The sequence below is a fragment of the Streptomyces polygonati genome, from assembly GCF_042650325.1.
Lineage (GTDB): Bacteria > Actinomycetota > Actinomycetes > Streptomycetales > Streptomycetaceae > Actinacidiphila > Actinacidiphila polygonati.
Map to the genome: position 1 here is coordinate 1 of NZ_JBHSBB010000030.1, position 230,686 is coordinate 230,686.

The 230,686-nt window shown below is 71.4% G+C and carries 171 protein-coding genes, 8 tRNA genes, 1 other RNA gene and 3 pseudogenes (1 of these 183 cut by a window edge); 88 read left to right on the top strand and 95 right to left on the bottom strand.

Annotated features, from left to right (window positions below; all coding sequences use genetic code 11):
* Positions 1 to 308: 308 nt before the first annotated feature.
* Entirely contained in the window at positions 309 to 2,144 is a 1,836-nt protein-coding gene (locus ACFO3J_RS30730) for an outer membrane protein assembly factor BamB family protein (protein ID WP_386436429.1), read from the top strand.
* 61 nt (positions 2,145 to 2,205) lie between these two features.
* Here the strand turns inward: ACFO3J_RS30730 and ACFO3J_RS30735 are convergent, their stop codons facing one another.
* From ACFO3J_RS30735 to ACFO3J_RS30770, 8 genes are all read right to left on the bottom strand, one after another.
* Positions 2,206 to 3,294 (bottom strand): hypothetical protein, encoded by a 1,089-nt coding sequence (locus ACFO3J_RS30735; RefSeq protein WP_386436432.1) that lies wholly within the window; start codon positions 3,292 to 3,294, stop codon positions 2,206 to 2,208.
* Between the two features lie 82 nt (positions 3,295 to 3,376).
* On the bottom strand, positions 3,377 to 5,452 hold the full coding sequence (fxlM, locus tag ACFO3J_RS30740) for a methyltransferase, FxLD system (protein ID WP_386436435.1): 2,076 nt from the start codon (positions 5,450 to 5,452) through the stop codon (positions 3,377 to 3,379).
* A gap of 40 nt (positions 5,453 to 5,492) precedes the next feature.
* On the bottom strand, positions 5,493 to 6,767 hold the full coding sequence (locus ACFO3J_RS30745) for a lanthionine synthetase C family protein (protein WP_386436438.1): 1,275 nt from the start codon (positions 6,765 to 6,767) through the stop codon (positions 5,493 to 5,495).
* A complete protein-coding gene (locus tag ACFO3J_RS30750; protein ID WP_386436895.1) occupies positions 6,764 to 9,709 on the bottom strand; it encodes a lantibiotic dehydratase in 2,946 nt (981 codons plus the stop codon). The genes ACFO3J_RS30745 and ACFO3J_RS30750 overlap by 4 nt, the downstream gene beginning before the upstream one ends.
* Positions 9,710 to 9,920: 211 nt before the next feature.
* Positions 9,921 to 10,100 (bottom strand): FxLD family lanthipeptide, encoded by a 180-nt coding sequence (locus ACFO3J_RS30755; protein WP_386436441.1) that lies wholly within the window; start codon positions 10,098 to 10,100, stop codon positions 9,921 to 9,923.
* A 46-nt stretch (positions 10,101 to 10,146) separates the two neighbouring features.
* Positions 10,147 to 10,701 carry a DUF6907 domain-containing protein gene (locus tag ACFO3J_RS30760; RefSeq protein ID WP_386436444.1) on the bottom strand — a complete coding sequence of 185 codons (555 nt, stop codon included), beginning with the start codon at positions 10,699 to 10,701 and terminating at the stop codon, positions 10,147 to 10,149.
* A 29-nt stretch (positions 10,702 to 10,730) separates the two neighbouring features.
* Positions 10,731 to 11,000, bottom strand: coding sequence for a hypothetical protein (locus ACFO3J_RS30765; protein WP_386436447.1), 270 nt, complete (start codon positions 10,998 to 11,000; stop codon positions 10,731 to 10,733).
* Positions 11,001 to 11,153: 153 nt separating this feature from the next.
* Positions 11,154 to 11,639 carry an ATP-binding protein gene (locus ACFO3J_RS30770; protein ID WP_386436449.1) on the bottom strand — a complete coding sequence of 162 codons (486 nt, stop codon included), beginning with the start codon at positions 11,637 to 11,639 and terminating at the stop codon, positions 11,154 to 11,156.
* A gap of 431 nt (positions 11,640 to 12,070) precedes the next feature.
* Here ACFO3J_RS30770 and ACFO3J_RS30775 point away from each other — a divergent pair, with 431 nt between their 5' ends.
* Both ACFO3J_RS30775 and ACFO3J_RS30780 read left to right on the top strand, forming a co-directional pair.
* Positions 12,071 to 13,504: a helix-turn-helix domain-containing protein gene (locus ACFO3J_RS30775; protein ID WP_386436451.1), complete on the top strand. Its 1,434-nt coding sequence runs from the start codon at positions 12,071 to 12,073 to the stop codon at positions 13,502 to 13,504.
* A gap of 11 nt (positions 13,505 to 13,515) precedes the next feature.
* Complete coding sequence (locus tag ACFO3J_RS30780; RefSeq protein WP_386436453.1) at positions 13,516 to 14,007, top strand: hypothetical protein; 492 nt, start codon at positions 13,516 to 13,518, stop codon at positions 14,005 to 14,007.
* Positions 14,008 to 14,136: 129 nt separating this feature from the next.
* Here ACFO3J_RS30780 and ACFO3J_RS30785 read toward each other — a convergent pair whose 3' ends face one another.
* The 4 genes and pseudogenes from ACFO3J_RS30785 to ACFO3J_RS30800 all read right to left on the bottom strand — a co-directional run bounded on the left by ACFO3J_RS30785 (position 14,137) and on the right by ACFO3J_RS30800 (position 19,220).
* Complete coding sequence (locus tag ACFO3J_RS30785) at positions 14,137 to 15,867, bottom strand: relaxase/mobilization nuclease domain-containing protein (RefSeq protein WP_386436456.1); 1,731 nt, start codon at positions 15,865 to 15,867, stop codon at positions 14,137 to 14,139.
* A gap of 3 nt (positions 15,868 to 15,870) precedes the next feature.
* A complete protein-coding gene (locus ACFO3J_RS30790; protein WP_386436459.1) occupies positions 15,871 to 16,398 on the bottom strand; it encodes a MobC family plasmid mobilization relaxosome protein in 528 nt (175 codons plus the stop codon).
* Positions 16,399 to 16,754: 356 nt separating this feature from the next.
* A complete protein-coding gene (locus ACFO3J_RS30795) occupies positions 16,755 to 17,447 on the bottom strand; it encodes a DUF2637 domain-containing protein (RefSeq protein WP_386436461.1) in 693 nt (230 codons plus the stop codon).
* A gap of 253 nt (positions 17,448 to 17,700) precedes the next feature.
* A pseudogene (locus ACFO3J_RS30800) lies at positions 17,701 to 19,220 on the bottom strand (DnaB-like helicase N-terminal domain-containing protein).
* A gap of 286 nt (positions 19,221 to 19,506) precedes the next feature.
* Between ACFO3J_RS30800 and ACFO3J_RS30805 the strand changes: the two are divergent.
* The 3 genes from ACFO3J_RS30805 (at position 19,507) to ACFO3J_RS30815 (ending at position 21,719) form a co-directional block, all read left to right on the top strand.
* Positions 19,507 to 20,046, top strand: coding sequence for a helix-turn-helix domain-containing protein (locus tag ACFO3J_RS30805; protein WP_386436464.1), 540 nt, complete (start codon positions 19,507 to 19,509; stop codon positions 20,044 to 20,046).
* 150 nt (positions 20,047 to 20,196) lie between these two features.
* A complete protein-coding gene (locus ACFO3J_RS30810; protein ID WP_386436467.1) occupies positions 20,197 to 20,499 on the top strand; it encodes a helix-turn-helix domain-containing protein in 303 nt (100 codons plus the stop codon).
* An 11-nt stretch (positions 20,500 to 20,510) separates the two neighbouring features.
* Positions 20,511 to 21,719: a tyrosine-type recombinase/integrase gene (locus ACFO3J_RS30815; protein WP_386436470.1), complete on the top strand. Its 1,209-nt coding sequence runs from the start codon at positions 20,511 to 20,513 to the stop codon at positions 21,717 to 21,719.
* 101 nt (positions 21,720 to 21,820) lie between these two features.
* Here ACFO3J_RS30815 and ACFO3J_RS30820 read toward each other — a convergent pair whose 3' ends face one another.
* Both ACFO3J_RS30820 and ACFO3J_RS30825 read right to left on the bottom strand, forming a co-directional pair.
* Complete coding sequence (locus ACFO3J_RS30820) at positions 21,821 to 25,807, bottom strand: P-loop NTPase fold protein (protein WP_386436473.1); 3,987 nt, start codon at positions 25,805 to 25,807, stop codon at positions 21,821 to 21,823.
* A gap of 463 nt (positions 25,808 to 26,270) precedes the next feature.
* A tRNA-Ser gene (locus ACFO3J_RS30825) sits at positions 26,271 to 26,355 on the bottom strand.
* Positions 26,356 to 26,428: 73 nt separating this feature from the next.
* Here ACFO3J_RS30825 and ffs point away from each other — a divergent pair.
* The 9 genes from ffs (at position 26,429) to ACFO3J_RS30870 (ending at position 36,393) form a co-directional block, all read left to right on the top strand.
* An RNA gene (gene ffs / locus ACFO3J_RS30830) (signal recognition particle sRNA small type) lies at positions 26,429 to 26,525 on the top strand.
* Positions 26,526 to 26,587: 62 nt separating this feature from the next.
* The gene (locus ACFO3J_RS30835) at positions 26,588 to 29,161 is read left to right on the top strand and encodes a DNA polymerase III subunit gamma and tau (RefSeq protein WP_386436475.1); all 2,574 of its coding nucleotides are present in this window, start codon (positions 26,588 to 26,590) and stop codon (positions 29,159 to 29,161) included.
* A gap of 312 nt (positions 29,162 to 29,473) precedes the next feature.
* Entirely contained in the window at positions 29,474 to 29,806 is a 333-nt protein-coding gene (locus ACFO3J_RS30840) for a YbaB/EbfC family nucleoid-associated protein (RefSeq protein WP_386436478.1), read from the top strand.
* 93 nt (positions 29,807 to 29,899) lie between these two features.
* Positions 29,900 to 30,499, top strand: a complete 600-nt coding sequence (gene recR, locus ACFO3J_RS30845; protein WP_386436481.1) for a recombination mediator RecR — start codon at positions 29,900 to 29,902, stop codon at positions 30,497 to 30,499.
* Positions 30,500 to 30,641: 142 nt separating this feature from the next.
* Positions 30,642 to 31,322: a DUF5063 domain-containing protein gene (locus ACFO3J_RS30850; protein ID WP_386436897.1), complete on the top strand. Its 681-nt coding sequence runs from the start codon at positions 30,642 to 30,644 to the stop codon at positions 31,320 to 31,322.
* A 127-nt stretch (positions 31,323 to 31,449) separates the two neighbouring features.
* Positions 31,450 to 32,805, top strand: a complete 1,356-nt coding sequence (locus tag ACFO3J_RS30855) for an aspartate kinase (protein ID WP_386436484.1) — start codon at positions 31,450 to 31,452, stop codon at positions 32,803 to 32,805.
* 478 nt (positions 32,806 to 33,283) lie between these two features.
* On the top strand, positions 33,284 to 33,937 hold the full coding sequence (locus tag ACFO3J_RS30860) for a SigE family RNA polymerase sigma factor (RefSeq protein WP_386436487.1): 654 nt from the start codon (positions 33,284 to 33,286) through the stop codon (positions 33,935 to 33,937).
* Positions 33,934 to 35,370, top strand: a complete 1,437-nt coding sequence (locus ACFO3J_RS30865; protein ID WP_386436490.1) for a hypothetical protein — start codon at positions 33,934 to 33,936, stop codon at positions 35,368 to 35,370. Before ACFO3J_RS30860 ends, ACFO3J_RS30865 begins: the two co-directional genes overlap by 4 nt.
* A 144-nt stretch (positions 35,371 to 35,514) precedes the next feature.
* Positions 35,515 to 36,393, top strand: a complete 879-nt coding sequence (locus tag ACFO3J_RS30870; RefSeq protein ID WP_386436898.1) for an SURF1 family protein — start codon at positions 35,515 to 35,517, stop codon at positions 36,391 to 36,393.
* 174 nt (positions 36,394 to 36,567) lie between these two features.
* Here the strand turns inward: ACFO3J_RS30870 and ACFO3J_RS30875 are convergent, their stop codons facing one another.
* The 4 genes from ACFO3J_RS30875 to ACFO3J_RS30890 form a co-directional block, all read right to left on the bottom strand.
* Positions 36,568 to 38,409: a S9 family peptidase gene (locus tag ACFO3J_RS30875; protein WP_386436492.1), complete on the bottom strand. Its 1,842-nt coding sequence runs from the start codon at positions 38,407 to 38,409 to the stop codon at positions 36,568 to 36,570.
* 165 nt (positions 38,410 to 38,574) lie between these two features.
* Positions 38,575 to 39,033 (bottom strand): universal stress protein, encoded by a 459-nt coding sequence (locus tag ACFO3J_RS30880; RefSeq protein ID WP_386436900.1) that lies wholly within the window; start codon positions 39,031 to 39,033, stop codon positions 38,575 to 38,577.
* A gap of 483 nt (positions 39,034 to 39,516) precedes the next feature.
* On the bottom strand, positions 39,517 to 40,212 hold the full coding sequence (locus tag ACFO3J_RS30885; protein WP_449343662.1) for a TetR/AcrR family transcriptional regulator: 696 nt from the start codon (positions 40,210 to 40,212) through the stop codon (positions 39,517 to 39,519).
* A 68-nt stretch (positions 40,213 to 40,280) separates the two neighbouring features.
* Entirely contained in the window at positions 40,281 to 40,835 is a 555-nt protein-coding gene (locus ACFO3J_RS30890; RefSeq protein WP_386436495.1) for a GNAT family N-acetyltransferase, read from the bottom strand.
* A 41-nt stretch (positions 40,836 to 40,876) separates the two neighbouring features.
* On the opposite strand from ACFO3J_RS30890, the gene ACFO3J_RS30895 reads away from it, so the two are divergent.
* The gene (locus ACFO3J_RS30895) at positions 40,877 to 41,878 is read left to right on the top strand and encodes an NAD(P)-dependent oxidoreductase (RefSeq protein WP_386436498.1); all 1,002 of its coding nucleotides are present in this window, start codon (positions 40,877 to 40,879) and stop codon (positions 41,876 to 41,878) included.
* A gap of 70 nt (positions 41,879 to 41,948) precedes the next feature.
* Positions 41,949 to 42,536, top strand: a complete 588-nt coding sequence (locus ACFO3J_RS30900; RefSeq protein WP_386436500.1) for a GNAT family N-acetyltransferase — start codon at positions 41,949 to 41,951, stop codon at positions 42,534 to 42,536.
* An 18-nt stretch (positions 42,537 to 42,554) separates the two neighbouring features.
* Here the strand turns inward: ACFO3J_RS30900 and ACFO3J_RS30905 are convergent, their stop codons facing one another.
* Positions 42,555 to 43,220, bottom strand: coding sequence for a histone deacetylase (locus ACFO3J_RS30905; RefSeq protein ID WP_386436503.1), 666 nt, complete (start codon positions 43,218 to 43,220; stop codon positions 42,555 to 42,557).
* 243 nt (positions 43,221 to 43,463) lie between these two features.
* Here ACFO3J_RS30905 and ACFO3J_RS30910 point away from each other — a divergent pair, with 243 nt between their 5' ends.
* Together ACFO3J_RS30910 and ACFO3J_RS30915 are read left to right on the top strand one after the other, a co-directional pair.
* On the top strand, positions 43,464 to 44,024 hold the full coding sequence (locus tag ACFO3J_RS30910) for a DinB family protein (RefSeq protein WP_386436506.1): 561 nt from the start codon (positions 43,464 to 43,466) through the stop codon (positions 44,022 to 44,024).
* Positions 44,025 to 44,245: 221 nt separating this feature from the next.
* Positions 44,246 to 45,472, top strand: a complete 1,227-nt coding sequence (locus ACFO3J_RS30915; protein ID WP_386436509.1) for a damage-control phosphatase ARMT1 family protein — start codon at positions 44,246 to 44,248, stop codon at positions 45,470 to 45,472.
* Between the two features lie 36 nt (positions 45,473 to 45,508).
* Here the strand turns inward: ACFO3J_RS30915 and ACFO3J_RS30920 are convergent, their stop codons facing one another.
* Both ACFO3J_RS30920 and ACFO3J_RS30925 read right to left on the bottom strand, forming a co-directional pair.
* Positions 45,509 to 47,947, bottom strand: a complete 2,439-nt coding sequence (locus ACFO3J_RS30920; protein WP_386436512.1) for a SpoIIE family protein phosphatase — start codon at positions 47,945 to 47,947, stop codon at positions 45,509 to 45,511.
* Positions 47,948 to 48,176: 229 nt separating this feature from the next.
* Entirely contained in the window at positions 48,177 to 48,500 is a 324-nt protein-coding gene (locus tag ACFO3J_RS30925) for a hypothetical protein (protein WP_386436515.1), read from the bottom strand.
* Between the two features lie 224 nt (positions 48,501 to 48,724).
* On the opposite strand from ACFO3J_RS30925, the gene ACFO3J_RS30930 reads away from it, so the two are divergent.
* The gene (locus ACFO3J_RS30930; RefSeq protein ID WP_386436518.1) at positions 48,725 to 48,865 is read left to right on the top strand and encodes a hypothetical protein; all 141 of its coding nucleotides are present in this window, start codon (positions 48,725 to 48,727) and stop codon (positions 48,863 to 48,865) included.
* Positions 48,866 to 48,932: 67 nt separating this feature from the next.
* Here ACFO3J_RS30930 and ACFO3J_RS30935 read toward each other — a convergent pair whose 3' ends face one another.
* The 4 genes from ACFO3J_RS30935 to ACFO3J_RS30950 form a co-directional block, all read right to left on the bottom strand.
* The gene (locus ACFO3J_RS30935; protein WP_386436521.1) at positions 48,933 to 50,135 is read right to left on the bottom strand and encodes an oxygenase MpaB family protein; all 1,203 of its coding nucleotides are present in this window, start codon (positions 50,133 to 50,135) and stop codon (positions 48,933 to 48,935) included.
* Entirely contained in the window at positions 50,132 to 51,187 is a 1,056-nt protein-coding gene (locus ACFO3J_RS30940) for a polyprenyl synthetase family protein (protein ID WP_386436524.1), read from the bottom strand. The genes ACFO3J_RS30935 and ACFO3J_RS30940 overlap by 4 nt, the downstream gene beginning before the upstream one ends.
* Positions 51,180 to 51,467 carry a polyprenyl synthetase gene (locus ACFO3J_RS30945; RefSeq protein ID WP_386436527.1) on the bottom strand — a complete coding sequence of 96 codons (288 nt, stop codon included), beginning with the start codon at positions 51,465 to 51,467 and terminating at the stop codon, positions 51,180 to 51,182. The genes ACFO3J_RS30940 and ACFO3J_RS30945 overlap by 8 nt, the downstream gene beginning before the upstream one ends.
* Before the next feature lie 190 nt (positions 51,468 to 51,657).
* On the bottom strand, positions 51,658 to 56,301 hold the full coding sequence (locus tag ACFO3J_RS30950; RefSeq protein WP_386436530.1) for a hypothetical protein: 4,644 nt from the start codon (positions 56,299 to 56,301) through the stop codon (positions 51,658 to 51,660).
* A 241-nt stretch (positions 56,302 to 56,542) separates the two neighbouring features.
* Between ACFO3J_RS30950 and ACFO3J_RS30955 the strand changes: the two genes are divergently transcribed.
* On the top strand, positions 56,543 to 57,610 hold the full coding sequence (locus tag ACFO3J_RS30955) for a hypothetical protein (RefSeq protein WP_386436533.1): 1,068 nt from the start codon (positions 56,543 to 56,545) through the stop codon (positions 57,608 to 57,610).
* Between the two features lie 589 nt (positions 57,611 to 58,199).
* Here ACFO3J_RS30955 and ACFO3J_RS30960 read toward each other — a convergent pair.
* Complete coding sequence (locus tag ACFO3J_RS30960) at positions 58,200 to 59,531, bottom strand: MFS transporter (RefSeq protein ID WP_386436536.1); 1,332 nt, start codon at positions 59,529 to 59,531, stop codon at positions 58,200 to 58,202.
* On the bottom strand, positions 59,525 to 61,348 hold the full coding sequence (locus tag ACFO3J_RS30965) for a condensation domain-containing protein (RefSeq protein ID WP_386436539.1): 1,824 nt from the start codon (positions 61,346 to 61,348) through the stop codon (positions 59,525 to 59,527). The genes ACFO3J_RS30960 and ACFO3J_RS30965 overlap by 7 nt, the downstream gene beginning before the upstream one ends.
* 280 nt (positions 61,349 to 61,628) lie before the next feature.
* Between ACFO3J_RS30965 and ACFO3J_RS30970 the strand changes: the two genes are divergently transcribed.
* Positions 61,629 to 63,596, top strand: coding sequence for an amino acid adenylation domain-containing protein (locus ACFO3J_RS30970; protein ID WP_386436541.1), 1,968 nt, complete (start codon positions 61,629 to 61,631; stop codon positions 63,594 to 63,596).
* 7 nt (positions 63,597 to 63,603) lie between these two features.
* On the opposite strand, the gene ACFO3J_RS30975 is transcribed toward ACFO3J_RS30970, so the two are convergent.
* On the bottom strand, positions 63,604 to 64,749 hold the full coding sequence (locus tag ACFO3J_RS30975; RefSeq protein WP_386436544.1) for an acyl-CoA dehydrogenase family protein: 1,146 nt from the start codon (positions 64,747 to 64,749) through the stop codon (positions 63,604 to 63,606).
* Positions 64,750 to 64,939: 190 nt separating this feature from the next.
* On the opposite strand from ACFO3J_RS30975, the gene ACFO3J_RS30980 reads away from it, so the two are divergent.
* Positions 64,940 to 67,939, top strand: a complete 3,000-nt coding sequence (locus ACFO3J_RS30980) for an SNF2-related protein (RefSeq protein WP_386436547.1) — start codon at positions 64,940 to 64,942, stop codon at positions 67,937 to 67,939.
* A gap of 146 nt (positions 67,940 to 68,085) precedes the next feature.
* Positions 68,086 to 70,020, top strand: coding sequence for a molecular chaperone HtpG (gene htpG / locus ACFO3J_RS30985; RefSeq protein ID WP_386436550.1), 1,935 nt, complete (start codon positions 68,086 to 68,088; stop codon positions 70,018 to 70,020).
* Positions 70,021 to 70,124: 104 nt separating this feature from the next.
* Here htpG and ACFO3J_RS30990 read toward each other — a convergent pair whose 3' ends face one another.
* The 6 genes from ACFO3J_RS30990 to ACFO3J_RS31015 all read right to left on the bottom strand — a co-directional run bounded on the left by ACFO3J_RS30990 (position 70,125) and on the right by ACFO3J_RS31015 (position 74,958).
* Positions 70,125 to 70,880 (bottom strand): class I SAM-dependent methyltransferase, encoded by a 756-nt coding sequence (locus tag ACFO3J_RS30990; protein ID WP_386436552.1) that lies wholly within the window; start codon positions 70,878 to 70,880, stop codon positions 70,125 to 70,127.
* Positions 70,881 to 70,981: 101 nt separating this feature from the next.
* On the bottom strand, positions 70,982 to 72,382 hold the full coding sequence (locus ACFO3J_RS30995) for a hypothetical protein (RefSeq protein WP_386436555.1): 1,401 nt from the start codon (positions 72,380 to 72,382) through the stop codon (positions 70,982 to 70,984).
* The gene (locus ACFO3J_RS31000) at positions 72,382 to 73,176 is read right to left on the bottom strand and encodes a hypothetical protein (protein ID WP_386436557.1); all 795 of its coding nucleotides are present in this window, start codon (positions 73,174 to 73,176) and stop codon (positions 72,382 to 72,384) included. The genes ACFO3J_RS30995 and ACFO3J_RS31000 overlap by 1 nt, the downstream gene beginning before the upstream one ends.
* 73 nt (positions 73,177 to 73,249) lie before the next feature.
* Positions 73,250 to 73,879, bottom strand: a complete 630-nt coding sequence (locus ACFO3J_RS31005) for a hypothetical protein (protein ID WP_386436559.1) — start codon at positions 73,877 to 73,879, stop codon at positions 73,250 to 73,252.
* Between the two features lie 211 nt (positions 73,880 to 74,090).
* On the bottom strand, positions 74,091 to 74,390 hold the full coding sequence (locus ACFO3J_RS31010) for a hypothetical protein (RefSeq protein WP_386436562.1): 300 nt from the start codon (positions 74,388 to 74,390) through the stop codon (positions 74,091 to 74,093).
* Positions 74,391 to 74,439: 49 nt separating this feature from the next.
* A complete protein-coding gene (locus tag ACFO3J_RS31015) occupies positions 74,440 to 74,958 on the bottom strand; it encodes a nucleoside-diphosphate kinase (RefSeq protein ID WP_386436565.1) in 519 nt (172 codons plus the stop codon).
* 423 nt (positions 74,959 to 75,381) lie between these two features.
* Between ACFO3J_RS31015 and ACFO3J_RS31020 the strand changes: the two genes are divergently transcribed.
* The 3 genes from ACFO3J_RS31020 (at position 75,382) to ACFO3J_RS31030 (ending at position 77,424) form a co-directional block, all read left to right on the top strand.
* Positions 75,382 to 76,086 (top strand): NUDIX hydrolase, encoded by a 705-nt coding sequence (locus ACFO3J_RS31020; protein WP_386436568.1) that lies wholly within the window; start codon positions 75,382 to 75,384, stop codon positions 76,084 to 76,086.
* A complete protein-coding gene (locus tag ACFO3J_RS31025) occupies positions 76,083 to 76,496 on the top strand; it encodes an NUDIX hydrolase (protein ID WP_386436571.1) in 414 nt (137 codons plus the stop codon). The genes ACFO3J_RS31020 and ACFO3J_RS31025 overlap by 4 nt, the downstream gene beginning before the upstream one ends.
* A 127-nt stretch (positions 76,497 to 76,623) precedes the next feature.
* A complete protein-coding gene (locus ACFO3J_RS31030) occupies positions 76,624 to 77,424 on the top strand; it encodes a hypothetical protein (RefSeq protein ID WP_386436574.1) in 801 nt (266 codons plus the stop codon).
* Positions 77,425 to 78,040: 616 nt separating this feature from the next.
* Here the strand turns inward: ACFO3J_RS31030 and ACFO3J_RS31035 are convergent.
* The 6 genes from ACFO3J_RS31035 to ACFO3J_RS31060 form a co-directional block, all read right to left on the bottom strand.
* Positions 78,041 to 78,853 (bottom strand): ATP-grasp domain-containing protein, encoded by an 813-nt coding sequence (locus tag ACFO3J_RS31035; protein WP_386436905.1) that lies wholly within the window; start codon positions 78,851 to 78,853, stop codon positions 78,041 to 78,043.
* Between the two features lie 276 nt (positions 78,854 to 79,129).
* Positions 79,130 to 79,612 carry a hypothetical protein gene (locus ACFO3J_RS31040; RefSeq protein WP_386436577.1) on the bottom strand — a complete coding sequence of 161 codons (483 nt, stop codon included), beginning with the start codon at positions 79,610 to 79,612 and terminating at the stop codon, positions 79,130 to 79,132.
* Between the two features lie 36 nt (positions 79,613 to 79,648).
* Positions 79,649 to 79,867 carry a hypothetical protein gene (locus tag ACFO3J_RS31045; RefSeq protein ID WP_386436913.1) on the bottom strand — a complete coding sequence of 73 codons (219 nt, stop codon included), beginning with the start codon at positions 79,865 to 79,867 and terminating at the stop codon, positions 79,649 to 79,651.
* A 112-nt stretch (positions 79,868 to 79,979) separates the two neighbouring features.
* Entirely contained in the window at positions 79,980 to 81,182 is a 1,203-nt protein-coding gene (locus ACFO3J_RS31050; protein WP_386436580.1) for a hypothetical protein, read from the bottom strand.
* Complete coding sequence (locus ACFO3J_RS31055) at positions 81,179 to 82,054, bottom strand: patatin-like phospholipase family protein (protein ID WP_386436583.1); 876 nt, start codon at positions 82,052 to 82,054, stop codon at positions 81,179 to 81,181. The genes ACFO3J_RS31050 and ACFO3J_RS31055 overlap by 4 nt, the downstream gene beginning before the upstream one ends.
* A 157-nt stretch (positions 82,055 to 82,211) precedes the next feature.
* Positions 82,212 to 83,300 carry a lytic polysaccharide monooxygenase gene (locus ACFO3J_RS31060; protein ID WP_386436907.1) on the bottom strand — a complete coding sequence of 363 codons (1,089 nt, stop codon included), beginning with the start codon at positions 83,298 to 83,300 and terminating at the stop codon, positions 82,212 to 82,214.
* 820 nt (positions 83,301 to 84,120) lie between these two features.
* Here ACFO3J_RS31060 and ACFO3J_RS31065 point away from each other — a divergent pair.
* Both ACFO3J_RS31065 and ACFO3J_RS31070 read left to right on the top strand, forming a co-directional pair.
* Complete coding sequence (locus tag ACFO3J_RS31065) at positions 84,121 to 86,100, top strand: ABC transporter ATP-binding protein (protein ID WP_386436585.1); 1,980 nt, start codon at positions 84,121 to 84,123, stop codon at positions 86,098 to 86,100.
* 36 nt (positions 86,101 to 86,136) lie between these two features.
* Entirely contained in the window at positions 86,137 to 87,075 is a 939-nt protein-coding gene (locus ACFO3J_RS31070; protein ID WP_386436588.1) for an aminoglycoside phosphotransferase family protein, read from the top strand.
* 194 nt (positions 87,076 to 87,269) lie between these two features.
* Here ACFO3J_RS31070 and ACFO3J_RS31075 read toward each other — a convergent pair whose 3' ends face one another.
* Complete coding sequence (locus tag ACFO3J_RS31075; protein WP_386436591.1) at positions 87,270 to 88,154, bottom strand: D-alanyl-D-alanine carboxypeptidase family protein; 885 nt, start codon at positions 88,152 to 88,154, stop codon at positions 87,270 to 87,272.
* Positions 88,155 to 88,629: 475 nt separating this feature from the next.
* Entirely contained in the window at positions 88,630 to 89,193 is a 564-nt protein-coding gene (locus ACFO3J_RS31080) for an SMI1/KNR4 family protein (RefSeq protein WP_386436594.1), read from the bottom strand.
* 254 nt (positions 89,194 to 89,447) lie between these two features.
* On the opposite strand from ACFO3J_RS31080, the gene ACFO3J_RS31085 reads away from it, so the two are divergent.
* Both ACFO3J_RS31085 and ACFO3J_RS31090 read left to right on the top strand, forming a co-directional pair.
* A complete protein-coding gene (locus ACFO3J_RS31085; protein WP_386436597.1) occupies positions 89,448 to 90,137 on the top strand; it encodes a DUF4232 domain-containing protein in 690 nt (229 codons plus the stop codon).
* A 199-nt stretch (positions 90,138 to 90,336) separates the two neighbouring features.
* Positions 90,337 to 90,780 (top strand): TetR/AcrR family transcriptional regulator, encoded by a 444-nt coding sequence (locus ACFO3J_RS31090; RefSeq protein ID WP_386436600.1) that lies wholly within the window; start codon positions 90,337 to 90,339, stop codon positions 90,778 to 90,780.
* A gap of 579 nt (positions 90,781 to 91,359) precedes the next feature.
* On the opposite strand, the gene ACFO3J_RS31095 is transcribed toward ACFO3J_RS31090, so the two are convergent.
* The 5 genes and pseudogenes from ACFO3J_RS31095 to ACFO3J_RS31115 form a co-directional block, all read right to left on the bottom strand.
* Entirely contained in the window at positions 91,360 to 92,601 is a 1,242-nt protein-coding gene (locus ACFO3J_RS31095; RefSeq protein ID WP_386436603.1) for an acetamidase/formamidase family protein, read from the bottom strand.
* A 362-nt stretch (positions 92,602 to 92,963) separates the two neighbouring features.
* Positions 92,964 to 93,444: pseudogene (locus tag ACFO3J_RS31100) on the bottom strand (Appr-1-p processing protein).
* Between the two features lie 237 nt (positions 93,445 to 93,681).
* The gene (locus ACFO3J_RS31105) at positions 93,682 to 95,433 is read right to left on the bottom strand and encodes a hypothetical protein (RefSeq protein WP_386436606.1); all 1,752 of its coding nucleotides are present in this window, start codon (positions 95,431 to 95,433) and stop codon (positions 93,682 to 93,684) included.
* Positions 95,434 to 96,049: 616 nt separating this feature from the next.
* Positions 96,050 to 96,641: pseudogene (locus tag ACFO3J_RS31110) on the bottom strand (hypothetical protein); the annotation flags it as partial.
* Between the two features lie 106 nt (positions 96,642 to 96,747).
* Positions 96,748 to 97,404, bottom strand: a complete 657-nt coding sequence (locus ACFO3J_RS31115) for a hypothetical protein (protein ID WP_386436609.1) — start codon at positions 97,402 to 97,404, stop codon at positions 96,748 to 96,750.
* A 415-nt stretch (positions 97,405 to 97,819) separates the two neighbouring features.
* Here ACFO3J_RS31115 and ACFO3J_RS31120 point away from each other — a divergent pair, with 415 nt between their 5' ends.
* Both ACFO3J_RS31120 and ACFO3J_RS31125 read left to right on the top strand, forming a co-directional pair.
* Entirely contained in the window at positions 97,820 to 98,935 is a 1,116-nt protein-coding gene (locus ACFO3J_RS31120) for a hypothetical protein (RefSeq protein ID WP_386436612.1), read from the top strand.
* A 32-nt stretch (positions 98,936 to 98,967) separates the two neighbouring features.
* Positions 98,968 to 99,192, top strand: coding sequence for a hypothetical protein (locus ACFO3J_RS31125; protein WP_386436614.1), 225 nt, complete (start codon positions 98,968 to 98,970; stop codon positions 99,190 to 99,192).
* Positions 99,193 to 99,398: 206 nt separating this feature from the next.
* On the opposite strand, the gene ACFO3J_RS31130 is transcribed toward ACFO3J_RS31125, so the two are convergent.
* The 3 genes from ACFO3J_RS31130 to ACFO3J_RS31140 all read right to left on the bottom strand — a co-directional run bounded on the left by ACFO3J_RS31130 (position 99,399) and on the right by ACFO3J_RS31140 (position 100,977).
* Positions 99,399 to 99,617, bottom strand: a complete 219-nt coding sequence (locus tag ACFO3J_RS31130) for a hypothetical protein (protein ID WP_386436617.1) — start codon at positions 99,615 to 99,617, stop codon at positions 99,399 to 99,401.
* 290 nt (positions 99,618 to 99,907) lie between these two features.
* A tRNA-Pro gene (locus ACFO3J_RS31135) sits at positions 99,908 to 99,981 on the bottom strand.
* Positions 99,982 to 100,053: 72 nt separating this feature from the next.
* On the bottom strand, positions 100,054 to 100,977 hold the full coding sequence (locus ACFO3J_RS31140) for a metallophosphoesterase (protein ID WP_386436619.1): 924 nt from the start codon (positions 100,975 to 100,977) through the stop codon (positions 100,054 to 100,056).
* 175 nt (positions 100,978 to 101,152) lie between these two features.
* On the opposite strand from ACFO3J_RS31140, the gene ACFO3J_RS31145 reads away from it, so the two are divergent.
* Positions 101,153 to 101,614 carry a GatB/YqeY domain-containing protein gene (locus tag ACFO3J_RS31145; protein WP_386436622.1) on the top strand — a complete coding sequence of 154 codons (462 nt, stop codon included), beginning with the start codon at positions 101,153 to 101,155 and terminating at the stop codon, positions 101,612 to 101,614.
* A 230-nt stretch (positions 101,615 to 101,844) separates the two neighbouring features.
* On the opposite strand, the gene ACFO3J_RS31150 is transcribed toward ACFO3J_RS31145, so the two are convergent.
* Entirely contained in the window at positions 101,845 to 104,223 is a 2,379-nt protein-coding gene (locus ACFO3J_RS31150) for a transglycosylase domain-containing protein (RefSeq protein WP_386436625.1), read from the bottom strand.
* 385 nt (positions 104,224 to 104,608) lie between these two features.
* Here ACFO3J_RS31150 and ACFO3J_RS31155 point away from each other — a divergent pair, with 385 nt between their 5' ends.
* Positions 104,609 to 104,941: a WhiB family transcriptional regulator gene (locus ACFO3J_RS31155; protein WP_386436628.1), complete on the top strand. Its 333-nt coding sequence runs from the start codon at positions 104,609 to 104,611 to the stop codon at positions 104,939 to 104,941.
* Positions 104,942 to 105,005: 64 nt separating this feature from the next.
* Here ACFO3J_RS31155 and ACFO3J_RS31160 read toward each other — a convergent pair whose 3' ends face one another.
* Both ACFO3J_RS31160 and ACFO3J_RS31165 read right to left on the bottom strand, forming a co-directional pair.
* On the bottom strand, positions 105,006 to 106,391 hold the full coding sequence (locus ACFO3J_RS31160; protein ID WP_386436630.1) for an ArsA family ATPase: 1,386 nt from the start codon (positions 106,389 to 106,391) through the stop codon (positions 105,006 to 105,008).
* Positions 106,388 to 107,626 (bottom strand): ArsA-related P-loop ATPase, encoded by a 1,239-nt coding sequence (locus ACFO3J_RS31165; protein ID WP_386436633.1) that lies wholly within the window; start codon positions 107,624 to 107,626, stop codon positions 106,388 to 106,390. Before ACFO3J_RS31165 ends, ACFO3J_RS31160 begins: the two co-directional genes overlap by 4 nt.
* Before the next feature lie 156 nt (positions 107,627 to 107,782).
* Here ACFO3J_RS31165 and ACFO3J_RS31170 point away from each other — a divergent pair, with 156 nt between their 5' ends.
* From ACFO3J_RS31170 to ACFO3J_RS31190, 5 genes are all read left to right on the top strand, one after another.
* Positions 107,783 to 107,947: a DUF4177 domain-containing protein gene (locus ACFO3J_RS31170; protein ID WP_386436636.1), complete on the top strand. Its 165-nt coding sequence runs from the start codon at positions 107,783 to 107,785 to the stop codon at positions 107,945 to 107,947.
* A complete protein-coding gene (locus ACFO3J_RS31175; RefSeq protein WP_386436639.1) occupies positions 107,944 to 108,411 on the top strand; it encodes a RidA family protein in 468 nt (155 codons plus the stop codon). Before ACFO3J_RS31170 ends, ACFO3J_RS31175 begins: the two co-directional genes overlap by 4 nt.
* A gap of 175 nt (positions 108,412 to 108,586) precedes the next feature.
* Positions 108,587 to 109,513 (top strand): NUDIX hydrolase, encoded by a 927-nt coding sequence (locus tag ACFO3J_RS31180; protein ID WP_386436642.1) that lies wholly within the window; start codon positions 108,587 to 108,589, stop codon positions 109,511 to 109,513.
* Entirely contained in the window at positions 109,510 to 110,355 is an 846-nt protein-coding gene (locus ACFO3J_RS31185) for an MBL fold metallo-hydrolase (protein WP_386436645.1), read from the top strand. The genes ACFO3J_RS31180 and ACFO3J_RS31185 overlap by 4 nt, the downstream gene beginning before the upstream one ends.
* Positions 110,352 to 111,605 carry a cytochrome P450 gene (locus ACFO3J_RS31190; RefSeq protein ID WP_386436647.1) on the top strand — a complete coding sequence of 418 codons (1,254 nt, stop codon included), beginning with the start codon at positions 110,352 to 110,354 and terminating at the stop codon, positions 111,603 to 111,605. The genes ACFO3J_RS31185 and ACFO3J_RS31190 overlap by 4 nt, the downstream gene beginning before the upstream one ends.
* A gap of 89 nt (positions 111,606 to 111,694) precedes the next feature.
* On the opposite strand, the gene ACFO3J_RS31195 is transcribed toward ACFO3J_RS31190, so the two are convergent.
* Positions 111,695 to 112,489 carry a diacylglycerol kinase gene (locus ACFO3J_RS31195; RefSeq protein WP_386436650.1) on the bottom strand — a complete coding sequence of 265 codons (795 nt, stop codon included), beginning with the start codon at positions 112,487 to 112,489 and terminating at the stop codon, positions 111,695 to 111,697.
* Positions 112,490 to 112,683: 194 nt separating this feature from the next.
* Between ACFO3J_RS31195 and ACFO3J_RS31200 the strand changes: the two genes are divergently transcribed.
* Positions 112,684 to 113,967 carry an adenylosuccinate synthase gene (locus ACFO3J_RS31200; protein WP_386436652.1) on the top strand — a complete coding sequence of 428 codons (1,284 nt, stop codon included), beginning with the start codon at positions 112,684 to 112,686 and terminating at the stop codon, positions 113,965 to 113,967.
* Between the two features lie 110 nt (positions 113,968 to 114,077).
* On the opposite strand, the gene ACFO3J_RS31205 is transcribed toward ACFO3J_RS31200, so the two are convergent.
* The gene (locus ACFO3J_RS31205) at positions 114,078 to 115,673 is read right to left on the bottom strand and encodes a serine/threonine-protein kinase (RefSeq protein ID WP_386436655.1); all 1,596 of its coding nucleotides are present in this window, start codon (positions 115,671 to 115,673) and stop codon (positions 114,078 to 114,080) included.
* Between the two features lie 226 nt (positions 115,674 to 115,899).
* Here ACFO3J_RS31205 and ACFO3J_RS31210 point away from each other — a divergent pair, with 226 nt between their 5' ends.
* From ACFO3J_RS31210 to ACFO3J_RS31250, 9 genes are all read left to right on the top strand, one after another.
* The gene (locus ACFO3J_RS31210) at positions 115,900 to 116,586 is read left to right on the top strand and encodes a GntR family transcriptional regulator (protein ID WP_386436658.1); all 687 of its coding nucleotides are present in this window, start codon (positions 115,900 to 115,902) and stop codon (positions 116,584 to 116,586) included.
* A gap of 53 nt (positions 116,587 to 116,639) precedes the next feature.
* Positions 116,640 to 117,296: a hypothetical protein gene (locus ACFO3J_RS31215; RefSeq protein ID WP_386436661.1), complete on the top strand. Its 657-nt coding sequence runs from the start codon at positions 116,640 to 116,642 to the stop codon at positions 117,294 to 117,296.
* Between the two features lie 182 nt (positions 117,297 to 117,478).
* Positions 117,479 to 118,498 carry a phosphate ABC transporter permease subunit PstC gene (pstC, locus tag ACFO3J_RS31220; RefSeq protein WP_386436664.1) on the top strand — a complete coding sequence of 340 codons (1,020 nt, stop codon included), beginning with the start codon at positions 117,479 to 117,481 and terminating at the stop codon, positions 118,496 to 118,498.
* A 1-nt stretch (position 118,499) separates the two neighbouring features.
* Positions 118,500 to 119,717, top strand: a complete 1,218-nt coding sequence (gene pstA / locus ACFO3J_RS31225) for a phosphate ABC transporter permease PstA (RefSeq protein ID WP_386436667.1) — start codon at positions 118,500 to 118,502, stop codon at positions 119,715 to 119,717.
* Complete coding sequence (locus ACFO3J_RS31230) at positions 119,717 to 121,495, top strand: phosphate ABC transporter substrate-binding protein PstS (RefSeq protein WP_386436670.1); 1,779 nt, start codon at positions 119,717 to 119,719, stop codon at positions 121,493 to 121,495. Before pstA ends, ACFO3J_RS31230 begins: the two co-directional genes overlap by 1 nt.
* Complete coding sequence (locus ACFO3J_RS31235; RefSeq protein ID WP_386436673.1) at positions 121,492 to 124,182, top strand: hypothetical protein; 2,691 nt, start codon at positions 121,492 to 121,494, stop codon at positions 124,180 to 124,182. The genes ACFO3J_RS31230 and ACFO3J_RS31235 overlap by 4 nt, the downstream gene beginning before the upstream one ends.
* A 129-nt stretch (positions 124,183 to 124,311) precedes the next feature.
* Positions 124,312 to 126,303: an Ig-like domain repeat protein gene (locus tag ACFO3J_RS31240; RefSeq protein ID WP_386436675.1), complete on the top strand. Its 1,992-nt coding sequence runs from the start codon at positions 124,312 to 124,314 to the stop codon at positions 126,301 to 126,303.
* 91 nt (positions 126,304 to 126,394) lie between these two features.
* On the top strand, positions 126,395 to 127,309 hold the full coding sequence (locus tag ACFO3J_RS31245) for a sortase (RefSeq protein ID WP_386436678.1): 915 nt from the start codon (positions 126,395 to 126,397) through the stop codon (positions 127,307 to 127,309).
* Between the two features lie 90 nt (positions 127,310 to 127,399).
* Positions 127,400 to 128,275 (top strand): phosphate ABC transporter ATP-binding protein, encoded by an 876-nt coding sequence (locus tag ACFO3J_RS31250; RefSeq protein ID WP_386436681.1) that lies wholly within the window; start codon positions 127,400 to 127,402, stop codon positions 128,273 to 128,275.
* A gap of 30 nt (positions 128,276 to 128,305) precedes the next feature.
* Here ACFO3J_RS31250 and ACFO3J_RS31255 read toward each other — a convergent pair whose 3' ends face one another.
* On the bottom strand, positions 128,306 to 129,052 hold the full coding sequence (locus ACFO3J_RS31255) for an SLATT domain-containing protein (protein WP_386436684.1): 747 nt from the start codon (positions 129,050 to 129,052) through the stop codon (positions 128,306 to 128,308).
* A 300-nt stretch (positions 129,053 to 129,352) separates the two neighbouring features.
* Between ACFO3J_RS31255 and purD the strand changes: the two genes are divergently transcribed.
* From purD to ACFO3J_RS31275, 4 genes are all read left to right on the top strand, one after another.
* On the top strand, positions 129,353 to 130,618 hold the full coding sequence (gene purD / locus ACFO3J_RS31260; RefSeq protein ID WP_386436687.1) for a phosphoribosylamine--glycine ligase: 1,266 nt from the start codon (positions 129,353 to 129,355) through the stop codon (positions 130,616 to 130,618).
* Positions 130,619 to 131,480: 862 nt separating this feature from the next.
* The gene (locus ACFO3J_RS31265; protein WP_386436690.1) at positions 131,481 to 133,097 is read left to right on the top strand and encodes a hypothetical protein; all 1,617 of its coding nucleotides are present in this window, start codon (positions 131,481 to 131,483) and stop codon (positions 133,095 to 133,097) included.
* A gap of 220 nt (positions 133,098 to 133,317) precedes the next feature.
* A complete protein-coding gene (locus tag ACFO3J_RS31270) occupies positions 133,318 to 134,808 on the top strand; it encodes a N,N-dimethylformamidase beta subunit family domain-containing protein (protein ID WP_386436692.1) in 1,491 nt (496 codons plus the stop codon).
* A gap of 161 nt (positions 134,809 to 134,969) precedes the next feature.
* Positions 134,970 to 135,872 (top strand): phosphoribosylaminoimidazolesuccinocarboxamide synthase, encoded by a 903-nt coding sequence (locus ACFO3J_RS31275; RefSeq protein ID WP_386436695.1) that lies wholly within the window; start codon positions 134,970 to 134,972, stop codon positions 135,870 to 135,872.
* A gap of 90 nt (positions 135,873 to 135,962) precedes the next feature.
* Here the strand turns inward: ACFO3J_RS31275 and ACFO3J_RS31280 are convergent.
* The 4 genes from ACFO3J_RS31280 to ACFO3J_RS31295 form a co-directional block, all read right to left on the bottom strand.
* A tRNA-Gly gene (locus ACFO3J_RS31280) sits at positions 135,963 to 136,038 on the bottom strand.
* Positions 136,039 to 136,185: 147 nt separating this feature from the next.
* Positions 136,186 to 136,261 (bottom strand) — tRNA-Gly (locus tag ACFO3J_RS31285).
* 60 nt (positions 136,262 to 136,321) lie between these two features.
* Positions 136,322 to 136,393, bottom strand: a tRNA-Gly gene (locus ACFO3J_RS31290).
* A 186-nt stretch (positions 136,394 to 136,579) separates the two neighbouring features.
* Complete coding sequence (locus ACFO3J_RS31295) at positions 136,580 to 136,897, bottom strand: histone-like nucleoid-structuring protein Lsr2 (RefSeq protein WP_386436698.1); 318 nt, start codon at positions 136,895 to 136,897, stop codon at positions 136,580 to 136,582.
* 395 nt (positions 136,898 to 137,292) lie between these two features.
* Between ACFO3J_RS31295 and purS the strand changes: the two genes are divergently transcribed.
* The 7 genes from purS to purM all read left to right on the top strand — a co-directional run bounded on the left by purS (position 137,293) and on the right by purM (position 144,778).
* Positions 137,293 to 137,538: a phosphoribosylformylglycinamidine synthase subunit PurS gene (purS, locus tag ACFO3J_RS31300; protein WP_386436701.1), complete on the top strand. Its 246-nt coding sequence runs from the start codon at positions 137,293 to 137,295 to the stop codon at positions 137,536 to 137,538.
* Positions 137,535 to 138,239, top strand: coding sequence for a phosphoribosylformylglycinamidine synthase subunit PurQ (purQ, locus tag ACFO3J_RS31305; protein ID WP_386436704.1), 705 nt, complete (start codon positions 137,535 to 137,537; stop codon positions 138,237 to 138,239). The genes purS and purQ overlap by 4 nt, the downstream gene beginning before the upstream one ends.
* Positions 138,236 to 140,485 carry a phosphoribosylformylglycinamidine synthase subunit PurL gene (gene purL, locus ACFO3J_RS31310; RefSeq protein ID WP_386436707.1) on the top strand — a complete coding sequence of 750 codons (2,250 nt, stop codon included), beginning with the start codon at positions 138,236 to 138,238 and terminating at the stop codon, positions 140,483 to 140,485. The genes purQ and purL overlap by 4 nt, the downstream gene beginning before the upstream one ends.
* 249 nt (positions 140,486 to 140,734) lie before the next feature.
* Entirely contained in the window at positions 140,735 to 140,938 is a 204-nt protein-coding gene (locus ACFO3J_RS31315) for a DUF4177 domain-containing protein (RefSeq protein ID WP_386436710.1), read from the top strand.
* A gap of 148 nt (positions 140,939 to 141,086) precedes the next feature.
* Positions 141,087 to 141,890 carry a maleylpyruvate isomerase family mycothiol-dependent enzyme gene (locus ACFO3J_RS31320; RefSeq protein WP_386436713.1) on the top strand — a complete coding sequence of 268 codons (804 nt, stop codon included), beginning with the start codon at positions 141,087 to 141,089 and terminating at the stop codon, positions 141,888 to 141,890.
* Between the two features lie 241 nt (positions 141,891 to 142,131).
* The gene (gene purF, locus ACFO3J_RS31325; RefSeq protein ID WP_386436716.1) at positions 142,132 to 143,652 is read left to right on the top strand and encodes an amidophosphoribosyltransferase; all 1,521 of its coding nucleotides are present in this window, start codon (positions 142,132 to 142,134) and stop codon (positions 143,650 to 143,652) included.
* A 58-nt stretch (positions 143,653 to 143,710) separates the two neighbouring features.
* The gene (gene purM / locus ACFO3J_RS31330) at positions 143,711 to 144,778 is read left to right on the top strand and encodes a phosphoribosylformylglycinamidine cyclo-ligase (RefSeq protein ID WP_386436718.1); all 1,068 of its coding nucleotides are present in this window, start codon (positions 143,711 to 143,713) and stop codon (positions 144,776 to 144,778) included.
* Positions 144,779 to 144,855: 77 nt separating this feature from the next.
* Here the strand turns inward: purM and ACFO3J_RS31335 are convergent, their stop codons facing one another.
* Positions 144,856 to 145,119: a DUF3073 domain-containing protein gene (locus ACFO3J_RS31335; protein ID WP_386436721.1), complete on the bottom strand. Its 264-nt coding sequence runs from the start codon at positions 145,117 to 145,119 to the stop codon at positions 144,856 to 144,858.
* A gap of 278 nt (positions 145,120 to 145,397) precedes the next feature.
* Positions 145,398 to 146,549: a Leu/Phe/Val dehydrogenase gene (locus tag ACFO3J_RS31340; RefSeq protein WP_386436724.1), complete on the bottom strand. Its 1,152-nt coding sequence runs from the start codon at positions 146,547 to 146,549 to the stop codon at positions 145,398 to 145,400.
* Between the two features lie 210 nt (positions 146,550 to 146,759).
* On the opposite strand from ACFO3J_RS31340, the gene ACFO3J_RS31345 reads away from it, so the two are divergent.
* On the top strand, positions 146,760 to 147,605 hold the full coding sequence (locus ACFO3J_RS31345) for a hypothetical protein (protein WP_386436727.1): 846 nt from the start codon (positions 146,760 to 146,762) through the stop codon (positions 147,603 to 147,605).
* 523 nt (positions 147,606 to 148,128) lie between these two features.
* Positions 148,129 to 148,335 carry a developmental transcriptional regulator BldC gene (bldC, locus tag ACFO3J_RS31350; RefSeq protein ID WP_033321412.1) on the top strand — a complete coding sequence of 69 codons (207 nt, stop codon included), beginning with the start codon at positions 148,129 to 148,131 and terminating at the stop codon, positions 148,333 to 148,335.
* 741 nt (positions 148,336 to 149,076) lie between these two features.
* On the opposite strand, the gene ACFO3J_RS31355 is transcribed toward bldC, so the two are convergent.
* The 14 genes from ACFO3J_RS31355 to eccD all read right to left on the bottom strand — a co-directional run bounded on the left by ACFO3J_RS31355 (position 149,077) and on the right by eccD (position 175,422).
* Positions 149,077 to 149,151: transfer RNA gene (locus ACFO3J_RS31355), tRNA-Asp, on the bottom strand.
* A gap of 56 nt (positions 149,152 to 149,207) precedes the next feature.
* Positions 149,208 to 153,200 carry an ATP-dependent RNA helicase HrpA gene (hrpA, locus tag ACFO3J_RS31360; protein WP_386436730.1) on the bottom strand — a complete coding sequence of 1,331 codons (3,993 nt, stop codon included), beginning with the start codon at positions 153,198 to 153,200 and terminating at the stop codon, positions 149,208 to 149,210.
* A 196-nt stretch (positions 153,201 to 153,396) separates the two neighbouring features.
* Positions 153,397 to 153,470: transfer RNA gene (locus ACFO3J_RS31365), tRNA-Phe, on the bottom strand.
* 4 nt (positions 153,471 to 153,474) lie between these two features.
* Positions 153,475 to 153,549, bottom strand: a tRNA-Asp gene (locus tag ACFO3J_RS31370).
* Between the two features lie 173 nt (positions 153,550 to 153,722).
* Entirely contained in the window at positions 153,723 to 157,079 is a 3,357-nt protein-coding gene (locus ACFO3J_RS31375) for a right-handed parallel beta-helix repeat-containing protein (RefSeq protein ID WP_386436733.1), read from the bottom strand.
* A 70-nt stretch (positions 157,080 to 157,149) separates the two neighbouring features.
* Positions 157,150 to 166,473 (bottom strand): hypothetical protein, encoded by a 9,324-nt coding sequence (locus ACFO3J_RS31380; RefSeq protein WP_386436735.1) that lies wholly within the window; start codon positions 166,471 to 166,473, stop codon positions 157,150 to 157,152.
* A 3-nt stretch (positions 166,474 to 166,476) separates the two neighbouring features.
* On the bottom strand, positions 166,477 to 166,818 hold the full coding sequence (locus ACFO3J_RS31385) for a hypothetical protein (protein ID WP_386436737.1): 342 nt from the start codon (positions 166,816 to 166,818) through the stop codon (positions 166,477 to 166,479).
* The gene (locus tag ACFO3J_RS31390) at positions 166,811 to 167,251 is read right to left on the bottom strand and encodes a YbaB/EbfC family nucleoid-associated protein (protein ID WP_386436739.1); all 441 of its coding nucleotides are present in this window, start codon (positions 167,249 to 167,251) and stop codon (positions 166,811 to 166,813) included. Before ACFO3J_RS31390 ends, ACFO3J_RS31385 begins: the two co-directional genes overlap by 8 nt.
* Before the next feature lie 73 nt (positions 167,252 to 167,324).
* Positions 167,325 to 170,798, bottom strand: a complete 3,474-nt coding sequence (locus ACFO3J_RS31395; protein WP_386436741.1) for an AAWKG family protein — start codon at positions 170,796 to 170,798, stop codon at positions 167,325 to 167,327.
* Positions 170,799 to 170,865: 67 nt separating this feature from the next.
* The gene (locus tag ACFO3J_RS31400; RefSeq protein WP_386436744.1) at positions 170,866 to 171,294 is read right to left on the bottom strand and encodes a type VII secretion system-associated protein; all 429 of its coding nucleotides are present in this window, start codon (positions 171,292 to 171,294) and stop codon (positions 170,866 to 170,868) included.
* Positions 171,295 to 171,409: 115 nt separating this feature from the next.
* Positions 171,410 to 171,721, bottom strand: coding sequence for a WXG100 family type VII secretion target (locus ACFO3J_RS31405; protein ID WP_386436747.1), 312 nt, complete (start codon positions 171,719 to 171,721; stop codon positions 171,410 to 171,412).
* Between the two features lie 52 nt (positions 171,722 to 171,773).
* Positions 171,774 to 172,142 carry a hypothetical protein gene (locus ACFO3J_RS31410; protein ID WP_386436749.1) on the bottom strand — a complete coding sequence of 123 codons (369 nt, stop codon included), beginning with the start codon at positions 172,140 to 172,142 and terminating at the stop codon, positions 171,774 to 171,776.
* A 268-nt stretch (positions 172,143 to 172,410) separates the two neighbouring features.
* Positions 172,411 to 173,988 carry a type VII secretion protein EccB gene (gene eccB / locus ACFO3J_RS31415; protein WP_386436752.1) on the bottom strand — a complete coding sequence of 526 codons (1,578 nt, stop codon included), beginning with the start codon at positions 173,986 to 173,988 and terminating at the stop codon, positions 172,411 to 172,413.
* Positions 173,989 to 174,000: 12 nt separating this feature from the next.
* Positions 174,001 to 175,422 (bottom strand): type VII secretion integral membrane protein EccD, encoded by a 1,422-nt coding sequence (eccD, locus tag ACFO3J_RS31420; protein ID WP_386436755.1) that lies wholly within the window; start codon positions 175,420 to 175,422, stop codon positions 174,001 to 174,003.
* A 296-nt stretch (positions 175,423 to 175,718) separates the two neighbouring features.
* Between eccD and eccCa the strand changes: the two genes are divergently transcribed.
* Positions 175,719 to 179,825 carry a type VII secretion protein EccCa gene (gene eccCa, locus ACFO3J_RS31425; RefSeq protein ID WP_386436910.1) on the top strand — a complete coding sequence of 1,369 codons (4,107 nt, stop codon included), beginning with the start codon at positions 175,719 to 175,721 and terminating at the stop codon, positions 179,823 to 179,825.
* 30 nt (positions 179,826 to 179,855) lie between these two features.
* Here eccCa and ACFO3J_RS31430 read toward each other — a convergent pair whose 3' ends face one another.
* Positions 179,856 to 181,106, bottom strand: coding sequence for a S8 family serine peptidase (locus ACFO3J_RS31430; RefSeq protein ID WP_386436758.1), 1,251 nt, complete (start codon positions 181,104 to 181,106; stop codon positions 179,856 to 179,858).
* A gap of 575 nt (positions 181,107 to 181,681) precedes the next feature.
* Between ACFO3J_RS31430 and ACFO3J_RS31435 the strand changes: the two genes are divergently transcribed.
* The 3 genes from ACFO3J_RS31435 to ACFO3J_RS31445 all read left to right on the top strand — a co-directional run bounded on the left by ACFO3J_RS31435 (position 181,682) and on the right by ACFO3J_RS31445 (position 188,258).
* On the top strand, positions 181,682 to 185,128 hold the full coding sequence (locus ACFO3J_RS31435; RefSeq protein WP_386436761.1) for a hypothetical protein: 3,447 nt from the start codon (positions 181,682 to 181,684) through the stop codon (positions 185,126 to 185,128).
* 71 nt (positions 185,129 to 185,199) lie between these two features.
* On the top strand, positions 185,200 to 187,308 hold the full coding sequence (locus ACFO3J_RS31440) for a hypothetical protein (RefSeq protein WP_386436763.1): 2,109 nt from the start codon (positions 185,200 to 185,202) through the stop codon (positions 187,306 to 187,308).
* 107 nt (positions 187,309 to 187,415) lie between these two features.
* On the top strand, positions 187,416 to 188,258 hold the full coding sequence (locus tag ACFO3J_RS31445; protein WP_386436765.1) for a PhzF family phenazine biosynthesis protein: 843 nt from the start codon (positions 187,416 to 187,418) through the stop codon (positions 188,256 to 188,258).
* Positions 188,259 to 188,261: 3 nt separating this feature from the next.
* On the opposite strand, the gene ACFO3J_RS31450 is transcribed toward ACFO3J_RS31445, so the two are convergent.
* Positions 188,262 to 188,873 (bottom strand): DUF6879 family protein, encoded by a 612-nt coding sequence (locus ACFO3J_RS31450; protein ID WP_386436767.1) that lies wholly within the window; start codon positions 188,871 to 188,873, stop codon positions 188,262 to 188,264.
* Positions 188,866 to 189,135 carry a hypothetical protein gene (locus ACFO3J_RS31455; protein ID WP_386436770.1) on the bottom strand — a complete coding sequence of 90 codons (270 nt, stop codon included), beginning with the start codon at positions 189,133 to 189,135 and terminating at the stop codon, positions 188,866 to 188,868. The genes ACFO3J_RS31450 and ACFO3J_RS31455 overlap by 8 nt, the downstream gene beginning before the upstream one ends.
* 227 nt (positions 189,136 to 189,362) lie before the next feature.
* Here ACFO3J_RS31455 and ACFO3J_RS31460 point away from each other — a divergent pair, with 227 nt between their 5' ends.
* From ACFO3J_RS31460 to ACFO3J_RS31470, 3 genes are all read left to right on the top strand, one after another.
* Positions 189,363 to 189,776 carry a hypothetical protein gene (locus ACFO3J_RS31460; protein WP_386436773.1) on the top strand — a complete coding sequence of 138 codons (414 nt, stop codon included), beginning with the start codon at positions 189,363 to 189,365 and terminating at the stop codon, positions 189,774 to 189,776.
* A complete protein-coding gene (locus ACFO3J_RS31465) occupies positions 189,773 to 191,923 on the top strand; it encodes a tetratricopeptide repeat protein (RefSeq protein WP_386436775.1) in 2,151 nt (716 codons plus the stop codon). The genes ACFO3J_RS31460 and ACFO3J_RS31465 overlap by 4 nt, the downstream gene beginning before the upstream one ends.
* A gap of 1,279 nt (positions 191,924 to 193,202) precedes the next feature.
* Positions 193,203 to 194,201 (top strand): L,D-transpeptidase, encoded by a 999-nt coding sequence (locus tag ACFO3J_RS31470; protein WP_386436778.1) that lies wholly within the window; start codon positions 193,203 to 193,205, stop codon positions 194,199 to 194,201.
* 109 nt (positions 194,202 to 194,310) lie between these two features.
* Here the strand turns inward: ACFO3J_RS31470 and ACFO3J_RS31475 are convergent, their stop codons facing one another.
* A complete protein-coding gene (locus tag ACFO3J_RS31475) occupies positions 194,311 to 195,357 on the bottom strand; it encodes an aldo/keto reductase (RefSeq protein ID WP_386436780.1) in 1,047 nt (348 codons plus the stop codon).
* A 206-nt stretch (positions 195,358 to 195,563) separates the two neighbouring features.
* Positions 195,564 to 198,572, bottom strand: coding sequence for a glycoside hydrolase family 3 C-terminal domain-containing protein (locus ACFO3J_RS31480; RefSeq protein WP_386436783.1), 3,009 nt, complete (start codon positions 198,570 to 198,572; stop codon positions 195,564 to 195,566).
* Here ACFO3J_RS31480 and ACFO3J_RS31485 point away from each other — a divergent pair.
* Positions 198,565 to 198,750, top strand: a complete 186-nt coding sequence (locus ACFO3J_RS31485; protein WP_386436786.1) for a hypothetical protein — start codon at positions 198,565 to 198,567, stop codon at positions 198,748 to 198,750. The genes ACFO3J_RS31480 and ACFO3J_RS31485 overlap by 8 nt on opposite strands.
* A gap of 281 nt (positions 198,751 to 199,031) precedes the next feature.
* Here ACFO3J_RS31485 and ACFO3J_RS31490 read toward each other — a convergent pair whose 3' ends face one another.
* Positions 199,032 to 200,327 carry a GH12 family glycosyl hydrolase domain-containing protein gene (locus ACFO3J_RS31490; protein WP_386436789.1) on the bottom strand — a complete coding sequence of 432 codons (1,296 nt, stop codon included), beginning with the start codon at positions 200,325 to 200,327 and terminating at the stop codon, positions 199,032 to 199,034.
* A 948-nt stretch (positions 200,328 to 201,275) separates the two neighbouring features.
* On the opposite strand from ACFO3J_RS31490, the gene ACFO3J_RS31495 reads away from it, so the two are divergent.
* The 3 genes from ACFO3J_RS31495 (at position 201,276) to ACFO3J_RS31505 (ending at position 205,119) form a co-directional block, all read left to right on the top strand.
* Positions 201,276 to 202,739 (top strand): wax ester/triacylglycerol synthase domain-containing protein, encoded by a 1,464-nt coding sequence (locus ACFO3J_RS31495; protein ID WP_386436792.1) that lies wholly within the window; start codon positions 201,276 to 201,278, stop codon positions 202,737 to 202,739.
* Positions 202,740 to 202,820: 81 nt separating this feature from the next.
* Complete coding sequence (locus ACFO3J_RS31500; RefSeq protein WP_386436795.1) at positions 202,821 to 204,125, top strand: SDR family oxidoreductase; 1,305 nt, start codon at positions 202,821 to 202,823, stop codon at positions 204,123 to 204,125.
* 97 nt (positions 204,126 to 204,222) lie between these two features.
* A complete protein-coding gene (locus ACFO3J_RS31505) occupies positions 204,223 to 205,119 on the top strand; it encodes an AurF N-oxygenase family protein (RefSeq protein ID WP_386436798.1) in 897 nt (298 codons plus the stop codon).
* Between the two features lie 65 nt (positions 205,120 to 205,184).
* Here ACFO3J_RS31505 and ACFO3J_RS31510 read toward each other — a convergent pair whose 3' ends face one another.
* Entirely contained in the window at positions 205,185 to 205,637 is a 453-nt protein-coding gene (locus ACFO3J_RS31510) for a VOC family protein (RefSeq protein WP_386436801.1), read from the bottom strand.
* A gap of 245 nt (positions 205,638 to 205,882) precedes the next feature.
* Positions 205,883 to 206,635 (bottom strand): alpha/beta fold hydrolase, encoded by a 753-nt coding sequence (locus ACFO3J_RS31515; RefSeq protein ID WP_386436804.1) that lies wholly within the window; start codon positions 206,633 to 206,635, stop codon positions 205,883 to 205,885.
* 271 nt (positions 206,636 to 206,906) lie between these two features.
* Between ACFO3J_RS31515 and ACFO3J_RS31520 the strand changes: the two genes are divergently transcribed.
* Positions 206,907 to 207,974 carry a sodium:calcium antiporter gene (locus ACFO3J_RS31520; RefSeq protein WP_449343663.1) on the top strand — a complete coding sequence of 356 codons (1,068 nt, stop codon included), beginning with the start codon at positions 206,907 to 206,909 and terminating at the stop codon, positions 207,972 to 207,974.
* 140 nt (positions 207,975 to 208,114) lie between these two features.
* On the opposite strand, the gene ACFO3J_RS31525 is transcribed toward ACFO3J_RS31520, so the two are convergent.
* Complete coding sequence (locus ACFO3J_RS31525; protein WP_386436810.1) at positions 208,115 to 208,948, bottom strand: ferritin-like domain-containing protein; 834 nt, start codon at positions 208,946 to 208,948, stop codon at positions 208,115 to 208,117.
* Positions 208,945 to 209,766: a ferritin-like domain-containing protein gene (locus ACFO3J_RS31530; RefSeq protein ID WP_386436812.1), complete on the bottom strand. Its 822-nt coding sequence runs from the start codon at positions 209,764 to 209,766 to the stop codon at positions 208,945 to 208,947. The genes ACFO3J_RS31525 and ACFO3J_RS31530 overlap by 4 nt, the downstream gene beginning before the upstream one ends.
* Before the next feature lie 215 nt (positions 209,767 to 209,981).
* Between ACFO3J_RS31530 and ACFO3J_RS31535 the strand changes: the two genes are divergently transcribed.
* Both ACFO3J_RS31535 and ACFO3J_RS31540 read left to right on the top strand, forming a co-directional pair.
* Positions 209,982 to 210,563, top strand: a complete 582-nt coding sequence (locus tag ACFO3J_RS31535; RefSeq protein WP_386436815.1) for a TetR family transcriptional regulator — start codon at positions 209,982 to 209,984, stop codon at positions 210,561 to 210,563.
* A 140-nt stretch (positions 210,564 to 210,703) separates the two neighbouring features.
* Positions 210,704 to 212,137, top strand: coding sequence for an aldehyde dehydrogenase (locus ACFO3J_RS31540; RefSeq protein WP_386436818.1), 1,434 nt, complete (start codon positions 210,704 to 210,706; stop codon positions 212,135 to 212,137).
* A gap of 57 nt (positions 212,138 to 212,194) precedes the next feature.
* On the opposite strand, the gene ACFO3J_RS31545 is transcribed toward ACFO3J_RS31540, so the two are convergent.
* Together ACFO3J_RS31545 and ACFO3J_RS31550 are read right to left on the bottom strand one after the other, a co-directional pair.
* On the bottom strand, positions 212,195 to 212,581 hold the full coding sequence (locus ACFO3J_RS31545; protein ID WP_386436820.1) for a PIN-like domain-containing protein: 387 nt from the start codon (positions 212,579 to 212,581) through the stop codon (positions 212,195 to 212,197).
* Positions 212,571 to 213,224 (bottom strand): DUF433 domain-containing protein, encoded by a 654-nt coding sequence (locus ACFO3J_RS31550; protein ID WP_386436823.1) that lies wholly within the window; start codon positions 213,222 to 213,224, stop codon positions 212,571 to 212,573. Before ACFO3J_RS31550 ends, ACFO3J_RS31545 begins: the two co-directional genes overlap by 11 nt.
* 262 nt (positions 213,225 to 213,486) lie before the next feature.
* On the opposite strand from ACFO3J_RS31550, the gene ACFO3J_RS31555 reads away from it, so the two are divergent.
* The 5 genes from ACFO3J_RS31555 to ACFO3J_RS31575 are packed head-to-tail and all read left to right on the top strand — an operon-like array spanning position 213,487 to position 217,885.
* Positions 213,487 to 214,491, top strand: a complete 1,005-nt coding sequence (locus ACFO3J_RS31555) for a metal ABC transporter solute-binding protein, Zn/Mn family (protein WP_386436826.1) — start codon at positions 213,487 to 213,489, stop codon at positions 214,489 to 214,491.
* Positions 214,492 to 214,493: 2 nt separating this feature from the next.
* Positions 214,494 to 215,546 (top strand): metal ABC transporter ATP-binding protein, encoded by a 1,053-nt coding sequence (locus ACFO3J_RS31560; protein WP_386436829.1) that lies wholly within the window; start codon positions 214,494 to 214,496, stop codon positions 215,544 to 215,546.
* Positions 215,533 to 216,471 carry a metal ABC transporter permease gene (locus ACFO3J_RS31565; RefSeq protein WP_386436832.1) on the top strand — a complete coding sequence of 313 codons (939 nt, stop codon included), beginning with the start codon at positions 215,533 to 215,535 and terminating at the stop codon, positions 216,469 to 216,471. Before ACFO3J_RS31560 ends, ACFO3J_RS31565 begins: the two co-directional genes overlap by 14 nt.
* Entirely contained in the window at positions 216,468 to 217,334 is an 867-nt protein-coding gene (locus tag ACFO3J_RS31570; protein ID WP_386436835.1) for a metal ABC transporter permease, read from the top strand. Before ACFO3J_RS31565 ends, ACFO3J_RS31570 begins: the two co-directional genes overlap by 4 nt.
* A gap of 29 nt (positions 217,335 to 217,363) precedes the next feature.
* Positions 217,364 to 217,885 carry a Fur family transcriptional regulator gene (locus ACFO3J_RS31575; protein WP_386436838.1) on the top strand — a complete coding sequence of 174 codons (522 nt, stop codon included), beginning with the start codon at positions 217,364 to 217,366 and terminating at the stop codon, positions 217,883 to 217,885.
* Here ACFO3J_RS31575 and ACFO3J_RS31580 read toward each other — a convergent pair.
* The 3 genes from ACFO3J_RS31580 to ACFO3J_RS31590 all read right to left on the bottom strand — a co-directional run bounded on the left by ACFO3J_RS31580 (position 217,867) and on the right by ACFO3J_RS31590 (position 221,427).
* Positions 217,867 to 219,117 (bottom strand): hypothetical protein, encoded by a 1,251-nt coding sequence (locus ACFO3J_RS31580; protein ID WP_386436840.1) that lies wholly within the window; start codon positions 219,115 to 219,117, stop codon positions 217,867 to 217,869. The two genes, ACFO3J_RS31575 and ACFO3J_RS31580, sit on opposite strands and share 19 nt — an antisense overlap.
* A 216-nt stretch (positions 219,118 to 219,333) precedes the next feature.
* A complete protein-coding gene (locus ACFO3J_RS31585; RefSeq protein WP_386436842.1) occupies positions 219,334 to 220,308 on the bottom strand; it encodes a magnesium transporter CorA family protein in 975 nt (324 codons plus the stop codon).
* A gap of 213 nt (positions 220,309 to 220,521) precedes the next feature.
* On the bottom strand, positions 220,522 to 221,427 hold the full coding sequence (locus ACFO3J_RS31590; protein WP_386436845.1) for an SDR family oxidoreductase: 906 nt from the start codon (positions 221,425 to 221,427) through the stop codon (positions 220,522 to 220,524).
* Positions 221,428 to 221,556: 129 nt separating this feature from the next.
* Here ACFO3J_RS31590 and ACFO3J_RS31595 point away from each other — a divergent pair, with 129 nt between their 5' ends.
* Together ACFO3J_RS31595 and ACFO3J_RS31600 are read left to right on the top strand one after the other, a co-directional pair.
* Complete coding sequence (locus tag ACFO3J_RS31595) at positions 221,557 to 222,123, top strand: TetR family transcriptional regulator (protein WP_386436847.1); 567 nt, start codon at positions 221,557 to 221,559, stop codon at positions 222,121 to 222,123.
* Positions 222,124 to 222,345: 222 nt separating this feature from the next.
* Complete coding sequence (locus tag ACFO3J_RS31600) at positions 222,346 to 222,525, top strand: hypothetical protein (protein WP_386436850.1); 180 nt, start codon at positions 222,346 to 222,348, stop codon at positions 222,523 to 222,525.
* 12 nt (positions 222,526 to 222,537) lie between these two features.
* Here ACFO3J_RS31600 and ACFO3J_RS31605 read toward each other — a convergent pair whose 3' ends face one another.
* Both ACFO3J_RS31605 and ACFO3J_RS31610 read right to left on the bottom strand, forming a co-directional pair.
* Positions 222,538 to 224,016, bottom strand: coding sequence for a dihydrolipoyl dehydrogenase family protein (locus ACFO3J_RS31605; RefSeq protein WP_386436853.1), 1,479 nt, complete (start codon positions 224,014 to 224,016; stop codon positions 222,538 to 222,540).
* A gap of 188 nt (positions 224,017 to 224,204) precedes the next feature.
* Positions 224,205 to 224,771: an NUDIX domain-containing protein gene (locus ACFO3J_RS31610; protein ID WP_386436856.1), complete on the bottom strand. Its 567-nt coding sequence runs from the start codon at positions 224,769 to 224,771 to the stop codon at positions 224,205 to 224,207.
* Positions 224,772 to 225,107: 336 nt separating this feature from the next.
* On the opposite strand from ACFO3J_RS31610, the gene ACFO3J_RS31615 reads away from it, so the two are divergent.
* On the top strand, positions 225,108 to 225,812 hold the full coding sequence (locus ACFO3J_RS31615; protein WP_386436859.1) for a hypothetical protein: 705 nt from the start codon (positions 225,108 to 225,110) through the stop codon (positions 225,810 to 225,812).
* A gap of 43 nt (positions 225,813 to 225,855) precedes the next feature.
* On the opposite strand, the gene ACFO3J_RS31620 is transcribed toward ACFO3J_RS31615, so the two are convergent.
* Positions 225,856 to 226,431 carry a hypothetical protein gene (locus ACFO3J_RS31620; protein ID WP_386436862.1) on the bottom strand — a complete coding sequence of 192 codons (576 nt, stop codon included), beginning with the start codon at positions 226,429 to 226,431 and terminating at the stop codon, positions 225,856 to 225,858.
* A 145-nt stretch (positions 226,432 to 226,576) separates the two neighbouring features.
* Positions 226,577 to 227,293, bottom strand: a complete 717-nt coding sequence (locus ACFO3J_RS31625; RefSeq protein WP_386436864.1) for a DUF3761 domain-containing protein — start codon at positions 227,291 to 227,293, stop codon at positions 226,577 to 226,579.
* A gap of 306 nt (positions 227,294 to 227,599) precedes the next feature.
* Here ACFO3J_RS31625 and ACFO3J_RS31630 point away from each other — a divergent pair, with 306 nt between their 5' ends.
* The 3 genes from ACFO3J_RS31630 to ACFO3J_RS31640 form a co-directional block, all read left to right on the top strand.
* Positions 227,600 to 228,436 (top strand): alpha/beta hydrolase, encoded by an 837-nt coding sequence (locus tag ACFO3J_RS31630; protein ID WP_386436866.1) that lies wholly within the window; start codon positions 227,600 to 227,602, stop codon positions 228,434 to 228,436.
* Positions 228,437 to 228,510: 74 nt separating this feature from the next.
* Positions 228,511 to 229,239, top strand: coding sequence for an alpha/beta fold hydrolase (locus tag ACFO3J_RS31635; protein ID WP_386436868.1), 729 nt, complete (start codon positions 228,511 to 228,513; stop codon positions 229,237 to 229,239).
* A gap of 198 nt (positions 229,240 to 229,437) precedes the next feature.
* Positions 229,438 to 230,686: the 5' portion of an acyl-CoA dehydrogenase family protein gene (locus ACFO3J_RS31640; protein WP_386436870.1), read on the top strand. Its footprint extends 569 nt past the window's final position; the window shows 1,249 of its 1,818 coding nt (coding positions 1–1,249); its start codon is at positions 229,438 to 229,440; its stop codon lies beyond the right edge, outside the window.

Sequence of the window (230,686 nt, forward strand, 5' to 3'; positions counted from 1 at the left end):
ATCAACTGACGCAGTGGGGGTCACTTTTCACCCGTCGGAAGTGGGTCACGATTCACGCGTCGCCGACACGCTGCCGTTTCCCGGCCGATGGACGGAGCCAGCGGACCCACCGCGGACGGGAAGGGAAAGCACTGATGGGCAAGGCTCCTGGAGCCCACCCGTATGCCACAGGCGGGGGCGGTACCCGGCTTGAGCACCAGCAGGGTGCAGTGTTGCTCTCCCATCTGCTGACGAGGGCACCGGTTCCCGGTCTCGGTGACGGCGTGAGTCCGGAGTCGGTGCGTTTCCAGGCGTGGTCGGACAGCAGCGTGGATGACCTGCTGGTACGAGGTGTGGGAGTGCACGGCACTCCTCATGTGCTGGCCATCGGGGTCCGGCGGCGGCCCAAGCTCACCCCGGCGGACGAGTCCTCCGTTCGGCTCATCGGCGCGTATCTCGACGTTGTCCATGAGCGGTGGCCGCTCCTGAGAAGCGGGCGTTGGGCACTCGGGTTGGCGGTCGCGCCCGGATGCGTACCCGCGCATGAACTGGGGGCGTTGGCGACGATCGCGGCTTCGTCCGGAACCGAGGGCGTCTTCCGAGCCAATGCCGCGAGCGATGCTGACAGCAAGGCTCGTCGTCGGCTTGTGCAGTTGGACGCGATCGTCGAGGCGGCAGTCGCGGGCGGAAAATGGACCGCGGATGTGTTGGTACGGGAGCTGACCTGGCGCCTGTTGTATCGACTCAGCCTTCTGACGATCCGTCTTGAGGGAGCTGACCTCAGCGACAGGACGAGCGCGGTCGAACGACTTTTGCCCAGCACGCCGAACCGGTCGAACCACGAGGCTGATGCACTGTTCTCGCGCCTGGCGGAACTGGCCGGCACCTACGCCTCACGGGGAGCCGAGGTCACGCGTTCGATGATCCGCGCCGACCTGTACGGACACGCCGCCTTTGCCGGCGAGCCTTCTGCGCTCCCGGAACCGAACGGATCCCGGGCCGCCACTCCCGTGGCGAAGCGGACGTCACGTGGCACCAAAGGGAGATTAGTCCGTGACAGTGCTGACCTCTGGCCGCCCCTCAAGGTCGGCGAGGGCGCGACCCAGCCGCAGTTCTCCGAAGGGGTCCTTGTCGTGCGCGACCGCAGTCTCTTGCGCGCCGTCGACGCGGCTATCGGGGAGGAACTGTGGAAGCACCCACGCACGTCGGGCCTTCCGGTGGTCGGAGCGGGGACGGTCTACGAGGTCGCTGCCATGCGGCAGTTGCGTCCCCGGGATCTTCGGTCGGGACAGCGTCGGGGACCGTTGCCGTTTCGGGTCCGAGAGGGTGCGGTCGTTCACGATCGCGGAACCCTGTACTTCGCGGGTGAAGCCGGCGGACTGATGGCGATCGACTGCCGGTCCAGGGAACGGCTCTGGTCGTGGCGCGATAGCACCGGAACAATTGGGTCCCCGCCTGTCGTTCGCGGCGAGAACGTGTACGTGCTGGTGACAGGCAGCTCCGCCTCCTCCCAGCCAGGGGCGTCCCACCTTGTGGCACTGGACGCGACCGTCGGCAAGGAACGCTGGCGATCGGTCGATCTGCCTTCGATCCGGCACTGGACGGTTGGACAGACATCCGCCTACATGGTGTTGAGCGCTGGCAACTCCTGCGACAGGACAGTTGCCCTCAACCTCGACGACGGCACCGCTCGGTGGGAACACGCCACGGCGCAGGCAGCGGTGGCACCGCAGGAGGCGGGCCCCGTGGTGTTCCTCGTGGACAGGGAAGGCCGGCTCTTCGCCGTGGACGCGACGAAGGGGACCACCCGGTGGGGTATCGAGGTCGGCGCGAGAATAAGCGCTGCTCCTCTGGCGACGAGCCGGACCGTCGTTGTTCCCACCCGGGATCCTCATCGGCTCACCTCCTACGACTACCGCGCCGAAGAAGTCCTTTGGACCCACCGCGGCCCGGGCGCATTCGACAAGCAGCCCTTCGCTGTCGGCGAAACCGTGTTCGCCGCACACCGCGCCGGTCAACTCCTCGCATTCGACGAGAGCACCGGTAAGAGGCGCACCGTCGCAGATGTGCTCTGGTCCCATGATCCCGCGCCGCCACCCCCCGTGGTCGACGGAGTCCTCTACGTGGCGAGTGGGGGTTTTCTCCGAGCGCTACCGCTTGTATGAATCGACGCACGTTGGTCGGTGATCTTGAGGTCGATACGGCTCCTCACCGCACGAGTCTTGGTTACCCGGCGGTGAGTACCCGTCCGGCGGTGTCCAGGGCGCCGGAGAGCGACGCCTGGAACTCATCAGGGATGACGCCGACTCCCAATGTGCAGGATCGGATCAGGTCACGACAATTCTTGGCCTGCGTGGCCGTAGCGAGCGCGACGGCCGCAGGATGCATCACGAGTTCGAGAGCCGCGTATCCGTCGTGGGCGTCTGTAGTTCGGCGGATGATGCTCTCGATGAGGTTGCGCGCTTCGGGATGCTGTGATGTGCCCATTGCGTCCAGGACGGTGAGGCCGAGGCGAACGTCGAAGACGGTCAGGCCCGGTTTAGCTTCGTGGCTCAGGTAGAGGTTGAGCAGGGCTGCGACTTGGCTGTCGGCTGCTTGGCCGGCGTCACGGCAGCAGATCACCGTCAGGCAGGCGGTGACGGCCTGCTCCCACGGTTCGCCCCTTGCCGTGTTGCTGAGCAGTTCGGCGGCGTGGTGGGTGTCGCCTTCGGTGAGGGCGGCGACGACGGCGACTTGGCGGCCGTCGAGCATGCGGGTGCCGATGCCGTGGTGCTGCTGGATGTGGGCGAGGGCTTCGGGCCAGCGGCCGGTGGTAGTGAGGGTGCGGGTGCCGTCGGCGAGGAGGACGCGCCAGAGCCAGGCTCGGACTTCGCGGCGGTCTTCGTCGGTGGGGGTGAGGTCGGCTGGGACGGTGATGCCCTCGAAGGTGGCGGGGCTGCCGGTACCGACGGCTTCGTAGAGGTCGAGGAGACGTTGACGGGCATCGTCGGGGTGGCCGGCGCGGATCTGCAGGCGGGCGAGGTTGATCAGGGGTTCCAGGCCGCGGATGGCGCTCATGGCGGGCAACGGCCCTGCGTTCAGGTATGCCTTGGCGTGGCGGTGGCACGTCTGCCGGGCGAGGTCGGGAAGGCCGATGTCGGAGGCGAGGAGGGCGGCCTGGTTGAAGACGGTGGAGGCCAAGCCCTGGTCGTTCTGTTCCGCGGCCCGGCTGGCCAGGTTCACCAGGGCCTGTACGCGGTCGGGCAGCGGCAGACAAGCGGGGCGGAAGCGGGCGACGAGTGGGAAGCGTTTTGCTATCGGGCCGTGCGCGTCCATGAGTCTGCCTGTCGGTGACGGTGTGGGTGGGGACCGGGGAGCCCGTCGGCTGCGCCTGCGGGCTCCCCAACGTGATCTGGCCTTACCGCCAGTCGGCGACGATGCGGTTCAGCGGGGTGTCGATGGCGAAGAGGCCGGGCCGCTGCTCGATCGCGGGTGCGTCGAGGCGCTGGATCTCGAAGGTGGCTTCACGACCGCGGTAGTCGAGGTCCCAGGTACGGATCGCGTCGGCGACTCGTGCGGCCAGTTCGTCGCTGCCGGGGCCGTGGCCGATGACGCCGAATTCCCAGAGCTTGCCGCCGTCGGGGGTCGTCTGCTCCGATACGCGGCGGGCGAGGTACGTGATGGCGCCCTTGTCGATCGCCGCGGTGGAGGAGGGGTACGGGTCCTCCGTGAGCAACATGCCCTTGGCGCCGGCCGGGAACAGCATACGGATCAGGCCGGAGGGCAGGGAGCAGGCGACGAACAGCTCCATCCACTCCGGATTTTCCATGGCCCGGACCGTCACGCCGGTCCACTCCTCGGTGCGCGGCTGGTCCAGCACGCCAGCGAGGGCGTCGGCGTCGATCGGCTGGCTGGCGGGGGCCTGGAGTCGTACGGTGCCATCGATGCTGAGGGGAATGACGCGGCGGTCGTCGTCGGCGATACCCCTTCGGAGCGGCATGAAGGTGTTCATCTTGCTGCTGACGCTGGTCCAGCGGCCGTCGTGCTGCTCGTACGCGATGGAGCGGGAGACGCTGCCCTTGAGGCGCTGGGGGACGACGAGTCGGCCGCCGGGGGCGAGTTGGTCGAGCCAGGCGTGGGGGAGGCCGTGGGCGCCGACGGTGGCGATGATCCGGTCGTAGGGGCCGCCCTCGGCGTGGCCGAGGGCCCCGTCGCGAGTCAGCACTTCGACGTTGGTGAAGGCAGCGGCGGCGAGGTGCGCGCGGGCGCCTTCCACGAGGTCTTCGTCGACGTCGATGGTGGTGACGTATCCGGCGTCGCCGACGAGATGAGCGAGCAGTGCGGCGTTGTATCCGGTGCCGGCGCCGAGTTCGAGGATCCGGTCGCCGGGTTGGGCGTCCAACTGGTCCAGCATGGCGACGACGCTGGGTTGGGAGGCGCAGGAGATCACGGTGCCATCGGTGTCCTGCTTGATGGCGACCGTCGCGTTGGCGTACGCGTCTTCGAGCGGCGCATCGGGCACGAACAGGTGGCGGGGGACGGTCCGCAGCGCTGCTTCGACCGCGGGCATCCGGGCGTATCCGTACTCGCGGATCTGGTCGACGAGGGCGTTGCGGAGCTTTGCGGCCTCGGCTTCGTTGGGGGCGATGGTGTCGGTGGTCACCGCCCCGAAGCTAGTGGTTTCAGGCGTGTCCTCGGCGGAGGACTCGGGGTTGTCACTCGATCCCATGACTGCCTCTCGTGCGATGGCGAATAGGGCGCTTTGGTCATCCGGGAGGAGACCGGCGCGGTTGGCGTGGAAGATCACGTGGTGGGCGATGACGGCTCGCAGGCCGCGGGTGAGCCCACCGTCGGTGGCGAGGCAAGCCAGCGTCGTCCCGGCCCGCTCGAAGGCGGCCACCCAGGCGGTGTGACCGTCGAGCGGGCGGTCCGGGCGGCACAGGCTGCCCGCGTCGACGGTCATCAAGGTGCGCATCGCCGGTATCAGGGTGGCGGCCCGTTCCGGGGTGAGGTCGGTGGCCGGTCGGAGTTCGGCGGCCTTCGCCCACACGTCGCCCTGTTCGAACCAGTCCAGGTTGACGGCGCGCATCATGGCGCTGATCAGGAGGACGGCGGTCTCTCGGCGACCTACGTGTCCGGGGCCGGGCTGGTAGGTGAGCAGGTGCCGGCTGTCCTGGTGGAACAGGTCGTGGGCGGCGTCCATTGCCAGGGTTCCGCCGAAGGCGGTGGATTCCGGCTCGTAGATGCCGGGCAGCCAGGACTTCACTGTGCCGTCGTCGACGAGTTCGCTCAGGACCGACTGGACCAGCGGCGACGGACGTGCGGCGCGATACCGCAGCGGCCAGGGCTGCTTGTTCATGAACCACCAGCCGGCGAGCTGCCCAGCCTCCTCGGCCGCGAGCAGGGCAGGCCCGAGGCGTTCGGTAATGGCGCGCTTGCCGCTGTCGCGGTCGGAGAAGAGGACGTTGTGCTGGTGCCAGCGGTCCGGGTCCATGGGCAGGGTCCTTCGATCGGCGGGGATGCCCCTATAGAGGTCAGGCGAGGAGCAGGCAGGAGTCCCAGGTGGATAGGGGCGACGAGACGGTGGCGGGGGCAATGAGTGTCAAGGCCACACCCGCGGCGCCGTCGAGGAACCCGGGCCCGGCTTTCTCGTCCTGCACCAGTGCCTTGGCCACGGTGGCGGGAGCGGTGCCCGGTGGGCACACCGCGGCCAGGAGGCCCGGGATCGCGGCGCGGAGCTGCCCGGCGGTCGAAGGGTGGGCGTCGGCGGCGGTGCGTGCCGCGACGTGGGCGAGCCCGGCGAAGCCATGGCACAGGCCATTGTCCGTGGTGGCTTTGAGCTGCGCGGAGTCGGTGAGGGCGGCCACGAGCGCGGTTTCCGCCGCGACTTGCTGGCGGGTGTCTCCGAGGACGATGGCTGCGAGCTGCTGGGCGCGGGCGAGGCTGGCGGTGCCGTAGCACCACGAGGGGCGGCGAGGTGCGGAAGGGGCGGAACACCCTTCGCGGAGTTCAGCGCGGGTGATCCAGTACGGCCAGGCAACGCCGGGGCTGGTCCCTTGCTGCCAGCGGTCCAGCCACGCCAGGATCGTTCGGATGGCTTCGCGGTGGCCGCCGACGGTGTTGCAGTGCCGGGCGGCGAGGGCCAGCAACGCGAGCACTCCGCCGATGCCGTGCGCCATCCCGCTGTTGGCGTGCCCGCCGGGGAACCGTTCGTCCGGGCGGCCGGAGGGACCGGAGGATGTCCACCAGCCGGGCAGGGTCTCGCCGTTGTGGCTGACCGGTTCGGTGAGGCGGACGCAGTAGTGGAGGAGCCTGTTCAGGGTGGGGCTGAGCGGGTCGCGGTGAAGCAGGTAGGCGCCGTAGCCGGCGAGTCCTCGGATCACGTCGAACTCTCCCAGTTCGGGCAGGGCGCCGGCGTCGACGCGGCGTTGTGCGGCGTCGAGGCGCCGATGGACGTCGCGGTCGATCTGCGCGTTGAGGTGGAGGAGGGCACGCTGGTAGGGGCCGGGCTGGTGCTCGGCTGCGCAGGCCACGGCGTGGGCGAGGGCCGGGGCACCATAGAAGGGGTGGCTGTCGGGTCCGCTGGTGAACGGCTCCCGGGAGGCGGCGGCGAGCCAGGCGTGGGCGCGCTGCCACGGTCCCAGGCCGGCTGCGGCTCGTTCGATGTGCAGCAGCGCGATCCCCAGGGGCCCGTACGCGAGCTGCTGCCGGTCGGTGGTTGTGGTGCGCGGACTAACCGGAACGGTGTCGGGGTCGGCTAGGAGGTCGGCGACCGCGTCGGCGATCTTCAGCGCGTGGGGATCGGTCACCGTGACCTCCGGGCCAGCCATGCCAAGGCGGCGGCGCGGGTGAGGTAGAGGCAGACTTCTTCCTCCGGGAAGTCGACGGCGACATGCCGCACGAAGTGGACGTGCAGCAGCGAGGACAGGACATCGTCCAGGCGTATGCCTTGGGTATCCGAGCCGGGGAGGTGAGGTCGGTAGGCCGCGAGGGCCGCGTCCCGCTCGGCCCACGCTTCCACGATGGCCTGCCCACCGGGCACGTCGCGCAGCGCCGCCCAGTCGTTGGACGGATCGGCCAGCCGTATGGCCTCGGTGAACTCCGGACGCGGAACCGGAGCGGGCGACTTGGAGGGGATGTGCTTGGTCAGCCAGCGCATGGCGGCCTCGGCGCTGCCGAGGAACGCGGTGGCAATGGCGATGGTGTGCGCGGCCACCAGGGCGCGCTGCGGTGGACGTTGGCGCTGCTTTAGTTGGGCGAGGACGGCCCGAGAGTCGGCACGAAACACTTCCTCGGCGGCGTCCCAGGCCGGGCCTGAGCCCCAGCGGCCCATCTCGCGGTAGGAGGTGGGGAAGCGTAGGTCCGACAGCAGTCCGCCGGAGCGCAGTTCGTCGGCCCAGGTGCCGACGGTACGGGCGGACTCGGCGAAGGCGTCCGGATCGGGTAGGGCGATGCGCAGCCGTAGGTGGTGGGCGGGGTCGCGGAAGCGGATGAACCACCAGGGCTGGCCGCCGAGCCGGTTGAGCAGATCGGGGATGTGCTGGGCGAGGAGGGTGTCCTGTCGGCGAAGGTCGCCATAGAGCGTTGCCAGCAGCAGCGAAGAGAGCCCCGGTGTCTGGATCTGCGCCGGGGAGAAGGACCGGGCCGCAGTGGGGATCGGAAGAGCGGGCCATACCGGGGTCCGGGTCGCCTTGAGCGGTACGACGACTTCGTGCGCGCGGCCGTCGCACCAGCCGTACGCGTCGGCGTCCGGTGCTTCTACGAGGACCGCGGACGGGGCGCGGTTCAGGTGTTGGCGCAGCAGGGTCCGGTGTGCGGCGTGGTGGAGGTCGAGGAGGAGGCGTTGATCGCCTTCGGCCAGGTGGACCCGGTGCGGCAGCCGCCGTCGGGTTCGCCAGTGCTCAAGGGCGGTGTCCCACTGGGCTTGTGCGCGGTCGCGGCCGGGCAGCTCGGCGGCCTCCAGCCGCCACCGAGCCGGGGCGAGCACCGTACGGCCGTAACGCAGCCGCGGCAGGAACGGCATCGCCTTCGCGACGCCCCAGTCGAACAAAGTGACCTGCGAGCACTGCGCGCGGGCCAGCTCGGTGAGGAAGCGGACCAGCGGTGGTGTGTGCTCCTTGAGGTTCAGCGCGTGCATGCCCACGGCCTCGATCCGCTGCCCGCGTGCGGGCGCGGCCAGGTACATGCGGCGGCCGTCGCACGCAACTGCCAGGTCGGCCGGAGTGAGCACGTCGCTGGTCGGTGCGCGGTGCTCCTGGACGCTGATGACGGTGGGCAGTACCTGCGGAGCGCGGGTGACGTGTGCGCTGGCGGGGTGCAGCGGCGGGAAAGACAACTGGGCCGCGACGGTGCCGGCATCAGCGGCCGGGAGGTCGGCCAGCCCCGCTGCCAGCTGCTTGCGGTCCTCGGGAGCCAGCACGCTCAGGAAGCGGCCTACGGTGACGCCGGCGCCGCGGGACACGCTCGCCACTTCCAGCCGGAACCGACCGCGTTGCAGCTCCTCGGCGCTGGCAGCGTGTACCCGGATGCCGACCTCCAGGTGCGGCGGCACCCGGGGATGTGCGGGCCCCAGGTCCATCGCGGCGATCAGCTCGTCGGTGAGAACCACTTCGTCGCGGCCGTCGAGGACGGCGGCCTGCGCCTGCCGAACCAGGAGGTCGTCGCGTACCGAGAGACGGGAGCGCTGGCCGTCGGCGGGGGCTCCCGGGTATCCGTCGGGAAAGCCGGTGCCACTGTCAGCGACGACGTCGGTGAGCGGCACCATCGTGCCGATGCCGTACTTCTCGTAGAACCGCCGCTGGTACGCCTTCCAGGCCGCGGTCCCGTAGGGCATGACACTGACCCGGGTCAGGACTTCGGTGGCGCGCTCGACCTCGCGGGCGACCTGCTCCGGCAGCGTGATCTTGCCGTCCAGGCGTAAGTCGAGGGCGACGGGGTGGCGGCGAAGGCCGGTGACAACCGTCCGCATCCGTGAGGCGGCGCTGGCCCGGCTGCCGGCTGAGTCGCAGCTCCGCAGGTCGGCTCGTACGGCGCGCAATTCGCGGAGAGTGTCGGCGACCGGAGCGACCGTATCGGCTTGCACAGCGTCGAGTTGTTCCACCAGGTACTCAAGAGCGTCTGTCTCGGTGCTCGGTGCGTTCAGGCTGGTGATCAACACGTGGTTGCGGACCAGCTCCCGCACGAGCCGCTGCGCCCTTCCCGGACCTGCCCCGGGGAAGCCCGCGGCCAGCTTGTCGGCGAGGGGGCCCACGCAGACGGGTTCGCGGGCCGCGTTCAGGATCATCCGCAGTGGTTCGGTCAGGGCCATGGATGCCTCGACCGCACGGCGCCGGTCGGTGTGAGTGTCGGAGTTGTACGGCACGACCAGCTGTCCGCCGCGTACCTGTGCGGTGTTGTTGAGGACCACCGGAAGGCGCTCCAGCAGCTCGTGGCAGGACTCCAGCCGTTCCACAACGGCCGTCAGCCACTCCGCGCTCGCCCGCGCGATGACCGTATGGGCCGAACCCCAGGTGGTGCCTGCCCCTGGTCCGAAGGTGGCCGGAGCGACGCCGGCGAACAGACCGAATGGAGTCGCCCGCTGCTCGGCACGCAGTACATAGCGTGCCACCGAGGCGGCGGCGCGCCGGACATCTCGGTCGGCAGGGGCTTCGCAGGAGCACAGGGCCCGCACCTGGGAGGCGAGGGCCGGGCTGGCGTGCTCCACTGCCTCGGCAAAGTCATCGTCGGACCAGACCTGCCGCAACCACGCCAGTCGGAGGGCCACACCGCGAGGGGAAGGGTCATCGAGGTCAGGGACCGGTGGGACGGGGAGTTCCGGCCGGGCGACCGCACGGACGAGCGCAGTCCTACCGGCACGGAACGTGGTGCTCGAAGCCATCACAACCTCCTGGTCAAGCGGGGTGGCCGGTGCCTTCGCACGTCGGGTCACAAAGGCACCGGCCAGGGGGTCCGAGCGCCTACGGTCAGGCCACGTTCGTGGTGCAGGCGCCGCAGGTCTCGCCGCAGCCGTCATCCGTCAGACTGATCAGGCCGGCGATGTCGCCGACCTCGACCAGGGTGACGTCGAGGTCGAAGCCGTCCGATGCGGTCGAGCCCGTGACCACCGGGCTTCCGTTGTTGTTGTGCGTAATGGTGGGACTCATGTCAGCTGCCTCTCAGGGATGTGAACGGGGGACGGTGTTTCTGCCCTCATTGGAGGACGTGGTTGGCGCGCTCGATCTGGTGGGCGGTCCAGTCGCTGCGGGCTTGTTCGAGGATCGGGGCGAGGTCCGTCTCCAGGTGGTGGGCCTGCGCGCGGAGTTGGGTGGCGAGCTTGGTGAGGCCCTCGGGGGTGAGGTTGTTCAGCCAGAAGTCGTCCACCACCCGGACGTTGGCGTACGGGGTCCTCTCCGCCGGGTCGTCGCTGTACGGGTAGCAGGCGATGTGGCCGTCAAGAACACTCTCTTCGCATTCACCGGGCTGGCCGTCGCCGTCGGCGTGGGCGGGGTGGTGGATGCGCATCCGCTGGCCGTCGAAGGGGCGCCAGTGCGCGAGGTCGATCAGCTTGATGGAGAGCTTTTCTAACGGGACGTCGGTGGCGCTGGGGTCCTCGTCGGCCCAGGGTGGCAGGTAGCCGGTGAGGGTGAAGCCGCCCGTGGTGCTGATGGACCAGGTCTGGCCGGGTGAAGTGGTCGCGTTGGAGGCCGATTGCTGGACGGATCGTGCAGCGGTGGCCGGCTTCGGAGCCACTGAGGTGGTCGCCAAGATTCAATCTCCCTTGCTGGGGCGGGAAGTCAGGAGACTTCGACGGGTATGGCGGTGAGCTGGTGGGTGTGGGCGCCCGGGTGGAAGGCGAATTCGCAGCAGGCGTCGTGTGATGCGGGATCGATGAATGAGCAGTCCGGTCGGACGTCCAGTGCTGCGGCGGGGGTGCCGTCTGCCCAGCGGGTCCAAATGGCGCCGGTGGCCAAGCCGTCGAGGTCCAGCACGAGGGCGAAGTGCTCCCCGTCGCTATGGACTTGGAGGTGGCACCGCAAGTCCCGCTCCACGTCAGCCTCGTCCACTGATCCGTACGGTGTCGCGATCCGCAGAGCCTCCTGGACGAGATTTTCTGGGAGTCGGGCGGTCCGGCCGCAGAGCGGGAACAGTGGCTTCTCGTGCTTCATTGCCGGTTGCTTTCTGCGTGGATACGAGGGGTGGACGAGCCTGCACCGTCATCACTGCGGCTCCGCGACGCGCAACGTGCACCAGGTGGTCGTGCCGTCGGGGCTCACGCCCCAGTCGTCGGCGATCGCGGCGACGAGGAAGAGGCCGCGGCCGGTTTCGCTCGCGTCGTCGACGACGCTCAGACGAGGGCGGCGGCCGGAGCCGTCGTTCACCGCGATAAGCACCCCCTGGAGGGTGATCACCAAGCGGAACGCGATCTCGCCATCCTCGCCGTATCGCAGCGCGTTGGTGACGAGTTCGCTGACCAGCAGTTGGACGTCGTCCATGAGCGGGGCCAGGCCCCAGGCGCGCAGCTTTGCGGCGCTGATGCGGCGAAGCCGTCCCACCCACCGGCCGTCGACGTCCCGTTCGAGAGCGCTGCCTGTCGCGTTGCCGACGGAGACCCGTACCGCGAACTCGTCGCAGATGGGCTCGGGCGGCGCCGGGACGGCAGCCGTAGGCGTGGCCTCCGTCTCGGCGTGGGCAGTCCGGGTCATGAAGCCCGCCCCTCTCCTCGGGTGCGGACGAGCCTCGGCGTCGGCGCCACAGCGCGACAAAGGGCGATGACGCCTGCACCTGCACTATCCAGGCCGATGGTGCCCAGACCGGCGCGCCCTGCGTCCGAGTTCGCGGTTCGCGGCAGCTCGACGCCGCGGGCACTGAGCGTGGCTCGTAGGGCCGTTTGTGTGAATCTCACTGCTCGTTCACCCCGCCGGCGGGGCCCTGGTGGCGCAGCCCGCAGGGCGGAGGCCCCGCACAACGTGGCAGGTTGGGCATGAGGTTTCCCCACTCGGTTTCGGTAATCGGTGTCTGTGAGTAGCGTTGCGCTCACACCGTTTCGCCACCATGACCGTTGGGGGTTACCGAGGCGGTAACACCACTGTCCCGGCCCGGGAGCCGGGTCGCCGCACACCTCCGGAGGCGGCTCGTGAACGCCACACCGATGTCGACGGATGTCCTGAGCAGGACCGATATGCGTCAGGCGCTGGCCGAACACGACTTCGCCGAGGCGTTCAAGCTTCTGAAGAAGCACGGTGGCCTGTCCCAGAACCGCATCGCATTGGCGTGCGGGCTAACCCCCGGCAAGGTGTCGACCATCATGAACGGGCAGACGCGCGTCGTCTCGTACGACGTGCTGTGCCGCATCGCCGATGGCCTGCACATCCCCGGCAAGCTCATCGGTCTCGCCACCCGTCCCTGGGAAATGGAGGAGGCCGCATCGGGCCGCCCTGACACTCCCGAGGTGACAGCCCGCATGGACAGTCCATGGCAGAACGGCGCCACGGTCGAACTGGCGGACCAACTCACCCGCGTCGACCTCACCATGGACCGACGCGCGCTCACCCGAGCGATCGCGGCCACGGTGATGACCGGTCCGCTTCTGCTCGACTCGCTGGAAGGCTGGATGCTGCCTGGTGAGACAGGCTCCCGCCGAAACCGCCCCGGCCGACTGGGGATGCGCGACGTCGAACAGCTTGAGGAGACGGCGAAGGCGTTCCGCACCTGGAACCACAAGTACGGCGGTGGACTCCGGCGCCGGGCGGTTCTCGGCCAGTTGCAGGAGGTGACCGCTCTCCTCCACGAACACCAAGCACCACTAGTCGAGCAGCGGCTGTACGCGGTACTCGCGCAGCTTGCCGGTACTGCCGCGGGCATGGCGTGGGATGCGGGGCTGCAACGGCGAGCACAGGACTACTACCGGCTCAGCCTGCGAGCGGCCCACGCCGCAGGCGACCGCCTCTGGGGCGCCAACACCTTGGCCGGCATGGCTCGCCAGTTGCTCTATGCGGCTCGCCCGACAGACGCCCTTGAACTCGTCCGCTTCGCACAGGAGGGTGTCCGTGATGAAGCCGGACCGCGGCTCCGCGCGATGCTCTACACGCGAGAGGCGTGGGCCTTGGCCGCGATGGGCAGGACTGCGGCGTTCAACCGGGCAACAGAACAAGCCCGCCAGGCACTTGCCGATGCCGGTCTCGATGAGCCGTACTGGATCGGCTACTTCGACGAAGCGGAACTGGCAGGCGTAACCGGCGGTCGCTTCCTGGAACTCGCCCGGCGCGATCCTCGGCTCCACGCCGGGCACGCCGAGGAACAGATCCGCACCGCACTCGCTAGTCGGGGACCGGAGGCCGGCAGGTCACACGCGTTGGATCGCCTCGGTCTGGCCGAGGTTTACTTCCTCTCCGGCGACCTCGCCGCAGCCGTCGCCGAGACCCACGCAGCCTGCGATGTCGCCGAGCGCGTCCACTCCGGACGTGTACGAGAAGGCATGGCCGAGCTGTACGCCTACACGGTGGGGCACGGTACTTCGACACCTGTGCGAGAAGCGCGCGCTAGGCTCCGCGAGCAACTCGCCGACTGACAAGGAGCGCTGTGACCATCCTCGCCGTAACCGGCCACATGGACCTCACCGACACTTCCGTGCCCCTGGTCAGAGCAGCCCTTGACGACTTGATGCGTGAGGTGGCGGACGGCGCGCTGGTCGGCGTCTCCTGCATCGCGGCTGGCTCGGACTCCTTGTTCGCCGAGGCCGTCCTTGACGCTGGCGGAAGCCTCGTTGCTGTGATCCCTTCCCGCGATTACCGCGAGACGAAAGTCAAGGCTACGCACGCTGCGCAATTCGACCGGCTTCTGGCTGCAGCTACCGAGGTGGTGGTGATGGACCACGCGACCGCCGGCCGGGAAGCGTACGAAGCCGCCAACAGCGAATTGCTGCGCCGGGCCGACCGGCTCGTCGCCGTCTGGAATGGCATGCCGCCTGGCACCAAAGGCGGCGGCACTGCCGACGTGGTCGAGGAGGCCCGCGCCCTCGGCCTCCCTGTCGAGGTCGTCTGGCCGGCAGGCGCCGAGCGGCGTACCGGGTGATTCCGTCCCAGAATTTCAGGACCTCAAGGCGCCTGCCCTGCCCAGAGCCGTGCGCGGAGAAGCATCGAGTGACCGCCGGTTCAATCCCACGCCGGGCCCTATGAATTCTGCTTTAGGCGAGTTGTTTCGTCAGCGCCTGCGGTGTCGCTGGGGTTCGGTTGCGGGGCTGGCTGCCTCTGCGGCCTGTGGGCCGTAGCTGTGGGGGAGGCTTCCTGCGCCGTGGGAGCGGAGGCGGGCGGCTTCGGCCCGGGGGTTGGGTGCGGGGTTTCGGCTGGTGTGTTGGATGCGGGCGAGGAGGACGCGGGCGGGCATGCGGGCGGTGTGGAGTTCGCGTTGGGCGGCGGCTTCTTTGAGGAGCTGGACGGGCTGGTGGCCGGCGGTTTCGGCGTCGGCGAGGACGGTGGCCAGGGCGGGCCAGTTCGGGTCGGCGAGGATGCGGGCGGCGTGGTCGGGGACGGCGGTCCGTACGTCGTGGGCGAGAGTAGCTTGGGCGTCGGGCTGGGGCTGGCGCTGGGCGAGTGCGGCGAGTTGGGGTGCGGCGGCCTGGGTGTAGGCGGCTTCGAGGTGCTGGACGGCTTGGCGTGCGGCGGCGGCTTGTTGGGCGTGGCCTCGGGTCTGGTGCCAGCGGTCGGCGAGGATCGCAGACCAGATGAGGGCGGCGATCAGGACGGCGAGGGGGCTGCCGTCGTTGCCGGTGCCGGCGTGCACGAGGTCGCGGGCTGCGGTGCGCAGGCCGGTGGCGGTGCTGTGTTCGGCGCGGATCCGGGAGCGCTGGGCGTGGGCGAATGCCCGTGATGCCGCCTGGAGTTCAGCGCGGAGTTCCGCGGGGGCGGTTTGGGCGGTGGCTTCGATGAGTTCGCCGAGCGCGGCGATCTGGGCCTGGCCCGAACCGTCTTGGCCGCCGCCCGTTTCGGTGTTGGTGAGGTGGCCGGGGAGGGTGTCGAGGGCTTGGGTTGCCTGCTGCCAGGGGGTGGTTGGGCGGTTGCGGCGGGCGGTGGGGTGTTCCTCGGGTGTGCTGGTGCCGAGGCGGGCTTGCAGTTTGGGCAGGGTGAGGTCGGGGGCGATCTTTCCGCCGGGGTGGTAGATCTGCTCGCCGTCTTTGTTGAGGTCGCCGGGGCGGCCGGCGGCGTATCCGGTGAGGTCGCCGGAGGGTGCGCGCCGGGGTTTGATCTGGACGCCGTCGGCTTCGAGGTAGGCGAGGAGTTCTTCGACGGTGGTGGAGTGGGGGATGGCGGCGCGGATGCGGTCCTGGAGCCAGGCGCGGCTGGTCTGTTCCCAGCCGAGGCGGGCCGCTTTGTGCATCTCGGCCTGGCTGGGTGCGCGGGTGCCGGTGCGGTCGCCCTTGTTGAGGCGGCGCAGGCCGTAGTCCTTCTCGATCTGGCGGCATTCGTTGCCGACGCGGATGCCGCTGTCGTGGAGTTTGGGGCGGCGGCCGTCTTCGCGGACGGTGGTGGCGAGGATGTGGATGTGGTCGTCGGCGTGGCGCACGGCGATCCAGCGGCATGCCAGGTCGTCGCCTTCGGGGGCGATGCCGGCCGCGGTGACGATGCGCTGGGCGATCTGGGCCCATTCGGTGTCGGAGAGGTAGCGGTCTTCGGGGGCGGTGCGGACGGGGCAGTGCCAGACGTGGTCGGTGACCCGCTTGCCGAACTCGCTGTTGCGCAGGGCGACGGGTTCGTCGAGGTGGTGGCCGAGTTGGGTCAGGGTGGCGTTCTCGTCGCGGCCTGGGTCGGGCATGCCGAGCATGGCGAAGCCGGCCACGATGTGGGGGTCCAGATGTTCGTCGTGGGTGCCGGGTCCGTAGAGGTAGCCGAGCAGTCCGCGGGTGTTGGCGCCTGCGGGTTTCATGGCGGCGATCACGGTTCAGCCTTCCGTCGGGTCGGTGGGCTGGCGTAGGGCTTCGGCGATCGTCGTGAGCAGGTGGTGCAGTTCGTCGAGGCGTTCGCGGATGTCGGGTGGGGTGTAGTCGCTGTTGAGGGCGCGGGCGATCTGGTTGATGTTGACGCCGATGCGGTTGAGGGCGCGAAGGACCTGGGCGCGGAACATGTGCGTGCGGCGCCGGTCCTCGCTGAGCGGAAGGTTCGCCGTGAACCGGCCCGCGACGAAGGCGAGGACGATGTCGGCGGCGAAGCCGGATTCGCCCTTGTACCCATGCTCGGCAGCGGCCTCCTGGAGGCTGGTGTGCTCGTCGGGGGTGAAGCGCAGCGGGCCGACGCGGACGGTGCGCTTATCGCCGGTGAAACGGCGGATCATGGGCTGGGCGCTCTGCACGGCGGGATCGGCGGACACGCTGTCGAGGACGGCTCGCTGGGCGCTGTGGAGCGTGTCCGGGTCGGGGCCGACCCCGCCTTCCCGGTCCGGCGCGCCCTCGCGCCGGACCGTCTCCGCCACCCCCGGGGCGGAGATCCCCCGAGACCGGCCGCGAGTCGGACTCGGGGTACTACTGGCTCCGCCAGGAGCCGTCTTTCCGAACGCGCGCTGCCAACGGCTCCTCAGCGTATGCGACTTCGTCGTGGGTCCGGGCTCGTCGTACGCGGCCTCGGCGGGGTGTTCGATGTGTGTCACGGATGCTGCTCCGGGGGCTTCGGTATGGGTGGGCGTATTGCTGGCCGATCAGTCGGCGGGTGGTGGCTGCATTTCACGCTCGTCGCCAGGTCTGAGCGCTGGCGGGCAAAGGGCGAGGGTCGCAGGGTCGGGGTGGTCGGTACGGTTCCGACCACCCCGGTCTGCTCCGGTGCCCGGAACGGTCATTCGTCGTCCTGGCCGGTGCCGAGTTCCGACCGCAGGATGCGCATGGTCTGGGTCAGCCGTTGGCCGCCGACCCTGAGGCCCTTGTCGCGGATGGCCTGCTGGACGACCGCGCGGGATGCGCGTCCTTGTTCGGCGACCGCAATGCGCCCGATCTCGACGAGTTCCTCGACCGTGGCGTCGGCCGGGCGGCCCTTGCGGGCTGGGGGTGCCGGATTTTCGGACGGCGGTTCCGTCGGCTGTGCGGATATCGACGCAACGGTGGCGCCGGGCTCGGTGACGAGCCGGTGGATCTGTCGCATCAGCACGCCGAAGGCCAGGAGTGCGGCGGTCGGGGGAACCGCGGCGACGATGTAGTCGAGGAGGGGGACGGCGGCGGCATGGCCTGTTCCGCTCACCCCGGCGAGGTTGAGCGCTATGGATCCGACCGATCCGGCGGCGGTCAGGCCGATGGCCCACCAGTCGGCCTCGTTGCGCAGCCCCGCGCGGAGCATCAGCAGTTCGCCCGCGACGATGAAGGCGTCCAGCGTTGCAGGCCAGGTCCATTGGCGGAGCGGTGAGTTCCGAAGTCCGTGTTGTCCGGCGACCTCGGCGAGGTGTGCGTACGAGAGCCAGAATCCGCCGGCGGTGAGGACGACGATGACGGCTCCGGCGGCGGCGAGCGCGTATCGCTCGGCGGTGTGCTTGTTCATGCGGGGGTTCTCCAGGGGTGATGGCGGGTGCGATCACGGCCGTCATGTCGGGGGCGTACACGCGAACCCCCTTCTAAAGGGGGGGTCCGCGCGTGTACGCCTCGCTGCGTGGGCGGCGTGTACGATCGCGTGATCGTTTGACCTGCGGTTTCGTGTCGCGCGTGGACGCCTGGGCACGGTTCGTGTGGCGTGGTGCGGACAGGGCCGCGTGTACGCCCCCGTGTACGGTCCGGGCGCGGCGACGAGGGTGCGGTCAGCCGACGGCGATGTGCAGGTTGGAGACCTGGTAACGGGCCTGCTGGCCGCCTCCGGTGCCGCCTGCCGCTCCTTCGGTCTTCCTGGCCAGTCCGGCCTTGGCGAGGCGGTCCAGATGGCGCCTGGCCTTCTCCACGGCCGCGCGGTCCGGGTTGGCCTGGCTGCTCAGGATCGCGGCGAGGTCGCGGGTGGTGAGCCCGTCCGGATGGGCGCGCAGGATGGCGACCGGGTCGAAGGTGGGCTCGATCGTCGTGGTGCCGTTCGCGTGGTCGTGGATGACCTGGAGGGGGCCGATCTCGCCGGTCGGGGTCTTGAGGTGGTGGACCGTGACGGCGGGGTCGCCAGCCTCTCCGGCGATGAACAGGACGCTGCCCGCGCCGGAGGTGATCCACGTGGAGCCGTAGACCCGGTCGAGCGTGGGGCGCTGACCGCGCGGGGCGTCGGCGAGGGCCTTGCGTTGGTGGTGGAGTTCCATGATCTCGACGCCGTTGCGCAGCGCGCGCATGCGGGCGTTGTGGAAGGCGACGGCGAGGGCGTCGTCCACGAGGGTGCTGACCGCGTCCTTGAGGCTGTCGATCACGATGGTGTCGGCCTGGTGGGCGGCGGCGAGGTCGGCCAGCAGGTCGGGTTCCTTGTCGAGAGTGGCGGGCAGCGGTCCCTGCCAGACGGCGAGCCGGTCGCGCAGGACCGCTTCGTGCTGCGGCTCGATGTGGCGGGCCATGGCGTGAGCGATCTGCTTGGGATGGTCCATAGCCAGGTACAGCACCCGCTCGCTCGGGCTGACGGGCATGTCCAGGACGGTGTCCTGGAGGCCGAGGCGAGCGAGGATCACCTGGTGGGCGAGTGTGGTCTTGCCGACGCCGGGCGGGCCGACGATCATCAGGCTCTCGCCGGAGGACCAGGCGGTCTGCTCGCGGGTGCCCCACAGGGGGTCGGTGTCGGCGCCGGTCTCGGTGACGAAGCGCCACCCGTCCACGAGGTAGCGGGACAGCCGGCCGTTGCCGGATGCCAGGGCTCGTTCGCGTTCGGCCCGCAGCTCCGCCTCGGCGCGCTGCGTATCTCGTCGGGGTCGGCGCCCGGTTCGCCGGCCAGTTGCACGGTGCGGATGCAGTTCTCCCGCAGGCGGCGCAGGTCGGCCTTGCGGCGGACGATCCCGGCGTAGTGCGCGGCGTTGGCGACGGTCGGCGGCGCGCTGGCCAGTACATGGAGGTAGGTCGATCCGCCGACCCGGTTGAGGTCGCCACGGCTGGGGAGGAAGTCGCCCAGCACGATCGGATCGGTCGGGGCGTCCTCGGCGCGCAGGGCGAGGATCGCCCGCCAGATGGTCTCGTGCGCCGGGCGGTAGAAGTCCTCGGGGACGAGGACGGCGCGCACCTCGTCCACGGCCTGGTGCCGGAACATGCCCGCGCCGAGGACGGCCTGCTCGGCGACGAGGTCATTCGGGGGTTCGTTCACGGCCGGGGCGGCTGCCGACGGCCGTGATGGCGTATCCGGCTCCGAGGCCGTACGCTGATACACGGAAACTCCTCACCTGGCGGGCAGCGGGACGGCAATCCCAGCCCAGCCGGTCTTGATCGTTCGTGGGTACGGGCGGTTGTTGAGGTTTCTGCTTCAGCTCCCGGCGTTCGTAGCGCCGGGGGCTTCTTCGTTCTCTCCTGCGTGTTCGTCGGTGTCCGGGGGCCCTACGAGTGTACCAGGCGCATTGCAGGATGACTAGCTTGCATTCTGCTCCCGAATGAGCTTTACTACTTGAGGCCCCGCCCGTGCCGTCGCCCGACGGCCCGAGACGAAGGAGGTGGACGCGATGGCCGAGGAAGGAGCGGCCCGATCTGCCGGGCCCGAACGCCCCCTCGCGGAGGATTACGTCGCGCAGCGCATCAAAACCGAACGCGAGGTGCGGGGCTGGAGCACGGTCACCCTGGCCGAGCGCATGACCGCGGCCGGCCACCCGATCAACCAGTCCGCGATCTGGCGCATCGAGAGCGGCAAGCCCCGCCGCCGGGTCAACCTCGACGAGGCGCTCGGCTTCTGCAAGGTCTTCGACATCACCCTCGACGACCTCACCGCCGCGCCCGACCACATCGCCAACCCGAAGGTCCGCAGACTCGTCGGCGAGTACGTCGAGCAGTGGAAGCAGTGGCGAGCCCTGGGCAAGGCCATGGACGCCATCCAGGCCGAACTCCGCGAGTACACCGAGGCCCACCCCGATCAGGACGACCTCGTGAAGGCCCTTCTCACCCACGAGCTGGCCGTCGCATCCAACGGTGAGTTCCGCCACCACCTCGGTGCCCGCCCCAAGATGCAGAGCTGGCTCCGCACCCCGGACCAGGGCACCGCGTCGTAGTCCAGACCCCCGCCTCCGCCGGTGCTACGAACACCGGCGGAACAGCTATGTCCTCCCGCACCAACAGCACAACCGCCCGTACCCACGAATGAACAAGACCGGCGAGACCGGGGTTGCCGCCCCGACGCCTCGCCAGGAGAGGTTTCTGCCTTGCACTCCAACGACCTTCCGGTCGCCCAGATCGCCCGCCTCCTTGGCGTTGCGGAAGAAGACCTCCGGGCGCTCATCGCCGCCCGGGGCGGATCGGACGGCGATCCCACCCTCGTCGCCCTCACCGTCGCTGAAGCCGCCCGCCGCATCGGCATCAGCCGCACCAAGCTGTACGAGTACGTCTCCTCCGGCCAGATCCCCTCTGTGAAGATCGGCAGCCTCCGCCGCATACCCGCCGAGGCGCTGGCTGCTTTCGTCGCCCGGCAGGGCGGCGACGCCTCCGGCTTCACCACCGCGGCGTGAGGGAAACGAACATGGCCAACTCCCGCCAGCCTAACGGCGCCTCGTCCATCTACCTCGGTAACGACGGTCGGTGGCACGGCCGCGTGACCGTCGGCATCAAGGACGACGGCACCCCCGACCGCCGCCACGTCTCCCGCAAGACCCGGGCCGAGGTCACCAAGCTCGTCCGTGAGCTGGAGAAGCACCGCGACGCCGGCACCGTCGGCAAACCAGGCCAGGCGTGGACCGTCAAGGCGTGGCTCACTCACTGGATCGAGAACATCGCGCCGATCAGCGTCTCCGAGAACACGATCGCCGGCTACGAGGTCGCCGTCCGCGTCCATCTCATACCCGGGCTGGGCGCCCACCGGCTCATCAAACTGGAGCCGGAGCACCTGGAGCGCTTCTACAAGAAGATGCAGGACGGCGGCAGCAAGCCCGCCACCGCTCACCAGGCCCACCGCACCCTCCGGGTCGCCCTGGGCGAGGCTGTCCGTCGGGGGCACCTCACGGTGAACGTTGCCAAGATCGCCAAGGCGCCGCGCCTCGAAGAGGAGGAGATCGAGCCGTACTCGGTGGAGGAGGTGCAGCGCATTCTGCTGGCGGCGGGTAAGCGGCGCAACGCAGCCCGCTGGGTCATCGCCCTTGCCCTGGGCCTCCGGCAGGGCGAAGTGCTCGGCCTCCAATGGTCGGACGTCGACCTCGACGGGGGTGTGATCCGCGTCCGCCGAGGACGCCTGCGGCCGAAGTACGCCCACGGCTGCGGCGGGGAGTGCGGCCGGAAGCCGGGCTACTGCCGCCAGCGCACCCAGATCCGCCGCGAGACCAAGGACACCAAGTCCCGTGCGGGCAAACGTGCGATCGGCCTCCCCGACAAACTGACCAAACTGCTGCGCCAGCACCGGGATGTCCAGGCGCGCGAGCGAGCGACGGCGCGGCAACTCTGGACGGAGAAGGGCTACGTCTTCACCTCACCCACCGGCGAACCCTTGATCCCCAACACCGACTACCACCACTGGAAGGAACTGCTCCAGGAAGCCGGCGTCCGCGACGCCCGCCACACCGCCTCCACGGTTCTCCTGCTCTTGGGTGTGCCCGAGCGCATCGTGATGGCGATCATGGGCTGGTCCTCGGCGTCCATGGCGAAGCGCTACCAGCACGTGACGGACCCGCTGCTCCAGGACACAGCGCAGAAAATCCAAGGCGCGATCTGGGGCTCAAGCGGCGAGCTCTCCGGATAGGCGTCTTTGGCACCAAATTAACCGGGCGGCCCAGGTGAGTGGGCCGCCCGGTTAGAGGCCAGACGACACCGGCGCCAGCCCGATGCACTCATCTGCCGTACCTACGACAGCCCAGATGCTCGTCTGAATATGGTTCGATGCCGGCGTTGTTCTGAGCTGGATCCGGTGGGACACATACGCTTCGAGAGTTCCTGTTTGGTCTTCTTAGGCAGCGGCGCGATAGAGGAGCCGAGCACCTCCACCGTTTCGCTGTCGGAAACCAGCAAGACTGGGGCTAGTTTATCGACCAAGTCGATGGGCGCACTGTCGGGATCACGTCCGGCCAGCGCAGAGAGGATGACAGCGCCGCGGCGCGCAGCCTGCCGATCGGTGGCTGCTGCTTCGAGGCATATCTCCCACAATGCCGACTGGTCAGAGCTTGCTCTGATGGCCGCTGTGATCTGCTCTTCCTCCCAGCCGTCGCCGGCGATCGTGTTTTCGAGGTAATCGGTGATGGCCTCGGAGCTGAGGGGATTTCCCTCGATCAGCTTAAGTAGAGCATCAAGGTCATCGCCAGCGCGAAGCAGTGCCGAGGTCAGCACTCCAGCGTCAGCCTGGGCCGCTTGTTCGGCCAGAGCAGGGCACCGACCGCGAGCCTCGGCCAAAAGATTGGCTTGGATTTCGGGAGCTGCAATCGGCCAGAGATTCGGGGCCCATTCCCAGGACTCGTCCGAACCTACGAGCAAGTGCTCCAGGAAACGGCTGCCGAGTACGTCGCGTGCTTCGGGTCGTGTCGAACCTCGCATTGTCTGGTCGCGTGCATCGATCGTCAGACTGTTCCATTGGCCAGCTATGTGGTTCAGCCAAGGACCATTGACAGCTGACTGGTCGGCGTATCGAGCAGCGAAGTCTGCAGGGATAACGGCGTATCCTTGGTTGATGCTGCTTTGAAGTTGGTTCAGTACGCCTGGCAGGTGCTCAGCGCGTGCTTCTTCATCGCGGAAGATCGTATGGAGGCTTCCCAACAGCTCGCCTGCTAGGCCGGGCGCCGGGGCGTTCCCCGCAAGTGGCGTAGGGAGGGCCTGTACCAGGCGAGTGACGATCGACTGTCTGGTCACCATGCCGCGATTAGTGGCCAAGACGGCGGGCAGCCCCATACGGCTCACACTGCCAGTCGGAGTTTCCTTGTCTACACTTGTGAGCAGTGCGTTAAGGCAAGCCTGAGCCGCCGTGGCCATCGCTCCGCTGTCAATCCCATCGCACCGTTGCAGAAAGGCGAGGAGCGCCGAATACGTTGCGTTCACGACCTGTGCGGGCACTGTATCTCCGGCCAGTTCGCCAGCGATGCTGGTCACGCAGTCAGCGGCGTCGGCGTGGGGCAAGTCAGCAAGGATCCTTTCCGCCACTGCCATGAGTTCGGGGGCGGTGATAGCGGATTGCGCGACAGCCTCGGCAATAACCGAACTTACAGACCGGTCGGCCTCTGCGCTCGGCTCTGCTCCGACGTGCGGCAGCCACAACTTCAGCAGATTCGAAGCTTCGACCGACGACTCAACCTCATCGTCATCAGTGAGAAATTGAGCGATGTTTTGGGCCAATTGGCCTGCGAGTGTTGTACCTGCTTGGTCTGCGTCACCGAGAGCCGGACCCCAGCCATCGTTGGGGAATCTAGGGTGTGAGAGCAGAGCCACTCGAGCGCGCGCGATTTCAAGAGGCGCATTATCCCAATTGACCGCGAGACCCTCTAGGATTGGCCTTTGCCAATTGTGCTGGTGGTCATCTTGAAGCGTCAGTGCGGAGGCTTGGGACATCGCGGCGGTGTCGCCGTGGCGAGCGGACATTCCCAGCAGAGCCCCATACGCCTCCGGCGGCCAGGCATCATGGTGGTTTTCCGAGGCCAGCCATGACTTTAGGTCGTCTTCTGTGCCCGATCTGACGAGATCTCCGAAATAGCTAGCGATGGAGGGCGCGAGCGCAAGAGCCTCGCCACTGCCTGACGGCAGACTCAACAGTGCTACTGCCCAGGCTCGTTGTTCCGGCTCCTCGGCGGGGCGTTGCGTCAGCCCGTCCAGCAGCTCCGGATGGTGCGACGGCTCCGTGATGGCGAGCAGCGGAACCAGGTGGTGGCTCGCGAGCGGAGTGGTCATGTCGGATCGCCGGCGAGCGATCTGATCGGTTAGCGCAAGGAGGGCGCGACCCGTGTCGTCAATCGGAGCCACCAGATGAGCTGCGAGATCGGGCAACTGTCCAACAGCGAGCATCGCGGCGGCGAGGGCGTTGTCGAGATCCAGCCCCCGGCGCACTTCACTGATTGAGTCCTTGACTGCCCGGAGGACGCGTTCCCGTTGAGTGTGGTCTGTAAGGTGTTCGATCAATGCGTCGCTGTCGCGCTGGATCAACTCCGTGCGAATAGCGGTCGCTGTCTCACTACCAAGTTGGCGGCTGGCCGGAGTTGATCCCAGGGTGAACAAGGCGCCGAGCTGGGGAGGCCGGCGGCCACGGGTGCGCGCTGCGGTGGCACGGAGGTAGCTCAGGCCTGGCCAGCGCGCGGTATCCATCCGTCGACGCTCCCCGCCAGGGGCTAGATAGTTCTTCAGCAGGGGGTTATCCAGGGCTGAGGAGGAGCCGAGCAGACCCTCATCGAGTAGCGGCAACAAGTCGTGCTCTGCAGCTATGCGGTCGTACAGCTCTCGGTAGTCGTGTCGCAATACGACTAGGCGGGCCAGCTCCAGGGGATATCCAGTGACCTCGCCGGGCGCGATGCGCGGTGGTCGGGAGGCCGAGGGGATTTCACGGCGCGAAGCCAGGTGATAGTCGTTCAAAAATGCGTTGAGAAGGCGGATGGCGTGCCGAGGATCGCGGACCTGCGGGTGGACCAAAATCTCGATGACGTCCTGGACTCTTCCGCGATCGCCGAGACGGTCGACGACCGGATGAGGGCTCGGGTTCAGCAGCAGATGCTCGGCGTAGACCCGAAGGTCGTGGTCTAGATGGGCGGGGAGGGTGAGGCGGACAGTGAACAGCTTGTTCAGATACTCCTGTGCCGCCTCCTCCGTGGCCTTGCGTTGGGCCCCCGTGAGTTCGTCGTCCCGTGACTCACTTGGCACGGTGAGAGCGTCACCCCGTGTCTCCTGCGCGTCGTGTGTAGCGAGCAGATCGTCAGGAGCCCGGCGCGCGAGACCAGGGCGCACACCCATAATGGCCTCGCGGATGACGTCCTCGTCGCAGGAAATTACGAACACCGGTTTGCGCTTGCAATGCGTGCCCGCCAAAAGCAGGCTCCGGATGGTGGTCAGGGCCTCGAGTACCTCGGTTGCAGTCAGACGATCGATGTCATCGATTGCCACGACCAAGCGCTTCTTGCTGTGATCGATCAGCCGTGAGAACACCTGCTCAAGGTCGTCGGTGGAGTCCGGGCGAGGGCTAGTCACGGTGATGTCGTAGCCCCTGAGGACTTGCTGAGCACCCTCCTTGGCAGCGCCAATTACGCCGGCGACCACCGCAGCACTGAAGATGACCGTGGAGACCGGGGCCGCGCCGCGGGCTGCGAACCACGCCCACGGGTCGACACTGTGCCCCACTCCTGCCCGATGCCCTACGAAGACCGCGAGTACGCCCAGCAGCCACACCATGGTGAACATCGCTGCGATCCAGGCCGCACCCGCGCCCATCGCGACTGCGTATCGCTCGAATTCGGGCTTGCCGGGCTCTCCGGCATCGCGTGTCGACCGTTGAACCGTGCGCTGCCGCGCCCCCTCCAGACACGCCCGTTCGCTCTTACGGATCTCGTCGGTGAGGAGCCCTTGCCGGTGCGCGGCATCGATCAGGCCGTACAGCATCGCGCGCGCCCGAGCCGTCCCACTGTGGTGCTCGGCACTGACTTGAAGCACAGCCCACGCGGGGTTTACGCGCAGGTGCTCGGTCAGCAGTCTGACCACGGACGATTTGCCGCTACCGAAGGGGCCGAGCAGCCCGATCGCGAGCGGGTGCTCAGCAGCCAACACCACCTCAGAGAGTTCCTGTGCGACCGACTCATGGTCGAAACGGTCCTGCTCTCGCTTGGTGATCGCCGTGTCCTCGATCAGCCACGGTCGCGGCTTGACGCCCACGTACTGCCCCCTATTTCGTACCCTGGGCGGGCATACTACGCGCGCCTACCGACAACTCGTCCAAGCGCCAATGGATCATGAGCGCCAGGAGAGGGGCGTGTCTTCGGCGGGTCCTAGCATCCTGCTTTGGTCGTTCGGAGAGGGCGTCTGTGTGCGCATCGTCGATCCTGACGGCGCGTGCGTTAGGGATGGTTCGCATTGAGGTCGACTCGTCGCTGTGCTCATCGAAGGCCACGGCTCCGAGTGGTGCCGAAGGGCGGGATGCCGGCGGACAGGCGTACCGCGCAGTGCGTCACCCCAGCGAGGGACGCAGGTGCCGAGACGGAAATGGTCTGGGGCCGTTCACGCCGGTGCGCCTACGCGCGCGAGCCGTCAACTGAGACCAGAACTGAGACCACAGACACCGCTGGCCCCCACCGCGAACGGTGGGGGCCAGCGACGTATTGCCCGGTGAGAGCAAGTGCGGAGGATACGAGATTCGAACTCGTGAGGGGTTGCCCCCAACACGCTTTCCAAGCGTGCGCCCTAGGCCACTAGGCGAATCCTCCGTGGGAGAGAGTACAGGGCGGGAGGGGGTGGGTGCGAACTCGATCGGGGGTGGGGGGATCGGGTAAGGTTGGCGGCAGCCCCTCACGTGGCGCTATCTCGCTGAACTCCCCCAGGGCCGGAAGGCAGCAAGGGTAGGTGGGCTCTGGCGGGTGCGTGGGGGGTCTTCGCATGCCCGGGGGCGGGTGGGTCGGGGGGCTTCTTCGGGGGTGGGGGAGGCTGACTCGGGGTGGGATGTCAGTGGGCCCGGATAGGGTCGTAAGCGTGTCCCTCGCTCTGTATCGCCGCTATCGTCCCGAGACCTTCGCCGAGGTCATCGGGCAGGAGCACGTCACGGACCCGCTGCAGCAGGCGCTGCGGAACAACCGGGTCAATCACGCGTACCTTTTCAGCGGGCCGCGCGGGTGCGGGAAGACGACGAGCGCGCGGATCCTGGCGCGGTGCCTGAACTGCGAGCAGGGGCCGACGCCGACACCGTGCGGGGAGTGCCAGTCATGCCGTGACCTGGCCAGGAACGGGCCGGGGTCGATCGATGTGATCGAGATCGACGCGGCGTCGCACGGCGGTGTGGACGACGCCCGTGATCTGCGGGAGAAGGCGTTCTTCGGGCCGGCCGGCAGCCGGTACAAGATCTACATCATCGACGAGGCGCACATGGTCACCTCGGCGGGGTTCAACGCCCTGCTGAAGGTCGTCGAGGAGCCGCCCGAGCACCTGAAGTTCATCTTCGCCACCACCGAGCCCGAGAAGGTCATCGGCACCATCCGGTCGCGTACGCACCATTATCCCTTCCGGCTGGTCCCGCCCGGCACGCTCCGCGACCATCTCACCGCGGTGTGCGAGCGTGAGGCGATCCGGGTCGAGGACGGGGTGTATCCGCTGGTGGTACGGGCCGGCGCCGGTTCGGTGCGCGACTCGATGTCGGTCATGGACCAGTTGCTGTCCGGTGCGGGCGCCGACGGTGTGACGTACGGGATGGCCACCGCCCTGCTCGGTTATACGGACGCGGCGCTGCTGGACGATGTGGTGGACGGGTTCGCGGCCGGTGACGGCGCGGTGGTCTTCGAGATGGTGGACCGGGTGATCGAGGGCGGCCACGACCCGCGCCGGTTCGTCGCCGACCTGCTGGAACGGCTACGGGATCTGGTGATCATCGCGGCCGTGCCCGACGCCGTGGAGAAGGGGCTGATCGACGCCCCGCGCGAAGTGGTGGAACGGATGGCGGTCCAGGCATCGGTCTTCGGGGCCGCGGAGCTGAGCCGCGCCGCCGATTTGGTCAACACCGGGTTGACGGAGATGCGCGGTGCCACCTCGCCGCGACTCCAGCTCGAACTCATCTGCGCGCGCGTGCTGTTGCCAGCGGCGTACGACGACGAGCGGTCGACGCAGGCGCGGCTGGAGCGCCTGGAGCGGGGGATCGCCTCGGGCGCGATCGGACTCACCTCGGCGCCGAATTTCGGCGGGGAGGCCGGCGGTATTCCCACCGGGCCGGGTGGAGCCGCGGCGGCGCGTGCGGCGCTGGGTCGTACGGGGGCGGAAGCGGGTCACGCGGCTCCGGATGCGGGACGGCCGGATGCGGGACGCCAGGACACGGGGCGGCCGGATACGGGCCGGGTCGACGCGGGCCGGGGGGAAGGCCAGGCCGCTGCCCCCGCTCCGGTCCAGGCGCCGCCCCCGCCGTCCCCGCAGGGCGGTCCCGCCCAGCCCCCGGCGGCACCGTACGACGCCCCGCCGGTGGACGGACCCCCGGCCGCTCCCCGTCCTGGGGCCTGGCCGGTGTCCCAGGGCGGCGGTACGCCTTCGCCCGGGTCGAGCCCTTCGGCCCCGGCCCCGACGCCGCCCCCTCAGCAACCCCCCGCCGCCGCACCCCGCCCCGGTGCCTGGCCGACCACGGCCGGTCCCGGCGTACCCGCGGCACAGCAGCCACCCGCTGAACGCGCGCCCGCCCCGCCAGCACCGCCGGCCGCCGCTCCCGCCGGCTCCCAGCGGACCGCGCAGATCGTCGGCGATCCCGCCCGGGTACGGCAGATGTGGCCGAACATCCTGGAAGCGGTGAAGAATCGCCGCCGCCTGACCTGGATGCTGCTGTTCAACAACGCCCAGGTTGCCGGGTTCGACGGCGAGACGCTGCAGATCGGGTTCGACAACCCCGGCGCCCGTAACAGCTTCACCAACAACGGCAGCGAGGACGTACTCCGGGCGGCGATCAACGACGCGCTCGGCGTGGAGTGGCGGATCGAGGCGATCGTCGACCCGTCCGGCGGCGGGGGCGGCGGCGGGAGTTCGAGCGGTTACGGGGGGCCCGCGGGTGGTACGGGCGGGTCCGGTGGCCCGGGCGGACCCGGCGGCTTCGGCGGTGGCGGGCCAGGGGGGCCCGGGGGTTCCGGCGGCCAGGGCGGCGGCCCCGGGGGCGGCGGCGGTTCGCCCCGCCCGCCCGCCGCACCGCAGGCGCAGGCGCAGGCGCAGGCACCGGCGCAGCCGCCCGCCGGGCCCTCCACGTACGGCGGCGGCGCGCCCGCGCAGGCCCCGTACGGTCAGGGGTCGAACGGAAGCGGTCCCGCGGGTGCCGCCCCGGCCGGGCCCACCACCGAACGGGCCGCCCAGCCCTCCCACCGGCCCGCCGCCAGGGCGTCCGGCGGTTCCGAGGCGCCGCCGCCCCCGCCCGACGACCACCCGGACTACGCGCCGATCGAGGACGACATCCCGGAGGATGACGACCCCGGTCTGATCGACTCCGCGCCCAGCGGCCACGACCTCTTCATCAAGGAACTGGGTGCCACCGTGATCGAGGAGATCAGCCATGGCTGACGCGACCGCGATACCCCGCTGACCCGATGATGCGCCGGACCGGGCGCGGCGCCGTACCGCCGTACCGCTCGCGGTGGACGCGACATCGCGCCGATCCTCCGTACGGTGTAGGGCGCTGCGTCGTGCGAGCACGTAGGCTCGCCCTGTCATCCGGTCCCGGGTCGGTCGGCATCCCAGCCGCACCCACCCGCCGGACCGGCCTATCAGCACTGGAGCACCAGCAGCGGAGCACCAGCACCACCACGCGCGCACCCGGTTCTTCCGCACCGGCGCACCATCACACCCGCACAGCCGCACGTCAGGAGCGAGACCATGATCCCCGGTGATCAGCCGAATATGCAGGCGCTGCTCCAGCAGGCCCAGAAGATGCAGCAGGACCTCGCCGCGGCCCAGCAGGAACTGGCCGACGCCGAGGTGGAGGGCTCAGCGGGCGGCGGCCTGGTCAGGGCGACGGTGACCGGCGCGGGCGAGCTGCGCGCGCTGGTGATCGACCCGGAGGTGGTCGACCCGGACGACACCGAAACCCTCGCCGACCTGGTGGTGGCCGCCGTCCATAACGCGAACGAGGCGGCGCAGCAGTTGCAGCAGACCAAGCTCGGCCCGCTCACCGAGGGACTTTCCGGCATGCCCGGCCTGCCGTTCTGACCCTCGGGCACCCTGACCTCCAGATCCACCGATCCACCGATCCACCGGTTCGCCGGCCAGTGCAACGCAACCAGTGAAGGAAGGCGCGTCGGCGTGTACGAAGGCGTGGTTCAGGACCTGATCGACGAACTCGGCAGGCTGCCCGGCGTGGGTCCGAAGAGTGCGCAGCGGATCGCCTTCCACATCCTGCAGGCCGACCCCGCCGATGTACGCCGCCTCGCGCATGTGCTCTCCGAGGTCAAGGCGAAGGTGCGGTTCTGCGTGGTGTGCGGGAATGTCGCGCAGGACGAGCAGTGCCGCGTGTGCCGTGACCCGCGCCGTGACCCCTCGGTGATCTGCGTGGTGGAGGAGCCCAAGGACGTGGTGGCGGTCGAGCGCACCCGTGAGTTCCGGGGGAAGTACCACGTACTGGGCGGCGCGATCAGCCCGATCGACGGTGTCGGTCCGGGCGATCTGCGGATACGGGAACTGATGGTCCGCCTCGCGGACGGTACGGTCACCGAGCTGATCCTGGCGACGGACCCGAATCTGGAGGGGGAGGCGACGGCCACGTATCTCGCCCGGACGGTGAAAGCCATGGGGCTGCGGGTGACGCGGCTGGCCAGCGGGCTCCCGGTGGGCGGCGATCTGGAGTACGCGGACGAGGTCACGCTGGGGCGGGCCTTCGAGGGAAGGCGGCTGCTCGATGTCTGACACCGCGGCGAACGAGAACGCGGCCGGCGGGACCGACGGGACCGGCGTGCCCGGTGACACGACCGAAGACGCAGCCATAGGTGTGACCAAAATCTCGGACGAGAACGTGACCAAGAAGCTCAACGAGAACGTGAAAAAGAGTGTGACGAAGAACGAGACGAAGAACGCACCGAAGGGTTCCTCCGCTGGCGCCGAGGAGCCGGACGAGTTCGCCGTCCAGATCACGGACCAGATCGAGAGCTTCATCCTCGCGGTCCGTGAGGTGGCCAAGGGGGACGACCCCGACAGCGCTGTCCCGTACCTGCTGCTTGAGGTCTCGCAGCTGCTGCTGGCCGGCGGGCGGCTCGGCGCGCACGAGGACATCGTGCCCGACGAGCGCTATGAGCCGGACGTCGGTCCGGAGCCGGACGAGGACGATCTGCGGCAGCGGCTGGCCGCGCTGCTGGAGCCGATCGACGTCTACTCCGAGGTCTTCGACCCGTACGTGCCCAGGTCGACGCCGGTGGCCTGCCGCATCTCGGACGACATGGCCGATGTGGTGGCCGATCTCACCCACGGCCTGGCGCACTTCAGGTCGGGGCGGATCTCCGAGGCGCTGTGGTGGTGGCAGTTCTCGTACCTGTCCAACTGGGGGTCGACCGCGAGCGCGTCGCTGCGGGCGCTGCAGTCGCTGGTGGCGCACGTACGGCTGGACAGCCCGCTGGACGAACTCGACGGTCTGGACACCGGGGGCGAGGGAGACGACGAGGAGCAGCTGGCGAAGGAAGCGGGCCAGGTGATGGAGGCGGAGCTCGGGACGATCGGGCGGCGCGGCCGTCAGTAGCGGGCTGCGCGCCCGGGTACTTGATCACGGGCTGAACGCCCGGTCTCACCATGCGATACGTACCGGGCGTACCGGTACCGCTCGTTAAACTGGGCCGACCGCATTCATCCCTGAGCGAGGAGCGCACGTGGGCCTTGTCGTGCAGAAGTACGGCGGCTCCTCTGTCGCCGATGCCGAAGGCATCAAGCGGGTCGCCCGCCGGATCGTCGACACCAAGAAGGGCGGCCACCAGGTCGTCGTCGTGGTGTCGGCGATGGGCGACACGACGGACGAACTGATCGATCTCGCGGAGCAGGTCTCGCCGATCCCGGCCGGGCGCGAGTTCGACATGCTGCTGACCGCCGGCGAGCGGATCTCCATGGCGCTGCTGGCGATGGCGATCAAGAACCTCGGCCACGAGGCGCAGTCCTTCACCGGCAGCCAGGCCGGTGTGATCACCGACTCGGTGCACAACAAGGCCCGGATCATCGATGTCACCCCGGGCCGGATCCGTACCGCGCTCGACGAGGGCAACATCGCGATCGTGGCCGGGTTCCAGGGCGTGTCGCAGGACAAGAAGGACATCACCACGCTGGGGCGGGGCGGTTCGGACACCACGGCGGTGGCGCTGGCCGCCGCGCTGGACGCCGAGGTGTGCGAGATCTACACGGACGTCGACGGAGTGTTCACCGCCGACCCGCGGGTGGTGAAGAAGGCGCGCAAGATGGAGTGGATCGCCTTCGAGGACATGCTGGAGCTGGCCAGTTCGGGATCGAAGGTGCTGCTGCACCGCTGCGTCGAGTACGCGCGCCGGTACAACATCCCGATCCACGTCCGGTCCTCGTTCTCCGGGCTTCCCGGCACCTGGGTCAGCAACGAGCCGCCGGCGGGGCACCGGCCTCTCCAGCGTTCCATGCCGGGGTCGAGGTCGTCGGGATCGGGATCGGGATCAACCGCAGGGTCAACGCAAGGGGACAAGTCGATGGAGCAGGCGATCATCTCGGGTGTCTCGCACGACACGTCCGAGGCGAAGATCACGGTCGTCGGGGTGCCGGACAAGCCGGGCGAGGCGGCGACGATCTTCCGGGCGATCGCGGACGCCGAGATCAACATCGACATGGTCGTGCAGAACGTGTCGGCGGCGGCCACCGGCCTCACCGACATCTCCTTCACACTGCCGAAGTCCGAGGGGCACAAGGCGATGGAGGCGCTGACCAAGGCGCAGGCGGTGATCGCCTTCGACTCGCTGCGCTACGACGACCAGATCGGCAAGATCTCGCTGGTCGGGGCAGGGATGAAGACCAACCCCGGAGTCACCGCGACCTTCTTCGAGGCCCTGTCCAACGCCGGGGTGAACATCGAGCTCATCTCAACCTCCGAGATCCGCATCTCGGTCGTGACGAGGGTCGACGATGTGAAGCCGGCGGTACAGGCGGTGCACTCGGCGTTCGGTCTGGACAGTGACAGCGACGAGGCCGTCGTTTACGGGGGCACCGGCCGCTGAGGCGGGCGCCGGTCGCGGGCTGGCGCGAGGCGGTCGGGCGGCGGTCGCAGGGCTGTCGGAAGGCGGTCGGAAGCAGTCGGGCGCCGTCGGAGTCCCTTCGGAGACGATAGGAACGCGGGATTGTAGGGGCCGGCGGGGTCGGCCGGAAATGGTTTTAGGAGAACGACGCGGGGCGCGACGGTGAAATCGTTGCGCCCCGCATGCGTGTGTGACAAAACCGCAGGTCTGGACCACTTGTACCTTCCCACCCGCGCGTTGGACAATTTGCTCTCCCTCGGCTGCAACCGACCGCCGCGGGGGAGCGTCTTTGTGTCAGCGCATTGCGCCTGTGGCGCGGCACACCGAGCGTGATCCGGGGAAAACGTCGGTGCAATAAGGGCATTGAGGAAGAGCTGGTACGCATGGGGATAACTGGCGCTCCGCGGGGCGACCTGTCTTGCGCGTACAACCCTGAGGGGGGGATGCGTGTCCAACAGGCGTGGCGGAGGCTTTGGGCATCGAGACGGTATTCGGACGACGGGGCGGGACGCTCGCGCCGCCGCGGGCCGGTGGTCTGCCGGTGATCGCGCCCTGGCCGGTCCGGGTGGCCGGGACTACCACCACCGTCGACAGTGGGGACGCTGACACCGCGATGGCAGTCGGCACCACGGTCGACCATCTCACCGAGACCTATCGAGCCCACTACCGCTCCTTGCTGGGCCTGGCGGCACTCCTGCTGGACGACACCGCGTCCTGCGAGGACGTCGTCCAGGAGGCGTTCATCCGGGTGCACTCGGCGCGCAGCCGGGTCCGTGATCCCGAGAAGACCCTCGCCTACCTCCGGCAGACCGTCGTCAACCTTTCGCGATCGGCGTTGCGCCGCCGCATCCTGGGCCTCAAACTCCTTTCCAAGCCAATGCCGGACATGGCCAGCGCGGAGGAGGGGGCGTACGAGATCCTGGAGCGTGATCAGCTCAAGGCCGCCATGCGCCTGCTGCAGCGCCGGCAGCGCGAGGTGCTCGTCCTGCGCTACTTCGCCGACATGACCGAGGCGCAGGTGGCCGAGACCCTCGGGATCTCCCTGGGCTCGGTGAAGGCGTACGGTTCACGAGGCCTCGCGGCGCTGCGCGTCGCGATGGAGGCACCGGCATGACCACCCCCAACGCTCCGGACGACGCACACGGTATGGATTCGCACAGCTTCCGGAAGACCCCGGCTCCAGACGATCGCCCCGGCGAGAACCGCGGCGATGACCTCGGCGACCGCTCCGGCGATCAGCCCGCAGACCGCGTCGTCAACCAGCCCGCAGACCGCTCCGGCGACGACCCGGGCAGCGGCTTCGGTGTCTTTCGCGATCTTGGCGACCTCCGTGATCTGGGCGACCTCGGCGACCTCCGTGATCTGGGCGACCTCGGCGACCTCCGTGATCTGGGCGATCTCGGCGACCTCGATGGTCCCGGTGGCTCTGACGAGACGGTCGAGGGGGCCGCGCTGCGCAGGCTGATGCAGGAGGCGGTCTCCGGCCTCCAGGGCTCGCCGGACGCGCTCGACCACCTGCGCCGGGCCATCCCGATCCGTCGCCAGCGTCGCAGGCAGGCCCTGGTCGGAGCGGCGGCCGCACTGCTGCTGGCGGGCATGGCCATGCCCGCCCTGCTGCGGGCCACCGGCACCGGGCGCGGAACGGGCACCGCGGCGGCGAGCCTGCCCAGTTCCCACATCGGCGCTCCCGGCGAGGACGGGCACACCACCGCCTGGGGCGCCTCCGGCGATCCCTCCGAGCATCCCTCCCCGGGCGGACCGAACAGCGGGCCGAAGCAGGCGCCTCCCACCACCGGGGGCACCGCCGGCGGGCCTTCGAGCCGGCCCAGGAGCCCCTCGGACACGGTCACGCCCGTCCCGGAGTGCTCCAGCTCCCAACTCGGCCAGGGCGCCAGCAACGCCGACGCCCCCGACTCGGGCGGTACGGTCTACGGCTGGTTCCGCGTCGCCAACGTCTCCGACAGCGCGTGCACGGTGCCCAGCGGCGGCGTCGTCCAGGCGGTGGCCGAAGGGGCCGCCGACCCGTCCAGGATCCAGATCGTGGACCACACCGCGGGCGACGCGGCCAGCGGGTTGCCCGCCGCCCCCTCGGGCGGACCCGTCGTCCTCAAGCCGGGCGAGAACTACGAGGTCGCCTTCGCGTGGGTGCCCGCGAGCGACGGACCCGGCGGCTGTCCCGTTCCCCCTCCTCCCACCACGACCCCCACCACGCCGCCCGACTCGCCCACCCCGACCGACACCACCGGTACGGACCCGGGCTCCACCGACACCGGGGGTACGGGCCCGGGTCCGGGTTCAGGGCCCGACTCCGGATCGGGGTCCGGTTCCGGTTCCGGCTCCAACTCCGGGGCCGGCTCCGCCAACTCCGTCTCGACCCAACTCGGCGAGGACGCCCCTGTGTCTCCCGCGTCGGGCAGCGTCGCCCTGAACCACACACCCGCCGCCGGCGCCCCGGTGGTCGACGGCCCCGTCATCCAGGACGCCTGCGCCGGCACCGTCTACACCACCACCGCCATCCCGGAATCGGGCGACCCCCCGGCGTCCTGACCCGGCGTCCCTGACTCGTCGAGCCGGCCGGGGCTCGGCCGGGGCTTCCTGGTCGGCGGTCCGCGGCGGACGGTACCGCACTCGGGGTTCCTTCCCCCGGGGCCGGTTACCGTCCCGGCGGTGGGCCCCCGTACCGTGGTGGGTGTGTACCGGTTCCTGCTCACTCGCGGCTGGCTGGCGGTCAGCCTGCTCGCCCTGCTGGCCATCCCCTTCTGCGTGTTCATGGGGAGCTGGCAGCTGAGCCGGTTCGAGGGGCGTGTCGACCAGGACAAGAACGCCAAGCACGACCAGCATCAGACCGCCGTCGCCGCCCCCGTGCCACTGCGGGAAGTGCTGCCCGGCACCGGGTCCACGATCTCCGGCGACGACTCCGGGCGGATCGTCAGCGCCACCGGCCGGTACGACGCCGGGCGCCAACTCCTCGTCCCCGGCCGCACTCTCGACGGGCACGAGGGCTTCTACGTCCTCACCCCGCTGCGGGTGGGCGGTGGCGCCGCGCTGCCGGTGGTCCGCGGCTGGCTCCCCGGCGACGCGTCCGCCGCCGAGCGGTCCCATACCGTACCGCCCGCCCCGATCGGTGAGGTCACGGTGGTCGGGGCCGCGCAGTACCCCGAGTCCACCGACACCAGCGAAGCGCAGACCGGTGTGCTGCCGTCCGGACAGCTTGGCATGATCAGTGCGGCTTCACTCGTCAACATCCTCCCTTATCCCGTGTACAGCGGCTGGATCACCGCCTCGCAGCCTGCCCCGCCGCTCAAGGCGGTGCCGCCTGCCGCACCCCCGGACAGCGGCCTGGACCTGAAGGCGTTCCAGAACCTCGGCTACACCGGGCAGTGGTTCGTCTTCGCCGGCTTCGTCGTCTTCATGTGGTTCCGACTCGTCCGGCGCGAGGCCGAGACCCGGTCGGACGCCGCGCTCGGCCTCCTCCCGGAAGGGGAGGGACCCGAAGGGGACGGATCCCAGGACCGCGCGGAGCCCGAGGGCGCGGAGCCGGAGGCGGTCTCCCCGGCTCCGGCGAGCTAGGGCAGCAGCTGACCGTCGGCGCTACCGGAGCCGGCCCGGTGACCGGCTCGGGAAGCGAAACTAAGCGCGGCCCGGCGCCGTGGCCCAGTTCCTGCTCCGCCCCCGTCTGTCTCGCGCTCGGGTGGTCCGGACCCCGCCGGTTCGGATCACCCGAGCTCGCCGCATTCCGTCCGGTCAGCCGCCCACGTGCCGCAGCGCGAAGGCCAGTTCCAGCCGGACCTGCTTGATCCGCTCCTCCACCACCAGTGAGCCATGGCCGGCGTCGTACCGGTACACCTCGTGCGGCTTGTCCAGCTTCCGGAGCCGCTCGACGTAGTTGTCGATCTGGCGTATCGGGCAGCGCGGGTCGTTCATACCCGCGCTGATGTAGACGGGCACCGCCACCTTGTCGACGTAGCTGAGCGGGGAGGACGCCTGGTAGCGCTCCGGGACTTCCTCCGGGGAGCCGCCGAAGAAGGTGCGGTCCAGGGACTTCAGCGCCTCCATCTCGTCCGCGTAGGCGGTCGGATAGTCCGCGACCGGGACCGCGGCTATGCCTACCGTCCAGGCCTCCGGCTGCGTCCCCAGACCGAGCAGGGTCAGATAACCGCCCCAGGAGCCGCCGGTCAGCACGAGCCGGTCCGGATCGGCGAGCCCGGAGGAGACCGCCCACTCGCGCACCGCCGCGATGTCCTCCAGCTCGATCAATCCCACTCGGTGCTTGAGGGCGTCCGTCCACTCGCGGCCGTAGCCGGTCGAGCCTCGGTAGTTGACCCGGACCACCGCGAAGCCGTGGTCGAGCCAGGCGGCCGGCCCGGCCGCGAAGGCGTCGGAGTCGTGCCAGGTCGGGCCGCCGTGGATCTCGAAGACGGTCGGGAACGGGCCCGCCGCCCGGTCCTTTCCGGCCTCGGGGTCCGCTCCGGTCCCGGTCGGCCGCTGCACCAGCGCGTGGATGGGCCCGCCCGGCCCGTCCACCCATACGTCCTCCACCGGCACCGAGTCCGGAGCTCGCAGCCCCGGCGCCTCCAGCACGGTGGCGCCGGTCGTGGAGCGCACCACCGGAGGACGCTCGGCGGACGACCACAGATACTCCACCGTGCCGTCCGGCCGGGCCGTCGCGCCGCCGATCGAGCCCGCCGGGGTGTTGAGCGGTGTCAGATCCCCGGTCGCCAGGTCGTAGCGGAACATCTCGCCGCGGGCGTGGAAGTCGTGCACGACCAGCAGCGCGGAGCCGTCCGGATACCACTCGGCGTGGACGTCGCCCGGCAGGTCGATGGTCAGGGCGACCTCTTCCCCGCTCGCCACGTCCCAGATCATCGGCAGCCAGCGGTCGGCCCGCTGATGTCCGACGAGCAGCCTCGTGTCACCGGGCACAGGCGCGAAGCCGAGGCAGTCCAGGCCCAGTTCGCGAGTGCCGCCTGCGGTGTCGTCCAGCTCGGCGACGGTCGAGCCGTCCGCGACGCGGACGACACGCAGCGCGCTGTGCATGGCGTCGCCGTGCTCGGTGTGCTCGATGACGACGAGGGTGCCGTCCTCCGACAGATCCCCGACGCCCGCGGATTCCGCGTGCCGGTAGATCTCATACGGCGCGGTCGCGTCGGGACGCACCACGTGGACGGAGGTGCCCTCGTCGTCGGTGGAGCGGCCGATCACCGCGATCCCGCCGACGCCCAGCGCCAGCCCCGCCGGGTAGGAGGGGGTGAGTTCGGGCGCGGCCGGTATGTCCTCGCCTCCGCCGAACGGCTGCTTCATCCAGACGCCGAACTCGTCCCCGTCCGTGTCCGAGAACCACCACACCCAGGTGCCGTCCCGGCTGAGGGCGCCGTCCGTCGTTCCGTTCGGCCGGTCGGTCACCTGGCGGCGGCCACCCGTCCCCCGGTCCCACGCATACAGTTCATACGTACCCGTCACGTTCGACACGAACAGACTGCGCTCCGGGGCATCCTCAGCCCACTCCGGCAGACCGACGCGCGGCGCGCGGAACCGCTTCTCCCAATCGGGCATGGACCCGCTCGCGGGTCCGGTGATCTCGTTCATGCCCCCATCATGCTCTGCCGCACGCACATTCGGTGAGATGGCCTTCGCAGCCTGTGGATAACTTCCGGCCGCGCTTGCCCCATCCGGGCCGTCCGTTGTGCCCGTTATGCCGTCCGCTACCGCTCCCTCCGGCCGGTTCTCCCCACCGTTCTCCCCTATGTCTTTCTACGCGCCCGGGGCCGGCTGGTCGGCTGTTCCGCGCACCACGACGACGGGGCACGACGCATGAAGTGTGACCATGTGACTGACGGAGCCGAGCAGCGTCGCGCGGAAGGTGCCGTGGCCGCGAACACCCACCACGATCAGCTCGGCGCCCACCGCCCGGTCGAGAATGGCCTGAGCCGCGTTGCCCATCACCACGACCTCGCTCACCGGCGCGGCCTGCTCACCCGGCAGCGCGGTGGCCACCGCGGCGGAAAGCGCCTTGCGCGCGGGCTCCTCCAGATCGATGTCCGCGGGCAGCTCGGGCAGCCCGGCCCAACCCATCGCGGCCGGCAGCTCCCACGCGGTGACCGCTTCGAGCGTCGAACCGGTCAGGGCGGCCTGGCGGGCGGCCCAGCGCAGTGCTTGCAAGGACGGTTCCGAACCGTCGACGCCGACCACGATCCTGCCGGGCGCACCCACCGACTCACCCGTCAGCGGGGCGGCCACCGGGCTTGGCTGCTCGCCGGCCACCGATCCGGTCGGCTCGCTCGACGGCGAGTCCGGCAGCTCGCCCTCCGGATCGGCAAAAGGCTCGACCATGGCCGTCTCCTCATACTCTTTCGTATATACGCGGATGCGCACGACGACCGGCTGCCCCCGAGCCGCTGCCGCAAACACCAAGTGGAATTCCTATAATCCATATAATTCCCGGACGATAAATTTCATGGAATTCATTGTTTGCGGCATCAGCCCCGGGGGATGATTGCGAATGAGCCTCTTGGGCGGGTGCGGTCGGCAGACAGGGGACAGCCGACGCCGGCCAAGTGGCGTGAGGGCCCACCGCGATATCCCGCTACGCGGTCGGTCCGAATACCCGGCGGCGGTCCCGCCCCGCCGATGGCCCGGACGGCCGGTCCGGGCGGGGCCGTTGGTCCTCGGCGGATTCCGGAATCCGATCCGGGATTACGGGTGCGCCGCGACGCATCCGTCCAGCATCGGCCCCAACTCCTGGGCGACGGTGGTGAGTGCCCGGATGTTCTGTTCCGAGCGGGAGATGAGGATGGCGCCCTCCAAAGCGCTGATCATGAGGGTTGCGAGAGAGGAGGATCGGGCAGATGGCACGCCCATTGCGGTGAGCGCCTCGGCGACGGGGGCGTTCCAGGTGGCGAAAGCCGCGGCGGCGGCTTCGCGGGTGGACTTGGTGGACTCGGCGCAGTCAACCGTCGCCGCGACCACCGGGCAGCCGGGGGCGAAGCCGACGGTTTCGAACTCGTCCGTCCACTGACGCACCATCGCAGCGAACAGTCGGCTCGGCGTGGGCTCCTCGGTCATGGCGGCGAGGAAGCGGCCGATGCGTTTGGCCGCGTAGCGGCCTCCCCAGGCGACAGCCTCGTTGACCAGTTGCTCCTTGCCACCGGGGAAGTAGTGCTGGAGGGAGCCGCGGGGTGCCTGGGCGTGGGCGGCGACATCGCGCATGCCGGTCGCGTTCACTCCGTCGCGGCGGATGAGCTGGGCGGCGCTGAACACCAGGCGTTCGCGGGGGCCGTGCGTGGGGCGCGCCGAACCGGTGCCGCTGGAGGGTCCGGAGCCGGGCCGGGACCCGGACCCGTTGTCCAGCGTCGCGTGCCCGCCCAGGGGCTGACCTGCCGATGCCGCCATTGCGACCGACCACCTCTCCGACTCACCGAAGGAACGACAGCTCCCCTGTGTTCCATCCTGTCGGCTGACTATGCCCGCCGAGTCAGTTTATAGATGCCGGTCAGGCTGTCCCTGGAGTGGAGGAAGCTGTCCGGTTCCACGCGCCGGGCGAGGGCCGCCAACAGCGCTGAGCGGCCCGGCAGTACGGAGGCAGCGACCCGTTCCACGCCTCGGGCGCGGGCGCGGGTGAGGAGCAGATCGAGTAGCGCGGCGCCCACGCCTTGCCGCTGCCAGGCGTCGGCGACGAGGACGCCCAACTCGCCGATGCCCGGCGGGCAGGCAGAGGGGGCGGCGAGGCTGGCCAGGCCGAGGACATTGGCGCGGTGCGGGTCGTATGCCACCACGGCGTCGTGCTCCTCGGGTGACGCGGACAGGGCGCTGGCCAGGTAGTCGCGGGGCCATTCCCGCAGCTGCCCGAAGAAGCGGAGGCGGACGGTCTCCGGGGAGCAGGCGGCGAACAGGGCGACGACCTCCGGACGGTCGGCCGGGTGGGCGGGCCCGACATACCAGGGTGCGGTGGGCGGCGGGCCGGACCGGAGCCAGGTGGCCGGCGAGCCGCACGAGTCCTCTATGACAGTCGTCATAGGACTCAGTATTATGTCGGCTGTCATAGAGGGCAAGTCCGATGACCGAATCGAACTCACGGCACGAAGCGAAGAAGGCGGCGGTAAAAGTGACGGTGACCTGGACGGAGACGGCGGCGACGGCGAAGGACGTGGGCTTCCTGGGCCTGGGCGTCATGGGACGTCCGATGGCGCTCAATCTGGCCCGGGCGGGCACCGCGCTCACGGTGTGGAATCGGACTGCCGCCCGCTGCGCTCCGCTCCGTTCGGCGGGTGCGCGTGTCGCGGAGTCGCCGGGCGAGGTCTTCGAGCGGAGCGAGGTCGTCTTTGTGATGCTCGCCGACGGGGAGGCCATGGACGCGACGCTGGGACGCGGCACCGCGGACTTCGCCGCGTACGTCGGGGGCCGGACGATCGTCCATATGGGGACGACGGCTCCGGGGTACTCCCGCGCGCTGGAGGCCGATGTGCGTTCGGCGGGCGGGAGTTATGTGGAGGCGCCGGTTTCCGGGTCCCGGGTGCCGGCGGAGAAGGGGGAGTTGGTGGCGATGCTCGCCGGAGAGGAGGAGGCCGTGGGCAGGGTGCGGCCGTTGCTGGCGCCGATGTGCCGGGAGGCGTTTGTGTGTGGTCCGGCTCCGAACGCCCTGCTGATGAAGCTCTCGGTGAATCTCTTCCTGATCACCCAGGTCACCGGTCTGACCGAGGCGTTCCACTTCGCCGACCAGCACGGCCTGGACCGGGAGCAGTTCCTGGAGGTGCTCGATGCCGGGCCGATGGCGAGCGGGGTCTCGCGGATGAAGTCGCCCAAGTTGCTGGCCCGCGACTTCGATGTGCAGGCGGCGGCGCTGGACGTCCTGAAGAACAACGAGTTGATCGCCGAGGCCGCCAGAGGGTCGGAGCTGGCGTCGCCACTGCTGGACGCGTGCCATGCGCTGTTCGCCGAGACGGTCACGCTGGGCCACGCCGCTGGCGACATGATCTCGGTGCTGCACGCGATCGAGGCGCGCACGGCCGGCATACGTGGGGAAGGGCCGGGTCTCCTGGGGGTGGGGGCGAGGGCGTGACCGTCTAGGCTGCAACCGCCGTACGGCCAGGACGGGTTGAGCGGAACGAAATGAAGGGGAGGGCGGACGGATGGGTGTACCGATTCGCAGGGGCACGGAGAGCGACCGGGACATGGTGGTCGGGTTGCTGCACAAGGCGTTCACACCGGACGCGGTGAGCCGCTGGATCTTTCCCGACCCCGATCACCTGGAGCGCAGGCACGGCGTCCTGATGGCCGCCTTCCACGACATGGCGCTGGCCGAGGGGCATGTCGACCTGACGGAGGACGGCTCGGCGGTCGCGCTGTGGACGTCCGTACCCGCGGGTGACCACGGCGACGGCGACCCGGTCGGCTTCCGTGTCGCGATCGACCCGGACAATGAACGGATCGAGCAGATAGCCCGCCTCACCAACGCTGCCCACCCCACGGACCGGGCCCATGAGTATCTGATGATGATCGGCGTCGAGCCCGGGCTGCAGGGCAAGGGGTTGGGCGGTGACCTCATCAACGACGCGCTCGCGCGCTGCGACCGGGACGGCCTGCCCGCGTACCTGGAAGCGAGCAGCCTCCGCAGCCGGGCGCTCTACGAACGGCTCGGTTTCGGCTTCATGGGCCGCACGGTCGATCTCCCAGGCGGACCGCACATGTGGCCCATGTGGCGAGAGCCGCGGTCCTGACGGGCGGGGGCCAACGGTTCAGGGCCGCTGGGCGAGCAGGCGCACCTGCTCAGCGGTCCACTGGCCGGCCGCGCCGGGCAGACCGGCGAGGTAGGCCGCGATCGACGGCAGGTCCCAGGTGTCCGCTTCGAGGAGGCCGGCCGTGAGGTGGCGGAGGTAGGCGGCGGAGGGCGGATTCCACTCGACCTCGGTCATCGCCCAGGGTGCGGTGAAGGTGAGGACCGGGAAGCCGTCCATCTCGCCGGGGCACACCAGGGTCTCGTAGCGGCCGGGGCCGAGTCGGGCGCGGCCGGTGGTGAGGGCCGGGGCGAGGTCGAGGTCGCGGCCGGGCGGGGCGTACATCTCCTGGGCGGCGATGTCGGAGAACTGGCCGGTGGTCACCAGGTGGGCCCGTGCCCGCACGCGGCCGGGCGCGTCGGGGTCGTAGAAGGCGCGACCGCCGGTCCAGACGAGGGACTCGGTGGCGAAGTAGACGCTGCCGGGCAGTTCGAGGGCCACCGACCTCAGCGGCATCCGGGGATCTCGGCATCCCAGGTATGTACGGGAGCCGCCGGGAGCGGGGCCTCCGGTGAGATAGGAGCGGAGGCGGGCGGTGTGCGTGTTGGAGCCGTAGGCGGCGTACCAGACGCGTTCGGGAGGAGCGGAGGGGCGCGGGCCGGCCTGGACCCGATGAATCTCGCTCACCGATCGCTCCCGGAAAAGGTTGTGGCGCGAGCCGCGCCGGCGGGGTGAGGGCCCGCCTCCGGACGGACCCGGATGCTGGTTCGGGCCTGGGCCCCGGTCCGGACCCCGGTCCGGACCCCGGTCCGGACCCCGGTCCGGACCCCGGTCCGGACCCCGGTCCGGACCCCGGTCCGGACCCCGGTCCGGACCCCGGTCCGGACCCCGGTCCGGACCCCGGTCCGGACCCGGACATCAGGCCCGAGCATGAACAGACCGCGCATCGAGCGGAGACAAGGAGTACGACAAGTGACCGTTGACCATCCCGATCTTCGTGTCGGCCCGCCCCACTTCGGCAGCGAGCGCGAAATGCTGCGGGCCTTCCTGGACTACCATCGCGCGACCCTCGCCATGAAGTGTGAAGGACTCACCGACGACGAGTTGCGGCAGCGGTCGATGCCGCCTTCGACGTTGACGCTGCTCGGCCTGATACGCCATCTGGCGGAAGTGGAACGCACGTGGTTCCGCCGGGTGTTCCAGGACAACGCCGCGCCGCTGCTCTGGTCCGGGACGACGGACTTCCAGGCGGCGTACGACGCGAGCGGGTCGTCGCGGGCGGAGGCGTTTTCGGTCTGGGAGGCCGAGGTGGCGAACTCGCGTCGGATGGAGCGGGAGGCCGAATCGCTGGAGGTGGCCGGTTACCAGCCGAGATGGGAGGAAGAGGTCTCGCTGCGGATGGTGATGATCCATGTGCTGCTGGAGTACGGCCGGCACAACGGCCACGCCGACTTCCTGCGGGAGGGGATCGACGGGAGGGTGGGTGCCTGAGCGGTCGGTCGGCGCGTGCTGTTGGGGCCGAGGGCGTGGGCGGCTACCGTGACGAGCGGTTGGTGATCGGTGATCGGTGATCGGTGATCGGCGGTCCGCTGCCGGTGGGGCGGTCGTCGTCCGAGCGTGCGCGGCCGTCACAGAGAGGAACGCCCGGCGACCGCCGCCGTCCAGTATCTCCGTCCGGAGCTCCATCCTGACCTGAGGGAACGCCGCAGCCGATGCCCGAAGCAGATACCGCCCCCTCGTCCGGCGCGCCCGTGATCATCGGCGGGGCACCGGGTTCCTTCGCCCGGAAGGTGCTGACCGAGCGGCACCCGGCGCTCATCCAGCAGGTACGGGACGCCATCCCCTACGGGCCGCCGGAGTCGCAGGCGCTGCACGTGCTCCGCGAGGAGATCGAGGGAGGCGCGATCAGTCCGCTCCCGGTCGGCGCCCACGGCTATGAGCAGTGGAACCGCTGGGGGAGGGAGTACATCGGGCGGTCGTGGTTCGAGGTGCCGTTCCTGTGGGCGGAGAGCTACTTCTACCGCAGGCTGCTGGAGGCCGTCGGCTACTTCGAGGCCGGGCCGTGGCAGGGAATCGATCCCTTCGGCCCGGCGAAACGGGCCGAGTTGCGGAGCCGGGCCGTCGAAGAGGAACTGGCCGCGCTGGACGATGTGGCGGGTCTGCCGCCCGAGGCGCGGGATCTGGCCGTGCTGCACGGAGCGTTGTGGGGCAACCGGGCGGACCTGGGATTCCGCATCTCCTCCGGCCGGGCCGCCGGCGCGGACGGCGGCAGCGAGGGCGACGGCGAGGGCGGGGGCGAAGGCACCGGACGGGTCATCGTGGACGACAGCGCGGTGCTCTGGGAGTACGCGCTGCCGCCGGGCGCGGTGCATGTGCTGGCGGACAACGCCGGGCGCGAACTGACCGCCGACCTCGTCCTGATCGACCACCTGCTGCACACCGGCCGCGCCGCCACCGTCGTGCTGCACGTCAAGCCGTACCCGTACTTCGTCTCCGACGCGACGACGGCCGATGTCGTGCACTGCCTGCGGCGGATGACCCGGGCGCCCGGACACGCGGCGGGGGTCGGCGCGCGGCTGTGGGAGGCCATGAACAGCGGGTGTCTGGCGGTGCACACGCACGCGTTCGCCTGCGCGCCGCTGCCGTACGCCGCCATGCCCGGCGACCTGCGGGACGACCTCGCCCGCGCCACCCTCGTCATCGCCAAGGGCGATCTGAACTACCGCCGCCTCGTGGGCGACCAGCACTGGCCGGGCACCACGTCCTTCGCCGAGCTGACCTCGTACTTCCCCGGCGACGGTCCGCTGATCGCCCTGCGCACGCTGAAGTCCGAGGTGGCTGTCGGCCTCGACGCCGCCGCCCTCGACGCTCTCGACGCGAGCGGCGAGCCCTGGCGGACGAACGGTACGCACGCCGTGATCCAGGCGCGCCGCCCATGAGTCCCCGCGATCGCGTCGGCGCCCCGGCCCGAGCCGTCAGGCGGCCGACACGCCGTCCTCCGGACCGCCGGCCGCGGTCGATCCCACCGGCTGGTCCGCCCAGATGACCTTGCCGGTGGAGGTGGAGCGGGTGCCCCAGCGCCGGCTGAGCTGGGCCACCATCAGCAGCCCGCGGCCGCCCTCGTCGTAGACCCGGGCCCGGCGCAGTCGCGGGAAGGTGTCGCTGCCGTCGGAGACCTCGCAGATCAGGGTGCCGCTCTCCAGGATCAGCCGGAGCTGGATCGGGCCGGAGGCGTGGCGGATGGCGTTGGTGACGAGTTCGCTGACGACGATCTCGGTGGTGAAGGTGACGTCGTCCAGCCCCCAGGCCTCCAGCGTGCGGCTGGCGTACTCGCGCGCCTTGCCCACCGCCTCCGGGTCGGAGGGGAGTTCCCAGGTGTCGGTGTGCCCCGAGTCCAGTACGCGGGTACGCGCGAGCAGCAGCGCCACGTCGTCGGCCGGCGGCTCCCGTTGCAGCCTGGTGAGCAGCCGGTCGCAGGTCTCCTCCAGGGACGCGGTGGGCCCGGCCAGTTGGCGTCGCAGTTCGGCCAGGCCCTGGTCGACGTCCTTGTCCCGGGAGGCGATGAGTCCATTGGTGTAGAGGGCGAGCAGGCTGCCTTCGGGCAGGCACACCTCCACCTTCTCGAAGGGCAGGCCGCCCAGGCCCAGCGGCGGACCGGCCGGGACGTCGATCACCTCGACGCTGCCGTCGGGCAGCACGAGCGCCGGCGGCGGATGGCCGGCCCGGGCCAGGGCGCACCAGCGGGTGACCGGGTCGTACACCGCGTACAGGCAGGTCGCTCCCGCCTGGCTGTCGGACTGCCGCTCGCCGGTACCGGTGAAGGGCCGGTCGATGAGGCCGTCGAGCTGGGTGAGCAGTTCGTCCGGCGGCATCTCGATGTCGGCCAGGGTGCGCACCGCGGTACGGAGTCGGCCCATCGTCGCCGAGGCCTGGATACCGTGGCCGACGACGTCCCCGACGACCAGCGCGACCCTGGCCCCGGACAGCGGGATGACGTCGAACCAGTCGCCGCCCACGCCGCCCTGTACGTCCGAGGGCAGATAGCGGCTGGCGACGTCGACCGCGGTCTGCCGCGGTACGTCGTGGGGGAGCAGGCTGTGCTGGAGGGTCAGCGCGGTGGCGCGCTGGCGGGCGTAGCGCTGGGCGTTGTCCACGCAGACGGCCGCGCGGGCGGTGATCTCCTCGGCGAGCAGCAGGTCGTCGGGGGTGAAGTCGTCGGGGTACTGGTGCCGATAGAAGCAGACCAGTCCGAAGGTGCTGCCGCGGGCCCGCAGCGGTACGACCATGGCGGAGTGGAAGCCGAAGACCTGTCCCTTTGCGGAACGCTCCTCCCGGCGACCCGCCCACGCGTCGCTGTCCAGATCGCCGACGATCTTGGTGATGAACGAGGTGCCGGTGCTCAGGGCCCGGGCATGGGGGGAGTCGTCGAGATAGACCTCGGTGTCCCCGGGCTTCAGCACCGACTCCGGGACGCCTTCGAGGACGGAGTTCTCCGCCAGGCGGCGCACCACGGCGGGGCCCGCGGGCGCCCGGAAGGGCTCCTCCTCGGCGAGGACGAAGTCGAGCACGTCGATGGTCACGAAGTCGGCCAGCTCCGGTACGACGACCTGCGTCAGCTCCTGCGCCGTGGTGCGCACGTCCAGGGTGCTGCCGATGGTGGCGCTGGCCCTGTTCAGCAGGCTGAGCCGCTCCCGCGCCTCGAACTCGCGGGTGGTGTCCATCCCCAGCGTGTACAGCCCGCGTACGGTCCCGGACGGGTCCTTCAGCGGGGTGTTGCGGATGGTCCAGGTCTGGGTCCGGTGCCCGCGCTCCTGCGTGGCCTCGTAGACGCTCGGCTCGCCCGTGCGCAGCGACTGGAGGATCGACTCGAGGAATTCGTTCGTGCCCTGCTGCGGGAGGTCCTCCGTCACCTTCCGGCCCAGCAGCCGGTCGGCGGGGATGTTCCACAGCCGCCGCGCGAAGTCGTTCAGATGGAGGTAGCGGGCGTCGGTGTCGAAGATGGCGCCGATGACCGGGATCTGGTCGAGCGCCCATGACTTCAGCGTCTCCGCCAGGTCCCGCTCGACGGGCAGCGCGGTGGCCACGAGCAGCCTGACCGGCTCGCCGCCGGCACTCGGATGGACGGTGCACAGGAGCTCCACCGTCATCGGATGGCCGTCGCGATGGCGCATCACCACGTCAGCGGTGCCGCCGGGACCTCTCAGGAGCCGCTCCCCGAGATCCGCCGGGACCTCCGGGTCCAGCAGGTCGGCCACCGGCCGCCCCACGATCTCCGCGCGCCGAAAACCGAGCAGCTGCTCGGCGCCTGAGCTCCACTCCCGTACGGTCCCCTGGGCGTCCACGATGGCAGCCGCGAGGTGCCTCACACCTTGCAGCTCTGCCTGCCCGTCGGTCTCGGCGCTACGTGGATCCATCGTCTCTCTCTTCGCGCATGGAGATATGCCGGACGATCGCTCCTTCGCTTCCCGAGCCAGCGGACAAATCCGATATCTCACCTACAAGTGTACGGATCGGGTCGGATCTCCGCCGTCCGGCGGTTCTGTCACCGCTCTGCGGCTACGGAACGTGACCATGCGGGTCCACGCGGTTGCGAGCGGCCGGACGAGTGTCCGGTGGTGGCCGGACGCCGGGCCGCGCCTCCTGCTAGTACTTCTTGCCGCGCCCACCGCGCCCACCGCGCCGCTCCGAGGAGCGGTCGGCGCGGACCAGGCGGTGGGACAGGCGGTGGGACAGCCACGCGCCGATCACGGGCGCGGCGATGTCGAGGACGGTGGCGGTGACCTTGCCGGGGGTGATGGCCAGGTCGAGGCGGTCACCGGCGGCGCCGGTGGAGGCGGCGGCGGACCGGTCGCGTTCCGTCCGGGGCTTCGACCCGGTGGTGTCCGAACTCTTCGACGAGATGGAGCCGTCCACCGTTGGCGCCGCTTTGTCCGAGGCCCCCGCGCGGACCGCGGTGAATCTGCTCACCCGCCTCTCGCCCGAGCGCGCCGCGCTGCTGCTCGCCGCCTTCTCCCCGGAAGCCGCCGGCCGGACGCTCGCCCGGCTGACCGGTGGGCCCGCCGGCTGGCAGGACGAGGGCGGCCGGCGGTTGTGGGCCCACATGGCACACCTGATCGCGGGCCGGCCGAAGGACGACGGGCAACTGCGATACGTCCAGCTCACCGACCCCGAGCCCACGCCGGCTGGTGCTGATGGCACCCGACGCCCAGCCGTGGACCGCCATATCCGATGTCTGGCCGGAAACGGTCCATTTCGCGTCGGAGCTGGGCGGAGGCATCGAGGAGTTCGAGATGGTCGAGGTGCTGCGGGCCATCGCCGCCGAGCTGCGGTGACAGTCGGCTGCCGGGGACCGATGGGGCCTCTCCCGGGTCTCGCCGGGTCGCGCCCGCTTGGGCGGGGTCAGCCGGCGGCGGGTTCCTCGGACAGGGGCGGTGGGGTCCATCGGGCGGTGCGGGCTGGGGTGGAGGTGACGCCGTACTCGATCTTGAGCTGCTCGGGGATGGCGTAGTGCATGACGCGGCCGCGGGTGAGGGAGCTCAGCTCCAGGTTGGCGGTCAGGCCGCCGAAGCGGTCGAGGACCCAGGCGGCCAACGGGGAGTTGTCCTCCAGGCGTTCGAGGAGGCCGAGGAGGACGGGAGAGGCCTTGACCGCCGTGTCCCAGACGGAGCGGGGTACTTGGAGCCAGTCGGCGGCGGTGTCGCCGATGAGGAAGCGGATCAGGGCGGCGACGACCGGGTCGAGCACGGTGCCGGGGACGACTTCCTCGTACAGGTCGATCAACTGGCGGGTCAGCCGCGCCCCTTCCTCGGACGGCCCCATGTGCCGGCTCATGTACAGGTCGGAGAACCGGCGGGCGCTGTCCAGGTCGGCGGGCATGTGGTCGAGATCGATGCCGAGCATGGCGCCGACGACCCGCCAGGCGTAGAAGTAGGAGTTCGCGCCGTCCACCGACATGTGGATGCCGAGCCGGTGCAGGGCGTCCAGGACCTGGATGGAGAACATCATCTGGCCGCCGATCATGTCCTCCTGGCAGATCGGCACCCCCAACCCCGCTACGTCCCAGCGGTCTTCACGGCTCAGGTGGTAGCGGATGGAGGCGTGCAGCAGCCGGACCTTCTGTGCGGCCGGGATGAAGCGGCTGCCGGCCTCGAAGGCGTCGGGGCGCATCAGATAGACGGTGAACTGGCCTGTCTCGGCCATCCGCCGGGAGGGGTAGTCCAGCGAGTGGGTGGCGCTCAGCAGTTTGGCGATGTGCGGCACCACGTAGCAGGCGGGCATCGAGGCGAAGGACAGCGCGGTGGAGATGTGCACGTTGTTGTCGATGAAGAACAGCCGGGCCTTCTCCATCTCGTCCCAGGCGATCCACGACGGCGGTGCACTGGTCGCGTCGAGGTACTCGCGGGCCACTTCGGGCAGGTCGTCGGGCAGTTCCTGGCCGGCCTGGGAGAACCAGCGCATGAGGGTGTTGAACCTGCCCACCTCGCCGCGTTCGAAGAGGGTGGTGACCACCTGGTCGGCGAGTTCGTCGCCGACCAGGCGCAGGGCGTCCATGGACGGGTGCGGGCGGGGCACGGACATGGGGCTCTCTCCTGGTGCGGTCATGACTGGCGGCGGACGGCCGAGCCGGTCAGTTCGGTGAGGGCGTCGGCCGCGGCGGGCGGCAGACCGGGCCGGTCGAGCGCGGTGGTGGCGGCCCGGACGCGGTCGGCGATCAGCCCCTCCACCCGGTCGACGGCTCCGGTCGCGCGCAGGATGTCCCGTACCCGCCGAAGGCCGTCCTGGTCGAGCGTTCGCCGGCCCAGCAGGGCGCGCAGTTCGCGGCGTTGGGCGGGAGCGGCGAGCGGCCAGGCCAACGCCAGCAGTGCGGTGGGTTTGTGACCGACCAGGTCGTCGAGGTTGGACTTGCCGGTGGCGGCCGGGTCGCCGAAGACGCCGAGCAGATCGTCGCGCAGCTGGAACGCCTCGCCCAGCGGCAGTCCGTACGCGCTGAACTTCTCCATCAGCGCCGGGCTCGCCCCGCCCAGCCGGCCTCCGATGTGCAGCGGGTGCTCGACGGTGTACTTGGCCGTCTTGTAGCGGATGATCTTCAGGCTGCCAACGGTGTCCGGCGGGGCGCCGGTGCGCAGGATCTCCAAGGCCTCGCCCGCCACCAACTCCCTTGCCAGGATGGCCCACACCGGCCGGGCCCTGGCCAGATAGGCGGCGGGCAGGCCGCTGGAGGTGAACAGCTGACCGGCCCACGACATCAGCAGGTCGCCGGCCAGCATCGCCAGCGCCTGCCCCCCGGCCTGCCGACCGCTACGGCCTGCCAGCGGCTGCCGCAGGGCGATGTGCGCCGTGGGCGCGCCGCGCCGCACCGTGCTCGCGTCGATGATGTCGTCGTGCACCACGGCGGCGGCGTGCACGAGTTCCATGGCCGCCGCGGCCCGGACCATCTCGTCGCAGTCCGGCTGCCCCGCCGACCGCCAGCCCCAGTAGCAGAAGGCGGCGCGGAGGCGCTTTCCCTCCGCCGTTGCCTTGCCCAACTGCTCGGCCAGCGGCGCGAGCTGCGGGTCGATCGCGAGCAGGAGGGCGGTCTCCTCCTCGATGAACGCGGTGAGTTCTTTCTCCACCCGGGCGGTGAGAGCCGCCCTTTCCCGCGTCTGCTCACCCATCGCGCTCACCGAGGCGGGCGGCGGCTCGCCGGGCCAGCGACTCCAGATGCGGCTCCGGCAGCTTGGCGTGCCGCCGGACCGCCAGCCTGCCGCGCGCCTTCAGGTCGTCCTGCCCGTCCTTGGCCAACTCGGCCAGATCCGAACGGCTCAGCAGCCCGCGAAGCCCCCGCAGCGCCGAACCCGCCCCGCTGAGCGCGAGATCGGCCAGACCGGCCACCGCATAGCCGGCCTCACCTCGACGCTCGCTCCGAGCAGTGCTGTCACTGTCCCCTCCGGCCATCGGTTGCCCTCCCTCGATCCCGTGGGGGTCAGGCGGTACGGCGTCCGCCGTCGACACCGGCCCCTCCTGAACGGTGCCGCACCTGAGGGAGCCAGGTGGGGCAAATCACCTTTCGGGTGATGAATCCGCGGGGTTGCTGCTCATCGGCCGGCGCGCATGCTAAAAGCCTGAGCGTCCGAGGAGGGGCAGGTCACCGCGCCGGGTTGCGGTAGACGGCGATGGCCTTGGTGACCGGGGGCGGGCAGGCGGGGGAGGCCAGCAGCACGTCGAGGAGTGGCGAGCGGGGGCCCAAGGGGTCGTGGGTGCGGACGAGTTGGACCACGACCAGCCAGTTCCGGGGACGCCAGTCGAGGCGGGCCGTCGCGATCTGTTCGAAGTCCACCGTGCCGGATTCGAGGCAGCGGCCCAGCGTCTCACGGGCGAACGCCGGGGCGTCCTGCACGCGATACAGGTCGGTCCGGCGGAGCAGCTCGGAGAGCCAGTTGAAGACCCTCGCGTGCAGGGGATGATCGCGGGAGGCACTCAGGGCCTTGAGCAGCACGACCAACTGCCGCAGGACGCTGTTGGAGGTCGTCTTCAGCCCCGCCGTCTCCAGGGTGAGGTCCACCAGCGCGGCGATCGCGGCCACCGCTCCCGGCTCGGCGCCCAGGCCGTCGCGTACGTAGGTGTGGGACAACGCCAGCCGGAGTACGGCCTCTTCGCCGATTTCCGGTCGCGACCGGGGACGCCGCGGCCCCTGCGCACTCTGCCCACTCGGCACCGACATCCGCTGTGCGGCCTCGGTGAGCCAGAGCTCGACCACGGGACCTGCCTCGGCGGGATGCAGCAGGACCAGGCGGATCACGATCCGCAGGGCGGCGCAGCGAACCGCGGAGTCACGGTGGCCGGCGAACGGGGAGAGGAGTTCCGCGAACGCCCAGTCCTCCTCCCGCTCGGCGGCGCGGCCCAGCTGGGACATCGCCTGCGCCGCCGCGTTCTTCGCGGGACCGTTCGCCAACTCCGCCAGCCGCTCGCGCGCTTCGGGGTTCCGCTCGGCGACGGCGCCGTACAGGCGCGCTTCTACGAACGCGCCGAACGGCGGTGTTCCGGACGGCGACCCTTCTCGGGCCAGCAAATTCGCGATCATGGACGCGGAGATGTCCTCCCCGTCGCCGACGAGGTTGGCGATCAACCGTTCCTGGTCCGGGTCCGGCAGGCCTCCCAGCACGGTCAACGCCTCGGCCAGCAGGGTCGGGTCGTCCCGGACCAGCCGCAGCCGCGCGTCCAGGGTCTGCTTGGACCATGCCCCGGGACCCAGCCGGTCGACGCCGTCGGTGAACCATCGGGCCAGTTTCAGCCGTAGCGGCTTCGGCGACCGGCTGAACGCCACCAGCACGCCCGCGACTTGACCGATCCCTCCCGGCCGGGTCGGCAGCTCGCCGTCCAGAAAGGCACCGGCCACCCGGTCGGCTCCCCCGGTCCGTACCACCTCCCGGAGGACCCGGATCAGGCTCTGCGTCTCGCCGGCGGTCGGCGCGAGCAGGAAGGCGTCGGTGACGCGCGCCGCCAGCTCAGGGTTCTCGTGGGCCGCTCGCGCCACGGCACGCAGCCTGATCACGGAGCTTCCCGCGGCGTCCGCCGTCAGGAACGCCAGTGGGTCGTCCAGGTCCCGCTGCCCCGTCCCCTCGGCCGGTCCCTCGCCCCAGGGCACCACCAGCAGCATCAAGTCCTGGACCGCCGGGCTGAGATCGCCGTCGTCGCCACGCGCCAGTAAGGCCCGCAGGGCCGTGAGACGCAATGCCGCGTCGGTTCCCGGTGCCAGAAAGCCGTAGGTCAACTCCCTTACGGCGGGACGCCGCGTCTCCCGCGCGCGCAGCAACGCGATCGCGGCGTGAGCGGCTTCGGGCGGCAGCGGCAATCCGCGGCTCACATAGGGGGCCAGCAGATTTCCGACCAGGTGGCCCACCCGGGCCGCGTCCGACGACGACTGGCTTTTCCTGAGGCGCGGGTGGACCAGGTCGAGCAGTCCGGCCAGCCATGGACCGGCCTGCGGTCCGCCGCGCGCGGTCAGCCTCCCCGCGGCCAGGCCGAGTTTGGGCAGCAGACCGGCCCTGATCCGCGTCAGCAGCTCGCCCGCGACCCGGACAGCCTCGCCGAGACCCGCGTCCGAGACGGAGGGCAGCGCGGTGATGAGCTGCTCGGTGAAGCTCTGGTCGGCGTGCCGGGTCCGCCGGGCGAGCCGGGTGAGCAGGCCTGGCCGGTACTGCTCCACGGCGCCGAAGACGACAGCCCGGTAGGCGGTGATGTCACCGAGGTCCAACTGGTCCAGAAGCGCGTCCATTTCGGCCGGCTCCGCCATGGCGACGATGCGCCGGACGATGGGCCAGGCGAACCACCGGCCGTGCGGATCGGCCCGCAACTCGGCCAGCAGCGCCCGCTCGTCGTCCGGAGCCCGCTCGTGCAGGTACATCGCGAGGAAGTACTCGGTCAACGCCTGGTGCCGGAATCCCACCTTCGGACCGGCGTAACCCACATCCTTGACCAGGACCGCTTCGCTCATCAGGTCGGTGAAAGCCGCGGCCGTGGCACCGTTCCAGAGGGTCGCCTCCGCCACGTGCAGGATGAGCGTCTCCGGCGAGGCGTTCCACAGCAACCGGGAGAGCTCGTGCACGAGTTCCTGCTTGGCGAGGGACTCGGCGGTGGTCGGCGGGTAACGCCTGCTGGCGACGACCTTCCGCTTGAAGTATTCGCCGTAGAGCCGGGTCGCGCTCAGGTCGGCGGGGATCACCGACTCCGAGAACAGCTCGCAGAGCATGGTCAGCAGCAGTGGACGGGCGAGCAGCTCGGCCAGCATGCCCCGGCTGTCGTACGCCTTCAGGACCGCGTCGGCGAAGCCACCGGTGCGGTCTCCGGGTTGACGGCGCAGATAGCCCGCCACCATCAGCGCCACCTCCTCCCGGCTGAGCGCGGGCACGTCGACGGACTCGCGCGGGACGTAGAGGTCGCCGTAACGCGGTTCCAGCCAGGTCTCGTAGTCGTGCTGGCGGCAGGTGAAGACGGTGACGACGCCCTGGTCGCGCAGCGTCCGCAGCAGGCCGAGGAAAGGGGACGCGGTATCGGCGTTCAGCAGGTAGTCGACGGTGTCCAGCACCAGCACGACCGGGCGGCCCCACAGCGCCGCGCAGTCCGCGACGACCTCCGACAACAGGCGCCCGCCACCTTTGCCGGAGTCCAGCAGCCGGCCGAGCGCCCGGTCGGGATCGAGCGGGTCTCCTGTCTCCGAGATGTGCGCGCAGTTGACCAACAGAGCCGTCGCATCGCCTTGTTCGGCCAGCGCTTCGTAGATCTGGGCGCTCATCACGGACTTGCCGATACCCGCTTCGCCCAGCAGTGGGACGGGGGCCGTACGCCCCGACGCGATACGGTCGCCGATCCGCCGAAGATGGACGGCCGTCGCGACGGAGCGGGGGACGAGATCGCCGGGCGCGCTGTTCCGGGCGAAGTCCAGTACGCGGCGGGAGGCGGCCACCGCGCGGTGGGCGGCGGCCGGATCTGCTGGGCGTGGGTCGCGGCGGCCGGGATCAGCGCCGACCGGACGCCCCGCGACCGGCGCCGGCGTCTTCAGCGGCCCGGTCACCGGCCCCGTTACCGGCTCCAACACCGTGAACGCGTCCGCAGCCGACGGCAGGACCCCGGTCGAGGCCGCCACGAAGGCGCCGGCGGCCGCGGCGGACAACCGCACGTACCACCAGAGTCGTTCCGGGTCGGCCGCCGACCGCCCCGCGAAGACCAGCGCGCACGCCATCGTCGACAGCCGCACGCACTGCCGCCACTCATCGGCCCAGCCGTAGCGGTCCGCCCACCGCGCGCCGGCCCGGTGGACCGAGGTCACCGTCTCGTGCAGACGCCGCGGCAGGGCGCCGCGGACATCGTGCTCGGGATCGGTCAGCAGCCGCAGCAGCGCCTCACGGACGGGCGGCCCCGACTCCGCCCAGGCGTGGTCGGCGACGCCGAGCAGCAGGTTGGCCGGGTCGTGCGAGAGGGGGCCCTCGGCGGTGAAGTAGTCGAAGTCCAGCAGCACGAAAGCGCCCAGCTCGGTCTCGCCGACATCGCGGGGGTAGGCGACGTTGTCGCCGTGCAGATCGCCCTGCGCCCTACCGAGCGGCACCTCCAAGCTCAGTTCGGCGAACTCCGGGTGCCCGCCGGACAGGGCGAGCGGGTTGGGCGCCGGCCCGTCGGGAAGCTGCCACCAGGCCGCGTCGGTTTCCCACAGCCCGGGGAAGGCCGCCTCCAACACCCGGTGCAGAGAGCTTCCTTGGGCCAGACGCGGCGCGAAGCGGTCGTGCAGCATCCGGGCCGGGCTCATGATGTCGGTGCCGAAGTCCGGATTCCAGTCGCTCAGCACGGACTTGACGAGCGCGCCGCAGGCGGCGGCCGCCAGCGGGTCGTCGAGGAGGGCCGTCAGCAGCTTCGTCCGGTCCATCCCGCCGCCGGCGATGCCGATGAACATCAGCGAGCCGCCGTCCGGCAGCAGCACCGGCCCCCACGGCTGCTCGACCATGTGCGCTCGGACCCATGCGACCGGGCCGGCCCGCAAGGCCTCCCGGTGCGCCCCCGGCTCCCGGCGCGCCCGCCGCCCGGGCGGGCACAGCTTCAGGATCACCTTGCGCGCGGGACCGCCCTGCTCCCTGACGGAGACGGTGGCCATCTTCGTCCGCGTACCGTCCTTGACCACCCCTGGTGACGGCGACCAGCGCACGGTGACGCCGTACTCCGACTGCCACTTCGCCAGGGCCTCGTACGCCGCCGGACCGAAGAAGCGCAGGCTCTCGCCGGGCTCGCCCTCGTCCAGCAAAGGTCACCCTCCTTGCGGCTTCCCACGGCACTACGGTTCAGCCTACGGTGCGTCAGCCATTCGGTGGTTCGGCTACGTCACCGCGCGGCGCCGAGCCTCGCCATAGAGTGCGCGGCAGTGCACGACGAGCCGTTCCGGGCGCCGGACGGCTCACCGGGGAGGCCCAGCAGTGACGCGTGACCGGAATCCGCAGCCACGAACTCCGGGCCGCCCGGGCGGCGGTGGCGGCATACCTCCGACGGTGGGGCGCTGGGTGGGCTGGGCCATGGCGGGGCTGGGCGCTTCCGGCCTGCTCGCCCTGGTGCTGTACGCGGCCCGGTCCGGCGAAACCGTCTCCGTGCTCGGCGCGGGCCTGCTCATCATCGGCGCGACGCTCGCGGTCGGCGGCGCGGTCGGCTTCCTCTTCGGCATCCCCAAGACGTTCACGGGCCGCGCCGAGGAGACATGGGCGGACGGACAGGAGCCTCCGGAGCGGGACATCCGGCCGTACCCGCGCTCCGGTGGGCAGTCGCGCTACGCGGCGAACACCAACCTGGAGCAGGTGTCCGACTGGCTGACCAAACTGCTGATCGGTGCGGGGCTCACCCAACTGGGCGCGCTGAGCCGGTACTTCAAGCGGCTCGCGGACACGCTGGCGCCCTCGCTCGGCGGTCGGGACGACAGCGCCGCCTTCGCCGCGATGATGGTGACGGAATTCCTGCTGCTGGGTTTCCTGGGCGGCTGGCTCGCCACCCGCCTGCTGCTCGCTTCGGCGCTCTCCCGGGCCGATCACCGGGCGCTCGCCGCCTTCGTCCAGGCCCAGAGCCTGTCGGAACGCGGGGATCACCGCGAGGCCGACGACCTGCGCGCACGCGCCATGAGCGAACTCGGCCTCCCGCATGTCGAGGCCGACCGCTACGACGACATGCGCCGCCTGCTCATGCGGGGCAACAGCCGAACCACCCAGATGCAGGCCCTCGTCGACGCGGCCCGCGCCTCCGCCCCCGACACCGATCTCCGCCTCGCCGACATCCGCGACCTCTTCACCACCGGCGGCGAGGGCCACCGCATCTACGCCCTCGCCCTCCTCCAGGGCGCCCCCGACCCGGCCGGCTTCGACCTGGCCCTCGACGCGATCGAGAACTCCCGCTCCGCCTTCGAGCAGTACCAGGCCCTCGTCCTCGCCGAACTCCTCACCCCCAGCCTCCCGCCCCTCGACCGGGACCGCCTCAACCACGTCCTCACCACCCAACTGGGCGTGGACGGCTGGCTGTCCCGCTCGGCCAGCCGGCGGCGGATCGCCGAGCGGATTCTGGCGGTGGAGGAGTGAGAGGGGGCGTGGGCGCCCACCGGGCGGGGTCGGCGGGGCGCATTCCTGCCATGGCGGCGTAGGCGCGCCCCTCGCGGGTGCCGCTCGGCTACTGCGTGGCCGGGCAGTTGGTATGCGGCGGTGAGTCGGGCGGGCGCTCGCCGATGTGGGCCTCGGCCGGGACATCACGAGGAGCGCCACTCGGCCCGCGTTGGCCGGTCGGACGGATCCGACCGGCTGGCGGCGGGCATTTTTGCGTTGGCAGCGTAAGCCCACCCCCGCGGAATACCGTTCGGCCCCGGCATGGCCGGCCCGTTGAGGTGCGGCGGTCGGTTCGGTGGGCCTTCGCCGTCTCGGCCTCGGCGGGGGGGCCACGAGGAGCGCCGGCCGGACGGATCGGTTCGGGCTAGGCGGGGCACATCCGTGAGCGTGGACCCCTCGCGGGGTGCTGACAGGCCCGCGCGCCGTCCTCCAGCGCCCGCAGCAGGGCCGTGGGCCCCTCGCGGGGTGCTGACAGGCCCCCGTGTAGTTGACAAGTCGGTGTGCCGCGCGCTCGGTTCGGCGGGCGCTCGCCGTGCCTGCCCCACCGGGGCGCCATGAGGAGCGCCGGTCAGCCCGCGCCGGTCGGTCGGGCGGAGCCGACCGGGCTCGGCGCCGGCGCCGGACCGGCCGAGGTCTGCCGGTCGGCGGAGGCTTCCGGGTCCGGCGTCGGGTCCGCGCGGTGGAGGCGGTGGATGGACGGGGTGGAGAGCATGATCGCCGAGATCACCACCGCGCTCACCGTGCAGCCCGTGAGCAGCGTGCGTGCGCCGAACGCGGTGGCCGCCGGTCCGGCCAGGGCGCGGCCGATCGGGAGGGCCAGGATCGAGCCGGCGATGTCGTAGGCGGCCACGCGGCTCAGTACGGCCGGTGGGACCTTGGTCTGCAAGGTCGTCGCCCACAGGACCCCCCAGAAGGCGAAGCCCGTGCCGGCGAGGAGATTGCCGGCCACCACGACCGCCATGGGCTGGACGGTGGCCACCACCAGCGGGCTGAACGCGAAGGCACCCATCGCCAGGGAGCCGGTGGCGAGCGGGCGGGCCGGGCGGATGCGCAGGGCCAGCAGGCCGCCGGCGATCGTTCCCGCGCCGAAGGCCGAGGTGATCGCGGCGAACCCGCCCGCGCCGTGGGCCGCGACGATCACCACGGCACTGAGCGGCAGGGTCGGTCCGAAGACCAGCAGGCCGTAGAGCGACCAGAGCACGATGACGCTCCAGAGCCAGGTGCGGGAGCGGAACTCCTGCCAGCCTTCGGCCAGCGCGTGCCACAGCGGGACCGCTGCGGCCGCCGCGCGCCCGGCCGGCGCCGCCAGGCGTATCGCGCCCAGGCAGAGGGCGCTGAGCGCGAAGCTGCCGGCGTCGGCGCCGAAGACGGCGGCGGCTCCGAAGAGGGTCAGCAGCAGGCCGCCCAGCGCCGGACCGAGCAGCGTGGTGAAGGCCTCGGCGATGCGGAGCGTGGCGTTGGCGTGCTGGATGTCCTGGGTGAGCCGGGGGATCATCGTGGTGCTGCCGGGGGTGAACATCGCGGTGGCGGCTCCCCCGACCGCTTGTAGGCCGATGATCTGCCACAGCGCGGGAGCGCCGGCCGCGAAGGCGAACGCGAAGACCGACTGAGTGACCAGCCGCACCAGATCGGCGGTCACCATGATCAGCCGGGGTTCGAACCGGTCGGCGAGGGCGCCGCCGAAGAGCACCAGCAGGGCCATCGGCACCAGCCACGCGGCGAGCGCGTAACCCACCCCGCTCGGGCCGTAGCCCGCGTCGAGCACCGCCACGGTCAGGGCGACCTGGAGCATGGCGTCGCCGAGCAGGGAGACGACCCGGGCGGTGAAGTACAGGTCGAAGCCGCGCGAGCGGCGAGCCGGCGCGGTCGCTGCGGACCCGGCTCGGCGCTCGGTCAGCACGCGGGCCGGGCGGCGCGCCCCGAGCCTTCGAGCAGGACCGGCAGCGCGCGCCAGGCGGTGGGGTCGGCCGGATCGGCCGGGGCGCCCTCGTGGAGCACGTAATGGTGCGGGGCCATGACAGCGGGGGATACGGGCAGCGCGGCCACGCAGGCGGCGTGGATACGTTCCAGGTCGGCCGCGGACCAGGCGCGGCGGCCCGCGCCGGGGGACTCCGGTGGTGCGGACGCAAGCGCCTCGCCGTCCGCCACGGGCCCGCCGGGATCGGCGAGATGGCAGACCAGGCGCTGACCCACCCGCTCGTCGGGCTCCGGCAGCACCCTGAACACCGAGGACCCGAACCCGGGCAGCGGCGCGAGGACATGCGTGAGCAGCTCGTCCAACTGGTCCAGATCCACCCAGCAGTTGTCGGACACCAGCCAGCGCGGACCGCGGACCACCGGCGGCAGAGCCGTGATGTCCTCGATCTCGTCCAGCTTGATGTCACCCCGGGCGGCCTCGATCAGCAGCGAGGCGAGCCCCCTGCCGAACAACTCCGCCTCTTGGCGGGCCAGTCGGGACGGGTTGGCCCACAGCGACAGGTCCAGCTCGCCCTCCAGGCGGAACACCCACAGCATCAGCTGGACGCCGATCGGTTCGGCCGGCAGCCAGGTCAGCTGGACGGCCTGCGCGGGATCACGCGGGTCGGCGCCGCCGCGCAGCACTCCGCCGTCCAGTCCGAGCGGGCTGAGGTCGTTGAAAATGCAGTCGCGGGCGAAGCGGGTGCCGCGTTCGTAGCCGGTGGCGTCGATCGTCCCCCACAGCTCTTGCGACTCGAACCAGCTGTGCGGGTAGGCGAGTTGCGATCTCTTACGGACCCGGCGCGCCAGCGACTCGAAGTCGCCCGCGTCGACGGCCACCGAGAACAGCGCGTCCTGGGCCACCGTGCCGACGTAGTCCTTGAGTTCGGGCAGATAGCGGTTGGCCGAGAGGGTGGTGACCACGGCCTGGCGGTGGCCGGTGCGGTGGGCGGTGAGCGCGCACAGGGCGGCCAGTACGAGGGAGGACCGGCTGACACCGGTCCGCTCGGTCAGCACGTCCAGGGCCGCCGCTGCCGCGTGCGAGCGGATCCGCAGCCGGGGTGTCCAGCCCTCACCGGGCGCGGACGGCTCGGGTCCGGACGGCGCGGGCGCGGAAGGAGCCGCTGGGGACGGCGACGGTACAGACGGCGGGGATTCGGACGGCGGGGGTACGGACGGTACGGGCGCCGCCGGCACCGCGAACATCGCCTGCGGCACTGTGCGCAACTGCCCGGCCCAGTACCGCAGCGAAGCCGCCGCACGCCGCTGGCCTTCGGGGGAGCGCTCGATGTGCGCCAGATCCACCGGCCGCACGGCGGCCGGTTCGCCGAGCGGCTCCCCGGCGAGCAGGGCGAGCCACTCGCGGCGCAGCAGACCCAGCGCGCTGGCGTCGACAGCCGCGTGGGACAGCACCAGCACCAGCTGGGACGGCCGACCGGTGCCGGCCAGGACGACGGCCGCGCGGACCGGTAGTTCGACGGTCGGGTCGAAGCGGACGGCCCGCCACCGCAGCCCCAGCTCTTCCGCGAAGAGGGCGGCGTCGCCCTGCGCGGCGTACACCCGCACCGTCAACTCGCCTGCGGCGCACACCTGCTGAAGAGGCTCGGCTCCGGCGGGGAAGATGGTGCGCAAGGACTCGTGGCGGGCGTGCAGCACCGCGAGGGCCTCGGTGATCCGGTCGAGGTCAGGACCGGGCGGCAACTCCCAGACCACGTGCATGTTGATGTGGGCGGGTTCGTTGTCCGCGATGCAGAGCAGCATGTTCGCCTGCCCTTGGGTGACCGGGCCGCTCCGCTCCGATCGACCCTCGAAACGTACGGTGCGATCCGGCCGTCTTCCGAGTACGCCCACCTCGTCGCGGACCTCTTCGCCGGGTCTCTCGCCTGCCACTTCGCGTGCCTTTTCGCGTGCCACTTCGCCAACCTCCGCCACGGCGGACCCCCTCCTGGATTGGTTCAGACCTATCCTGCCCTTTTGGCCCGCTAATGGTCCAGACCTGTCTAGAATCCACGCGTCCGTCCGCCCCCAGCGAGGGAGAGACATGCACGAGAGCGCACTCGTACGCGTAAGCCCGGCACCGTCGGCCGGGGCCACCGGGCCGGACCGCGCGCTGCCGCAGGCCACCGTCCTGGACCTCTTCGAGGAACACGCCGCCAGGGCGCCCGGCGCGCCCGCGCTGGCATGCGGCGAACAGCGCTTCTCCTACGGCGAATTGAACGCGGCCGCCGACCGGTTGGCGTACCGGCTGCGAAACCGAGGGGCCGCACCGGGTAGACAGACGGCGGTCTGCCTGGAGCGTTCGGCGGACGTCGTCGTCGCCCTGCTGGCCGTGTGGAAGACCGGCGGCGTCCACCTGCCGGTGGACCCGGGCCTGCCGGCCGGGCGGATCGCTTTCGTCCTCGACGACTCGGGGGCCCAACTGTTGCTGACCACGACCGAACTGACGAGGCGTCTGCCCGAGCGCGGCATTCCCTCCGTCCTGGTCGACGACCCCACGCCGTCCGACGACCCCACGCCGTCCGACGACGCCGACCCGTCCGCACCGACCGGCGGTCCGGGCGACCCGGCCTACGTCATCTACACCTCCGGTTCCACCGGCCAGCCCAAGGGCGTGCGGGTGGCGCACCGTTCGCTGCTGAACGTGGTGCTCGCACTCGCCGAGGAGATGTCCTGCGGGCCCGGCGACCGCTGGCTGGCGATGGCCGCCGCCGGGTTCGACATCGCGATGGCCGAGTTCTGCGTCCCGCTCGCCACCGGGGCCGAACTGGTGCTGAGCACCGACGAGCAGGCGCGCGATCCGCGTGCGTTGGTCCGGCTGGTCCGGGAGCGCGGCATCACCCGTATGCAGGCGGTCCCGTCGCAGTGGCGGCTGCTGCTCGACGCGGGGTTCGACGCCCCCGGACTGCTCGCGATGGTCGGCGGCGAGACCCTCACGGTCGGCCTCGCCCGCGAGTTGCGGGCGCGGGTGGGCGGCCTGCTCAACGGCTACGGGCCGACCGAGACCACCGTGCTCTCCACCGTGTGGCGGGTGCCCGAGGCGATCACGGACATCTCGATCGGCGGGCCGATCGCCAACACCCGGCTGCACCTGCTGGACGACGACCTGACGCCGGTCGGCGCCGGCCGGACGGGCGAACTGTGCGTCGCCGGAGCCGGTGTGGCGCTGGGCTATGTCAACCGTCCCGAATTGACCGCCGACCGCTTCGTACCCGAGCCGGCGGGACCCACAGGGTCGCTGATGTACCGGACGGGCGACCGCTGCCGGTGGCGCGCGGACGGCCTGCTGGAGTTCGTCGGCCGCGCGGACGGCCAGGTGAAGATCCGTGGCCGGCGGATCGAACTCGGAGAGGTGGAGGCCGGGTTGGCCGCGATGCCGGGCCTCGCCGGGGTGGTGGTCGCGGTCTACGAGCAGGGAACCGGCGGCCCGGCGCTCGCCGCGTATGTGATGGCGGAGGCGGGCTCGCCGGCGCCGACCGCGGCAGACGTACGGGACTTCGCGCGGGCGAACCTGCCGCCGTCCATGGTGCCGGGCCAGGTCGTCGCGCTCGACCGCTTCCCGCTCACCGCCAACGGCAAGATCGACCGCCGCGCCCTGCCCGACCCGTCCCTGCCCGACCCGTCCCTGCCCGACCCGTCCCTGCCCGACCCGTCCCTCGCCTTCCTGGGTGCGGAGAAGCCGGCGCCGGAGGGCGCGCCGTCCCCGCTTCCGGCGACCGGGGCGCCCGCTTCCGGGCCGGTCGAGCCCACCCCCGGACCGGCGGAGCCCGTCTCCGGACTCGTGGCGGAGGTCTGCGAGATCTGCCGCGAAGTGCTCGGCGTGGAGCGGGTGCTGCCCGCCGACGACCTCGCCGATCTCGGCGGTCACTCGCTGTCCATGATGCAGATCGCCGGACTGATGACCGCGCGCTGGGAGGTCGAGATCCCGGTGGAGCTGTTCTTCGACCACGACACGGTGGCCGAGGTGGCGGAGGCGATCGGCCGGGTCAGGGCGGGCGTCCCAACTGCCTGACGCGGCGTCAGACGCCCAGTGAGCGGCCGATGACCTCCTTCATGATCTCGTTGGTCCCGCCGTAGATCGGCATCATCCGGGTGTCCAGGAAGGCCCTGGCCACCGGCTGCTCACGCATATAGCCGTAGCCGCCGTGCAGTTGGAGGCAGCGGTCGACCACCCGCTTCTGCAGGTCGGTCGTCCACCACTTGGCCCGGGCCGCCCGGACCGGGTCGCGGCGGCCGGCGTTGTGGTCGATGAGGCACTGGTCGACGTAGATCCGGGCGATGTCCAACTCGGTCGACATCTCGGCGAGTTCGAACCGTATGTGCTGGAAGCCGCCGATCGGCTGCCCGAAGGCCGTACGCGTCCGGCAGTACTCCAGTGTCCCGGCGAAGACGGTCTCGGCGCCGGCCACCGCGGTGGCGGCGATGGCCAGCCGTTCGCGTTGCAGATGCTCGGTCAGATAGCGCAGCCCGCGGTCCGGCCGGCCGAGCAGCTGCGTCACCGGGACCCGGACCTCGTCGAAGAAGAGTTCGGCGGTGTCCTGTGCGTGCCGGCCGATCTTCTCCATCGGCCGGCCGCGTTCGAACCCCGGCATGCCCCGCTCCACCACCAGCAGGGAGATGCCGCCGCGCAGCCGGTCCGCCGGGTTCGTCTTCGCCGCGACGATCACCAGGTCCGCGTGGATCCCGTTGGTGACAAAGGTCTTCGCGCCGCTGAGCACGTACGCGTCACCGTCCAGGACGGCCCTCGTGGTGATCGCCTGGAGGTCGCTGCCGGCGCCGGATTCGGTGAGGGCGATCGCCGAGACCAGGTCACCCGAGCAGAATCCCGGCAGCCAGCGCCGCTTCTGCTCGGGGGTCGCCAACTGGTTGAGGTAGGGCGCGACCACCTCGTTGTGCAGCCCGAAGCCGATCCCGGTCGCGCCCGCCCGGATCAACTCCTCGGCGAGCACGACGGGGTAGCGGATGTCGTCCGTCCCACCGCCGCCGTACTCCGCCGCCACATCGAAGCCGAGCAGCCCCGCTTTCCCGGCCGCGCGCCAGACCTCGCGGTCGACCAGTCCGGCCCGCTCCCAGTCGGCGTGGTGCGGGGTGATCTCGCGCGCGACGAAGGTGCGCGCCATGGCGGCGAAGTCCCGGTGCTCGGGATCGAGAAGATGATCCTGCATCTGCGGTGTCCCTTCGAAGAGTGCCCAAGAGGTCTAGACAACGCCGTGCGCGCGCAGCGTATCGCCCGCCTCCACCGAGCGACGCCCGAACCGCCCAGGCCGTGTGTGTCGGCCCCGCTGGTTAGCCTTGACCTGCGCGGGGGTGTGCGGTGGGCAGCGCCCCGGTCATCCGGCGGAGAGGATTCCAGGAATGGGTGCGGTCGGGAGGGTCTGGTCGTCGGCGGAGGACACTCCGACGGGTACGGCCGGGTCCGGCGACCCTCCCGGGCCCGAGCGGCCGGTTCCCGACCGGGCGCGGCTGCTCGCCTCGTTGCCGCAACTCGCCGCGGGCCAGGTGGTGTTCGTACCCGCCGATCCGCCCCGGCTGGGAAGGGTGGCGTTCTGGACGCCCGGCGGCGCGCCGCCGGACCTCGGGGTGGAGCCGGAGGAGTTCACGGTGGTCCGCCCGTACGGTGCGGAGGTCCGCCGGGAGAGGGTGGCGGCCGTGCCGGTGCCGGTGGAGCAGGCGCTGCCGCTGCTGACCCGCTGCCGGGCGCTGGGCGGGGGCGCCGGCCCGGCGTTCTGGGGTGCCGCGGCCGTGCTGGGGCTGAGCCTGCTGGCCCGGGGGCGGGTGCGGCCCGGGTCGTCGCCGGGGGGCTTCGACGCGTGGTGGGTGGGGCCGCTGGACGCCGGAGACCAGGAGCGGCTGGCGTCCCTCGGCGCCGCCATGCCCCCGGAGGCCCGGGCGGTCGCGGCCGCCGACTCTTCTCCGCCTGTGCTCCCGGCCCCCTCCCTGCTGGAGCTCCCCGCCCCCGAGCCGCTGCTGCGGGCGTTCCTGGACGCCATGGCCGACTCCCTCACCCGTACCCCTGCCGCCCGCCCGCCGGCCGGCGGAACCGCGTCCACGATCCGCGCGCCGCGCACCGTACCCCGAGCGCGACCCGCCGCCGTACCCGCACCTGTACGCGACCAACCGGCCGGGGTGTGGGCAGCCACCGACCGTGACCCGGCCCTCCAGGTCTCGCTGCGGCTGGAGTTGGCCGGGGACTCCGTGCGGGCGGTGGTCCAGCTGCGCAGCCTGGCCGATCCGACGGTGCTCACCGACGCGGCCGACCTGTGGTCCGGGGCCGCCGCCGCGCCCGAACTCCTCGGCCCCCGGGCCCTGTCGGACACGCGGTCGGCCCTCCGCCGCGCCGTCCGCGCCTGGCCTCCGGCCGCCCGCCTGCTGGAGGCCGGCGCCCCGACCGGCCTCGACCTGTCCGACGAGGAGACCCGAGCCCTGCTGGGTGCCGCGGCCGAGCGCCTCGCCGCTGCCGGGGTGGCGGTGCACTGGCCCAAGGAACTGGTCCGCGAACTGACCGCCGTAGGGGTCCTGGAGCCCGTCGCCGGCCAGGGGAGGCGGTCCTCGGCCGCGTCCTTCCTGTCGTCCGGCGCACTGCTGGACTTCCGCTGGCGGGTCGCGCTCGGCGACCGGGAACTCACCGCGCAGGAGCTGGAGCGGCTGGTCCGGGCGCACCGGCCGGTCGTCCGGCTGCGCGACCAGTGGGTGGTCGTGGATCCGGAGCTGGTACGCCGGCTGCGCCGCGCCGCCCGCCCCGGGGCGGGCCCGCTGACCGCGATCGACGCTCTGGGCGCCGCGCTGACCGGCAGCGTCGAGGTGGACGGCGAGCGGGTCGACGTCACCGCGAGCGGCGTACTGGAGGAGCTGCGGGCCCGGATCGCCGACCCCGAGGCGCGCGCCGCCCGCGAGCCCCAGGGGCCGCCGAAAGCCCTCGCCGCGACCCTGCGCGACTATCAACTGCGGGGTCTGAACTGGCTGCACCGGATGACCTCGCTCGGCCTGGGCGGCTGCCTCGCGGACGACATGGGCCTCGGCAAGACCGTCACCCTGATCGCCCTCCATCTGCGCCGCCAGCAGCGCGGGTCCACCGCCGGTCCGACGCTGGTGGTCTGTCCCGCCTCGCTGCTCGGGAATTGGGAGCGGGAGATCCGCCGCTTCGCCCCCGCCACCCCGGTCCGCCGATTCCACGGCCCTGGGCGGGACTTGGCCGACGTCACCGGCATCAAGGAGGAGGGCGGCTTCGTCCTGACGACGTACGGGACGATGCGCCGCGACGCCGAACGCCTCGCCGAGCACCCCTGGGGACTGCTCGTCGCCGACGAGGCCCAGCACGTCAAGAACCCGCACGCGCACACCGCGAAGGCGCTGCGCACCATCCCCTCGCGGGCCCGGGTCGCGCTGACCGGCACCCCGGTGGAGAACAACCTGTCCGAACTCTGGGCGCTGCTCGACTGGACGACCCCGGGACTGCTCGGCAGCCTCTCCTCTTTCCGCGACCGCTACGCCAAGGCCGTCGAGGGTGACCACGACGAGCTCGCGGCCCGCCGACTGGCCGCGCTCGTACGTCCCTTCCTGCTCCGGCGGCGCAAGTCCGATCCGGGCGTCGCTCCCGAACTGCCGCCCAAGACCGAGACGGAACAGCCGGTGTCCCTGACCGGCGAACAGGTCTCGCTGTACGAGGCGTTGGTACGCGAGCTGCTGGCGGAGATCGAGCAGGCGGACGGCATCGCCCGGCGCGGCCTGGTGATGAAGCTGCTCACCGGCCTGAAGCAAGTGTGCAACCACCCCGCCCAGTTCCTGAAGGAACCCGGGAGCGCGAGGCTCGCGGGCCGGTCGGGAAAGCTGGCACTGCTGGACGAACTCCTCGACACGGCGCTGGCCGAGGGGGAGTCGGCCCTGGTCTTCACCCAGTACGTGGCCATGGGCCGACTGATCGAACGCCATCTCGCCGAGCGCGGGGTGGACACCCTCTTCCTGCACGGAGGGACCACGGTCGGGCGCCGGGAGAAGATGGTCGACGCCTTCCAGGCCGGCGAGCGGCGGGTGTTCCTGCTGTCGCTCAAGGCGGCCGGCACCGGTCTGAATCTGACCCGGGCCGGTCATGTCGTCCACTTCGACCGCTGGTGGAATCCGGCGGTCGAGGACCAGGCCACCGACCGCGCCTACCGGATCGGGCAGACCCGGCCGGTGCGGGTCCACAAGCTGATCGCCGAAGGGACCGTGGAGGAGCGGGTCGCCGGCCTGCTCCGCCGGAAACGGGAACTCGCGGATTCCGTCCTGGGCACGGGCGAGGGGGCGTTCAGCGAGCTGAGCGACGGCGAACTGGCCGACCTGGTCGCGCTGCGGGGACGAGGGGGAAGCGAACGGTGACGTGCGGAGGCGGTGACGCGCGACCCCCGCAGCCCGGAGTCCGGTTTCCCCGGACATCCGGGCGACGGCCATACGGGACGACCGGCTGATCTATTGTGCTGAGGTCAGTACCTGTCACCTGGTGACTTGAGAAGGACCAACGGATTATGCCGACCGAGACGTTCGAGTTTCAGGTGGAAGCCCGCCAGCTTCTGCAGATGATGATTCACTCGATCTACTCCAACAAGGACGTGTTCCTGCGCGAACTCGTCTCCAATTCCTCCGACGCGCTGGACAAGTTGCGGCTCGAAGCGCTCCGCGACGACACCCTCGGCGCCGACGTGTCCGACCTCCACATCGCCATCGAGGCCGACTCCCAGGCCCGTACGCTGACCGTGCGCGACAACGGCATCGGTATGTCACGCGACGAGGTCGTCCAGCTGATCGGGACGATCGCGAACTCGGGCACCGCGAAGTTCCTGCGGGAGCTCAAGGAGGCCGAGGACAGCGCGGCGACCGAGGGGCTGATCGGCCAGTTCGGCGTCGGGTTCTACTCCAGTTTCATGGTGGCCGACGAGGTCACGCTGCTGACCCGGCGCGCGGGCGAGAGCCAGGGCACCCGCTGGACGTCGACCGGCGAGGGCACGTACACCGTCGAGGCCGTCGACGAAGCGCCGCAGGGCACGTCGATCGTGCTGCGGCTCAAGCCGGAGGACTCCGAGGACCAGCTCCACGACTACACCTCTCCGTGGAAGATCAAGGAGATCGTCAAGCGCTACTCGGACTTCATCACCTGGCCGATCCGGATGGCGCCGGCCCGGCCCGCGGCGCAGGACGGGACCGGGGCCGACGCGGCCGCCGAGTCCCCGGCAGAACCCGAGACGCTCAACTCGATGAAGGCCCTGTGGGCGCGCTCGCGCGACGAGGTCACCGACGCCGAGTACCACGAGCTGTACAAGCACATCAGCCATGACTGGACCGACCCGCTGGAGACCATCCGCCTCCAGGCGGAGGGCACTTTCGAGTACCAGGCGCTGCTGTTCATCCCGGCGCACGCTCCGCAGGACCTGTTCATGCAGGGCTACAAGCGCGGTGTCCAGCTCTATGTGAAGCGCGTCTTCATCATGGACGACTGCGAAGCGCTCATGCCGCAGTATCTGCGCTTCGTCAAGGGCGTCGTAGACGCGCAGGACCTGTCGCTCAACGTGTCCCGCGAGATCCTCCAGCAGGACCGCCAGATCCAGTTGATGCACCGCCGGCTGGCGAAGAAGGTGCTCTCGACGATCAAGGACATGATGTCCGCGCATCCGGAGCGCTACGCCACCCTCTGGCGGGAGTTCGGCCGTGTCCTGAAGGAAGGACTGCTCGGCGACTTCGAGAACCGCGACGCCATCCTCGGGGTGTCCTCCTTCGCCACCACCCACGACAAGGACGCGCCGACCACCCTGGCGCAGTACGTGGAGCGCATGAAGGACGGCCAGGAGCACATCTTCTACCTCACCGGCGAGTCCCGGCAGGCCGTGGAGAACTCCCCGCACATGGAGGCGTTCCAGGCCAAGGGTATCGAGGTGCTGCTGCTGACCGACCCCGTCGACGAGGTGTGGGTCGACGCCGTCCCCGAGTTCGACGGCAAGCAGCTGCGGTCCGTGGCCAAGGGCGAGGTCGACCTCGACACCGAGCAGGAGAAGGAGCAGGCCGGCACCGAGCGCGAGCAGCAGCAGCAGGAGTACGCGGGCCTGCTGAGCTGGATGACGGACCAACTGAGCGAGAACGTGAAGGAAGTGCGTCTCTCCTCCCGTCTCACGGTCTCGCCCGCCTGCATCGTCTCGGACGCCAACGACGTGACCCCGGCCCTGGAGAACATCTACCGCGCCATGGGCCAGCCGGTCCCTTCCGTCAAGCGCATCCTCGAACTCAATCCGAAGCACCCGCTGATCCTCGGCCTCAACCGCACCCACACCGAGGGCAAGGACGACACCACCACCCTGGACGAGACCGCCGAACTCGTCTACGCCATGGCCCTCTTGGCCGAGGGCGGCGAACTGAGTGATCCGTCGCGCTTCGTCAAGCTGATGGCCGACCGCCTCGAACGCACCCTGTGACCCGGAACTCGACGTCGGAGTAGCCGGCTTGCCGCCGCCTCCCCGGCCCGCGCGACGCGACGCGTCCGCGGGCCGGGGGAGGTACGTGCGCGGCCGTCGTGGAATCACCCGGACAGCTTCGTCGCCACCACGTATACGCTCGCCCACTCCCGTTTCGGGTTGGCGATCCGCGGGTCGAAGTCCCACGGCTCCACCCGGGCGAACCCGGCCTCGGTGAAGAGCTGGACCAGCTTCTCGAAGTCGTAGGCCCAGTAGTGGGGGTTGTAGGTCGGGTCGTCGTCCTGGTCGCGGAAGACGTAGTTGACCAGGTCGAGGAAGGTGTTGATGTCCTCGCGGCAGCTCCGGTTCGCGTACCAGCGCTCGATCATCCCGGCCGTCCGTTCCGGCGGAGCCGGGTACTGGGTGAGGACGTGGGCGGCGTCCGGGACGCCGGTGACGAGCCGGCCGCCGGGGGCCAGCACGCGGTGGGCCTCACGGGCGTACCACTTGGCCGAGCGTGGGTAGTCGATGTGCTCCAGGAAGTGCTCGGAGAACAGGAACCGCACGGTGGAGTCCCGTAGCGGAATGCCCTCCCGCACGTCCCACAGCAGGTCGGCCGGCGGTACGGCGTCGATGTTGAAGAAGCCGTCGATACGGTGGGTGCCCCCGCCGATCTGCACCTGGGCGGGTATCGCGTCGATCCGGCCGCCGGGCCACTCCTTGCGGCCTTCCTCGTGGTGCTGTGCGAGGTCGAGTTCCTTGGCGACGGCCCGCAGTGTGCGGGCGAGGCCGTGCGGGGTCGCCGGGTCCTGGAGCAGTGCGGCGATCCGGTCGCGGAACCGGTCGAGTTCCGGGCGTGCGGGAGCGGAGTGATCGGTCATCGTGGGTCCTCGCGTTTCCATGGGCGCGGGCTGTGCGAAGTGCGCCGCCCGTGGTGGCGGTGCGGCGGCGGGGCTGAATCGCGGTCGGGCGGTATCCGTGCTCAGACCGCTGCGGGCGCGGCCGGCTCCGCCCACTCGTTGTTGCGCATGAGGGTGTATTTGATGTCGACCAGGCGCGGCGCGATGGTCAACGCCAGTTCCTCCGCCGGGTGCAGGCGGCCGGCTTCGTCCTGCTCGGCTCGCCATACGCGGTAGCGCAGGTCCGGGTAGGCCGGATTGATGCCGACCTCGCCTTTCGGGAAGGTGCCGTTGAAGGGGACCACGATGTCCATGTGGTTCCAGTAGTTCCACGCCTGCAACGCTTTGTGCTGGTCGTAGTAGAAGTAGAAGTCGGGGTAGCGGCCGAAGGTGCGCAGTTCCCGGTGGATCAAGTGCCCCAGCAGCGGGCCGAGTCGGTCGGCCAGGCTGTCGAACTCCCAGCGTGTGTGGTGCCAGGCCGCTGGGATCCGCCCGGGGGTGAAGAGGCGCGCGGCCACCAGATGGCTGATCAGGTCGGTCAGGTGCGCGCTGGCGTGCGCCGGGTCGAGTCCGGCGTCGAGGCGGCGCAGAAACGCCGCCAAGTCACCCGGCGGGGGGCGGAACTTCGCGAGGTCGAATCTGCCGGCCTGCTGCGGGAAGGAGGCGAACAGCATCTCCTTGTAGAGCCAGTTGTTGAACTCGCCGGCTTGGGCGTGCTGTTTGGTCGGTGAACTCGTCGAGTGCAGCATCAGGTACTCCGCCAGTGCCTCGAAGTACACATAGCCGAGGATCGGCAGCCGGGGGATGGTCTCGTCCAGCAGCCGCAGGAAGGACTCCGGCGGCACCCGGGCGCCCTCGTAGGCGATCGAGGCGGCGAGCGCCAGGAAAGCGGTGGAGTTCTTGACCCGGCTGACGACGCTCTCGCGCAGCCGGTGCCGCTCGGCCTTGGAGAGCAGGTATTCAAGACGGCTGTAGATCCGCAGGTGGATCGACCCCAGACGCAGATAGTCGATTCCGGCCAGCCCCCGGTAGGCCTGGTCCGGAAGGTGTATCTCGAAGATCAGCGGAGTGGGGGTACGACCCGGCGCGCCCGCTCGCGCGAGGAACGCCGGCGCTTCCTCGCGCAGCACATAAGCGCCGAGGTTGTGCATACGGAAGCCGCTGCCGGCGGGGGTGAGCGGCGTGCAGTAGACGCTCCCGACCAGGCAGCCGCCGGACGGGTGGAGGACACCGCGCTCGCTGATCCGCTCCAGCGCGTGGGTGACGTGCAGCAGGTGTACGGTCCGGTCGGTGCGCAGCGAGTCGAAGAGGGCGTTGCCGCGCAGGAGCCCGCCGTTGGGGGTGTCCCGCGCCAGACGCTCGGCCCAGGACCGCGTCTGCTCGGCGAGCGGGTCGGGGCGGTGGGACGTAGGGCGGGATACCGGCGGCGCATCGAAGAACACATGGGCGTCGGCCCACTCCTCGTAGGTGTCGAGGATGTCCATCAGGACAACAACTCCCGCTGGCGCAGGGCTTCGTGGACGGCCGCCGCGCTGTCCAGTCCCGCCAGGCGGGCCGTTTCGGACGCTACGACCAGATCGAAGGCGATGGCGCGGAGCCGGTCGAAGGCGGCGGCGCGTATCCGGGTCCCGTCCGGCCACCAACTGAGGTTCGGCAGGCGGTAGCGGTCGAGCGCGTCGGCCGCTTTGAGCAGGTCGCAGAGCTTCTCGGCGCGGGCGTGGTCCGTACGGTCGTCCGGGCCGAAGTCGGCGTACGGCACGTCGTGCAGGCGGACCGCGATCGCCGCCCGTTCGACGCGTGGTGGCGTGGCGGTGAGCTGGAAGTGCCCCCAGACGCGGTCCGCGTTGGCGCTGAGCCATGACGCGGCCCGGGCGCCGTGGCCGCGATCGTCCTTGTCGTGGCGCCGGCGGCAGTCGTGCACCGCTGCCGCCAGAACGAGATCGGCGGTTGCGTCCTCGTCCAGTCCCGTACCCTCCGGCCCCGCGTCCTCGGCCGGAAGCGCGGCCAGGAGCGCGGCCAGCGCCGCGGTGCGCATCCCGTGCCGGACGCCGTGCAGGGAATCCTCGGTCCCGGCCTCGGCCCACCAGTCGGCCGGGATGGCGGACGCGAGGAGCAACCGCTCTGCCGCGGGCCGGAGTCGCGGCGTCGTGCCGTCCGGGACGTCGGGCCGGTTGGCCGTGATCCAGCTGACCGTGGCGCGGTCGATGTACTGGTGCTGTGGAAGCTGCTTGCGTGCGGCCAGCTCGACCAGACTCGCGGTCGGCAGGGTCGTACTCATCCGGTCCACCCCCCTCGGTGGTTCAACAGCGTTTCCTCGTACGGCAAGTGCTCAGTACGCGCTCGGCAATCGCTCAGTGCTCGCCCGGCGGGCGCTCGGTTGATGGGCTCGCGGCCCGCGCCGCGCCGGCCCTGCGGTCGCGCTCGGCTGCCTCGAACGCCGCGGTGAAGTCGGCGAGTTCCCGCTCGCTCATCAGCGGGACGTCCAACTCCGCGGCGACGGCGCGGATACGTGCTTCGGCGTCGTCCAGCGCGGATCGCGCGGGCTGATCGGTCCGCCCCGGCGGTGGGTCGTCGAGCAGCACTTCGAACTCGGCGTGGAATCCCCATGCCTCGCTCCACTTCACCGCGATCTCGACGCCGTCGAAGCGGAAGTTATGGCGCCGGTTGAATGCCTCGTGCATCCGCGATGCGAAACCGAGGCCGCTGAAAATGCGTACGGCCGCCGCGACGTCCTGTCTCGCGATGGGGATCTCGGTCTCGGGAAAGGCGGGACCGCGGCCGATCCGGTTGGCCTTGAGGGTGATCTTCGCCGAGCCCGCCGCGATGTTGTCGGTGACTTTCAGCAGCTTGTCGGGCAGGACATAGAAGTAGATCTGCTTGTCGTCGCGGCCGAGATCCTCGCCGTCCCGCTCCAGGCGCGAGAGGAGCCGGTCGTGTGCGTCCCGGTCGAATCGCGCGCGCATCTCGATCTCCATGGCCAAGGGTCTTTTCCTTTCTCGGGCGCGGCTGTTTCGGGCCTGGCTGTTTCGGGCCTGGCTGTTTCGGGCCTGGCTGTTCGGGCCTGGCTGTTTCGGGCCTGGCTGTTCGGGCATGGCTGTTTCGGACATGGCGGTCGCCCGGGACCGGGCGGCGCGGCCGAAGAGGCGTGCGGACCGCACCGCCGCGGTGCGCCCTCCCCGGGAAGAGCGCGGGTCAGGCGAGTTGACCGAACCGGCCGCGTACGACGCCCTCGTGCAGGTAATTGGGGAGCAGCACGCCGCCGACCGACACCCTTGTCGTAGCGGCCTGTTCCTCTGTCTCGCCCGGGAATCCCGCCAGGATCCGGAGGCACTGCGCGACCCACTCCCGGGACTGCTCCCAGTCGCCGTCGTCCCGGTTGCGCGTCGCGAGCGCGAACGCCGTCTCGGCCGCTGCCCAGCGGTCCGTCGCCAGTTCCCGCTGAAAACTCGTCTCCAGCTCGCCGATGGAGGCGACGCGGGTCTGGTTGTTCATGGTGCCCTCTTTCGTGCGGTGGTGCTTCAGCGGCGGTGAGGCCGGTGGATCAGTAGGTGTAGATCTCGGCGAGCGTGCGATAGGCGTACAACTCGTCCTTGTCGAACCAGAGGTCGATCTCCTGCGCCGCCTCGTCCCTGTTGCCCGAGGCGTGCACCAGATTGGCGACCGCCTTGCCCGCCACGACACTCGCGGCCTTGCTGTAGTGCGAGAAGTCCCCGCGTACCGTGCCGGCCGGTGCCTCGTTGGGGTAGGTGCTGCCCACGATCTTGCGGACGGTCGCGACCGCGTCGAAGCCCTCCAGCACCAGGGCGATCACCGGGCCCTGCTGCATGAAGGTGGCGGTGAAGTCGTAGACCTCCCTGCCGAGTCGCTCCTCCAGGTCGAAGTAGTGGCGGCGGGTGAAGTCCGCGTCCATCTGCTTCATCTTGACCCCCACGATCTTCAGCGCCGCGTCCTCGAACCGGGCGATGATTTTCCCGGCGAAGCCGCGGACCACCGCGTCGGGCTTGAGAAGGACAAGCGTGCGTTCCACGGGCTGCTCGGTCTGTTCCGAATCTTTGGCCATGGGTTCCCTTTCCGTATTCGGGCCAGCGATATGACCACCACTCACTCCGTCATATGCCCGAGGTTACCCGCGCCCGGACGACGGCCGGTCCGCTGTATGATCGGAGCCGGTAATTCCGAGCCGGCACCGAAGGGCACCCTCGTTCCCCGCAAGTGTGCGCGGAAGAAGATCTCTTCGCCGCGGCGCTGAAAGCGAGGGAGCCATCTTGCCCGCGGTGCACCTTTGTTCGGTGGCCTTGATTGGCCATTGAGAGGGTCCGTATGGGACATAGTCGGCTCCAGCGGATTGAGCCGGTGCCCACCGGGGACTGCCTGACTACGAGTCAACAGGTATGCCGTCCCGAGTGCCATGTACCGACGGTGCAATGAGGATGCAGTGGCTGTGCGGCAGCCCGTCCTTCGTTGACCGTGGGGGGAGGCGGACATGGACGTGGTCGACATCTGGAGCGGCCGCACCGCCTGCGCTCTCCAGTCGGCTCTGCGCCTGACCAATGAGGCTTTCGCCAACCGCCTCGGTATCGCCCTGCGCACGGTCGCCACCTGGCACGCGGACCCGGACGTGGTGCCGCGGACGGAGATGCAGCAGCTGCTGGACGAGGCGTACGAGCGGGCGGGCCCGGCGGTCCGGGCACGATTCGCCCTGCTGTCCCGGGGAGCCGCCCGGGGAGCGTCCCAGGGTGTGCCGCAGGGTGACGGGGCACGGACCCTGGGTATGAATCCAGCGGTACGTGAACCCCAGGTGCTGCGAGTAGCTGTCGCAGTCGTCCTCCGGGAGAGCGAGGTGCTGATGGTCTGCCGCCGTGACGGAGACGTCTCCGGCATCACCTGGCAGTTCCCGGCCGGCGTGGTCAAGCCCGGTGTGCGCCCGGAAACGGTGACTGTCCGCGAGACGCTCGCCGAGACCGGGGTGCACTGCGCCGTGAAGCGCAGCCTCGGCAGCCGCCTCCATCCGGTGACCGGAGTGCACTGCGACTACTTCGTCTGCGAATACCTCGCCGGAGCGGCCCAGAACATCGACATCGTCGAGAACGTGGACGTCATGTGGGCACAGCGGACGTCGGTGACCCGCTTCATCGCCGCGGACGTGATCTTTCCACCGATCCTGGCAGCCCTGGAGGAGCAGGCATGACACAGGACACCGGCGCCCAGCGCCCAGGCATCTCGGCCGCCGTCATCACCCACGAGGGCCGCGTCCTCATGGTCCGCCGCCGGGTGCGGGAGGGCGAGCTCTCCTGGCAGTTCCCGGCCGGCGAGATCGAGCCCGGCGAGTCCCCCGCGGAAGCGGCCGTCCGCGAGACCCGCGAGGAGACCGGCCTGACCGTCACCGCCACCCGCTTCCTCGGCGAACGCGTCCACCCCAAGACCCGCCGCTCCATGTCCTACACCGCCTGCACGGTCGTCACCGGAACCGCCTACGTGGCCGACCCCGACGAACTCGCCGACCTGGCCTGGTGCACCCACTCCGAGATCCCCGCCTACGTCCCCTACGGCCTCTTCGCCTCGGTCCAGGCCTACTTGGACGAGGCTCTCGGGGAGTGAGCCGCCGAGAGGGTCGGGGGCTCGGGCGGCCGGAGCCTTAAGAATCGGCTTGTCGCATGTCATCGGGGCGAACTAGCGTCCGCAGGGCTCTCATCCACGAGATATCCACGGACGGAACACACCACCCATGTCTTCCTGGTACGCACCACGCGGCCGTCACAGACGCTGGCTGACCGGGCTCGTCGCCGCGGCCGGCATCACGGTCTCACTTCTCGCAGCGGCGATCCCGGCGCAGGCCGACGACGTATCCCCGACGGGCGCGGTCCGCCGCTCCGCGGCCGACATCAGCCCAGCCGTCCCCACCTCGGTGACGACTGCGCCCGCACCCCAGGACTCTCCCGGCCACGTCAACTACGGCTGCAACGGCACCGGGGACTGGGGCTGGATCGCGACAGGCGGATACGGCGGCGAGGTCACCCTGCAAGGGAAGATCACCGACCCCGACTCCGGCCAACTCGTGTCCGCGCAGTTCGAGATGTGGGACGGTTCCCATCACCTGATCGACCTGGGCCAACCCGCTGACGCCGCCGCCGGAACCCTCGCCAGCGGCTCCGACAGCGGCTGGTCGCCCTCCGGCTCGATCGCCACCAAGCGCGTCCCGACCAGCTACCTCACCGACGGCCACTCCTACGGCTTCCGGCTCCGCGCCGACGACGGCACCGCCGTGTCCGCCCTCAGCGTCCCCTGCCACTTCACCTACGATGCCACCGCGCCCACCATCCAGTCGGTCAACGGCACCGACATCACCGGCGGTTCGTGCATCAACGCCGGCACCATCGGCACCGCCCCGACGACGTTCAACCTCACGGTCCGGGCCGCCGACACCGGCAGCGGCCTCGACCACGTCGACACATCCCTCAGCGGCCAGCCGCTCATCACAGCGGCAACGTCTGCTACAGCTTCTACGTCGCCGACAACCCCACACTGAAGGTCGTCCCGGGTGACATCGACGGCGACGGACCAGACGCTGACCGCAGTTGGACCGGCGCTCTGACCGCCCACCGCTCCTCGCCCGTAAGGTCGTCAAGCGGTGGCCGCGTCGACGATCTCTGGGCGCTGGGCACCAACCACCAGTTGAGTCTCTACCGCAACGCCATCGCCGACGTCACCTCTCCGGCGAACCAGTACTACCCAGCCGGCCTTCGGACATCCGTCTCGCGCCCGGCATGTGATCCGACCATCACCAGCTGCGCTCATTACGCGGTCGACTGGTCATCGGTCAAGCAGCTGATCGCCCCCGGCGACCTGAACAACGACGGCACCGCGGACCTCGTCACCGAAGAGACCGGCAACCAGCTCTGGTTCTTCCCCGGCCTGGGCGGCGGATCGTTCGGCGCGCCCCAACTGCTCGGCACCGGCGGCTGGGACAGCTTCACCGTCATCGCCCCCGGCAACACCCAGGCGGACTCCGGCGTCGCCGCGCTCTGGGCCCGTGACAACGCCACCGGCGCCATCTACCAGTACGCCCCCACCCTCGACGCCACCACCCACAAGCTCACCCTCCCCGCCGGGACACTGATCGGCGCCGGCTACCCGTCAAGCAGTTACCCGCTGATCATCAGCGTCGGCGACATCAGTGGCGACGGCCTGCCGGACCTCATCGCCACCACCTCGGCCGGCTCCCTCGTCGACCAGTTCGGCAGCACCACCGCCGCCTTCGACGGCACCGCTGGACACCCGACCCGCGTCGCGGCGGGGGCAAGCAGCGGTCCGAGCAGTGCGGCCGGGTCGGCGTCGGCGGGGAGGTCGCTGACCTGTCCGTCGCCGACCTCGATGACGCGCCAGGTGCCGTCGCCACGCCGGGCGAGGTCGGTGGTGATGGACCGGCAGCCCAACTGATCTACCGGCGAACGGATATGGTCGAGCACGGGAGCGGGCCGCAGACCAGGGGTGTCCGGATGCCCGGTCGTCACCACCGCCTCACCGTCGAGCCACCAGACTCGGGCCTCGCCGACGTCCCGCCGCAGTTCTTCGAAGGCGCGCAGGACGATACCGCCGGCCAGGGAGTCTTCCTGCAATTCCACGAAGCGGGACACCACGGCATGGACAGCCGCCGTGTCCGCGAGGTCCGGCAGGTAACAGGCCTCCGCCCACTCGTGCTTGCGGGATTTGACGTAGTCCTTCACGATTCCCGGGCCCGGCGGCAGATCCGCGACGGCGCGTGCGAGCGTTTGCAGCCCCGGCGGCAGACCGGGTTCGCAGGGAATCCAGGTACTCGCCGGCGTGATCCCGGCGAAAGCGGCGTACCAGCACGGCAGTTCGTGTGCCGCACGGTACGTGCTCGGCGTGGTCAGCAGCTGGGCGCCGCGCTCGGCCAGCGCGGCACTGAGTTCGCCATACGCGGCCGCGGGGATCATCCACCCGCGATACCAGACCGCCCCCAGCCCGCGCGGCACCCGCCGCACCGCCTGCTCCGTCCGGCCGGCGAGCAGCGCGTCGTGGTCCAGCAGCGCGACCCCCGCCCCGGCTTGGCGCGCGGCGGCCGCCTGCGCGGCGAAGTGCGCGTCGCAATGGGCTGGTCGCAGAGGGTCGTTGCACAGCAGCAGGGAGGCGGTCACCGCCCCAACGGTAGGGGCGGGGCGGGTGTGCGGGGTCACTTACCCCTGGGGGCCTTGCGGGAATCGGGAGGCCTGTCAGTGAGCGAGATGGGCGAACGGCAGCGCGCCGTACAGCGTTTCGAACTCGCCCATCAAGGCCTTCTCGGCATCCCGGAGGTGCGCGCCCGGTTTCCAAGCGATCAGCAGGCTGGCGTGATCGGTCGACTGCCAGACGTACCGCCCGCCGTGGTGGCTGGTACCGCCAAGGCCGTGCCGGGCGTACTGCCTGAGTCGTCCACGGAGAGCGTGGCTGCCGGCCGTAGCGGTCTCCGCCTTGCCGATGCAGAGCGCCTCCGCGCCCTCCACCCGTTTCTCCGCCAGCCGCTCCACGCCCACCGCCGGATCGCGCTTTTCGCGCCACCCGGCCGTGCTCGTCGCCGTGAAGGCCGGGGCCGCATCGGATGTACGCACCACGGCGCAGGTCCCGCCGTCCGAGGGGATCTCGGCTGCTTCAAGCCCCGCGAACGGCACAAGCCCCTCGAAGCCCCGCATTCTGAGCGCCTCAAGCGTCGGCGTCATGGCTGAGAGTATGACCGCCACCGCCCGGCCCGGGCATCAGAGCTTCACGACCACCACGCGGTCTCCGCAGAGTTGCCGCATGTCGTCCTCGTCGGAGGTGAAGATCGTGACCCGGCCGGGCTGTCGTAGGGCTACGGCGGCCAGGGTGGCGTCGATCGCGTACGTGTGGCCGTGCAGTCCGGCGTTCTGGAGGAGGTCGATGGCTCCCTCTCGGCCAGCTCCTCCGCCGTGACGGGACCGTATTCGGTCTCCCACCACTCGACAGCGCGGTGCAGGCGCTCCCGCTCGCGTTGGCGCTCCACCGCCTGCGTGACGTAGCGGCTGAAACCGCCGGAGCCGACCTCGGAGCGGATCTCCTCGTCTCCGCCTATACGTGAGGTGTCGCCGGGATCGCCTGCTCGGCCGTCCAGCGGTCCATCCGTTCCCACTGGCCGAGGAGCCACTCGCTGCGGGCGGCGTCGCCGGCGGGGATCTCCGCGGCCGGTATTCGCCACCAGTGGACGCGGACCGGGCGGCGGAAGGGGAGGAAGGACCAGGCGGCGCGTGGGGAGGCTATGACGTCCAGGCCGGCGTGGGCGACGAAGAGCACGTCGGCGGTGGGCGCGGCCGTCAGTGCCGCGAAGGTTCCGGCGTCGCGCGGCGGGAGGACGTAGTGCAGTCCTGCCGCCCGGGCGGCTCGCCGGTACTGGCCGAGGCGGCGGAGGCGGGCGACGGCGCGGTGGTGGCGGCGCGGGGTGAAGTTGCCGCCCTCGGGGAAGATCACCAGGCCGTCCCGAGGCCGCAGCCCGGCCGCCAGCGCGGCGATCGCGTCCTCGGCGGTGCCGCTGGCCGGGGGCAGGAAGCAGTGCGGCACCCGGCCGAGCAGCACATCGAGGCACGGATCGGCGCGCAGGACGCCCTTCAGCACGGTGTGCGGCAGCAGACCGGCCTCGGTGAGCAGGATCTGCAGGAGCAGGAAGGAGTCGCCCAGCCCCGCGTGCCGTACCAGGATCAGCAGGGGCACGTCCGTCGGCCGCTCCGCCGGGGGCGGCAGCGCGGGCGTCATCTCCACGTCGAGGTCGAACAGCCGCTGCGCCGCCCCGCGCAGTACGGCCAGCAGCCGGGCGAGCAGCGCGAAGGCGTCGGCCGCCCGGCGGTCCCGCGCGGTCGGCCCCGCGAACGGGCCGCGCAGGAAGAGCACGGTCGCCGCCAGCAGCCCGGCGAGGTCCACCAGGAGGTACACGAGCAGGAAGCCGGTCATGCGCGTCGGGCGCCACGGCCCGCGTGCGGCAAGCGATACGGGGGCGCCGAGGACGGTCACGGCGATCAGTACGGCCGCGGCCACCGGTAGCAGAGCGAGCAGGAGCGCGGTGGTGACCGTCCGCCGGGCCGTCGTGACCAGCGCGGCGGCTACGGCGGCGCCGGGGCGACGGGGGCGCGGCCGGCCGGGTGGGTCGGCGCGCTCCTCGGTCGGGGTCGCCGGCGGTTCGCCCCGGTCGCGGGGTTCGGCCCGGCCGACCGCCCCTGCCCGCAGGGCCGGTTCGACGCGGGTGGTCCGCGCTGCCCGGTCGCCCGTCGTGGGGCGCCTCACGACGGGCGATCCGCGGCGTCGAAGGCGGATTCCAGGTAGAACGAGGAGGCCGCGTAGGCCCGTTCGATGCGCTCCGCCGTCTGCCCGAAGGCCCGGTGGCGCAACTGGCTCAAGGTGCCGCCCACTTCGCCCGACGCCGCTCCGCTCGGCAGTACGTGCACGGTGACATGCGGCGGCAGGTCGGCCATGTCACGGGCGAAGCGGTGTCGGCGGGCGATCTCGAACGCGACGGTGGCGACCTCCCACGGCAACTTCGGTGGGGTGAGGGGCCGTTCGATCCGGCCGACCTGCAGTACGTAGATCTCGCTGGCGCCCAGGGCGACGGCCCGGCCCACCGGGATGCTGTTGACCAGGCCGCCGTCCACGAAGTGCTCGCCGCCGAGACCGACCGGCGGCAGCAGCCCCGGCACGGCGGACGAGGCGAGCACCGCCTCGACCAGCGGACCGCTGTCGAACCAGTGCTCGGCGGCATGCTCGATGCTCGCCGCCACGCACTGGAACGGCACGTCCAACTCCTCGATGAGCGCCACCGGCAGGTGGTCGCGCAGCAGATCGAGCAACGGCGCCGGCGGGTACAGATGGGTCCGGCTGCGTACGGCCGTGGACAGCCGGCCCACCAGGGAACCGGCGAACACCCCCGCCCGCCCCAGCCCCGTCCACAGGTCGATCAGACGGCTCACCGAGGCCTGCGACGGCTCGGCGGCCACCGCGGCCCCGTTGATCGCCCCGACCGAAGTGCCCAGCACCAGCCCCGGCTTCACCCCGGCGGCGAACAGCGCCTTGAGCATGCCGACTTCGTACGCTCCCAGGGCACCGCCACCGCCCAGCACGAACGCCGGGCCGCCCCCTACGTCACCCGCGCTGCGATCCATGGCTCAAGCGTGCCCTGACTCCGCCCGCCCAACCCGTACGGCGTCGCGGAGGCCCTCGCCGAGCAGGGAGTGACCGTCCCGGCGCGCGTCCGCCTCGCACGGCCGCGGGGGCCGTGCGAGGCGGACACCGGCGTCAGCGCGCCAGCGCTTCAGCGCGTCACGCGAACGTACAAGTGATGGAGCCGTTGGGGAGGTTGTTGCCGGTCGAGTTGGCTGTGAAGCCGAAGGTCGTCGAACCGTCCGGGGCGATCGTGCCGTTGTAGGCGGCGTTGGTGACGCTCAGAGCGCTGCCACTGCTGGACAGTGTGCCGTTCCACAGCGTGGTGATCTGCGTTCCGGCACTGGACGTCCAGTTCACTTTCCAGTGGCTCGATGGTGAGGTGCCGTGATTCATGACCGTGACCTGTCCCTGGAAGCCGCCGCTCCAGGCGTTGGACACCGAGTACATGGCCATGCAGGCGCCGTCGACAGGGGGCATGGACGTGGGCGGCGGGGAGGTCGGCGGCTCGGAGGTGGGGGGCGGCGTGGTCGGCGGCTGCGTCGTGGGCGGCTGCGTCGTCGGGGGCTGCGAGGTGCCGCCGTTGTGGATACCGGTGACCTCGCCGTGGCCGCCGTCGAAGGCGATGTCGGAGCAGGAGAAGAAGTTCTCGTTGCTGTCCGAGCGGACCCACTGGATGAAGATCAGCGCGTTGCCCGTTCGGTTGGCGGGCAGCGCGAGGTCCCAGTAGTAGTGGCCGCCGTCGGTGCCCGGCGAACCCACCGCGGGCGGATTGGTGCTGCTCCCGATCTGCTCCAGGTCGGCCCAGGCCAGCGGAGTGGTCGGGGACCACCCCTGCTTGGTGACGTATACCCGGAAAGTGCCCGGGTGCGCGGCCCAGTTGCTGTACTGCGTCTGGATGGTGGAACCGGACGTCAGGTGTGTCCGGGGCCAGTCGTCCCGGGCCGCGTTGTAGGAGGAGAAGTCATACGGCGACTTGTTGCCCGCGCTGCAGATCGTCCCGTCGGGCACGTAACCCTGGCCCCGCCCGCCCGCGTTGGAGTCGAGCACCGCGAACCAGTTGTACAGGGGCGTCGTACCGCTCTGCGCCACCGCCGCGGCGCAGGCCGGATTGGTGGGGGTGAGCGCGCCCGTGGAGGTCTTCGCGTCCTGGTAGCACAGGTACGTACGGGACCCGGGCATCATCGCGACGCCGTGCGCCTGAGCATCGCCCTGCCCGAGGAAGACCACCCCGAGGGCGGAGAGCATCGTGGCGAGGACGGCGAATAAGGAGAGCTTCCTGTTTCTCTTCAAGGTGGTGACCTTTCCGGCAACGTCCCCGAGGCCGTGGTCCACCGCAGCCGGCACCGGGGGTGGGGGGAAGAAGCGCCCATGGGAGCGCTCCCATTCGGGAAAGTAACAGCGGATCGACAGCATGTAAACAGCGCGGACGCCGGGTCCTGGGGAGTGGAGCCGGGCGCGCCTCGCGGGAGGTCCGCCGCGGGCGTCCGTCGTATTGCTCCGGCCGGCCGCGCTCGATGCGTCCCCGAGCACCCACGGGGCCAGCGGCCCGGGAGCCCACAGCCTGCGGCGGCACGCGGCGGCGTCCACAGGGGTCGACAGGCGGACCGGGGTCCACAGGCGGACGCAGGATTCCGCAGGGGTCCACCAGCGCAAGCGAACAAGCGGAGTTGACCTGATCCGGTGCTTCTGGGCGGGGTTGCGCTGGATGGGTGGTTCGGATGGGCAGCGTAGAAGGGAAGGAATCGGCGACGAGGGGGCTTCGTGGTTCACCGTTGTGTCGTGGGCGGGCGGTTGCCGCTGTTCGACGGCCGGCAGGTGCTGCTGGGGGTGCGGAAGTGAAGGCGACCGCGCGGTCCTCGTGGAGAAGCGGGTCGGGTCCGGGGGCGTCGTTCAGCGCGTACGGCGCCGCCATCAAGGACCAGCTGTCGCCCGAGGCGGTCGCGGCGCTGACGCGGGACCGGGTCGGCGACCGCCAAGCGCTCACCCGGCCTCAGCAACGACTGGACGACACGGAAGCCCGGCTCCACCGACCCACGATCCCCACGTCACGGAAGGCAGAGGGCCCATGACCCAACAAGCAGCCCCACCCGACGAGCAGGACGCGACCCCGGCAGGCGCCGACAACAAGCAACCTGTGTCGGAGGAGTTGCGCTGGGAGATCCCCGGCGATCGTCGCCATGACGCCGGACACGCCATCACCTTACGGACGATGGCCCGCCGCCTGCCCCAACTGATCAGGCGGGCCATGGGTATGGCCTGGCAGGTCGACCGCAACTCGGTGATCGCGTTGCTGGTCTGCCAGGTGGTGTCCGGTGTCCTGGAAGCACTGGGGCTGTTGGCGGTGACCGGCACGATCACCGCGATCTTCGCTTCCGGCCACATCACCGAGCGCCTTCACCAGGCCGCGCCGTCGCTGATCCTGCTCGCGTCGGCGGCGGGGGTACGCGCGGTGCTGGGCATCGCGATCGGCGGACTGTCGACCCGCCTGTCCCCGCGGATCTCCCGGGAGGCCGAACTCCGGCTGCTGGACGCCGCGACGCACGCGGAGTTGGCCGCGTACGACCATCCGGGCTTCAACGACCGCTGGGACGCGGCGGATCGAGGCGTCGAGGTCTCGCAGGACATGCTCAACCAGTCGCAGAACATCATCGCCGCGGCCGCCTCCCTCATCGCCGCCGCGGCCGTCCTGACCAGCGTCCACCCGGTGTTGCTCCCGCTGCTCGTCCTTGCTGCCCTGCCGCAGGCGATCGCGGGGGTGCGCGGGGCGCGGCTGACGTATCTGGCGTCGCTGGAGACGATGAAGGACCGCCGGTTGCTGGGCAATATGCGCTGGCATCTGGTGGACAAGCAGAACGCCGACCAGATCCGTTCCGGCACGATGGCGGACTTCCTGCTGGGCCGGTATCGGGCGGCGGGCGCCCGGGTCGATGCCGCGACCGACCGGGCGACCTGGGCCTCGGCGAAGATGTCGCTGATCGGGAGCCTGGCCGGCGGCCTGGCGGCGGGGGCGGTGTGGGCGGCGCTGCTCTTCCTGATCAGCACCGGCCGGGTCTCGGTGGCCTCGGCCGGGACGGCGACGTTCGCGTTGCGCTCGGTCGCCGCCGGGCTGCACGGCATCATCGGCTACGGCGCGATCATCTTCCGTACGGGCATGTATCTGGACGACTGGTCGGACTTCCTGGACGAGGCCGGCGGCCACCGTATCGCCCGGGGAGACACCGTCCCCACCGGCCCGAGCGTCGTACGCGCCGAGGACCTCACCTACGGCTACCCCTACGCCGACCGCCCGGCGCTGGACGGCATCACCCTGGAGGTGCGGCGCGGCGAAGTCCTGGCCCTGGTCGGGGAGAACGGCTCCGGCAAGACCACCCTGAGCAAACTGCTGGCCGCCCTCTACCTCCCCAGCGGCGGCAGCATCACCTGGGACGGCGCGGACACCCGCACGCTGGACGCGCACGCCGCCTGGGCGCGGGTCGCCGTCGTGCCGCAGGACTACGCGAAGTGGCCGCTGACCGCCCGTGACAACATCACCCTCGGCCAGCCCGTCACCGTCCACGGGAGCACCGCCGACGATGCTGTCAACTCAGCGGCCTATGCCTCCGGCGCGGACGAGGTGGTCGCGTCCCTGCGCTCCGGCCTGGACACTTTGCTGGCCCGCGAATGGTGGGGAGGGCAGGAGTTGTCCGGCGGCCAGTGGCAACGCGTCGCCCTCGCCCGGGCCTTCCACCGCGACGCCGGCCTGCTGGTCCTGGACGAACCGACCGCCGCTCTCGACCCGCGCGCCGAGCACCGTATCTTCACCGGGCTGCGCGAACTCGCCGCCGATCGTGCGGTGGTGCTGGTCACCCACCGGCTGACCAATGTCACGGTCGCCGACAAGATCGCCGTCCTCGACCAGGGCCGCCTCGTCCAGTACGGCACCTTCGCCCAACTCCGCGACGCCCCTGGCCTCTTCCACGACCTGTGGGTCCTGCAGAACGACCGCGAGCCCATCGCCGTTCCCAACCAGGACGACCACCGACCCCAGGACCCCGTCCTCTTCTGAGCAACTGCCCACTTACCACTGGGGATCCGCAGCACAGTGAACGTCATCTCACCCGCAGCCCACGAGCACGGTGTGGTCCTGCCGCCGCCGCTCCTCGCCTTCGCCGAGCGGCACGTCGGCACCGTCCTCAGCGTCACGGACAGCTCCGGGCCGCGCGACAACTCCCGTGTCTGGCGCATCACCGCCGGGCATCCGGAGCGAAGCTGGTACCTCAAGCAGCACCCCGGCGCGAAGTTCCACGCCCGCGAAGTCCACGCCTACGCCCACTGGACACCGGCCCTCGAACCGGGAGGTGCACCGGAACTGCTTGCCGCCGAGGTCGAGTTGCTCGCCGTCATCCTCACCGCGCTACCCGGCGTCAACCCCCGCCACCACGATCTGCCCCCCGCCGACGAACGCGAGATCCACCGCCAACTCGGCCTACTCCTGCACGCCTTCCATCACAGCGCACCGCGACGCCCGGCCGAACCGGACTCCCGCCTACCCGACAACGTCCAGCGCCACCTGACCACCGCCAGCGGTCATCTCGACCCAGAAGATGTTCAGTTGATCGGCCGCCTGGCCGCCCGCCTCGCCACCCTGCCCCCGCTGCCCCGGGTCCCCACCCATGGCGACGCCCAGATCAGCAACACCATCTGGAACCCCACCACCCGCACCCTCGCCCTCATCGACCTCGAACGCGCCGCGTACGGCCCAGCCATCCATGACCTCGTGCGCCTCGCATACGGCCCCTGGGACGGCCGCCCGGACCTGAAGGCGGCATTCTTCACCGGCTTCGGTCCGGCCCTGACCCCATCGGAAGCCGACCAACTGCGGGCAATGGCCGCCCTCGACGCTCTCAGCGGCATCGCCTACGGCATCGGTACGGGAGACGGCGAAGTCGTCAGCCGCGGCCGCCGAACGCTGCATCGGCTCCGTCGCCGGACCGGCACCTCGTCCACGGCGTCCGAAGCGCGGCGGCCGCCCTCCGCGTAGGCCTCCGGTGCGGTCCGGATGCCGCCGCGGAACGGGGACGGTGCGGTGTCGCCGGGCCCTGGTGCGACCGCGAGGCGTCCGGCGGTAAGTGCGGGCGTACGGCGGAGGGGCCTGCTCACGACGTGTTCCGTACGCGAGCGGGCCCCTCTGTGCTGTCACGCCTGTTCATCAACTGGTGAGAGCGGCGGTGCGGGTCACGCCGTCCAGGAGTAGTCCAGGATCTTCTTGACATCGGCCGTGCGGGTCGTCTCGTTGGTCGAGGAGAGCACCGCGCCGATGATGGTCTTGCTGCCACGGGTGGCGGCGAAGACCAGGCAGTAGCCTGCCTCCGAGCCCGAACCGGTCTTGACGCCGGTCATGCCCGAATACGTGCCGAGCAGCGTGTTGGTGTTGTTCCAGGTGTAGTTGCGGTAGCCGTTGCTGGCCGTGGTGACCTTCTGCACGGTGGACTTCGTGCCCACGACGGCCTTGAACGCACCGAACTGCATGTCGCTCTTGGCGATCAGCGCGAGGTCGCGCGGCGTCGAGTGGTTGTTGCCGTTGCCGATGCCGTCGAACGAGTCGAAGTGGGTGTTGGCCAGCCCGAGTTGCCCGGCGATGGTGTTCATCTTGCCGATGAAGTTCGCCACCCGCGCGGCCTGGGTGGAGCCGGTGCCGTAGTGGTCGGCGAGCGCGAACGCGGCGTCGCAGCCGGACGGCAGCATCATCGCGTACAGCAGCTGCCGGACGGTGGGCTTGTCGCCGACGATCAGACCGGCCGAGGACGCGTTGTGCGAGACGATGTAGTCGCTGTACGACTTCTGGACGGTGAGCTTGGTGTCCAGGTTGAAGGTGTTCAGCGAGAGCAGCACCCGGAAGGTCATGATCTTCGTGGTGGAGCCGGTGGAGAGAGGCGTGTTGTACGCCTTCAGGTACAGCGACCTTCCGGTGCCGCTGTCCATGGCGTAGCCGCCCTTGGCGACGATCGTCGGTGCCGTGGCCGCCTCGGCCGGCACGGCGAAGGCGCCCGCCGCGATGACGGCACCCGCGGTGACGACGACCGCGACCGCACGGCGGATGGACTTGATGGTATTTATCAAGGTGAATACTCCCAAATACCCTTCGGCGCGGCTGTATGGGGGCGCCGCTCCATTGGTAGACGCCGGAGCGGGGGGAATGGATGCATGAAGTTCCCCCTTGATCTCGGACAGCGGATGCGTACCCTGCCGCCGGGTTGACGCCGTGCTGCAGGCTACCCTGGCCCCCGCTCATCAGCCCGCGCGGGCCGAGGCGACTCTTCGGCTGAGTCCCGGCGGAAGCTGGGGGAATCGTTCCGCCACAGATCGGTGCCGCTGAACGGGTTGCGTTGCAACCGCCCCTGGAAGCCGCGCACCGGTTCGATGCCCGCCACGCCTTCTTCCAACTCGGTGGCGCTCGGGCGGACTCCACGCGGCTTTCCGACCTCGGAGGCGGCGACCGGGGGCAGAATTCCGAGATAGTCCGAAATTTCTCCCGGACCGTAGGTCTCCATCGACCAGAGAAGGTCCGCGGGCAATGCGGTCGCGTACCCGCGAATCATCTCGTCCGGGCCGGGAGATCTACAGCTCTGAGGCGTTGCGCGGCGTCGGGCCAGGGTCGGGGTGCCACCGTATCGCCGGCCATCGGGGCGCCCTCCTCCCACCAACCGGTCCCGTTGAGCCAGGTGAGCAGCCATTGTGCGAGGGACGGCGAGTCCTGGAACCAGGCGTCGGCCCAGTCGGCCGGGCCGGCGTTCGGCTCGAAGAGGAGGATCTGCCCGTCGGGGTGGAGGCAGTCGACGGCGGCGTACATACCGCAGCCCCAGTCCAGGATCGGCAGGATGCCATGGGGCCAAAACCGCTCGGGGGCCGCCCGGAGGGTTCCGTACTCGGCCGTACAGGTGCGCCCGTCGCCGGTCAGGGGCAGCAGGAGGTAATCGGGTCCGAAGCCGCCGTTGGCGACCTGGCGGTAGAGCCCGCCGAGCGCCGGCGGCAGGGTGAAGCCGAGTCCGAACTCGGCTTGCGCGAGGTCATGTTCGCTCGCGCGGGGCGGAAGGTCCGTGTCCTGCTGCTCGGCGGCCCGGCTCCGTACGCGGGCGAAGAGCGCTGAAAGGTCGGTCACGTTGCTGCTTTCGAGGGGTGGGGTGTCCAGTGCGGGGGTCCGTGGTGCCGGAGGAGACGAACGCGAGCCTCGCGCGGGCCTGTTGAGCACCCACGACGACGATTGAGGCGACGGTTCCACGAAACCCGGATCGGTGTGTAACAACGGCCTCCAGGACTGTCGTTCAGTCAGGATGCCGCGGTGACGGGCCTGTTGCGTACTGCCTTCGATACTTGGGGTCACCTCGCCGCCACGTTCGATCACCGGGAGAAATCGTGTCTCGTGTCCTGCGCACCACTGCCCTCGCCGCCACTGCCGTGGTTGTGGCCCTCGGGCTGTCCGCATGTGATTCGGGGGCGTCCACGTCGGCGGACGCGTCGGCGACCCCGCCGGCGTCGACGCCCGCGGGGGCGTCCGCCCCGGGGCCCGCCCCCGCCACGGGCGGACCGGCCACGGGCGGACCGGCCACGACGGATGCGACCGGTGCGAAGGCCGACCCGGCGGGCACGGAGGCGTCTTCGTCCAGCGACAGGCCCGCCGCCGCCACCATCGGCCGCTGCCACACCGCCGGCCTGAAGCTCTCCTTCGGCAACGGGGACGGCACCTACAGCAGCTCCGATGACCAGCAGCACCTCGAGGTCCTGATGACGAACGCCAGCAGCTCGACCTGCACGGTCAAGGGCTTCCCGGGCGTCGACCTCAAAGCCGCGGACACCTGGTCCCTCGTCCGCACCGCCAAGACCGCCTCCACCGTCACACTCAAGTCCGGCGCCACCGCGAGCTTCGTCATCACGTACCTCCCCTGGGAGGCCGGCTCCGGCGTGGAGTTCAAGGCCACCAGCGTCGCCATCACCCCGCCCGGCGAGACCACCTCCGTCACCCTCACCTGGCCCGGCGGCAGCCTCCTCCGCCAGGACGGCGCCACCCACCCGGGCACGTACGTCGGCCCTGTCACGACCTCCTGACCTGTCGACTTTGCCCACGGGGGTGCGGAAAGCGCAAGGCGCCGGACCGTCGTTCGGGCCGGTCAGGTCGGGAACGGGTTTGCGCCGGGCGTCACCTCGGCCAGCCGCTACCCAGGGAACCCGGCGCGGAGTTCGTCCGCGGTGATACCGGAGATCGGGTCGTCAAACGACTCGGGCCCGTACCCGAACATCAGCAGTCGTGCGCCTGCGGCGGCACGCTGCGTCTGGCCGGCGGCGTAGGCGTCGCGGCGTCGCGGCGAGGCGGCGGAATCCCGCAGTAGCAACTCAGGTCGAAGAACAGATCGTACCGGCGCCCCGACAAGCAGGGGGCGTTCGCGGCGCACCCCGCGAGAAGGTCGTCGCGGCGGCGCGGGACCTGTTCGTCGCCCAGGGGTACGAGGCCACAAGCCGTCAGGAGGTCGCGGACCGCGCAGGTGTGGGCGTACAAACCGTTACTTCGTGTTCCGCAACGAGCGCGCACTGTTCAAGGATGTCGTCGACACGTCCATGGTCGGCGACGCCGGACCGGTCGGCCCCATGGACCGCGACTGGTTCCGCGGCGCGTGCGCCGGACCCACGGCGGCCGGACAACTGCGAGCCCACGTACGAGGTGTACGCGACATCCTTGGCCGGGTCGCCCTGATCATGCCGCTGGTCGCGGCCGCCGCGGCCACCGACCCGGAGATCGCCGCGCAGTGGCCCGCCGACCCGGCCCCGCGCTACACCGTCCAGCACGCCGCCGCGAACGCGCTGACCTCCGAGCCCGACGTCCGCCCCGGGCGTCGACACCGTCCGCGCCGCCGACCTGCTGTACGCGCTGCTCAGCCCCGAGCCTGCCTGCCCGGGGACGGATCCCACCTGGGGTCTCACCGGAGGGCCTCGACGCGTGGCGGGTCGGGCGACCGCGTAGGCCGGCGGCCCCCGCTACTGAGCGGGGGCCGCCGAGGCTTCAGCCAGTCCACAGCCCCGAGACGCCGAAGCGGTCTCAATGCCGCTCCTCCTGCTCGTCCGTACCGACGTCCTGTGCAGCCGGCCTTCACCACCAGGTACTGGTCGGCGTCGGCCGCCTCCTCACGTGCTGCCGCGAGCGAGCGTGGCGAGCAGCCCGAGGCGAAGTTCTTCGGCAGCGGCTCGGCACCGTCCGGTCCGGTCCGGTCTGACTTTCACGCATACGCGCGCGTCAGTCCGGGGTGGACACCGACTAGTCCGGTGGCCTGGTGGTTCACCGCGAGTGAGGGGAACGAGAAGGCCTGTGCGTGAACAGGGACTTCGGGATGTACCCGGTCACGACCTGTGTCTTGTCGACCACCTCGGAGACGTGGTAGTTCACCGCGAGTGAGGCGAACGAGAAGGCCTCCGCGACGCTCATCCCTTGTGTACGGCCGAGGAAGTCGATGGTCTTCTGGACCGCGATCTTGGTGGCGCGGTTGAGGTCCCAGTCGATGCCCATGATCAGCCAGTCGGTGTCGGTCTCTGCCCACGGCAGGTCGTTCGGGGTGTTCTTGAGGAGGGTGATGCGGAACGTCCCCGACAGGGAGTGCTCGACGGCGGTCTGGCTGACTTCGCCGTCGCCCTGGACGCTGTGGGAGTCGCCCATGAACAGCAGGCCGCCCGGCTGCCAGACCGGCAGGTAGAGCGTCGTGCCGATGGTCAGGTCGCGGTTGTCCATGTTGCCGCCGTACTTGCCGGGCTCGGTCGAGGGTTGGACGCCGGTCGCCGGTGGTGGGGCGTCGATCGTCGCGCCGACGAACTCACCGGTCGGCGGCGCGACGGCGATCGTGCCCATGAACTTGCGCGTCGGGATCTTGATCGAGTCGGAGAAGTGGATGACCTCCTTCCCGTGCCAGATGCCGCTGCGGTACATGTGGGTGCGGGACAGGAGGTCCGACGGGATGTCCAACGGGGCGTCGCCAGCCCGCCAGCCCGGGTACGTCGTTGCCATCACGCCACTGGTCGGTGAGGTGCCGTTGAAGCCGTAGTCGACGCGGGTGTCCAGCGCGAGGTACTCGATGGCCAAGGTGTCACCGGGCTCGGCGCCCTTCACGTAGACCGGGCCGGTCATGACGTGGCCGCCGCCGTAGTTCTGGTTGGCCGCGCGCCGGGCCGGCAGGCTCTCCCAGAACGCCGTCGCGTCCGCCAGCACTTCGTGCGGCTTGATCCCGAACTGGCCCATGTAGTCGACCGGGCTCATGGTGCCGGTCAGACCTTGCTGCGACAGCGCGTCGACGCGTACGATCTCGCCGGACTTCATGGTCACGCCCGGCGTGGCGTCGATCGGGAAACCGCCCCAGTGCAGGTTGCCCGGCGTCGATTTCAGGTGGTGGTCCCACTTCCCGGGGACGGCTCGGGGCGTGGCGGCGCCCGCGGGCGAGGTGACGGCGCCGGTGAGTCCGGCGGCGACCGGCACAGCGAGGCCAGCGGTCAGCAGGGTGCGCCGGCTGGGGGCGCTCGTGGACCGGTTCATGAGGTCTCCTGGCGTGGAGGGGATCCGGCCGTCTGGTCGGAGGGCGCCGAAGGGAGGTTCGGCGGGCGGTGTCACCATCCCGATGGCTCGTTTCCAGGGTGTCTCTCCGGCGATGCGTGAAGGTCAAAACCGGCTCTCACGGCCGTCGTCAGCGGGCGAGCCGGGTCAACGCCTTGCCCGTCTCGACCTTTCCCCCGCCGCGTGACCGAATACGGCAGCAGGATTGGCCACCTGGGCGAACTGACCTACCCGTCCCCGGCCTCCCTCTTCGGGAAGACTGCCCTGAACGGCCGCGAGCGGAGGGCTCGATCGTCGGGCTTCAGCAGGCAGCACCCCCTTCGGGTAGATCGTTGAGCGGGTCGTCATCCGTGGTCGTAGCCGGTGACGGGCACGTGGCGGGACACGAGGCGCCCGACGATCAGCGGCTCGACGCGCTCCCCACTTCCCACTTGCCAGGCCACAGCCGATCCGCGGCATGTGGACTGACGCGTGCAACTCGGTGGCCCGGGCTGCGACCGTTGCGAGAGCGGCGTCAATCGCCTCGTAGCGCACGGGTACGCCCTTGCTGCCGGTGCGTGTGCCGTGCTGGCCGATCATGTTGGCCACCCACAGCAGGCGATCCACCTGGATGAACTGCGCCGCGCCCAGCATGAAGTCGTTCTTCGCGCGGTCCCGGTGCCACTGCCGATAGGCGGCCTCCGGTTCGGGCCAGCGCTCGGAGATCGCGAGCACGAAGCCCTTGCCCCAGCCGCCCATGTCGTTGGAGACGTGCGCGATCACCTTCGGGCCCTTGCCCAGCGGTGTCGTCGCGTCACCGCGTACGTAGTCGATCCCGGTGCCCATGTCCGCCACGGTATCCGCGCGCACCGACAACGGCTGACAGTCAGGCCGGACCTTCACGTCGGAGGAACGCGGCGAAACCTGAGCCCGCCGGCGCGACTCGCGGCACCGGGCAGGGGCACGGGATCTCCCGCGCTCTCGGTCAGCCTGACGCGCTGAAACCGCCGGCGGCCGCGGCGCGGGGAGGCAGTACGGCGACGCGGCTCACCGGGGCGTCCCGGTGAGCCGCGTCGCGCGCGGCTACTTCTTGACCGTGATGTACTCCCAGGCACCCCATGTCGTCACGTTTGTGGTGTCCTTCGGGCTCTGGGCGTACTCCGCGCGGAGGCGGAAGCTGCCGTTGGTCGCGTGGACCAGGGAGAACCGGCCGTAGGCGGTGCCGGCGGAGCTGAGGGGGGAGCAGCCGGTGGTGAGGAGGGTGTGCCAGGCGCCGCCGGAGAACCGCTGTTCCTGGAAGTGCGCGCACTGGCTGGTCTTGTGGGGGGTGACGGCGGCCTTGAGGACCGCGGAGGCGGTGTGGTGGTAGACGCGGTAGAGGGTCGTGCCGACGCGGGTGCTCGTGTAGTACGAGCCCAGGGTCTCGGCGAGCGCCACCCGGTCGTACGCGGTCCGCGCCGCGGCGGCGGGGGCGTATCGGTAGTCGCCGGCGAAGGACGCGGTGAAGGTGGTGCTGCGGCTGAGCTTGTACGTCGCCGACAGATGCCCTGATGTGTCGACTGTGCCGGTCTTGATCAGGGTCTTGCTGCCACCGTACGGCTGGGCGTAGATCGAAACGGTACGGCCGTTGTACGTCGAGCCGAGAGCGGCCGTCAGCGTTGCAGTCGCGCCGTAGTCGTAGACCGAGGCCTTGGTGGTCAGCGTCAGCGGCGTGGCGCTTCGGGACACCTGGGTGGTGGCGGACGCGGTCGCCGCCTGGTGGGCGGCGTCGCCCGGGTAGCTCACCCGGTAGGTGTTGGCCCCGCCGATCTGCGGGGTGTCGCTGATGCTGAAGGTGCCGTCGGCGGACAGGGGAACGTCGCGCAGCGCCGTACCAGTGGTGTGGCCCAGATCGGTACGGGTCACATGGACGACCTCGCCGGACGGGTACGGGCCCGCGGAGAGCCGCCCGGAGACTGTCATCGCCGTCGCCCGGCCGGCGGACTTCGGCGCGGTGAGGGACAGGGTGGTGGCGGCCGGCGGGGGAAGCTGCCATGGCACGTAGAAGGAGTACTCGGCCATGTTGTAGCCGTTGCCCGCCGCGTCGACGGCCACGACATAAAGGGTGTGCGAGCCCCACCCGAAGCTCAGGGTCAGGCTGCCCCTGCCCTCCGCGTCGGCGGGTACCTGGGGAGCCCCGATACCCACCTGCTGGTCCACGGAGTACGCGAAGTGGTCCATGCCGCTGGCCAGGCAGTCCGGAGTCCCGGTCGTGTCGCACCCACTGGGCGGCGTCTCATGTGAACGGAAATCGAACGTCGTGGGCTGTCCCGCCTCTTTGAGCGGTGCTCCGGGCCCGCTGAGCGGCGGGAAGTCCGGGTTGGTGACGACCGTGGTGGCCGGCGGGCTGAAGTCGGCCGTGAAGTAGCACGTCGTGGTCGGGTTCGAGTATGCCGTGCCGTCGGAGGTCGACACGTTCCAGCCGTACGTGTGACCGTCCGCCAACGTCAGCGGGACGTTGATGGATTGCGAGGGGACGGGCAGCTGGTTCGCCGAACCGTCGGCCTCCTGCGAACCGTCGAGGTCCCATGCGTGCACGACGCCCGCATAGTGCACCCCGTTCACCGTCGGGGCCGGTATGCCGACGCGGATGTCGAAACCGGGGGAGGTGGTCGGTGTGGCCCAGTCAGGACCGTTGCACCCGTAGCCGACCGGCGACGTGGGCGTCGGCAGCGCCGGATCGACCGGAGTGTCGGCGGCGGACGCGGTCGTCGCCGGCATCACCATCAGCAGTGATCCGGCGGCGGAAGCCGCCGCCGCGACCAGCCGTCTTCTCCGGCGTCCCTTGCTCCGCACGTCGTTCCCTCCCCTGCCGGGCAACCCGGCGACACCGCCGCGGGGTTGTCGACCGCGGCGGAGATGTCCAGAACCGGACGGACGCTACCAGCGTGGAGCGTTGGGTGCGGCACCCCCTGCGACCAAAGGTCGCGTATACCCCGCGCGCCGCGTGGCGTGCCGCGCAATCAAGCGTCGCGGATGGTGCCCGGTAGGGAACGCGGAACGATCGATCGGGAGATCCGGCCGGTCTGAGTGGGTCTCGGGAGGCGGGTTCTTCGTGATCGTCTCCCACTGTTCTACCGGGCAGACCGGGGTCTGACGTGCCCGATCGCGGCCCTGGTGGGCACGCGAAGGTGCGGGACTCAGAGCTTCACGGCCACCACGTGGTCGACCCTGTTCGCGGTTGCCCTCAACTGGTGTCGATGCCGGCACCGTGAGACGGTCCGCACGCTCTGGCTCGAGTGCTGCGCCTGGTCGCCGGGATTCCTGGTCGGCTCGGTCAGCCCTGAAGCCGCCCTTGTATCGGGCGCACACATCATTGCCGTGGCCAGCGGTGTGGACACCCCTCCACGCTCGCCGCCGCTGGCGCGGCTGTTGTGCTGCCGGATCTGGCGCACACCGACCGCGTTCGTCGTCAGCCCGCCTGAAGCTCCGCCACCAGCCGCTCGGCAGTGTGCCGGGTGGGCTCCAGCCGGGGTCCTGCGGATGGGCGTGGGGGCCGGCGATCTTCGCGCAGACGAACAAGGTCATCACCTTGTCATCACCTTGCCGTCCCGGCTGTCCAGGTCCGCGTGGCGTTCGCGGCGCACGCGGTCGGCCAACTCCGGGACGGCGACGGACTGCACCCGCAGCGACGCGGAGTCCAGCCCCCGCGGAGCCATGCCCCAGTCCTCCCAGTCCTCCAAGTCGAACAGGCAGAAGGCCGGGCCGGTTACGTCCGCCCAGTTCACGTCGGCGTGCGCGGGGGTCCACCGCTGAACAAGCGTGTCCAGAGGCTCGGGAAAGGCGGACCGGATCACTTCATCGACATGGGCCTGGCTGATCGTGACCGTATCCGGCGTGGCCACCCTGGCGGTGCGATGCGCGGCGAGAGCGTCCAGGGAGGAGTTCAGTCCCGTCCACCACTCGCGAGTAAGCCCAGGATCGCCGGTCAGCACTCCACCGCAGGGCTTGCCCGGAGCTCCCGGCAGCAGTCGGGCTCTGCCCTTGACTCGGTCAGGAGCGTTGTACAGAGGGTTGTCGGCTGCCGTTCCGCGTTGACCGTCCGCCGGTCCCGTTCGCCGGGCCTGTCTGGGCGGTCTGCTGCGGCTCAACTCCCCGAAGTCCCCGGGATCATCCGGTCGATGGTGGCCGCCGCCTGCTCCGCGTGAGCCTCCAGCCAGGTGCCGAGGTGGTCCTGGACGGCCTTTGCGAGGCAGTTGCGAAGTGCGACGTTGCCGAGCCTGCCGTGGGTTGCGCCTTCGAATTCGCGAAGCTGCGGACGCGCTCTTCACGGGAGGTGCACCACCGCAGGGCCACCTCCGCCTTCCCCTCCATTCGCTGGTCCTCCCACTCGAAGCCGATGACGTCCGGATGGACCGGCCTGCTCGCCGGCGCGTCGAGGAAGGCGACGAAGTCCCGCGCCCCACCCGGGGAGCGGAACCGTACCGTTCGGGGCTCTCTCCCTGGGGGCGTCCGTCGGTCAGTGAGATTTCCAGGCCCCGGTTGAGGAAGGCGACTTCCCTGAAGCGCTCTTCCAGCACCGTGAACAAGCACTCGACGGTCGTGAAGATCTCCGAGTCGGGCCAGAAGGTGATGGTGGTCCCGCTGCCGGCCGCCGGTCCTACGGCAGCGGGCGGGGCCTCCCCGATGCCGCGGGTGTACCGCTGCTCCCAGCGAGTTCCGTCGCTCCGCACTTGGGCCGTCAGGCGGCTCGACAGGGCATTGGTGACGCACAGACCGAGAACTACCGGACCCATGGCTGCGGTGTTGCGGCCGACGGGCTCCCACCCGGCGGGCATGCGGGTCAGCAAGGTTTCGAGGCCGGGACCGTCGGCGTCCCCGGCGACCTCGACGGGGACGCCCGGCCCGTCGTCGGCGACGCTTACGCCGCCATCGGGTGTGAGGGTCACGTCCACAGAACTGGCGCGTCCGGCCGCGTACGACCCCTTTTACGACGCCCCCAACGTGCCTGATTCAACTTGAGCCCACTACCGCCGCGCTTACGCCCCCCTCCAGGCTGCGGACAGAGGAGAAGCGTCGTGAGTCGGGGTCGAGGAAGTTGAAGCGGGCCAGGTTGGCGACGTCGAGGTGCCTACCGGGATATCTACGGGCAAAGGGATCAGAAACCTTGTTAGTGCACCCGTCGATTGCCCATATCTGGCAACCTTGCAGATCGCTGAACCATCTGGGAGGGGACCCCGCTGTGACCGAAGTGCTGCCCGGCTCTGTCAACGCTGGCGAGGACGACGCCGACCGTGAAAGCGTCGAACAAGAACGCGCCAAACTGCGGGAGTTTGTCAAGGGGCTGAGCGCGGAAGACATCAAGTCGGGCGGCTGGTTCACGAAACTCTGCGCCCAGGCGCTGCGTTCGTACACCGAGAAAGCCACCTGGGAGTACTTCCAGCAGAAGTACAAGGGCGTGCCCGCGGACGGTATCGTCGGGAAGCAGATCAAGCTGGCGGCAAAGAACGCCATGATTGAAGGCGGGATCACCTCCAGCCTTTACACCGGGACGATCGCCGCGACCATCGGGTCGTTGGGCGGTGCCAGCCCCGCTGCTGTTCCGGCCGGTGTCGTAACGTTCATGGTTGACCTGACGTACATCACCCAGCTGCAGATGCGCCTGGCCTACGACATCGCGGTGATCTACCGGATCCCCCTGGACGTGGACGATCCCGAAGACATGATGAAACTCGTCCGGGTGGCATTCGGCATAAAGGCCGGAGAAGTCGCCCGCAGCAGTATGAAGTTCGTACCCGACCTGGTCCGGCAAGTCCTCAAGAAGTACTACTCCGGCCCGGTCCTTGCCGCCGCGAAAAGTCTTCCGTTCGTCGGGAAGCACCTCCTGCAACGCAACATCATCAAGTTCGGCATCCCCGGCGTCGGGATCCCTCTCACCATCTTCGTGAACCGCTACACGACCGTGGCCGCAGGACGCCACGCCAAATCCGTGTTTCGTGACGAAGCAGAGGTGATCGAACTCGCACACACTCTGATCCGACGTACGCGGCACCTGCGGCTGATGTTGTGGGTCGCGTGGCTCGTCATCAACGCGGACGGCAAGATCACTGACGCCGAGTCCCTGCTGTTCCAGCGGCTGACGCGACTTGCCCGGGAACAGCATCAGGTCGATGACGAGCAACTCGCCAACCTCGTCAACCTGGATCCGGACGAGGTATGGCACCGCGTCGATGCCGAGCCTGGGGACCTCAGTGACGTTGTCGACGCTGCCGAACGAGTCGCCACCGTCGATGGGGATCTCAACACGCACGAGAAGGCAGTCATCGCCGAACTACGGCAGCGCTGCCAGCGACGCTAAACGCGCGGTGCGCAGGCCCCACAGAGGCCGAAGTGCGCCCTACCGTCAGTGCCACGGTCGGTCCGTCGAACCTAGTCGGTGCCACCGGACAGGCGGGCCACCCCACCGCGCTCATCGCCGAAGCCCAGCGCGCGGCCGCTGGCCTCAACATCTCGACACATTCTGGGCACCCGCCCGCGCTGACCGCCGCCCAAGTCGCCGTCTACCAGCTCGGCATCTGCCGAGTTCTCGGCGGCACTGGCGCCGGCCTGCGCTGACGTGGTGAAAGAGGTGCCGTCGACTACGCCAACGCTGGCACCAATCGGCGGCGGTAGGGATCGGGGAGGGCCAGGCCGTTCTGGTCGGGGCGGTTGCCGAAGCGCTCGAGCCGGGCGATGTCGGAGACGAAGCCCAGCGGGGCCAGGTCGGTGGCTGAGTGGGACCTCAGCGCGTACTGCTCCTGGGCGGGTCCGGCGGTGCCGGTCTACTCCGCCGTGCGGTACTTGAACTCGATGGCCGTGCAGGCTGAGGGGCCGACGCAGAGCAGGTCGAGGTACTCAGCGCCGCGGGCGTCCGGTGCGTTCTGGCGTACTTCCAGTCTGGACTGGATCTTGGGGGCCAGCTCCCACAGGACGCGGGCGAAGCTGTGCTGGAGATCCGCCTCTGAGTGGAAGACAGGTCGGTCTTGCCGTAGCTGTGCCATGACCTCGGTCAGTGGTACCTCTCCGGCGATGAGGGGTCCGGACGTCGTTACGTCTCCCGACCCCTGTTCCGATGGTCTGTCCTGCATGTGGCTTCCCCCCGGCGGCGCGGACCCGTGGAAGCGACCGTAGCGCCGTTGCGGGGGCCTGCTCAGGCGTTCCGCCCACCCGCTCTGCTCCCGCCCGGGAGCCGGATTTCGGGTTTGGCTCCCAAACCGCTGCAGACGCCTCCGCGAACGACTCAGGGCCCCGATCCTTGGGAGGATCGGGGCCCTGACCTGCTGCTATACCGTCGGGGTGGCGGGATTTGAACCCACGGCCTCTTCGTCCCGAACGAAGCGCGCTACCAAGCTGCGCCACACCCCGGTGCAACGGGTTTTACTTTAGCGGACGTGGGGCCGGAGGCGAAATCCGGTTTGGGGTGGGGGAGGGGGAGGGCTAGGTGAGGGTGAGGAGGGTGGCTTCGGGGGGGCAGGCGATGCGGATGGGGGTGAAGCGGTTGGCGCCGCAGCCGGCGGAGACGTGGAGGTAGGAGGTGGAGCCGGTGGCGGTGTGGGTGGAGAGGCCCTTGACGCGGTCGGTGTCGAGGTCGCAGTTGGTGACGAGGGCGCCGTAGAAGGGGACGCAGATCTGGCCGCCGTGGGTGTGGCCGGCCAGGATCAGGGGGTAGCGGTCGGAGGTGAAGGCGTCGAGGACCCGCAGGTAGGGGGCGTGGACCAGGGCCAGGTTGAAATCGGTGTCCGGGTCGGGGCCGCCGGCCACCGCCGCGTAGCGGTCCCGCTTGATGTGGGGGTCGTCCAAGCCGGTCAGGCCGAGGACGGGGCCGTGGTCGAGCTTCACGCGGCCGCGGGAATTGCTCAGGCCGACCCAGCCGGCCGCGTCGAAGGCGTCTCGCAGGTCGCCCCAGGGGTTGCGGATCACCCCGTGGGCGTTGCGGTTCTTGCCGTTCAGACCGTGCTGGCCGCGGGCCTTCTCGCTCAGGTAGCGGGCCGGGTTGCGGAAGTGCGGGCCGAAGTAGTCGTTCGAGCCGAAGACGTAGGTGCCGGGGAACCGCATCAGCGGGCCCAGCGCGTCCAGGACCTCGGGGACCGCGGTGGGGTCGGAGAGGTTGTCGCCGGTGTTCACCACCAGGTCGGGGCGCAGGCCCGCCAGCGACTGGATCCAGCGGCGCTTCTTCTTCTGGCCGGACACCATGTGGATGTCGGAGAGCTGGAGGATCCGGATCGGCCGCATCCCGGGCGGCAGCACCGGCACCTCCACACGCCGCAACCGGAAGGACCGGGCTTCGAAACCGGCCGCGTACGCCACGCAGGCCGCGCCGGCTGCCGTTACACCCAAGGGAATTCCGTATCGCGCGCGCATACGCCCATCGTGTCAGAGTCCGGGCCCGAGCTACGCGCCAGGCCGCCCGCCGAACTCCCTTCCGGTTGAGGGCTTGAGGGTTCGACGCGTCCCGGCGCGGCCTCCGTCATCCCGCCGGTCCTCCCGGCCGGTTAATGCGCCGCGTCCGTGCCCCCGGGGTGCGAAAATCCAAGGCATGACCACGACCAGCCTCAAGCAGCGACTGCAGAACGACCTCAACGCGGCGATGAAGGGCCGGGACGAACTGCGCCTGGCCACGCTCCGCCTCACGCTCACCGCCATCACCAAGGAGGAGGTCTCCGGCACCACCGCCCGGCAGCTCTCCGACGACGAGGTGCTGAAGGTGATCGGCCGGGAGGCGAAGAAGCGGCGCGAGGCGGCGGAGGCGTTCGCGCAGGGCGGTCGTACGGAGTCGGCCGAGCGGGAGCTGGCCGAGGGCGAGGTGCTGGCGGAGTATCTGCCGAAGCAGCTCGGTGACGAGGAGCTGGCGGAGATCGTACGGAGCGCGATCGCGGAGAGCGGGGCGGACGGTCCCCGGGGCATGGGCGCCGTCATGAAGATCGCCACCCCGAAGGTCGCGGGGCTGGCCGAGGGCGGCCGGGTCGCCGCCGAGGTCAAGCGCCAGCTCGCGGGCTGACGGCGCCGGCTGGCGGGCGGATCGCGGCGGGCCCTGGACGACGCCCCACCCCGCCCCGCGCCCAGCCCCGCCCCGGGCCCCTGCTCCCGGCCCCGCCCCCCATACGTAAGGGGCACCCCACCTCCCGGGGTGCCCCTTACCGTCACGCTGAGCGCGAAGCCGAAGCCCCGCCGTACCTGAAGCCGAAGCCCCGCCGCACCTGAAGCCGGTGCTCCGCCGCCCCCCAGCCCCTACGGCCCGACCCCCGCGCCCCCGCCCGACGGCAGCAGGACCGGTGGCGCGCTCGCCCCGCCGGCCACCGCGCCGGCCCCCTGCGTCGTACCCCCGGAAGCGAGGCCGGAGGTGCCTCCGGCCAGGCCGCCTATCACCCCGGTCGTCGTGCCCATCGTGGTGACCCCGCCGGTCGCGCCGCCGGCCGCGCCGACCTTGTGGTGATGGGTGAAGTTGCCCGTCGGGGTGGCCGTGCCGGTCGGGGGACCACCCGGAGTGCCCGGGGTGCCCGGCGTGGTGGGCGGCGGTGTCTGCTGCTCCTGGGCCTTGTCCGGGATGTTGAGCGGGACGGTGGTGAAGTCCTCCACCGGCTTGCCCTTCAGGGCGCCGCTGACCGCGTCCTTCCAGATCGGCGCCGGGCCGGTGGCGCCCTCCACCTTCTCGTAGTAGCGGGGGCCGATGGTGATGTCGGTCATGTGCAGACGCTCGCCGTTCTTGCCGGCGCCGTTCGGGTCGCCCATCCACACGGCGGCCGCGATGTTCGGCGTGTAGCCGGCGAACCAGGCGTCCTTGCGGTCGTCGGTGGTACCGGTCTTACCGGCGGTCGGCCGGCCCGGCAGGTTGGCCGCCGTACCCGTACCGTCGTCGACCACGCCTTCGAGCATGGTGTTCAGGGTGTCCGCGGTGTCCTGCGACATCGCCCGCGAGCAGAGCGACTTGGGCACCGCCAGGTGCTTGCCGGCCGAGTTGGTGACCGAGTTGATCACGATCGGCGTGCAGTAGACGCCGCGGTTGGCGAAGGCGGCGTACGCGGCGGAGACCGTCAGCGGCGACAGCTCGTTGGTACCCAGGGTCAGCGACGCGCCCTGGACCAGCTGCTTGCCGTCGGCGCGGGTGACGCCCAGCTTGGCGGCCATGTTCAGGATCGGGCAGAGCCCGGTGTCGTGCTCCAGCGCCACGAAGTAGGTGTTGATCGACCTCTTGAGCGCCTCGGGCATCCGGAACGGGCCGACCTCGGTGGACATCTCGTTCTGCGTGGTCTGCGTGCCCGGCGGGATCACCGCGCCGCTGCAGGTGGTCACGGACGGGTACGGCATCTTGTACGGCGCCGGATACTGCTGGGTGGGTTTGTAGCCGGCCTCCAGCGCCGCGGCCGCGGTGATCGGCTTGAAGGTCGAGCCGTTGGCGAATCCGCCGCCGCCGCCCATGTCCGAGTTGACCGAGTAGTTGATCTCGGTCTCGTTCTTGTCCGAGCCGTACGGCTTGCTCTGCCCCATCGCGAGGACCTTGCCGGTGCCGGGCTGCACCATGGTCATCGCGGCGGCGATGTCGTCGCTCTTGTAGACGTGCTTGTTGATCCCCTTGAGCAGCGACTTCTGCGACTTGGGGTCGAGGGTGGTCGTGATGGTCAGACCACCGGTGTTCCAGAGCTTGGCGCGCGCTTCCTTGGTCTTGCCGAAGGCGGCGTTCTGCAGGAAGGTCTGCTCGACGTAGTCGCAGAAGAAGCCGGCGCCGTTGACCGCGGTGATGCAGCCCTTCTTGGGCGCGCTGACCTTGAGGCCGAGCGGCGCCTTCTGCGCGGTGGCGGCCTGGGCCGCGGTGATGTCCTTGAGTTGCGCCATCCGCGCGATCACGGTGTTGCGCCGCGCCAGCGCTTCCTGCTCGTCGTTGATGGGATCGTAGCGGCTCGGCGACTGGACCATGCCGGCCAGCAGCGCGGCCTGGTCGAGGGTGAGGTTGGCGGCGTGCGTGCTGAAGTAGCGCTCGGAGGCGGCCTCGATGCCGTAGGCCTGCTCGCCGAAGAAGGTGATGTTGAGGTAGTTCTCCAGGATCTTCTTCTTGCCGAGTTCCTTCTCGACCTGGATCGCGTACTTCATTTCCTTGATCTTGCGGCCGACCGTCTGTTGGGTGGCCTGGGCGACCTTGGTGGGGTCGTCGCCGGCCTCCTCCACGAAGACGTTCTTCACGTACTGCTGAGTGAGGGTCGAGGCGCCCTGGGTGCCGCCGGCCGAGGCGTTGTTGCTCATCGCGCGGAGGATGCCCTTGACGTCGAGCGCGCCGTGCTCGTAGTAGCGCGCGTCCTCGATGTCGACGATGGCCTGCAGGATGTTCGGGCTCATCTTGTCGATCGGGACGACCGTGCGGTCACGGGAGTAGACGGTCGCGATCAGTCCGCCGTTGGCGTCGAGGATCTTGGACGCCTGGCTCAGCGGGGGTTGCTTCAGTTCGCCGGGCAGATCGTTGAACCCGGCGGCTGTGCCCTTCGCGGACAGGCCGAGGGCGCCGGCGGCCGGCAGGGCGATCCCTGCCAGGACGACACCGGCGAGCACGCTGACACCGAGAAACTTGGCGGCCTGCTGGGCCGACGACAGCCCCCCGCCCGAACGCTTGTGAGCCATGACGGCAGCCTACGTTGCGATTCTCCGGACGAGCGCCCCCCCTGTTCGTTACTCTGTAACAGACAGGGCGCAATCGTCGTGCGTGCCCCTGTCTCCCGTTGTCACTCTTGTGAGTGATGAGAACTGTCCGAATTTCGGCATATGCCCCAGGATTTGAACCCTGTGGGCGGCGAACTACCCGCATTCGTCCTGGTAAGTCCGAATTCGATGACACTCACTCCGGTGGGTGATCTGCCGCGTACCCATAGTCCATTCGGGCCATGCAAGATTGGGCCTGAAAGGGCTGTTGCGTCGCGCCTACCTTCCGTAACGTCCCAACTGGCAGCGGTGAATATGCCGTTTGCCGCCGTGGGGGAGCCTCGATTCGGGAGAGGACGGCGCCAGCATGAGCAGCTGGGTAACCGACTGGAGCACGCAAGCGGCGTGCAGGACGACTGATCCGGACGAACTCTTCGTCCAGGGCGCGGCCCAGAACAGGGCCAAAGCGGTGTGCACCGGATGCCCGGTGCGGACCGAGTGCCTGGCCGACGCGCTCGACAATCGAGTGGAGTTCGGCGTGTGGGGGGGCATGACGGAGCGTGAACGCAGGGCGCTGCTGCGCCGCCGTCCCACGGTGACCTCCTGGCGGAGGCTGCTGGAGACGGCACGCACCGAGTACGAGCGGAGCACAGGGCTGCTGCCGCTCGACGACGAGGACGACTACGCGGTGGCCGGCTGACCCGCCGGTCCGCGTGCCGCTGTGGCGGATTCCGGCCAACGGATGTCCGCGCAGCAGAAGACGGTCAGGCTGCGGCCGGCTGACCAGCCAGCCGCAGACCGATCACCCGCAGTCCGTCGAGGTCGTGTACGTCGCCGGGCAGCGCTGTCACGTCCACCATCGGGACTTCGGGGTGCACGGACACAAAGCGGTCGCGAGTGCGTCGTTCACGCGCGACCACCTGCATACGCTCGGCATGCAGACGCAGCAGTCCGGCGGCGAGCCGTTCGGTACGGGCCTGCCGGTCTCCTTCCGTACGGTCCTGGTGCTCCGGGGTGCCGTCGGCGGTTCCTCCGACAGTCTTCCCGGGCGAGGGATCGACCATGCGGCCGGGTGCAAGATTTTCGGCGCCCTCGTCTCCGGCCGGGCTCCCCGTGCCGCCCACCGCGGCTGCTTCCCGGGACCGGGCCGCCTCTTCGCGGGCCTCCCCGGCCGCCTGGGCCCCTTGCTCGGCGTCGGCGGCGTCCGCCGCCGCGTCCTCCAGCGCTTCCGCCGCCGCCAGCGCGCGTTCCGCGGTGAGTCCGTCGGCGCCGCTGCCGTGCACCCGGTTGAGTACCAGGCCGGCCAGCGGCATGTCCTCGGCGGCGAGCCGCTCCACGAAGTAGGCCGCCTCGCGCAGCGCGTCCCGCTCGGGCGCCGCGACCACCAGGAAGGCGGTGCCCGGCGCCTGGAGCAGCCGGTAGGTGGCGTCCGCCCTGGTCCGGAAGCCGCCGAACATCGTGTCCATCGCCGCGATGAAGGTCTGCACATCCCGCAGCAGCCCGGCGCCCATCACCTTGCTGAGCGTGCCGGTCATCATCGACATGCCGATGTTGAGCACCTTCACGCCCGCCCGGCCGCCCACCTTCGCCGGCGCCATCAGCAGCTTGATGAATCTGCCGTCCAGGAAGGAGCCCAGCCGCTTGGGCGCGTCCAGGAAGTCCAGCGCGCTGCGGCTCGGCGGGGTGTCCACGATGATCAGGTCCCAGGCGTCCTGGGCCCGCAGCTGGCCCAGTTTCTCCATCGCCATGTACTCCTGGGTGCCGGCGAAACCGGCCGAGAGCGACTGGTAGAACGGGTTGTCCAGGATCGACCGGGCGCGTTCGGCGTCGGAGTGCTGGACCACCACCTCGTCGAACGTCCGTTTCATGTCCAGCATCATCGCGTGCAGCGATCCGCCGGCGGACCGATCGATTCCGGCCACCTCGCGCGGAGTGTTGTCGAGTTCGGTGAGCCCCATGGACTGGGCCAGCCGCCGGGCCGGGTCGATGGTCAGGACGACGGCGGTCCGGCCGCGTTCGGCGGCGCGCACCCCGAGGGCCGCGGCGGTGGTGGTCTTGCCGACGCCGCCGGAGCCGCAGCACACGATGATGCGGGTCTTGGGGTCGTCGAGCAGTGGGTCGATGTCCAGCACGGGGCTCTCCAGGCTCACGGTCGGTCCTCGTCGTCGTCCCGGTCGGCCAGATCCTTCAGATCGGCCGGGCCTTCGGGCTCGTCCAGGTCGGCCAGGTCGGCCAGGTCCTCAAGGTCGTCCGGACCGGTGCCGGCGCGGGCGGGCGGCCTGGTGAACACCGTGGCCTGCTTGCGCAGGCTCTCGGCGAGCCGGTAGAGGCCGCCCAGATCCATGCCCTCGCCGAAGAGCTCCAACTCCCGCACCGGCAGGCCGAGCCCGGCGATCTCGGCGCGCTGCTCCCGCTCCAGGACCACCCGCTCGGCGTGCTCGTGGGCCTGGGCGAGCAGCGGGTCCACGAGGCGCTCCGCCCCGCCGCCGCGGCGGGCGCCGCCGAGCCCGGCCTGGGAGAGCGCCTTGGCGACGGCGGTACGGCGCTTGGCGGCGGTGCCATTGGCGCTGGCCTTGGCCGCGGCGCCCTTCGTGGACGCGGCCTTGGCGGACGAACCCTTGGCCGAGGAGCCGTTCCCCGCGCCCTTCCCCTTGCCGCCCGCCGCTGAGCCGTTCGGGCCGGCCGGCGGGTCGCCGAACTCGGCCAGCTCGGCGTCGGCGAGCAGCACCGGCCGCACCATGTTGACGATCACCGCGCCCACCGGCAGCCCGGCCGCCCGCAGCTCGGCCACCCCGTCCATCGTCTCCTGGACCGGCATCTCCTCCAGCAGCGTGACCAGGTGGATCGCGGTCTGCGAGGACTTCAGCACCCGCATCACGGCCTGCGCCTGGTTGTGTATCGGGCCGACCCTGGCCAGGCCGGCGACCTCGTCGTTGACGTTGAGGAAGCGGGTGATGCGGCCGGTGGGCGGGGCGTCGAGCACCACCGCGTCGTACACCGGCCAGCCGGCCTTGTCCTTGCGGCGCACCGCCTCGCACACCTTGCCGGTGAGCAGGACGTCGCGCAGACCCGGGGCGACGGTGGTGGCGAAGTCGATCGCGCCGAGTTTCCGCAGGGCTCGGCCGGCCCGGCCGAGCTTGTAGAACATGTCGAGGTAGTCCAGCACCGCCTGCTCGGCGTCGATGGCCAGCGCGTGCACCTCACCGCCGCCGGAGGCGGAGGCGATCCGGCGCTCGGTGTACGGCAGCGCGTCGGTCTCGAAGAGCTGGGCGATGCCCTGGCGCTCCTCCACCTCGGCCAGCAGCACCCTGCGGCCTTCGGCCGCGAGAGCGAGCGCGAGCGCGGCGGCGACCGTGGTCTTACCCGTGCCGCCCTTGCCCGTCACGATGTGGAGCCTGACGGCAGATGACTGTTGAGGGCTCACCCTTCCGAGCCTAACCACTCGGCGGCCCGGCTACTCCGCTGGCCGCCCGGTTGGGGCCCGGCGCGGTTGTCCACAGGGGGCGGACAGGGGGCCCTGGCGAGGCACTACAGTCGCCGTATGGCGAAGAAGTGGGAATACGCGACCGTGCCGCTGTTGGTGCACGCGACGAAGCAGATCCTGGACACCTGGGGTGAGGACGGCTGGGAGCTGGTGCAGGTGGTCCCGGGGCCGAACAGCTCGGAGCAGCTGGTGGCGTACCTCAAGCGGGAGAAGCAGGCATGAGCGGTGCGGTCGAGGCGCGGCTGGCCGAGCTGGGCATCACACTGCCGGAGGTGGTGCCGCCGCTGGCGGCCTACCAGCCGGCGGTGCGGTCCGGGGCCTATGTCTTCACCTCCGGCCAGTTGCCGATGGTGGACGGCAAGCTGCCCGCCACCGGCAAGGTCGGCGCCGAGGTCACCCCGGAGCAGGCCAAGGAGCTGGCCCGGATCTGCGCGCTCAACGCGCTGGCGGCGGTCCGCTCGGTCATCGGTGACCTCGACCGCATAGCGCGTGTCGTCAAGGTGGTCGGCTTCGTCGCCTCCGCCCCCGACTTCACCGGCCAGCCCGGCGTCGTCAACGGCGCCAGCGAGCTGCTGGGCGAGGTGCTCGGCGACAAGGGCGTGCACGCCCGCAGCGCGGTGGGCGTCGCCGTCCTCCCGCTGGACGCCCCGGTCGAGGTGGAGCTCCAGGTCGAGCTCACGGACTGACCGGCCTCCGCGGACCGGCGTACGCGCGCACCGCGACCACCGGCCGACCCGCTCCCGGGCGGCCGGGCGCGGGCGGCGCGCGCCGGGGTCTCGCCCGGGTCTCGGCCCGCTTCTCGGTCGGTCCCGGAAGAACCGGGGCTCGAACAAATCCGCGGGGAGCCGTAAAGTCCGGGCCATGACCTCGATGAAGGGCGGCGCCCTCCCCCCGTCGTGGCCCGCGCGGATCAGGGCGCTCAGCCGGGGGGAGCTGACCCCGCTGACGCCGCGCCGGGCGGCCACCGTGCTGCTGCTCCGGGACGACCCCGAGGGCCTGGCCGTGCACATGCTGCGCCGCCACGCGGCCATGGCCTTTGCCGCCGGGGCGTACGCCTATCCGGGTGGCGGGGTCGATCCGCGCGACGAGCGGCCGGTGGGGTGGGCAGGCCCCTCGCTCGACACCTGGGGCGCCGCGCTCGGTGTGCCGCCGGGCCTCGCGCAGGCGGTGGTGTGCGCGGCGGTCCGAGAGACGTTCGAGGAGTCCGGTGTGCTGCTGGCCGGCCCGGACGCCGGGACGGTGGTCGCCGACATCACCGGCGAGGACTGGGAGGCCGACCGCTCCGCCCTGGTCCGCCATGAGCTGGCGTTCGCCGACTTCCTGGCCGACCGCGCCCTGGTGCTGCGCTCGGACCTGCTGGCTCCCTGGGCCCGGTGGATCACCCCGGAGTTCGAGGAGCGCCGCTACGACACCTGGTTCTTCCTCGCCGTCCTCCCGGTGGGCCAGCGCACCCGGGACGTCTCCGGCGAAGCCGACCGGACCGCCTGGCTGCGCCCCGCCGAGGCCCTCGCCGGCTACGACCGCGGTGAGATGGTCATGCTGCCGCCGACCGTCACCACGCTGCGCGCCCTGCTCCCGTACGACACCGCAGCCGAGGCCCTCGCCGCCGCCCCGGGCCGGGATCTCAGCCCGGTGATGGCGCGGGCGGTGCTGGGTGAGGACGGCGGAGTGGTCCTGAGCTGGCCGGGCCACGACGAGTTCACCCAGCTACTTCCCGGCCCCGGCCCCGGCCCGGTCCCCGCCCCCGCCGACGCCCCCGCCGACGCACCCCGGGGGGAGACCCGATGAGCGCCGCGACCCCCTCGACTCCGGCCCCCGGGCAGCCGGGACCCACCATCGGCGGCCGGGCCACCGCCCGCGCGCTGTGCGTGCTGGCCCCGAACCCCTCGCCGATGACGCTGGACGGCACCAACACCTGGATCGTCGCCGAACCCGGTTCCCCGCTCGCGGTCGTCATAGACCCCGGCCCGCTGGACGAAGGCCACCTGGCGCATGTGGCGGCCACCGCCGAGCGGGCCGGTCTGCGGATAGCGCTCACCCTGCTCACCCACGGCCACCCCGACCACGCCGACGGCGCCGCGCGCTTCGCCGAGCTGACCCGCACCTCCGTACGCGCGCTGGACCCGGCATTGCGCCTCGGCGACGAGGGGCTCGTCGCGGGCGACACGGTGACCACCGGCGGTCTGGAACTGCGGGTGGTCGCCACCCCGGGGCACACCGCCGACTCGCTGTCCTTCCACCTGCCGGCCGACGGCGCGGTGCTCACCGGCGACACCGTGCTCGGCCGGGGCACCACCGTGGTCGCCCACCCCGAAGGCCGGCTCGGCGACTACCTGGACTCGCTGCGGCGGCTCCAGGCCCTCACCACCGAGGGCGGTGTCGACACGATCCTGCCGGGCCACGGGCCGGTGCTCGCCGACGCCCGCGGCGCCGTGGAGTTCTACCTCGCGCACCGCGCGCACCGCCTGGCGCAGGTGGAGACCGCGGTCGAGGCGGGGCTGCGCACGCCCGCCGAGGTCGTCGCCCATGTCTACGCCGATGTGGACCGTACGCTCTGGCCCGCCGCCGAGCTGTCGGTCCTCGCCCAACTCGACTACCTGCGCGAACACGGACTGATCGACACACCATGACGCCGACGCCCACCCCCGCCCCGCTCTTCGGGCCGCCCGCCGAGCACCCTTTCGACCCCTGGTCGGCCGCCTTCGTCGCCGACCCCTATCCCGCCTACGACGAGTTGCGCGCGGCGGGCCGGGCGCACTTCTTCGAGCCGACCGGCCAGTGGCTGATCCCGCACTACGACGACGTGAACGCGGCGCTGCGCGACCGCCGTCTCGGCCGCACCTATCTGCACCGCTTCAGCCACGAGGAGTTCGGCCGCCAGGCCCCGCCGGCCGGGCACGAACCCTTCACCACCCTGAACGGCAACGGCCTGCTCGACCTGGAGGCGCCCGCCCACTCCCGGGTCCGGCGGCTGGTGGCCAAGGCGTTCACCCCCCGGACGGTGGAAGCGCTGGCGCCCACCGTCGAGCGGCTGGCCGCCGAACTCGTCGATGCCTTCCACGCCGACGGCGGCGGCGATCTGCTGGCCCGGGTGGCCGAGCCGCTGCCGGTCGCGGTGATCGCCGAGATGCTGGGTATCCCGGCGGCCGACCGCCCGCTGCTGCGGCCCTGGTCGGCGGCGATCACCGGTATGTTCGAGCTGAATCCCACCGCGGAGGCCGCCGCCGCGGCGGTCCGGGCCAGTGAGGAGTTCTCCGGCTATCTGCGGGAGCTGATCGCGGCCCGCCGCACCGACCCCGGTGAGGACCTGATCAGCGCGCTGGTCGCGGTGCAGGACGAGGGGGACGTGCTCAGCGAGCAGGAGATGGTCTCCACCATCGTGCTGCTGCTGAACGCCGGCCACGAGGCCACTGTGAACACCACCACCGTCGGCTGGCTGACCCTCTTCCACCACCCGGACCAGCTCGGGCTGCTCCGGCGCGAGCCCGGTCGGCTGCGCGACGCGGTGGAGGAGCTGCTGCGCTACGACTCCCCGTTGCAGATGTTCGAGCGCTGGGTGCTGGACGACATCGAGATCGGCGGCACCCTCATCCCGCGCGGCTCCGAGGTCGCCCTGCTCTTCGGCTCCGCCAACCGGGACCCGGCCCGCTTCGAGGCGCCCGGCCGCTTCGATGTCACCCGCCCCGCCGACGGCAACCGCCACCTCAGCTTCGGCGCCGGCATCCACTACTGCCTGGGCGCGCCGCTGGCCCGGCTGGAACTCGCCGCGTCCTTCGGCCACTTGCTGCGCCGGGCCCCCGGCCTGAAGCTGCTGGCCGAGCCGCGCTGGCGGCCCGGCTATGTGATCCGGGGCGTCGAGGAGCTACAGGTCGGCTGGTGACGGCCGATCCCGTGACCAGGCATCGCCGGACCCCGCAGCCGACCACGGGGCCCGGGCCGGCAGGCCGCCCCGAGGCGGCCCCGCCGCCCCTACCTCGGCACCGTCAGCCGCCAGGCCGAGGGCTCCACCGTCCAGGTACGCGTCCGCACCGGCCCGGTGATCGCCGAGTCCGCGCGGTAGCGGAAATCGCGCCCGGAGACGGTGATCGTACGGGCCCTGGTACTCACCTGGGCCGCTTCGTGCTGGGTGCGGCGGACCGAGATCTCGGCGAGGCCGGTCGGCGCGCACCGCACCGAGACCTCGTGCACCGGCTCGTCCAGATCGGCCAGCAGCACGCCGTCCGCCTCCACCCGCAGCCGCTGAAGACGCGGCGGCTGATAGCCGTTGACCGGGATCGGCGAGGTCAGGGTGCGCACCAGGGAGCGGGCGGTCTTCTCCACCGGCGTCCACCAGTGGGCGCCGGAGTGCGCCTGCGGCATCCCGGACGGGATGCTCAGCGCGCCCAGCACGATGCCGCCGCTGTCGTCCACCAGCAGGTCCAGATCACGCGCGATGCCGTCCAGCACCGCCCGGGCCGCGGCCGGCACCCCGTCGGGCACGCCCAGCGCCCGGGCCAGCGCGGAGCGCGGCCCGATCGGCACCAGCGAGACCGGCGCGTCGCCCAGCGAGCGGTCGCGGTGCATCACCCTGATCGTCCGCAGCAGCGCGGCGTCGTCGCCGAGCACCACCGGGTGCCTCCGGCCGCGGTGGGCCAGGGCCCGCTCGACCTCCTCGGCGGATTCCGGGAAGACGATCTTCACGGAAACCGCGCCGGCACAGAGCACGTCCTTGGCGATCCGTACGGATTCGCCGTCGGTCGCGCGCGCCGCTGGATCGATGACCACGAGCAGGGGGTACCCCCGGACGGAGTCCGGGCGAGGATGCCCAGAAGACTCGGCCGACACCTTGGTCCTTCCTCAGGTAAAATCTCGGTGCAAGAGCCCCTTGCGCCTTTGCGTCAGGGGCTTCGTCTATTCCGGGGCAGGTTCGACGGCTCTCTGCACGTTGGACATGCCCCGCCCGGAAGGGGTGTACGCCTGTGCCCGCACTTGTGCTGCTCGGTGCTCAGTGGGGTGACGAGGGCAAGGGGAAGGCCACCGACCTGCTCGGCGGCTCGGTCGACTACGTGGTCCGCTACCAAGGGGGCAACAACGCCGGCCACACCGTGGTGGTCGGCGACCAGAAGTACGCACTGCACCTCCTCCCGTCCGGAATCCTGTCACCGGGTTGTGTGCCGGTCATCGGCAACGGCGTGGTGGTCGACCCGGCGGTCCTGCTCTCCGAGCTGAGCGGGCTGAACGAACGCGGTGTGGACACTTCCAAGTTGCTGATCAGCGGTAACGCCCACTTGATCACGCCCTATCACCAGACCATCGACAAGGTGACGGAACGCTTCCTGGGCAAGCGCAAGATCGGCACCACCGGGCGCGGGATCGGCCCGGCCTACGCGGACAAGATCAATCGGGTCGGGGTCCGGGTCCAGGACCTGTTCGACGAGTCGATCCTCCAGCAGAAGGTCGACGCGGCGCTGCAGGACAAGAACCAGATCCTGGTGAAGATCTTCAACCGGCGCGCGATCAGCACCGAGCAGATCGTGGAGGAGTACCTCGGCTACGCCGAGCAGATCAAGCCCTTCGTCGCGGACACCGCACTCGTCCTCAACAACGCGCTGGACGAGGGCAAGGTCGTACTGATGGAAGGCGGCCAGGGCACGCTGCTCGACGTCGATCACGGCACCTACCCCTTTGTCACTTCGTCCAACCCGACGGCCGGCGGCGCCTGTACCGGAAGCGGTATCGGCCCCACCAAGGTCACCCGGGTCATCGGTATCCTCAAGGCCTACACAACGAGGGTGGGCGCCGGACCGTTCCCCACCGAACTCCTCGACGAGGACGGCGCGAAGCTGCGCAGCGTCGGGCACGAGTACGGGGTCACCACCGGGCGCGACCGGCGCTGCGGCTGGTTCGACGCGGTCATCGCCCGGTACGCCACCCGGGTCAACGGTCTGACCGACTTCTTCCTCACCAAGCTGGACATCCTGACCGGCTGGGAGCAGGTGCCGGTGTGCGTGGCCTATGAGATCGACGGCCGCCGGGTGGAGGAACTGCCGTACAGCCAGACCGACTTCCACCACGCCAAGCCGGTCTACGAATACCTGCCCGGCTGGTCGGAGGACATCACGAAGGCGAAGAGCTTCGCCGACCTGCCGAAGAACGCGCAGGGTTATGTGAAGGCGCTGGAGGAGATGTCCGGGGCGCCGATCTCGGCGATCGGGGTCGGGCCGGGCCGCAGCGAGACGATCGAGATCAACTCGTTCCTGTAGCGGGCGGCTGACGCGGTGTAAGCCCTGCCCTCCTTGGGCGGCGGGGCTTACCGGCGGGACTTGCTGACGGGGCTCACCGGCCGGGCCAACCGGCGCTGCCCGCAGGCGTGTCACATCTTCTGATACGTCAGCGGCGCCCGGTCGCCGGAGACGTTGCTGCGCCGCAGGTGGGTGGAGTCCAGCAGCGTCAAGGTGGTCGCCTCGCCCGGTTCGCAGGAGGCGGGCGGGCCGCTGGTCAGCTTCGACGGGCTCAGCTCCACCGGCGGTCCGGGGGCGGCGACCCGCATCGACCAGGAGCAGCTGTAGCCGTCGCCCTCGCCCAGCAGCTCCGCCGATCCGTCCGGGCGGATCGTCAGCGTCCTGGTGCCCGGAGTGCCGGTGCCGCCGGGAAGCGTCGTCCGCCAGGTGCCGACCATGCCGCTCGGCAGGGCGTCGGCCGCCGGGCTGACCGCCGATATCGTTGTCGCCGGCCCGGTCGGCTTCGGTCCGCCCGGGGTGGGATTCTTCGCGTTCCCGGCGTCCGGCCGGTCGTGCCCGCCCTCGCGAACCGCGACATAGGCCGTCGTCCCGCCCGCGATCACCGCGAGCAGCGCGAGGACGGCGATGAGCGCCCCACCGCGTCCCCTGCGCGCCGGGGCGGCGGACGGGGACTCCGGTTCGGGCCGCGGCACCTGGAAGAGCGGCGCCACAGGCGGACCGGCCGCCGGCGGCGTCACCGGGTCCGCCTCCTGGGCCTCTTGGGCCGCCCGGGCGACCGCCTCCGCCGGGACCACCGGCAGCGACCCCGTCTCCGCCGCCTCCAGCTCCAGCAGCCGCACCACCTCACGCCCCAGCTCGGCCACGATCGCGCCCGGCAGCCACGGTTCGCCGGCCGAGGACGGCGCCGGCTCGTCCGTGCCCAGCAGTTCGCGTATCCGGGCCAGGGAGGGCCGCGCCTCCGGCTCCTTGACCAGGCAGGCCGCCACCAGTTCCCGCAGTCCCTCGGGTACGGCGGCCAGGTCCGGCGGCTCCTGCACGATGCGGAACATCTGGGCGTGCACTCCGCTGGAGGCGGCGCCGAAGGGTTCCAGCCCGGTCGCCGCGTAGGCCAGCACCGAACCGAGGCAGAAGATGTCGCAGGCCGGGGTGACCCGGTCGCCCCGCACCTGCTCGGGCGACATGAAGGCGGGGGAGCCGAGCATCGCGCCGGTGGAGGTCAGTCCGCCGTCCGCCACCGTCTCCAGCGCGCGGGCGATGCCGAAGTCGATGACCCGGGGACCGTCGATGGTGATCATCACATTGGACGGCTTGAGGTCGCGGTGGACCAGGCCGGCCCGGTGGATGTCCTCCAGCGCGTGGGCCAGCCCGGAGGCCAGCACCCGTACCGAGCGCTCCGGCAGCGGCCCGTACTGCCTGCCGACGACCTGCTGGAGCGACGAACCGGCGACGTACCCGGTGGCGACCCAGGGGATCTCGGCCTCGGTGTCGGCGTCCAGTACCGGCGCCGTCCAGCGCCCGCCCACCCGCCGGGCGGCCAGCACCTCGCGGCGGAAGCGGCCGCGGAACTCGTCCTGGGCGGCCAGCTCGGGCCGGACCAGCTTCACCGCGACCGTACGGCCCCGCTCCGACCGGGCCAGGAAGACCCGGCCCATACCGCCGGTGCCGAGCCGGCCGAGCAGACGGTAGGAGCCGATCCACCGCGGATCGTCCGCTCTCAGCTCGTCCATCGCATGTACCGCCCGGCCTCCGCTCGCTCGTAGGGCGAACTCGTACGCCGAAGAATAGGCGCAGCGACGGCAAGCGGTCAGGTGTGGTCGATACCGAAAAGGAGCCCGCGCGGCCCACGCCCGGCGGGCACCGCGGGCGCAGCGCTTAGGGTGTCGGGAGTCAGACATATGTCAGACGTATGTACGACCCGGCGCAGCGACGCCGACCGGCCGCGAGGAGACGGACATGCCGCTGGGCGGAGGAGAGCGGGTGCGGCGCAGCAGCCTGCGCCAGCAGATCGCCGACGCCCTGCGCGAGGAGGTGCTCACCGGCCGCCTCCAGGCCGGCCGCCACTTCACCGTCAAGGAGATCGCCGACAGCTACGGGGTGTCGGCCACCCCGGTCCGCGAGGCGCTGGTGGACCTGGCCGCCCAGGGACTGCTGGAGGTGGAGCAGCACCGCGGCTTCCAGGTGCGGCGCCTCACCCAGGCCGACTTCCGCTCGCTCACCGAGGCCCGGGTCTTCGTGGTCGAGGCGCTCTTCCGCGACCTGGCCGAGCACGGCATCGGCGATCTGCCCAAGGACGCCATCGCCTCGGTACGCCGCCGCGCCGAGGCCGCCGCCCGCGCCGCGCGCGCCGGGGTGCTGGACGTGCTGATCGGCTGCGACCTGCGGTTCTGGCGGGAGCTGTCGGCCATCGGGGGGAATCCGCACATCTGCGAGTTCCTGGACCGGGTACGTACCCAGACATGGATCTACGCGGTCCCGCACCTGCGGGCGCTCCAGGACCTGTCCGGGGTGTGCTGGGCCGGGCATGTGGCGCTGGTCGAGGCGGTCGCCGACCGCGACATCGAGACCGCCCGCGAGCTGACGACGGGGTACAACGAGCACACCCGGGCCCTGGTGGAGAAGCTCGCTCCCGCACGCTCATGACGTGAACGCCGCGGTCGAATTACGCTGTACGCCCCCGACCGGATGGAGTGTTCGTGGCCTGCGACTTGTGGCTGGTGCCGCTCGTGGACGTGCTCTGCCACAGCCCGGAAAACCCGTTCTCCGAGGAACTCGCCCGTTACGACAAGGCGTTGAGCGACGCCGGACAGCCGCCCGTCCCCGTCTACAGCTATATGCCGGGCCTTTCGGGTGATGTGGGGCCGGTCGCCTGCTTCGACTACGACGCGCTGCACTTCCTGCGCCGGGCCTATCTGCTCAGCCTCCAGGGCCTGGAGGTCACCCCGGTGGACGCGCTCGGCGGCGACTACGAGCAGCTGCTGGAGATGTTCGAGCCGACCGCCCAGCGCTCGCACCTGGTCTGGCACTACGACCACGCCGGCGCGTATGTGCCGCTGGACTTCCCGCAGCCGGTGGTCAACGACGAACTGCTGGAGAGCGGCGGCCCGCTCGGCTCCAGCCACGGGCTGCTGCGCGAGCTGGAGTTCGTCGCCCCCGCGATCGGCATCGACCCGGCCCATCCGCCGGCCCCCCCGGCGCCGCCGGACCGCCACACCACCCTGGAGGAGCCGGCCGTGCTGCCGGCGTCGGCCGCCACCGCCGGGCCCTTCGCCCGCGAACACCATGTCTGGCTCGGCCTGCACGCGGCGGCCACCCGCTCGCTCGGACAGGGATCGATGATCGTCTTCAGCTGAGCGCTCCGCCGGTGGCCGCACCGGTCGTCTCACAAGGTTCACACGTCACAATCGCCTCCGGCTCACGCGCTGTTTGCCGGATGGACGTCCGGAAGGGGGTGTTCCCGCATTGAGACCCCATTTGAATCCCCCGTGACGGCGCAAGATTGCAGTGGGCGCCCAGGACATAGGGGGGTCTACGCATGGCGTCCGCAGATACGGGGTCCGGCAGACCGGCGGGCCTTGACGACGTACCGCGTCAACTGGTCGCTACACGCGGCCTCGGCGACCGGATCTTCCGGTTCCAGCTGACGGCCACCGGCACCGCGGTGCTCGCCATCATGGCCGCCGTCGGGCTGTTCCTGCTGATCAGGGCGGCCCAGGCGCTCCGGGTGACCGGCCTGTCCTTCCTCACCACCTCGGAGTGGCAGCCCGACGTCCACCACTTCGGTATCGCCGCGGTCCTCACCGGGACGGTGCTGATCGCGCTGGTGGCGGTGACGCTCTCCCTGCCGCTGGCGCTGGGCACCGCGCTGTTCATCTCCGATGTCGCGCCGCGCCCGCTGCGCCGCACGCTGATCGCGCTGGTCGACCTGATGGCCGCGGTCCCCTCGGTGGTCTACGGCCTGTGGGGGCTGTTCTTCCTGCAGACGCGGGTGATCGGCCTGTCTCGCTGGCTGTCCGACTGGTTCGGCTGGATCCCGCTGTTCAAGGTCGACGGCACCCAGCCGGGCCAGCCGCTGGCCTCGGCCAGTGTGTACACCGCGTCCACCTTCGTCGCCGGGATCGTCGTCGCCCTGATGGTGGCGCCGATCCAGTGCTCGGTGATGCGTGAGGTCTTCACCCAGGCGCCGGTCGGCGAGCGCGAGGGCGCGTACGCGCTGGGCGCCACCCGCTGGGGAGTGATCCGCTCGGTGGTGCTGCCCTTCGGGCGCGGCGGGCTGATCGGCGGCACGATGCTGGGGCTCGGCCGGGCACTCGGCGAGACCATCGCCGTCTATCTGATCATCTCCCCGGTGTTCACCATCCAGCCGCACATCCTGCAGACCGGCTCCAACTCGGTCTCCTCCCTCATCGCGCTGCACTACGGCGACGCCTCCGGCTTCGGTATGTCCGCGCTGATGGCGGCCGGCCTCGCGCTGTTCGTGCTCACCCTGGTCGTCAACTTCACCGCGTCCTCGATCGTGGCCCGGTCCCGGTCCGGCGCGCAGAGCGAGGCATGAGATGACCGTGATCGACCAGGCGCAGCCCGCGCCGTCCCCCGAGGCCGCCGAACCGCGGCCGGTGGAGGCTCCCGATGTGCCGCGGCGGATCGGCGGTGTGTCCCGGACCGGAGTGCTGTCGGTGCTGGGCGCCGCCGTCTCGGCGCTGTGCGTCACCCTGCTGCTGTTCGGCGAACTCGCCCCGCTCACCGGCCCGCTGGGCTTCACCGTCACCTGGTACCTGGTCTTCCTGGCCGGGTACGCGGCGCTGGTCGCGCTGGACGAGGACGGCCCGGCGATCCGCGACCGGGTGATGACGGTGGTGCTGTGGTCGGCGGCGGCCGTGCTGTTCGCCGCGCTCGCCCTGGTGGTGGGATTCACCCTGTGGCGCGGTCGGGACGCGCTGCCGCACGGCAACTTCTTCACCCAGGACATGCAGAAGGCCGGCCCGCTGGACCCGCTGACGGTCGGCGGCATCGCGCACGCGATGCTCGGCACACTGATCATGATCGTGATCGCGCTGGCCATCACGGTGCCGCTCGGACTGACCTGCGCGGTCTACCTGAACCAGACCCGGGGACGCTACGCCCGCTTCGTACGGACCGTGGTCGAGGCGATGACGGCGCTGCCGTCCATCGTGGCCGGGCTGATGGTCTACGCGACCTGGATCCTCATCCTCGGCCAGCAGAAGTCCGGACTCGCCGCGGCGTTCGCCATCAGCCTGATGATGCTGCCGATCGTGATCCGGGCGGCGGACGTCGTGCTGCGGCTGGTGCCCGGGACGCTGCTGGAGGCCTCCGAGGCGCTGGGCGCGCCGCGCTGGCGGGCCGTGTGGCATGTCGTCCTGCCCACCTCGCGGTCGGGGCTGGCCACCGCGGTCATCCTCGGCACCGCGCGCGGCATCGGCGAGACCTCGCCGGTACTGCTCACCGCGGGCTACACCGCCGCGCTCAACGCCGACCCGACGCAGGGCCCGATGGTGTCGCTGCCGCTGGCCGTCTTCACCTTCGTCAAGTCGCCCGAGCCGGACATGATCGCCCGCGGCTTCGGCGCCGCGGCGGTGCTGATGGCCCTGGTCCTGGTCCTGTTCGCGATCGCCCGGGTGCTCGGCGGGCGCGGCCCCGGCCACCAGTCCCGCCGGCAGGCGCGGCGTACGGCACGTGCCTCGCGCCGGGACGTCTCGCGGTTCGCGGACCTGCACGCTCCCGCCCTTCCCCTGTTCGACGGAGAGAACGCCTGATGCCGCTCAACTCACCCGGCGGCGCGCCGCGTCGCTCACCCGCCCTCCAGCGCCGGACCCATCTGCTGCTGGCGCTGCTCACCTTGTTCGGCACCGTGCTGCTCGGCCCGGCCGCCACCACCGCGTCGGCCGGCACCGGATACACCCCCGTCTCCGGCGCCGGGTCGACCTGGGCCGAGAACGCCGTGGACGAGTGGCGGCGGGACGTCACCCAGTACGGGATGCGGATCAACTACAGCGGTACCGGATCGTCCGACGGGCGGCGGCAGTTCCTCAACGGCACCCAGGACTTCGCGGTCAGCGACATCCCGTTCCAGACCCACCCCACCGACGGGTCGGCCGCGGAGAACCCGGCGCCGGGGACCTACGCGTACATGCCGATCGTGGCCGGCGGCACCGTGTTTATGTACCACCTGACCGTCGGCGGGAAGCCGGTCACGAATCTGCGGCTGAACGGCGACGTGCTCACCAGGATCTTCACCCGCGTGGTTACGTACTGGGACGACCCGCTGATCAAGGCGAGCAACCCCGGCCTCCAGCTGCCGCACCGCAGCATCGTGCCGGTGGTGCGCTCCGACGGCTCCGGATCGACCGCCCAGTTCACCTTGTGGATGGCCGACCAGCACAAGGCGCTGTGGAACAACTACTGCGGCCGGGTCGGACGGGCCGGGGCCTGCGGCGCGACCTCGAACTACCCCACCCTGTCCGGGATGATCGCGCAGTCCGGCGACCTGGGCGTGGCGGGCTATGTCGCGCAGGGCTACGGCGAGGGCGCGATCGGCTACGTCAACTACTCGTACGCGCTGAACGCGCACTTCCCGGTCGCGAAGATCCTCAACCACGCCGGCTACTACACCGAGCCGACCCCGTCGAACGTCGCGGTCTCGCTGCTCAAGGCGAAGATCAACACCGACAAGTCGTCACCGGACTACCTGACCCAGCAGCTCAGCGGCGTCTACACCGACACCGACCGGCGCAACTACCCGCTGTCCAGCTACTCGTACATGATCCTGCCGCTCACCGTGCAGGGAAGCTTCACCAAGGCCAAGGGCAAGACGCTCGGCGCGTTCTCCTACTACTTCATGTGCCAGGGTCAGCAACAGGCGCCGGATCTCGGCTACTCGCCGCTGCCGATCAACCTGGTGCAGGCCGGGCTCGACCAGATCCGCCGCATCCCGGGTGTGCAGACGCAGTCGATCGACATCAAGCACTGCAACAACCCGACCTTCAGCCCCGACGGGCACAACAAGCTGGCGGAGACCGCGCCTTACCCCCAGCCCTGTGACAAGCAGGGCGCGATGCCGTGCACGACCGGTACCGGCGGCGCGGCCCCCTCGTCCGCCGGCGGTGCCAAGGGCGGCTCCAACTCCGGCTCGGGCGGCGCCGGTTCGTCCGGCGGCGGCACCACCGGTGGTACGGGCGGCGGTACGGCCGGCGGTTCGTCGGGTGGCGGCGCCGCCGGTGGCGGCGCCCCGACCGTCGACCCCGACACCGGCCAGCAGATCGGCGCCGGCGCCGGCAGCCCGGCGGCGGGCGGTACGGCCACCGCCGGCGGCTCCGCCGGCGCGGCGACCACCACGACCGGCGGCGGCAGCGGCGGCGGCGCGCAGGACAGCGCGGCGAACGGCACCGTCGCGCTGGCCCAGCCGGTGACCGTGGCCGGCCGGACCGGCTGGACCGGCACCCAGACCCTGATGCTGCTCGCCGTGATCAGCCTGCTCGGCCTCGTCCTGCTGCCGTCCGCCGCCTCGCGGCTGCTCGGAAGGAAGGACCGATGAAGGGCGCGCCCCGCACCGGCCTGCGGACCCTCAAGCGCTTCCTGCTGCGGCTCGGCGCGGGCGCGGCGATCGGCGCGCTGCTCGGCGCGGCCGTCACCCAGGCCGCGCAGCCCGCCGCGGCCGGCACAGCCGCCCCGGCCGGCGGCTCGGCGGTGACCGTGTCGGGGCGCGGCGAGTTCAAGGACATGCGCTTCACCGTCAGCCAGACCCGGCAGCTCACCAGCCAGGCGGTCACCGTCACTTGGACCGGCGGTGTCCCGACCACCTTCGCCGGCACCCAGTTCAACACCGACTTCGTGCAGATCATGCAGTGCTGGGGCGACGACGACGGGACGGTGCCCGCCAACCCCGGCCCGTCGCGCACCCAGTGCCAGTACGGCGCGTCGCCCACCACCGACCGCGCGTCCTGGCCGGGCAACGCGCGCGACGACACCCGGACGATCACCTACAGCGCGCAGCCCGCCAACTACGGCCAGGACGACCAGTACGGGTCGGAGGGCGCCTTCGGCACCGGCGAGGTGCCCTTCAAGTCGGTGGACGGCACGGTGATCGACACCGGCACCCAGAACAACGCGCTGTTCAGCTACAACACCACCAACGAGATCGACTTCGCCAGGACCGGCGCCGATGGCACCGGCAAGGAGTTCTTCGAGACCCAGACGGCGCTGGAGGCCCCGCACCTCGGCTGCGGCGACCCGGTCACCAAGGCCGGGGTCACCACGCCGCGCTCCTGCTGGCTGGTGATCGTGCCGCAGGGGCACCTGGACCTGGACGGCAAGCCGTACGCCGACCGCACCCAGGTCAACGCGGGCTCCCCGGTGTCCAGCACCAACTGGAAGAACCGCATCGCGGTCAAGCTCGGCTTCAACCCGGTCGACTCCAGCTGCCCGCTCGGCGCCTCCGAGCGCCAGACCGTCGGCAGCGAACTGGCCGCCGACGCCATGACCAGCTGGCAGGCCGCGCTGTGCCCCACCGGCACCGTCTACGGCTACACCGAGATCGGTGAACCCGACGCCCGGCAGCGGCTGATCGACCACGGCGACAGCGGACTGGCCTTCACCGCCAAGGGCGTGGGCGTCAGCGACGCCGTCTACGCGCCGGTCAACCTCTCCGCCGCCGTCATCGGCTTCACCATCGAGCGAAGAGCCAAATTCGGGGCCCCGGAGTCGGAGACGAAGATCTCCGGGACCAAGGTCGAGTCCATCAACCTCACCCCGAGACTGGTCGCCAAGCTGCTCACCGAGTCGTACCGCAACTCGGTGTGGGACGTGGTGAAGACCAAGACCGACAGCGCGGGCAACAACACCCTGGTGGCGCCGCCCGCGTACACGTGGGCGAAGACCAATCCGGCCGGACTGATCACCGACCCGGACTTCCTCGCCTACAACCCGGAGTTCGCCGACCTGTCGGTCTCCGAGACGCCCGCCACCGACACCGACCTGATCACCGCGCTCGGCCACTCCGACACGGCCGCGGCGGTGTGGGCCTGGATCGACGCGGACAAGGACGCCCGCAAGTTCCTGGCCGGCATCCCGGACCCGTACGGCATGACCGTCAACCCGTACTACAGCACCAACCCCGACCTGGACCCCGGCGTGCCGATCTTCGACCCGCACCGGGACGACTACCCCAAGAGCGACCCGTGGTGCGAGGCCGCGCCGAACGCCGACCCCAACGCCGAGCAGTGCATGACCGACTTCCACCCGTATGTGGACGACATGCACGAAGGCGCGCTGCACACCCGCCGCGCCGACACCCTGTGGAAGTCCACCTGGGACACGCTGGGGAACCCGCCCTCGTACAAGAGCCCCGGCCCGCAGCCGGTCGGCTCGCGCTTCGTGCTCACCATCACCGACGCCGCCTCCGCCGCCCGCTACGGCCTGCAGACCGCGAAGCTCCTCAACGCCTCCGGCACCTTCACCGCGCCCACCGCCGCCACCCTCACCACGGCGGCGGCCGACGCGACCACCAGCGGCGGGGTCAAGGTCGTCGACCCCGCCAAGGTCACCGCGAAGAACGGCTATCCGCTGACCGAGCTGGTCTACGCCGCCGTACGGCCCGCCAAGCTGACCGCCGCCGCCCGCAAGGACTACGCCGGGCTGCTGCGCTACGCCGTCGGACCCGGCCAGGTCAGCGGCTCCCAGCCGGGCGAACTGCCGGTCGGCTATGCCCCGCTGACCCCCGCGCTGCGCCAGCAGGCCACCCGGGCGGCCACGACGATCGCGACCTGGAAGGGCGGCCCGGCGCACGACACCTCCTCCGGCCCGGCCGGCGGCCACAGCGGGAAGCCGTCCGGCGGCGGCGCCGGAAGCATCGACGGCGGCGGCACCATCGGCGGTACGGGGACGACCGGCGGTCCCACCGGCGCCCCGGCGCCGGCCGGCCCCACCCCCGCCGCGAGCGCCACCGCCACCGCCGCGCACCCCGCCCCGTCCTACGGCGGCGGCAAGGCACTGGCCGCCACCTCGGCCGGTGACACGCCCGCCGACCCGGCCGGCAGGCTGCGCTACGCGCTGCCGATCGGGGCGGGCATCGGCGCGCTCGCCTTCGCGGCGGCCCCCTTCGCCGGCGGCGCCCGTCCCACGCTCCCGCTGCGGGTCCCGCTGCCGGGCGGAGGCGCGATCAGCGTCGATCCGGCCCGGCTCAGGCGGCTGCTGCCCACCCGACCCCCCACACCACGCGGCTGACGCCGCCCCACCGACGGCCGCCCGCCCCGAAAGTCAGTCGGGGCGGACGGCCCGCACCACCCTGCCAGACCCACCCGGCAGGACCGCCCGCACCACCCCCGTAACAGCGTTATGACCAGGAGATCCTCCATGCGCAAGATGCGCCTCGCGTCCGCCGTCGTCGTGGCCGCCATCGCGGTCAGCGGCACGGTTCTCGCCACCCCGGCGATGGCCGACCCGCCCGCCGGCACCTTCCGCCCGCTCGTCGGCGTCGGTTCCGACACCACCCAGGACGTGCTGAACGCGCTGGCCGGCGACACGGTCAACGGCATCAGCTACGCGGCCACCGCCGTGACGGCCGACGGCAAGGGCATCGCCTCGTACGACGCGATCCAGCCCGGCACCGGCTCGACCACCTCCAGCATCACCACCCGCAGCGGCGGCCCGGCCTTCCAGCGCCCCAACGGCTCCGGCCCCGGCCGCACCGCGCTCAGCACCTCGCTGGACGGCAACGCCTTCGGCACCGGCGCGGGCGCCACGCCCAACCCGGGCCAGGTCGACTTCGCCCGCTCCTCGGGCGGCCCGAGCGTGTCCGGCACCGCCCTGACGTACATCCCGCTGGCCCGCGACGCCGTCGGCGTGGCGGCCAAGGGCACCCTGCTGCAGAACCTGTCGGTCGTGGAGCTGCACGACATCTACTCCTCCACCGCCCCCGAGGTGAACGGCACCCCGGTGCACCCGTTCCTGCCGCAGGTCGGCTCGGGCACCCGCAAGTTCTTCCTCGGCGCGATCGGCCTCACCGACGCCGACATCCACAACAACGTCGGGATCGTCCAGGAGAACCAGGCCAACCCGGCCCTCACCCTCGACAACTCCCTGGTGCCCTTCTCGGTCGGCAGCTGGATCGCGCAGAACAACGGCATCTCGCCCGACTTCTCCACCACCGCGGTCAGCAACGGCGCCTACCTCGCCAACATCCAGCTCCCCGGCGACACCGGCACCACCTCCCCGGTCGTCACGGTGAACGGCAAGCTCGCCCCGGTCAGCGGCTACTTCGAGAACTCCACCTTCGGCCGCGACGTGTACGACGTCGTGCCGTCCCGCTCGATCGACCAGACGAGCGTGTTCTTCGACAAGGCGATCTACGACGTCTTCGTCACCAACGGCAGCCACGTCGCCGCCATGGCCTCGGCCGACGCCCAGAGCGTCATCGCCAAGTTCGGCTTCCTCAACGAGTCCTACGACGGCTCGATCGACCCCAGCCACCACATGAAGCTCGGCGGCCTGGAGGACTCCAGCGCCTCCTCCGCGCTCCCCGGCACCCCGGTGCTGCACGCCGCCCCCGACAGCGGCAGCGTCGACTTCACCTGGGCCGCGCCGGCCCTGTCCGGTCTGCCGGTCACCGACTACCGCCTGGTGATCAAGAACTCCAAGGGCACCGTCCTGGTCAGCAAGGACCTCACGGCCGGCACCAAGTCCTACAACTTCGCCAACCAGGCCCTGGGCTCCTACAGCGCCACGGTCACCGCCAACAGCCTCAACGGCGCCGGCAAGCCCGCCTCCTGGTCCGGCGCGGTGAAGTACGTCAGCATCACCTCCGGCACCGCCGCCACCACCGCGTTCGGCGGCACGCCGCACGTCTCGGCCACGGTCCGCAACAACCACGCGGTGGTGACCACCGGCACCGTCACGGTCAAGGAAGGCACCGCAGTCCGCGGCACCGGCACCCTGAACAGCAAGGGCCAGGTCTCGGTCGCGCTGCCCAAGACGCTGGCCGTCGGCACGCACACCCTGACCGTGGCCTACAACGGCAACCCGAGCCTGCTGTCCTCCTCGGCCACCGTGAAGCTGACCATCGCCAAGGCCAACCCGGTGGTGACCGTCTCGGCGCCCAAGTCGATCAGCCACCTGAGCCAGGCCAAGGTCACCGTGAAGGTCGCCGCCGCGGGCACCGTGCCCACCGGCACCGTCCGCATCTACAGCGGCAGCACCGTCATGGCCACCGGCACGCTGAAGAACGGCCAGGTGGTCATCACCATGCCGAAGCTCAGCAAGGGCAACCGCGTGCTGCGCGCCCTGTACGTCGGCTCGACCAGCGTGGCCGGCGAGTACAGCGCCAACTTCACCGTCAAGTCCGTCTGATCCCGCCCGACCGGGGGGACCGCGCCCGCCATCCGGCGCGGTCCCCCCGGCGCACCCGCTGACGCCCACCCCGCGAAGGAGGCAGGCCGCCGTGACGGTCGCCGTACCGACCCCGCTCAGCAGACCGGCGCCGTCCGCCGTCGCGCGCAAAGTCGCCCTGCCGGCCGGACCCCAGCTCGCCCGGGGAGCCCTGCTCACCCTGGCCGCGCTGCTCCTCGGCCTGACCGCGCAGATCCTGCTGATCAGCCCGTTGCAGCACCGCGCCGCGCAGCAGCGCGCCTTCGACGAACTGCGCGAGCAACTGGCGCTGGGCACCGCGCCCGTCGCGCAGACCGACCGGAACGGGCACCTGCTCGCCCCCGGCACCCCGGTGGCGATCCTCACCATCCCGCACCTCCACGTCCACCAGGTCGTCCTGGAGGGCACCGACCCGCGGGTGCTGACCGACGGCCCCGGGCACCGCCGCGACACCCCGCTGCCCGGACAGGCCGGCACCAGCGTGCTGATGGGCCGGGCGGCGGCCTACGGCGGTCCCTTCGGCGATCTCGGCTCGCTCCGCCCGGGCGACACCTTCACGGTCACCACCGGGCAGGGCAAGGCCTCCTACCGCGTGCTGGACCTGCGCCGGGCCGGCGACCCGCTGCCCGCGCCGATCGCCGCGGGCAAGGGCCGGCTGGTGCTGCTCACCGCCACCGGCACGCCCTATCTGCCCAGCGGCCTGCTGCGGGTGGACGCCGACCTGACCTCGGCCACCGACCCGACCCCGCCGGCCACCATCCAGACCGGCACCCTGCCGACGTCGGAGGAGCCGATGGGGGCACTCTCCGGCATCCCCTGGCCGATGGTGATGTGGCTCCAGGCGCTGGCGCTGGTCTCCATCGCCGCGGTGTGGGCCTGGCACCGCTGGGGCCGGCACCAGACCTGGATCGTCTTCGCGCCCGTGGTGGCCTTCCTCGGCCTGCGGGTCGCCGGACAGGTCACCGAACTGCTGCCCAACCTGATGTGAACCTGATGTGAGCCGAGCCCGCTGAACTCCCGCCCGGCCGGATCGAGACGACCGCCGCGACCGACGCCATCGACGTAAGAGGTGCCCGCCATGATCGACATCCCCGCCACCGCCCCCGACACGACGGGTTCCGCCCCGGCCGGCAGCACCGCCGACACCGCCGTGCTGCCCGCCGTCACCTCGGCGCCCGCGCCCGCGCGGCTCGAAGCCCGCGCGGTGTCCGCCTGGTTCGGCACGCACAAGGTGCTGGAGCGGGTCAGCCTGGACATGCCGGCCGGCCGGGTCAGCGCGCTGATCGGCCCGTCCGGCTGCGGCAAGTCCACCTTCCTGCGCACCCTGAACCGGATGCACGAGCTGATCCCCTCGGCCGCGATGTCCGGCGAGGTGCTCTTCGAAGGCGAGGACGTCTACGGGGCCGGCCGCCGGCTCACCGACGCCCGGCGCCGGATCGGCATGGTCTTCCAGAAGCCCAACCCGTTCCCGGCGATGAGCATCTACGACAATGTGCTCGCCGGACTGCGGCTGACCGGCACCAAGGCCTCCCGGCGGGAGAAGGACGAACTCGTCGAGGAGTGCCTGACCCGCGCGGGGCTGTGGAAAGAGGTCCGCGACCGGCTCCGGCAGCCCGGCGGCGCGCTGTCCGGCGGCCAGCAGCAGCGGCTGTGCATCGGCCGCGCGCTGGCCGTACGGCCCCGGGTGCTGCTGATGGACGAGCCCTGCTCGGCTCTCGACCCCACCTCCACCCGGCGGATCGAGGAGACCATCCAGGAGTTGTCCGGCCAGGTCACCATCGTCATCGTCACCCACAACATGCAGCAGGCGGCCCGCGTCTCCCAGCAGTGCGCGTTCTTCCTGGCCGAACAGGGCACCCCGGGCGGCATCGTCGAACACGGCGCGACCGAGCAGATCTTCGGCAGCCCGGCCGACAGCCGCACCGCGGACTACGTCGCCGGGCGGTTCGGCTGAGCGGCGGGCCTCCGGGGCCCGGTCACCGAGCTAGCGCGGGCCCTCCGGCGGCCGCTGGCGGGGCATGTTCGGGCGGGCGCCCGGGTGGGGCGGGCGCGGCGGCGCGGCGGGGTCGACGCGGATCGGCCACCACGCGGCGGACTGGGTACGCAGCGGGCCGCCGGCCGAGCCCGCGCCGAAGTCGACCATCCAGTCGGAGGTCTCCATCCGGACCAGGTCCGCGATGTCGTCGCAGAAGCGCCGCAGGATCGCCAGGCAGCGCTCGGCGGCCTCCGCCGCCGTACCCTCGGTCGGCCCGAGCACCTCGCGGACGCTCTCCGAGGCCCAGTCGAACCGCAGCGCCTCAAGACGCCGCTGGACCGCCTGCGCGGTGGCCATGTCCCGCATCCAGCCCGAGGTCAGCCCCAGCGCCCGGTCCGCGCAGACGCACACCCCGGCGCCGAGCAGCGCGAGATAGCCCCAGACGGTGAGGGAGTCCGCCACCCCGGTGAGCTGGACCAGCGGCAGCGCGGCGCCCGTCGCGCCGAGTACCGCCGCCGCGATCCGCAGCGCCCGCGCCCCGCGCCGTTTGAGCGTCCGGTCGGTCAGATACCAGTCGGCGGTCCGCAGCGCGCCCGTCTCCGCCCACCGGTACAGCTCCTCCAGCCGCTCGGCCGGCTCACCCCAGTCGCCCAGCGGGAAGGGCAGCGCCCTCAGGTCCTCCTGCTGGTGGTGCAGTGCCCGCCGCTGAGGCTCCTCCCGAGGGGTCTCCTCGGGAAACATGTCCGGCTGGCTCACTCCACGCTCCTCGCACGACCTTCGTCGGCCTTCATCGGCCTGCGCACCCGGCGCGGTGCGAAGTTCCCTTCTTACCGCCGAACGGCTGAGCGTGGCGGGCAGATCCCAGGATTCCCGCCCGGATGCGCGGCGTGATCAGGTATAGGACGGTAGCCGCGGTCGCCCGAAAGAGTGAGCGCGGCCGCGCATGCCCGGGACGGACCGGTCGACCGCGTCCCGGCGGCGGGAACGGCCGGCCCGCCGCCCCGGCCGCCTGCCCGGACCGGGCCGGTGCGGGGCGTGCCCACTACCCTGGTGCGCGTGAAGGTCCTTGTCATCGGCGGCGGTGCCCGCGAACACGCCCTGTGCCGTTCCCTGTCCCTCGACCCCGAGGTCACCTCGCTGCACTGCGCTCCCGGCAACGCCGGCATCGCGGAGGTGGCCGAGCTGCACCCGGTCGACGTCCTGGACGGCCCGGCTGTCGCCGAACTCGCCGTCTCCCTGCGCGCCGACCTGGTCGTCGTCGGACCGGAGGCCCCGCTGGTGGCGGGCGTCGCCGACGCCGTACGCGCCCGCGGCGTCGACTGCTTCGGACCCAGCCGGGAGGCCGCCGAACTGGAGGGCTCCAAGGCCTTCGCCAAGGAGGTGATGGCCAGCGCCGGGGTGCCCACCGCCCGGTCCTACGTCTGCACCACGCCGGAGCAGATCGACACCGCGCTGGACGCCTTCGGGGCGCCCTACGTCGTCAAGGACGACGGGCTGGCGGCCGGCAAGGGCGTGGTGGTCACCGGTGACCTGGCCACCGCCCGGGCGCACGCGCTGGCCTGCGACCGCGTGGTGATCGAGGAGTTCCTGGACGGCCCCGAGGTGTCGCTCTTCGCGGTCACCGACGGCGAGACGGTCGTACCGCTTCAGCCCGCGCAGGACTTCAAGCGGGCGCTGGACGCCGACGAAGGCCCCAACACCGGCGGCATGGGCGCGTATTCGCCGCTCCCCTGGGCCGACCCCGAGCTGGTGGCCGAGGTCGAGCGCACCGTCCTCCAGCCGACCGTGGACGAACTCCGCCGCCGCGGCACCCCCTTCGCCGGGCTCCTGTACGCGGGTCTGGCGATCACTTCGCGCGGCGTGCGGGTCATCGAGTTCAACGCGCGCTTCGGCGACCCGGAGACCCAGGTCGTCCTGGCCCGGCTCACCACCCCGCTGGCCGGCCTGCTGCGCGCCGCCGCGACCGGCCAGCTGGCCACCTTCCCCGAACTGCGCTGGACCGACGACGCGGCGGTCACCGTCGTCATCGCCTCCTACAACTACCCGGACACCCCCCGCACCGGCGACCCCATCACCGGCCTCGCCGACATCGCCGCCAACGACCCGCACGCCTACGTCCTGCACGCCGGCACCCGCCACGACCCCGAGGGCCGCGTCCTGTCCGCCGGCGGCCGCGTCCTGTCCGTGACCGGCACCGGCCCCACCCTCACCGACGCCCGCGACCGCGCCTACCGCGCCGTCGAACGCGTCGGCCTCGACGGCGCCCACCACCGCAAGGACATCGCGGCAGAGGCGGCAGCGGGGGCGGGGGCGGCGGGGTAGGGGGTGGGCGCCGTATCGGGGTGCCGTGCCGCGGTGGGGCGAGGTGGGCGGGTGCCGTGGGTGCCGTGGGGTGGGTGCCGTTGAGGGTGGGGGTTCCGTGGGGTGGGGTGCCCGGCGGGGTGAGGGTGCCGTAGATGGGCGCCGTTTCGTGGGTGCCGTGGGGCGTGAGGGTGCGGTTTGGTGGGCACCGCCCAGCGCGGGGGCACCCCTTCGTGGGTGCCGTCCAGCGCGAGGGCACCGCCCTTTCCCTTTTTTTGCCGCCCTCTCGCCTCCGGGCGCTTAGACCCGGTGTCGACAGTCGATCGTGCTCGCTCGCTCGTTCCTCGCTCACTGCGCGCGTTCTCCTTTTCGACACCGGCGCGCCCTTCGGCTCGCTGGCTACCGGCGAGCCGTCGGGCGTCAGGTGGGCCCAGCGGGGCACCCCAGGGTCACCGGGCGCCGTGCGGTTCGCCGGTTGGTTCGCGTTGCGCTGTGCGGTTCGCTGGTCCGTTCACCTTGCGCTGTGCGGTTCGCCGGTAGCGACCGAGCCAAGGGGCGCGCCGGTGTCGAAATGGGGGTCCCCCCGGACGGAGTCTGGGGGAGAACGACAAGCGAGGAACGAGCGCGGGAGAGAGGAACGTCGACACCGGGTCCAAGCGCCCGGAGGCGAGAGGGCGGCAAAAAAAGCAGAACCACTCCAAGGAGTGATGCCTCGGCCATACGGATGACTGCTCAGCGCCGCCGCAACTACTGTGCCGGGAAGGGCGCACCGCAGGACATTGCGGCAAACAGCCGTCCGGCATTGCGATGTCGGTGGGCGGTGCGACAGTGGGGAGAGGCCGCCGCAGGGGTGGTCGCCGCTTGGGCAGGGGGTGAGCCGCCGATGGCTGGAGAAGCAGGTCAGGGCCTTGCGCGGGCCCGTGCGCTGGCGGTGCTCAGGGTGCGTTCGAGCGCGGTGGGGGCCGCGCTGGTGCCCGCTGGGGTGGCCGTGCTGATGAACGTGGGGCGGGTGAGCGACCGGATCGGGCCCGGCTGGGACACCGCCTGCTGGGCCGTGACGGGCGCCGCGCTGGTCGTGCTGGCGGTGGCCGCCGCCGTGGGCGCGGTGATCGCGCGGGCGAGGCCCGCGGTGAGTCCCACGGTGTCGGTGACGGAGCAGGCCGCACCCGATCTCTACCGGCTGGTCAGGGACCTCGCGGAGCGGCTCCAGGTGCCGGCGCCCTCGGCGATAGCACTGACGCCGGACTGCGACAGCTGGCTGGAGGACCGCAGGGACAGCGTTCCGGCGCCGGGGGAGTCGCGGCCGGCGCCGGTGCTGGTGGTCGGCTCACCGTTCATGTGGTGGATGCGGGTCGCCGAACTGCGGGCGCTGCTCGCCCCGGTGGTGGCGGGCACCGGCCCCGCCGCCGACCCCGAGATATCCGCGGCCCGGCGCTTCGTCCGGGGTCTCGACGCCGCCGCCGGCGTCTCGGCCGAGGGCGCGCGGGGCGGCCTGCTGCTGCGGCCGGTGTTCCGCATACTCGGCTGGGCGGTCCGGCTGCTGCTGCACGGCTGCGGCGGGCACGCGGCCGAGATGGAGCGCGCGGTCGCGGCCTCCGCCTCGGAGCGGGCGCTGGCGGTGGACTACGGGCTGCGGATCGTCGCCCAGGAGCAGATCGGGCTGGCCTACGCGGGCTGGGACCGGCTGCTGACCCGGGTGGCGCTGCCGGCGTGGCGGATGGGCCGCTGGCCGTCCCGGCTGGACGCCGGGGTGGTGGCCGCGCTCACCGAGCTGTCCCGGCGGGACCGGCTGGCGGACGGCTTCGAGTCCCGGCTGGGCGAGCGGCCGGCGTGCGATCTGCTGGACGACCCGGGCCTGGTGGACGAGGCGGTCTCGCTGCTGGCGGCCCGCATCTTCCACGGCGGCCCCGCCCGCCCCGGCCCCGGCTGGGCGCCGGTGAGCTGGGCCCGTTATCCCGAGGAGGTCGTGGACGGCATCTGGCGGAGCGAGGCCGGCCGCCTCGTACGGCTGCTGGACGACGTACGGCCCACCCCGGCCCGGGCCCGGGGCGGCCGGGTGCTGGTCGGCGGCCGGGCGGCGGATGTCGAGGAACCGGGGGGCGCGACGCTGGGACGGGTCATCGAGCGGCTGGCCGGCGGGGGCAGCGAGGAGCTGGCCGCGCGGCTCAGCGCGGCGGTGGAGGCGGGCCCGAGCGGTCCTGCGACGTTGGCGGTGCCCGGCGGGGAGGTGGTGGTGTGCCCGCTGCTGCCGCCGCGTACCGGGCGGGAGCTGCTGGCGGATCACGTCACCGCGGTGGTCTGCTGCGCCGCGGTGGACACGGCCGGGGCCGCCCCGGGCCTGGACTGGCTCGACGGCCCCGCCCTGCTGGTGGCCGGCCACCGCCGCACCGACCTCGCCTTCCCGGTCCTCCGCCTGGTGGAGAACGGCGACCCGGGCCCGCTGCGCAGCTGGCTGTCCGCCGTCGGCATCCGCCCGGACAAGCCGCTCCGGCTGCCCTAGCTTCCCCGGTTTCCCCGCCGTTCGCGCCGCCCCCAGCGGCCGATGCCCTGCCCTCGGACCCCCCGCTGGCTGAATTTGGGCCGTGAGCCGTGCTTCTCCGTAAAAAAAGGCCACGAACCGTGACCGCCGCAGCGCTTTCTGTGATGTGCTGGGGGGAGGCGACCGCATCGTTGCACCGCGGTCCCAGGGGGTGGGGCGGGTGCGGAAGAAGAGGGCGGCGATGGGTGTGGGGCAGATTCGGCGCTGGGAGTCGGGTGCGCTCGCGCACGGGGTCTCGGACCCGTTCGGGCAGGGTCCGCTGCCGTGGCTGAGGGGCGAGCAGCAGTATCTGGACGACGCGGGCCAGGTGGTGCCGTGGTATGTGGATCTGGCCGTGAGCAGCGGAAAGCCGCCGCGCAAGCCGCACATCTCGGGTCCGCGTACGGCTGATGACGTCCGCCGCCAGATCAAGGGCTTCGCCACCGAGGGCGCGGTCGCGCCGGGCGGCGCGATCGACTTCCGGATCACCGTGGACCCGCCGCAGGAGTTCACCGTGGACGTCTACCGCATCGGGCATTACGGCGGGGACGGCGCCGCCCAGGTGACCACCAGCCCCCGGTTGTCCGGCATCGTGCAGCCCGCGCCGCTCACCGCCGGCAGGACGGTTTCCTGCCACCACTGGTGGCAGTCCTGGCGGCTCCAGGTGCCGCCGTACTGGAAGACCGGTGCCTATGTGGCGGTGCTCACCACCGCCGACGGCTACCGCAGCCATGTCCCCTTCACCGTCCGGGACGCCGACGCCCGCCCGGCCGATCTGCTCCTGCTGCTGCCGGACGTCACCTGGCAGGCGTACAACCTCTACCCCGAGGACGGCCACACCGGCGCCAGCCTCTACCACGCGTGGGACGACGAGGGCCGGCTGCTGGGCGAGGAGGAGGCCGCCACCACCGTCTCCTTCGACCGCCCCTACGCGGGCGCCGGCCTGCCCCTGCACATCGGGCACGCCTACGACTTCGTCCGGTTCGCCGAGCGCTACGGCTATGACCTGGCGTACGCCGACGCCCGCGATCTGCACGCCGGGCGGGTCGATCCGACCCTCTACCGGGGCCTGGTCTTCCCCGGTCACGACGAGTACTGGTCGATACCGATGCGTCGCGCGGCCGAGGCCGCCCGCGAGGCCGGCACCTCGCTGGTGTTCCTGTCCGCCAACACCATGTACTGGCAGGTCGAGTTGACCCCGTCGCCGTCCGGCGACCCGGACCGGCTGCTGACCTGCCGCAAGCGCCGGGGCGAGGGCAGGGGCCGCAGCGCGCTGTGGCGCGACCAGGGCGAGCCCGAACAGCTCGTGGTCGGCGTGCAGTACGCCGGCCGGGTGCCGCAGCCGTCCCCGCTGGTGGTCCGCAACGCAGGGCACTGGCTGTGGGAGGCCACCGGCGCCGCCGAGTGCGACGAGATCCCCGGTCTGGTGGCGGGCGAGGCGGACAGCTATTTCCCGCGCACCCCGCTGCCGGAGTCCACCGAGCGCATCCTGCTGGCCCACTCGCCGTACGAATCGGCCGACGGCCGCCGCTGCCACCAGGAGACCTCGCTGTACCGGGCACCGAGCGGGGCGTATGTCTTCGCGTCCGGCACCTTCGCCTGGTCCCCGGCGCTGGACCGCCCCGGGCATGTGGACCCGCGCATCCAGCGCGCGACCGCCAATCTGCTCGACCGCATCTGCAAGCACGACTGAGCCCGGGGCGGGGTCCCGGGCGGGCCACCTGGGAGGGAGCGGCAGGACCGGTACGGAGCCGAATGGGGGGCGAACCGCGGCCGGCGGGCCCACCCGTGCGCGCCGGCCCCCTCGCCGTACGCGAGAATCGGGGGCTGAACCACCGAGTGGGGAGGACACCCATGTCCGGATTCGTCGTCAAGCCCGAACCCGTCCAGGTACCGGGCCTCGTGCATCTGCACACCGGCAAGGTGCGCGACCTGTACCAGAACGCGGCCGGCGAGTTGGTGATGGTGGCCAGCGACCGCACCTCCGCGTACGACTGGGTACTGCCCACCGAGATCCCGGGCAAGGGCCGCATCCTCACCCAGTTGTCGCTGTGGTGGTTCGAGCTGCTGGCCGACCTGGTGCCGAACCATGTGATCTCCACCGAGCTGCCCGAGGGCGCCCCCGCCGACTGGGAGGGCCGCACCATGGTGTGCCGCCAGCTGCGGATGGTCCCGGTCGAGTGCGTGGCCCGCGGCTATCTGGCCGGGTCGGGCCTGCTGGAGTACGAGCGGACCCGTACGGTGTGCGGTCTCGGCCTGCCCGAGGGCATGGTGGACGGCTCCGAACTGCCCGGACCGATCTTCACCCCGGCCACCAAGGCCGAGGTCGGCGAGCACGACGAGAACGTGACGTACGAGGAAGTGGCCCGCCAGGTCGGCGTGGAGAGTGCCGCCCAACTCCGGCAGGCCACCCTCGCGGTGTACTCCCGGGCCCGGGAGATCGCCGGCACCCGCGGCCTGATCCTCGCGGACACCAAGTTCGAGTTCGGCTACGACGAGCAGGGGACGCTGGTCATCGCGGACGAGGTACTGACCCCGGACTCCTCCCGCTACTGGCCGGCCGACCAGTACGAACCGGGCCACCCGCAGCCGTCCTTCGACAAGCAGTTCATCCGCGACTGGCTGACCTCGCCCGCCTCCGGCTGGGACCGCGCCTCCGAGCAGCCGCCGCCCACCCTGCCGCCCGAGGTCGTGGAGCAGTCCAGCGCGCGCTATGTCGAGGCCTACGAGCGCCTGACCGGCACCAGTTGGTCCTGACCCGGGCCGCCGGTGCCTGAGCGGGTGAGCGGGCGCCGGCGGGGACGTGACGAAGGCCCCGGTCGTATCGACCGGGGCCTTCGTTTGTGCTGGAGCGGACGACGAGATTCGAACTCGCGACCCTCACCTTGGCAAGGTGATGCTCTACCAACTGAGCCACGTCCGCAGGGCGTGCAGACACTGTACCTGATCCCCCGGGCGGCGTAGAAACCGATATCCGGGCCGCCGGTGCCTGAGCGGGTGAGTGGGCTCCGGTTGGATGCGGGGATGTGACGAAGGCCCCGGTCGCATGGACCGGGGCCTTCGTTTGTGCTGGAGCGGACGACGAGATTCGAACTCGCGACCCTCACCTTGGCAAGGTGATGCTCTACCAACTGAGCCACGTCCGCAGGGCTCGACCACTCTACCCCCGGTCCAGCCGAGACGGCTGGACCGGGGCGAGCGACCTGAGCGGGCGACAGGAATTGCACACTGCGCCTCCCCCCTGGAAGGGGGGCGCTCTACTACTGAGCTACGCCCGCATGACCTCCGCTGACCTGGCCTTTCGGCCCTGCCCTCGGCGTGAGCCCAACACTAGCGGAAGGGAGGGGGGAGCTGTCCAATCCGCCACGGGCCGCCGGGCCGTGGCGCTTTCCGCGCCCCGGCGGCCCCCCTCCGAGTCCGCACCGAGCCCTGACCGCGCCCCCGTCGGCCCGGCCGGCCAGGACTCAGCCCGCTTTGTTGAACGCTTCGTAGACCTTCTTCGGGATTCGTCCGCGGGCCGGCACCTCGAAACCGTTGGACTGCGCCCAGGCGCGCACCGTGGCGGGTGTCGGCGCGATGGGCGTGCGCTTGTAGGCGCGGCCGGAAAGTGTGCGCCGGCGGCCGGCCTCCACGTACGGTGCGAGGTCTTTGCGCAATCTGTCCGCGTTCTTGGACGACAGGTCGATCTCGTACCATTGTCCGTCGACGCCGAATGCGATGGTTTCCGCGGCTTCGCCGCCGTCCAGGTCGTCGGCGAGTGTGACCAGTACGCGTTGCGCCATAGGGATCGGTCCTTTCTTACGCCATCGGCCCGTGGGTGCGACGGCGGGGCGGGCGCGGCGCCGCCGCGGGCCGTACCGCCGGCCGCGGGCGAGCCGACCAGTCGGTCTCGACACGTTTCATTTTGAGCGATGTGGCACGTCTGCTGTCACGAAATGGGGCTACGGGGATACCCGATGTCGCAGTTAATTCCCATCGCCGGACCACCGCAAGCCTTCTCGCACCCGGGACCCTATGTTTTCGGCCCCGGTTTTCCCACGCATTTCGTCAGCCGATACATAAACGTGATCCTCTGATCCTGGTGGGAAGCTTGGGGCGTCCATCCATATCTACTCGCGTAGATTCTGCCACCCGCTACGCTGGGAGAACCTCACGCACCACACCACCGGGAGTGCCCGTGGCACGCGTCGTAGTCGACGTCATGCTCAAGCCGGAGATCCTCGACCCCCAGGGCCAGGCGGTCCAGCGCGCACTGCCGCGGCTGGGCTTCGCCGGGATCTCCGACGTACGACAGGGAAAACGCTTTGAACTGGAGGTCGAGGGGCCGGTCGACGAGGCCGCCCTGGACCGCATTCGAGAGATGGCGGAAACGTTTCTCGCCAACACCGTGATCGAGGACTTCAATGTAAAGGTGGAGTCGTGACTGCGCGCATTGGCGTCGTCACATTCCCGGGAACGTTGGACGACCGCGACACCCGGCGGGCCGTGCGGCTGGCCGGCGCCGAAGCCGTAGGCCTGTGGCACCGCGACAAGGACCTCAAGCAGGTCGACGCGGTGGTTCTGCCCGGCGGGTTCAGTTACGGCGACTATCTGCGGGCCGGCGCGATCTCCCGTTTCTCCCCGGTCATGGAAACGATCATCGGCCAGGCCAAGGCCGGAATGCCGGTTCTGGGTATTTGCAACGGTTTCCAGGTGCTGACCGAGGCGCATCTGCTGCCCGGGGCCATGCTGCGCAACAACGACCTGCACTTCGTCTGCCGTGACCAGAAACTGCGGGTCGAGACCAGCGGCACCGCCTGGACCGCCGACTACGCGGCGGGCCAGCAGATCTCCATCCCGCTGAAGAACATCGACGGCCGCTACACCGCGGACGAGCGCACCCTGGACGAGCTGGAGGCCGAGGGCCGGGTGGTCTTCCGCTACAGCGCGGACGGCCCGGCGGCCGACGGCTACGGCAACCCCAACGGCTCGCTGCGCGACATCGCCGGCATCAGCAACGCGGCCGGCAACGTCGTCGGCCTCATGCCGCACCCCGAGCACGCGGTCGAGTCGCTGATCGGCACCGGCCGCAGCGACGGCCTGGGGTTCTTCACCTCGGTACTCAAGAAGCTGGTCAACGCATGACTCTCGACACGGTGAAGCACGCCGAGCAGTCCCCCGAGGCGGAGCAGCCCTGGAAGGACCTCGGCCTCAAGCAGGACGAGTACGAGCGCATCCGGGAGATCCTGGACCGCCGCCCGACCGGCGCCGAGCTGGCGATGTACTCGGTGATGTGGTCCGAGCACTGCTCGTACAAGTCCAGCAAGGTGCACCTGAAGCAGTTCGGCGACAAGGCCCCGCAGACCGACGCGCTGCTGGTCGGCATCGGTGAGAACGCGGGCGTGGTCGACGTCGGCCAGGGCTACGCGGTCACCTTCAAGATCGAGTCGCACAACCACCCCTCGTACATCGAGCCGTACCAGGGCGCGGCCACCGGGGTCGGCGGCATCGTCCGCGACATCCTGGCGATGGGCGCCCGGCCGGTCGCGGTGATGGACCCGCTGCGCTTCGGCGCGGCCGACCACCCCGACACCAAGCGGGTGCTGCCCGGTGTGGTGGCCGGCGTCGGCGGCTACGGCAACTGCCTGGGGCTGCCCAACATCGGCGGCGAGGTGGTCTTCGACCCCTGCTACCAGGGCAACCCGCTGGTCAACGCGCTGTGCGTGGGCGTGATGAAGCACGAGGACATCCACCTGGCCAAGGCGTCCGGCGCCGGCAACAAGGTGATCCTCTACGGTGCCAGGACCGGTGGCGACGGCATCGGCGGCGTCTCGGTGCTGGCCTCGGAGACCTTCGACGCGACCGGGCCCTCGCGGCGCCCGGCGGTGCAGGTCGGCGACCCGTTCCAGGAGAAGCTGCTGATCGAGTGCACCCTGGAGATCTTCCGGGAGAAGCTGGTGGCCGGCATCCAGGACCTCGGCGGCGCGGGCCTGTCCTGCGCGACCTCCGAGCTGGCCTCGGCCGGTTCCGGCGGAATGCGGGTCGAGCTGGACACGGTGCCGCTGCGCGACGCGACGCTCTCGCCGGAGGAGATCCTCATGAGCGAGTCGCAGGAGCGGATGTGCGCGATCGTCGAGCCCGGCAAGGTGGACCGCTTCCTGGAGATCTGCGAGAAGTGGGACGTCATCGCCACCGTCATCGGTGAGGTGACCGACGGCTCCCGGCTGGAGATCTTCTGGCACGGCGAGCAGATCGTGGACGTGCCGCCGCGGTCGGTCGCGCACGAGGGCCCCACCTACCACCGCCCGTACGCCCGCCCCGCGTGGCAGGACGCGCTCCAGGCCGACGACGCGGGCAAGCTGCCGCGGCCGGCCTCCGGCGATGAGCTGCGCGAGCAGGTGCTGGCGGTGGTGGCCTCGCCGAACCAGGCGTCGAAGGCGTGGATCACCGGTCAGTACGACCGCTTCGTGCAGGGCAATACGGTGCTGGCGCAGCCCGAGGACTCCGGCATGATCCGGATCGACGAGGAGAGCGACCTCGGGGTGGCCATCGCCACCGACGGCAACGGGCGTTTCGCCAAGCTCGACCCGTACACCGGCGCGCAGCTGGCGCTGGCCGAGGCGTACCGCAATGTGGCCGCCACCGGGGCGAAGCCGCTGGCGATCTCCGACTGCCTCAACTTCGGTTCGCCGGAGGACCCGGCGGTGATGTGGCAGTTCGCCGAGGCCACCCGCGGGCTGGCCGACGGCTGCCTGGCGCTGGGCACGCCGGTCACCGGCGGCAATGTCTCGCTCTACAACCAGACCGGTGAGGCGGCGATCCACCCGACCCCGGTGGTCGCGGTGCTCGGCGTGATCGACGACGTCAACCGGCGTACTCCGATGGCCTTCAAGGACGAGGGCCATCTGATCTACCTGCTGGGGGACACCCGCGAGGAGTTCGGCGGCTCGGCCTGGTCCCAGGTCGTCCACGACCACCTCGGCGGGCTGCCGCCGGCGGTCGACCTGGACCGGGAGAAGCTGCTCGGCGAGATCCTGATCTCCGCCTCCCGTGACGGCATGATCGACGCGGCCCACGACCTCTCCGACGGCGGTCTCGTCCAGGCGGTCACCGAGTCCTGCCTGCGCGGCGGCCTCGGCGCGCGGCTGGTCGTCCCGGACGGCCTGGACGCCTTCACCTTCCTGCTCTCCGAATCGGCCGGCCGCGCGATCGTCGCCGTCCCCCGCTCGGAGGAACTCCGTTTCACCGACATGTGCGGGGCCCGCGGCCTGCCCGCCACCCGCGTCGGCGTCATCGACGGCGACGCGATCGACGTCCAGGGCGAGTTCACCCTCCCACTGGCGGAACTCCGCGAAGCCCACGAGTCGACGATCCCGGCCCTGCTGGCCTGACCACCGGCACCACCAGGAGGCGCCCCCGGACGACGGTCCGGGGGCGCCTTTCGCCTGTCCGGGTCCGGGTCCGGGGATGCTCGAAGTCGGCGAAGCGGTCGGTCTGCCGATCGCCGCCCCCGGACTGCGCTGACCCGCCGCACCCGGCGGCTGACTCCCTTGCGCCCGGGCATGGTTGGCTGTCCCCGCGTGCGGATGCGCGTAAGACCGTATGACGGTACGAACAAGCAACAGCGAGGGGCTCGAAGTATGTACGAGTACAAGGTCGTCACCTTCCGGGAGGCGTTGATCGGCGACGCCCTGGACGCCGACAAGCTGGAGAAGACGCTCAACAAGCACGCCGAGGACGGCTGGGGCCTGAAGGACATCACCTCCGGCGCCGTCAAGGGCCGCATCGGCCCCGGCGCCGTCGACGGCCTCCTGCTGACCTTCGAACGCCCGCGCCAGGCCTGAGCCTCGGCGCGATCCCGCCGGGGACGGCCATGCTCGTGCCCATGCCGAATGCGGGGCACGGGCGTGGCCGGACGGGCACTCGTGGTCGCCGGCCCGGACCACCCCCGCCGGAGGCCGAACCCGCCGGGGCGCGGGCTACCCTCGGCCCATGCCCCCCGGAAGCCGCCGTCCCCGTGTCTACGATCCCGCGAAGAGCTGGGACGCGCTGATCGCGCAGGTGGGGCATGTGCGGGCAGCGGTGCGGGGGCTGACGGACGGGCAGTGGGGGGCGGACAGTGGGCTGCCGGGGTGGGATGTGCGGCTGCTGGTGGTGCACATCGTGCGGCAGGTGGAAGCGCTGCGGGTGATTCTGGCGGAGGAGCCGGCGCCGGCCGGGGCCAAGCCGATCGGGCTGGACGCCTGGACGCGGTCGACCGCGGGGATCGCCGACCGGCTGGACGCGTCCACCCGGGCGGCGGCCGAGGTGACGGCCGATCCGGTCGCCGCGCTGGACGCGGAGGCGGAGCTGCTGGGCGGGCAGCGAGCGGCGGCGCTGCGGACCGACCGGATCACCGCGCGGCCGTTCGGCGGTATGCGGGCGCTGGACTTCACCGTGACCCGGTTGGTCGAACTGGTGGTGCACAGCGACGACCTGGCCCGGGCGACCGGCGCCGAGGTGACCCTGGACCGGCAGGCGCTGGCCGCAGTCGTACGGCTGCTGGCGGACGCGCTGGCCACCAAGGCGCCCGGCAACAGCGTCGAGGTCCGGATCCCGCCCTACGCGGCCGTGCAGTGCGTGCCCGGCCCCCGGCACACCCGCGGCACCCCGCCCAACGTGGTGGAGACCGATCCGCTGACCTGGATCAGGCTGGCCACCGGACGCCTCTCCTGGGACGAGGCGGTGTCCGCCGCCCGGGTCGCGGCCAGCGGCGAGCGCGCCGACCTGGCTCCGTACCTCCCCGTCATGAGCTGACCGCCGCCCCCGCCGGGGCCCCGGGTGACCGGTTACGCAGGGTTTCGGCCCGCGCCCGAATCCCCGCCGAAATCCCCGCCGAATCGGCCCCCGCGACCCGGGATCCGGCGGCGCGCACGGCCGCCGGCCGACCCCGACGCACATCACACTCCTTGCCTGACATGGGGTGACGCGCATAGACCCGCTTTCCCCGCGCGTCCCTCGTTCGGCCGATGGGCATTCCTGCCCTAGACTCGTGATCGTGCCTCGTGGTGACGGACGACTCAACCACGACCTGCTCCCCGGTGAGAAAGGCCCCCAGGACGCGTGTGGCGTCTTCGGTGTCTGGGCCCCCGGTGAAGAGGTCGCCAAGCTCACCTATTTCGGGCTGTACGCGCTGCAGCACCGCGGACAGGAGTCCGCGGGCATCGCAGTGAGCAACGGCTCCCAAATCCTGGTCTTCAAGGACATGGGCCTGGTTTCCCAGGTCTTCGACGAGACCTCCCTCGGCTCCCTGACCGGCCACATCGCGGTCGGGCACGCCCGCTACTCCACCACCGGCGCCTCGGTGTGGGAGAACGCGCAGCCCACCTTCCGTGCCACCGCCAGCGGCTCCATCGCGCTCGGCCACAACGGCAATCTGGTGAACACCGCCGAGCTGGCCGAGATGGTCGCCGCCCTGCCCCAGGGCGAGCCCGGCCGGGCCCCCCGGGTGGCGGCCACCAACGACACCGACCTGATCACCGCCCTGCTGGCCGGCCAGGTCGACGAGGACGGCGCGCCGCTGTCCCTCGAAGCCGCCGCGATGAAGGTGCTGCCCCGCACCAAGGGCGCCTTCAGCCTCGTCTACATGGACGAGCACACCCTCTACGCCGCCCGCGACCCGCAGGGCATCCGCCCGCTGGTGCTGGGCCGGCTGGAGCGCGGCTGGGTGGTCGCCTCCGAGACCGCCGCCCTGGACATCTGCGGCGCCAGCTTCGTCCGGGAGATCGAGCCCGGCGAACTCGTCGCCATAGACGAGCAGGGCCTGCGCAGCTCGCGTTTCGCCGAGGCCCGGCCCAAGGGCTGCATCTTCGAGTACGTCTACCTGGCCCGCCCCGACACCGACATCGCCGGGCGCAATGTCTACCTCTCCCGGGTGGAGATGGGGCGCCGGCTGGCCAAGGAAGCCCCGGTCGAGGCCGACCTGGTGATACCGACGCCGGAGTCCGGCACGCCGGCCGCCGTCGGCTACGCCGAGGCGAGCGGCATACCGTACGGCTCCGGCCTGGTGAAGAACTCCTATGTCGGCCGGACCTTCATCCAGCCGTCGCAGACCATCCGGCAGCTCGGCATCCGGCTCAAGCTGAATCCGCTGAAGGAAGTCATCCGCGGCAAGCGCCTGGTCGTGGTGGACGACTCCATCGTCCGCGGCAACACCCAGCGCGCCCTGGTCAGGATGCTGCGCGAGGCCGGCGCCGCCGAGGTGCACGTACGGATCTCCTCGCCGCCGGTGAAGTGGCCGTGCTTCTTCGGCATCGACTTCGCCACCCGCGCCGAGCTGATCGCCAACGGCATGACGGTCGAGGAGATCGGCGTCTCGATGGGCGCGGACTCCCTCGCGTACATCTCGCTGGACGCGATGGTGGAGGCGACCACGATCGCCAAGCCGAATCTGTGCCGGGCCTGCTTCGACGGCGAGTACCCGATGGATCTGCCCGACCCGGAACTCCTCGGCAAGCAGCTCCTGGAGACCGAGCTGGCCGGCGGGGCCGACGCGGCGGACGCACTGCGCCGGCCGTGAGCCGTCCTTCCGGCCTCCCCGCAGCCATCCCGCAGCAATCGACACGAAAGTGCCAGCCATGTCTGAGACAACCGGTGCCAGTTACGCCGCCGCCGGCGTGGACATCGAGGCGGGCGACCGCGCCGTCACCCTGATGAAGCAGTGGGTGCGCAAGGCCACCCGCCCGGAGGTCATCGGCGGCATCGGCGGTTTCGCCGGCCTGTTCGACGCCTCCGCCCTCAAGCGCTACGAACGCCCGCTGCTGGCGTCCGCCACCGACGGCGTCGGGACCAAGGTGGACATCGCCCGCCGGATGGGCGTCTACGACACCATCGGCCGCGACCTGGTCGGCATGGTCGTGGACGACCTGGTGGTGTGCGGCGCCGAGCCGCTGTTCATGACCGACTACATCTGCGTCGGCAAGGTCTACCCGGAGCGGGTGGCCGCGCTCGTCAAGGGCATCGCCGAGGGCTGTGTGCTGGCCGGCTGCGCGCTGGTGGGCGGCGAGACCGCCGAGCACCCGGGCCTGCTGGGCACCGAGGAGTTCGACGTGGCCGGCGCCGGGACCGGCGTGGTCGAGGAGGACCGCCTGCTCGGCCCGGACCGGATCCACCAGGGCGACGTGGTGATCGCGATCGCGTCCTCCGGACTTCACTCCAACGGGTACAGCCTGGTCCGTCATGTGTTCTTCGAGCGGGCCCGCTGGGAGCTGGACCGGGAGGTGCCGGAGTTCGGCCGCACCCTCGGCGAGGAGCTGCTGGAGCCCACCAGGATCTACGCGCTGGACTGCCTGGCGCTGGCCCGCGGCACCGAGGTGCACGCCTTCGCCCACATCACCGGCGGGGGGCTGGCCAGCAACCTGGCCCGGGTCCTCCCGGAGGGCCTGCACGCCTCCGTCGACCGCTCCAGCTGGACGCCCGACCCGGTGTTCACCACGGTCGGCAAGCTGGGCGGCGTGCTCCGGCCGGAGCTGGAGAGGACCCTGAACATGGGCGTGGGCATGATCGCGGTGGTGCCGCCGGAGTCGGTGGACACCGCCCTGAGCCTGCTGGCCGACCGGGGCGCCCGCGCCTGGGTGGCCGGCGAGATCAGGGCGCGCGAAGCCGACTCGCCGGCCGCCGAACTGACCGGGGAGTACGCGAGCTGACCCGCCCGCGCCACGAGAGCCGACGAAACCCGGTCCGGGCAGGCCCGGACCGGGTGGACGTCACGGCAGCGGCGGCGTCAAGCGCGACGGCGCTGCGACGGTGAGGGCTGGGATTCGTCCTCGTCCTCTTCGTCATCGTCGTCGTTGTAGAGATCCGCGTACTGAGCGTACGGGTCGTCTTCGTTCTCTTCGTCATCGTCCTCGACAGGAGCCGGATTAACCGGCCTCGACGGCGATGCGCCCAGCTCTTCGGCCAGACGGGAGAGATCCGTGCCGCCGCTGTTGTACTTCAGCTGGCGGGCGACCTTCGTCTGCTTGGCCTTGGCCCGGCCGCGCCCCATGGCTCGACCCCCTCAACGGCGGGGCTCAACGGCCCCGAGTCTTGACACGCGTTCATGAATCGGAGCGGTCTCCCGACAGGAGACCGGTCCGTAGGGCCTCAACGGTACCTGCTTCCGACGCCACACGGTACGCCGTCCGCACGACACGCGTCGGAACAGGCACCATTCACAGCCCTGTCCTGCCTGGTCAGGCCCGATTTTACCTTCTTCTAGCGCGAACTTGCTATCGGGTCGTGCTATCGGTCACGCCGGGCCCGGACCAGGGGGGAAACGGGCTCTCAGGAGGCGGCCGGACGCAGCCAGTGAGCGGCCGCCGTACGGTCCGCGATCCGCTGTTCGGCGAGCCGGTCGGCGGCCACCGCTGGCGGCACGCCGTCCGCCCTGGCGCGTTCGAAGATGGCCGCGGTGGTGTCGTAGATCTTGGTCGCCTTGGCCTTCGCCCGGTCGAAGTCGAAACCGTGCAGTTCGTCGGCGACCTGGATCACCCCGCCGGCGTTCACCACGTAGTCGGGCGCGTAGAGGATGCCGCGGTCGGCGAGGTCCTTCTCCACCCCCGGATGGGCCAGCTGGTTGTTGGCGGCGCCGCACACCACGGTCGCGGTCAGCACGGCCGCGGTGGCGTCGTCCAGCGCGCCGCCCAGCGCGCAGGGGGCGTAGACGTCGAGCGGGGCGCGGACCAGCGCCTCGTTGTCGCGCACCGCGGTGACCCGCGGGTGGCGGGCGAGGACGGTGTCCACGGCCTCGCCGCGCACATCGGTGATCACCACCTCGGCGCCGTCGTCCAGCAGGTGCTCCACCAGGTGGTGGCCGACCTTGCCGACGCCCGCGACGCCGACCCGGCGGCCGCGCAGCGTGGGCACGCCCCACTGGCTGCCGGCCGCCGCGCGCATGCCCTGGAAGACACCGAAGGCGGTCAGCACCGAGGAGTCCCCGGCGCCGCCCTGCTCGACCGAGCGGCCGGTGGTCCAGCGGTTCTCGCGGGCGACCACGTCCATGTCCGCGACATAGGTGCCGACATCGCACGCGGTCACGTAGCGCCCGCCGAGCGAGGCCACGAAGCGGCCGTAGGCGAGCAGCAGCTCCTCGGACTTCAGCGTGTCCGGGTCGCCGATGATCACGGCCTTGCCGCCGCCGTGGTCGAGCCCGGCCAGCGCGTTCTTGTACGACATGCCGCGGGAGAGATTGAGCGCGTCCGCCACGGCCTCCTCGTCGGAGGCGTAGGCGTGGAAGCGGGTGCCGCCCAGGGCGGGGCCCAGCGCGGTGGAGTGGACGGCGATGACGGCCTTGAGGCCGGAGGCGCGGTCCTGGCAGAGAACGACCTGCTCGTGTCCGCCCTGCTCCGATCGGAACAGTCGGGCGAGGACACCTGCGGCCACGACGCCTTCGTCGGGCCGGCCGGTCTGTACGTCGGTCACGGTGGTGACTCCCATAGTCCAGTGGTCCCAGTGACGCGACGCGTCACTTGTCGGGCTAGACGCCCCCCGTAAGGGTGGCGGAGGGCTTGATGCGTTCAGCGTAGGCCCTGGGGGGCCGATCATGGGGGGCGGAGCGAATGGCCGTCCGCAGTGGCCGGGATCACCTCCGGGAGGCCTGGTCGCATGGGACGATCGGGGGGTCCGTACGGCGGCGAGGGAGCAGGTGTGGGCGGTTCTCCGGGTGTGGTGCCGTACGCGGCGTATCTGCGGGTCTACGAGCCCCTGGCGGCCTTCCCCGAGCCCGAACGCACGCATTGGTACCGGTACGCGGCGGCGGGGGCCGTACGCACCGCACAGGACGAACTGCGGCAGTCCCTGGCCGACCTGGTGCCGGTGCCGCCGATCGCGGTCCCGGTGCACGAGAGCCGGGACGCCTTCGTGGCGGTGATCGGCGGGGTGACCCATGTCTGCCCGTGGCGGACCAGACTGCGTGGCTGGCTGGCCATGGAGCACGCCGGGACCCTGCTGCCCGAGTCGGTGCTGGACGCGATGCTGCCGCCGGTCGTACGGCTCCAGGCGGCGGCCGACCACGAGAGCTGGCGGGAGCGCAATCCGGACGCGCGGCCGTGGATCCGCTCGGCGACCTGGCACGTGCCGGTGCGCTGGTTCGCACTGGTCGGTGAGGACGAGCGGGAGTACGAACCGGCGGGCGCCGGCGAGTCCAAGGAGCCGCTGCTGCGCTACCGGACGCCGATGGTGCAGGCGCGGCGGCGGGTGGCGCGGGCGCTGCGGGTGCTCAAGGACGCCTTGGAGGAAGGCCCGTTGATCGACGGGCTGATCGATGTCGGGCGCTGGCTGGAGGAGTTCCACCCGCGGTCGATGGTCGAACTCGACTACGGCGGGCTGGTGCATGTGATGGGCGCCGACCGGCTGGCCGAGGACCACTCGGCGGCGGATGTGGCCGAGGGGCTGGCGGCGCTGCGCGAGGGCGACTCCGCGGCGGCCGGGGTGGCCTACGAACGGCTGACCGATCGCTGGCGGGCGGTACGCGAACTCCAGTTCTCCAGCTGACGGGAGACCCGGCGGGACCGGGCAGGGCCGGGCGGGGGCTTCGGCGTGCTTCGGCGGGGCCTGGCACGGGCCCGGCACGGCTCTGGCACGGGCCGGCCAGCGGGGCGCGGGTGGCGGTGGGGAGCCCGGTGGGTCAAGAATGGCCCAAGCGTGACAGAGAGCACATGACTTGACTCTTGCCAACATCACCATCTGTCATGCCAAAATGGGACATCAGGTCCACCTCGGACTCGTGTCAAAGGTGGGGATGTTGCGGATGATCGAGCTGTGACTGATCGTCACGTTGGTGTGACTGTCCGCTATGGCATGGTCCATCGGCTTCCGTCGAGGTTGAACACCTGAGAGGGCAAATCCATCGGTTTGGCCGACGTGGCTGGACGGATGGTGTAGTTGTAGTGCCGAGGACAAGCCGTTCGTCCTATTACCGACTCGGCCCGCGTCCGCCATTTCGGGCAACGCGGGTCAAGGTGCAGAATTTAGAGGAAAGAACCGCGTTGGTTCGGTTCTCTCGAGGAGGCCGCTCATGACCGCTCGCACCCCTGATGCCGAGCCGTTGCTTACCCCTGCCGAGGTCGCGACCATGTTCCGCGTCGACCCCAAGACGGTCACGCGGTGGGCCAAGGCCGGCAAGCTCACGTCCATCCGCACGCTCGGCGGCCACCGCCGGTACCGCGAGGCGGAGGTCCGCGCACTGCTGGCGGGCATTCCGCAGCAGCGGACCGAGGCCTGACAGCCCTTTTGGGCGGCTTAAGGGGCCCCCACCCCATCTGACCGCCCCACCCACCGGCCTGTCTGCCCCCATCAGGGATGCCGGAGGGTGAGCACGCTCAGCTTTACCGTTTTACGGTTCCACGGGACCGCATCGGACTCCGCCGGGTCTGATGCGGTCCCTTTTTTTGTGGCGTTGAGGCGGGTTGGGGGTGGATTGAGGGGGGCTGGGAGGGCGGGAGAGGCGGGGTCTGTGGGGTCTTGGGGGCTCCTGCTCGCCAACGCCGGAGTCGTCCCCCCGGTCAGTGCCATTGCACATATTTAATCGAGACCCCTCCGGAGGGCCTCGGATTCCCCCATTTTCGAACGACTTTCAGTGACTCCCGTCACATCTCTGCGCACTTGTGGATCTTCCGTGCCGTACGGTAATGAACTCCCATGCCTTGGGCTGGTCTTGCCTCTCCGCCGCCCGGACCGCCCACTGCCGGCTTCCGCTCCGGGGCGCCAACTGAACCGCCCCCAGGGCTACTTGACCGCCGACCGGCGCTCACGGGGAGTCCCCACGGCCCCAGCGAGCCGCTACGCCCGCCACCCGGCCGGACGGCCCCCGAACACGGCAACGGCCCGCCGGCGTTGCGGGTGGGGCCCTGACGGGATCTCTGCTGTGTTTGATCGGCGGCTGCCGCCGCGGGCGCGGCCTCGGCGGGGGCCGGACATGGCGATGGCCCGCGCCGTTTCCGGGGCGGGCCATCGCGGAGAAATGCGGTCCTGACGGGATTTGAACCCGCGGCCTCCACCTTGACAGGGTGGCGAGCACTCCAAACTGCTCCACAGGACCTCGCTGCGAGACAGACTCTACAGCAGGTCAGGGGGTGGGGTCGAACGGGAACCCGTTCAGGGGCGGGTGGGGCGGGTGAGGGACCACGCCTCGTCCAGGGACTTGAAGACGCGCTTGTCGGAAACGGGGAAAGCCGTGCCCAAGGCGTGGGCGAAATAGCTGACCCTGAGCTCCTCGATCGTCCAGCGGATGTCGCGGACGGCGGGCGGCAGCGGGCGGCCGGGGGGCTGGGCGGCCAGCAGGTCCGCGTACTCCGCCTGGATCTCGCGGACCTTCTCCATCCGGCTGGCGTCACGGGCCGCGCCCGTCGGCATCTGCTGGAGGCGCCGGTCGATCGCCACCAGATAGCGCATGAGGTCCGGCAGCCGTTTGAGGCCCGTCTCAGTGACGAATCCCGGGTGGATGAGCGCCGCCAACTGCTCCTTGACGTCCTGGAGGTTGGCGACGAGCACCAGGCTCGTGGTGTCCTTCAGGCGCCGCTCGCAGGAGTGCCAGGCGGCCAGCACCTGCTGGACGCGCTCCACCGCCCGGACGGTCAGCTCCACCAGCTCCGCCCGTACCGCCTCGTACAGCTTGCGATACGCCGCCTCGTCCCAGGCGGGCCCGCCGTGCGCGGCGATCAGCCGGTCGGCCGCGGCGGTCGCGCAGTCCTCGAACAGCGCCTGGACGCCGCCGTGCGGATTGCGGGACAGCGCCAGCTTCTGCTGGTTGGACAGCCGGTCGGCCACGAACTTCGCCGGGTTCACCGGGACGTTCAGCAGGATCAGCCGCCGGGTGCCGCGCCACATCGCCTCGGTCTGCTCGGGCTCGGTGTCGAACAGCCGCACCGCCACCGAGTCGCCCTCGTCGACCAGCGCCGGATACGCCTTGACCGGCTGCCCGGAGCGGCGCGCCTCGAAGGTGCGCGGCAGGGCGCCGACGGTCCAGTCCTTGAGGCCGGTGCGCTGCTCCAGACCGGCCAGCGCGGGGTCGGCGGTCCGCTCGAAGGCCCGGGTGATGGCCTCCCTGGTCTTCGGCTTGAGCCGCAGCCGCAGCGCGTCCAGGTCCTTGTCCTCCGCGATCTTGCGGCGGCGCTCGTCGATCACCCGGAAGGTGATCTTCAAGTGCTCCGGCACCCGGGACAGGTCGAAGTCCTCGGCGGCCACCGGGACGCCGACCAGTTGCCGCAGCTCCCGGGCCAGCACGGCCGGCAGCGGGTCGGGGCCCGCGACCACCCGGTCGAGGAACTTCTTCGCGTAGTTCGGCGCGGGGACGTAGTGCCGGCGGATCGGCTTGGGCAGCGAGCGGATCAGCTCGGTGACCACTTCTTCGCGCAGCCCCGGGATCTGCCAGTCGAAGCCGTCGGCAGTGACCTGGTTGAGCACCTGGAGCGGGATGTGGACGGTCACCCCGTCCGCGTCGGCGCCCGGCTCGAACTGGTAGGTCACCCGGAACTTCAGCGCGCCCTGCCGCCAGGAGTCCGGGTAGTCGGCCTTGGTGACCGCCTCCGCGTTCTCGTTGATCAGCATGGACTGCTCGAAGTTCAGCAACTCCGGTTCGTCGCGCCGCTTGTTCTTCCACCAGGAGTCGAAGTGGGCGCCGGAGACGATCTCTTCGGGCAGCCGGGCGTCGTAGAAGTCGAAGAGCGTCTCGTCGTCCACCAGGATGTCGCGGCGCCGGGCGCGGTGCTCCAACTCCTCGACCTCGCCGAGCAGTTTGCGGTTGTCGTGGAAGAACTGGTGGTGGGTGCGCCAGTCGCCCTCCACCAGGGCGTTGCGGATGAACAGCTCACGGGAGACCTCGGCGTCGATCCGCCCGTAGTTCACCTTGCGCTGGGCGATGAGCGGCACGCCGTAGAGGGTGACCCGCTCATAGGCCATCACCGCCGACTGGTCCTTCTCCCAGTGCGGTTCGCTGTAGGTGCGCTTGACCAGGTGCTGGGCCAGCGGCTCGACCCACTCCGGCTCGATCCGGGCGTTGACCCGCGCCCACAGCCGGGAGGTCTCCACCAGCTCGGCCGACATGATCCAGCGCGGCGGCTTCTTGAACAGCGCGGAGCCGGGGAAGATCGCGAACTTGGCGCTGCGGGCGCCCAGATACTCGTTCTTGTCGGTGTCCTTCAGCCCGAGGTGCGACAACAGCCCGGCCAGCAGCGAGGCGTGCACGCGCTGCGGGTCGGCGGCCTGCTCCGAGCGGTCCGACTCCTTCATGTCGATGCCGAGTTGCCTGGCGACGGTCCGCAACTGGCTGTAGATGTCCTGCCATTCGCGGATGCGCAGATAGTTCAGGTACTCGCCGCGGCACATACGGCGGAAGGCGGAGGAGGACAGGCTCTTCTGCTGGTCGCGGATATAGCCCCACAGGTTGAGGAAGGCGAGGAAGTCGCTGGTCTCGTCGCGGAAGCGGGCGTGCTGCTGGTCGGCCTGGGCCTGCTTGTCGGCGGGGCGTTCGCGCGGGTCCTGGATGGACAGCGCGGAGGCGATCACCATCACCTCGGCGACGCAGCCGTTGCGGTCCGCCTCCAGCACCATCCGGGCCAGCCGGGGGTCCACCGGCAGCTGGGCGAGCTTGCGGCCGGTCTCGGTGAGGCGCTTGCGCGGGTCCTTCTGCTGCGGGTCGAGCGCGCCGAGCTCCTCCAGCAGCTGGATGCCGTCCTTGATGTTGCGGCTGTCCGGCGGGTCGATGAAGGGAAATTTCGCGATGTCGCCCAGACCGGCCGCCGTCATCTGCAGGATCACCGACGCCAGGTTGGTGCGCAGGATCTCCGGGTCGGTGAACTCGGGGCGGGCGAGGAAGTCGTCCTCGTCGTAGAGCCGGATGCAGATGCCGTCGGACGTACGGCCGCAGCGGCCCTTGCGCTGATTGGCGCTGGCCTGGCTGATCCGCTCGATCGGCAGCCGCTGGACCTTGGTGCGGTGGCTGTAGCGGGAGATCCTGGCGGTGCCGGGGTCGATCACGTAGCGGATGCCGGGGACGGTCAGCGAGGTCTCGGCGACGTTGGTCGCGAGCACCACCCGGCGGCCGGAGTGCTGCTGGAAGACGCGGTGCTGCTCGGCGGAGGACAGCCGGGCGTAGAGCGGCAGGATGTCGGTGCCGGACCGTATGGCGTTGCCGCCGCGGGTCAGGTGCTTGTCGAGGGCGTCGGCGGTGTCGCGGATCTCCCGCTCGCCGGACAGGAAGACCAGGATGTCGCCCGGGCCCTCGGCCTGCAGCTCGTCCACCGCGTCGCAGATCGCGCTGATCTGGTCACGGTCGGCGTCCGCCGCGTTCTCGGTGACCTCTTCGAGCAGCGGCCGGTAGCGGACCTCGACCGGGTACGTACGGCCGCTGACCTCCACCACCGGGGCGTCGCCGAAGTGCCGGGAGAAGCGCTGCGGGTCGATCGTCGCCGAGGTGATGACGACCTTGAGGTCGGGGCGGCGGGGCAGCAGCTGGGCGAGGTAGCCGAGGATGAAGTCGATGTTGAGGCTGCGCTCGTGCGCCTCGTCGATGATGATCGTGTCGTAGGCGCGCAGCTCGCGGTCGGTCTGGATCTCGGCGAGCATGATGCCGTCGGTCATCAGCTTGACCAGGGTGGAGTCGCTGACCTGGTCGGTGAAGCGGACCTTCCAGCCGACCGCCGCGCCCAGCGGGGTGCGCAGCTCCTCCGCCACCCGCTCGGCCACGGTACGGGCGGCGATCCGGCGCGGCTGGGTGTGCCCGATCAGGCCGCGCACGCCGCGGCCCAGCTCCAGGCAGATCTTCGGGATCTGGGTGGTCTTGCCCGAGCCGGTCTCGCCCGCGACGATCACCACCTGGTGGTCGCGGATGGCCGCCGCGATCTCGTCCTTCTTCTGGCTGACCGGCAGCTGCTCGGGATAGCTCACCTCGGGCACGGCGGCCCGGCGCGCGGCGAGCCGCAGCTCGCCCTTGTCCAGCTCGGCGGCGATGTCGGCGAGCACCGCGGCGCGCGCCTCGGGCTTGCGGATGCGCCGGGCGCCGTCGAGCCGGCGGCCGAGGCGCTGCTCGTCGCGCAAGGTCAGCGCGGACAGGCGTCGGGCCAGCTCAGTGGAGGAGGGTTGGGTAGACATACGCGGTCCAGCATCGCATCCGGCGGCGCGCGGCGGCGAACTCATTTCCGGGGCGTCCGGGACGGGGTCGGCCGGTCGGGGGCTCACATGTGGTCCATGCGGCCCAGTGTGCCGGGTGTGGTGGCGCCGCCGGGCCGGCTGTGAGGAGCGCGATACGACGTAGGGCCCGTCCGGAGACGGGCCCTACGTCGTGCGGTGGCTGGGGCCGGGGTCGAACCGGCGACCTACCGCTTTTCAGGCGGTCGCTCGTACCAACTGAGCTACCCAGCCGCAGCGGTCCTGACGGGATTTGAACCCGCGGCCTCCACCTTGACAGGGTGGCGAGCACTCCAAACTGCTCCACAGGACCTTGCTTTGTACTGCCCTATTACCTACTGCTGTGCTTACCGCTGTGCGCTCCGCCGTACTTCTCGGTGCGTCCGCGCGAGACAATTCTTGCACAGGATCTCGCGTGCTCCGTACCGATTTTCGCTGCCTCCGAGTGACCGTACGATCACGCTGAGGCACCCCGACGTCGCTGGATCAGCGTATCAGACCCCTGACCGCGTCCTGTTCGTCGGCGTAGGGGAGGTCCTGCGGGAGCAGCAGGGTGAGGGCTTCCAGGTCGGGGCTGGCGACGCTGCCGAGGCGGCCGGCCTGCCGGGTCATCATGGATTCGACCAGCTGGCGGGCCAGCCGGGCGTTGCCGAAGGAGCGGGTGCGGGGCACCGTGTCGAGGAAGTCGTGCAGGGCCGTCACGGTGGCATCGGAGCACTTGTAGCCGGCCGTGCCGGTCATCTCCTTGATGATCTCGATCAGCTCGGCGGTGGTGTAGTCCTCGAACCGGACATGGCGGGGGAAGCGGGAGCCCAGGCCCGGGTTGGAGGCCAGGAAGCGGTCCATCTCCTCGGGGTAGCCGGCCACGATCACCACCGTGTCGTCGCGGTGGTCCTCCATCAGCTTGAGCAGTGTGTCGACCGCCTCGCGGCCGAAGTCCTGCGGGGAGTTCTCCGGGGTGAGGGTGTAGGCCTCGTCGATGAACAGCACCCCGCCGGACGCCTTCTCGAACGCCTCGGTGGTGAGCTGCGCGGTGTGGCCGATGTAGCGGCCGACCAGGTCGGCGCGGGCCACCTCGACGAGCTGGCCGCGCGGCAGCACCCCGAAGGAGCGCAGCAGGTCGGCGTAGAGCCGGGCGACCGTGGTCTTGCCGGTGCCGGGCGGGCCGGAGAAGACCAGGTGGTGGCTGACTTTGGGGGTGGGCAGGCCCACCGCCTGGCGCTGGCGGGCGGTGGTGAGCAGGTCCAGGATGCCGCCGACCTCGCGCTTGACCGCGCCCAGGCCGATCATGCCGCGCAGCCTGGCCAGCACATCGGAGTCGCCGGGCGCGGCCCGCTCCCCGCCGCGGACCTCGGCGGCCTCCTCCTCGCCCACGTCCTCGGGCAGGATCAGCAGCAGGTCGGCCTCGGTGGCCTCGGGCAGCGACGCCAGCCGGAAGGACTGCCGGTCCACCATCTCCTCGAACACCCGGCGGGCGGCGCGGCCGTTGCCGAAGGTGGCGTCCCGCTTCATCCGGGTGAAGTGCAGGTTCAGCGCTTGCAGCGCCAGCGGGTCCAGCACATAGCGGTGGGCGGCGCACATGTTCTCGGTGATGGTGACGAGTTCGTCCACCGAGTAGTTGTCGAAGTCGATGGCCCGGGTGAAGCGTGAGGCCAGCCCGGGGTTGGCGGCCAGGAAGTCCCGCATCTCCCGGGAGTAGCCGGCCACGATGACGACCACCTCGTCGCGGTAGTCCTCGACCAGCTTCACCAGGGTGTCGATCGCCTCCTGGCCGAAGTCGGCGCCCGAACCCTTGCTGTCCGACAGCAGGGTGTAGGCCTCGTCGATGAACAGCACGCCCCCCAGGGCCCGTTCGAAGACCTCGGTGGTCTTGATGGCAGTGCCGCCTATGACTTGGGCGACCAGGTCGGAGCGGGAGACCTCCACGATGTGGCCGGACGGCAGCAGGCCGAGTTCGGCCAGGATGCTGCCGTAGAGCCGGGCCACGGTGGTCTTGCCGGTGCCGGGCGGGCCGGAGAAGACGAGGTGGCGGCTCATCGGCGGCGCCGGGATGCCCAACTGGGCGCGGCGCTGCGCGAGTCGGCCGAGGTTCACCAGGGTGTTGACCTGGTGCTTGACGGCGGCCAGGCCGACCAGCGCGTCGAGTTCGGCGAACGGGCCCTGCGGGGCGGCCGGTTCGGCCTCGGCCCCGGGGACGCCCGCGCCGCCCTGGGCGCTGTGCGGGTCGGCGGCGGCCGGCTCCGCGCCCGGCCAGACATCCGGGTTGCGGTTGTCGGTACTGGTCAGTTCGGACACGGAGAACCGCGGACCGGCCTTGGCCACCCGAAGCCCCGCGCCCTTGTTGCCGCGGGCGGTGCACGCGGTGACGGTGACCTGCTCGGTGCTGTCCACCCGGATGCCGTCGCCGCCGTTGTCCACCACCTCGCAGCCGCTCAGCGCCGCCCGGCCGCCGGCCGCGAGCAGCACGCCGTGCTTGGCGGAGGAGGTGAGCCTGATCCGGACCAGCGAGACCTCGCCGCCGTCCTCCACGCTCGCCCCGGAGTCGGCCGACCCCGTCACCTCGCAGTCGCGCAGCGAGCCCAGCCCCCGGGCGCCCACCGACACCCCGGACTTGCCCGCGCCGCGGATCACGCAGTTGCCGACGTGCGGATTGCCGTGCCCCTCGATCCGCAGCCCGTGCCCCGCCACGTCCTCGACCGTGCAGTCCTCCAGCCGGCCCCTGCCGTCCTCGGCGACCAGCACCCCGGGCCCCCGGCTGCCGGTCACCCGGGCCCGGCGCAGCAGCGGATTGGCGCCGGAACGTATCGCGATCCCGATCCCGCCGGGGTCCGCCACCGTCAGCCGGTCGAACTCGGCGGCCGACTCCTCGATCATCAGCACGCCGATGCCTTCGCAGTCGGCGACCCGTACTCCGGTCAGCGTGGGCGCGCTCGACTCGCCGATGTGCACGGCGGGCCCCGCCGCCCCGGTGAACTCGCAGTCGCTGTACGTCCCCCGGGAGCGGGCGGTGACCACCAGGCCGCTGCCGCGCGTCCTGCTGGTCGAGCACGACCGCACCTGCGGGTCGCAGCCCGCCGCGACGACGATGCCGTGGCCGGCGGTGTCGGTGATCCGCAGCTCGTCCAGCGACGTACGCGACGAGGTGGCGAGATACGCGCCGACCGCCGCGCCGTGCACGGTCGTACGGGCCACGGTGACCGCGGTGGCGCCTTCGAGTGCCAGCGCGGGCTTGTCCGTCGAGGAGATCTCGCAGTCCTCCACCGAACCGCGCGAAGTGCCGTTGGCCAGCACGCCGTTGCCGCGCGCGTCCCGCAGGGTGCAGCCGCGTACGGTCGCCCGGCCCTGCTCGCTGATCACGATCGCCGAGGTGCCCAGGTGCTCCAGCACGCAGTGCTCGATGACGCTGCCGGCCGGGGCGGTCTCCACCACGCCGGCGCCGATCGGGTTGGTGATCCGGCAGTCGCGCATCGCCAGCGAACCGTCGGCCCGGCTCAGCACCGCGGTCCAGCCGGTGCCGATCACCTCGCAGCCCTCCAGGGCCACTTGGCCGCGTACCGCGTCCACCACCGGCAGATCGCCCTCGCCACCGCGCAGCACCAGCTCGGTGAGGAGCACCGCGTCGGCGGCGAGCGTGACGGCGGTGCCGCGTACCGGCTCGATCCGCACGCTGCCGCGCGGGCCGTCGGCGACGATCGTCACCCGGGTCTTCACGGTCAGCGCCTCCGGGTAACCGCCCGGCCGCACGCTGATCACCGCGCCGGAACGGGCCCGGGTCAGCGCCTCCGCGATCGTCCGGAACTCGCCCTCGCCGTCCGGGCCGACGGTCAGAAGCTGACGTGCCACGGCCGGTCCTCCTCAAGTCCTGGTGCCAGGTGGTGCGGTGGTCCCGCGCTGCTCATACGCACGATACGGGTCACGGTCCGCCCGCCGGACCGGCGACCGGGGGATCGTCCTCGCCCATCATGATGGCCTCGGCCCGCTGCGACTGCGAGCTGTACCGCGGAACGGGCCCGGAATCCGGCGGCGCCGCCCGGCCGGCGGCGCCGGTGCCGCTGGTGGCCACCCGGGGGCGCGGCAGGACCGGGGGCAGGCCGGTCCCGTGGAAGACGACGGGTGAGCCCTCCGCCATGGTGAGGAACTCGTTCTCCGCCTCCCCGAAGAGCATCGAGCGGTCCAGCCGGTCGTAGTCCGTCAGCGGCCGGCTCTGGAAGTAGGTCGCGAAGACCCGGTGCAGCGGCACTTCCTGCGAGGTGACCCAGAAGGGCCCGAGGGTGTGGTGCGTCTCGGTGGGGTCCTTGTAGGGCGCCATCAGGCTGAAGGACTCCGCGGGGCCGCGCAGCATCCGGACCTCGCTGCCGGGGGTCATCGGCACGCCCTCGTTGTACTCCTGGAGCAGCCGGCGGCCCTCCAGCCGGATCAGCTGGACGACGCCGCGCCGCCGGTCCACGTTCGGGATGTCCACCCGGCTCAGGATTTCATGGGTGAAGGCGTGCTGGGCGGCCATGCTGCGCAGATAGGCCGGTGGGAATGCGAGGTACGGCGCGCCGACGGACTCGTCGTGGAAGACGGGGTCGAGCCGGTTCATGAAGTAGCCGGTCTCCTCCTGGGACGGGCGGAAGAAGCTCATCAGCACCTTGAACCGCTGCGCCTCGGAGGTGATCGAGCCGCCGCCCTGGCTTTCCGCCCAGTCGGCCAGCACGCCGCTGTCGCCGCCGTTGTCGTCCAGCCAGGCGTGGAACCGGTGCGACACGCTCGCCGCGCCGCCGGCCCGCAGCGAGCCTCCGACCGGGCCCGCCGGGTCGTCCGGGGCGACCAGGGCCCAGGGTGTGGGCTCGTCCTTGAGGGGGCCCTGGAACCAGCGGTCGTTCACCACCAGCTCGCGCGGCAGCCCGTCGAGGATGCCGCTCTCGTCCAGCCGCAGCTGCATCTGCAGGAACTCACTGCGGTACTCCGGCCGCCAGTTGTCGCCGCGCAGCTTCGCCTCGGTGCTCAGCAGCCGGGCGGCCCGCCGCGCCTCCGGATGGTCGGGAGCCAGCGTCCGCACCGTCTCCTCGGCCCGCTCGACGATCAGGCCGAGCCGGTGCTCGGCCTGCCGCACCTGCTCCTCGTGGGCGTCCGCGCGCACCCCCCACGGGTCGTCCCCTTCGCCGATGGTGTCGTCGTGCTCGTGCGACATCGGGTAGTACGCGCCCCGGTCGGCGACCAGGTTGAACTGCGGCGGCGGCTCGGCCGTCCACAGGGTCCGCGCCTCGAACGGCCCCGGCGGCAGCGACGCGAGCAGCGGTTCGGGCGCGTGGTGGGGGGCGGGCTCGGGGGTGCGGTCCTCCTGCGGGTCGTGCGAGTGGTCGGTGACGGGTTCCGGCGTCGCCTCCCGGATCACCACGGGTACGTGCGGCGGCTCGGGGCGGATCGGCTGGGGGGCGGGGAGCGGGAGCGGGAGGGGTTGCCGGGACGGCGGCGGTGGCGGCGGGTCGTCGTCCCATTCGGAGTCGGACTCCTCGTCGTCCGAGTCGTGGTTGACCGTCCGGAGGCGGGCCAGTGCCGCTTCGAGGTCGGGCTTGGGCGTCGGCCCGCTCGCGCGCTGGACGACCGGTTCGGCGGCGGGCGCTTCGACGAGGGGCTGTTCGGGCGCCTTGGCAGGAGGCTCGGGCAGCGGGTCGGGCAGCTTGGCGGGAGGCTCGGGCAGCGGGTCGGGCAGCTTGGCGGGGGCCTTGGGCAGCGGGTCGGGCAGCTTCGGAGGGGCCTTGGGCTGGGGGCGCGGTGGGAGGGGCGGGGGGACGACGGGGTGGGTCTCGGACCGGGGGATCATGATCGGGCCGTGCACGTCGATCCCGGGCAGGACATGGGTGGTGCCGCCGTCGTGGGCGGTGAGGAGGATCCGGGCGGTGCCGTCGAAGATGGCGTACGGGCGGGCGAACTTCGAGTTGGCGGCGACCTTGGCCGCCTGCGCGAAGGACGTGCCGGTGCGCTGGCGGCCGTTGACGCCGCCGCCGGCCAGCAGGCTGCCCTGGAAACCGGGCAGCTTCCAGTGCGGGCCGAGCAGGAAGCGCGCGCCCAGGTCGCGGGCCTTGATCGGCTGGCTGACCCCGATCTGGTTGACCTCGTTGAGCACGTTCGCGTTGCCGCCCTCGTGCTCGATCGTGCGGTAGTCGAGAGCCGTGACGTCGGCGCGGCCGGTGATGCGCAGTGAGCCGTGCCGGAAGAGTTCGACCTCGCCGCCCCGGGTCATCGCGGGCAGGCTGCGCTCCAGGCGGGTGTCGCTGAGCGCCTTCGTCAGGTGGTCGCCGACGGTGGACATCTTCAGCCGGCCCAGCTCCGTCCGCAGGTTCTGGAGGGTGCGGGCCCGGAAGCCCGCCCCGTCGAGGATCTTGCGGACGATGGTGTCGTGACTGAGCCCGCGTGCGGGCGGACCGGTGCCGTTCGGGTCCGTCCGGCCCCGCGGCGTCCGGCCGTCGGGCGGCGCCTGGCCGTCCTGGATGATCCCGTCGCGCGGCGCGTACCGCGCGTGGTCCTGCCGGTCGGCCGGTGACTCGCGGGTGATGAAGTCGACCCGGGCCGTGCCGATCCGGCTGATCCGCTCGTCGCCGAGACCGAACAGGCCAGTGGGCCTGCTCATGTCCGCCTCGACGGTGGCGGTGCCGACATGGGTGAGGGAGGGGACCTTCTTGCGGAAGAGCAGACCGGTGGCCGAGTTCTCCGTACGGGTGCTGAGCGTCTCCTTGCCGATGCCGCCGTCGACCCGGCCGAGCAGGGAGAGGTTCACGGTGTCGCCGGAGGGCAGCACATCGCCCTGGACCTGGACGTATCCCTGCCAGTTGCTGGCCTTGGTGTTGGACACGCCGGAGGTCTGGACCTGCTGGCCGCCGCTGTAGAACTCGCTGGTGGCGTTGGAGTCCGCCGGGTCCATCGTGTCGACGCGCGCGCCGAGTACGACCTTCCCGCCGCTCACCGACTTCAGGTCGATGGTCCGGGTGCCGCCGCGGCTGTGGGCGCCGAGGCCGCGCTGGACGGCCATCGTCGAGACGTGCGGGGCGAGTTCGGCGCGGACCCTGGGCCACTTGTCGCCGAAGACCTCGATGCCCCGGCCGGTCATGCCGTCGAGGATGTGGGTGGCCACCAAGTCCTCACCGGGGGTGCGCCGTTCGCCGCCGCCCACGGACGCCGGGGTGTTCGCGGTCAGGTGCGGCCGTACCTTCAGCACGACCTGTTCGACCTCGATATGGGCCGGCGGGTTCGGGGCCGGGCCGCCCGCCGGAGCCGGCCGGTCGGCGGGCTGCGGGGGCGCGGTGGCGGCCGGGGTCTGCTTGGAGTACGAGAAGACGCCGTGCAGCCGTACGGGTTCGGGCGCCTCCGGGATGCCCCGTGACAGGTGGAGACCGTGCTGTTCGTAGCTGATCCGGAAGCGGATCGGCTGCCGGAAGAGGTCGTGCGGCTCGACTGTCTTGACCCGCAGCGGGATACGCTCCTCGGTCTCGCCGGTGGTGCCCTCACCGCCCGCGTCGGTGAGCTGCCCGGCGCCGTGGTCGACGGCCGCCACCGTGTCCTTGGGGCGCACGGAGCCGCTGTGGGTGGCCTGGACGGTCACCGAACCGTGCGGGATGGGGACCTGGACCCGGGCGCCGGCGACGGTACGCAGCACGTTGTCGTGGATGTGCGCGGTGGAGGACTGCGACTCGGTGGACAGGTCGGTCTCGAACTTCTTGGAGGTGCCCACGTATTCGGCGTGCGGCTCGCGGATCGGCCGCACCTTGACGGTGATCCTGCCGCCGGTCACCGGGATGTCGTGGCTCCACTCCCGGCCGGACTCGTGGGTGAGCCGGGCGGACAGCACATGCGGGCCGAACTGGTCGCCGACGCCGACCATCGCGTGGTCGAGGTCACTGCCGAGGGCGGGGGCGAGGTCGTGCCGGATGGCCTCCAGCAGACCGCTGGCTGGGTCGACCCCCAGCAGCATGTCGGAGGGGTGCCAGCTCTCCTCCAGCGCGTGGGCGGGCGGCCGCGGCGGATTCGGCACCTGCGGGGGAGCCGTCCAGTCCAGTCGCGGCGGCGCGGGGTCCGGCTGACGGGCGGGCGCGGTGCCGTCGGCGGCGTCGGTGAGGACGGGCGGTGTGCGGCCGACCGTCCGGGGGCGGGTGCTGACATCCCGCAGCTCGATGGCGTCGGGGTCCTTCGCGAGCTTCGGGTCGACGACCGGGTCGGCGTCCGGTGCACGGCCCGAAGTCGAGGGCCCGGCAGGGGCGTTCGGCCGGGCCCGGGGTGTGTCCGGGAGTTTGACCGCCGACGGCGCCGGCTTGCTGTTGTCCGGGCCCTTGTTGACGGGCTCGCGACCTGGAGTCACAAGCGCTGAAGGGGAGTTGACCGGTCCCTTCGGACGGCCCGGGAGCAGCTTCTTGAACAGTCCCTTGCCCGGGACGTCCACCGGCCGGTTCCGGTTGCCGAGAGCCCTGGGTGCGTCGGGGTCCTTGGGCCGGGGTGCGGAGTCCACGAGGTCGCGGGCGGGCTTGGGGCGCGGGTGGTCGATGAAGCCGGTGGGGTGCTCCCGGCTGAAGGTGGGCGGCAGTTCGGCGTCGTGGTCCCGGGAGCCCTGGAGTTCGGTGAGCGGGATGGCGATCTCCACCGGGAAGAGGCCGGACTCGTGCACGGTGGCCCGGGAGCCGGTCATGGTGCCGTCGAGCCGTACCCAGCCGTCGAAGATCGCCATCGGCTGGTCGAACTTGGTTGCCACGACGACGCGTTCCTGGTTGCGCACCCGGTCGCCGTCGCGGACGGTGGTGGTCACACCGCCGATCGCCTCGCCGAGGACCGCACCGCCCGCGACATCGCCGCCCCGGCCGCCGAGCGCGGCCTGCTCGCTCACCTGCCGGTTGCGGGTGTTCGTGGTGGCCGAGCCCTGGGTGACCTCGGTGCTCGGGCTGGACAGCGGGTTGATCACCCGGCGGAAGGTGAGCCGCTCGATGTCCGCGGTGAGCGAGGCCTTGGTGGCCGATCCGGCCCCGGACAACTCCGTCCGGGTGAGCGGGCTGTGCTGCGTCATGCCGGGCAGCGCGGCGCGCACCCGGTTGAGGTGGTACCAGGAGGAGACGTCGGACCGTACGTTCTTCCAGTCGCCGCCGAAGGCGCGCCGGCCCATCGAGTCGAGCATGCCGTGGAAGCCGCTGAGGTCCAGGTTGGTGACGCGGTCCATGCTGCCGAGGCCGTGCAGCGGCACGCTGGTGTGGTCGCCGCGCGGGATCGGCGGCGGGGCCGGCCGGAAGGCGGGCCGCGGCGGGCCGCCGTTCGCGGCGCCGTTCGTGACACCGCCGGCCGCGCCGTTCGCCGCGCCGCCCGGCCGACCGGTGACCTGCTGGGTGCGGTGCCCGGTGCCCGGCCGCCACCAGGGGGAGCGGGCAACGGAGTTGCGCTCGGCCGGGCCGCCGCCGCCCTGCCAGATCCGCTGCGGCGGCGCCCACACCTGTTGGCCTTCGTAGTCCTCGGTCGGCGTGGTCTCGGACTTCTCGACCAGCACGTCGAAACGGCCGCGGGTCTCGTGCACCGCGCCCTTGAACGGCGCGTCCAGCCGGGACGGCGACACCGAGCCGGGGGCGTGCAGTTCGAACCGCAGCCGGACCTGACCGTGCCAACCCTGGCCCGGGGCCGGGTTCTTCAGGGTGTTGCGGAAGCGGAACTGGCGGCTGTTCGTCTCGTTGTGGGTGTGCCCGAGACCGAGGGTCCCGTCCAGGCCCCCGACCGCCTCGCCGGTGTCCGTGCCGCCCTGGCCGCGGAAGCGGCCCGGCACCGGCAGCTGGCCGGACCAGGTGACCACGTCCTGCCGCACCTGCGTGGTGTCGGTCTCGGTGCCGTAGTGGAACTCGGTCTCGGCGGTCTCCCCGGCCGGGCTCATCATCCGGCCGGGCGGCGGACCCGATGAGCTGCCGTTCCCGGCCGGCGGGCGGGTGTCGGCGGGGGTGCCGAGCGGTTCGACGAAGGCGTGCACCTCCAGCCGGCCGCCGGGCACGCTCTCCAGCTCATGGACGAGCGGCTGCTTGTTGGTCATGCCGTGCAAGTGGGCCTGGACGAGTTCGACGGTGAGCCAGCCGTTGGTCTCGTTCATCGCCCGCTGGCCCTGACCGCCGTACGCCTTGCCGAACGCGGCCCGCATGGGCTCGCTGGTGAGGAGCGCGGCGACACTCCGCGTCTGCGGGCCCCGCGCCTGCTGCTGCCCGGGCAGCGGCGCGTCGTCCGGGAGCAGCCGCAGATTGGTGACGACGTCGGAGCCGCTCAGCGCGTGGGTGGACGACACCCGGGGCGGGCCCACCAGCGGGGCGGGGCGGGGCGGCAGGACCAGCGTCGAGGGGCCGACCAGCGGGCCGAGGGTGTCGCGGGCCTCCTCGGCGTCGTGGTCGGTGATGTCGCGGGTGGGGACGACCATCTCCATCCGGTAGCGGAGAGGGTGCTCGTGCGCGGTGCCGGGGTCGCTGCTCAGCCGGTGGGTGATCACCGCCTGCACGGTGCCCTGGAAGCGGCTGCCGGGTTCGGTGGTCTGGCCGCCGCTGATCTGGCGGTCGGCCCGCTGGTTGGTGAGCGCCCACTGGTGCTCCCGGGCGCCGAGCAGCGCGGCGGTGTCGCTCGCGCTGGGGTGGGCGATGTTGCCCTGGACACCGGCCACGAAGGTGAGTCGGCCGTCGACGAGGGAACCGACCACGTTGGTCGGGTCGGAGCTGTGCTCGAACTCGTACTTCTTGATCTCTTCCTTGAAGCGCAGCTCGGAGTTCGGGTGGGCGCCGTCGAGTTGCAGCGCGATGGTCAGGGTGCGGCCGAGGCCGAGGTCCACCACGTGGGTGATCGGACGGCCGCCGCGCAGCATGCCGGGCACCTTGGGGCGGACACCGTCGTCCGAGAACAGCGCGGTGACCCGCTCCCGGTTCTCCTCCCAGCCCTTGGCGCCCGCCTCGCGGATCACCAGTTGCCTGATGTGTTCCAGCCCTTGGTCGCCGGAGCGGAACTCCTCGACCACGTCCATCCCGCCGAGCACCAGATCGTCCCCGATCCGGGCGGGCAGCGGCGGGTCGGCCTTCGGGGGCGCGGGCGGCTCGGGCGATGCGGTCGTCTTCAGCGGCAGGGGGGCGGGTGTCTTCCGCTCCGGCTCGTGCTCGGCCTCGGTGACGACCTTGGGCGCTGCTTCGGGCGCTGCTTCCGGTTCCGCCTTCGGCTCGGCCTTCGGTTCCGCCTTCGGCTTCACGGTGGAGGAGGGGCCCGGTGTCTCCGTCGGACGCGGGGTGGGCGGCGGTACGGCGTCCGGGCCGGGCTCCTTGCCGCCGCCGCGCATCAGCAGCGGGTCACCGCCGTTGGCGATCCGGCCGGCGATGTGGAAGGCCTGGTGCTTGAGCGGTTCTCGGAGCCGGTGCGGCGGCAACTGCTCGTGCAGCGCGCGTACGTCGTCCAGGTCGGCCCGCAGATCCGGCCGGCCGAGCCGGGTGAGTTCGGTGTTGACCGCGTGGCGCAGCTCGGAGGCCGGACCGGGGGCGAGCCTGGGCGGCGTCACCGCCGGCACCTGGATGTCCGGACCGGACGACGTGGGCAGCGGAACGGGCGGGGCGGTCACCGGAGTCGGGGCGCCGGCCGGGGTGTTGGCCGGGGTGCCGGCCGGGGTGTTGGTCGGGGTGCTCGCCGGAAGGTCGGCCGCGGGCTCGGTGGAGCGCGGGACCTCGGGCGTACCGATGGTGTCGACCCGCGTGGGCGGCGGGTTGAGGTGAGCCGGGTCCACCGCCGGGGGCGTGGTGAAGAGGTTCTTGAAGGAGTCGGCGCCGCTCTTGATGCCGGAGCCGAGGAAGTGCGCGTTGTGCGACAGGACATGGCCGAGCCGGCCGCCGACCGCGCCGGACAGGCCGGTGACGAAGGACGTGGTGAACTTGCCGGTGGTGACGAGGTTGTACAGGCCCTCGGAGACGTTCTGGTGCCCGGCTTCGATGAGGCCGGAGGCGGCGTGGTAGGCGAACTTGCGTCCCCAGTCGGTGCCCAGCGTGTCGGCGACACCGTGCGACAGCGCCCGGCGGAAGTCGCCGCCGAGTCCGTCCGGCAGCCCCGAGAGCGCCGTGTCCAGTTGCCGGCCCAGATCCTTCCTGCCCATATTGGCCAGGAAGGTCTCCGCCCAGTTCCGGCCGAGGTCGCGGGCGAGGGCGGTGTCCGTACTCGTGCTCAGACCGCGGGAGAAGATGTCGCCCACGTCGTCGCGGAAGGCGAGCCGCGCGGCGTCGCTCAAGCCGTGGCCGACGGCCAGCCGGTCCACGACGTTCGCGGTCGAGTGGGCCAGGTCATGGGCGAAGTCCGGGCCGACGAGGCCGGGACCGCGCGGGCCGCCCCCGGGGTCGTCGGGGCCCTTGAACTCGTCGAAGCGGGCGGGGCCGCCGCCGGGACCGTCCAGATCGTCGCCCAGGCCGCGCCCGGCGCCGCCGCCGGGGCCCTCGATGTCGTCCCCGGTGTTCCGCAGCAGGTCTTTCTCGACCGGACCCGGCCCCGGCAGACCGTGGTCGAGGGTGTTGAACAGGTCCTTGGCGGTGTTGCGGCCGATCCCGCTGCCGAGCGCCTTGGCGAAGAAGCCGCCCAGGAAGGGTACGAAGGGCGAGATCGCGCCCTGGACCGCGCCGAAGCCGACCGCCTGCTTGAGGAAGTCCGAGCCGTGCGAGGTGTGTTCGCCGTCCAGCGACAGCGACCAGCGCACCAGGATGTCCATCGCGGCGCCGAGCCCGATGTTCAGGGCCTCGTGCTCGGCGATCAGCGCGATCAGGCGCAGGATGACGCTGCGCAGGATGGTCCGGTAGAGGCCCCGGAGGAAGGTCTGCTCGATCAGCGCTTCGATCGGGTTGAAGATGGCCAGGACGAGGGTGATCGCCCACTCGATGAGGAACTCCGCGACCTGCGCGATGATCATCCGGTTCATGTAGTCGACCTGGTAGGCCGACTCGTGCCCGAAGTCCGCCATGTTGGCGGCGGTGTCCTTGAGGTTCTTGATCGCGTCGGCGCCGTCCCCGGAGGAGAAGGTGGACATCGCGTCGATGTAGGCCTTGCTCCACTTGCCGTCGACCGCGCCCGCGACCGAGGTGGCGATCCGCGCGATCTCCGACTGGAGGTCGGTCAGCGCGGTCACCAGGGCGGCGTTGGGCTGTTCCACCGCGGCGCGGATCGCCGACGACTTGGCCCGCGGGATGTGCATCCCGGTGAGCGCGACGACGATCCCGTCCAGGAAAGGGTCAACGGCCACGGGTCAGCGCCGCCCCCCGCCGCCCTCGTGGATGGCGGTGATCGCGTCGTCCTGGGCAGTGTGGAAGTCCTGGCCCGAGAAGAGCGTCTTGGCACCCGCCTCGGTGATCGCGTCGGCCAGGGCGTGCAGGGCGTCGCGGAGATCGGCGTGCGGCTGGACGTACTTCTCCTTGAACGTCTCCGCGGTCTCGTCGCCGCTTCCCCACGGCGGGTCGTTGAGGTCGTAATGGGTGGCGTCGTCGTAGTTCTGCGCGAGCAGTTTGGCGTGCTGGCCCACCTGGTCGGTGATCCCGCCGCCGGCCACGACCTCGCTGGGGATGGCGGCGAAGACGCTGTCGTCAGCCACGATCGGTCCCTCCCGTGAGGTCCAGGGGTCCGCCGGGGGCCCGCAGCGGGTCCAGCAGCCGGTCCAGGCCGACGCCCTCCAGCCGGTCCACCGGCTGCCGGCCGGGGGCGGGGGTGCCGGTGCCCCGGGCGGCGCCCACCGCCTCGTCGAAGCCAGCCCTGACCCGCAGCGCCAGCTCCTCGCGGGCCACCCGCATCACCTCCAGCACGCTGGCGGCCAACTCCTGGCCGGACATGGCCTTGTGCTTGTTGTCGATGAAGCGCAGCGCCTTGGGGCCGCCGTCGGCGCCGAGGGTCACCTCGACCGCCCGGTCCCGCGATCTGACCGTCACCTCGACGGCGGCGATCTCGTCCCTGGCCCGGATCAGGGCCAGCCGCTGCTGCTCGAACTCGGCCAGCGCCTGGTCGAGTTGCTGTTGCAGCTCGTCGTTCACGATGTCCTCCCGTCGTACGGCTGCGGGTGCCGCGGTCAGCGGCCGGTGCCGCGCTCGGCCGCCGGCGCGGTGCTCAGCGGCCGATGGAGGCCGGCAGGCCCTCCTCGCCGGTGCCCCAGACGTCCTCCTCGCGGTCGGACCAGCTGGAGCTCTGGGTGGAGGGGCGGCGCAGGCCCGGACCCTGGCGGCCCTGACCGGTGGTCGGGGTCCGGCTGGGCAGCTCCTCCGGGTCCTCTTCCTCCTCCTCGAAGACGTCCTCCTCCGGCGGCGCCGTCTGCTGCCGGTAGCCGCCGCCCTGGATGAAGGCGCCGTCCGAGTCGTGCTGCTGATACGTCTCCCGGACCCGTTCGCCCTGGCCCTGGCCGCCCTGCTGCTGGCCCATCCGCGACATTCCCATCATCATCATCATGGGCGACATCATCGAGCTGAGCCCGGCGTCCCCTTCCGCCGCGGGCGCGCCGGCCACTCCGCCGAGCAGACCGCCGGCCGCCCCGCCGCCGCTCGCCGCGGCGGTCGCCGGGCTCGGCACCGTCTGGAACTGGCCGCCCGGACCGGAGATGGTGCTGCTGCCGTCCGGGAAGTGCGTGGTGGTGTAGCCGCTGCCGTTGGTCGTCGCGTGGGCGCCGGACGGGAAGTGGGTCACGGTGCTGCCGTCGCCGTTGTGCAGCGTCAGCCCGCTGGGGTCGCCGGTGGTGGGCAGGTGCGTGTTCGGGAAGCTGGTGCCGGAGCCGACATCGGAGCCGGGTCCCAGGCCGCCGAGTCCGCCGAGTCCGCCGAGTCCGCCCGGACCGCCGAGGCCGTCGCTGCTGGTGCCGGTGGCGTTCGTAGTGGTGACCGTGCCGTCCGGATTGACGGTGACCGAACTGCCGTCGGGGTAATGGGTGGTCATCGCCCCGCCGGAGCCGATCGTGGTGGTGGAGCCGTCCGGGTTGACCAGGCTCTGGCCGCTGCCGAGGTGGCTGGTGACGCTGTGGCCGTCGGCGGTCGTGGTGCTGACCGTGCCGTCCGGGTTGAGCGTGGTGTGGCTGCCGTCGGGGAAGTCCGAGGTGAGGCTGCCGTCGGCGTTCTGCGTCATGGTCGTGCCGTCGGGCGCGGTCAGATGGGTCAGTCCGTCCGTACCGGTGGTCTCCACTACGCCGTTCGGGAAGTGCGTGTTCGAGGTCCCGTCCGGAAAATCCGTGGTCAGACTGCCGTCGCCGTTCTGGGAGACCGCCGTGCCGTCCGGGAAGTGGGTGGAGACGCCGCCCTTCCCGTCGATGGTGGTGGTCGAGCCGTCGGGGTTGGTCAGGGTCTGGCCGTCGCCGAGGTGGCTGGTTGCCGTGGTGCCGTCGGCGTTGTGGGTGGTGACCGTGCCGTCGGGGTTGACGGTGGTGGAACTCCCGTCGGGGAACTGCGTGGTGAGGCTGCCGTCGCCGTTCTGGGTGACGGTGCTGCCGTCGGGCGCGGTGAGGTGCGTCGACCCGTCGGCCCCGGTGGTCTCCAGGGTGCCGTTGGGGAAGTGGGTGCTGGTCGAGCCGTCCGCGTTGGTAGTGGTCAGGCTGCCGTCGGCGTTCTGGGTGACGGTGCTGCCGTCCGGGAAGTGGGTGGTGATGTCGCCGCCGGCACCGACGGTCGTGGTCGAGCCGTCGGGGTTGAGGAGCGACTGCCCAGTGCCGAGTTGACTGGTCACCGTGCTTCCGTCCGGGCGGGTGGTGGTGACCGTGCCGTCCGGGCCGACCGAGGTCGAACTGCCGTCGGGGAACTGGGTGGTGAGGCTGCCGTCGGCGTTCTGCGTGGTGACGCTGCCGTCCGCGTTCCGTACGCCGGTGGGGCCGGGGCCCGTACTGGTGAAGCCGCCGCCGAGCGGGGTTCCGGTGCCGGGGACGATGCCGCTGGGCGTCAGCCAGTCCTGGTTGCCGCCGAGTGGGTCGCCGCTGCCGAGGCCGTTGGGTCCGCCCAGGCCGTTGGGTCCGCCGAGGCCGAGTGGGTCGCCGCTGCCGAGGCCGTCCGGTCCGCCGAGGCCGTTGGGTCCGCCCAGGCCGAGTGGGTCGCCGCTGCCGAGGCCGTCCGGTCCGCCGAGGCCGTTGGGTCCGCCCAGGCCGTTGAGGTCGTCGCCAAGGCCGTTCAGCCCGTCGCCGATGCCCTTGCCGAAGTCGTTCAGGCCGTCGCCGAGACCGTCGAGGTTGTCGCCGAGGCCCTTGCCGAAGGTGTCGAGGTTGTCCCCGAGCCCCTTGCCGAAGGTGTTGAGGTCGTCGCCCAGGCCCTTGCCGAAGTCGTTCAGGTTGTCGCCCAGGCCGTTGAGGTTGTCACCGAGCCCGTCGAGCTTGTCGTTGAGGTCGCTGCTGGCCTTGTCGGCCTTCTCCTGCTGGATCTCCTGCTCCTCCTGCTGGAGTTCCTGCGCCAGCGAGGTGTTGCCGGAGTCCTCGAAGCCGAAGGTCGTGTCCCAGTTGGGGTCGAGCACCCGGGACCAGGACTGCTGGAGGGTGGTGACGTCCGCGCGGGCCGGGGTGTCGAGATTCGTCTCGATGTTGGACTGCCAGCGCTTGACCGCTTCGTTGGCCGCCCCGGACCAGGTGCTGGTGTCCTTGAGATTGCCCCAGGTGGTGGCGTCCGAGTAGGTTCCGTTGGTGGTGTAGGACTGGATCGGCGCGCCCGGGTTGCCCATGTAGCCGCCGTAGGGGTTGTACGCCATATAACCGGTGACACCGGGCGCGTTGTGCGTCGCGATCCAGTCGGTGATCTCGGTCATGACCTTGTACAGCACCTCACGGGTGTCGCCGCTGACGACGTCCGAGGAGGTGCTGCCGTCCGGGTGCGTGACCGGGATCGCGGCGCCGGTCTTGTTCATGAACTTGTTGAGACTGTCGTTCATGCTCTGCAGCGCGGTGTGCAGGGCCACTTCCGCGCCGATCACCGAGTCGCCGTGCTTGGTGGTGGAGACGTACCCCGTGGCGACCGAGGTGTTGGCGGGCGAGAAGCCGGGCGGGATCAGCTCCGATGTGTAGTTGTCGTACTTGTCGTGCAGGTCGTTGATCAGATGCCAGAAGACGCCGGCCGCCTGGCCCTTCCACGCCGCGTCCTCGTCACCGAGGCTCTCCGCCCACTGCTTGAGCGTCTCGGCGTGGTTGGTGAAGAACACTCCGGCCTTGTCGAAGGACTTGGCCAGCGTGGTGAAGGTGGTGAGGTCGACGCCGGAGTCAGGAGTCGGATCGCCGCCGACATCGGTGCCGGAGGTCGCCCCGGCCGTCTTGAAGGGGGACGACACCAGGTCCGTCAGGGCCGCGGCGGAGCGCTTCCAGTACTGCCGGCCGTCCGTCTGGTCCTTGAAGGTCACCGTGGCCTGGTACTTGGCGACATCGGTACCGGTCCCTGAGTAGAACTGGATGTCGAAACCCATGCCGTCCCCGTGCGCCGTGCTCTCGGCGTGCAGGTTCATCCCGACCTTCTTGATCTCCACATCCATCCAGGGGATGCCGCCCGCCCCCTTGTTGCCCTCGATCGCCGAGCGCTCGGCCAGCGTGAAGCCGGTCATCAGGTTGATGATGTGTTCCCAGTTGTCGGCTGCCATGGCTTGGCCCTCCGGGGATGTGCTCGGGGAAGCGGGGTCGGCGGGAAAGGGGCGGGGGAGCGGGACCTCAGGGGGTGGTGACGGGCGGCCCCTGCTGGGAGCTGCCGCTCAGGGCGGTGTCGTAGTCCCCGATCGCGGTGAGGAACTTCTGTCCGTCGATGGTCGCCAGGGAGTCGCCCTGGGTCTTCAGCATGGTGCGGATGACGTTCTCCAACTCCCTCTTGAGATCCGTCATCGCTGTGTTGTGCCTGTTGAGGACCTGGTCGATCGCTTTGGCGGCGGCCTGGGCGTTGGCGATCACGGTCTTGCCGCCGGTCGAGTCGTCCCCGCCCATCTGCCCCATCAGCACCGGGTGCGGGGAGGCGCTCACGTCGTAGAGCGCCGGCGGGTTCTGGCCGGCCGCCCGGAGCGCCACGATGTCGTTGATGAACGTGGTCACGTCGTTGTCGATGAACGCCTGGAGAGCTTGGGAGTCGAGCTTCGTCAGATCGGCCATGCTGGGGTGCCTCCTCGCGGCGGGACGGCGATACGCGGGTGCGGCTCCCGGGCCCGCCCCGGGCGGTGCGGGGGGCGGACCCGGGAGCCGCCGCGACGCGGATCGGGGACGACGGTCAGAACTTGATCTCTTCGAAGCCCTGCGAGTTCCGGTAGACTGTCTGCTTGTAGTTGTCCGAGATCCCGTCCAGCGTCTGGGCGTGGCTGCTCAGGATGGTGCTGAGCGAGGCGACCTCGGCGTTCCAGGTCGGCTGGACCTTGCCGGTGTAGATGTCGCGGTCCGGGCCGAGCCAGGAGCCGACGATGCCGGCGAGCTCGCCCTGCAGATCGCTCAGGATCCCCTGGATGCGCTGGGTCTGGTCCATCATCTCCTGGGAGAAGGTCAGGGCCTGGCCGTGGTCGATGTAGATGCCGTCCTCGGCGGACATGGGCACTCCTGAAGGTCGAGGGGTGGTGGGGTCACGAGCGGTGCGGGGACCGTCAGCTGGTCATGGCGGAGTAGACGCCGTCCGAGGTCGACCCGTGGGTGATCGACAGGTGGCTCTGCTGCTGAACCGCGCCCATGTTGTCGCTCTGCGTCTTGTTGGAGGCCATGAGGCTGTTGTCCAGCTGGTCCTCCATGGCCTCGCAGGTGGCCTTGATCCGGTCGACCTCGGACAGCCAGGTGGCCATCACCTGGGCGTACGCCTGGCCGTCGGGGCCCTGGTAGTGGGAGCTCAAGGAACTGGCCGCGTCGCGGACCTGTCCCTGGACGGCGGTCATACGGGACCGGGCGTTCTCCAGGAACTGGACCGCCTGGCTGTACGTGGCGGTCGATGACTGCTGAAGATTGCCGGACGGGGTGCTCATACCGATGTCCTTCCCCAAATGCAGGCGGCACCGGTTCCGCGCCACCCGATACGCGACGCCGGCGGGCGGCGAATCCGTAGCGGGGGGACAGCGGTTGGTGACGCGCTCGAATCGCAATCGCGCGTCAGCGTAAGTGCAGCCTCAACGCGCTTGCAAGGAAACAAATATGACGATGCATCAGTTAAGTCGCCAGAGTCGTCGCCGGAGTTCTGGTAACGGAAGTGAGAATGCGGTGGCGACATTTCCACGACATGAGAACCATCTGTACTCAGGTTTTCGGGAGGGCGGCGGTCGGGACGGCATCGGTCGGAGCGGCGGGCCGGCCGGTGAGCGGATCGGCGCAGCCGGGCGTTCCGGTCGTGTCGGCCCGGCCCAGCACCGCGTTCTCCGGCGAGAGATCGGGTCCGGTCGGCACCATGGCCAGTAGCGGCGAGGGCACTCCGCGCGCCGCGCCGAGGTCGTAACCGAGCGCTTTGGCGGCGGCGGCCGACGGGATCAGGTACTTCACCCCGGCGTCGGTGACCAGGTACGTCGTGTCGCCGACCGCGCCGCCGCCCGCGCCCAGCGCCCGCACCAGGCTGCCGCCGTCGGGCGGCACCACCACCGCGTCCACCGGCAGGCAGGCCGGGGCGGCGGGGGCCTTCGCGGTGGCCGCCGCCGGGTCGGTGAGAGCGGCCGACGACACCAGCGTCAGGCTGATCCGGCTGCCGCCCCCGGCCCCGCCCCCCGCCGGGGCCGTACCGGGCGCGCCGGCGGACGCCGCGGCGGCGGCCGTGTCCAGCCGTACGCAGGCCGCCTGCCCGTCGCCGACCGGCAGCAGGGCGGGTGGCGCCGACGGCAGTACGTCATTGCCGGCCACCGAACTCCCGGGAACCAGCGCCTTGTTGAGCGCGTCGGCGGCGATCGGCACGGCCACCGGCGGGGCGCCGGCGTAGGACTTGGCCCGCTCGTCCGGGCCGCCGAGGGCGAGCGCGGCCTGCGTGGTGCTGATCGGCACCAGGCCGGCCCGCTGGAGCAGGTAGTACTGCTTGGCCGAACCCGGCGTCTCCACCAGGAAGACCTGCCCGACCCGGGTCGCCCGGCCGTCCAGCTCCGGCCCGGCGCCGCCCTGGCCGGGTACGTCCGGCGGCGCCAGATCGGTACTGGCGGGCAGCGCGTCCAGGAAGGCCGCCGACACCGGCAGCGGGTCGGCGGTGCCGTAACCGAGCGCGTCGGCGGTGGCCGTACCGGACGCCAGCCGGAAGCGGTTGCCGTGCCAGAGCAAGTAGTACGTACCGTCCGGGCCGCTGACCAGCAGCGCCTGTCCGCCGCCGATACCCGTACCGGGGTGGTCGGCGTCCACCACCAGCGAGGTGGCGGGCACCGGCGCGCCACTGGTGTCGGGGCGGGTCGCCGCGCAGACCTCCCAGGCACCGGTGTCCAGCCCGGCGGCCGGCGGCAGCGCGTCCGGGGCGCCGTCGATGCCCACCGCGCTGCCGTGCGGGGTGCCGGCCAGCGAGCCGCCCGGCACCGTACGGGAGGCCAGGTCGGGGCCCACGATCAGCCGGGCGGAGGCGTAGTTGCGGACCGGCCGCAGCGAACCGTCGTACAAGTACCGGTTGCCGGTGCCCTGTTCGAGGATCAGCGTCTTCGGGTCCTGCCAGGCCGTCGAGCCGCCCGGCGAGATGAAGCCGAACACCAGGAAGCCGATCGCGATCAGGGCGCCGAGCGCGCCGCCGAGCGCCATCCCGCGGTTGGTACGGCTGTTGGGGCTCTCCGGGGCGTCCGGATCGGTGCGCAGCAGGCCGGTGGTGAGCCGGGCGACGACGAAGCGGTGGGCCTGGACCTGATCACGCCTGCTCTGCACGGTCCCGCTCCCTCAGCCCTTGATCCCGCGCAGGTCGGAGTACACATCGAGCACCCACAGCACCGACGGGAGCAGCCCGATCGCCGCCGCCGACTGCGCCAGGTCACCGGCCCGGCCCCAGTAGGGCAGCAGCCGCCGCCCCGGCACCGTCCAGGACACGACGGTCACCGCGACCGCGACCGCCAGCAGCGCCGCGACCGCGCCGAACTGCCCGTCGACACCGTGCTGCCGGGCCGCGCACACGGTCAGCAGCACCGCGCCGAGCGCGCCCGGCAGCACCAGCGCCAGCCGCTGCCAGGCGTTGCCCAGATTGCGGCCGTGCAGCAGCAGGACCAGCGCCAGCAGCCCGCCGGTGAGCAGTTGCGGGGTGTGCGGGCGGTGGGCGAGCCCGGCCAGAGCGGCCGCGCAGATCACCCCGACCGCGGTGTACAGGCCGGTCATCCAGCGGTCGGTGGCGGTGGTGCGGGCGGCCAACTCCGTACTCGGGTACGGCTCGATGCCTTCCTGCAACTGCTCGGCATTGGTGGGCAGCGGCGGCAGCCGCAGCCCCGACAGCGAGAAGGACAGCATCGGTACGAACGCGCCGAAGATCACCGCGGGCACCGCGACCGCCGCGCCGGCCTGGTCGAGGCCCGCATCCATGGCCAGCATCAGCACCGCGCCGAGCACCCCGGCCAGCGCCACCACGATGCTCGGTACGAACGCCACCGGGTAGGCCGCGACGACGGTCAGCGACAGTGCGGTGGCGACGCCCCACGCGGCGGAGCCGGCCAGCCAGCGGGCCCCGGTCAGCTGGTCGCCGGTCGCGCCGCTCGCGCCGCCCACCGCGAGCACCCCGCACAGCGCGGCGAACGGCCCGGTGACCAGGCCCAGCAGCACCGCCCCGGGCGGATCGTCCAGTACGCGGCCGGCCGCGCCCGCCCCGGCCAGCGCCAGCAGCACCGCCCCGGCCGCCAGCGCCGCCCGCGACGGCCGGTCCCCGCCGGACAGCGCCAGCAGCGTCAGCGCCGCCACCAGCACGGACAGCAGCACCGCGCGCAGCGCCCAGCGGCTCACCGCGGGGGACCAGGAGGCGCCCAGGCCGCGGACGGTGGCGGACACACCGTCGACGAGGTTGTCGAAGCGCACCGGCGGCAGCGTGTCGGCGAGCGGGCGCAGCAGCAGCACCTCGCCGTCGCGCAGTTCCAGCGACTGCGGGGTCCCCTCGGGGTCCAGCGGCGCGCCGCCGATCCGCTGCAGGGCCCAGCCGCCGTGTTCCAGGCCGGCCTCCGCCAGGTCGGCGCCCGCGTGCCCGACGATCACCGGCAGCAGGTCGGCCACGGGGATGTCGGAGGGGACGGCGAGATCGAGGGAGGTGTCCGGGGCGCGTACCGTCAGCCGGCAAAGGCCCGCCGGGCCCGGTCCGGACGGACCCGCGACCGAGCTTTCGCTCATCAGGTGCTCAGCCTTCCGCGTACGGTCTGTGTTCGCTTCCGCGCGTGCCCCCGCACGCGGTGCGAATGAAGGCGCAACCTACCCGGCGTGGGTGAAGGGTGGGCTACCGGACGGCCAACGGGACGTGCTGGCAGCGGGGTTGATACGACACCCGGCCGTGATGTGATGCCCTCCGCGGAGGGGCGCGGCGGCCCGGCCGCCGTCCCCGCTTCTGCTCCTGCCCTTGTCCAGCCCGTGTGCCAGCCTTTGTTCGAGCTGCCGAGCCCGAAACGCCCTGAGGTGAGCTTCCGTTGAGCGTGGTGTTCTTCCGCCGGCCGGCCCGCCGCAACGGCCCCGAGATGCCCGAGGGCGATCTCACGCTCCAGGAACCGCCGGTGATGTCGGAACCGGTGTCCAGCGGCAACGCGATGATGACCTACCTGCCGATGGCCGTGATGTCGGGCGCGATCGTGCTGCTCTACACCCGCCCCGGCACCGCCTCCAGCCCGATCACCTACCTGGTCGTCGGCATGATGGTGCTGGCCATGGGCACCATGCTGGTCGGCCAGCTGATGCGGACCGGCACCGACCGCAAGAACAAGCTCAAGGGCGCCCGGCGGGACTACCTGCGCTATCTGGGCGGGGTGCGGCGGCGGGTGCGGCGGGCGGTGGCCGAGCAGCAGCGCGCGCTGGCCTGGCGGCATCCGGACCCGGGCGCCCTGTGGTCCTTCGCCCGCACCTCCCGGCTGTGGGAACGCCGCACCGGCGACGAGGACTTCGCCGAAGTACGGCTGGCCGTCGGCGACCAGCGGCTGGGACTGCGGCTGACCACCGGCGCCGCCAAGCCCGTCGACGACCTCGACCCGCTGACCGCGCACGCGCTGCGGGCCTTCATCAACGCCTACGCCACCGTGCCCGACCAGCCGATCGCGGTGTTCCTGCGGACCTGGGCGCGGGTCCTGCTGCGCGGCGACCGGGAGCAGGTGGCCGGGGCCGCCCGCGCGCTGGTGGCCCAACTCGCCGTCATGCACGCCCCGCAGGACCTGGTCATCGCCTTCTGCCTGGATCCCGGGCGGCACGCCGAATGGGACTGGGCGAAGTGGCTGCCGCACACCCTGCACCCGCACGAGACGGACGGAGCGGGCCCGGCCCGGCTGATCGCCGGCACCGGCAACGAGCTGGAGGACCTGCTCGGCGAGGAGTTCACCGAACGCCCGGCCTTCGACCTGGCCGCGGTGCCCACCAAGGACGAGCCCTTCACCGTCGTCGTCATCGACGGCGGCCAACTCCCCGCCGGGCACCGCTTCGACCGGGCCGGATTCCGCAACGCGGTGGTCGTCGACCTGTCCGGCGCGCTCGGCTGGCGCCCGGGCCGTACTGTGCTGCGCCTCCAACTGGAGGGCGGCGAGGTGGGGTTGGTCCGCACCGACCGCAACCGCAAGGAGTCGGTGACCCCGCTGGGCCGGGCCGACACGCTCGGCCCGGCCGCTGCCCGCGCGCTGGCCGCGGTCATCGCCCCGATGCGGACCGGCGACACCGGCGAGGCGGCCCGCCCGCTCGACACCGACATCCAGCTCACCAGCCTGCTGGGCATCCCCGACCTGCACCGGCACGACCCGGGCGTCTACTGGTCCCGCCGCTCCACCTCGCCGGCCGCCCGGTTGCGGGTGCCGATCGCGGTGGGTGCGGACGGGCGGGCGGTGGAGCTGGATATCAAGGAGTCGGCGCAGGGGGGTATGGGTCCGCACGGGATGCTGATCGGTGCGACGGGTTCAGGCAAGAGTGAGCTGCTGCGCACGCTGGTGCTGGGGCTGGCGTTGACGCATTCGTCGGAGACGCTGAACTTCGTGCTGGTGGACTTCAAGGGGGGTGCGACGTTCCTGGGTCTGGACGAGCTGCCGCACACCTCGGCGGTGATCACCAATCTGGCGGACGAGGCGGCGCTGGTGTCGCGGATGCAGGACGCGCTGCACGGTGAGCTGATCCGGCGGCAGGAGCTTTTGCGGGCGGCGGGGAACTACACCTCGGCGCTGGAGTACGAGCGGGCCCGGGCCGGCGGGGCGGCGCTGGCGCCGCTGCCGAGCCTGTTCGTGGTGGTCGACGAGTTCAGCGAGCTGCTCGCGGCGCACCGGGAGTTCATGGACCTGTTCGTGATGATCGGCCGGCTGGGCCGCTCGCTGGGGGTGCATCTGCTGCTGGCCTCGCAGCGCCTGGACGAGGGGCGTATGCACCAGCTGGAGTCCCACCTGTCCTACCGGGTCGGCCTGCGGACCTTCTCGGCCATGGAAAGCCGCGGCGTCCTGGGCGTGCCCGACGCCTACGAACTGCCCTCCCAGCCCGGCAGCGGCTTCCTCAAGAGCGGCATCGAAGCCCTCACCCGCTTCCGCGCCGCCTACGTCTCCGGCACCTACCGCCAGCGGTCCGGAGCGCTGGCGCAGGAACAGGTGGCGAGCCAGGTCGTGCCGTGGACGGGGGAGTGGGTCGCCTCCCGGCAGCCCGCGCCGGCCGCCGAACCCGCACGCGAGCCCGCACGCGACCCCGGGGTGTCCGAACCGGACGCGGGCGCCGACTCGCTGCTGTCGGTGGCCATCGGACGGCTGCGCGACGCCGGACCACCCGCCCACCAGGTGTGGCTCCCGCCGCTGGACGTACCGCCCACCCTGGACCGGCTGCTGCCGCCGCTGTCCCCGGACCCCGAACTCGGCCTGACCACGGCGGAGTGGCCCAAGCGCGGCACGCTCACCGTGCCGGTCGGCATCATCGACCGGCCCTTCGAGCAGCAGCGCGACCTGCTGACCGTGGACCTGTCCGGCGCCGGCGGCCATGTCGCGGTCGCCGGCGGTCCGCAGAGCGGCAAGTCCACGGTGGTCCGCAGCCTGATCTCCGCGCTGGCGCTCACCCACACCCCGCGCGAAGTGCAGTTCTACTGCCTGGACTTCGGCGGCGGCACCCTGTCCGGCCTGGCCGGGCTCCCGCATGTCGGGGGCGTCGCCGGACGCCTGGACCACGAGCGCATCGGCCGGACCCTGGCCGAGATCACCTCGCTGCTGGCCCGCCGCGAACGGCTCTTCCTCGACCACGGCATCGACTCCATGCCGACCCTGCGACGGCGGCGCGCGGCAGGGGAGTTCGCCGACGATCCGCACGGCGACGTCTTCCTCGTCATCGACGGCTGGTCCACCGTCCGCCAGGACTTCCAGGACCATGTGCCGGTCATCAACCAACTCGCCGCCCGCGGGCTGAGTTACGGCATCCATCTGATCACCACCACGGCCCGCTGGGTCGAACTGTCCTCCCAGATCCGGGACCAGTCCGCGACCCGCCTCGAACTCCGGATGGGCGACCCGCTGGACTCCATGGTCGACATCCGGCGGGCCGGGACGGTGCCGCGCGTTCCCGGCCGCGGTCTGACGGTCGACAGCAAGCTGCACTTCCTGATCGCGCTGCCGCGCATCGACGGGATCGAGGACGCGGCCGAACTGGCCGATGGCGTGGCGGACTTGGTGGCCGCCGTCGCCGAGAGCTGGACGGGTCCGGCGGCGCCGCCGGTGCGGATGCTGCCCACGATGCTGCCGGCCGCCGAGCTGCCGGGGCTGGGCGCGGCCGGAGTGTCCGTGGCCGGCTCCTTCGCCGGTGCCCCGGCGGGTGCGTCCGGCGGCGCCCCGGGCGCCAAGGCGTCGTCCAGGGCGGCCGGCGGAGGCGACGCGGGGCGCCGCTTCCGGATGCCGATCGGCGTCGAGGAGACCGAACTCGGCACCGCCTGGCACGACTTCGCCGAAGCGCCGCACCTGGTGGCCTTCGGCGACACGGAGAGCGGCAAGACCAACCTGCTGCGGCTGTTCGCCAAGAACATCAGCGAGCGCTTCACGCCCGCCGAAGCCCGCGTCCTCGTGGTCGACTTCCGCCGCGAGCTGATCGAGGCGGTCCCGGAGCCCTACCGCCTGGGCCACGCCGTCTCCGTCGACCAGCTCCGCGAGCTGGTCGACGGCGTGGCCCGCGCGCTCAAGACCCGTACGCCGGGGCCGGAGATCACACCGGCCCGGATGCGGCAGGCCGACTGGTGGCGCGGCCCGCGGCTGTTCGTCCTGATCGACGACTACGACCTGGTCGCCAACCCGATGCGCAATCCCTTCGAACCCCTGCTGGACCACCTGCCGCTCGGCTACGAGGTCGGTTTCCACATCGTGCTCTCCCGCGCGGCGGCGGGCGCGATGCGCGGCATCAACGACCCCCTGGTCCGCCGCCTGCTCGAAGTCAACGCGCCCGGCCTGCTGATGTCCTGCCCGCCGTCCGAGGGCTATCTGTTCAACAACACCAAGCCGCGGCTGCTGCCGCCGGGCCGCGGTATGTACATCACCCGCCGCCACACGGTGCAGATACAGACGGCGATGGTGGCGGAGGAGCGGGTGCCTGACCTGCGCTGAGGCCGGATCGGCCGGGCCGGTCGCCGGGCGTCAGGCGCCCGCGGCTTCTCCTGGCCGCCGCTTGCGGCGCAGCAGCGCGGCGGCGGCCAGCACCAGGGCGACGAGGGCGGCGCCGCCGAGGATGGCGTAGGCGCGGCGTGCGGGGGTGCGGTCCTCGACGACCGGGTGGAGGTGGATCGCCGCCGTGGCGTCGGGGACGGTGGCCGCCGGCCCGGCCGGAAGGACCGCGGACAGGGCGGCGTACGGGTCGAGCCGCGGGACCGGCGCCGGGTAGGCGGCCGCCAGCAGCCGGGCGGCGACCTCGGGCGCGGTCAGCTCGGGCCGGTAGGCGCGCAGCAGCGCGGCGGCGCCCGAGGTGAAGGCGGCCGCGATCGAGGGCCCGTTGCCGAGGAAGTGGCCGCGCCCGCTGGGGCCGATACCGGTGATGCCCTGGCCGGGTGCGGCCAGGTCGGCGCGGACCGGGTCCACGGCGCCGTCCGGCCGGGCGCCGTCGATGTCCACGTCCACCACCGAGAGCACCCCGGTCTGCGCGGCCGGCCAGAACGGCACCTTCGGCACGTCGTCGGTCGCCCCGCTGGTCAGTTCCAGGTCGTCCGGCACCCCCGCCGCGACCACCAGCACATCGTGCGCGGCGGCGTAACGGACCGCCGACGTCAAGGCATTGGTGGTGGCGGGGAAAGCCAGCGACACGTCGATCACCCTCGCGCCCGCGTCGGTGGCCTGCCGTATCCCGGCCGCCACCCGCGCCGGGTCCGGGCCGCCGTCCGCGCCGATGCCCCGCTCCGCGAGGATCCGGGCGGCCGGCGCCACCCCGCCGAAGCCGCTGCCCGGGGCGGACGCCGCCGCGATGATCCCGGCGATGAAGGTGCCGTGGCCCACGCAGTCCTGCCCGGCCGTGCCTGCCGCGCCGACCCGGCCGGCCAGCTCCGGCGCCGTACGGGACACACCGGTGTCGATGACGGCGACGGTCACTCCGGCGCCGGAGGTGAGCTGGTGGGCCCGGGTCAGGCCGAGGCTGTCCTGGGCCCACGGCACGGCCGGCATCACCGTGCCGGAGGCCCTGGTGCACGGGGACCGGGTCGGGTCCAGCAGCGAGGGCATCACCGGCAGCCGCAGTGCCGGGGCGGTCGCGGAGGACGAGGGCAGCGGGGTGGGCGCTCCGTCGGCGGGCGCGCCGTAGGCGGCGGGACCCGCGCCGAGCCAGCACAGCAGCGTGAAGGCTCCTGTCGCGGCGGCGAGTTGGGGTGCGTGCCGGGTGACCCGGGTGCTGCCGCTGGCCATGGCGTCTCCGTCTCCGTACGTGCCGCTCCGCGCGAACCGCCCCGTGCGTGCGGCTCCGTTCGTACCGCTGTGTGCGGTGCCGCCCCGTTCGCAGCGCCGCGCTGTCACGTGCCGGGTGTGCTGCCGGCGCCCGCCCTTCCGCCCGGCCTTCCGCCCGGCCCCGGCCCGGGCCGCCGGGGGAACCTCTGCGCGGCCGGAACGGATTCCCGAACGGCCCGTATCGTACGGGCCGATCGTCGCCGCCGGGTGAACCGGAATGGCGCGCAACCCGGTGAACGATTCGAATTCACCACGCGTTCATCTCGCTCCGGCGAAATGTCCCCGGGGCATCGTTTTTCGTTCAACTGTCCGTCCATAATGACCGAATGACCGGGCGTCAGGTGAATTGGGCCGGTACTCGGAAAGCGGTTCGGTCAACGAAATGGAGAAGTCATCTTCGCCACCGGCCATTGGCCGCGACCGGCCTGTATCTTTTCGCGGGTGAGGCCAATCGCGCTGCCCGAGCCGCCCGTTCGGGCGCCGGCCCGGGCTGCCGACCCGGCGCTCGGCTGGACCGGTTCAGTACGGAGGACGGGGTGAGCCCGCGTTCCACCCGCAGGAAGGGCGCCTCCGCCCTGGAGGTGAGCGGCGGTGACGGCGTCTTCGTCGTCCACCCGGCCGGCCCGCTGCCCGACCGACTCGCCGACGCCGCGCGGGCGTTGACGGGCGCGTCCGGAGTCGCCGGCCAGGTCACCGTGCTGGTGGGCGCCGGCTTCGACGACCCCGACGCCCTGTGCGACGAGTTGGCCCCCGCCTTCGACACGTTCGCGACTTCCGGTGTCGGCCTGCTCCGGCTGGTGATGTCGGGCGGCGCCGCCGAGCGGCCGGACCGCGCCGCTCCCGCCCGCCGTATCACCGAGCGCTGGACCTTCGACGTACTGGCCCCGGCCGGCGCGGCCGTCGTCGTCCCCGGCGGCACCCTGTTCGCCCCCGACCTGCCCGACGCGCCGGGCGCCTGGTGGCAGTTCTCGCGCGGCCTGCTCCCGCGCCGCCTCGGCGCCCGCCACCCCGAACCGGCCTGGCAGCAGGCCCTGGACCGGGTGGCCGCCGACACCGCGCCGGGCTGCGTCGTCCACCATGTCCCGGCCGGACTGCTGGTGCTGCCGGCCGGCGTACCGCCCGAGGGCGTGGACGCGGTCCGCTACGCGCTGCCGGTCGACCCGGCCGGTCCCGTCCTGCTGGTCGGCGCCGCCGGCACGGCGCCGGTCCCGGCGGACGCCCTGGCCGACATCATGGCCGCGCTTCCCGCCCACGTCCGGGGCACCGTACGCCTTTTGCCCGGTGACGGCCGCGACCTCGCGCCCACCGGCCAGCAGGTCGCCGACCTGCTCGGCATCGAGGTCCAGGTGGCGAACGGCCTGCCGGTCCTGCTCGACGACGGCTCCGCGCCGGCCGGCTCCCCCTGGGACCGCCCGATCCGCGGCGGTTCCCCTCGGACGATGCTGCTCGACGCCGAGGGCAACCCTTCCTGGCGCCCCTACGTCGAAGCTGTCACCTGCGTCCCGGCCACCACCGCTCCCCGCCTGACCGGATGGCGGCCCCCGATCGGCGGTCTGCGCCCGGCCCGCGAACCCGGCGCGCTCCTGCTCGACCGCCACTGGCAGGTCGCCGTCACCCGCGCGGGCCTGTGGATCGGCCCGCAGGGCGCGGCCGTCCCCGCGGTCGCCGCCGACCGCCCCGTCGAGCCGGACGTCATGGCCGTCGACCTCGGCCTGCCCGGCCGACCGCTCGACGACGCCACCCTCTGGGTTCCCCTCCAGCGCCTTTTCGCCGCGCTCCAGGACGATGTGCGCGAGCGCACGATGATCCAGGTGCACGGCGAGGCCACGGGGGACGCGCTGCGGGAGCTGCGGCGGCTGGCGGTCCGGCACGGTCTGGCGGTTTCGCCGCGCGGCTGGCGGCCGGTGGTGGCGGGGGTGGGGCCTTCGGGGGCAGGGGCGGGGGCGGGGTCGGGTGCGGGGTCGGAAGCGGGGTCGGCTTCCGCTTCCGCTTCCGCCGAGCGGGGCGGTGCGGTTCCGGTCCCCCGGCCTACCGCGACCGGCGGTACGTCGGCCGGTGCGGCCGCGTCCGGGCTGCCGTCCGGGTCGCCGTCCGCCCGGGAGGAGTCGCCCGGGCGGGGAATCGGGGACGCGGCCGGGACGGGGCCGGTGTCGGGCCGGGAACGGCGGCGTCCTTGGCGGTCCGCTGCTGCTGGTACGTCGGATACGTCGGATACGTCGGCGCCGGTTGCCGGAGGCGAGGCCGGGACGGCGGCTGCGGGAGATAGTTCGGGTGACTCCGGCGGTTCGGGTGGTTCCGGCGCCGAGGTTCCGGCGGTGTCCGGTGCTTCGCGGCTGGCGGTTCTATCCGGGCCGGGCGCGGGGTCCCTCGCGCCGGGGTCGGCCGCCGCCGCGTCCGGCGCCGCCGATCGGCTCGCGACGACGGTCGGCGGCCTGAATCCGGGGCAGGAGCGGGAGCTTTCCGCCGCCGACCTGGCGTCGGACGGCTCCACGCAATCCGCGGTCGGCGCCGAGATCCCGTCGGTAGCGGCCTCAGGTCTTCCCCCGGCGCAGTCACCGCTCGCCGAGCCGACCCCGACCCCGACCCCACCTGCGGCACGGCAGCCCAAGCCGGTAGACCCGCCGGCCGCCGCCGGTTCCGTGCCCACCACGCCCGAGTCCGGGCCGCCCGGCGCGGAGCCCGCGCCCGAAGCACCCGCCCCGCAAGCGGCCGCTCGGCCGCCCGAGCAGGGAGTCGATCCTCACCCCGTAGGGGAGTCGGGCACAGCGGCGGGCACGGATCCCTCGCAGTGGGAGCCCGTCGGGGAGCCTTCCGTGATGCAGAGCGGTCCGACCGCGCCGGAGCCCGCTGCCCCGCTCGGGCCCTTCGCCCCGGAAGCGGGCGCTCCCGAGGCAGCAGATCCCGCGAGCACCGCCGAGACGCTCGCCGTTCTGCCGGAACCCGAGGCTCCGAGGCCGCTGGCCACCACTTCGGGAGCGTCCGACTCCGTTGAACTCCCCGTGTTCCCGGCGCCTTTGGGCGTCGAGCAGCACGTTGCCGAGACGACGGCCGCCGATCCGACGACCCCGGCCCCCTCGGCGGAGCCGGAAGCCCCGCGGGGCGGCGGGCCGAGCGGACTGCGGACGGTCGGGTGGGTGCCGGTCGGTCCCGCGCACCGGAGTACGGAGGACGAACGGGACGCCGTACGGGCGTACATGGCCGGCCGGTGGGACCACCACAGCGGCGCGGTGAACCGGGCGCTGACCCGGGTGCCCGCACTGCGCAGCGCCGCGCACCCCGAGGAGGCCGCCGCCGACCTCGCCGCGCTGCACGCGTACGCGACCGCGTCGGACAGCGAGGGCCCGTGGGCCCACCGCGCCCTGCGCGCGTCGCTCGACGGAGGAAGTACGGAACTGGTCGCGTTCCTGGGGTGTCTCGCCTCGGGGCTGCGGCGGTTGCCGTCGTACCGGGGCGCCGCCGTACGTCCGGCGGGTGGCGCGCTCGGCGAGGCCGCGGAACTGCTGCTGCCCGGCGAGGAGTTGGGCGACGCTCTGCCGCTCAGCGCGGTCGCCGTCGACAAGGGGTATCCCTCCGTGCCGGCCGACCACTACTTGATCTGGTCGATGACCGGCCGCCGGGTCAACTCCCTGCTGGGCCAGTCGGAATCCGGGGCCGTGGCCGTTACCGGCACTTCCGCCGCTCCCGACGAAGTGCTGTTCGCCCCCGGCACCCGGCTGCGCGTCCTCGCCGTGGCCGACCGGGCTGGCGCGACCGTGGTCCTGCTGCGCGAACTCCCCTCCTCCGCACCGCCCACCGCGACTCCCGGCCAGTTGGACGACTCCGACCAGGCCGTGCTCAAGCGGCTCTACGCCCTCAAGGACCAGCCCACCGCCGTGGGTTCGGGCCAGCACTGGCCCGAGAGATGCGCCGGTGTGCTCGGTGTGTTCGGCCCGTCCGAAACACCGCCACCGGGCCGCACGACCACGCGGTCCCGCTCCTCGTAACGACCCGGCCCGACCCCGCCGCGCCCACCCCGCACAACTTCCGTGCACATACAGACGATTGAGGAGGACGGATGGCCCTGGATCATCCGGTGAGCGGTCCGCCGCCCGCCGTCAGGACGGCTGCTTCAGCCACATCGCCGCGCATCCGACGGGCGATAGCACTGCCCCTGAACGACGACGACCTCGGCGGCTCGGCCGCCTCCGCCGCGATCGCCGCCGCCCAGGTGGTCGCCACCAGCACCGCGGCGACGGCCACCGTAACGGCCACCGGCCGCCGTAGCCTGTCGGCTGTCGGCCGGCCGACCGCCGCAACGGCCGTTCCGGAGAACGCTGTTCACGCCGGTGGCACCCTGGCCGGCCGCCTCTTCCGCCCGGACTCCTGGCGGCACCAGCAGTCCGCCGCGACCGGCGACTCCGCGTCCACCGGTCCGGCCGCCTCCTCCGCCGCTCAGCCGGACGGCGCCGAGGCCACCCTCACCGGTGTCCTGGCCGCCGCCGTCGCCGAGGAACGCTCGGCCGTCAAGCCGGCCCGGGCCGCCGCCGCGACCGGCGCCAAGCTCGGCCGCTGGCCGCTGATGACCGCCGCCGCGTTCGCGGGCGCCGTCCTGGTGTCCGTACCGTTCGTGCACAACGGCAACAGGGACACGACCACCACCTACGAGGGCGCCGGTCGGCCGCTCCCGATCGCCAGCCTCGACGACCCGGAGCAGGACGGCGAGCACAACGGCGGCGCCGGTCCTGACGGTTACTCCAGCCAGATGCCGGAGGTCGACCCGGCGGACGGCACCGCTTCCCGGCCGGTTCCCGAACCCGAGACCGGCACACGGCCGTTCGCGCCCGAGCACGGCGGCGTCCCGCACCTGAACGAGACGGCCGTCGTCCCCAGCACCGGCCCGGTGGGGGCACCGATCCCTCCGCTCACCGGGACCGCCACCCTCCCGGGCACCCCCGAGGGGACCGCTCAACTCCCCTCTCGGCCTGGCCCGTTCGCCGAGCAACCGTTGGTCGGCGTCGGTGACGCACCCGTCCTCCTGAGCGGGATCCCGTTCGCCCCGTCCTTGGCGGCCGGCGGTACGGACCAGGGGGCCGCACCGCACGTCACCGACAAGCCCAAGGCGGACCCGGCGCCGAGGCAGCACACCGACAGGGCGACGGCCGACCCCCAGCCGCCCGCCGTGAAGACCCTGACCCCGCCCGCCACGCCGGCGGTCCACACGGACGCGGTTCTCATCACGCACCCGACGCAAGCGCGTGCGACGGTGGCGAAGCCCTCGGACGACGCGAAGCCGGCGTCCAAGCCGACGACGGTGAAGGCCGAGGTCAAGCCGCCGACTACACAGGCTGCCGTCCCGACCCCCGAGACTTCCGCGACCGCCCTGGTCAGGGCCACGCCGGCCAAGCCCGCGACGGGTGCCGCCGTGGCCCTTCCCTCGGCGGCGGTGCCGGCGGCCCGGGCCACCCCCGCGATCCCGGGGGTGCCGGTGACCCTGGCCACCCCCGCGACCTCGGCGGTTCCAGCGATCCCGGCGGTGCCGGCGACCCCGACCACTGCCGCGATCCCGGCGACCCCGGCCGTGCCGGCCGATCAGACCAAGCCGGCGAGCGTGCAGCCGGTCGTCACGGCGACGGTGGCCAAGCCGGCCACAACGAAGCCGGCCACGCCCCAGCAGGTCACCCGGCCCGCCGTCACCAAGCCGGCTGTCACCACGACCACCGCGTCGACCACGGCCAAGCCGACCGTCGGCAAGCCCGCCGCCGACAAGCCGACCACGGCCAAGCCCACCTCCAACACCTCCGACGCCGCCGCCTCGGCCAGCACTGCCGCCACCCCCGCCACCCCCGTCTGGCACCAGAAGACGATCGGCGCGACCTACGTCCTGAACCCCGGCGAGTCCGTGGCGTCCGACCGGATGCGCATCACCATGCGCAGCAGCGGCAGCCTCGTGATCTCCGACGAGGACGGGGTGATCCGCTGGTCGTCGCACACCCCCGGCACGGGCAACCACGCCGTCTTCCAGGACGACGGCCACTTCGTCGTCTACAGCACCGACAACGAGACCCTCTGGTCCTCGGGCACCGCGGGCAACCCCGGTTCCCACCTGGTCATCCAGCAGGACGGCGACGTCACCATCACGTCCCCCTCCGGCGGGGTCCTCTGGTCCGCCGGAACCGCGCACTGATCTCCGCCCCGCCCGCCCCACAGTGCCCCCGCCCGGTACCCGACCGTGCGGGGGCACGCGCACAACTCCGTTGCGGGACCCACCGGGCGTCGCTCTAGCCTGGGCCCATGAACGTTTTGCGCTACGCGGCCTTCACCACCGACCCCTCCGGCGGGAACCCCGCCGGGGTCGTGCTCGACGCCTCCGGGGCCGACGAAGCGGCGATGGCCGCCGTGGCCGCCGAAGTCGGCTATTCCGAAACGGCGTTCGTGGTCGCGCGACCCGACGGCGAGCTGGACGTGCGGTACTTCAGCCCGCTGGCCGAGGTGCCCTTCTGCGGACACGCCACGATCGCCACGGCGGTGGCCTACGCGGAGCGCCACGGCACCGGGGAGTTGACGTTCCACACCAGGGCGGGCCTGGTGACGGTCGGAACGTCAACGGGCGACGACGGCACGATCAGCGCCGAACTGGTCAGCGTACCGACGCGGACCGAGCCGATCCCCGCCCCCGATCTCACCGAGTTGCTGACCGCCCTGCGCTGGCCGCCCCAGGATCTGGACCCCGCCCTGCCGCCGCGCCTCGCCTACGCGGGCGCCTGGCACCCGGTGATCGCCGTCTCCACCCGCGCCCGCCTCGCCGACCTCGACTACGACATGCCCGCCCTGGCCGACTTGATGAGCCGCCGCGACTGGACCACCGTCCACCTGGTCTGGCGGGAATCCCCCACCGTCTTCCACGCCCGCGACCCCTTCCCCCCGGGCGGCGTAGTCGAGGACCCCGCCACCGGCGCCGCAGCCGCCGCCTTCGGCGCCTACCTCCGCGCCCTCGACCTCGCCCCCCACCCCCCAATCCCCCTCACCATCCACCAGGGCACCGACCTCGGCCGCCCCAGCCTCATCACCATCACCATCCCGGAAACCCCCCACGGCGGCGTCACCGTCCGGGGCACGGCGGTGCCCCTGGGGTGATGCTCAGCGGTCGACGAGCGGTGGGGCGAGCGGGGCGATCTCACGGTCGAAGAACGTGGTGAAGTCCTCGGCGCGCCCATAGAGGGTGTCGAAACCGGCCTTCGTCTCCTTGATCAGCGCCGTGTCGGTGAAGCGGTTGGCACCGTCGGCGTTCCCGTCGTCGTCGTACCGCACCTCGAACATCACCAGGTCCCCGAAGATGACTACTTCCGGTACGAGGTGGTGCTCCTCGATGTCGGCGATCGTCCGGGCGTCGATCGCCTTGATCGGGTCCCCGGTATCCACCCGTACGCTCAGCACATGCATTTCCCACTGCACATAGGTGGTGACCGGGAATTCGACCACCCTGAGGCGCCGCTGCGCGATCCCCAGTCGTTCGCCGTCCTGGACTTGCCGGGCGTAGGCTTCCCGTCGTTCGTCGATGAGTGAAAGCGCCCTTTCCCACTCACCGGCGGCAAAGGCTTCCCAGCTCGCGAAGCCGCGTTCCTTGAAATTCTGGCCGCGTTCGAGCTTGTCCAGGGAGCCGACACCGCTCTTGAAGAGCCGGTAGAACTCTTCGTGATACCGGGAGCGTTCGAGCCGCTCGGAAACGCCGTGGGGGAACGAATCAAACACTGGGGATATCCGGTTTCGCCGCGATCAACATGTTCCTAGGAATGACCACCAGCCGTTCGCCGGCACCGATCGAGACGCCGACCGGCAGCTTCGCGCCGACGGAGGAGGTGAGATCCCGGCCGATGATGGCGACATCGCCGTTCTCCAGTTCCCAGATATCAGGGCAGTCGGGGCTGTCCGACGTGATGCCCAATTCCTGCGGTGATTTGCCGAGCCGGCGTAAAAGCCGAGTCTCCGGATCTGCTTCCCATGGCCTTGTCACAAGCATCCCCCTCCGCACGGACAAAAGACAGCCAACGGTAGCAGCCGTGCGGTTCATCCGGCAGGGGAACAGCTGGATCGAGGACCGATCCAGCCATTTGGCACATGCCTCGGCCGAACTGTACGATCAAGTTCCCCTTGTTGGAGTCCACCCCAGAGGTGTATCAATAGCCGATCGTATTATGTGCAGGCCGGAGCGGTCGGTGGACAGGATGGCCTGGGGGAGCTGTGGATCCGGAAGTCGTATCACTTACTCAAGGTGCCGGCGCGACATTGGTCGCCTTGATGGCCACAGACGCCTGGCAGGCGACCCGGGAGGGAATCTCCCGCCTCTGGCGGCGGGTGCAACCGGGCCGGGCGGACATCCTCGTGGCCGAACTGGAAGCGGACCGGGAAGAAGTCCTGGCGGCCCGAACCGCCGATGACCAGGAGACGCTGAGCGAACTGCGGGCGCAGTGGCAGGGCCGGTTCAGGCGCCTCCTGGCGGCGCACCCGGACCTCGCGGTGGAACTGCGTGAGTTGTTCGACGAACTCGCGCCGCTCGGTGGCGAGGCCGTCCCCGTGATCACCCAGCGCGCCACCGCCTCCGGGCAGGCCCGGGTCTACCAAGCCGGACGAGACCAGCACATCACCGAGCGATGACCGGCGCGATGGACGGCCGCGCGCAGGACGACGGCCGCGTCTACCAGGCGTCGGGCGACCAGCACATCACCGAGCACCATCACTACGGCCCCGGACCGGACGCGGGCGGCGGTCCTGATTCCGTCCGCCGCCCGACGGTCGGCCGGACCCCGGTGGTGCTGCGTGACCGCATGGAGGTGCTCGACCGATTGCGGGCCGGCATCGCACCCGGCCGGACCGGTGAGGTCTACGTCCTGCACGGCATGGGCGGCTGCGGCAAGACCGCCGTCGCCTGCGCGCTCTTCGACACCGCCCTCACCGACAGCGGCCGTATCGGTCTGTGGGTGAACGCCGCCGACCGCGCGAGTCTGCGCAGCGGGATGCTCGCCGTCGCCGCCGACCGGGGAGCTCTCGACGGCGAACTGCTGGCGGCCCGCAACGGACGCCGCCCCGCCGCCGATCTGGTGTGGGACCACCTCGACCGTTCCGCCGAACCATGGTTGCTGGTGCTCGACAACGCCGACGATCCGGCGATACTCCGCGACGGCAGCTGGCTGCGCGGCAGCCCCCGCGGCACCGTCGTCGTCACCACCCGCCAGGCGGGGGTCCGCTGGTGGCCGGGAGCGGAGTTGCAGCACATCGGGGTGCTGCCGCGTGAGGACGCCGCCCGAGTGCTGTGCGACCTCGCTCCGGACAGCGGCACGCTCGCCGAGGCCGCTGAAATCGCCGACCGGCTCGGGCGCTTGCCCTTGGCCCTCACTCTCGCGGGTGGCTTCCTCTCCCATCAGGTGATCGACCCCTGGACGATGGACATGTACGGGCGCCGGCTCGAAGAGGGCGAACGCGTCGAACTTCTGGATCAGGGGGCTGACGCCTTGGCGGACGAGGATCCCCGGCACACGGTCGGCCGGACCTGGCAGTTGACGCTCGACGCGTTCGAGGCGCGCGGACTGCCCGAAGCCGTCGCCCTGCTACGGCTGTTGGCCCGGCTGGCTCCCGAACCATTACCCCTTTCGGTACTGAACCGGCCCGAAATCAGCGCCGTTCTGCCGAGTGCCCGGACCGAGACGGCGCTGCGAGCGCTGCTCGACCACTCGCTGACCCAACTGGTGGATCCGGGCGTGCGCTGCGTGCACAGTCACGGTGTGCTGCTGGACAGCGTTGCCGCGGCCACGCCCTCGGGGGAGGCAGCCGTCCTGGACGCGACGGCTGTCCGGCTGCTCGACGCGGCTGTGCCGCTCGTCCCGGCCGTTGGTCCCTACGACCCGAGGTTACGTCTGCTCGCCCCGCACGCGCTCGCCCTGCTGCGGCGGGTCACCGAACCGGCCGGGGTGGCGAAGGCCCTGGTCGTCGCCACCCGGGTGGCCGTCGCGCTGCACCGCACCGGTGACTACCTGTCCGCCTGGGAGACCGCAGGGGCCGCCGCGAGCCTCGGGGAGCGGTCGCTCGGCCCGGAGCACCGCGCCGTGCTCGCCGCGCACCAGAGGGCCGGCCGGGCACTCTTCCGGCTCGGCAAGTACGCGGAAGCCGAAGAGCGGCTCCGCCGGATCCTCACCGCGCAGAGCCGGCTGTTCGGCGACGACGACCCCGACACCCTCGACACCGCCCACGGCCTGCAACTCGTCCTCAACAACCTCGGCAGACGCGAGGAGGCGCTGGCACTACTGCGGGCCACGTTGACGGCCCGCGAGGCCGTGCTGGGCCCCGGGCACCCGTTGACCTTGCGCTCCCGCACCAGCCTGCTGACCCTGCTGAATGCCACCGAACTGGCGGCGGCGGAGACCGGCGCGCTCCTCTCCCTGCCCGAGGACTGCGCCCGACATCTGGGCCCGCGTCACCCGGTCACCATCAGCGCGCGGCACAGCTACGCCCTGGCCCTCTATCAGCTGGGCCGGTTCGACCCGGCCGAGTCGGAGATCGGCATGGTCACCGAGGAGTACCGGCGCATTTTCGGCTCCGAGCACCCGATCGTGCTCGCGGCCCAGGAACTGCACGCCAAGACCCGGGCGGCACTCGGCCAACGGGAGGCCGCTACGGAGCTGTTGGGTGAAGTGGTCGTGGGAAGGGAGCGAAGTCTGGGCATCGGGCATCCGTTCACCGTCATCAGCCGGAACCTCCTGAACGATCTCGCGACCGGCCGCTGGCAGCCGCCGACGCCGCCGAGTTGAGGCCGTGCCCCTGAGGCGGCGCTTCGACGCGCTGCCGGGACCACCGCGGCCCCCGCGCGGTGGTGGGCGCGGGAGCCGGCGGGGTGGGAGGTTCGGGGTGCGGGGGTGGCCCATCCACTTGGCGGCGCCGCTTTCGCAGACACCGTGGGCGGTGCTGGTGGCGTAGACGTCGACGTACTCGGCGGCGTGGTCGCGCAGGACGCTGTTGAGTTCGCGCTCCACCGAGTCGAGCCAGGGCATGTCGCCCTTGGCCGTGGTGCCCAACTGGCGCCAGGTGCCCCAGGAACAGCCGGTGTTGGTCGGGACGATGGCCGGGTAGCCGACCACCGTGATCTTGGCGTGGGGTGCCCGGGCCTTGATCACGTTCATCATGTGGCCGAACTGGCTGTCGAGGGCGGCGAAGCGCTCCCGCAGCCAGGCGCGTCCGTCGCCGCTGGTGTAGTAGTTCGTGCACGGCGAGCCGAAGCCGAAGGAGTTCAGGCCGAGGTCGGGCAGCTGCGGTTCGAGTACGCCGCGCTCCACCTCGGCGGACCCGCAGGTGACGTCGGTGAGGTCGAGGTCGAGGTCCGCGGCCACCTGGTGCGGGTAGTTGCGCGCGGACCGGCCGCAGCCGTCGCTCTCGTCCCAGGGCCGTACCAGCACACCGGCGCTGTAGGAGTCCCCCAGTGCGACATAGCTGGGTCGGTCGAAGGGCGCCGCGGGGGCGGCGGTCGCCGGCGTCGCGCCCAACGTGGGCAGCACGGCCGCCATGACCGCCGCGGCGGCGACTGCCGCTCGTGAGGCCATGGTCGTACGGGAGGTGGGCATGACAGAGCCTTTTCGGCACATTCGACCCATTCGACACGTTCGGCACAGGCGGGGCGGAAAGGATGGATCGGCATTGTGCACGCTGTGTAGCGTGCGGTTGCCCGAAGTGACCCTGGCGTAACCCGCCGCGCCCGCCCGTGCCCGCTGAGCTGTCGGATGCGCAAACCCCTCGTACGGATGAGGTTGATGAGGCGGATGAGATTTTACGGCGCACCTCGGCGGCCATGGCCGGGGGCGGCCCCGGCGACCCCCGGCACCCTGACGCCGGCGCACCGCCGTATAGCATGAGGTCGGAACCCCCTCGCGCGCCCCGGCCTGTGCCGCCGTCGCCGCGCCCCGACGGGTGTTCGGTGACCGGCCCCGCGAGGGGAGCCTTGGGTTCCGCTTTACGGAGAACGTGCAACCGCTCGGGTGTGGGTAGGCGTTCTACATACGTAGGGCGTCAGTGAAGGCACAGGAGCGGAGCACGCGCATGAGTCGGGTCAGGACCAGCATAGGGATCGCACTCGTGGCCGGTGCGGTGCTAGCCGGGACGAGTGCGTGCGGCGGGCACACGAAGTCTGCCTCGGCGCCCGCGGCCGACGGGAAGGCGCCGGTTTCCACCACCGCGACCACGCCGACGCCCAGCCCGAAGCCGACCAAGCCCAAGCCCAAGGGCCCGCCCATGCTGCTGGACACCATCACGCCGCTGAGCGGGACGACGGTGGGCGTGGCGATGCCGGTGTCGGTGGTCTTCTCCAAGCCGGTGGCGACCTCGGCGCGGGCCGGCGTCGAGAACCACCTCAAGATCTCCACCTCCCAGCCGACCACCGGCGCCTGGCACTGGTTCAGCAGCACCCGGGTCGACTTCCGCCCGCAGACGTACTGGAAGCCCGGTACGAAGGTGTCGATCGACGCCGATCTGACCAATGTGACGGACGGCAACGGCCGCTACGGAACGCACGGCTACCACCACGCCTTCACCATCGGCGACGACAACGAGACCATGGTGAACGCCAAGACGCACACCATGAAGGTCATGCACAACGGCGCGGTCATCAAGACTTACCCGATCGACGCCGGCAGCCCGACCTGGCCGTCCTGGGACGGCACCATGGCGGTCATCGACAAGTCCGCCAAGGTCCGGATGACCTCGTGCAGCGTCGGCATCAGCTGCGACAAGAAGAGCCCCGACTACTACGACCTCACCCTGCCGTGGGACGTGCACCTGACCACCTCGGGCACGTACATCCACTACTCGACCGGGGACCCGCAGCCGGGTCACAGCGTCGGCTCGCACGGCTGTGTGCACCTGTCGCTGGCCGACGCGAAGTGGTACTACAACTTCGTCAAGCAGGGCGACCCCGTCACCATCACCGGGAGCCCGCGCGGCAAGGCGCCCGGCGACAACGGCTACGCCGACTACAACCTGTCCTGGTCCCAGTGGCTGAGCGCCAGCGGCGCCGGGCAGATCACCACCGCCACCGCCTGAGACCCCTGAGACCTCATCTCACCCGACGATGCCCACCGCCTGCCGTCCGGCAGTGCGGTGGGCATCGTCGCGAAACCCGGTCCTGCCCGGCGGCCTATCGCCCCGCGGCCTATCGCGCGGGACGGTGCAGCGCGAGGTCGGCCGTGCTCAGCCGGTCGCGGACCTGCATCGGCTGATGCCAGTGCGGGTAGATCAGATCCGGGGCACTGACCTTGTCGAGGCGGTCCATGTCCTCGGTGCCGAGATGGACATCCACCGCGCCGAGATTGTCGGCGAACTGCTCGTCCTTGCGCGCGCCGATGACCACCGAGGTCACACCGGGCTTCGCGAGCAGATAGGCGATGGAGATCTGGGCCGGCGAGGCCCCGTGCGCCGAGGCGATGTCGAGGATCACCTCGATGGTGTCGTAGAGCTTTTCCCGGTCGCGGACGGGCGGCTCGGACCACTCGGTGAGGTGCCGGCTGTCGTCGGCCTGCTGGCCGCGGCGGAATTTGCCGGAGAGCAGTCCGCCGGCCAGCGGGCTCCACACCATGACGCCCAGGCCCTGGTCGATCGAGACCGGCACCTGCTCGTACTCGGCGTCGCGCGCCTCCAGCGAGTAGTAGACCTGATTGCTGACATAGCGCTGGTAGCCGTGCGCGTCCGCGACCGCCAGCGCCTTCATCACCTGCCAGCCGGAGTTGTTGGAGACACCGAGATAGCGGACCTTGCCCGAGCGCACCAGCGAGTCGAGCGTCTCCAGGGTCTCCTCCATCGGAGTCAGACCGTCGCGCTCGTGCACGTGGTAGATGTCCAGGTGGTCGGTGTTCAGGCGGCGCAGGCTGCCTTCGACCTGCGCCAGGATGTGCTCGCGGGACTGGCCCACGTCGTTCGGACCGTCCCCCATCCGCTGGCCGACCTTCGAGGAGATCAGCACATGGTCGCGCCGGCCCGCCAGGGCCTTGCCGAGGATCTCCTCGGACTCACCGGTCGAGTACACATTGGCGGTGTCGATGAGGTTCACGCCCGCGTCCAGGCACATGGCGATCTGGCGCTTGGCGCCGGCCACGTCCGTATGCCCGACGCTCTTGTAGGCGCCGCTCCCGCCGAAGGTCATGGTGCCCATCGAGAGGGCCGAGATCCGCAGGCCCGACGCGCCGAGCTGCCTGTACTCCATGGCGATCCTTCCCGTAGGTCCGCGATCAGTCTAGAAGCGGATAAAACGGGCGTCCATTCGAGGCGGGCGGGAGACGTACCGGTACGGGAGAGACCGGACGCGGGAAGCCGTACGCGCGACCGGTCCGGGCCAGCGGGCCCGGACCGGTCGGTTCACGTCACTGGCTACGAGCTGCCAGCTACGTGCTACGTGCTACGTGCTACGTGCTACGGCAGCGTCCAGGACTGGTTGGCCGCCCCGGTGCACGACCAGATCTGCACCTGCGTACCCGGCGTCGTGGACATCCCCGTGTCGTCGAGGCACTTGCCGGAGGCGGGGTTGAGCAGGGCGCCGTTGGACTGGTGCTGCCAGACCTGGGCGCCGGTGCCGTTGCAGGTGTAGAGGTCGACGAGGGTGCCGTTGGCGGTGCCGGCGGCGTTCACGTCCAGGCACTTGCCGAGCGCCTGGAGGGTCTGGCCGGAGACGGTCCACTGCTGGGCGGCGGTGCCGTTGCAGGTGTAGACGTCCACCTTGGTCTTGTCGACGGTGCTGGCGCCGGCCACGTCGAGGCAGAGCCCCTGGTAACCGGTCACCTGGCCGCCGGAACCCGGTGCGGAGCCGGAGCCCGCCGGGGCGACCCAGGACTGCGCCGCGCTGCCGTCACAGGTCGTGATCTGCACCTGCGTACCCGTCGCCGTGGACGAGTTCGGGTCCACCAGGCACTTGCCGGAGGACGGGTTGAGCAGCGACCCGTTGGACTGGTGCTGCCAGACCTGGGCGCCGGTGCCGTTGCAGGTGTAGAGGTCGACGAGGGTGCCGTTGGCGGTGCCGGCCGCCTTCACGTCCAGGCACTTGCCGGCCGCCCGCACCGTGCCGTCCGACTGCTCGGTCCACTCCTGCCCGTTGGTGCCGTTGCAGGTGTAGACGTCCACCTTGGAGCCGTCCGCGTTGTTGTCGCTGCTCAGGTCGAGGCAGAGGCCGCCGAAGCCGACCAGCGGATTGGCCACGGCCGAACCGGCGGGCGCCACCGTCCAGATGAAGCTGGTGGAGGCCGATGCCCCCGCCGCGTCCTGGGCCTTGACGGTGACGGTGCTGGTGCCCTCCGCCGTCGGGGTCCCGGTGATCAGGCCCGCCGCCGAGATCGAGGTGCCGGCCGGCAGCCCGGTCGCGCTGAAGGACGGCGTCTGTCCGGCGGTGGTGTCCTTGGCCGCCAGCTGTACGGAGACGGCGGTGCCGGCCTGGCCCTCCTGGGCGCCGGGCGCGGTCACGGTCAGCGGCTGGCCGAGCTGCGCCGAGGTGACGGACAGCGTGCCGGTCAGCGGCAGGTTGCCGCCCGAGTCGCCGACCGCGATGCCGTAGCTGCCGGTACTGGTGGCCCAGGCGTCCGAAGTGGCGTTGTAGTACTGGAGGTTGCGCTGGGTGAGCGGGAAGCTGACCGTCTGGCTTGCGCCCGGCTGGAGGTTGACCCGGGCGAACCCTTCGAGCTGCTTGGGCGGTTCGCCGGATGCCGCCGGGTCGGTGACGTAGAGCTGCGCCACATCGGCGCCCGCCCGGGAGCCGGTGTTGGTGACGGTCGCGGTGACGGTGGCGGCTCCGCCGGCCGGCAGCGTACCGATGTGCAGATTGCTGAACGAGAAGCTGGTGTACGACAGGCCGAAGCCGAAGGGGAACATCGGGGTGAGGTTGTTGGCGTCGTACCAGCGGTAGCCGACGTTCACGCCCTCGGAGTACTGCACATTGCCGTTCGTACCCGGCCACTGCGCCGCCGTGTGGGCCGGCACCTGGGACAGCGAGGTCGGGAAGGTCACCGGCAGGTGGCCGGACGGGTTGGTGTCGCCGAAGAGCAGGGAGGCGATGGCGGTGCCGTCGCCCTGGCCCGGATACCAGGCCTCCAGCACGCCCTTGACCGAGGAGAGCCACGGCATGGTCACCGCGGAGCCGGTGTTGAGGACCACGACGGTGTTCGGGTTGGCCGCGGCGACCGCGGAGACCAGCGAGTTCTCGGCGGCGGGCAGGTCGATGCTCCCCAGGTCGCCGCCCTCGGACTCGAAGTCGCTGACGAAGACGACGGCCGCGCCGGAGGACGCGGCCAGCGAGGCGGCCGAGCTGTTCGAGGAGCCGTTGTTGTAGGCGACGGTCACACCGCTGCTCGCGGCCCGTGAGGTGATCCCCTGCAACGGGGTCACGGTGCCGCTGGAGTTGACGCCCGCGCTGCCGCCGCCGTCGGTCTGCGGGGAGGTCGAGGCGTCGGCGCCGATCACCGCGATCGACTTGGTGGCGGAGGCCAGCGGCAGCAGATTGCCGCTGTTCTTCAGCAGCACCGTGCCCTCTTCGGCGATCTGCGTCGCGGCGCTCTGGTTCGCCGCGCTGGTCGCGGTCTGCGCGGGCGAGCCGACCGGGGACTTGTCGAACTGCCCGAAGGCGAACATCTCGGTGAGGATGCCCGACGTGAGGGAGTTGAGCGTGGCCAGGCTGACGGAACCGGAGGCCACCGCGTTCTGCAGGGCGGCGCCGTAGAAGCCGTCGTTGCCGGGCATGTCCTGGTTCAGACCGGAGTTGGCCGAGGCCGCCGTGGCGTGGGTGGCGCCCCAGTCGGAGGTCACAAAGCCGGAGAAGCCGAACTGCTGGCGCAGCACGGTGTTCAGCAGATACGGGTTCTGGCAGGCGTAGGTGCCGTTGACGGTGCTGTAGGAGCACATCACCGAGGAGGCGGCGCCCTGTTGGACCGCGTCCTGGAAGGCCGGCAGATAGATCTCCTGCATCGCCCGGTTGCTGATCACCGCGTTGTCCGACGGGGTGTTGCGGTTGGTCTCCTGGTTGTAGACCGCCAGGTGCTTGACCTGCGCCATCACCCCGGTCGACTGCACACCCCGGATGTTGGCGGCGCCCAACTGGCCGTTGAGGTAGGGGTCTTCGCCGACCGACTCGAAGGCACGGCCCCAGCGCGGGTCGCGGTCGATGTTGATGGTCGGGCCGAGGTCCACCGTGGTGCCCTTGGCGGCCTCCTCGGCGCCGATGACCTGGCCGTAGCTCTGCTCGGCGGCGGTGTCCCAGGTCGAGGCGACATCGACGGGGGCGGGCAGCTGGGTGACGCCGGTCATGCCGTCGGCGACGCCGGCCGGGCCGTCCTCCAGATTCATCGCCGGGATGCACAGCGAGCCGATGGCCGGGGTGAAGCCGACATAGCTGGAGCCGCCGGCGCCGGTGGCCAGGGTCACCTTCTGCGCGGTGGTCATCTTCGCCAGCAACTGGCTGACCCGCTGCGGGATCGGGGCGGTCGAATGCACCCACGGACAGGCGGTGCTGCTCACCGCGGCGACGGCGCCCGGCGCGGCGGGTCCCGCCGACGCGCTGGGGGCGACCGCGCCCAGGATGCCGGAGCCGCCGGCGACCAGGGCCAGGGCGGCCAGATAGGTCGTACGTCGTCTCCCCGGTACGCGAGCTGGTGTGCGAGCTGGTGTGCGAGCTGTCCCGCGGGACGGTGTTCGGGCTGATGTGCGGGACGGTATTCGGAACGCGTGCACGATGCCTCCAAGCATCTGCCGCACCGGATCGCCTGCCGGTGCGGGTGACCAACCGGTACGGAAGGAGCACGGTCCGTACCGGATGCGGGGGGTGGGCGCTCGGCCGGGCCCTCGGCGGGGCACCGGCCCCGGCGCGCGGCCGGGACCGGTGCAGGCGCCGGGGCCGGGCCGTCAACCGGGCAGTGACCAGGCCTGGTTGGCGCCGGCCGTGCAGTCCCAGAGCTGGAGCCGGGTGCCGTCGGCGGAGGTGTTGCCGGTGGCGTCGAGGCAGCGTCCCGAAGTGGGGTTGCGCAGCGAGCTGTTGGCGCCGGGGCGCCACTGCTGGGCGGCAGTGCCGTTGCAGTCGTAGAGCTGGATCGCGGTGCCGTTGGCGGTGCCGGCCGCCTTGGCGTCGAGGCACTTGCCGAGGGCGCGCAGCGTGCCGTCGGTACCGACCGTCCACTGCTGGGCGGCGGTCCCGTTGCAGGTGTAGAGCTCGACCGGGGTGCTGTTGGCGGGGTTGGCGGCGGTGACGTCCACGCACTTGCCGCCGTAACCGTGGATCGGGCCGGTCGGCGCGGTCGGGCCGGTGCCGGTGCCCGCGGTGGCGTCGAACGAGAAGGAGTTGGTGCCGAGCCCCTGGCCGCCCTGCCAGATCTCGAAGCCGGCCTCGGCGTCGATGAGATACGCGTTCGGCCCGGTGGTGCCGCGCTGGACGGAGTCGTTGATGAGGCTCTTCACGTCCAGGCCGGTGACCGAGGTGGCGCCGCCCTGCAAGACGTACGACACGATGTTCCACGCCGCCTGGCGGCCGGTGTAGACGTCCCAATTGTGGCCGCTGATCGACGCGGTGGCCGTCTTCGAGCCGAACGGGGCTACGCCGCCACGGCTGTTGAGCCAGATCATGATCTCGCTGTCGTCGGGCTGGCCGCCGGTGGTGGGCGCGGAGTTCGTCCACAGGTCGTAGGCCACGTCGTAGGCGCCCGCGGCGGGCTGGGTGGTCGACCAGGAGGAAGTCGCGGTCGCCAGTTTGCTCACCTGGATGGGCAGGTTGCTCCCGGTGGTGCAGGCGCCCCAGTGGCAGCCCTTGTAGATCGAGGGATAGGTGGCGGGGGCACCGCCGGTGGTGCTGAAGTTGGCGGTGCTCACCGTCCAGCCGGTGCCGGTGGTGGTGGTCACGCACTGCGGGAGGCTGGAGTTCCACTCGTTGTTCTGCAAGGTGTACTCGCCGCCGGCCAGGCTGACGGAGCCCTGCGGCTGGCAGTTGGTGACGGCCGCGGCGGCGGGTGCGGCGGCTCCGGCGGGTGCGGGTGCGGGTGCAGAGGCGGATGCAGCGGAGGCTGCGGCGGCGGCTCTGACGAGTGCCGGCTGCTGCGGCGCCGCGCCGGCCTGCGCGGCGCAGGCGAGGGTGAGGGCGAGGGCGGACAGGACGGCGCCGACGGTCGGGATGACCGCCGTGATCCTGTTCCGGCCCGGTCGTCGCGTCATGACCGAGTCCTTTCGGTTGGCAATCCGCCTCTGCGAGGTGAGAGCGCTCCCATATCGAGCTGGGTTCGCGTTCTCCCCGCGAGGGGGAGGAGGCTGAAGCCGTGCGACAGGTGGGTGGGGGGACATGCGTTTGCCCTGGTCAGGCTGACGTGCGGTGGGGAGGGGGCCTGGCTGGGCCACGAGACATGAAGTCAGACACGGCGCTGCGGTGTCAATAGGTCTGGACCAGTGCGGACTTCCGCCGTGGCGGGCCGGACGGGAAAGCGCTGGTGGCGCGGGCGACGCGCGGGGGAGCGCGCTCGCAAAGTTTTGCCCAACGGCGCCGGCCGGGTGGGTGGCGCCGTCTACGAGAAGTGAACGCGGCGGGACGGGCCCACCGGGCTGATCGTGCGGGCCACGCGGGGCTGCGCCGGTTCGCACCGGGTCGTGCGGGGTCGGCTTCCGGCCAGGAAGTGGCCGGCGTCCACGGCCGGTTGGCGCCGGCGCCGACGCATCGGCTTCGGAGCTTGCCGGCCGGCGCCGATCCGCGGACGGCCGGCGCCGCTTCCGGCCGGGATGACGCCTCGTAACGTAGGACCACATGAGTGACATTCGCAAGATCTGTGCCAACTGAGGCGGACATTTCGGCTAGGGCGCGATGAAAGGTCGGATGGGTCAACTCGGCGGTCCGAGTGGGGAACCGCAGTTCCGTCGTTCCCCTCCGCGAGTGGCACCCGGGAGCCGGATGGGTGAACGTTTCGCCACTAGAGCTACTACCGTTTGACCTCGCATGATGACCTACGGTGAGATTTGCGTCCGTGGCGCCGGACGGGAGGAGTCCGGTGTCGCGGACACGCCGCTCACCGGATCGGCGTCCGTCCACGCCGTACCCGAAAGCTGCGCACCGACAGGGAACCCGGACGCTCCCGGGGTCCGCCACGGCTCGGCGCCAACAGAGGAGCCGGACCCATGGACCGCCTGAGATCGAACCCGGTCGACCAGTTCTTCGTCGATCTCGACGACGCGGCACCGCACTATCCGCTGCACCACACCCATGTGCTGCGCTTCCACGGCGCACCGCCGACCAGGGAGCGGCTCGCCGCCCATCTCGCCTCCCGCCTACACCTGGTCCCCGAACTCGGATTCCGCCCCGGCAGCCCGCACGGCCACTGGGAGCGCTCCGCCGACGCGGGCCTGGAGGCGCACCTGCGGATCGTCCGGCTGGGCGGTGGGGGGCACTTCGGGACGCGGGTCGGCAGGCAGCTCGGCGCGCGGGTCGGCGCGCAGATCGGCGCGCCGGCCGGGACGCGGCCGGGGGCGTACGCCACGACGGCCGCCTCGGCACCCGCCACGACGCCCGCCGGGAGCGCCGCCGGGCCCCGCCCCGCGCTTCCCGGCACCCGCGCTCACCTCGGCACCCTGCCGCCGCCGCCCGCCGGTCCGGCGCCCCGGACCCCGGACCCGGTCGGCGCCGATCCCGAGGCGGGCTTCGCCAGGGCCGTCCAGGCCCTGCTGGAAGCCTCGCTGTCCCCGCTGGGACCGGTGTGGGACATCTGGCTGCTCGAAGGCTGGGCGCCGGGGGAGTTCGCGATCGCCTACCGGTCCCACCACGCCTTCCAGGACGCCGGGGCGGCCGGTGAGACCACCCGGCGGCTCTTCGGACCGCCGGACGCCGAGCCGGTGCGGGCGCCCCGGGCCCGCCCCGGGCGGCTGGCGGTGCTGGCGCATGTCCCGCGCGTCGTCGCGGATCTCGTCACCACCAGGACGCGTACCCGTGGGTCCTTCGTGCCGCCGGCCGGCGGGCACGGCACGCGGGTGGCGGTCTCCGAACCCGTGGACCTCGACCAGCTGCGCGCGATCGGCGAGGCGCACGGCGCGTCGGTCAACCAGGTCTATCTGGCCGGGCTCTGCGGCGCGCTGGCCGGCGTGTTCGAGGAGCGAGACCCGTATGTCTGCGTGCCGATGAGCACCGCGCGGCCGGGGGACGGCCTGTCGGGGCTGGGCAACCGGCTGTCCATGCTCAGGGTCGAACTCCCGTGCGCGGAACCGTCACCGCAGCGCCGGATGGAGCTGATCCTGCGCCGTACGGCCAGCGCCAGGACGCCGGAGCGGCGTGCCTGCACCAGCGCGATGATCGGCCTGTGTCCCGACGCGCTGGCCCGCTGGACGGTACGCAACTACCTCCAGCCGCGAAGAACCCAACTGGTGGCCTCGAACCGCGCGTTGCCGGGCGGCCTGTCCTTCGACGGGATCGCGGCGCACACCGCGCTGTTCGTCCCGCCGCTGATCCCGGGACACCGCGGCTTCTGCTTCTTCTCGACGTTCGAGCGGAAGGCCCGGCTCGCCGTCGTGTTCCCGGCCGGAAGTGCGAACTGGCCGGCTGTACCCGAGCGGTGGCTTGAGTCGTTGGAGGAACTCGCCACCCTCGGCTGATCTCCGGCGACCTTTCGGCCCGGCCGGTCGACACCGGCATTCCACGGCGACCCGCCGACCAGCAACCCGGGAGAGTTCATCGTGACCATCGTCATCACCGGCGCCACCGGTTTCCTCGGCCTCCAGCTGCTTCCGCACCTCGTGGGCGGCGGCCGGCGGATCGTCGCCCTGACCCGCAGGGGCCGTCCGCCCGTTGAGGAACGGCTGACGCGCTGCCTGCGGGCGCAGGGCGTGCCCGAGCACGCGGTGCGGGCCGTGGCGGACCGGGTCCACGGAGTGCCGGTCGACCTGAACCGGGCCGATCTCGGCCTGGCCCCATGGCAGTTCAGCCAACTCGCCGCTGAGGCGGACGAGTTCTGGCATCTGGCCGGTCATGTGGGCCTCAACGCGCCCGCCGCGGCGGTGACTCGGACCAATGTGGCCGGCACCGCGCATCTGCTGAACCTCGCCGCCGCCGCGGGCCCCGGGGCCCGCGTCCACCACGTCAGTACGGCCTTCGTCGCCGGCGGGCGCGGCAGCGGCACCGTCCACGAGACCCAGCTGAACGGCGACCACGGCTTCGAAAACGCCTATGAGCGCTCGAAGTTCGAGGCCGAGCAGCACATCCGCCGCTGGGCGGCGGAGCGACGGGCGAAGGTGGTCGTCTTCCGCCCCAGCATCCTCGTCAGCGACCGGCCGAGCGCGGTCGGCACCCCGAGTAATCCGCTGGCCGAACTCGCCCGGGCCTTCGGTCTGTTGACGGCCCTGCTGCCCGGGATGCCGCCCGGGATGCCGCCCGGGACGCCGCCCGGCGCGTCCGTGGATCCGTCCGGGCGCAGGACCGGAGACCCGACCGGAGGACCGTCCGCCGCCACACCCCTGGTACGCATCGACGGCCGGGAGGGCGCCCACTTGAACCTGCTGCCGGTGGACGCGGCCGCCCGCCTCATGCACGAACTGGCCGGCCGGCTCGACCCGGTCCCGGGCACGCCGTCGACCTGTCACATCACCCACTACCAGGAGACCTCCGTGCAGACGGTGTTCGAGGCCGTCGGCGCCCTGCACGGTCTGCGTATCCGGCTCACCCCCGGGCCGATCACCGACGCCACCGATCTGGAACGCTTCGCCGCCCGGGCCACCCGCGCCTTCGCGCCCTACGCCAACCACCGGCGGACCTACCTCCGTACGACGCTGCGGGAGCACCGCCTGGACGGCGACGGCATCGCGTCGATCGACCGGGCCTACCTGGTCCGGGGGATGCAGCGGATTCCGGCGGACCTGGGCGCGGACTTCGGCCTCGCGGCCGCCGCCACGACCAGGTCCTCCGCCGGTTCCGCGTCCCCCACCGGGACCTTCGTCGCGCCGGCCTCCCGGCTGTCCCTCGCGCTCGCCCGGCCGGGCGCGTAAACCCCTGCCACGCCCCTGCCCCCAGCCCAGCCCAGCCCGGCACCCGCACCCGCCGCGCGAACGATCACCCACCCCCTACGTCCCCAGGAGGACCCCCATGCACCGCAGCGCCGCTCCCCTCGACCGTGAGCAGCTCGCGGAACGGCTCCTGCGTGCCTCCGCGCGCCACTCCCACGATCCGCTGACCGAGATCGCCTGGGACGCCCCGATCGACCCCTACCTGCCCGCGATGCCGCCGCACCGCTGCTCGCTCTACGGCACCGCGCTGTGGGACCGCCTCGACCCCCGCGAGCAGGCGGCGCTGAGCACCCGGCAGTTCGCCGGGCTGCTCACCTGGACCATGTGGGGCGAACTCATGCTGATGCAGGGCCTGATCCGGCACGTCTACGACGAGGACCCGGCCACCCGCCACGCGCAGTACGCCCTGACCGAGATCGCCGACGAGTGCCGGCACTCGATCATGTTCGCCCGCTATCTGACCCTGACCGGGCACCCGACCCTGGTCGGGCCGACCGCCCGGCGGCTCGGCCGGTGGCTGGTCCGGACGAACAACGTGCCGCTGCTGCTCGGGATCACCTTGTTCGTCGAGGAGTTCATCGAGGCCGCGCAGCGCGAGATCATGCGGGACGAGACGCTCCAGCCGCTGGCCCGCTCCGTCTCCCGGATCCATGTGATCGAGGAGGCGCGGCACATCGGCTACGCCTCGGCTGAACTCCGCAGCAGCTGCCGGTCGTTGGGACCGGCCCGCCGGGCCGCGCTGGCCCAGGCGCTGGCGCTGGGCTGCACCTTCATGGTCCACGAGGCCGTTCCACCGCGGATGTACGCCCTCGCCCGGCTCGACCGGCGGGCCGCCCACCGCGCCGCGACCGCGAACCCGCACTGGCACCGGGCCACAACCACCTGGTCCCGCAAGGCGGTTGACCTCTTCCGCGACCTCGGCATCCTCGACCGCGGCTCCGAGCCGCTGTGGCGGCGCGCCCACCTCATCGACTGAGGGCCGGAGGAGGGCCGGCGCGCCGCCCGGACGAAGAATCGTCACCTCGTCAGCTCATGGACGGGTCAGTCCGTGGTGGCCGGCTTGTCGGCGAAGATGCCTTCGAGCAGTCCCGTGGCCTGTCCCACCTCGATCAGGTAGCCGTCGGGGTCGCGGACGTAGCAGCGCAGTTCGGCCTTCCGGTCGATGGGCGGGGTGAGGAATTCGGCACCCCGCGCGCTCCACTCGCGGTAGACGCTGTCGATGTCGGCCACGCGGATGTTGAGGAAGGCGGAGACGGTGTTCGGGTCGTCCGGGGGGCGCAGGACGACCTCCGGCTTGTCGTCCGTGGGGCCGCCGCCGGGATTCATGATGATCCAGCTGTTGCCGAGCCGGACGACACAGGGGTTCTCGTCCAGCACGACGGTGCCGCCGAGCACGTCGGAGTAGAACGACCGCGACCGGGCGACATCGCGTACGGTCTGGAAGTGGGTGAGATAGAGACCGGTTTCCGGGGCGGGGAGATCGGATCGTTGCATGGCGGGACATTCCTTCCGTAGGCGGGAAGTGGTGCCGGCGTCGGGTCCGTAGGCGCTGCTGGTGCGGCTGCTGGGCTGGCTGCTGATCCGGGCTGACGTGTCCGGGCGCCATGCCCGTACTCGCCGAAGATCGCTCTCACCCGGCCCCAAGGACAGTGTCGCATTGTGCCGCCCGGGCACAACCCGGCAAAGATCGCCCGTGGCCGGGACCCGGCGTCTTCCCTGGTCGGAGGGGCGTGGACGGGTCAGGACGGGTCGAGCGACTGCCAGAAATCCGTCAGAGTGTCGGCGGTGGTCCGCGGGTCCTGCGTCATCCAGACATGGCCGAGTCCGTCGAGGGTGACGGTCCGCGCCCCGGTCCGCTCGGCCGTCCGCCGGGAGGCGGCCTCGTCGTTGAAGGGGTCGGCGCAGGGGACGACGACCAGCCCGGGAGTGCGCGCCGCGCGGGGGAGTTCCGCGCCCCAGAAGGCGTGCAGATTGGGGACGGCGGAGCGGTAGAGGTCCAGGATGCTGGCCGCCGTCGTCTCGTTGTCGGCCGCCCCGAGGAGCAGCGCCTGGTCGCGCGGGACGCCCATCCGCTGCAACCGGCCCGCCGTGCTGCCGGGACTGCCGGGGGTCGAGGCCCGGGACGCCGCCCACCAGGCCTCGCCCTCCCCCGGGGTCTGCCAGATGTGGGCCGCGTAGTGCCAGGCGTACGTCGGGTCGTAGCTGTTGGCCACATCCACGGTCCAGCTGCGCAACCGGTCCGTGGTGCTGGCGACCCGCAGGGCCAGCAGTGAGCCCCAGTCCTGGCCGACCAGGTCGATCGGGCCCTCGATGCCGTCCAGGGCCTGGGACAGCCACTGGACGTAGGCGTCCTTGGTGCCGCTGAAACCGGCCGGCCGGGGGGCGCCCATGCCGGGCAGGGTGAGGGCGACCGACTCGACGGGCAGCAGCGCGCGCACGCTGTCCCATATGCGGCCGGTCGCCGGTACGCCGTGTACGAAGACTGCGGGCATGCTGCTCCTTTCCGGTGGGTCACCAATGGTCACCATCGGTCATCGGCGTTCGAGGTCGCTGCTCGCGCCGGGCTCAGCTGTCGGCGTTCGGCCGGCGTTCGGCTGGCGTTCGGCTGGCGTTCGGCTGGCGTTCCGCCATCGCGCGAACACGCCGAGCTTCCGTCACGCGACCACCTATTCAAACGTAGTTCGAATATGTTTCGGGCGCGTGGGTTTCGGCCCGGCCGCGTCGGCGGGTCGCCGCCGGTCTTCAGTGGTGCGGCAGGGCTGGATGGTCCTCGTGATCCATTACGTGTTGCTGGTCGTCTGCGCGGTGGCGATCTATCTCTCCTGCGAGTGGTTCGTCAACGCGGTGGAGTGGCTCGGGCGGCGCCTGGACGTCGGGCGGATGGCGGTCGGCACGATCCTGGCCGCGTTCGGGACCGCGCTGCCCGAATCGGTGGTGACGCTGGTGGCGGTCACCACGGGCGCGAGCGAGAAGCAGAAGAACATCGGCGTCGGCGCGGCGCTGGGCGGACCACTGGCGCTGTCCACCATCGCGTACGGCGTGACCGGGGCGATGCTGCTGCTCAAGCGGCACCGGGAGGTCAAGGCCGTCCGCGAGCGGACCGGCGCCGCCCCCGCCCCCGTCCCCGACCCCGCGCGGCGGCAGGTGCTGGGAGCCGAGCGGGACACGCGCCGGCTGGCCAAGGACCAGGAGTGGTTCCTGCCGATCTTCGTGGTGAAGGTCACCCTCGGGCTGGTCGCCTTCGCCGTCAAGCACTATCTGGGCCTGCTGTTCTTCGCCGCCTACGCGGTGTACTTCTCGCGGGAGATCCGCAGCAGCAGGGCCGGCGGCGACAAGCACGAGGAACTCGAACCGCTCAGATTCCAGCGCAAGGCGGCCTCGCCCGCCACCCGGGCGGTGGTGGCGCAGACGGTGGCCACCTTGCTGGTGATCTTCCTGGCGTCCCAGCTGTTCGTGAAGCAGCTCGACGCGGTGGGCCCGATGCTGGGCCTGTCCAGCGCGGTGACCGCGCTGCTGCTCTCGCCGGTCGCCACCGAGCTGCCCGAGGTGATGAACGCGATCATCTGGGTCCGCCAGGACAAGACCAAGCTGGCGCTGGCGAACATCTCCGGTGCCATGATGATCCAGGCCACCGTGCCCAGCGGCCTGGGCCTCCTCTTCACCCCGTGGAAGTTCGACGCGGCGCTGCTGTGGTCCGGCGTCGTCACCGTCGTGGCGATCGTCTACCTGCTGACCACGATGCGCGCGCACCGGCTCACCGCGGGGCGGCTCACGGTGGCCGCGGCGTTCTACGTCGTCTTCGCGGTCGGGCTGGTGCTGATCCTGGTGTGACCCGGTGCCGGCCCGGCGGGCAGCGGGCAGCCGGAAGCGAGCAACCGGAAGCCGGAAGCCGGAAGCGTACGGGCCGGCCCGCCGTGGGGACAGGGCCGACCCGTACGCGCTGGTGACGGTCCGTCAGGCCGCCGGGACCGTCATACGGTCAGCAGGGCCGGGCTGGCGGCCTTGTCGACGGGCAGGAAATCGCTCGGCACCGGGTACTGGCCGAGGACGAAATTGAGGATCGCCGCGTGCATCGCCTCGACCGGCGCGATGGTGGCCGCGGTCGCGATTCCGGCCGGGCTGGTCACGTTGTAGGTCGCGAAGAGGTACGTCTGCGCGGCCTGGTCCTCCAACTCCAGGGCGAGCTTTGCCACGTCGCCCACGCTCGCCGCCTTGCCCAGCGCCGCGGCGGTGGCGGCCTGGTTGGACAGCGGCACATCGGTGATCGCCCGCTTGCCGGCTCCGGTCAGCACCGAGTTCCAGGCCTTGGCGTGGTCGGTGTGCTGGGCCATCGCGGTGGTCACGAAAGTGGCGACCGCCGGCGGCACCTTGCCCAGCTTGCCGGCCGTCGCGGCGGCCAGCGCCGCGTGATAGGCGCCGACCGCCTGGTTCTCCAGCGCCACCGCCAGGGCGACGACCTTCAGATCGCCGGTGTACGCGCTGGACGCGGAGGTGGGCGGCACGCTGGTGGCGCCCTTGCCCGAACCGGCCGCGGTCTTCTTGTCGCTGCTGGAGCAGGCCGCCAGCGCGAGGCCGGCCGCCACACCGCCCGCGCCGAGCAGGAAGCGGCGGCGGCCGGGGTCGCGGGGCTCGCCCGCCGACGCGCCGGAGGCCGCGCCGCGATCCCTGATCTCGGCGGCCAGGTCCACCGCGCCGGCCCGCATGGCGGGCAGCGTGTCACGGTGCGCGCTCTCCATGTCCCGGTTGAGGCGGGTGAGTTGCGCCTCGCTGATCGGCAGTTCCCACTCGTCGCGTGTCGCGGTCACTTCACGGCCCCTTCGGTGATCGGCGAAGCGCTCTTGGTCGGGTAGAAGCCGTCGGGGAACCCGACGCTGCCCGCGGCGGCCGGCAGTTTGGCGGCATCGGTCGGGATGGTGATCAGCTGCGCCATGTTCCCGGCGAGCAGCGCCTGTACGGCGAGCAGGGTGGCCCGGTGCTGGGCCTCGACCGGGGCCACCGAGGCGAACAGCTTGCGCAGCTCGGTGCTGCTGACCTGGGCGACGTTCTGGGTGTACGTCTGCGCCGCCACGTCCTCCAGCGTGATCGCGAGCTTCACCACGTCCGCCGGGGTCTTGATCGACGGCAGCGCCTGCTTCACCACCGCCGCGTACTTGGGGTCGGGTCCGCTCTGCGCCTTGCCGCCGGCCTGGGTGGCGGCGGCGTTGAACGCCGTGGCGTGCGCCTGGTGCTGCGTGGTGGTCTTGGCGATGAAGGCCGCGACCGTCTTGTTGCCGTTCTTGATGAACGGCAGCCCGGCGGCGGTCTGATAGACGCTGATCGCCAGGTTCTCGATCGAGGCGGCGGTCTGCAGCGCCTTGACGTCGTCGCTGGTCGTCGCCGCGACCGCCCGCATCTGCGTCAGCAGCGCCGCCGCTCCCGCGACCCCCGCCACGGTCCCGCTCCGCCGCCACCAGCGCCGCGACGACGCCTGCGCCCGGCGTTCCCGGGACTCCCGGTCCTCCCGGCTGACTTCGGTGAAGTCCTCCAGTGCGTCGGCCGTGATGCGCACCGCGTCGCTGTTCAAGTCCTGTGACTGCTCGGTCAGTTCTTCCAGCAGTCGGGTGTCGATGCGCTCTGCGCCCATCACGCCCCATCTCTCCGCGCGCCCGATCGGTCGACCAGCGCTCACGTAGGGGACTTCGTCGGCAGCGGGCGGGCGGATTGGTCACAGGATGGCAACGGATCATGGCGGAGAGTAGTACCAACCAGTTAGTTCCTTGGGTGCGGGCAACCTCCGCCGAGCCGGGGCCGAGATAACGAACCGGTCAGGTCGGGCCGGGACCGGGCTACCCTCAAGGTATGGCGACAAAGTCCGAGGAGACCAAGAAGCGGCTGCTCCAGGCCGCCACCCAGGAGTTCGCGACTTATGGGATCGCCGGCGCCCGGGTGGACCGGATCGCCGCGGCGGCCTCGGCCAACAAGAACCTCCTCTATGTCTACTTCGGCAACAAGGAGCAGCTCTTCGACGCCGTCTGCGAGGCCGCCATCGAGGAACTGATGGCGGCGGTCCCCTTCGACGCGCGGGACCTGCCGGGTTACGCGGGCGCCCTCTTCGACTTCTACCGGGCCCACCCGGCCCTGATCCGCCTGGCCCGCTGGCAGGCCCTGGAGCGCCCGGACGCGGCGCCGCTGGCGGGCGCGCGGGAAACGACGCTGCGCAAGCTGCGCGAGCTGGCATCGGCGCAGGCCGAGGGCCTGGTGGACGCCGGTATGCCGCCGGAGGCGCTGCTGACGCTGGTGCTGTCGCTGGCCGGGTCGTGGAGCGACGGTTCCCCCGAGGGCGGGTCCCCGGCGCAGGACGCGGCCGCGGTGAGCGAGCGGCGGCACTGGGCCGTGGTCGCGGTGGGCCGGCTCTCCCGGCCGCCCCAGCAGCGCCCCTAGGGTCCCGGGCGGCTGGTCGGCGGCTGGTCGGCGGCTGGTCGGCGGCTTCGCGGGCGCGGAAATCTCCCCTGTTTGCGTTCGGCGGCGCATCGGCGTTCAATGGAACTAACCAGTTAGATCTGATCCTGAAGGAGATTCCGATGGTCGACTTCGACAAGCTCTTCATCGGCGGCCAGTGGGTCGCCCCCGCCGCGAACGGAACGATCGAGGTCCGCTCGCCCCACGACGACACCCTGGTCGGTCGCGCCGCGCAGGCCACGGACGAGGACGTCGATCGCGCCGTCGCCGTGGCCCGCTCGGCGTTCGACGAGGGCACCTGGCCCACCCTCGCGCCCGAGGCCCGGCAGGCCCTGGTCCGCCGGTTCAACGAGCTGCACGCCGCCCGGGCGACCGAGATCGCGGCGCTGATCACCGCCGAGAACGGCTCGCCGGCCTGGTTCACCCAGTCCGTCCAGGCGTCGCTCCAAGCGCAGACCGACGCCTACCTGCGAGCCGCCGAGACGTTCGGCTGGGAGCGGAAGCTGACCAGCCCCGACGGCGCCCGCTCCCTCGTCCGCAGCGAACCGGTCGGAGTGGTCGCCGCGGTGATCCCGTGGAACGCCCCCCATCAGTCCGCCCTGGTCAAGATGATCCCGGCGCTCCTGGCGGGTTGCACCGTCATCCTCAAGGCGTCCCCCGAGACCGCGCTGGACGGCCTCCTCCTCGGTGAGATCTTCGCCGAGGCGGGCTTCCCCGAGGGCGTCGTCAGCATCCTTCCGGCCGGCCGCGAGACCAGCGAGTATCTCGTCTCCCACCCCGGCGTCGACAAGATCGCCTTCACCGGCTCCACGACCGCGGGCCGGCGCATCGCCTCCATCGCAGGTCAGCAGCTCAAGCGCGTCAGCCTCGAACTCGGCGGCAAGTCCGCCTCCATCGTGCTGGACGACGCCGACCTCGACGTGGTCGCCCAGGTCTCCCCGCAGCTGGCCTTCGGCAACAACGGCGAGTCCTGTGTGGCGCACACCCGTCTGCTGGTGCCTCGCAGCCGCTACGAGGAGGTCGTCGCGGCGGTGGCGGCCGCCGCGGAGCAGGTCACCGTCGGCGACCCGGCCGACCCGGCCACCTTCGTCGGCCCCCTCGTCACCGCCGTCCAGAAGGAACGCGTCCAGGCGTACATCCAGTCCGGTATCGACGAAGGTGCCCGCCTCGTTGTCGGCGGCCTCGGCGCACCCGACGGCCTGGACCAGGGCAATTACGTCCGCCCCACCGTCTTCGCCGACGTCGACAACTCCATGCGCGTCGCCCAGGAGGAGATCTTCGGCCCCGTCCTGGTCATCATCCCCTTCGACGACGAGGACGACGCGGTCCGCATCGCCAACGACTCCCCGTACGGCCTCGGCGGCGGCGTCTGGACCACCGACCCCGACCGCGGCCTCGCCCTGGCCCGCCGCATCCGCACCGGCACCTTCCTCGTCAACGGCGCCCCCTTCGGCTTCGACGCCCCCTTCGGCGGCTTCAAGGCGAGCGGCATCGGCCGCGAGTTCGGCGCTTCGGGCCTGGGGCACTACGTGGAACTCAAGAACATCGCGTTCTGACGCGGGCGGACCGAACCGTCGCCGGAGAGCCGGCGCCGAAGGCGTGAGCGGCCGGGCTCACGGCCACGTGCGTTCGATGCCGTCCGCACCGACGGAGTACGCGGCCGGGCCGCCCTTGTCGACGGCTCGGTGAATCGCGCCGCGGCATATGTGGAGACGTTCGACCATCTCGCTGGTGCGCAGCTGCTGGTTGTTCAGGTAGAAGAGGACAGCCGACCGGTCGAACACCGGCTGGATCTCCCGGTCACGGGTTTTGATCCGACCGTCCTTGGACAGCGGAATCCATCCCTGATCCAGGCCGTGGGCGATCCATTCCGGGTCGGGGATGTCCTGCGCGTCCGCCGGGAACACCTCGCCGATGCGGTGGACGGCCCAGCCGAGGGCCCGCAGCTCGTCCGCGACCTTGCGTCCCAAGTTGCGGTCGAGGAAGAACTCATGCCGCAAGAAGCACCACAGCCCGGCACAGTTCGTCCACCTGATCGGGGTCCATGTCGTACTCGTAGGCGATGTCCTCGATCGACTCGCCGGCCTCCCAGAGGTCCGTCACAGCCTTCACCGGAACGCGGTTGGCGGCTACGACCGGCAGGCCGTGGCCGAAACGGGGGTCGATGACGACCGGCACGCTCCCGTACTGACGCAGTCGCAGGCTGGAGGGGAAGTCGTCGTCGGCATCCCAGGAGAGGTACCGAAGGTACTGGTCGACGACTTCGCGGATGGGCGCCTGCCCGTCGCGGGCGCGGCGCAGGTCGCCGAGACCGTGCTCGATGAAGATGTCGACGCCGTCGGTGGCGATCCGCCGGGACACCAGGCCGTACGGGGTGTCGAACGCGTCGCGTACGGCCCCGGCGGCCTCGCGGATCTGGTTCATCCGCAGACCCAGATTCCGCAGCGAACGCAGGACGTACGCCTCGGCCACGGCGGCGAACGGCACGGAGGGCTGCCCGGACCGTGGCGGCTCGATCTGGTGGACGAGCGGAGCTCCGGCCGCCTTGCCGTTCAGCCAGTCGTACAGCGTGGATTGGGGAATCTGCAGATAGGAGGACGTCTCGGACGGCGTGAGGAGCCCGTCCGTGAATCTGTTGATCATCTCTGCCTCCTCCCTCCTCTTTCCTCTGACCCGCCGATCCTTCCACAGGGGGCCTGCCGCCCGCCGAAGGATCTTCAGGCGTCCGCAGCCTGGTCACCGGCCCTGAGCCCCCGTCCGCCTTCCGCGCGGGAACGCTGCGGCTCCGCGCGCGGTCAAGACTTAGTAATGATTTTCATATCGGACGACACGAGATGGGATTGGAAGTCATTTTCACATAGTGTGCTGCCCAAGGCACCACCCGCACGTCCCGAGGAGAACCACGATGACCCGTCCCGTCACCTTCCCGACGACCCGAGGCGGTCGGCTCAAGCTCGGCCTCGGGGGGGCCGTGGTCGCGGTGCTGGCCGCGACCACCGGCTGTTCGACGTCCTCGCCGGACAGCGGCGCCGACAAGCCGAGCGCTTCGGCGGGCGGGGCGAGTGCGGCCGATGCCGCGGCCGGATCGAGCAAGGTCATCCAGGTGGTGGCCGCCGAGAACTTCTGGGGCAGCATCGCCGGGCAGCTCGGCGGCAGCCATGTGAAGGTCACCAGCATCATCACCAACCCCGACACCGACCCGCACGACTACGAGCCGACCGCGGCCGACGCGCGGACGGTCGCCACCGCGCAGTACGCGATCGTCAACGGGATCGGGTACGACTCCTGGGCCGCCAAGCTGCTGGCCGCCAATCCCGCCCCGCAGCGCTCCGTGCTGACCGTCGGCGACCTCGTCGGGATCAAGGACGGCGGGAACCCGCACCGCTGGTACTCGCCCACCGACGTCCACCGGGTGATCGAGCGGCTGACCGCCGACTACAAGAAGGCCGACCCGGCCGACGCGGCCTACTTCGACGCCCAGAAGTCGACGTTCGAGACGAAGACGCTCGGCGAGTACAACAGCCTGATAGCGCAGATCAAGGCGACCTACGCGGGCACGCCGATCGGCGCCTCGGAATCCATCGTCAGCCCGCTCGCCGACGGCCTGGGGCTGAAGATGCTCACCCCCTACTCCTTCCTCAGCGCGATCAGCGAGGGCTCCGACCCGACCGCGCAGGACAAGGCCACCATCGACCACCAGATCGCGGCCAAGCAGATCAAGGTCTACATCTACAACAGCCAGAACGCCACGCCGGACGTGCAGCAGCAGGTCAAGGCCGCCAAGGCCAAGGGCATTCCGGTGGCCACCGTCACCGAGACCCTCAGCCCCGCCGGTGCCTCCTTCCAGCAGTGGCAGGTGACCGAACTCCAGGGCATCCAGCGGGCGTTGGCCCAGGCGACGGGCAAGTAGCCGTGCAACCGATCACCCGGATCCGCGCCGCCGTCCGGCACGGCGTACCGCGCCAGCCCGCCCGCGGCACGAGCGGCTCCCCGCCGCCGAAAGCAGGGAGGCAGACACCGGCCACCCCCGACCCCGTCGTCTCGCTGCGGGACGCGGCCGTGCGGATGGGCGGGCGCACCCTCTGGTCGCAGGTCCGACTCGACGTCGCCCCGGGGGAGTTCGTCGCCGTGCTGGGGCCCAACGGAGTGGGCAAGTCGACGCTGATCAAAGCCGTGCTCGGGCTGGTGCCCACCTCCGCCGGCGAGATCAAGGTGCTGGGTCAACGGCCGGGCCAGCTCGCCCAGTCGGTGGGCTACCTGCCCCAACGCCGCAGCTTCGACGCCGGTTTGCGCATCCGGGGCCTGGACATCGTCCGGCTCGGCTGGGACGGCGACCGCTGGGGCCTGCCGGGACCCGGTTCGGCCCGCGCCGCTCGCGCCCGGATCGCCGAAGTCGTCGAGCTGGTCGGCGCGTCGGCCTACGCGCACCGGCCGATCGGGCAGTGCTCCGGCGGGGAGCAGCAGCGGCTGCTGATCGCCCAGGCGCTGATCCGCCGCCCCCGGCTGCTGCTGCTGGACGAGCCGCTCGACAGCCTCGACCTGCCCAACCAGGCGGCGGTGGCCGCGCTGATCGGCCGGATCTGCCGGGAGGAGGGGGTGAGCGTGATGATGGTGGCGCACGACGCCAACCCGATCCTCAGCCACCTGGACCGGGTGGTGTATCTCGCCGAGGGCGGCGCGGTGGCCGGGACCCCGGCCGAGGTCATCACCTCGGAGACGCTGACGCGGCTGTACCGTACGCCGATCGAGGTGCTGCGGACCTCCGACGGCCGGCTGGTCGTCGTCGGCCAGCCCGAACCCGCGGCCGTCCACACCGACCGCCACGCGGTACGGCAGGCGGGGGCCGTACCCCGCGACGACCCTCAACCCGCCCAACAGGCAGGGCTCGTACCCTCGCCCGTACCCCCCGCCGATCGTCCCGCGACGCCACCGACAGGAGCCGGGGCCGGTCATGACGATCGCTGACGCGGCCACCGCCTGGTCGTGGAACCCGGCGACCGACATCCAGCAGATGTGGGCGTTCCCCTTCATGGTCAACGCCTTCCGGGCCGGCACCGTCGTCGCCGTACTGGCCGGCGTCATCGGCTGGTTCATGGTGCTGCGCCGGCAGAGCTTCGCCGGGCACACCCTGTCGGCGGTGGCGTTTCCGGGAGCCGCCGGGGCCACGCTGCTCGGAGTCTCCGCCGTCTACGGCTACTTCGCCTTCTGCGTGGGCGCCGCGCTGATCATCGCGGCCATCCCCCGGGCCGGACACGACACCGGCTCCGAGGAGGCGGCGGTCACCGGCACCGTCCAGGCGTTCCTGCTCGCCTCCGGGTTCCTGTTCATCGCCCTTTACAAGGGCTTCCTCGGCGGCGTCAACTCCCTGCTGTTCGGCAGCTTCCTGGGCATCACCACGACTCAGGTGGACGTGCTCGCCGCCGCCGCGGCCGCCGTCCTGGTGGTGCTGGCCGTCATCGGACGGCCGCTGCTCTTCGCGTCCGTCGACCCCGCCGTGGCCGCCGCGCGAGGCGTGCCGGTCCGTGTGCTGGCCGCCCTCTTCCTGGTCGTGCTCGGTGTGGCGACCGCGGCGACCAGCCAGATCACCGGCGCGCTGCTGGTGTTCGCGCTGCTCGTGATGCCCGCCGCCGCCGCGCAGAACCTCACCCCGAGGCCCTCGCTGGGCATGGCCCTGGCGGTGGTCATCGCGCTGGCCGTCACCTGGAGCAGCCTGACCGTGGCGTACTACTCGCCCTACCCCATCGGATTCTTCGTGACGACCTTCGCCTTCGCCTGCTACATGGCCAGTTGGGGCGTACGCCTGCTGCGCGAACGCTCCGGCGGTACGTCCGGCGCCGCGGCGGCCGGCACCCCGGCCCCCGAACTGTGGACCGCGGGGGGCCTGTTGTGAACACCCTGGCCTCCTTCGGGTGGCCCGGCGCGCTCGGGCACCCCTTCTTCCTGCACGCGGTGCTGGCCGGCGCGGCCATCGCGGCGGCCTCGGGCATGGTCGGCTACTTCCTCGTCCTGCGGGCGCAGGTCTTCACCGGGGACGCCCTCAGCCATATGGCCTTCACCGGCTCACTGGCCGCGCTGGCCGCCGGTATCGACCTACGGGTGGGGCTGTATCTGGCCACCGTCGCCGTCGCCGTGCTGCTCGGCACCCTGGCGAGGTCGGGTCGCGCCGACGACGTCGCCATCGGCAACGTCTTCGCCTGGATCACCGGGCTGGGGGCCTTCTTCCTCACCCTCTACACCACCTCGCGCGGCGCGAGTGACGGCGGCGCCGGGGTCAGGGTGCTGTTCGGCTCCATCTTCGGCCTGTCGGCCGGGCAGACCGCAACGGCGTTCGTCGTAGCGGTGGTTGTCTGCCTGCTGCTGCTGGCCGTCTTCCGCCCGCTCCTGTTCGCCTCCGTCGACGAAGTGGTGGCCGCGGCGCGCGGTGTGCCCGTACGGCTGCTGGGCTTCGTGTTCCTGGCGCTGGTGGGAATCACGGCGGCCGAGGCGAGCCAGGCGGTCGGCTCGCTGCTCCTGCTCGGGCTGCTCGCCGCCCCGGCGGGCGCCGCCCAGCGGCTGACCGACCAGCCCTCGCGGGCGTTCCTGCTGTCGGCGGTGCTGGCGGTCGCCGAGATGTGGACCGGGCTCGCGGCCAGCTACGCCATCCCCAAGATGCCCCCGAGCTTCGCGATCGTCGCCGTCGCCACCGCCGTCTACGCCGCAGCCTTCGTCCTCGGTCCGCGCGGGCGCCGGGCCGCGGTGCCGGTCGTGGTCTGACCGCCGCCGCCAGAGAGGGGAGACCTGTTGTGCCGGACCACGACTCCGGTGTGTCGGCGCGGCCGGGCGGCGACGCCGAGCTGCCGGGCCGCCGTACGCACCAACGCCGGTCGGTACTGGACGCGTTGATCGACAGCGACGGATTCGTCAGCGCCCAGAGCCTGTACGGCGCGGTGCGGGCGGCCGGCGTCCACCTCGGTCTGAGTACCGTCTACCGGACGCTGGCCGCCTTCAGCGAAGCGGGACTCGCCGATGTCGTCCGGGACACCAACGGAGAGCGGCTCTTCCGCTTCCGCCCGAGCGGGAACCACCAGCACTATCTGCTGTGCCGCCACTGCGGATTCAGCGACCCGGTCGAATCCTCCGCCGTCGAGGCGTGGGCCCGGACCATCGCCGAGACCTCCGGCTTCGCCCAGGTCGAACACACCGTCGAACTCACCGGCGTCTGCGCGGACTGCGTGCGCGGTGACGCCCAACAGCCGCCGCACGCCGCGCCGGCCGGGGGAGCGACCCGCGCGGCGCGGCCGCCCGGTCAGGCCGGCTCCGCGTAGCGCGGTCCGGCGAACTCCCGTGTTACCGCTTCCACTTGATCCCCGTCCCGCAGGCGGCGCAATCGCACGAGGGCATAGGTCTCATGGCCGTCCACCAGATCGGTGCGGGGGAGACTGAAGCGCTCGCCGGGGACCGGCCACAGGAGCAGCCAGGGGTGCTTGTCGGTGGTGCCCGGACGTGGGCCCACGGTGACGGCCGCGACCTGGTGCCAGCCGAAGACCAGTTCGGTGGCCGCGAAGTCGCGCATGGTGATGCCGTCGGGGCCGATCCGCAGCCGCAGCGGCCGGGTCCAGCGCCGGAAGAAGCGGTAGCCGCCGTACCAGCCGGCACCCGCGGCCAGCGGCCACAGGACGACGACCTGCGCGCCGCCCACCATGTCGTGGGCGAGGACGAAGCGCGCGGTGAGGAAGGTGCCGGCCACCGCCACGGCCAGCGAAGTCAGCAGCCAGGCACCGGTGTTGTGCGGGGAGGAGAAGGTCCGGGGCTCGCTCGGCGCCGAGGGCGACGTGTTCCAGGGGGGCGGCCCGAACTCCCCGAGCGTTCCGGGCGGGAGCGGGAGCACAGGCACCCCGTCCGCCGGCCCGGCGTCGAGAGGCACCGCGTCGGCAGGCACCGCGTCCGCCGGCCCCGCGTCGAGAGGCCCGGCGTCGCCAGGCGCCGCCCCGGCCGCGTAGGCCGCCGCCCCGGGTCCCACCGGCCCGCGCGACCGGCGCGGCGCGCTCTCGAACCGCGAGCCCGCGTACCGCTTGAGCGCCTCGATCACCGCCGGCAGGCCCTGATCGACCTCCGCGCAGTCGACCAGGAGGTAGGCGACGCGGTCGCGGACGTAGCTCCTGCGCCGGCCCGGCAGGGTCACGCCTTCCGCCGGATAGAGGAAGAGGTCGGGGTCCGGGAGGTCCGGGATACGCCCGTTGTCCCACTCCGCCGACTTCCCCGACGACCCCCCGTAGCGCAGTCCGATCCCCTCGATCCGCGCCCAGTCGAGACGCCCTTCCAGCAGCGTGACCCCGTACTCGTCGATGCGCAGCCGGAAGGGCAGCCGCGCCTTCCGCGAGGTCCTGACCCCGGTGAGGACCACCAGCGCCGCCATCGCCATGGCCAGGAAGGCCGTACCGCGGGACTCACCGCGCGCCGCCACCACCCAGCCGATCGCCCCGACCTCCGCGACCAGCCCCCACCCCGTCCAGCGTTTGCCCTGCCTGCGCAGCCGCCCGCTTCTCGTGAACTCCACCGCCCCGCCCACCCCTCGCCACCCCCGACCGCGGGTCCCGTCCCCGCGGCCCCCCGAGGCGTACCGCTGCTCGTGCTGTTCCCCGTTCTACGGTCCCGGCATCCCCGGCGCCCATCCCTTCCGGCCGGGCGCGTCGAGAGTTCGCCCGCGGCTCGCGGGGAGTTAACCCCCTCCGGCGCGGGCGTCGGCTGTCGGCGACTCCGGGGGATCCCGAGATCAGATCCAGTCGCGGCGCTTGAAGGTGGCGTAGAGCAGGGCGGACAGGGCGATCATGACGACGGTCGAGGTCCAGAATCCGGCATGGGTGCCGAAGCCGGGGTAGGGCACGTTCTGGCCGTAGAAACCGGTGACGGCGGTGGGTACGGCGATGATCGCGGCCCAGCTGGTCACCTTCTTCATGATCATGTTCATCCGGTTGCCCTGGACTGTCAGATTGGTCTCCATCACGGTGGTGACCAGGTCCCGCAGGGACTCGGTCCACTCGGTGGCGCGCAGCACATGGTCGTAGACGTCCTGGTAGTACGGCATCATCGGCTCGGTGACGACATGCGCGTCACGCCTGAGCAGCGAGTTCACCACCTCGCGCATCGGCAGGACCACCCGGCGCAGCCGGACCAGGCTCTTGCGCAGCTCGAAGGAGCGGCGCTGGACGGCCTGGATCTCCTTGGGGCTCTCCTGGAAGAGCAGGTCCTCCAGATTCTCGATGGCCTCGTCGAGTTCCTGGACCGCCTTGAAGTGTCCGTCCACCAGATAGTCGAGCAGGCCGTGCACGAGGAAGCCGACGCCGTGTTTGGCGAGGTCGGGGGAGTTGTCCCAGCGCTCCACGACATGGTCGATCCGGCAGTGCTCGCCTTTCCGGATGGTTATCAGCGCGTTGGGCGTGATGAAGGCGGCGACTTCGCTCGCCTCGAACACACCGTTGGCCGGTTCGGTGGTGACCGCGTAGGCGCTCAGGAAGAGGTGGGTGCGGTAGCTGTCCAGCTTGGGCCGCTGATGCTCGTGCCGCGCGTCCTCGACGGCGAGTTCGTGCAGGCCGAACTCCTCGGCGATCATGTCGAAGTCGGCGGAGTCGGGATCGCGCACATCCAGCCAGACCATGCAGTCCGGGTCGCCCACGTATTCGGAGATGTCCTGGACCGGGAAATTCTCCAATTCCAGGGTGCCGTTGCGGTACAAACGGGTGCGCGTCATGCCAGCCACAGTAACGCTGGGCGATGCGCTCCGGAGCGCCGTACGAACAGTCGGTACGGAATGGGCACGGGCCGTATTTCAGCTCGCCGGACCGCGATCGTGGCCGGGTCCGCGCCGGGGCCCTTGGGGGGCGGCGGGCGCGGACCCGGTCCGGTGCCTACCGGCCCGCTCCCGCCGGGGCCGGGGCCGGTGCCCCGCTCCCGGCCTCGCTGATCACGCCGCCGGGTCCTCGAAGTAGTGGCCCTTCTCCAGGTCGTCGAGAAGCCCGGGACAGGTCGGCTGCCAGCCCAGCAGCTCGCGGGTCAGCGCGCTCGACGCCGGGACGTCGGCCGCCAGCAGCGTCGCGAGCCAGCCGAAGTGCCCGCCGGCGTCCTCGCGGGGGATCTCGGCGACAGGCACGTCCAGGTGGCGGCCGATCACCTCGGCGACGGCGCGGATCGGCACGCCCTCGTCGGCGACGCCGTGCAGCGCCGATCCCGCCGGGGCGTTCTCCAGCGCGAGCCGGAACAGCCGCGCGGCGTCGAGCCGGTGTACGGCCGGCCACCGGTTGGACCCGTCGCCGATGTAGCCGGAGACGCCCTTGGCCCGCGCGATGTCGACCAGCAGGCCGACGAAACCCGACTTGAGCTCACTGTGCACCGACGGGGCGAGCCGTACGGCCGAGGAGCGCACCCCGCGCCCGGCGAGGGCGAGCGCGCTCTGCGCGGCCAAGGAGCGGGCGCGCAGCGGGTGGTCGGGATCGGGCAGATCCCGCTCGGTGCCCACCCGCCCCGCGGGGAGCCCGGCCGTCCCGGCGGCGATGACAAGGGGCCGGCCGGAGCCTTCGAGCGCGGCGCCGAACGTCTCTATGACGCGCGTCTCGGTACGCGCCGCCGCCTCGTACTGCGAGAAGTCGTGGTTGTACGCGAGGTGGATCACCCCGTCGGCCCCGGCCGCGCCTTCGCGCAGGCTGTCGAGGTCGTCGAGATCGCCGCGCCGCACCTCGGCCCCGGCGGCGGCCAGGGCGGCGGCCGCGGCGTCCGAGCGGGCGAGTCCGACGACCTGATGGCCCGCGCCGATCAGCTCGGGAACGACGGCGGAGCCGATGAAACCGGACGCGCCGGTGACGAATACACGCATAAGGGGAACTCCCGGGTGGTCGTCCGTCCTCGCCAGGGGGATTCCCGGCGCGGCGACGGAACGATGTCAGTTACTGTCATCAACCGTAGCACCTCGATGTCAGTCCCTGTCATCACGTAGGATCGGCGTATGGGTCGATGGGAGCCGGACGCGCGCGGCCGCCTTGAGCGGGCGGCGATGGAGCTCTACGGCGAGCGCGGGTTCGAACAGACCACCGTGGCGGAGATCGCCAAGCGCGCCGGGCTCACCGAGCGGACCTTCTTCCGGCACTTCGCCGACAAGCGCGAGGTGCTGTTCTCGGGCGCGGCCTCACTCCAGCAGCTCTTCGTGACCACCCTCGCCGAAGCGCCCGACACCGCGGCCCCGATCGACGCGGTGGCCGCCGCCCTGGAGGCGGCCGGCGCGCTCATGCAGGAGGGCCGCGACCGGGTCCTGCTGCGCCAGGCCGTCATCGACGCGAACGCCGAGCTCCAGGAACGCGAGCTGATCAAGCAGGCGTTCCTCGCCTCCTCGATCGCCGAGGCCCTCCGCCGGCGCGGCGTCGCCGACCCGGCCGCCGGCCTGGCCGCCGAGGCGGGGATGGCCGTCTTCAAGATCGCCTTCCAGCGCTGGGTCGGCCCGGCCGAGCCGCGCGACCTGCCCGACCTCATCCGCGACTCCCTCGCCGAGCTCAAGGCCCTCACCGCCGCCGGGTGACCGCCGCCGGGTGACCGCCGGCGGCGGGCCGGAGGCATGTCGTGCGGCCCGCCGACTGCCGGGTGCGGTCCCGCCGGCCTGCGTCCTGGCCACCGCCGCACTCCGTACGGCTGCCGGTCCAACACCCGTGGTGTGCCTCCCCGATGACACGATCGCGTACCGGCCGGTCGCGGCTTCGTAACGAGGGGAGGGAACGGGGCGCCGGGTGGGGAGTATCCCGGGATGGATATCGGGAAGGGCCTGGAGCGGCTGGCCGAGCTCGGCGTGCTGATCGTGCTGGGGTCGATCATCGCGACGCTGTGTCTGATGGCCATCACCCTCGGCTTTCTGGTGATGGCCGGCCACGCGGTCCGCTGGCTGTTCGGCGCCGACGAGCCGGGCCGGGACGAGTCCGAGGACTGAGCGGCGACCCGGTCAGGCGCTGACCGCCCCGGCCGCGTCCCGGTACGCCCGGAGCAGGAACGTCCAGACCTCGCTGATCGTCGGGAAGCACGCGACGGCGTGCCAGAGGCGGGGGACGGGGACTTCGCCCGCGACCGCGATGGTGGCGGAGTGGAGGAGTTCGCTGACGCCCGGGCCGACGAAGGTGACGCCCAGCAGGGTCTCGCGGTCGAGGTCGACGACCATGCGGGCGCGGCCCCGGTAGCCGTCGGCGTAGAGGTTGGCGCCCTGGGCCTCGTTGAAGTCGACGTCCACGGTGCGGATCCGGAAGCCCGCTTCCTCGGCCTGGGCGGCGGAGATGCCGACCGCCGCCGCCTCCGGGTCGCAGAAGAAGACCTGCGGTACCGCGTGGAAGTCGGCGGTCACCGCGTGGGCGCCCCAGGGCGCGGTGTCCAGCGGCCGGCTGGCCGCGCGGGCGCCGATCGCGTCGCCGACGATCCGGGCCTGGTATTTGCCCTGGTGGGTGAGCAGCGCGTGGTGGTTGATGTCGCCGACCGCGTACAGCCACTCCCCGTCGCTATGCCCTTCGGCGCCCCGGACCGCGCAGGTCTCGTCCACCTCCAGCCAGGACCCGGGGGTCAGGCCGACCGTTTCCAGGCCGAGGGCGCCGGTGCGGGGGGAGCGGCCGGTGGCGAACAGGATCTCGTCGGCCTCCAGCCGGCTGCCGTCGTCCAGCACGATGCCGACCGGCCCGGCGGGGTCGGGACGGGTGAGTTCGGCGACGGACACGCCGATACGGACGTCCATGCCCGCTTTCCTGAAGCCTTCGGCGAGCATCTCGCCGGCGAACGGCTCCATTCTGGGCAGCAGCGGGTGGCGGGCCAGCAGGGTGACCGAGGAGCCCAGCCCCCGCCAGGCGGTGGCCATCTCGACCCCGACCCCGCCGCCGCCGACGACGGCCAGCCGCGCGGGTACGGTGCTGGAGTCGGTGGCCGTGCGGTTCGTCCACGGCTTGGCCTCGGCGATGCCGGGCAGGTCCGGCAGCACCGCGTCGCTGCCGGTGCACAGGGCGACCGCCCGCCGCGCGGTGAGCACGCGCTCGCCGTCGGAACCGCTGACCACCACCCGGCGCACGCCGTCCAGCCGGCCCTCGCCGCGTACCAGGTCCGCGCCGATGCCCCGGACGAAATCGGCCTGGCCGGCGTCGTCGTAGTCGGTCACGTAGCGGTTGCGGCGGCCGAAGACGCCGTCGGTGCCGATCGGGCCGGTGACCGCCTCCCGCGCGCCGTCCACCCTGCGCGCGTCCGCGATCGCGATCACCGGCCGCAGCAGCGCCTTGCTGGGCACGCACGCCCAGTACGAGCACTCGCCGCCGACCAGCTCACGCTCCACCACCGCGACGCTCAGCCCGGCGACGCGCGAGCGTTCGGCGACGTTCTGGCCGACCGGGCCGGCCCCGATCACGACCACGTCGTACGTGCCGTTCGCCGACGCACCGACGGTTTCGCTCATGACCAACCCGCTCCCGACGCTTTCGGTGTCCCCCAGGGGTGTCCCGCCGGGGGGTTGGGCGCGAGCCATCCTCGCTGGTGCGGGGGTCCGGCCGGGTGAGGCCCTGCGGGGGCGGGGTGAAGGTCCAGCCATTCGGACCCCTTGCCCGGGGGAGGGCGGCCTGGGGCCTGCCTGCCGCCGCGGGGACTTTACCGGGCGCTCGCCCGGCGGATCTGGTGGGCGAGCGAGTACAGCGCGGCCAGGTGGGGGCGGTCGTTGGCGGTCAGGCGGTCGGCGGCGCGTTCGATGGGGAGGATGGCGATCTCCAGGACGGTCTTGTCCTCGACACCGCCGAGCTTCTCCGGCGGCCCGGTGATGACGACGTCCGCCCAGCCGAGGGCCAGCGCGAAGCGCGGATGCGGCAGCCACGGGCGGTAGGCGTTCTCCTGGGTGGTCGAGCTGTCCCACTGGCCGAACAGCTCGAACCGCTCGGTGCGGCCGCCGATCGCCTCCGCCACCTCGCGGGTGACCGCCGCGTCGATGCCCTCGCCTTCCAGCAGGGTGCCGCCGGGCGTGGACCAGCCGTCCTCCTCGGTGCGCAGCAGTACCGCCCGGTCACCGATGAAGGGGACGACATGGACGTGGCTGGTCCGCTCCCGTGACGGGACCTCGCCCTTGAAACGCGAGGTGACGTGGCGCCATACGTAGGGGGTGTCCAGGATCGCGAACGAGGAGCGCAGACTTGCGCGCGCGTCGGTGGAGAGGTCGATTCCCATGATCTGCCCGTCATCGGTGGTACCGAATCGATCGACAGGGGGAGCCTGCCCCGATCCCGGCCGGGCTCACCACCGCGCGGCGTGCGTCCGCCGCGGGCGGGCTTCGGCAACTCCACGCCGCGCAGGCCGATATGGCGAACGGCGCCGGACCGGCCTCCCCATGAGCGCTCCGTCCGGGCCGTGCCGCCGTTTCGGGGACGGCGCTTCGTGGTAGACGTCCAAGTGCCCGGCGTATCGCAGCCGTGCGGGTCCGGTGCCGCTGCGGCGGGCTCAACGCCCCTTGACCACAGCGGAGTCGGCCGGCCCCGGCCGCGTCCGCGTGGGAGGAATGAGCTGATGGCAGGGACCGGAGCAGGCCAGGCCCGGAAACTCGACGACTACGAGCCGTCCACCGGCGGTCTGGTGTATCTGCGCGGGTTGAGCCGCTGGCAGGCCGAGGACCAACGGGAGGATCTGGCCGACCTGTTCGTCGAATCCTCGGTGGCGTCCGGCGGCGACGAGTACGACAGCCGCGAGGGCTTCCTGACCCGGCTCACCGAGGACGTGGGGCGGCCCGGCTTCGACATGGTGATCGCCGAGGCGACGGTGCCGGGCGAGGCATCGGTGCTGGTGGGCGCCGTGTTCGGATTCCCCGTCGGGCGCGACGGCAACTGGTGGCGCGGATTCCACGGCCCGCTGCCCCGGGGCGTCGACCAACTCACCGCGTCCGGACACGTCTTCGCGATCACGGACATCCTGGTCCACCGCAACGAACGCGACCGCGGCCTGGCCGGCCACCTCCAGCACCGGCTGCTCTCCGACCACCAGTCCTCCCTCGGCGTCACCTTGGTGAGCCAGACCGATCTGGCCGGCTACGCCTCGCTCCAGAGCTGGGGCTGGCAGGACATCGGCGAGTTCCACCTGCCGCCGGACGTCACCGTCCGCCGCGCACTGACCCTCCCGCTGGGCGAGCGCTCCGCCGCCGACCCGGACGGCCTCGCCCACAACTCCGGCACCGAGCGGCCCCGCGAGGGCGACGGAGTGGACCCCGGGATGCGCTGAGCACCGGGTCCGGGTGGCCGCCGAGCCGGTGCGTCGTCACACGTCAGCGCCCGTCGCCGCCGACCGGCGGTATCCGCTCGGCGAAGGACGGGGCGACCACCTGACGGCGGGCCGCCTCGACGAAGGCGGCCCTGGCGGCGGTGAAGGTCGGCTGCGCATCCTCCCAGGTGGTGACGAGGTAACGGTCCCCGGCACGCAGCGGGTTGAGGGTGTCCCGCATCGCCTCGGCCCCCGCCACCACCTCGGCGGGCCCCAGCATGGTGACCTGCTCGGTCCGGGAGGCCACGGCGTCGATCCGCCGCAGGACCTGCTGCCAGTAGTGCGTTTCGACCTCTTCGGGGTCGCTGTTCGCCTGGCCGGTGCTGAAGGCTTCCTCGAAGTCGGCGAGCCGGGCGACCTGAGCCGCGATGTCACGTACCGCCGCGTCCCACTCCGCGAGCAACTCCCGGTAGGCCGCGATGCGTTGCTCGCGCAGCCAGTGGCCGTGGTCCGCCGCCGCCTGGTCCCTGACCTGCGTGCGGGTGACCTTGGCCGTGATCAGCCCGCCGACGAGCGTGCCGCCCAGACCGGCCACGGCGACGATCGCTCCCGTGCCCCAGGCCGCGAGGCCCTGATCCACTATGCGCCCCCGTCCTCCCTACCCGCCCCCTGATTCCCCTCCGGGCATCTTGTCACCACGGAGGGCGTAGGAGGCGGCACCCGCCGAACCCCCGCCGCGTTCCTGCGGCGGGAGCCCCGGGTGTGCCCTCACGTGCCGAGCTTGCTCATTTGTAGAAGACCGCAACACCGTGGTGGTGGGAGCAAGTGCCCTGGTGGTGCGCGGAGTACGAGAGCGTCCCGTCGTTGCAGAGGGCGGTGGCGCCGCCTCCCGGGGCGACGGCGGCCTCGGTGTGGTGCGTGGTGACGACCGGCCTGGGGGTGACCCGGTGCGTGGTGGCGACCGCCCGGGGTGTCGCCCGGTGCGTGGGAGTGGGCGCGGGGGCGACCGGGCGGTGAGTGGTCGGGGAGGGCCTCGCGGCGAGCCTGGCCCCGGTCTGGACGAGGCGCCCCTGGCAGTCCAGCCGCGCCGTCCCGGTCGGCAGGTGGTCGACGAGGTCTTCGAGGACCGGGTAGACCTCATGGGTGGTCCCGCCGGCCGGCCCGGCCGCGGTGGTGGCGGCGGCACGTTCCAGGTCCACCACGGCCCCGGTGCAGCGGGGTGCGAGCTGGCCGACCAGCGCGGCGACCATGGCCCGGGGATGGGTGTGCCGGTCGATGTCGTACAGGTAGCCGACCGGGTCCGCCCCGGTCTCGGTGGGCGAGGCGCTGGGCGACGCGCTGGGCGACGGGGACGACGGGCTCGTGGGCGGTGCGGTCGCGGCCGGTACGGACGCGCTGGCGCTGGACGCCTCGCCGGCCACCTCATTCGTCCCTCCGCAGGCGGCGAGCGCGAGTATTCCGGCGGCGAGCAGGCCGAGGGCCGGGATGCTGCGGCTGTGCATGGTTCCCCCCAAGTGGTGCGTGGAGGGTCGAGCGTCGCAGTCTGGTTTAGGCGGGGTGGGCGAAGTGACGGAGTTGTGACAACCCGTCGGCCCCGCGCGGTGACGACTCCCCGCCGCCGGCCCGGCCCCCGCCTCAGGAGGACATCCGGCCCGCCCGCAGGCTCGAAGCGCCGGGCGCGGATCGGTTTCTGCGTGTGGTTCTGCATGGTCCCCGCAGGTCAGCCGCTGCTTTCCTGATGGCACCGGCCGATCGGGAACCCGACCGGCCCCATCCCTCCCCCCCCCCACTTCCTCAGGAGTTCTGCCATGCGCGCTCCCTCACGTCTCCTTCGCTACTCGGCCGCGGTGACCGCACTGGCCGCCGTCGCCGTCCTGCCGGGTCTGGTCTCCTCGGCCCAGGCCGCCACCGTGCGCACCCCGGCGCAGGTCGCCCCCGCGGCCGCCAAGCCCACCGTCGTCCTGGTCCACGGGGCCTTCGCCGACGCGTCCGGCTGGAACGGGGTCATCACCCGCCTGGAGCGGGACGGCTATCCGGTGGTCGCCCCGGCGAACCCGCTGCGCGGGCTGACCAGCGACTCGGCGTACATCGCCTCGATCCTGGCCTCGGTCAGCGGGCCCATCGTGCTGGTCGGCCACTCACACGGCGGCGCGGTCATCAGCGAGGCCGCGGCCGGGAACCCGAACGTCAAGGCGCTGGTCTACATCGCCGCGTTCATGCCCGAGGTCGGCGAGCAGGTGGGGAACCTCAACTCCATGTTCCCCGGATCCCAGCTGGCCGCCGCCCTGCTGCCGATCACCGTCGCCGGGGGAGGCACCGACTACCGGATCGACCCGGCCAAGTTCAAGCAGGCCTTCGCCGGCGACCTGCCCACCGCCACCACCAAGCTGATGGCCATCGAGCAGCGGCCGCTGTCCTCGGCGGCCTTCTCCGACCCGGCGACCGCCGCCGCCTGGCACACCATCCCGTCATGGTTCCTGGTCGCCAAGCAGGACCGGTCCATCTCCCCGGACCTGGAGCGCTTCGAGGCCGACCGCGCCCACTCCCACACCACGCAGATCGACAGCTCGCACGTCGCGATGATGTCCCACCCCGGCATCTCCGCCCAGGTCATCGAGGACGCCGCCACCAGCACCGCCGGCTGACACCACGGCACCGCACCGCACGCACGACCTCCGAAGTCCCGAAGTCCAGGAAGTCCCCGAAAGGGAGAACCGTCATGAGTGAAGTAACCACCCCCACCGTCGTCCTGGTGCACGGCGCCTTCGCCGACGCCGGCAGCTGGGCACCCGTCACCGAACGCCTGGTGGCCGCCGGTGTGCCGGTGCGGGCGATCGTCAACCCGCTGCGCGGCGTCAGCGTCGACGCCGCTTATGTGGCGAGCGTCATCAACCAGATCCCCGGCCCGGTCCTCGCCGTCGGCCACTCCTACGGCGGCGCGATCATCACCAACGCCGTCCCGCAGACCACCAACGTCGTCGGTCTGGTCTATGTCGCGGCCTTCGCCCCCGACGAGGGCGAGGCGCTGGCCGACATCGTCGCCGGCTCCAAGGACAGCGTGCTGACCTCGGCCGTCCAGCCCAGCCAGTACCCGACCGGCAACGGCACCGAGACCGCCACCGAACTGATCATCGACCCCGCGAGGTTCCGCGCGGTCTTCACCGCCGACCTCTCCCAGCTCCAGTCCGATGTCTACGGTCTGTCCCAGCGTCCGATCGCCGCCGCCGCCTTCGAGGAGAAGAACGGCCCGGCCGCCTGGAAGAGCGACCTGCCCGTCTGGGCCGCCATCGGCACCGCCGACCTCGCGGCCGGCAGTGACGTGGTGCGCCGGATGGCCCAGCGCGCGGGGGCCCGGATCACCGAGATCGAAGGCTCCCACGTCATCATGATCTCCCAGCCCGACGCCGTGACCCGGGTCATCCAGGAGGCGCTGGCCAGCCTCATCTGACCGTGTCCGGTGACATAGGCGGGCCGGGCGGCCGACCGACACGGATCTGTGCCGGCCGGCCGCCCGGCCCGTGTCAAGTGCGCTGCGACGTAAGGGGGGTTGGCGGGAAGGCGCGCCGACCGGGAAGCGGAGGCGATCCGTTTCTCCCGTTCGGTCCCAAGGGGTTTCCGCCCGCCGGTCGGCGTCGTTGAGCCCGGCATGGTGATCAGTACTCCCGTGTCCGGCTCCCACCCGGCCGTCGACAGCGCCAGGCTTACCGAACTCCTCTTCCGCGACGGGCCCGAGGACACCGATGTCCACGGCCGCTGGCGCAAGGCGATCGCGACCGAGCTGTTCCGCCACCCCGGCGACGTCCCCGTCGAGGACCGCTGGCAGCTCTCCTACGACCGGCTGCGCGCCCTGAACGACGAGCTGCTCTCCCCCGAGGAGCTGGCCCGGGATGCGCGCGGGCTGGCCGCCCTGCACGAGTGGGCCTCAGTGGTGGACGGCGCCACGTCGACGGTGGCGGGCATCCACTACAACCTCTTCCTCGGGAGCCTGCTCGACGACCGCGTCTCCCCGGCGCGCGACACGAGCGAGTTCGCCGCCCTGGCGCGTACCGGCACCTTCCTGTGCACCGAGCGCGCGCACGGCAACGACGCGGCCGCGTTGGAGACCGTCGCCCGATACGACCGTGAGCGCGACGAGTTCGTGCTGCACACCCCGCACGAGGGCGCGCGGAAGTACATGCCCAACACCAGTGCGACCGGCGGCCCGAAGACCGCGGTGGTGGCGGCCCGCCTGCTGATCGACGACCGGGACCAGGGCGTCTTCCTCTTCCTCACCCCGCTGAGCGACCACCGCGGAACGCTGCCGGGCGTCACCGTGGAGAGGCTGCCGGAACGAGTCGGCGGCCCGGTCGACCACTGCGCCACCACCTTCGACCAGGTACGCCTGCCCCGGACCGCGCTGATCCAGGGCGAGCACGGACGGCTGTCGCCGGACGGTACGTTCAGCAGCGCCGTCGGCAGTCCGCGCAAGCGGTTCCTGCACGCCATCCGGCGGGTGACGGTGGGGAAGCTGTGCATGAGCGCGAGCACCCTCGGTGGCTGCCGGGCGGCGCTGGCGATCGCGGTCCGCTACGCGCACAGCCGGCTGATCTCCAGCCCGGTGGCCGGGCAGCGGGTCCCGCTGGCCGCGCACCGCAGCCACCACGCCCGGCTGCTCGAACGCGTCGCCACCGCCTACGCCATGACCTTTTTCCACCGGACGGTCACCGAGCGCTGGATCGGCCACCGGCCCGAGGACCGGGCCGGGACCGAGCGGCTGGTGGCGGTCGCCAAGGGCTGGATCACCTGGCAGGCCCGGGAGATCGCCATCGAGAGCCGGGAGCGCTGCGGCGCCCGGGCACTGTTCCCGGTCAACGGACTGGCGGAGTTCGCCGGGAACGTGGACGGCGCGATCACCG

What these genes read in the sequence shown, in the direction of transcription:
- ACFO3J_RS31630 (WP_386436866.1), top strand. Translation starts at nt 227,600, where the DNA reads ATGCGCGCTCCCTCACGTCTCCTTCGCTACTCGGCCGCGGTGACCGCA.
- ACFO3J_RS30940 (WP_386436524.1), bottom strand. Translation starts at nt 51,187, where the DNA reads ATGGGTGAGCAGACGCGGGAAAGGGCGGCTCTCACCGCCCGGGTGGAG.
- ACFO3J_RS30980 (WP_386436547.1), top strand. Translation starts at nt 64,940, where the DNA reads ATGGGTGCGGTCGGGAGGGTCTGGTCGTCGGCGGAGGACACTCCGACG.
- ACFO3J_RS31550 (WP_386436823.1), bottom strand. Translation starts at nt 213,224, where the DNA reads ATGATCAACAGATTCACGGACGGGCTCCTCACGCCGTCCGAGACGTCC.
- ACFO3J_RS30795 (WP_386436461.1), bottom strand. Translation starts at nt 17,447, where the DNA reads ATGAACAAGCACACCGCCGAGCGATACGCGCTCGCCGCCGCCGGAGCC.
- purM (WP_386436718.1), top strand. Translation starts at nt 143,711, where the DNA reads ATGTCTGAGACAACCGGTGCCAGTTACGCCGCCGCCGGCGTGGACATC.
- pstA (WP_386436667.1), top strand. Translation starts at nt 118,500, where the DNA reads ATGACCGTGATCGACCAGGCGCAGCCCGCGCCGTCCCCCGAGGCCGCC.
- ACFO3J_RS31155 (WP_386436628.1), top strand. Translation starts at nt 104,609, where the DNA reads ATGAGCAGCTGGGTAACCGACTGGAGCACGCAAGCGGCGTGCAGGACG.
- ACFO3J_RS31130 (WP_386436617.1), bottom strand. Translation starts at nt 99,617, where the DNA reads ATGGCACAGCTACGGCAAGACCGACCTGTCTTCCACTCAGAGGCGGAT.
- ACFO3J_RS31540 (WP_386436818.1), top strand. Translation starts at nt 210,704, where the DNA reads ATGGTCGACTTCGACAAGCTCTTCATCGGCGGCCAGTGGGTCGCCCCC.
- ACFO3J_RS31410 (WP_386436749.1), bottom strand. Translation starts at nt 172,142, where the DNA reads ATGAGCACCCCGTCCGGCAATCTTCAGCAGTCATCGACCGCCACGTAC.
- ACFO3J_RS31530 (WP_386436812.1), bottom strand. Translation starts at nt 209,766, where the DNA reads ATGGGCGCAGAGCGCATCGACACCCGACTGCTGGAAGAACTGACCGAG.
- ACFO3J_RS31335 (WP_386436721.1), bottom strand. Translation starts at nt 145,119, where the DNA reads ATGGGGCGCGGCCGGGCCAAGGCCAAGCAGACGAAGGTCGCCCGCCAG.
- ACFO3J_RS31295 (WP_386436698.1), bottom strand. Translation starts at nt 136,897, where the DNA reads ATGGCGCAACGCGTACTGGTCACACTCGCCGACGACCTGGACGGCGGC.
- ACFO3J_RS31145 (WP_386436622.1), top strand. Translation starts at nt 101,153, where the DNA reads ATGACCACGACCAGCCTCAAGCAGCGACTGCAGAACGACCTCAACGCG.
- ACFO3J_RS31140 (WP_386436619.1), bottom strand. Translation starts at nt 100,977, where the DNA reads ATGCGCGCGCGATACGGAATTCCCTTGGGTGTAACGGCAGCCGGCGCG.
- ACFO3J_RS31065 (WP_386436585.1), top strand. Translation starts at nt 84,121, where the DNA reads ATGACCCAACAAGCAGCCCCACCCGACGAGCAGGACGCGACCCCGGCA.
- ACFO3J_RS31210 (WP_386436658.1), top strand. Translation starts at nt 115,900, where the DNA reads ATGCCGCTGGGCGGAGGAGAGCGGGTGCGGCGCAGCAGCCTGCGCCAG.
- ACFO3J_RS30975 (WP_386436544.1), bottom strand. Translation starts at nt 64,749, where the DNA reads ATGCAGGATCATCTTCTCGATCCCGAGCACCGGGACTTCGCCGCCATG.
- bldC (WP_033321412.1), top strand. Translation starts at nt 148,129, where the DNA reads ATGACCGCTCGCACCCCTGATGCCGAGCCGTTGCTTACCCCTGCCGAG.
- ACFO3J_RS31445 (WP_386436765.1), top strand. Translation starts at nt 187,416, where the DNA reads ATGAACGTTTTGCGCTACGCGGCCTTCACCACCGACCCCTCCGGCGGG.
- eccD (WP_386436755.1), bottom strand. Translation starts at nt 175,422, where the DNA reads ATGAGCGAAAGCTCGGTCGCGGGTCCGTCCGGACCGGGCCCGGCGGGC.
- ACFO3J_RS31170 (WP_386436636.1), top strand. Translation starts at nt 107,783, where the DNA reads ATGGCGAAGAAGTGGGAATACGCGACCGTGCCGCTGTTGGTGCACGCG.
- ACFO3J_RS31625 (WP_386436864.1), bottom strand. Translation starts at nt 227,293, where the DNA reads ATGCACAGCCGCAGCATCCCGGCCCTCGGCCTGCTCGCCGCCGGAATA.
- ACFO3J_RS31470 (WP_386436778.1), top strand. Translation starts at nt 193,203, where the DNA reads ATGAGTCGGGTCAGGACCAGCATAGGGATCGCACTCGTGGCCGGTGCG.
- ACFO3J_RS31270 (WP_386436692.1), top strand. Translation starts at nt 133,318, where the DNA reads ATGGGTGTGGGGCAGATTCGGCGCTGGGAGTCGGGTGCGCTCGCGCAC.
- ACFO3J_RS31520 (WP_449343663.1), top strand. Translation starts at nt 206,907, where the DNA reads ATGGTCCTCGTGATCCATTACGTGTTGCTGGTCGTCTGCGCGGTGGCG.
- ACFO3J_RS31040 (WP_386436577.1), bottom strand. Translation starts at nt 79,612, where the DNA reads ATGACGCCGACGCTTGAGGCGCTCAGAATGCGGGGCTTCGAGGGGCTT.
- ACFO3J_RS31610 (WP_386436856.1), bottom strand. Translation starts at nt 224,771, where the DNA reads ATGGGAATCGACCTCTCCACCGACGCGCGCGCAAGTCTGCGCTCCTCG.
- ACFO3J_RS31000 (WP_386436557.1), bottom strand. Translation starts at nt 73,176, where the DNA reads ATGAGTACGACCCTGCCGACCGCGAGTCTGGTCGAGCTGGCCGCACGC.
- ACFO3J_RS31060 (WP_386436907.1), bottom strand. Translation starts at nt 83,300, where the DNA reads ATGCTCTCCGCCCTCGGGGTGGTCTTCCTCGGGCAGGGCGATGCTCAG.
- ACFO3J_RS31030 (WP_386436574.1), top strand. Translation starts at nt 76,624, where the DNA reads ATGTCTTCCTGGTACGCACCACGCGGCCGTCACAGACGCTGGCTGACC.
- ACFO3J_RS30920 (WP_386436512.1), bottom strand. Translation starts at nt 47,947, where the DNA reads ATGGATCCACGTAGCGCCGAGACCGACGGGCAGGCAGAGCTGCAAGGT.
- fxlM (WP_386436435.1), bottom strand. Translation starts at nt 5,452, where the DNA reads ATGGACCCGGACCGCTGGCACCAGCACAACGTCCTCTTCTCCGACCGC.
- ACFO3J_RS31480 (WP_386436783.1), bottom strand. Translation starts at nt 198,572, where the DNA reads ATGACCACCGCGCAGAAGGTGACCCTGGCCACCGGCGCCGGCGGCTCC.
- ACFO3J_RS31250 (WP_386436681.1), top strand. Translation starts at nt 127,400, where the DNA reads ATGATCGACATCCCCGCCACCGCCCCCGACACGACGGGTTCCGCCCCG.
- ACFO3J_RS31600 (WP_386436850.1), top strand. Translation starts at nt 222,346, where the DNA reads ATGGATATCGGGAAGGGCCTGGAGCGGCTGGCCGAGCTCGGCGTGCTG.
- ACFO3J_RS31405 (WP_386436747.1), bottom strand. Translation starts at nt 171,721, where the DNA reads ATGTCCGCCGAGGACGGCATCTACATCGACCACGGCCAGGCCCTGACC.
- ACFO3J_RS30930 (WP_386436518.1), top strand. Translation starts at nt 48,725, where the DNA reads ATGGCACCCGACGCCCAGCCGTGGACCGCCATATCCGATGTCTGGCCG.
- ACFO3J_RS31190 (WP_386436647.1), top strand. Translation starts at nt 110,352, where the DNA reads ATGACGCCGACGCCCACCCCCGCCCCGCTCTTCGGGCCGCCCGCCGAG.
- ACFO3J_RS30835 (WP_386436475.1), top strand. Translation starts at nt 26,588, where the DNA reads ATGTCAGTGGGCCCGGATAGGGTCGTAAGCGTGTCCCTCGCTCTGTAT.
- ACFO3J_RS31475 (WP_386436780.1), bottom strand. Translation starts at nt 195,357, where the DNA reads ATGGAGTACAGGCAGCTCGGCGCGTCGGGCCTGCGGATCTCGGCCCTC.
- ACFO3J_RS30970 (WP_386436541.1), top strand. Translation starts at nt 61,629, where the DNA reads ATGCACGAGAGCGCACTCGTACGCGTAAGCCCGGCACCGTCGGCCGGG.
- ACFO3J_RS31205 (WP_386436655.1), bottom strand. Translation starts at nt 115,673, where the DNA reads ATGGACGAGCTGAGAGCGGACGATCCGCGGTGGATCGGCTCCTACCGT.
- ACFO3J_RS31515 (WP_386436804.1), bottom strand. Translation starts at nt 206,635, where the DNA reads ATGCCCGCAGTCTTCGTACACGGCGTACCGGCGACCGGCCGCATATGG.
- hrpA (WP_386436730.1), bottom strand. Translation starts at nt 153,200, where the DNA reads ATGTCTACCCAACCCTCCTCCACTGAGCTGGCCCGACGCCTGTCCGCG.
- ACFO3J_RS30935 (WP_386436521.1), bottom strand. Translation starts at nt 50,135, where the DNA reads ATGACCGCACCAGGAGAGAGCCCCATGTCCGTGCCCCGCCCGCACCCG.
- ACFO3J_RS31400 (WP_386436744.1), bottom strand. Translation starts at nt 171,294, where the DNA reads ATGGCCGATCTGACGAAGCTCGACTCCCAAGCTCTCCAGGCGTTCATC.
- ACFO3J_RS31275 (WP_386436695.1), top strand. Translation starts at nt 134,970, where the DNA reads ATGTCCGGATTCGTCGTCAAGCCCGAACCCGTCCAGGTACCGGGCCTC.
- ACFO3J_RS31095 (WP_386436603.1), bottom strand. Translation starts at nt 92,601, where the DNA reads ATGAACCGGTCCACGAGCGCCCCCAGCCGGCGCACCCTGCTGACCGCT.
- ACFO3J_RS31505 (WP_386436798.1), top strand. Translation starts at nt 204,223, where the DNA reads ATGCACCGCAGCGCCGCTCCCCTCGACCGTGAGCAGCTCGCGGAACGG.
- ACFO3J_RS31635 (WP_386436868.1), top strand. Translation starts at nt 228,511, where the DNA reads ATGAGTGAAGTAACCACCCCCACCGTCGTCCTGGTGCACGGCGCCTTC.
- ACFO3J_RS30815 (WP_386436470.1), top strand. Translation starts at nt 20,511, where the DNA reads ATGGCCAACTCCCGCCAGCCTAACGGCGCCTCGTCCATCTACCTCGGT.
- ACFO3J_RS30735 (WP_386436432.1), bottom strand. Translation starts at nt 3,294, where the DNA reads ATGGACGCGCACGGCCCGATAGCAAAACGCTTCCCACTCGTCGCCCGC.
- ACFO3J_RS31340 (WP_386436724.1), bottom strand. Translation starts at nt 146,549, where the DNA reads ATGGGAGTCACCACCGTGACCGACGTACAGACCGGCCGGCCCGACGAA.
- ACFO3J_RS31605 (WP_386436853.1), bottom strand. Translation starts at nt 224,016, where the DNA reads ATGAGCGAAACCGTCGGTGCGTCGGCGAACGGCACGTACGACGTGGTC.
- ACFO3J_RS31025 (WP_386436571.1), top strand. Translation starts at nt 76,083, where the DNA reads ATGACACAGGACACCGGCGCCCAGCGCCCAGGCATCTCGGCCGCCGTC.
- ACFO3J_RS31495 (WP_386436792.1), top strand. Translation starts at nt 201,276, where the DNA reads ATGGACCGCCTGAGATCGAACCCGGTCGACCAGTTCTTCGTCGATCTC.
- ACFO3J_RS31020 (WP_386436568.1), top strand. Translation starts at nt 75,382, where the DNA reads ATGGACGTGGTCGACATCTGGAGCGGCCGCACCGCCTGCGCTCTCCAG.
- ACFO3J_RS30755 (WP_386436441.1), bottom strand. Translation starts at nt 10,100, where the DNA reads ATGAGTCCCACCATTACGCACAACAACAACGGAAGCCCGGTGGTCACG.
- ACFO3J_RS30945 (WP_386436527.1), bottom strand. Translation starts at nt 51,467, where the DNA reads ATGGCCGGAGGGGACAGTGACAGCACTGCTCGGAGCGAGCGTCGAGGT.
- ACFO3J_RS30910 (WP_386436506.1), top strand. Translation starts at nt 43,464, where the DNA reads ATGAACAGACCGCGCATCGAGCGGAGACAAGGAGTACGACAAGTGACC.
- ACFO3J_RS31555 (WP_386436826.1), top strand. Translation starts at nt 213,487, where the DNA reads ATGACCCGTCCCGTCACCTTCCCGACGACCCGAGGCGGTCGGCTCAAG.
- ACFO3J_RS30840 (WP_386436478.1), top strand. Translation starts at nt 29,474, where the DNA reads ATGATCCCCGGTGATCAGCCGAATATGCAGGCGCTGCTCCAGCAGGCC.
- pstC (WP_386436664.1), top strand. Translation starts at nt 117,479, where the DNA reads ATGGCGTCCGCAGATACGGGGTCCGGCAGACCGGCGGGCCTTGACGAC.
- ACFO3J_RS31440 (WP_386436763.1), top strand. Translation starts at nt 185,200, where the DNA reads ATGGCCCTGGATCATCCGGTGAGCGGTCCGCCGCCCGCCGTCAGGACG.
- purL (WP_386436707.1), top strand. Translation starts at nt 138,236, where the DNA reads ATGACTCTCGACACGGTGAAGCACGCCGAGCAGTCCCCCGAGGCGGAG.
- ACFO3J_RS31465 (WP_386436775.1), top strand. Translation starts at nt 189,773, where the DNA reads ATGACCGGCGCGATGGACGGCCGCGCGCAGGACGACGGCCGCGTCTAC.
- ACFO3J_RS30965 (WP_386436539.1), bottom strand. Translation starts at nt 61,348, where the DNA reads ATGCTGCTCTGCATCGCGGACAACGAACCCGCCCACATCAACATGCAC.
- ACFO3J_RS31230 (WP_386436670.1), top strand. Translation starts at nt 119,717, where the DNA reads ATGCCGCTCAACTCACCCGGCGGCGCGCCGCGTCGCTCACCCGCCCTC.
- ACFO3J_RS31055 (WP_386436583.1), bottom strand. Translation starts at nt 82,054, where the DNA reads ATGGATCGCAGCGCGGGTGACGTAGGGGGCGGCCCGGCGTTCGTGCTG.
- ACFO3J_RS31590 (WP_386436845.1), bottom strand. Translation starts at nt 221,427, where the DNA reads ATGCGTGTATTCGTCACCGGCGCGTCCGGTTTCATCGGCTCCGCCGTC.
- ACFO3J_RS30900 (WP_386436500.1), top strand. Translation starts at nt 41,949, where the DNA reads ATGGGTGTACCGATTCGCAGGGGCACGGAGAGCGACCGGGACATGGTG.
- ACFO3J_RS30890 (WP_386436495.1), bottom strand. Translation starts at nt 40,835, where the DNA reads ATGACGACTGTCATAGAGGACTCGTGCGGCTCGCCGGCCACCTGGCTC.
- ACFO3J_RS30885 (WP_449343662.1), bottom strand. Translation starts at nt 40,212, where the DNA reads ATGGCGGCATCGGCAGGTCAGCCCCTGGGCGGGCACGCGACGCTGGAC.
- ACFO3J_RS30915 (WP_386436509.1), top strand. Translation starts at nt 44,246, where the DNA reads ATGCCCGAAGCAGATACCGCCCCCTCGTCCGGCGCGCCCGTGATCATC.
- ACFO3J_RS30995 (WP_386436555.1), bottom strand. Translation starts at nt 72,382, where the DNA reads ATGGACATCCTCGACACCTACGAGGAGTGGGCCGACGCCCATGTGTTC.
- ACFO3J_RS31315 (WP_386436710.1), top strand. Translation starts at nt 140,735, where the DNA reads ATGTACGAGTACAAGGTCGTCACCTTCCGGGAGGCGTTGATCGGCGAC.
- ACFO3J_RS31265 (WP_386436690.1), top strand. Translation starts at nt 131,481, where the DNA reads ATGGCTGGAGAAGCAGGTCAGGGCCTTGCGCGGGCCCGTGCGCTGGCG.
- ACFO3J_RS31150 (WP_386436625.1), bottom strand. Translation starts at nt 104,223, where the DNA reads ATGGCTCACAAGCGTTCGGGCGGGGGGCTGTCGTCGGCCCAGCAGGCC.
- ACFO3J_RS31490 (WP_386436789.1), bottom strand. Translation starts at nt 200,327, where the DNA reads ATGACGCGACGACCGGGCCGGAACAGGATCACGGCGGTCATCCCGACC.
- ACFO3J_RS30770 (WP_386436449.1), bottom strand. Translation starts at nt 11,639, where the DNA reads ATGACCCGGACTGCCCACGCCGAGACGGAGGCCACGCCTACGGCTGCC.
- ACFO3J_RS31595 (WP_386436847.1), top strand. Translation starts at nt 221,557, where the DNA reads ATGGGTCGATGGGAGCCGGACGCGCGCGGCCGCCTTGAGCGGGCGGCG.
- ACFO3J_RS31510 (WP_386436801.1), bottom strand. Translation starts at nt 205,637, where the DNA reads ATGCAACGATCCGATCTCCCCGCCCCGGAAACCGGTCTCTATCTCACC.
- ACFO3J_RS31615 (WP_386436859.1), top strand. Translation starts at nt 225,108, where the DNA reads ATGGCAGGGACCGGAGCAGGCCAGGCCCGGAAACTCGACGACTACGAG.
- ACFO3J_RS30865 (WP_386436490.1), top strand. Translation starts at nt 33,934, where the DNA reads ATGACCACCCCCAACGCTCCGGACGACGCACACGGTATGGATTCGCAC.
- ACFO3J_RS31180 (WP_386436642.1), top strand. Translation starts at nt 108,587, where the DNA reads ATGACCTCGATGAAGGGCGGCGCCCTCCCCCCGTCGTGGCCCGCGCGG.
- ACFO3J_RS31430 (WP_386436758.1), bottom strand. Translation starts at nt 181,106, where the DNA reads ATGGCCAGCGGCAGCACCCGGGTCACCCGGCACGCACCCCAACTCGCC.
- htpG (WP_386436550.1), top strand. Translation starts at nt 68,086, where the DNA reads ATGCCGACCGAGACGTTCGAGTTTCAGGTGGAAGCCCGCCAGCTTCTG.
- ACFO3J_RS31395 (WP_386436741.1), bottom strand. Translation starts at nt 170,798, where the DNA reads ATGGCAGCCGACAACTGGGAACACATCATCAACCTGATGACCGGCTTC.
- ACFO3J_RS31565 (WP_386436832.1), top strand. Translation starts at nt 215,533, where the DNA reads ATGACGATCGCTGACGCGGCCACCGCCTGGTCGTGGAACCCGGCGACC.
- ACFO3J_RS30875 (WP_386436492.1), bottom strand. Translation starts at nt 38,409, where the DNA reads ATGAACGAGATCACCGGACCCGCGAGCGGGTCCATGCCCGATTGGGAG.
- ACFO3J_RS31015 (WP_386436565.1), bottom strand. Translation starts at nt 74,958, where the DNA reads ATGGCCAAAGATTCGGAACAGACCGAGCAGCCCGTGGAACGCACGCTT.
- ACFO3J_RS31320 (WP_386436713.1), top strand. Translation starts at nt 141,087, where the DNA reads ATGCCCCCCGGAAGCCGCCGTCCCCGTGTCTACGATCCCGCGAAGAGC.
- ACFO3J_RS31010 (WP_386436562.1), bottom strand. Translation starts at nt 74,390, where the DNA reads ATGAACAACCAGACCCGCGTCGCCTCCATCGGCGAGCTGGAGACGAGT.
- ACFO3J_RS30895 (WP_386436498.1), top strand. Translation starts at nt 40,877, where the DNA reads ATGACCGAATCGAACTCACGGCACGAAGCGAAGAAGGCGGCGGTAAAA.
- ACFO3J_RS31175 (WP_386436639.1), top strand. Translation starts at nt 107,944, where the DNA reads ATGAGCGGTGCGGTCGAGGCGCGGCTGGCCGAGCTGGGCATCACACTG.
- ACFO3J_RS31535 (WP_386436815.1), top strand. Translation starts at nt 209,982, where the DNA reads ATGGCGACAAAGTCCGAGGAGACCAAGAAGCGGCTGCTCCAGGCCGCC.
- ACFO3J_RS30990 (WP_386436552.1), bottom strand. Translation starts at nt 70,880, where the DNA reads ATGACCGATCACTCCGCTCCCGCACGCCCGGAACTCGACCGGTTCCGC.
- ACFO3J_RS30805 (WP_386436464.1), top strand. Translation starts at nt 19,507, where the DNA reads ATGGCCGAGGAAGGAGCGGCCCGATCTGCCGGGCCCGAACGCCCCCTC.
- ACFO3J_RS31585 (WP_386436842.1), bottom strand. Translation starts at nt 220,308, where the DNA reads ATGACGCGCACCCGTTTGTACCGCAACGGCACCCTGGAATTGGAGAAT.
- ACFO3J_RS31235 (WP_386436673.1), top strand. Translation starts at nt 121,492, where the DNA reads ATGAAGGGCGCGCCCCGCACCGGCCTGCGGACCCTCAAGCGCTTCCTG.
- ACFO3J_RS31185 (WP_386436645.1), top strand. Translation starts at nt 109,510, where the DNA reads ATGAGCGCCGCGACCCCCTCGACTCCGGCCCCCGGGCAGCCGGGACCC.
- ACFO3J_RS31240 (WP_386436675.1), top strand. Translation starts at nt 124,312, where the DNA reads ATGCGCAAGATGCGCCTCGCGTCCGCCGTCGTCGTGGCCGCCATCGCG.
- ACFO3J_RS31035 (WP_386436905.1), bottom strand. Translation starts at nt 78,853, where the DNA reads ATGATCCCCGCGGCCGCGTATGGCGAACTCAGTGCCGCGCTGGCCGAG.